We start from the raw sequence: 165,827 nt of genomic DNA on the forward strand, positions 1-165,827 counted from the left end.
CGGTTGCGGGGGCGTGAGCGCCATGGATGGCGCGACCGAGCTTACATGGACGTACTTGCAGCGTCCCCCGCAACCGGACCCACCCCGCCATCCCACGGAATGCCGGCTTTTGCTTCGGCTGTTGCTGTTGCTGTTGCTGTTGCTGCTCAGGTTGCCGGCCAGCGGCCGGCACTACCGCTTCGGCGGGTGCAGGGCGCAGCCCTGCCGACTCACCCACCCACCCTATACTTGCCGCCGTGACTGCCTTCCCCGCCCTCGTTCCGCTTGATGCACCGCTGCTGGTCGGCTACAGCGGCGGCCTGGATTCAACCGTGCTGCTGCACTGGCTGTGGCGATCGGCGCAGGCCGCCGGCACGCACTTGCGCGCCGTGCATGTACACCATGGCCTGCAACCCGCTGCCGACGACTGGGTAAGGCACTGCCAGCAGCAATGTGCTGCGCTGGGCATCGAACTGGCCGTGCACCGCGTGCAGGTCACGCGTGAGGGCGGGCATGGGATCGAAGGTGCCGCCCGGCTGGCACGCCGCGCTGCATTCGCCGCCGAGTTGCAGCCTGCGGAAACCCTCGCGCTGGCCCAGCACCAGGATGACCAGGCCGAAACCTTCCTGCTGCGCGCGTTGCGCGGCTCGGGCATTGATGGGCTGGCGGCGATGACCGCTGACAGCCACCTCGACGGCCATCGCCTGTGGCGTCCATTGCTCGATGTGCCTCGCAGCGGGCTGCAGGCCTACGCCACCACACACGGCCTGCACTGGATCGAAGACCCCAGCAACGGCGACGACCACGCCGACCGCAATTTCCTGCGTCTGCGGGTACTGCCACTGCTGCGCCAGCGCTGGCCACACGCCGCTGCCGCATTGGCTGGCAGCGCCGCGCATAGCGCGCAGACCCGCGCGCTGCTCGACGAAGAAGATGCCGAGCTGCTCGCTCACCTGGAAGTGGCACCACGGGTGCTGTCGCTGGAGCTGCTGCGCCAGGTTGCACCGGAACGTGCTGCGCGCGTGCTGCGTGCGTGGGTACGCCAGCACAACGCAGCGCCGCTGCCGGCGCACGTACTGCGGCAGGCGCAGAACGAACTGATGGGCGCCGGCGCTGATCGGCAATCGCAGGTGCGTTGGCAACAGCACGCCATCCGCCAGTGGCGCCAGCACGCCTACCTGCTGCCGGCAGCGCTGCCGTCACTGCCGAAGGACTGGCAGGCGGCGTGGGACGGCCGCGCGCCGCTGCAGCTGCCCGACGGCGGCCAGCTGCGCCTGCTCGGCACGGACGGCTTCGAACACCCACTGCAACTGCGCGCCCGCCAAGGGGGCGAACGCATCGTGCTGCCGGGGCGTACGCATTCATCCACGTTGAAGGACTGCCTGCAGCGCGAGCACCTGGCGCCCTGGCGACGCGCGCAGCTGCCCCTGCTGTTCGACCGAGAGCAGCTGCTGGCGGCCGCCGACGTGGTCATTTCCGCACCGCTGCAGGCCTGGCTGCAGGCACGCAATGCACAGTTGCAGTGGCATCCGGGCGGCTGGTGAATTGACCCTCGCGCGCGCGCCGTCCACACTTGTCGCATGGCCAAGAAGTCCCCCGAAAACGCCTCCCCGGTCGCCCAGTTCGAGCAGTCGCTCGAATCGCTGGAACAACTGGTGGAGCAGATGGAAACCGGCGAGCTGAGCCTGGAAGCGTCGCTCAGTGCTTACGAACGTGGTGTCGGTCTGTACCGCCAGTGCCAGCAGGCGCTGGAGCAGGCCGAGCTGCGCGTGCGCCTGCTCAGCGATCCGGCCCAGCCCGAAACCGCCGAACCCTTCGATCCGCCCAGCCATGACGGCTGAGGCGTTGTTCGCGCGCTGGCGCGACCGTATCGAAAGCCAGCTCGACGCCGCCCTGCCCTCGCCGGCCGAAGCCCCGCAACGCCTGCACCAGGCGATGCGGTATTCCGTGCTCGGTGGCGGCAAGCGCATGCGCCCCTTGCTGGTCTACGCCGCCGGCCAGGTGTTCGGTGCCCCGCTGGACAAGCTCGATGCCGCAGCGATGGCGGTGGAGCTGATCCACGCCTATTCGCTGGTGCACGACGACCTGCCGGCCATGGATGACGACGCCCTGCGCCGTGGCAAGCCCACCACCCACATCGCCTTCGACGAAGCCACCGCCATTCTCGCCGGTGACGCCCTGCAGACCCGTGCGTTCGGCCTGCTGGCCGATGCGCCGCTGCCGGCGGCATTGCGCGTGGCATGCCTGCAGACCCTGGCCCACGCCTCCGGCGCGGCCGGCATGTGCGGCGGCCAGGCGCTGGACATCGATGCCACCGGCCAGCAGCAGTCGCTGGCAGCGCTCACCCGCATGCATGCGCTGAAGACCGGTGCGCTGATCCGCGCTGCGGTGCGCATGGGCGCGTTGTGCGGTGAAGCGCCCGAGCCCGTGCTGGCCCAGCTCGACGGCTTCGCCGATGCGCTCGGCCTGGCCTTCCAAGTCCGCGATGACATCCTCGATGTCGAGGCCAGTTCCGAGCAGCTGGGCAAGACCGCCGGCAAAGACCAGGCTCAGGACAAGAGCACCTTCCCTGCCCTGCTCGGCATGGACGGTGCCAAGGCGCAGCTGCGCGAACTGTCCGCGCGCATGCAGCAGGCGCTGGCGGGCTATCACGAAGAAGCCGATGCGCTGCGCGCACTTGCCACGCTGGCCGTGGAACGCGATCACTGAAGCAGTGTGCGGCCACCAACAAAAACGCCCGGCACTGCCGGGCGTTTTCGTATCCGCGTGCGGCCGTTCTTACTTGATCAGGCGCAGCGCGAACGGGTAACGGTAGGCTTCGCCGTTGTTGGCCTTCACCGCAGCGATGATGCTGAAGACCAGGCTGAGCAGGCCGACGATCGGCGCCAGGAACACACCGATGACCACGAAGGTCAGGATGATGCAGACGAACATCGCGATGGCGACGGTGATCTGGAAGTTCAGCGCTTCCTTGGCCTGGTCGGTGACGAAGGCCTTGCTGGCGTCATCCTTGTTGATCAGCCAGATGACCAGTGCGCCGATGAAACCGGTGAAGATGCCCAGCAGGTGCGCCACCAGGGCCATGGTGCGCTGGTCAGCGGGTACGCTGCTCGCCGCCGGGACGTTCTCGAATTCGCTCACGACAAAACTCCTTTTTTATTGGGTGGTCTTGACCGACCGGCGGCAAGCCGGTCGCGTCAGGCGGGCCTAGCTTACGCCATCAATGGCATCAATCATTGCCGGCGATCGTCATCCGTCCCACCAGGATCGAGCCGGTGCGGATATGCGAGCGCGGATCGACGTCGCTGCCCACCGCCTCGATGGCCATGAACATGTCCCGCAGGTTGCCGGCGATGGTGATGCCATCCACCGGATACTGGATCTGGCCGTTCTCCACGCGGAAGCCGCCGGCGCCGCGCGAGTAGTCGCCGGTCACCCCGTTCACCCCCTGCCCCATCAGTTCGGTCACCAGCAGGCCGTTGCCCATCTGCGCGGCGATGTCCTGCAGGGAGCCGGCGTTGGCCGCCAGCTGCAGGTTGTGCACGCCGCCGGCATTGGCGGTGGTCTGCAGGCCCAGCTTGCGCGCCGAATAGCTGCCCAGCACGTAACGCTGCAGCACGCCGTCACGTACCAGGGCCGAGGCACGGGTGGCCACGCCGTCGCCGTCGAAGGCGGCCGAGCGCAGGCCGCGGCGCAGGTGCGGCAGCTCCTCGATCTGCATCCAGTCGGGGAACAGCTGCTGGTCGACGCTGTCCAGCAGGAAGCTCGCCTGGCGGTACAGTGCGCCGCCGGAGACCGCCGACAGCAGATGGCCCACCAGGCTGCGCGCTACTTCCGGCGCGTACAGCACCGGCATGCTGCCGGTCGGCAGCGAACGCGGCTGCAGGCGAGCGATCGTGCGCTCTGCGGCGCGGCGACCGACGCTTGCCGGATCTTCCAGATCCTCCCGGGCCAGTGCGCCGGTGTACCAGCCGTCGCGCTGCATGCCGTCGCCGGTGCCAGCGATCAGCGCACAGCCGATCGAATGATGGGTACCGCGCTCGCGGCCGATGAACCCATGCGAATTGGCGTAGACCGACACGCTCTGCATGCTCGATACCGAGGCGCCATCGGAATTGCGGATCTGCGCATCGGCTTCGCGGCCCGCGGCCTCGCAGGCCAGTGCCAGGTCCACCGCCTCGTCGGCCTGCAGCTCCCAGGGGTGCCAGCCATCCAGTTCGGGGAAGTCGCGGGCCATCAGGTCGGCCTCGGCCAGGCCGGCGGCCGGGTCGTCCTCGGTATGGCGGGCGATCGCGCAGGCCTGCTCGACGGTGGCCAGCAGGCTGGCCTCATGCAGGTCGGCGGTGCTGGCACTGCCCTTGCGCTGGCCGAAGTAGACGGTCACGGCAATGCCGCGGTCACGGGTGGACTGCACGGTCTCGACCTCGCCGAGGCGGACATTGACCTCCAGCCCACGGTCTTCGCTGCAGCTGACCTCGGCCTGGCTGGCGCCCAGCGCGCGGGCACGCTGCAGCAGCTGCTGGGAGATGTCGGCCAGCCGTTCCAGCCGGGCCGGGCTGTCGTCGCCGACGGCGACTTCAGGGGCGATCACGTTCAATGCTTTATCCTGTGCGGGTTGGGCCCGGCATCACGCCGGGCGACTTTTTTTGAAATCAGGTATGGACGATGCGCGGACGCGACGAAGAAACCGGTGAATTCCACGACAAGAGCCGCAGCCAGAACCGGCGCGATGCGCTCGACGTCCTGGCCCTGGGCGAGAAGCTGGTGTCGCTGACCCCGGCCCAGCTGGCGCGCCTGCCGATCCCGGAGGACCTGCTGCCACACATTGCCGAGTGCAAGCGCATCACCGCCCATATCGCGCACAAGCGGCAGCTGGCGTTCCTGGCCAAGCACATGCGCCGCGAGGACGATGCCGCGCTGGACGCGATCCGCGATGCGCTGGATGCCAACAGCGAAACCGGGCGCCGCGAAGTGGCGATGATGCACCGTGTCGAAGACTGGCGCGAACGCCTCATGAATGAAGGCGACAAGGCGCTGGCCGCGCTGCTGGATGACCATCCGCAGGCCGACCGCCAGCAGTTGCGCACGCTGGTGCGCAACGCCCAGGCCGAAAAGGCCAAGAACAAGCCGCCGCGCGCCTACCGCGAGATCTTCCAGGTGCTGCGCGCGCTGATGCTGCCGGCCGCGCTCGGCCTGAAGGCGTCCGCTGAGGACGTCGAGGCAGACGAACCGGTCGACGACGCCGACGAGGACTGAGTCCCCGTCGGGCATGGCGGTGGCTGTGGCCATCGCCGTGCTCAGGCCTGGGTACCGCCGACGGTGATGCCCTCGATCAGCAGCGACGGCTGGCCGACACCGACCGGCACACTCTGCCCGTCCTTGCCACAGATGCCCACGCCCTCGTCCAGGGCCAGGTCGTTGCCGACCATGCGCACCTTCTGCATGGTTTCCGGGCCATTGCCGATCAGGGTCGCGCCCTTCACTGGAGCGGTGATCCGGCCGTCCTCGATCAGGTAGGCCTCGGTGGCCGAGAACACGTACTTGCCGCTGGTGATGTCGACCTGGCCGCCGCCGAAATTGACCGCGTACAGGCCCTTCTTCACCGAACGGATCATTTCCTGCGGGTCATGCTGGCCGGCGCGCATGTAGGTGTTGGTCATGCGCGGCATGGTCATGTGCGCGAACGATTCGCGACGGCCGTTGCCGGTCGGCGCCACGCCCATCAGCCGCGCGTTGAGGCTGTCCTGCATGTAGCCGACCAGGATGCCGTCCTCGATCAGCGTGGTGCACTGGGTCGGGTGGCCTTCGTCGTCGATGTTGAGTGAACCACGGCGTCCGTCCAGGGTGCCGTCGTCGACGATGGTCACGCCCGGGGCAGCCACGCGCTCGCCGATTCTGCCGGCGTAGACACTGGTGCCCTTGCGGTTGAAGTCACCTTCCAGGCCATGGCCGACCGCCTCGTGCAGCAGTACGCCCGGCCAGCCCGGGCCCAGTACCACCGGCATCACCCCGGCCGGCGCCGGCACCGCTTCCAGGTTCACCAGGGCCTGCCGCAGCGCCTCGCGCGCAAAGGCTTCCGGGCGGCCATCGGCAAACAGCGCTTCATAGCCATAGCGACCGCCGCCGCCGGCATAACCCGACTCACGGCGGCCGTTCTGCTCGACGATCACCTGCACGTTCAACCGCACCAGCGGGCGCACGTCGGCGCCCAGCACACCATCGGTGCGGGCAACCAGCACGGTATCGACGCCACCGGACAGGCTGACCATCACCTGCTTCACGCGCGGGTCGGCCGCGCGCAGGTAGCCGTCCAGGCGCTTGAGCACCTCGACCTTGGCTTCGTTGCCGATGCCGTCGATCGGGTCCAGCGCCGGATACAGCACGCGCGCATCGCCGCGCAGCAGCGAGCGTCCGGTCTGTGCGCCGCCTTCGCGCGAGATCGCGCGTGCCGACTGCGCTGCGGTCAGCAGTGCACCGGCATGGATGTCATCGGAATAGGCAAAGCCGGTCTTCTCGCCGGCAATCGCGCGCACGCCCACGCCCTGCTCGATGGAATGGGCACCGTCCTTGACGATGCCGTCTTCCACGCTCCAGCTTTCGCGCCGGGCGTGCTGGAAGTACAGGTCGCCGAAGTCGACACCGGGGCCGAGCAGTTGGCCGAAGGTGCGCTCCAGGCCAGCGGTATCCAGGCCACCGGGGCGCAACAGGCGATCTTGGGCAAGCGTCAGGGCGTTGTCAGTCATGGTCTCGATCTGGGGGTATGAAGGCGGTCAGGCAAGGCCGCCCTGGGGAAACGGGGTCCGCGCTCAGCGCGGCGGCGGTGGTTCGGTGATGGTCGGCGGCACGGCCGGCAACGGCGGCAGGCGCGGCGGCGGTGCGGGTACTGGCGCACGTTCGCGGCTGCGCTCGATCACCTCCACCTTGGGCTCCTTCCAGGGGCCGGTCACCTTGTAGGTGCGGGCACCGATCTCGCCCAATGGCTTGGACAATACCGCATTGGTGGCTGCACCCAGCGCTGCGCCCACCGGGCCGCCGGCCACCGCGCCGACCACGGTCAGCAGGTTGCCGGCGCGCGGGTTGACGTCGATGGTCTGGTCGAACTGCTGTTTCCGCAGGTCGGCCTCGCCACGGATGGTGATGTTCGCTGCCGGCCCTTCGATCAACACCTTCTCGGTACGGGCCATGCCCTCGCCGAACTGCACGCTGCCCTCGACCTGGTTGAACGCGAAGCCCTTGGAGAAGAAGTCGCGGAAGTCGAACATCAGCCGCCGCGGCAGCTGGGCGACGCTGAGCAGGCCCAGCACGCGGCCGGCACCCGGCTCCAGCTCCAGCAGCTGGCCATTGCGGGCATTCACATCGAGCTGACCCTGCAGGTTGCCAAGCTGGAAGTCCGACGGACCGCCGGGCCACGAGGCCTGCAGCTGGGCGTGGCCGGAGCCGCCGCGCAGCTGGCCGCCGTAGTCGAGGTTCTGCAGCAACCCGCCCAGGTCTTCACTGCGCACCTGCGCATCAAGCGCGGTTCGCGAACCGCCACCCTTGCCAAGCCAACGGCCACGGATGTCGATCTCTTGGCTGGGGGCGCGGAACTGCAGTTGTTCCACGCTCAGGCCATTGGCGATCGGCCGCGTACGCAGCACCGCCTGGCCCAGCACGACCTTGCCGAACTTCAGGTCGGCGATGTCCAGTGCGAACGGCGGCAGCTTGGCCGGGTCCATGTCGTCGGCACCGGCCTGCACCCGCGCCGGTGCCGCCGTGGCTCCGGGAAGGGTCGGCAGCGATTGCCAGTACACGCGCTCGAGCTGGCCGCTGATGGTGCCGCCATCGGCGTTGGGCACATTCAACTTGCCGGCCAGCGAGGGGCCATCAAGGCGCACGTCCAGCGCCTGCGGGCCAGGATGCAGCTGCAGGCGGGTCTGCTCGAACACGCCGCCGATCAGCATCAGCTGGCCGACCTGCACGTCCACGGCGCGCAGCGGCATCGGGTCGCCATCGCCACCGGCGCCACGGGCCAGGCCGATCCATTCCAGCGCATCCAGGGTCGGGCTGCGGCCATTGATGGTCAGCCCGCTGGGCGGTGGTTCGCGGTCAACGTGGTCGCTGCCCAGGGTGACCTGAACGCCGGTCTGGTTGTTGTGGCTGCGCGCGGCCAGCGCCAGACGCTGGCCGAACGCCACGTCGATGCGGCCGGCGCCCATCGGCAGCTGTGCGGCCACGGTGGTCGGCAGCGGCTCGTTGGCCGGCTTCTGCAGCGGTGCCGGCAGGTCCAGGCGGGTGCCCAGCAGATCCGAGCGCAGGCGCAGCTCGCTGGGCGGCGCTGGTGTACCCGGCGCGACCTTCGGCAGGTTCACCGCGATGGTCCACGGCGAGGTGCCGTTGATGTAGGGCTTCAGCCAGGCCATTTCCGGTGCGCGGTCGATCAGCACGCCCGCATCGAGCGTGGCGGCCAGTTCCGATTCGAAGGCCAGCTTGGGGTCACGGACGAAACCACCGGCGCGCAGGCTCAGCCTTCCGTCCTGTCCGAGGTGGCGCACTGCCAGTTCCTCGGCCGCGAAGCCGGCGTTGCTGTAGCGGGCCTGCCCGCGCATGTTGTCGAATTCCAGCTGGAAGCGCTTGTCGACCAGCTTCAGCCCGGCCAGGTCCACCGTGCCCTGCAGGTGGCCACCGCCCTGGTCATGATGCAGGGGCTGCAGCAGGTCGAAATGCACGTTGGCCGGCCCGCTTGCCGCGAGGTTGTCCAGGGTGTCGCCGTATTCCTTGTGCAGCGGGCTCTGCCGCAACATCGCCAGCAGCTTGCCGGCATCGCCCTGGCTGTCGGCGCGGACGTACAGTGGCTGCTGGCCGAAATCCTGGATTCCGGCTTCGAACGTCTGCACCGCCACGCCAGCCAGATCGCCGCGGCCGTGCATGTGGAAACCGGGCCCAATGAAGGCGACATCGGCATCGACCTGGCCCATCAACGGCCAATCGTGCTGGAAGCGGATGTCACCGTTGCTGATGTGGCCGGTGGCCTCGAAGCGGCCATCGTTGTTGTCGAACGGCCAGTCGTCCAGGTCACCACTGACCAGGCCGATGCCGTTGCGCACCTGGCCGCCGGCCAAGGCCATGTCCAGCCAGTCGGTGGCGCCCTTGCTCATTCTGGAATGGATCCAGAAACGCTTGGCCGCGGTCATCGGTACGTCGTCCAGCTTGGCCGCCAGCTGCATCCACGGCCGGGTGCCATCGCCCTGGAACCAGAGACCACCGCGCACGTCGGCAGCGTAGTCGGTGCCTTCCACACGCATCGCCGGGGTGCCGATGCGCCAGCCACCGGCCTCGTCACGCCAACCGACGATCTGCCCGGCCAGGTGCAGGTCGTGACGCACGCCGAAACCGGTCGGCCAATCGAACTGCAGCTGGCGCTGGGGTTGCAGCTGCAGGCTGAAGCCGTTGGCATCGCCCTCGAAGCGGCCGCCCAGGCCGCGCAGGCCCGGCGAGTTGCCAACACTGGCAAAGCCCAGCGACTGCAGTTCGCCCTGCACCCACAACGGACCATCCTGCTGGCCGCGCAACTGCAGCTGCGCCACGTCCAGCTGCGGCTTGGCCAGGTACAGCCAATGCCGCAAGCCCGCATCCAGTCGGTCGCTGAGCGCCAGCGCGCGCAACGCGGTACCCGCCTGCGCTGCTGCGGCCTGCACCTGCATCTGCTTGCCCACCCGCAGTTGCAGCCCGTCCAGCTGCTGCTGGCTGCCATCGGCCTGCAGGCGCAGGCGCGGCACCTGCAGCGCCCAGCCTTCTGCCGTCCGCTGCCAACGCAGGCGCGCCTGCAGCCGTTGCAATTGAATTTCCGGGCGCGCCACGCCAGGCATCGGCGCGCCTTCGACACGCAGATCACGCAGATCCGAATCGGTGATCAGCGCCACCGGGGCGAAATCACGCAGGGTCAGCCACAGGTTGAGCTCGCCCTTGCCCTCGCGCAGGCGCATGCCGCCGGCCGCCAACAACGGCGCCCAGGCACGGAAATCGATCGGATCGGCACCTACCCAGGCCTGGCCGTTGCCGCGCTGGCGATCCAGGTCCAGCACCGCCGTCAGCGGCAAGGCGTCGGTCTGTGCCCAGGCACGCACGCCCACCCGCAGGCGGTCGCCATCCACGCGCAGGCGCAGGTCGATACGTGGCAGGGTGGCGTCGACACCCAGTGCTGGCGCATGCACGCCGAGGCGACCACCAATCACCTGCAGTTCGCCCAGCCGGCGCAACGCATCCAGCGGATCGCCGCCAGCGCGGGACTGCGGCAGGCCGCGCACCGACCAGCGGCCATCGGCCGCCTGCTGCAGGTCCAGCGCCAGGCCGCGCAGGCGCAGTTCGGTCAGCGAGCGGCCCGGCAACAGGCCGCTGTACATCGACACCAGCACCTCGGCATCGCCGACGGCCAGGCCCTGGCCCGCGCCGATGCGCAGGCCCTTCAACTGCAGCAGTGGACCACGTCGGGTCCAGGCGGTGTCCAGGCGTTCGAAGCGCACCGGTTGCCCGGCGCGCGTGCTCAGCCAGGCCGCGATCCGGTCGGGATGGCGCTCAGCCAGCGGCAACAGCTGGCTGAGGGTGCCGACCAGCAGGGCAAGCCCGACCAGGCCAACCGCGCATGCGGCGATGAAATGACGGCGGATCCTTCGCAGTCGCAGGCGCGGCGGCGCGCTCATCGGCCACCGAAAGCAGACAGTCGGCCTGGATCAGAGCAGAACAACATCGAACTGCTCCTGCAGGTACTGCTCGTCCGCCTGGAAGCGGATGCTCTTGCCGAGGAACTCCTCCAGCTCGGCCACGGCCGTGGATTCCTCATCGGTGATCCGCGCCACCACCTTGCTGGACGCGATAACCAGCAGGCGCGCGGCATCGAACTGGCGCACCGCGCGGGTGATCTCGCGGAAGATCTCGTAGGTCACCGTTTCGGTGGTCTTGATGGTGCCGCGGCCACTGCACTGCGGGCAGGTTTCCGACAGCTGGCGCTCCAGGCTTTCCACCGTGCGCTTGCGCGTCATTTCCACCAGGCCCAGCGGCGAGAAGTCGTACACCGTGGTCTTGGCATGGTCGCGGGCCAGCGCCTTTTCCAGGGTACGCAGCACCTGGCGGCGATGCTCGGCGTCATCCATGTCGATGAAGTCGATGATGATGATGCCGCCCAGGTTGCGCAGGCGCAGCTGCCTGGCCACCGCCTGCGCGGCCTCCAGGTTGGTGCGGAACACCGTCTCTTCCAGGTTGCGCTGGCCGAGGAACGAGCCGGTATTGACGTCGATGGTGGTCATCGCCTCGGTCTGGTCGATCACCAGGTAGCCACCGGATTTCAGCGGTACCTGCTTGTCCAGCGCACGGCCGATCTCGTCCTCGACCCCGAACATGTCGAAGATAGGACGATCGCCGCTGTACAGCTCGATCTTCTCTGCCAGCACCGGCATGTACTTGGCCACGAACGCCTGCAGCTGGGCGAAGGTCTCCTTCGAGTCCACCTTGACCTTGTCCACGTCCTTGCGGATCAGGTCGCGCACCGAACGCAGCGGCAGGCTCAGGTCTTCATAGATGTTGCTGCACGACGCCGCCTCGCGGCCGCGGCGCTCGACCACGTTCCATACCCGTGACAGGTAGGCGATGTCTTCGGCGATGGCCTCGGCCGGCTGGCCTTCGGCATTGGTGCGCACGATGTAGCCGTAGCCGCCGTGCTGGGCCGACAGTTCGGTCACCAACGCCTTCAGCCGCGCGCGCTCGCCTTCGTCCTCGATGCGCGCCGACACGCCCACCACCTTCGACTGCGGCAGCAGCACCATGTAGCGCGAGGGAATGCTGATCTGGGTGGTCAGGCGTGCGCCCTTGGTCCCGATCGGATCCTTCACCACCTGCACCACGATGTCCTGACCGTCGCGCAGCAGCTCCACGATCGGCACGCTGGACGGCGGCGGCAGGGTCGTGTTCTCGGTATCGGCGCTGGCCACCGGCGCCGGTCGCACCACGTCGTTGGCGTGCAGGAACGCGGCGCGCTCCAGGCCCACTTCGACGAATGCCGCCTGCATGCCTGGCATGACCCGCTGCACCTTGCCCTTGTAGATGTTGCCGACCACACCCCGGCGCCAACCGCGCTCGATGTGCAGTTCCTGCAGCATGCCGTTCTCGATCACCGCGACCCGGGTTTCGCGCGGGGTCACATTGACCAGGATTTCCTCAGACATCGGCAGCCTCCCTGGCGGCATCAGCAGTTGGGGCCAGCACGCCGCAGCGGGCCAGCAGACGATCGGTATGCAGCAACGGCAGCCCCATGACACCGGAGTAGCTGCCGGAAAGGTGTTCGATCCAGCGCTCGGCACCGCCCTGGATGGCATAGGCACCCGCCTTGTCCAGTGGCTCGCCGGTGGCGACGTAGGCAGCGATGTCGGCGGACTCGATGGCGGCGAAGGTGACCTCGGAAACAACCAGTTCGCTGTCCAGCCCGCGCGCGTCCACCACCACCACGGCGGTCATCACCTGATGGGTGCGCCCGGCCAGCCGTGCCAGCATCGCCCGCGCGTCGGCCGCGTCGGCCGGCTTGCCGAATACTTCGCCATCGAGCACCACTTCGGTATCCGAGCCCAGCACCCTCGCCTGCGGGTCCTCGGCCAGCACCCGTGCCAGGCCGGCGCGCGCCTTGTCGGCGGCGACCCGGCAGACATAGTCCTGGGCACTTTCAGAGGCCGCGCGCTGCTCGACGACCTCCAGGTCCAAGGCCTGGAAAGGGTGTCCGAGTCGGGCCAGCAGCTGGTTGCGTCGGGGGGAGCGGGAAGCAAGATAGAGCATCGACACAGCATAACCTGACGCCGGTACCTGAATCGTCGGACAATCCTTCCCCGGCGCCTGCAACCCCGAACGGACTCACAACGCGTTCATCGCTACGACACCACCCTCACCGCCACAACAAGGAGATCCCATGCGTCGCACCGCCACCCCGCTGCTGCTTGCCCTGTCCCTCGCCCTTGGAGCTTCGATGACCGCCCATGCCGACCCGTCGTCGCCGTCGATCGCCGCCGCGGCCGAAGGCACCCTGCTGAACATCTCGGCCAACGCCGAAGCCACCCGCGTGCCGGACGTGGCCACGCTGTCGGCCGGCGTGGTCACCCAGGCCGCCGACGGCAACAGCGCCATGCGCCAGAACGCCCAGCAGATGGACAAGGTACTGGCTGCGATCAAGGCCGCCGGCATCGCCGAGCGCGACGTGCAGACCAGCGGCGTCAGCCTCAACCCGCAGTACCGTTATGCCGACAACGAAGCCCCGAAGATCACCGGCTACCAGGCCAGCAACACCGTCAGCCTGAAGGTCCGCGACATCGCCAAGCTCGGCAAGGTGCTGGACGCGCTGGCCGCGCAGGGCGCCAACCAGATCAACGGCCCGCAGTTCGAGATCGACCAGCCCGAGCCGGTCTATGACGAAGCGCGCCTGGCGGCACTGAAGAAGGCCCAGGCCCGTGCCCAGACCTATGCGAAGTCGCTTGGCCTGCAGGTGCGCCGCATTGTCAGCATTTCCGAGAACGCCGGTGGCGGTTTCCGCCCGATGCCGATGATGCGTGCGCAGGCCGCCGGCATGGCCATGGACAAGGCCACCCCGGTCGCCCCGGGTGAATCGACCGTCTCGGTGAACCTGGACGTGGTGTTCGAACTGGGCCGCTGAGGCTCCTTCCGTTCAACCGACGGCGCCCTGCGGGGCGCCGTTTTCGTTTCCACCGCCGCCGTGCCGGCAGCGTTACATGAAGGGCAGCTCAACGCTGCCGCCCCTGCCTCTAGGCAGTGGTGGAGGCGGCGCGCTAATGATTGACTGCCAGCCGCGTGCGGCAACCCCGATGGCGGCCCTGGTGCGTTGAGGACTTCGACACTGGCATGGAGGTGGACCATGGTTCGTACGTATCCCGTAGTACCCCTGCACTTCGATCCCGCCCGCGTTGCCGCTTGGAGTGCGGCCATCGCCCTGCATCTGCTCGCGTTCCTGTTGTTGCTGATCCCGGCGACCTACCAGGCCATCACCGCGCTGCCGCGCGATCAGACCACGGTACGGTTCATTCCCAGGGAAGAGCCCAAGCCGATCGAGCCGCTGCCGGTGCCGACCGAGCCTGAAAAGGTGGAGGTGGTGCACAAGCGGCAGGCCACGCCGGTGCCCGCACCACTGCCGACGCCCACCGCGACCGTCGAGGAGGCCCAGGGCATCATCCTGCCGGCGGCCGAGCCGACTGCGGTGCAGGCTGCGCCGACCATTGCCCCGTCCACGCCGCTGGCCGGTGCCCAGCTGCAGTACCGCAGCAACCCGCCGCCCAGCTACCCGATCCAGGCCCTGCGCAATCACGAACAGGGCACGGTGCTGCTGCGGGTGGAGGTGGACCCCAGCGGACAGCCGGTGAAGGTCAGCATCGAACGCAGCAGCGGCTCGCGCAGCCTGGACCAGGCCGCCCGCCAGCAGGTGCTGCGCCACTGGCGTTTCGTGCCGGCCGAGCGTGATGGCATGGCCGTTCCGGCCATCGGCATGGTGCCGGTGCAGTTCTCCCTGCCCAACTGACCCCTGGGCCGGCCCGGCACCTGCCGGGCCGGCAGTAACGGTGAATGGGCCGGAACAGGGCCAATCTGCCCGGTTATTTGAACTTCGTTGGAAAACCGTTACGAATTTAGTAAAACTTCACACCTTCGTCACCTGCCGGAAACCTAGATTGACGCGTCCCGGGACACACCGGAGACAGCCCTCAATGCTCGAGTTTTCCAGTCAGGAGAGAAGCTGTGAAACACCCGATCCAACGGCCCGCCAGCCGCCGCCGCAACCACCTGGCAACGTCCATCACCCATATCCTCACCGGCGGTGCCCTGCTGCTCGCCGGAGCCGTGGCTTCCTCTTCTGCATTCGCGCAGGAACAGGCCACCAACCTTGACCGGATCACCGTCACCGGTTCGAACATCCCGCGCACCAACACCGAGACACCGTCGCCGGTGCAGGTGGTGACCCGCCAGGAAATCGATCGCACCGGCAAGACCTCGCTGGCCGAGTACCTGCAGACCATCACCGCTGATGGTGCCGGCTCCATTCCCAAGACCTTCGGCAACGGCTTCGCCGGCGGCGGCGCCGGCATTTCGCTGCGCGGCCTGGGTGCCGGCTCCACGCTGGTGCTGTTGAACGGCCGCCGCATGGCCACCTATGGCCTGGCCGATGACGGCCAGAAGGTGTTTACCGACCTCAGCACCATCCCGCTCGACGCAGTCGAACGCGTGGAAGTGCTGAAGGACGGCGCCTCGGCAATCTACGGCTCCGACGCCATCGCCGGCGTGGTCAACATCATCCTGCGCAGTGACTTCCAGGGCGTGATCCTGCGTGGTTCCTACGGCTTGTCCGGCGACAGCGATGGCGACGCCAAGAAGGCCACCCTGACCGCCGGTACCGGCGACCTGGCCAGCGATGGCTGGAACGCGTTCTTCAGCCTGGACGTCGGCAAGACCGACGCCATCAAGATCAGCGATCGCAAGAACCGCAAGTGGATCGGCACCGGCGACACCCGCCAGTGGGGCTATGACAAGACCGCACAGTTCCTTGGCGGCGCATACACCCGTGGCGGCACCTCGGGCGGTTCCGGCCCGAACGGCTCCTACCTGGATGCCACCGGCCACCTGGTTCCCCTGCCCGGCTGCGCGGGCCTGACCACCATCGGTGGCCAGACCCCGGCCAGCATCGCCGCCGACGGCTGCCTGTTCGATCCGGCGCAGCAGTACCGCGACCTGATTCCGGAAGAGAAGTACGTCAACGTGTTCGGTCGCGCCAGCTTCGCCTTCGGTGAAGGCGGCGAGGTCTACACCGAGATCGGCTACTCGAAGAAGCAGACGATCTTCAGCAATACCCCGTCCGGCGTATCCGGCGGCTGGGGTTACCCCGGCGGCCCGGTCAACGCCAACAGCGGCTCGGGCGCAACCACGCTCGGTGCCACCCACCCGGACAACCCGACCGGTGCGCCGGTGCGCCTGCGGTACTCGGCCTGGGACGTCGGCCCGCGCGTTACCGACAACACCAACGAGTTCAACCGTTTCCTGGTTGGCGTGAAGGGCAACTGGGGTGACTGGAGCTACGACACCGCCTACCTGCATTCGGGCACCGACCTGACCAACAAGCGCACCGGCTTCCTGAACTACGACAACGTGCGTTGCGCACTGGCCAACCCGAACTGCGCCGGTGGCGTGTGGCGCATCGGCGACAACGCCGGCCAGAACTCGCAGGCGCTGTACGACTTCATCTCGCCGATGATCAGTGCACGCGCCAAGTCCAGCCTGGACATGTTCGACTTCACCATGTCGCGCAGCCTGATGGACCTGAAGGGTGGCCCGCTCGGCCTGGCGTTCGGCACCGAATGGCGCAAGACCAGCAACAGCCTGACCCCGCAGACCTTCACCGACACCGGCGACATCATCGGCCTGGGCTATTCGGCCTACGACGGCACCCAGAACGTGTACGCAGGCTACGTCGAACTGTCCGCACCGGTGCTGGAGCAGTTGGAGCTGTCGGCCGCCATGCGCTACGACAAGTACGAGAGCGGTGAAGGCAAGGCCACGCCGAAGCTGGGCGTGAAGTGGACCCCGGCCGACTGGATCGCCCTGCGCGCCAGCTACGCCGAAGGCTTCCGCGCGCCGAACCCGGCCGAGAACGGTGACGGTGGCCTGGCCGCCTTCTCCACCGCAGTCGACCCGATTCGTTGCCAGATCAGCGGCAACAACGCGGCAGAGTGCGGCGCAAACTCGGTGGCGATCATCACCAAGCCAAACAAGCTGCTGAAGCCGGAAGAGTCCAAGAGCTACTCGGTCGGCATCGTGCTGCAGCCGACCTCGTCCACCTCGATGACCGTCGATGCCTGGCAGATCAAGCGCACCAACGAAATCGTGCAGGGCAGCACCTCGGCGGCGATCCTCGCCGGCAACGTCCTGCGTGACAGCAACGATCTCAATGGCGTGGCCAACAGCGGCACCATCCTGGCAGTCAACACCGCCTACGTGAATGCCAGCTCCTCGCGCGTGCGCGGTATCGATACCGATATCCGCCAGACCTTCGATATCGGCCCGGGCCAGCTGGAGCTGGACCTGCAGTGGAGCCACATCCTGAAGTTCGAGCGTACCGAGGGTGGGGACACCGTTGACTACGTGGGCACCCACGGCAACTGCGATGTCACCAACTGCATCGGCACGCCGAAGGACAAGGTGAACTTCGGCACCACCTGGAAGCAGGGGCCGTGGAGCGTCAGCGCCGTTGCCAACTACATCAGCAAGATGGAGAACAAGGACAAGCGTGGCGGCGACTACCTGGCCTTCTACGCCGATGGCGAGCCGGTGAAGAAGATCTCTTCGTTCACCACGATGGACCTGTCCGGTCGCTGGAGCATCAACGATTCGTTCGAACTCAACGCCTCGGTGGCGAACGTGTTCGACCGCATCGCCCCGCTCGACCCGACCACCTACGGCGGCGTGAACTACAACCCGATGCACTTCTCCGGTGCGCTGGGTCGTTATTACACCGTCGGCTTCAAGTACACCTTCAAGTAATACCGCTGCCGCTTCACCTGCAAAGGCCCAGGCTCACGCCTGGGCCTTTGCTTTTTTCCGCACGCGACAGCGTCCATCATGGATACCCCGATACCTGCGGCGCACGTGATGCCCTCTTCCAACCAACGCCTTGGCCTGGCCGCACTGACCGCACTGGTGGTCGGCTCGATGGTCGGTGCCGGCATCTTCTCGCTGCCGCAGAACGTGGCGCGCAGCGCCGGTCCGGCCGCCGCGCTGATAGGCTGGGCGGTCAGCGGTGCCGGCATGCTGATGCTTGCCTTCGTGTTCCAGGCCCTGGCCAATCGCCGCCCTGACCTGGACACCGGCATCTATGCGTATGCGCGCGAAGGCTTCGGCAACTACATCGGTTTCTCCGCCGCCTGGGGCTACTGGGTCGCTTCGGTACTCGGCAACGCCAGTTTCTTCGTACTGATCTTCAGCGGTCTCGGCCACTTCGCACCGGTGTTCGGCGAAGGCAATACACCGGCCGCCATCGCCGCATCGTCGCTGTTGCTGTGGACCGTGCACCTGCTGGTGCTGCGCGGCCTGCGCACCGCGGCGATCGTCAATGGCCTGGTCACCTTGGCCAAGCTGGTGCCGATCGCGCTGTTCCTGATCCTGGCGGCCGGCGCATTCCGCATGGACGTGTTCCGCGCCGACTTCTTCGGCGCTCCCGCGCTGGGCGACATGGGCCAGCAGCTGCGCGGGATGATGCTGGTCACCGTGTGGGTGTTCATCGGCATCGAAGGCGCCAGCATCTATTCGCGGCGCGCAGCACGGCGCGCCGATGTCGGCCGCGCCACCGTGATCGGCTTCATCGGCGTGTGGCTGCTGCTGGTGCTGGTCAGCCTGCTGTCGATGGGCGTGCTGTCGCAGGCCGAACTGGCCGGCCTGCCCAATCCCTCGATGGCCTATGTGCTGCGCGCGATCGTTGGCGAATGGGGAGCGACAGTGATCATCATCGGCTCGATCATCTCGGTGCTGGGCGCGCTGCTGGCGTGGGTGCTGCTGTGCGCCGAGGTGCTGTTTGCCGCCGCTGGCGATGGCACGATGCCGGCCTTTCTCGGCCGCGAGAACGCGCGCGGCGTGCCCGCCAATGCGCTGTGGTTGAGCAACGGCCTGATCCAGCTGTTCCTGCTGCTGGTGCTGTTCAATTCGGGCAGCTACACCAGCCTGGTGCTGCTGGCGGCGTCGATGAGCCTGGTGCCGTACTTCCTGTCCAGCGCATTCGGCGTGAAGCTGGCCTGGCAGGGCGAGGCCTACGCCAGCGCGGCCGGCGCCCGCTGGCGCGACTTCATCGTCGCGCTGCTGGCCAGCGCCTATGCGTTGTGGCTGGTGTATGCCGGTGGCCTGGACAACCTGCTGCTGTCGGTACTGCTGTATGTGCCGGGCGTAGTGCTGTACGCGTTGACCCGGCGCCAGCGCGGCGAGCGGGTGTTCACGCGCTGGGAATGGGTGCTGTTCGGCGCGATCCTGGTGGTGGCGATCGCTACGCTGGTGGCGTTCGCCCGTGGCGCGCTGACCTTGTAAGGCCGAGCCACGCCCGACGCTAGTGCTTCGTCAGCATGCCGATGTCATGCATCCAGCGTTCTGCCAGGCTGGGCCATGCCGACACCGGCGCATCTTTCAGGCGCAGGCCGAACGCGTGGCCGCCGTGCGCGAACAGATGCATTTCAACCGGCACGCCGGCCCCGATCAGTGCACGGTGATAGACCAATGCATGACGGACATCGTCCGTCGGGTCATCGGCGGCCTGCACGATGAACGTCGGCGGCGCCTTTGCATCGACCACGATGTCTTTTTCCAGCGAATCATCCTTGCGTACCCAGAGATGCCCTGGATACAGCAGCATCGCGAAATCCGGCCGGCTGGACTGCACATCGGCCGCATCCAGCGGTGCATAGCTGCGCTGCGCATGCGTGCTCAACCCGGCCACCACATGGCCGCCGGCCGAGAAGCCGATCACGCCCAACCGTTGTGGATCGATCTTCCAGCGCGCGGCCTGCGCACGCAGCAGGCCCATTGCCCGCTGCGCATCCTGCAAGGCCATCGGCACGGCCGGAATGTCGCGGCAGTTGCATTCGCGGTCCCAGTTCGGCCCCGAGGCCGGTACGCGATACTTCAGCAGTGCGCAGGTGACGCCCTGCGCGGTCAGCCAATCGCAGATCTCGCTGCCTTCCAGGTCGATCGCCAGCACGTTGTAGCCACCACCCGGTATCACCATCACTGCCGTGCCGTTGGGCGAGCCTTTCGCCGGGAACACGGTGAGCGTGGGCACGGCCACGTTCTGCAGCATCATCCAGCGCTCGCCACTGGCCTTGGACACGGTTTCGCTGACCTGCTCGCGGCCTTTCAGCTTCGGCGGTGCCATCACCTGCCCATCCGGCCACAGAGGGAGTTCGGTGGTACCGGCTGGCGGGTGCCAGGTGGCAGGCGCGGCGGCCGATGCGGTAAATGGCAGCAGGACCATCAGCAGGCGAAATGCAAAGCGAGCGCGCATCGTCAACATCCACGTGATGGACCTGCAGTGTAGAGTCGAGTCCGCTCGAAAGATCGCGCGCGATGCATCCACGCATGGCGTGGATCCACCGCCGCACGCGACTGCACGGCGCGACACAACAAAAAAGGCCTGCATCTTGCGATGCAGGCCTCTTGAATGTGGCGCCCGAAGTTGGACTCGAACCAACGACCCCCTGATTAACAGTCAAGTGCTCTAACCGGCTGAGCTATTCGGGCAGACCGCCAGTATAACGACTCTTCACGCGCGATGGTAGGGGTGATTGGCCAACATCGCAGCAGCGCGATACAACTGCTCGGCCACCACCAGCCGCACCAGCATGTGCGGGAGCGTCAGCGGGCCGATCGACCACTTTTCATCGGCCAGCGCAGACACTTCCGGCGAATGCCCTTCCGGGCCACCGATCAGGAACGCCAGGTCCCTGCCCTGTCCACGCCAATGCTCCAAGCGCTGCGCCAGCTGTTCGGAACTGAGCTGGCGGCCCGGTACGTCCAGTGCAACGACATAGGCGTTCTTCGGCAACGCAGCGATCACCCGCTTGCCTTCGTCTTCGGTGGCGCGACGTGCGTCGCGCCCTTTGCCGCGCAGGCCGGGCTCGATCTCCACCAGCTCGAAGGGCAGCCAGTGCGAGAGCCGCTTCTGGTACTCGGCAAACCCCTGCGCCACCCAACTGGGCGCGCGTTCGCCGGTGGCGATCAGGCGGGCTTTCATCAACATTCCTCCAAAACGTCGACGGCGCCATCGGCGCCGTCGAAAACTGCATCAACGAATGGCTCAGGCCACTTCGTCGTCGTCGTAGGACGGCGGCTGGTCGCCAACGGTCCACAAGCGCTCGAGCGCGTAGAACTCGCGCACGCGCGGCAGCATCACGTGCACGATGACGTCGCCCAGGTCGACCAGCACCCATTCGGCTTCACGCTCGCCTTCAACACCCAGCGGCATGACGTCGATGTTCTTGGCGAAGCGCACGACTTCGTCGGCGATGGACTTCACATGGCGGGTCGAAGTACCCGATACGACCACCATGTAGTCGGCGACGCTGGACTTGCCGCGTACGTCGATCTCGACCGGGTCCTTGGCCTTCAGGTCTTCGGTGGCTTGACGGACGCTGGCCAGCAGTTCCGGCACGGAGGGCGGCGGGCTGGGCAGATCGACCTTGATGGTCTGGGGCTGGGTCTGGTTGCTCAAAGCGGGTCGACTCGATAAACGTGGGGGCGATTATACGGGCACAGCGCGGCAACCGTATTCACGAGGTGGCGGGGCGGTACAGGCCGTGGCCAGAAACGTAGTCGGCCACCGCCGGTGCCAGCATGGCCCGCCAGGGGCCGCCCGCGGCGATCTGGGCGCGCACGGCACTGGCCGATTCCTCGCGCAGCGGGTGGTGCAGGCGCAGGATGCGGCCGGCCGGGCTGGCAAACAAGGCCTGCTCGTTGTCGGCCCAGCGCCCCTCGGTGGCCTGCCCCAGCGCGCCGTCAACACTGGCCCGCAGCGGACTCCCCGGACGCTCGGCGACGATGAAATGGGCCAGCCCGAACAACGCCTGCCACTCATGCCAGCTGGGCAGGCCCAGCAGGCTGTCGGCCCCCACCAGCCACGCCAGTGGGCGGCTGGGGCCAAGTTCGGCCCGCAGTTCGCGCAGGGTATCGACCGTGTAGGAGGGTCTGCCGGGAAAGCGCGCAGCCCGATCCAGCTCATGACGGTCCAGCAGCAGGCCCGGCTCATCACCGATGGCCAGGCCGAGCATGGTGCAGCGTTGTTCGGCGGTCGCGCCCGGCACCGCGCGGTGCGGCGGGTCGGCGGCAGGCAGCATGCGCACCGCCACCTGCAGTTCATCGCGTGCGGCGCGCGCGATTGCCAGATGGCCCAGATGCACCGGGTCGAAGGTGCCCCCGTAGTAGATCCGCAGGCTCATGGATCAGGCCCGGGCGAGCAGGCGCACCGCACGCGCCTCGGCCACCGCCACCAGCAGGCGCTCAAGTGCAAGCCAGGCATCGCCGTCTGCGCGGCCCTTGGCGATGCGGTCAACCAGCCCTGCTTCGGCCACGAAACGCTCCCAGCGCTTGCCTTCCGGGTGCCGCTGCAGCGCGCGCTTGTAGGGCGCCTGCCGCGATTCCCAGATACCGCGGGATTTCATCTCCGCCGCCAGATTGCCGCCACGTGCCTGTACCCGTGCCAGGCCGGCACCGGCCAACAGCTCGCGGATCACGATCGGCATCAGCGCGGCCACGGCCTCGCCTTCGCCGCGCAACCCGGCCAGCATCCTCAATACCGCCTGGGGCTGGCCGGAGAAGGTGGCTTCCACCAGCCGGAACACGTCGTAGCGGGCAGCATCGGCCACCAGCGATTCCATCCGTTCCACGTCCAGGGTCTGGCCGTCGGCCAGCAATACGAGCTTGTCGATCTCCTGCGCAGCCGCCAGCAGGTTGCCTTCCACGCGTTCGGCCAAGCGCTGCACGGCCGCCGGCTCGGCGCGCAGGCCCCTGCCGCGCAGGCGCCGTTCGATCCAGTCCGACAGCTCATGCGGCTTGATGGCCCAGGCCACCGACAACACGCCGACGCGGTTCACCGCTTCGGCCCATTTGCCCTGGTGGGCCTTGCTCCATTCGTTGGCGGTGATCATCAGGATCACGTCCGGCGCCGGGTTGGCGCAGAACCGGCTGATCACCTCACCGCCGTCCTTGCCCGGCTTGCCACTTGGCAGGCGCACTTCCACCAGGCGGCGGGCACTGAACAGGCTGGGGGCATTGAAACTGGCGTCGAGCTGGTTCCAGTCGAAATCACGGCCATCGGCATCGAACACTTCGCGCTCGTCGATGCCGGCCGCACGTGCACGGGCACGCACGGCATCAGCCGCCTCCAGCACACGCAGCGTTTCCGGACCGGCGATCAGATAGACCGGCGCCAGCGCCGTGTCAGCGCCCTGCCCGGCCAGCTGTTCCGGTCGCAGTTCCATCAGGCGCCCGGCTCAGTGCTGGACGGCGGGTGCGGGCTCGACCGGATCGTGCTCGACCGGATCGTGCTCGACCGGCTTCGGCGCCGACAGGCTGCCGCCCTTTTCCAGTTCGGCGCGAACCACGCTGTCGATGCGGCGGATGATCGAGGCGGACATTTCCCGGCGCAGTTCATCGGCCAGGATCTCGCGCTCGGTGGTGGTACCGGTGGCGTCGGTCGGCGGCGACACGTAGTCGCGCGACAGTTCGATCACCTGCTGCGGCACCAGTTCGCTGCCATCTTCGCGGCGGAAGATGAAGATCACGGCATAGCGCAGGCTGTATTCCTGCGCGCGGCCCTGCGAGTCGATGGCGATGGGCAGGTCGCCCCAGCGTTCGGACAGCACCTGCAGCTGGGCGTTGGGGCCCTTGCTGTCCTCATCGGCCAAGCGCGCACCGGATGCCAGCAGGCTGCGGTTCAACAGCTTGACCAGCTCACTGTAGGGCGCGGTGGAGACCACCTTCACCGGCGCCGTGTCGGTCGGCAGCATCAGCTTGTTGCGCAGGTGGAAACCGCAGCCGGCGAGGCCGAGGACGAGAACGAGGGCAAGCAGGATTCGGGTCATGGAGACAGTCTGGCGGAGCCGGGCGATCACGGCAACAGACAGGGTGCCCGAGGCCGCGTGAACGCAGGGCCATCGGCCGGGCGTGCCCGGCGTGGCGACAACGCACCGACCGCCACGATGGCGGCCGGTGCCAGGTACATCAGGCAGCGACGATGTTCACGATCTTGCCGGGGACGATGATGATCTTGCGCACCGTCAGGCCTTCCAGGAACTTGGCCGCGTTCGGCTCGGCCAGCGCCAGCGCTTCAACCTGTTCGCGCGCGGCATCGGCGGCGACCTCGATCGTGCCGCGCAGCTTGCCATTGACCTGCACGGCCAGGGTCAGCGCATCGCGAACCAGCGCGCTGCTGTCGGCCTGCGGGAACGGCTGGTCTTCCAGTAGCGTTTCGCCATGGCCCAGCACCTGCCACAGGGCATGGCTGGCGTGCGGGGTGATCGGGTTGAGCAGCAGCACGATGGCCTGCAGCGCCTCCTGGCGCACGGCGCGCCCCTGCTCGCTGCCGTCCTCGAACTTGGCCAACGCGTTCATCAGCTCCATCACCGCGGCAATGGCGGTGTTGAAGCTGTGACGACGGCCGTAGTCGTCACCGACCTTGCCGATGGTCTCGTGGGTCTTGCGGCGCAGGGCCTTCTGGCTGGCATCCAGTGCAGCCGCGTCGAGCGCCGGTGCGGCGCCGTCGGCAGCGTGCTTCTGCACCTGTGCCCACAGGCGGCGCAGGAAACGGGCCATGCCGTCCACGCCGGCTTCGTTCCATTCCAGCGACTGTTCCGGCGGTGCAGCGAACATCGAGAACAGGCGCACGGTGTCGGCACCGTACTTGCCGACCATCGCCTGTGGGTCCACGCCATTGTTCTTCGACTTGGACATCTTCTCGGTACCACCGACCACCACCGGCTGACCGTCGGCGATCAGGGTGGCGCCGGTGATGCGGCCGCGCTCGTCGCGCTGCACTTCCACATCGGCCGGGTTGATCCAGTCCTTCGAGCCGTCCGGGTTCGGGCGATAGTAGGTCTCGGCGATCACCATGCCCTGGCACAGCAGGTTCCGCGCCGGCTCGTTGCTGTCCACCATCCGCGCGTCGCGCAGCAGCTTGTGGTAGAAGCGGAAATACATCAGGTGCAGGATCGCGTGCTCGATGCCACCGATGTACTGGTCCACCGGCAGCCAGTAGTTGCCACGCTTGTCGACCGCATCGCGGGCGCCCGGCGAGGTGTAGCGGGCGTAGTACCAGCTCGACTCCATGAAGGTGTCGAAGGTGTCGGTCTCACGCTCGGCCGCGCCGCCGCAGTCCGGGCAGGTGGTCTTGCGCCATTCTGGATCGGCCTTGATCGGCGAACCGGTGCCGACGAAGTTGACGTCTTCAGGCAGCACCACCGGCAACTGGTCTTCCGGTACCGGCACCGCGCCACACTTGTCGCAGTAGATCACCGGGATCGGGCAACCCCAGTAGCGCTGGCGGCTCACGCCCCAGTCGCGCAGACGGTAGTTCACCCGGCGCTGGCCCTGGGCCTTGCGCTCGAAACGCTCGGCCAGCGCTTCGAAGGCGCCCTGGAAGTCCAGGCCGTCGAATTCGTCGGAGTTGACCAGTTCGGTCTCGCGGGTCTTGTCGCCGTACCAGTCCTGCCAGCGCGTCGCGTCGTAGGCGCTCTCGTCCTTGCGCAGCGACTTCAGCGCGATGACCTGGCGGATCGGCAGGTTGTACTTGTTGGCGAATTCATTGTCGCGCTGGTCGTGGCCCGGTACGGCCATCACCGCGCCGGTGCCATAGCCCATCAGCACGAAGTTGGCGACCCACACCGGCACCTGGGCACCAGTAACCGGATGCACGGCGCGCAGGCCGGTATCCATGCCGCGCTTTTCCTGGGTCTCCAGCTCGGCCTCGGACACGCCGCCCTGCTTCATTTCCGACAGCAGCGCAGCCAGTTCCGGATTGTTCTTCGCGGCATGCAGCGCCAGCGGGTGTTCGCCGGCGATCGACACGAAGGTCACGCCCATCACGGTATCCGGGCGGGTGGTGAACACGCGCAGCGGATCCAGTGCGGCGCCATCGACGTCGCGCACATCGAACTGGATTTCCAGGCCTTCGGAACGACCGATCCAGTTGCGCTGCATGGTCTTGACCGAGTCCGGCCAGCCGTCCAGTTCATCCAGGCCGTCCAGCAGTTCCTGGGCGTAGTCGGTGATGCGCAGGAACCACTGCGGGATCTCACGCTTTTCCACCAACGCGCCGGAGCGCCAGCCACGGCCGTCGATGACCTGTTCGTTGGCCAGCACGGTCTGGTCGACCGGGTCCCAGTTCACCACCGCGTTGCGGCGGTAGGCCAGGCCCTTGCGCATCAGGCGGGTGAACATGCGCTGCTCGTGGACGTAATAGTCCGGGCGGCAGGTGGCGAACTCGCGCGACCAGTCGATGGCATAGCCCAGCGACTTCAGCTGGCTGCGCATGTGGTCGATGTTCTTGTAGGTCCAGGCGGCCGGCGCGGTCTTGTTCTTGATCGCGGCGTTTTCTGCTGGCAGGCCGAACGCGTCCCAGCCCATCGGCTGCAGGACGTTGTGGCCGGTCATGCGCTTGTAGCGGCTGATCACGTCGCCGATCGTGTAGTTGCGCACGTGGCCCATGTGCAGCGCACCGGACGGATACGGAAGCATCGACAGGCAGTAGTACTTCGGCTTGTCCGAGGCTTCATCGACCTCGAAGGCACGGGTAGCATCCCAGTACTGCTGGGCGGCGGATTCAACCTGCTGCGGATCGTAAACGTTGGGTTCGACGCTGGTCATGTAACACGCGGTTGCGGCGGCAAAGCGGTACAGCGTACCGCAGTGCGGCAAATGGCTCCAATCCTGCCTGCCGGACCGGCGCGCGGCGCGGCTGCGGGAAGCGTCTCAGCGCCCGCGCGACAGAGGCAGGGCCAGGGCCAGCCATAGCGCCCAGCAGGCAAAGGCCAACCGCTGCGCCAGCGCCGCCGGCAGTACCCCCGGCAGGCCGAACGCCAGCAGACCGGCACCGATTCCGCAGGCCAACGACAGCAGGCCCAGCCTGCGCCCGCCGGAATGCCGCAGCCGCGCCGCCCCCAGCATCACGCTGCCGGCAACAAAGGCCAGTGCCCAGACCATCCACACGCTGGCGTGCAGCTTGCTGGCAGGGCCCTGCATGCCAATCTGGTCTTCGAAATCCAGCGGCAGCAGGCCCATCGCGATGAAGGCGAGACCGGCCAGCAGCAGCATCTGGCTGCCCACGCGTGCCGTCCAGGCGGCGTCCACCGGCAGTTGCCGGCGCAGGCGCTCGGCCACGACCACCGCCAGAGCACCCGGCAGCACCAGGCCCAGCAGGTTGAAGCCCAGCGCATGGGGGATGCCGTGCGCGCCCAGCCAGGTCACCGGATGCATCGCCTGCGAATAGTCCGGCAGGGCCGCACCGAAGCCGGCCACCGACAGCACGAACAGGGCTGCGGCGAGCATGCCTACCCAACGATCCAGCCGAACCACGGACATTGCAGCCACTCTTCAGGAGAACATCAGGCCATTGTCACGGCAGCCGGCACCTGCGCCAAGCCGTCCGCGATTTCATGGTGGGCGTGACCGCAGGGTTGAGACCGGCAAGGTTCGTCACCATAGAATCGGTCTCCAGATGCCGAACGATGCCCCATGACCGAGACGACCTACGTATTCGATGCCACCACTGCCACCTTCGAGGCGGAAGTGCTGCAGAAGTCGCTGCAGACGCCGGTCCTGGTGGATTTCTGGGCGACCTGGTGCGAACCGTGCAAGACCCTCGGCCCGATGCTGGAGAAGCTGGCCGGCGAATACAACGGTGCCTTCGAGCTGGCCAAGGTCGATGTGGACAAGGAACAGCAGATCGCTGCGGCCTTCCAGATCCGTTCGGTGCCCACCGTATTCCTGGTCAAGGGTGGGCAGCTGGTGGACGGCTTCCCCGGCGCCCTGCCGGAAGGCCAGCTGCGTGAATTCCTGGCCCAGCATGGCGTTGTGCCGGCTGATGTCAGCGACACCATTGCCGAAGACGAAGCGCCGCTGGACCCGCAGGCACAGGTGGACGTGCTGCGCGCGCAGATCGCCGCCGAGCCGGACAAGGATGAGCTGAAGCTCGACCTGGCCCTGGCGCTGCTGCAGGTCGGCGGCGTGGACGAGGCCGCTACCCTGATCGATGCCCTGCCCGCCAACCTGGCCACCGATGACCGCGCCGTGCGTGGCCGCGCCCGGCTCTCCTTCGCCGCCGCGCTGAAGGATGCCCCGCCCGCCGAGGAGCTGGATGCGCGCATCGCCGCCGACGGCAAGGATCTGCAGGCACGCCACCTGCGGGGTGTGCAGCTGCTGCTGGCCGGCGAGGACGAAGCTGCGCTGGAACAGTTCCTCGAGATGCTGCGGATCGACCGCAGTTTCCAGGAAGGACTGCCGCGCAAGGCCCTGATCGATGCGTTCAACGTCATCGCCGATGAAGACCTGGTAGGCCGTTCGCGGCGCCGGATGGCCTCCCTGCTGTTCTGAACGGCACCGGCATCGTTCAGAATCCCTGCACTGAACGCGGGCAATAATGCCCGCGATGGTGGCCCCCAGGGCCGCCACGATCCGTTCGGGGGGATGAGGTCGGGGCCATGGGGTCTTGCAGCTGCGCCCCCGCTTTGCCGGGACAGCTATCCGTGACCGTTGGCCGCTCGTCGTCTTTCATCATGCGTTTCCTGCGCACACTGCTGTGTGCCCTCTGCCTGTGGCCGGCGCTTGCCGGCGCGCAGGACTGGAACTACCGGGTCCGCCCCGGCGATACCCTGTGGGATCTCGGCGCGGCCTACCTCAAGCCCAGCGTCGGCTGGCAGCAGCTGCAGCAGCACAACCGCATCGACAATCCGTACCGGCTGCCGCCGGGTGAACTACTGCGCTTCCCGATCGGCTGGCTGCGCGTTGAGCCCGCCCCGGCGCGGGTACTGGCCGTGCGTGGGCAGGTTGAACTGAGCGCGGCCGATGGCAGCAGCAGCCGCGCCGTGCGCGCAGGCGAACAGCTGCACATCGGCGACGCGATCCAGACCAAGGCCGATTCCAGCATCACCCTTGAGTTCGCCGATGCGTCGCGCTTGCAGCTGCGCGAATACTCACGCCTGCGCCTGGACCAGCTCAGCCGCTATGGCCGCACCGGCATGGTCGATACCCGCCTGCGCCTGCAGCAGGGGCGCGCCAGCAACCGGGTAACCCCTGCGCGCGGGCCGGCCTCGCGCTACATCATCGATGCCCCCACGGCCACCAGCAGCGTGCGCGGCACCGTGTTCCGGGTCAGTGCCGGCGATGATGCCCATGCCGGTGCCACCGAGGTACTGGAGGGCAAGGTGCAGGTCGGCAACCCGCATGGCCAGCGTTTGGTGCACCCCGGCCAGGCCAGCCGCAGCGCCGGCAGCGGAACGGCGCCCGAAGCCGTTTCCGGTTTGCTGCCGTCACCGCGCCTGCGTGCCGATGCGACCCGCCTGGGAGCCCTGCCGGCCCAGCTCGCGTGGGAGCCGGTGACCGGCGCCGATCACTACCGGGTCGAAGTGGTGCAGGCCGCCACCCCGGAAATCCTGTTGTTTGCCGCCGACACCGCCGACACCCGGCTGCTGATCGGCGAGCTGCCGCCAGGGACGCTGCGCCTGCTGCTGCGCGCAGTGGATGCACAGGGTGTGGAAGGCCTGGATGCCAGCGAGGATTTCGTCCTCGACGACCAGCCGCCACCGCCGCTGACCATTTCTCCGCTGCAGGGACAGGCGGTCAACAGCGACCGTCCCCGCTTCCACTGGAGCCAGGCGCCCGGTGCCAGCAGCAGCGTGCTGCAGGTGGCCGACGAGCCGCAGTTCCTGCAGCCGCTGCGCGAGCAGAGCACCGGCGGCACCGACCTGCGCCTGGGCCAGCCGCTACCTCCCGGCCAGTACTACTGGCGGGTCGCTTCGCGTGATGACCAGGGCCACCAGGGTCGCTATGGCCAGGCAGTGACGCTGCAACTGACCGATGAACCGGTGGACCCGGCACTACAACCGCCCGAAGCCACCGATGGCGAGCTGACCCTGCGCTGGCAGGCGGGAAGCGACGGGCAGCGCTACCGCGTGCAGGTCGATCGTGGCGGCGACTTCAGCGCGCCGCTGCTCGATACCACCGTCGACCAACCGCAGGTCAGCTTCAAGCGCCCGTGGCGCGGCACGCTGCACATCCGCGTGCAGTACATCGATGACGACGGCCATGCTGGCCCGTTCTCGCCCGCCCAGCAGGTCAAGCTGCCGTGTCGCCTGTGCTACGGCGCCAGCGGTGGTGCCCTGCTGCTGTGGCTGTTGCTGTGAGGCGCTCGCCGCTGCCGTGGTCGCGACGGATCCTGCTGGCCCTGCTGGCGGGTGTAGCGACGGCGGTGGTCAGCCATGGCCAGTGGCTGTGGCGGCAGGACGAAAGCGCGTACGACCTGATGGTCGGCAGCTGGGATTACCGCCCCGACCCCAGCGTGCTGATCGTGGCCATCGACGAAGGCAGCCTGCAGCGGCTGGGCCAGTGGCCGTGGCCGCGCTCGATGCATGCCCGCCTGCTGGACCGCTTGACCGACGCCGGTGCCGAGCGCGTCGCGCTGGACCTCATGCTGTCCGAGCCCGACCGTCGCGATGCGCGCCAGGATGCCGAGCTGGCAGCGGCGATCCGTCGCAACGGCCGTGTGGTACTGCCGGTGCTGGCCGCACCGGCTGCCGGCGACCGCATGGCCGAGGAAATGCTGCCCATTCCGCTGATTGCCGCCAGCGCCGCCGCCATCGGCCACAGTGACGTTGAAGTCGACGGCGATGGTGTCGCCCGCGGGGTCTACCTGCATGCGGGCATCGGCCAGGCACACTGGCCGGCACTCGGTCTGGCGTTGACCGGACTGCCACCGCAACGCGCACAGGGCCTGCCCGACCCTGACCCGGCGCTGGACTCGCCCTATCAATGGCGCCGCAATGATTACGTGCGCGTGCGTTATGCCGGGCCACCGGAACGCTTGCCGCAGGTGTCCTACGCCGATGTGCTGGAAGGGCGCGTGGATGCCTCGATGCTGCGTGGCAGGCGCATCGTGGTGGGCATGACGGCCAGCGGCATCACCACCCGCCTGTTGACCCCCACCACCCGCGAATACTGGATGAGCGGCAGCGAGTACCAGGCCAACATCGCCTCGATGCTGCTGCAGGACAAGCAGATCGACGTGTTGCCCCGCGCCTGGCAGGACGCCCTGGCCGGCCTGCTGGTGGCCATGTGCGTGCTGCTGCTGGGGCTGCGCCTGCCCTGGGTGGTTGCCCTATGCTCGCTACCGGCTGCGCCGCTGCTGAGCTGGTTGCTGCTGCGCACCGGCAGCCTCTGGTGGGCGCCGGCCAGCGCCCTGCTCGGCATCGTGCTGGTACTGACCGCGTGGGCGACCTGGCGGATCGCCTCCTGGCACCGCCAGGCCAACCGCGATGCGCTGACCGGACTCGGTAACCGACTGCGCTTCGAGCAGTCGCTGCAACAGGAATGCGATGCGGCGCGCCGCAGTGGCAAGCCACTGACCCTGGCCCTGATCGATGTCGACCACTTCAAGCATCACAACGATCGCCATGGCCACCAGGTCGGCGATCGCGTGCTGTGCGAAGTGGCCCGCCTGATCCAGGCGCATGCCCGGCGGCCGCGTGACATGGCTGCCCGCTACGGCGGCGACGAATTCGCACTGGTGCTGCCCGACACCCCGGTTGAAGGCGCACGGCAGGTGATCGAAGACCTGATCTCCTGCATCCGCGCCCTGCCGCCGCCCGGCGATGGCAGCAATTCAGGCGTCACCCTGACCATCGGCGTCTACACCCGTGTGCCTGACGGCGACCTGCAACCGCATCATTTCGTCGAAGGCGCCGACAACGCGCTTTACCGGGCCAAGGACAATGGCCGCGACGGCTATGTGATCGACGGCGGCCCGCCCGCGCCGTAGCGCCCGGCAGGCCTGTCGGAGTTGCTGCGGGCTACAACATACGCATGCGAATGGTTAGACTGGGTGCCCCGTCCCCTGCCCGGTTCCCGCATGAAAGCCAGCACGTTCCGCTTCGGCATCAACCTGTGGCCACCGTTCCTGTTCACCGGCATCCATGTCACCCGGATCACCCCGGACTACCGGCAGATCGACGTGGAACTGCGCCTGCGCCCCTGGAACCGCAACTATGTCGGCACCCACTTCGGCGGTAGCCTGTTCGCAATGACCGATCCGTTCTGGATGCTGGGCCTGATGCACACCCTGGGTCGTGATTACTACGTATGGGACCGCGCTGGTGCGATCGATTTCCTCAAGCCCGGTCGAGGCACAGTACGCACGTCTTTCCGCATCGACGATGCACTGCTGGATGAACTGCGCACGGCGGCGGCCGGTGGCGAAAAAGTGCTGCGCTGGTTCAGCAACGACGTGGTCGACGAAGCTGGCGAGGTGGTCGCGCAGGTACGCAAGCAGGTCTATGTGCGCTTGAAGCCACACGCACGGTAAAGCGGGCCGGCTGACGCCCGGCTATCCTCTGCAGCCCTGCCATGGAGGCTGCAATGCGCCTTTTCTCCTTTGCGGCGGCACTGACCGCCCTGCCCTTCGCCGCCACTGCACTGGACGTGCCGCCGGTGCGCTACCCCGCCGTGCCCGCGCACGCCGCCACGGCCGAGGGTTTCGTACCTGCCGGCTGGACGCTGGAATACAGGATCGAAGGCGACCTCGACCAGGACGGGCGCGCAGACCTCGCGCTGGTGCTGCGCCAGCAGGACCCGCGCAACATCATCGAACACGATGGGTTTGGCCCCTCGCCGTATGACAGCAACCCGCGCATCCTCGCCATCGCCTTCGCGCGACCGTCCGGTTACGTGCTGGCCGCGCAGAACCACACGCTCATTCCGCGGCCGGACTCGCCCGTGCTCAGCGATGCACTGGCCGAAGGCACCGGCGTGTCCATCCAGCGCGGCGCACTGCGGGTAGGGTTGTACTCGTTCTCCAGCGCGGGCAGCTGGTCGATGGGCACCACCACTTTCACGTTCCGCTGGCAGGAAGGCGACTTCGCGCTGATCGGCTACGACCGCGACTCGATGATGCGCAATTCCGGGCAGACCGAGGGCCTCAGCGTGAACTTCTCCACCGGCAAGGTGAAGCTGACCGAAGGCAGCATGCAGGACGACAAGGAACAGGTGCGTTGGCAGACCCTGCGTGACCGCAGGCGCTGGACTCTGGACAGCGTCGGTGATGGCTGGGCGTTCAATCCACTCGGCGACGGCGGCTGAGCGCGGGTCAATCAACCCGCAACGGCATCGACTGATACGGGCCTTCGCTTTCGCGCGCGGGTCCGCGCCGCAGTACCTGCACATAGCGGCCATCGGCAGACAGTGTTGGCGTACGGGCGTCCGAACGCCATTGCGCCGGTAACCGTGCCAGTGCATCTGCGGGTGGCCCGGGCTGCTGCCGCAGCCACCGCTGCGCGCCGAGCAGGCGGATCATCGCCGCCGCATCCTGGCTGCGCGCCGCGTACGGCGCATAGTGCGGCCCGGCGATGGCGCTCAATGTGCATCCCAGCGGATTGGCCATGCAGCGCACATCCCATCCGAGTGGTTGCGACGCAGTGAGCGGGACGTCGGCCGCCAGCGCCTGGGCTGCGGCAGGCCGGCACGCCCAGCCGAAGTTGCCGGCGATCCGGGCCAGGGTGTGGTCGCGATCCAGCAGCAGGCGGCTGCCTGCTGTCTGCGTGGACGCCTCGATGGCCGCCTTGTTCATCGCGAATTCGCCCTGCATCGCCTGGCACAGGCTCTGCTCGTCGGCTTTCAGCGGCTGCAGCGCCGCCTCGCAGGAGGCGGGCAGTACAAAGTCCGGTGATTGTTCAACCAGCATGTCGCCCAGCAACGCGACATGGGTCCTCACCACGGCAGCGCCCATCATGCTGTCCATCAGCGTGCTGCCGGTGCGCATCATCCGCCGCCCGAATCGAACCGATCTGCAGCCTCCCTCGACGGCACCGGCAACATCGCCCTGCAGATAGGCCAATGCCTGCGCACTGGCGCCATCCAACAGCGGCGTGTACGCCGGCAGAGGCAGGAGCTCGTTTCCGCTGGGCCGGAACGGGGAGTCGAAGCGATCATAGTCCGCCATCCGGGCCAGTCGCTCGTGCAGGCCGGCATGCCCGGCGTGGGCCTCAGCGAAGCGCTGCGGATCATTGCGTACCTGTGCCAGGCAGCCGACCGGCCCGACTGCACAACGACCTGCCCCATCCAGATTCAACGGTGCGTGCCTGGCGGCCAGCACCGACGCTTGCGACGCCTGCGCGGGCGCCGTCTGCCATTGCTGCAGATCTTCAGCCAATGCCGCCTCACGCTGGGCCAGGTCCAGCCCATCGAAGGGCAGCGTCCACAGCAGGGCGAAGCCGTTCCTGCCCTCGCTGCGATGCGCAGCTTCAAGAAGGCGGACATCCTCCCGCTGGGCGGCCGACAACGGCCAGAACCTCGACAGCAGCCATGCTGCGATGGCGATCACCAGAAGACCCAGCATTGCCCAGCCCAACCACCGCAGCATCCTCAACACAGCATCCCTTCCCTGCATGGCCAACGCCGCCAACGGACAGCGTAAACGAGCGGCCGCGACAGCTACAATGCGCGCATGTCGCTCGATGCCCCCGCCCTGGTTCCCCGCCCCTCCCTGCAGCGCCTGTTCCTGACCGGCCTGCTGACCCTGTTGCCGATCTGGCTGACCTGGGTGGTGGTCAAATTCGTGTTCGTGCTGCTGTCGGGCATCTCCAGCCCGCTGGTCGTGCCGCTGTCCGAACAGATCGCGACCAACTTCCCGCATTATCTCGGCTGGGTCCGCGCCGAATGGATCCAGAACACCATCGCCCTGCTGGCCACCCTGCTGGTGATCCTGGCGGTGGGCGTGGCCAGCCGCCGCGTGGTCGGCCAGCGCCTGCTGCGCTGGGTCGGCGCGGTCATCAAGCGCATTCCGCTGGCCAGCATCATCTATGACAGCGCCAAGAAGCTGCTGGACATGCTGCAGACCGAGCCGGGCAGCACCCAGCGCGTGGTGCTGATCGATTTCCCGCACCGCGACATGAAATCGGTCGGCCTGGTCACCCGGGTCATCAAGGAACAGGGCACCGACCGCGAACTGGCGGCCGTCTATGTGCCGACCACGCCGAACCCGACCTCGGGCTATCTGGAAATCGTGCCCGTCGAACTGCTCACCCCGACCGACTGGACGGTGGACCAGGCGATGAGCTTCATCATTTCCGGCGGTGCAGTGGCGCCCTCCAGCGTTCCGTTCACCCGCGCTGGCGATCGTTCCGAATGAGCGAGGCGTCGCACGCGCGCCCGCTGCAGGACCGCGCGGTCCTGCTGTTCATCGTGTTGGCCGCGTTCTTCTGTGGCAACGCAGTACTGGCCGAACTGATCGGGGTGAAGATCTTCGCCCTGGAAGACACCCTCGGCATCGATCCGCTGAACTGGAACCTGTTCGGCCAGACCGGTTCGTTGAGCTTCACCGCCGGCACGCTGCTGTGGCCGGTGGTGTTCATCATGACCGACACCATCAACGAATTCTTCGGCAAGCGCGGGGTGCGTTTCATCTCGTGGCTGGCGGTGGTGCTGATCGCCTACGGTTTCCTGTTCGCCTTCGCTGCGATCTCGCTGGCACCGGCCAGCTGGTGGGTGACCTCGATGGATGCCCACGGCGTGCCCGATTACCAGGCCGCGTTCGCGGCGGTGTTCGGACAGGGCATGTGGACCATCGCCGGCTCGCTGGTGGCGTTCCTGTTCGGCCAGTTGATCGACGTGGCGGTGTTCCACCGCATCCGCCAGGCAACCGGCGAGCGCCATGTATGGCTGCGCGCCACGGGTTCCACTGCAGTCTCGCAGCTGGTGGACAGCTTTGTGGTGATCTGGATCGCCTTCGTGCTCGGCCCGCAGCACTGGCCGACATCGCTGTTCCTGGCGGTCAGCAGTGTCAACTATGTCTACAAGATGGGCTTCGCGATCGCCCTGATTCCGTTGCTGTACCTGATGCGCCGCGCAATCACCCGCTATCTGGGCGAGCAGCGTGCCGTCGACCTGCGCGCTGCGGCCGCGGCTGACTGAAGCCCCAGCGGCGCGCAAGCTGACTGCGCCCTCACGCTGGCCGTACGCGCGCGGATCGTGCAAGCTCCACGGTCTGTGTTCCACGGAAGCTTCTTGATGCCGTATTCCCCCCGCGTCCTGGCCGCTGCCATCGCCGCGTTGTTCCTGTTCAGCGCCGTACCGCCGGCCGAAGCAGCGAAGAAGAAGGGCAGCCGCCCCGCCGCCGCGCAGACCCGCCAGGCTGCCAAGCCGAAGGCCCGCGCCGGCACACGTGCCACCACGCCGGCCCGCGGCAGCTCGGCGCGCCGCGCCGCGCCGCGTCCGGTCGCCCCGGCCCGCGCAGTGCCCAAGCAGGTGCAGCTGGAGCTCTTATACGACGAGTACTGGGATGCCTCCATGCGGTTGAACCCGCTGCAGGCTACCTTCCAGGGCGAACCGCGTTACAACGACCAGTTGCCCAATATCCTCTCCGCCGCCTGGCGCCAGCAATCGCACGACTTCACCACCGAGTGGCTGGGCAAGGTCGAGAAGATCGGCAGCGACGGCCTGCAGGGGCAGGACCTGCTCAGCTACGAGATCTTCGTGCGCGACGCCCGCGCTTCGCTGGCCGCCGAACGTTATCCGAGCTGGATGATGCCGATCAGCCAGTACTACAACGTCGGCAGCATCATGGCCATCCTCGGCGCCGGTGCTGGCGCACAGCCGTTCAACACGGCCAAGGACTACGACACCTGGTCGCGACGCTCGCTGGGCATCCCCGATCTGTTCGACCAGGCCATCGCCAACATGCGCCAAGGCATGAAGGCTGGTGTGGTGCAACCGCGCGACCTGATGGAAAAGGTCCTGCCGCAGCTGGATGCGGTGATCAAGCCGACCGCCGAAGAGAGCATCTTCTGGTCGCCGATCCGGACCATGCCCGAGTCCATCTCCGCCGAAGACAAGGCGCGCATCAGCGGCGAGTACAAGCGCATGATCGAACTGCGCATCATGCCGGCCTACCGCGCCCTGCGTGGCTTCATCGCCACCGAATACCTGCCTGCCACGCGCAGCAGCAGCGGTCTGGGCGCACTGCCCGACGGTCAGGCCTGGTATGCCAACCTGATCGTGCAGACCACTGCCAGCCAGCAGACCGCCGCGCAGCTGCATGCGCTGGGCGAGCAGCGCGTGCAGGAGCTGCAGGCGCAGATCACCACGGTGATGCGCGACGGCAAGCTGCGCAGTTCGCAGGCCAAGCTGCTGCGCAGCATGCGCAACGACCGCCAGTTCCAGTACAGCGATGCCAACGCGCTGCTCAACCGCTACCGGCAGGTGCAACAGCAGGTCGATGCACGCCTGCCGCAGGTACTGGATACCCTGCCGAAGGCGCCGCTGCAGATCCATGCAGTGGAGCCGGAGCGTGCCATGACCGCCGCCGCAGCCTCCTACCAGCCGTCGCCCCCAGGACAACCCGGCGTGCTGTTCGTCAACACCCGCGACCTGCCCAGCCGCAAGCGCTGGAACGTGCCGGTGCAGTACCTGCATGAAGCCATTCCCGGGCACCATGTGCAGCTGGGCCTGCAGCAGGAATTGACCAAGCTGCCGCGCTTCCGCCGCCTCGGCGGTGACCTTGCCTTCGTCGAAGGCTGGGGCCTGTATGCGGAAACCCTCGGCGAAGACCTCGGCGCCTACACCGATCCGTACGACCACATCGGCTATCTGTATTCGCGCCTGCTGCGCGCCGCACGCGTGGTCGCCGACACCGGCGTGCATGCGCAGGGCTGGAGCAAGCAGCAAGCCGTGACCTATCTGCAGAAGACCGTCGACATGAGCGCTGACGATGCCAATGCGGAAGTGGAACGGATCATGGCCCAGCCTGGCCAGGCACTGTCCAACGTGGCAGGCCTGACCACGATCATCGCCCTGCGTGACAAGGCCAAGGCACGCCAGGGCGCAGCGTTCGACCTGCGCCGCTTCCATGCCGAAGTGCTGAAGGACGGTTCGATGCCACTGGATGTACTGGACCACAAGATCGAACGCTGGCTGGCCCAGCCGGCCACTACACCAGCACCCGCACCCTGACCGTCACGGAGCTGCCATGCGCCCTGCCGCCCTGCTGTGCGCCACCGTCCTCGCCCTGCTGCCGTCGCTGACCGTGGCGGCGGTACCGGTGGCGCCGCCGGATACAGGCATTGATGGCCTGATGCAGGCCTACGACGGCCAGGTGCCAGGTGCGGCGGTGCTCGTGCTGCACGACGGGCAGCCGGTGTTCCGTCGCGGCTACGGCCTGGCCGTGGTTGAAGATGGCAGCGCAGTCACGCCGGCCAGCAACTTCCGCCTGGCCTCGGTCAGCAAGCAGTTCACCGCTGCGGCCGTGCTGTTGCTGGTCGAGGACGGCCGCCTGGCGCTGGACCAGCCCGCGCGGCGCTGGCTGCCGGAACTGCCGCCCGCTGCTGCCGGCATCACCCTGCGCCAGTTGCTGTCGCACACCAGCGGCCTGCTGGACTACGAAGACCTGATGGACACTGCCGACACCCGGCAGGTGCACGACACCGATGTGCTGGCGCTGTTGGCCCGCGAAGATCGACTCGCCTTCGCACCCGGCAGCCAGTACCGCTACAGCAACAGCGGCTACGCACTGCTGGCGCTGATCGTCGGCCGCGCCGCCGGCAGCGACTTTGCCAGCTTCCTGCAGCAGCGCATTTTCAGGCCGCTGGGCATGGCGCACACCGTCGCCCACCAGGATGGTGTCGACGTGGTGGCGCAGCGTGCCTATGGCTACAGCGAGGTCGACGGCCGCTGGCAACGCACCGACCAGAGCACCACCAGCGCCGTACTCGGCGACGGTGGCATCTACTCCTCGCTGGACGACCTCGCCCGCTGGGACGCGGCCCTGTACGACGACCGCCTGCTCTCGGCCGCATCACGCAAGGCCATGTTCAGCCCGGCCACCGCCACCACCAAACCCGACGTGCCGCATTACGGCTTCGGCTGGCGCCTGAACGGCCGCATGCACTGGCACAGCGGCGAGAGCATCGGCTTCCGCAATGTGATCCTGCGCTACCCGGACAAACACTTGACCGTGATCGTGCTGAGCAACCGCAACGCCCCCGAACCCTATCCGCTGGCGTTGAAGATCGCCCAGCGCTGGCTGGACACCCTGCAATGACCACCGAAACCACCGGCCTGCTGGGCATCCACCATGCCGCACTGATCTGCAGCGACTACGCCCGCTCGAAAGACTTCTACGTGCGCGTGCTGGGCCTGCGCATACTGGCCGAGAACCACCGCGCCGTACGCGACTCGTGGAAGCTGGACCTGGCCCTACCCGATGGCGGCCAACTGGAGCTGTTCTCTTTCCCCTCGCCGCCCGCACGGCCCAGCCGTCCCGAAGCCCAGGGCCTGCGCCATCTCGCATTCCGGGTAGCCGCGCTGGAACCCTTCATCGAACGCCTGGCCCGCCACGGCGTGGAATGCGAACCGATCCGCGTGGACGAATACACCGGCCGCCGCTTCACCTTCTTCGCCGACCCCGACGACCTGCCGCTGGAGCTGTACGAGACCGGTTGAGCGATTTTCAATCGCGGAAATTCATCCACGCATGGCATGGATCTGCGTGTCGACCAAGGTCGACACCCACCAAGAGCAGGCCATGCCATTCCGGCAGATCGCGAAAATCTGTCGAAGGCGGGGTGGGTCCGGTTGCGGGGGTGTCCGCGGCATGGATGCCGCGGCCAAGCCCCCATGGACGGGTTTACGGCGTCCCCCGCAACCGGCCCCACCCCGCCATCCCACGGAATGCACGCTGTTGCCGTGCTGTTGCTGTTGCCGTGGCGGGTGCCGGGCGCAGCCCGGCCAAAGCCCCCCTTCCCCATACCCCGCCGAATGGGTATACAGTCGACCCGTACCGGCATCGTGCCGGAATGAACCCTGGGAGGGGACCATGCGCAAGACCTTCAAGACCCTGCTGCTGGCGCTGCCGCTGTGCCTGGCCGCGCTCTCCGCGCAGGCCGCCGACAGTGCCGCCGGCCGCTGGAAGACCATCGACGACAAGACCGGCAAGGTGAAGTCGATCGTCGAGATCAGCCAGGCCGCCAACGGCACGCTGTCCGGCAAGGTGGTCGAAATCCTGCACTCGGACAAGGGCCCGAACCCGGTCTGCGATGGTTGCGAGGGCGCCAACAAGAACAAGCCGGTGAAGGGCATGACCATTCTCTGGAACCTGAGCCAGGACAAGGGCACCACCAGCAAGTGGTCCGGTGGCACCATCCTCGACCCGGCCAACGGCAAGACCTACCGCTCGAAGATCGAGCTGCAGCCGGGCGGCGGCAAGCTGGACGTGTCCGGCTGCATCGCCTTCATCTGCCGCGCGCAGACCTGGGTCCGCGAGTAAGCGTCACGGCCCCGGCAATGCCCTGGTGACCCGGCTCCGGCCGGGTCACTGCGTTGCGGGCATGCGATAATCTTCGGTTCCCCCTGGCTGCACCCCGTGACCATGACCCGTACCGCGCTCGTCACCACCGCCCTGCCCTACGCCAACGGCCCGCTGCACCTGGGCCACCTGGTCGGCTACATCCAGGCTGACATCTGGGTGCGTGCGCGTCGAATGAGCGGCGGCAAGGCCTGGTTCGTGTGCGCCGACGACACCCACGGCACGCCGATCATGCTGGCTGCGGAGAAGGCCGGGGTCACCCCGGAAGCCTTCATCGCCAACATCCAGGCCAGTCACGAACGCGATTTCGCCGCCTTCGGCGTCGCCTTCGACCATTACGACTCGACCAATTCGGCGGCCAACAAGGCGCTGACCGAGGCGTTCTACCTGAAGCTGGAAGCCGCTGGCCACATCAGCCGCCGTTCGGTGGCGCAGTTCTACGACCCGGCCAAGGGCATGTTCCTGCCCGACCGCTACGTCAAGGGCATCTGCCCGAACTGCGGCAGCGCCGACCAGTACGGCGACAACTGCGAAGTCTGCGGCGCCACCTATGCGCCGACCGACCTGAAGGAACCGCGCTCGGTGATCTCCGGTGCCACCCCGGAAATGCGTGATTCGGAGCACTTCTTCTTCGAGGTGGGCCACTTCGACGGCTTCCTGCGCGACTGGCTGGCCGGCGATGTCGCCCTGCCCGGTGTGAAGGCCAAGCTCGGTGAATGGCTCAACGCCGAAGGTGGCCTGCGTGCGTGGGACATCTCGCGCGATGCGCCGTACTTCGGTTTCGAGATTCCCGGCCAGCCGGGCAAGTACTTCTACGTCTGGCTGGACGCGCCGATCGGCTACCTGTCCAGCTTCCAGACGTTGTGCGGCAAGATCGGCGAGGATTTCGAAGCGCATCTGCGCGCCGGCACCAGCACCGAGCTGCATCATTTCCTCGGCAAGGACATCGTCAATTTCCATGGCCTGTTCTGGCCGGCGGTGCTGCACGGCACCGGCCACCGCGCGCCGACCCGCCTGCACGTCAACGGCTACCTGACCGTCGATGGCGCGAAGATGAGCAAGTCGCGCGGCACCTTCGTGATGGCGCGTACGTTCCTCGATGCCGGCCTGGAGCCGGAGGCACTGCGTTACTACTTCGCCGCCAAGTCCGGTGGTGGCGTCGACGACCTCGACCTGAACCTGGGCGACTTCATCGCGCGCGTCAACGCCGATCTGGTCGGCAAGTTCGTCAACCTCGCCAGCCGCTGTGCCGGTTTCATCAGCAAGCGCTTCGATGGCCAGTTGGCCGCGCAGCTGCCCGACGCGGCGCAGTACCAGCGCTTCGTCGATGGCCTGGCACCGATCCGTGAGGCGTACGAACGCAACGACCCGGCTGCGGCGATCCGCCTGACCATGACCCTGGCCGATGAAGCCAACCGCTACATCGACGACGTCAAGCCGTGGGTGATCGCCAAGCAGGAAGGCGCCGACGCGCAGCTGCAGGCGGTCTGCAGCCAGGGCCTGAACCTGTTCCGCGTACTGGTCACCGCCCTGAAGCCGGTGCTGCCGGCGACCGCCGCGCAGGCCGAGGCCTTCCTGGCCGCGCCGGTGAATGACTGGACCGAGCTGGCGCAGCCGCTGCTCGGCCACCGCATCACCGAGTACACCCCGCTGTTCACCCGTATCGACCCGAAGAAGATTGACGCCATGATCGACGCCTCCAAGGACACCCTGACCGCTGCCGCTGCAGCCCCCGCTGCCAAGGTGGAAGCCGCAAAGCCTGCCGCACCGGTGCTGGCCAAGGACGAAGCAAACAGCGCTGACGCCCCGGCCTACATCGGCATCGACGACTTCGCCAAGCTCGACCTGCGCATCGGCAAGGTGCTGGTGTGCGAGTTCGTGGAAGGCTCGGACAAGCTGCTGCGTTTCGAACTGGATGCCGGCGACCTCGGCAAGCGCCAGATCTTCTCCGGCATCCGCGCCAGCTATGGCGAGCCGGAAGCGCTGGTCGGCCGCAGCGTGGTGTTCATCGCCAACCTGGCCCCGCGCAAGATGCGCTTCGGCCTGAGCGAAGGCATGATCCTGTCGGCCGGCTTCGACGGTGGCGCGCTGGCGCTGCTGGACGCCGACAGCGGCGCGCAGCCGGGCATGCCGGTTCGTTGATGCAACACGGGCGCGGCCCCGGCCGCGCCCGGTCATGAGCACTGCGAAGGGAGGTACCGTGATGGGAGATGCTGCGTTGGAACTGGCGCTGTTCGACTTCGACCACACCGTTACCACCTGCGACACCTACGGCCGCTTCCTGCGCCGGGTCGCCACCGCCGAACAGCTGGCACAGGCCTGGTGGAAAGTCGGCCCATGGCTGCTGGCCTACAAGCTGAAGCTGATCTCCGCCGAGCGCATCCGCGCACGGGTGACCCGGTTGACCTTCAGCGAACGCCACGCCGATGACATCGAGACGCTGGCCGCGGGTTTTTCCCGTGAGTTCCTGCCCGATGTCGTGCGTCCGGAAATGCTGGAGCAGATCCGCTGGCACAAGGAGCAGCAGCACACCGTGGTGGTGGTATCCGGTTCACTGGACCTGTACCTGCGGCCATGGTGCGAACAACTGGGCCTGCAGCTGATCTGCAATCGGCTGGAAAGCGAAAGCGGACGCCTGACCGGCCGCTACGCCGGTGGCGATTGTGGCCCACGCAAGGTCGAGCACATCCGTCGCCAGTTCGATCTGTCACGCTACACACGCATCCATGCCTACGGTGACAGCGCCGAGGATCGTCCGATGCTGGCCCTGGCGCACGAGCGCTGGTACCGCGGCAAACCCCTGAAGTAACCCAACGCGCAGCCTTCGCCACGCATGAGCCTGATTCCGCCCCTGACCGAACGCCTGGACCGCTTGCTGCCGCAGACCCAATGCGGGCAATGCGGCTACGACGGCTGCCGCCCGTATGCGCAGGCGATGGCACGTGGCGAGGCTGGCGTGGATCGTTGTCCGCCGGGCGGCGATGCCGGTGCGCGGGCGTTGGCGCAGGTGCTGGGTGTGTCGGCGCTGCCGTTTGATCGATCGCGGGGCGAGCACAAGGCGCCGCAGGTGGCGTTGATCGTGGAGGCTGACTGCATCGGCTGCACGAAGTGCATACAGGCGTGCCCTGTGGATGCGATCGTCGGCGGGGCGAAGTACATGCACACGGTGATTGCGGATCTGTGCACGGGGTGCGAGTTGTGTATTCCACCTTGTCCGGTGGATTGCATCGAGCTGGTGAAACTGTAGCGAGGTCAGATCCCTTTTCCGGAGGAAAAGGGATCTGATCCCTGTCCTGTCATTACGGCACGGCCGCCGTAACGATGATCTCGACCTTCCATTCGGCGTGCGCAAGCTTGGCTTCGACGGTGGCACGGGCCGGTGTCGCGCCGTCCACCACCCACTCGTCCCACGCCTTGTTCATGCCCTCGAAATCGGCCATGTCGGCCAGGAAGATCTCCGCACGCAGCACGTGCTGGCGGTCACTGGCCACCAGCGCCAGCAGCTTGTCGATCTCGGCCAGTACCTGCCGGGTCTGCCCGGTGATGTCCTGGCTGGTGTCTTCCGGAATCTGGCCGGAAAGGTAGGCGACCTTGTTGTACACGGTCATCTCGGACATGCGCGGTCCGACGTCGTAACGCTCCATCATGGGCGTGGCTCCTGCGGGTGGTCTGGACTGCATTCTCACCCAGCCGGCGTCGGAAGTGTGTGCCCGGTGCGGCCACTGAATACCGCCACCGGCGGCACAGCCGCACCGCTGGTCAAACCGCGCTGGCAGGCGCACGATGCGCGACGCCCTGCGTTGACACCGCCCTCGCCCTTACTGACGCACCCTTGCGCCGATGACTGCCTCTACCGATTCCGTCCCTGCCGCCTCTGCCCCGACCTGGAAGCGGGTCGTCACCATCGTCGTCCCGCTGCTGATCCTCGCGCTGGCCCTGCATGGGCTGGCCGGTGAATTCGACGAGCACGGCTATCGTGCCATCCGCCAGGCCTTCCGCCAGCTCAGCGGCGCGCAGATCGCGCTGACCGTGCTGCTCGGCCTGGCCAGCTACGCCTGCCTGATCGGCTTCGATGCGATCGGCCTGCGCCGCAGTGGCATCCGCGTGCACCCGGCACGGATCGGCATCACCGCCTTCCTCGCCCACACCCTGGGCCAGACCGTGGGCTTTGCCGCCCTCACCGGCGGTGCAGTGCGGCTGCGCGGCTACCGCAGTGCCGGCCTGGACCTGGCGCAGATTGGCCAGGTGGTGCTGATGAGCACGCTGGGCTTCATCTTCGGCGCGTGGCTGCTGATCGGCGTGGCGCTGTGCATGGAGCCGGCCGCTGCCGCGCTTGCGCTGCCGCTGGATCCCGCGGCGGTGCGCGTGGTCGGCATCATCGCGCTGATCGCCTTTGCCGCCACCTTCATCCTGGTCGGCCGGGACGGTCGCCAGTTCCGCATATTCGGCCATGGCCTGTGGCTGCCCGACCGGCGCACCATTCTCGGTGTGACCGTGTTGAGCGTGGTTGAACTGGTATTGGCCAGTGCCGCGTTCTACGTGCTGCTGCCGGATTCAACGCCGACTGGCCTGCCCGGTTTCGTCGGCCTCTATCTGGTCGCCGTGCTGGCTGGCCTGGTGTCGACGGTGCCGGCCGGCCTTGGCGTGTTCGAGTGGAGCCTGCTGAAGCTGCTGCCGCAGGTGGCGCCGGCTGCAGTACTGGCGGCGGCATTGATCTACCGCGTCAGCTACTACGTGCTGCCGCTGCTGCTGGCCACCGTGCTGGCCCTGGCGCCCGCGCTGCGGCAGCCGCTGCAGGCCAGCGCAGGTGCCACCCGCGCCGGCTGGTACGCGCTGCGTCCGTGGTTGCCGCAGATCATCGCGCTGGCCGCCTTCAGTGTCGGTGCCGCGCTGGTCATCGACGGCACCCTGCCCACACCGCGACGGCACCTGATCAATGCCTCGCTGCCGATCCTGGAAACCTCGCACCTGATCGGCAGCCTGGCCGGCGTCGCCCTGCTGCTGATCGGCCAGGGCCTGGCCCGCCGCAGCCACGCAGCATGGATGCTGGCGATGGCGATCTGCGTAATCGCGCCGCTGCCGATCTGGCTGCGCGGTGGCCAACCGCTGATCGCCTTGTCGGCGTTGTTGGTGGCGATGGCGCTGTGGGCAGCACGTCGCGAGTTCTATCGCCAAGGCGCACTGCTGGACGAAGCCTGGTCGTGGCCATGGCTGCGCAACCTCGGCCTGGTGCTGGTGGCAGTGACCTGGCTGCTGTTCTTCACCTACAGCCATGTCGAATACCAGAACGAGCTGTGGTGGCAGTTCGCGGTGTCCGGCAATGCACCGCGCGCGCTGCGTGCGCTGCTGCTGGTGGCGATGGCACTGGTGATGTTCGGGCTGGCGCGGTTGCTGCACAGCACGCGCAGCCCGCTGCCGCCTGCCGACGACGCAACCCTGCAGGCGCTGACACCGGTGCTGGCCGGCGCCACCGACACCCAAGCCTGCCTGGTGCTGACCGCCGACAAGGCAGTGCTGCGCGATGAGCAGCACAAGGGCTTTGTGATGATGCAGCGCTACGGCGGCTCGCTGATCGCGATGGGCGATCCGGTCGGGCCACCCGAGGTGGCGCGCGCATTGATCTGGCGCTTCCGCGAAGAAGCCGACCGGCTCGGACTGCGCCCGGTGTTCTACCAGGTGGGTGAAGCGTATTGGCAGACCTATCTCGATCTCGGCCTGGGCCTGGTCAAGCTGGGCGAAGAGGCCATGGTGCCGCTGCACGACTTCGGTCTGGAAGGCCGCGAGCGTGCCGACCTGCGACAAGCCTGGAACCGCGGCAAGCGCGGTGGGCTGTCGTTCCGCGTAGCACCGGCGGAAGAGATCCCTGCGCTGCTGCCACGCCTGCATGCCATTTCCAACGCCTGGCTCGACGACAAGTCCGGAGACGAAAAGGGCTTCTCGCTGGGCAGCTACGACCCGGACTATCTCGTGCGTTTCCCGATCGCGCTGGTCGAAGCCGAAGGCCGGATCGTGGCCTTTGCCAACCTGTGGCAGGCACCGGCAGGCGCCGAACTGTCAGTGGATCTGATGCGCCACGTCAGCGACGCGCCGAAGGGCACGATGGATTTCCTGTTCATCGAGTTGTTCCTGTGGGGCCGCGCGCAAGGGTATGCACGGTTCTCGCTGGGCATGGCACCGCTGTCCGGCCTGGCCCAGCATCGCCTGGCCGGTCGCTGGAACCGGCTGGCCGGCCTGCTCGCACGGCATGGCGAGCGCTTCTATGGCTTCAGCGGCCTGCGCAGGTTCAAGTCGAAGTTCGATCCGCAGTGGCGACCGCGCTACCTGGCCGCGCCCGGCGGCATGCACCTGCCGGCTGCACTGCTGGATGCCACGCGGCTGATCTCGCTGGACCCGCGGCGCAACTGACGCACCGATCCGCCGGGCATGCCCCGGCGCTACCTGATGGATCGTCCGCACGGGTAGCGCCGGGCCATGCCCGGCGGTGGTCCCATGAGGCCGATTACGCGCCGCCCTTGAGGATCACCTCGGCCAGGCGATCGTAGTCACCGCCGAAGTGATGGTCACCCGGCAATTTGACCTTGTGCACGCCGTCGTTGCCCGGCAGATCGGGGCACAGCGCATCCTCGTCCTTGTCACCGTACACGCACAGGGTCCTGGCCGCCGGCAGCTTCGCCAATTCCGGCGCGATCGGCAGGCCGCCGCCACCACCGCCCAGCCAGTTGCTGACATGGAATTCAAAGTCGGCGTTCCTGCCCACCGACAGCAGCACGATGCGCTCGAGACCGGCGCGGGTGCCCGCATCAAGCTGGTTGATGGTGGCCGGCAGCACGTCGGCGCCCTGCGAGAAACCGATCAACATCACCTTGTCGCGCTGCCATTGCTGGCGGTAGTGGCCGATGATCTTCTGCAGATCGACAGCGAATCCCTGCGGCGTGCGTTCGCTCCAGAAGTAGCGCAGCGAATCGAGGCCGACCACCGCCACGCCGTGTTCGGCCAGGGCGCCGGCCACGTCCTTGTCCAGGCCGGCCCAGCCACCATCGCCGGAAACGAATACCGCCAGCGTGTCACCGCTGCCCTGCGCCGGCACTTCCACTACCGGCAGCCCCTTCAGGGCATCCGGCGGCGGAGCCAGCGCGACCCCGGCCTGCGCGCCGATCACTCGCGCGGCTGCCACCAGCCCAGGTGTCGCATCGCCAGCAACGGTGCGCTTGAATTCACGGGCCATTGCCACCTGCTGCACGAACGCGCCAGCGCTGTTGGTCGAACACCCCGGCGCGCCGGCCGCGTTCAACCAAGGGAAATTCAGTTCGCTGGGCTGCAGGCGGTCGTGCTTCACGCCGTCACCGCAGACCATGCGCTCGTGTACATGGGCCGGGCAGAATCCCGAGGTCAACAGGCCGGCAAAGACCTGGGTGTCGGCCTGCGCTGCCAGCGCATAGGCCAGTTCGGCGCCTTCACCGCTACCGCCAACCAACGGCAGGTGATACCCCGGCAGATGCAGGAACGCCTGTACCCAACGCGAGAAATTCTCGACATCGCCCGCCCCGAACGCGCAGCTGCTGTTGCCTTCGCGCTTGAGCACGCCGCGCAGGTGGGCCACGTCCACCGATGCGACCAGCGCACCATCGGCACGCAGCGCTTCGATCGGCATGCGGCTGTCATCGGCACCGGCGCCGTCATGGAACCAGATCACCACCCGTTGGGGAGCCCCGGCCGGCACATGCACCGGCACCTGATCGAAACGTCCATGGCTGACCTGCTGCACTGACGCCACCGCTGGCACCGCCGCCAGCGCCAACACCAGTCCCATCGCCCTGCCCAGCCCTGCACGCATCGTTCTGCATCCCGTTGGAATGCGCACACGATACGCCGCCGCTGCGTGCACGGCACGTACCGGTACAGGCCACCTGCAATCAGGCAGGTGGTTGATTCAGCGGGTGCCGGCAGGACGCCCGCGGCGATACAGCGCCAGCGCCAGCCACAGCAGCCAGCCGACGATCACCGCGATCACCAGTTTCTGCCCCAGCCCACGCGGTGGGCCACCGCGCCACAGCACGTGCATCCACAGCAGCACGAAGGCCAGCCATGCCCAGGCCCACAACAGCGCCGCACTGCCTCGCCAGCCCGGCTCCCGGCGCAGGTACCAGGCCTGCAACAGCATGCCGACGCTGGCGCACAGGAAGGCGGTATTGGCGGCCAGGCCGTGGATCAACGGCGCCAGCAACGGCGTTGCCGCAGGCAGCCAGCTGTCACCGATGGCGACGGTGGCCAGGCCAACGGCGGCCACGCAGAACAACAGCGGTGCCGCTGCGCTGCGCCGCGGCCCCACGCTGTGCCGATACAACGCGATGCCGAGCACGGCGATGGCCAGAGCCAGCAGGCAATAAGCGGTGCGTAGCGCCAGGCCCCACGGCCCATGCAGGTACAGGCTCAGGGTGGCCTTCACCCAATCCAGATCGGCACGCGCGAACTGCGTCCACAACGCGGTCGCCACGAACAACAGCAGTGCCACCAGCGCCAGCGTCGCGGCCGGACGGGCCCGCGTCATGGGTCAGCGTCCGGATGCCGTGCCTGCCACTCAGCCAGCGCCTTGCGGTAACGCTGCAGCTCCTCGGTGTACAGGTCGAGTACGCACAACGGGCAGCCACTGCCGCAGCATTCGTTGGGGCCGGGTTCTTCCGGCGGCAGCGGACGGGGATCGGCAGGAGTATCGGAGACGGTCACGGCTGGAAACAACACCACGCAATGGCAGGTGGATAGTGTAGCGGCGCGCTCAGGCGCCCAGCTGGCGGCGCAGGTTCGACCGCGCGGCCGCATCAAGACGCTGGTCGAAAAAGTCGCTGAGGAAGATCCGCGGCGCGCGCAGCAGCCCCTGCAGGAAGCGGCGGCGTCCGGCGCGATACAGAAAGCCCGGCACTACGCCTTTGTACTCTTCGGCCACGCCGCGGTCATACGCGGCAAACACCTCCTCGGGTGCCGCCAGGATCGCCATGTCGCAGTCGAGGAACAGCGCCGCTTCGGCATCGACATCGGCCGGGCCCAGCTCGCCATGGCGGGCGGTGAGCAGGATCAACTGCTCGACCCGGCCGGCATCGACCGATGCCAGTTCCGGCGAGGCCGCAATGGCCTGCAGGGCAAGCACGGCCGACCTGGCCTCGTTGTCCTTGCGGCCGGCCTGGTAGATCGCATCGTGGTACAGCACTGCCAGATAGACTTCGGCCGGCTGCTGCCAGCCCGGACCTGCAGCCACCTCCTGGCAATGCTGCAGGACCGCGCGCACGTGGCCGAAGTGGTGATAGGCGCGCGGTGGCGTCGCATAGGCATCCTGCAGAGCCTGCCAATGCGCGGGAGCGAGAGTCAGCGGGGCGAAGTCCATGCAGGGATGATCCCGCCCTTGGCACCGCCGGGCAAGCTGGCTGTTTTTTCACCAGCCACTCACATCCCGTGCCGGGCAAGGGCGCAGGGCAGTTGTCCACAGGTTTGTTGCGTGCTGGTCCACACCGGCTGTGGACGAAGCGCAGCGCTGATCGCCGGTGGATGCGGACCGCCACGTGCAGGTCTACACTGGCCGCAGGCGGGAGCGCCCGCCGCTGCCGGAAACCGTCATGCGCCGTCTTGCCGCCCGATGCTTTCTCCTGCCACTGCTCGCGCTCGGCACCCCCGCCCTGTGCGCACAGGATGCGCCCGCTGCCGCGCCGGCCATTCCGACCATCTCCACCGTAAAGGTCACCGCCGCCAGCGTGCCGACACCCGAACAGGTGCTCGCGATCCCGCCGGCGATGCGCGAGATGCTGCAGAAGCAGGTGATCAGCCGCAGCTACTCGCGTGACCAGCGCCTGCAGGCGCTGGTGGAGATGATCTTCAGCCAGCACGGCATGGACCTGCAGTACGACGCCGATGCGACCTACACCATCAGCGAGATCTGGCAGCACCAGCGTGCCAACTGCCTCGCCTTCACCCTCCTGTTTGTCACCCTGGCCCGTGAGGCCGGCATCCAGGCGCGGGTGCAGGAAGTCGGCCAGGTGGTGTCGTGGTACCAGGACCAGGACCAGGGCGTGGTCTACAACGTCGGGCACGTCAACGCTGGCGTGGATGTCGGTGGTCGCTACGGTACGGTCGACCTGGACCGCAACGTGCTGTACGACCGCCACGGGCCGCAACCCATCGGCCGCGAACGGGCGCTGGCGCACTACTACAACAACCGGGGTGCGGAGCAGCTGGCTGATGGCGACCTGCGCGGGGCGCGCGCCTTCTTCGATGCGGCGCTGGCGCAGGACGCCGGGTTCGCCCCGACGTGGAACAACATCGGTGTGCTCGACAACCGCCTGGGCGATGACCAGGCGGCCCGCACTGCGCTGGACACGGCATTGCGATTGGACGGACGCCAGAGTGCAGCGCTGAACAACGCCAGTGCGCTCTATCGCAAGCTGGGCATGACCGCGCAGTCGCAGGCCATGCAGAAGAAGCTGCAGTCGGTGCAGCGCGAGGATCCGTTCGCGCAGTACATGCAGGGTGCCCAGGCCGAACGCGCTGGCGACCTGGACAAGGCGATCACGTACTACCGGCGGGCGGTGCGCCTGTACGACACCGCGCACCAGTTCCACTTCGGCCTGGCGCGGGTGTATTTCCTGACGGGCCGGCTGCAGCGTGCGGACCGCGAACTGCTGCGGGCGCAGGAACTGGGCGGTTCAACGCAGCAGGCCCGCTACCAAGCCAAGCTGGACAGCCTGGCCCGCTGGCGAGCGCAGCAGGCCAAGCGCTGAGGCGCGATCAGGCCTTCTTGAGGAAGCAGGTCTTCAGCACCAGCCCCTTGATCTTGTCCGAGTTGCCCTCGATGTGCTCGGCATCGTCTTCGACCAGACGGATGTTGCGGATCACCGTACCCTGCTTGAGCGGGATCGAAGAACCCTTGACCTTCAGGTCCTTGATCACGGTGACGGTATCGCCGGTCTGCAGGGTATTGCCGTTGCTGTCACGCACGACCAGGGTCGAACCGGTACCTTCTTCGGCCGTCCACTCGAAGCCGCAGTCGGCGCAGATCCACAGCGCGCCATCGGCATAGGTGTTTTCCAGGGTGCACTGCGGGCAGGCGGGAACAGAAGACATCGCAAGTACCTCAAAATGAATCAACAGCCGCCATTGTAACCGCCCGGCCTTTTCGTTCATTTTCCGGCGGCGGTCCGGGCGCGGCTTCGCCGCGCCCCGCACAAGGAAGGCACCGGAACTTGCAGCGCGCGGCAAACTCCAGCAGAGTGCGCGGCCCCTGATCGTCCCCGGACCTCCCCATGCGCCTCGGCATCGACTTCGGTACCAGCAACTCCGCCGCCGCCATCGTGCGTGATGGGACGCTGCTGCCGATCCGCTTCGGCGAGGCCGAACAGTTCCGCACCAGCGTGTACTTCCCCGGCGTGGTGCCCGACCCGGACGATTTCCAGCTTGACGCCGGGCAGGAACACGAACTGCAGCAGCTGATCGACAGCGCCGCCCGCGCGGCCCGCGCCGCTGGCCAGGAACGCACGCCACAGGCCCTGCGCCGCGAGGCACTGCGCGCCCTGCGCCGGGAGTGGATGGAGGCTCGCGCCGGAAAGGAACGCAGCGCCAGCGACCTGCTGCAGAACGCCGTCTATGGCGACGACGCGCTGGAAGCATATTTCGAGGAGCACGAAGGCAACCTCGTGCAGAGCCCGAAGTCCATGCTGGGCTACAACCTGCACCCGCGCGCGCGGCAGACCATCACCGGCATCGCCGCGCACATCCTCGAACACATCCGCTTGACCGCCAGCGCCCAGCTCGGCCAGCCGCTGCGCAGCGCCCTGCTCGGCCGCCCGGTGCAGTTCCGCAGCTCGATCGGCGAGGCCGGCAACGACCAAGCCCTGGACATCCTGCGCGAAGCAGCCGGCCAGGCTGGTTTCGACCACATCGATTTCCTCGAAGAGCCTGCCGCCGCAGCGATGCATTACCACGCTGAAAGCCGCGATCGCCATCAGGCGGTGATCGTCGATATCGGCGGCGGCACCACCGATATCGCTCACGCCGAAGTGGGTGGCATCCAGGCCCCGCGCATCCACCGTGCCTGGGGTATTGCCCGCGGCGGCACCGATATCGACCTGGCCCTGAGCCTGTCCGGCTACATGCCGCTGTTCGGCCGCGGCATCACCCGCGTGCCCACCCACCACTACGTGGAAGCGGCCACCGTGCAGGACATGACCCGCCAGCGCGAGTTCCGCCAGCACAACTACGACAACGTCGACGCGCCGTGGGGGGCGCGCCTGCAGGCACTGCAGGACACCGGCAACACAGCCCGCCTGTACCGCGATGTCGAGCGCGCCAAGATCGCCCTCAGCGGTGCCAGCGAACACCGCAGCACGCTGGATTACATCGCCCGCGACCTGCACGTGGACAACAGCGCCGACGGCCTGGCCGCCGCCGCCCATGGCTACCTGACCCAGATCCGCGAACTGCTGGCCCAGGTCCGCAGCGACATCGGCGGCGACCCTGACGCGGTGTTCCTGACCGGCGGCATGTCCCGTGCCGGCTACCTGCGGCAGGCCGCTGCCGAGGCGTTCCCGGGCGCCCGGATGGTGCACGGCGAGCCCTCGCTGGGGGTCGTCCAGGGCCTCGCGCTGGCGGCAGCCAGCCGGGATTAACAAAACGTTACGCGGTCTGCGCTACCCTTGGCCGGCTAGAAAACCGCTGCACCTTCCGCTGGCCTCGCCGGTGTGTGTACCCATGGTGCAGCCTGCCCCGCCCAGCGGGTCTGGCGACCATGCCTTCTGGCTCGATCATGGTCCGCGTACTACCCGAGCCGCCATCGAGACCCGCTTTGGGCACCCGCCAGGCCCCTGTGGCCGTACAACCTGACGCTGAACCAGCACCCATCGACTGCCGCCGTTGTGACGCGGTCTGTTGCCGGTTGCCGGTCCTGCTGCAGCCCGGCGACCACGTGCCCGGCCAGTTCCTGTCGCGCGACGCACACGGCCGTGCCGTGATGGCGCGCAACGAGGAAGGCTGGTGCGCGGCGATCGATCCGTATCACCTGCGCTGCACGATCTATTCGCAGCGCCCGGCGATCTGCCGCCAGTTTTCGATGGGCGGCGACGACTGCCGCCGCGAGCGGCAGGACTACCTGCGCCAGGCTGAATCCTGCGCGCTTTCCTCCCCTTCCACCTGACAGGAGCAACCATGCCCCGCAAGGCAAAGACCCCCGCGAAGGCCAGCAACAGCATCCGCAGCGAACGCAAGGGCGCATCCGCCAGCACCGTGGTCAACAGCGACTCGATCGCCTCCGACCTGGCCGCGTTCCGCAAGAGCGGTGGCAAGATTGAAGTTCTCGGTACCACCTGGGCGCTGAAGAAAGCCAGCTGACCCTCCCCCGACCGCGGCGGCGCTGCCGCCGCGGCCTGCCGGGCCGCGCTCAGCGGTCCAGGCGCACCTGCACGCTGCCCGAGTGCGACTGCACGCGGATATCGCCATCGCCGCTACCCAGGCGGGCATCCAAGCTGCTGCCCGGCCCATAGCGCGGCCGCTCGACCTTGCCGGCATCGCTGTTTATCGACCCGCTGAAGCTGTTCACCGACAGCTGCGCCGACACCGTGCGCGGCAGGCGCAGGCTGACCGATGCACTGACCGACTCCACGTTGATGCGTCCGCCCGGCGCCAATGCGGTCGCCGACAGGTCAATGCCGCCGGATACCGTCTCCACCACCAGGCGCTGGATGCGACCTGCATCGACGCCGACCCGGCCGGACACCGTCTGCGCCCCGATCTCGCCGGAAACTCCGCCACCGGCCTCGATCCGGCCGCTGACCGTGTTCACGTCCAGCCGCGGGGTCTGCAACCGTGCAGTGACATTGCCGCTGACCGTATTGAGCACGCTGTCGCCACTACGACCGGCGGCGGCAAGGTTGCCACTGACAGTGTCGGCCTGCAGGCGCCGCACGTCCACGCCACTGATGTCCTGGTCGGCACTGACCGTGCTCAGCAGCAGCTCTACCGAGCGCGGCACGTTGAGGGTCAAGGTGGCGCCGCCATTGTTGCCGCGTCGCGGATACTCGATTTCCCAGCGCACCCGGTTGGCACTCTTTTCCTGGCGCAGCTGCAGGCCGTCGCTGAGCGTGCCGGTGAGCTGCACGTCATTGCGGTCCCAGCCGCGTACGGTCACCTTGCCAGCGACGTTGCTCAGTTCGATGCGGCCGCCTGCAGCAACATTGTGGCGTTCATCGACGCGTGTATCGGCCAGCGCCATGGCGGGCACCAGCAGCAGGGCCGCGCAGAGAAGGGGAAGGGTTCGCATCGGGGGTCTCCTCAGGTTGTCAGACCGGAAGCGGCCTGGGCCGCCTGCCGGGTCAGTTCGAGCCGCAGCGAATAGGTCCGCTTGAGCTGTCCAAGCAGGTGCGGCGCACGCGGGTCCTGCACCATCGCGGCGCGGATCTGTTCCGCGCTGCGATCCAGTTCATGCAGCGCGGGCTGCCACTCCGGCGCAGTGCCATCAGGCAGCGACGCCACGGCCTGCCGGTACTGTTCGGTCATCGCATCGGCCTGCAGCTGCAGGCCACTGGGTGCAGGCAGCGCCTCGGGTGCATGCCGCCACGGCGCCACCGCGTAGAGCGCGAGGCTGGCCGCCAACGCCGCGCCAACCGGCAGCCACCAGCGTCGACGGGTGCGCAGTGGCAGGGCCACCACGTTGTCCACCGGCGCCTGCACGGCAACCGGTTCGCGGGGTGGCAACTGCGCCGACAGACGTTCCCAGCCATCAGCCGGTGCGCTGCGTTCCGCGGGAAGGGCGCGCAGGCGCGCCAGCAGGTCGTGATCGGGGTCGTGCGTACTCATGTCATGTCTCCCAGGCGCGCGCGCAGCAGGCCACGCGCGCGGTGCAGCTGTGCTTTGGAACTGCCGACCGCCATCTGCAGCTGGCCGGCGATTTCATGGTGTTTCCAGCCTTCGATATCGTGCAGCACCAGTACCGCACGCGCGCGCGGCGGCAGGGTCGCCAACGCGCGTTCCAGGTCGCGTTCGGTGCCGGCGCAGCCATCATGCACCGCCATCTCCGGTATGCCACCGTCCACGTCGTCCAGGCTGTCGTGGTCATGCCCGGCGGCGCGGCCGCGCAGTTCCATCAGCGCGGCGTTCACCCCCAACCGATGCAGCCAGGTCGACAGGCTGCTCTCGAAACGGAAGCCCGGCAGTGCCTTCCATGCCTGCAGGAAGGCCTCCTGCAGTGCATCCTCGGCGCGTGCCTGCTGCCCGCCACACAGGCGCCACAACGAGGCAAACACCCGCGGCGAATGCCGCCGATACAGCAGTTCGTAGGCAGCGGTATCGCCGGCCGCCGCCGCACGCACCAAGGCGGTTTCGTCGACGGCGTCGGTGGCGGCAGGCTGCGCGGGCATGGTGGTGTCGAGCATATCCGTTGGATGCGGCCCGCCGGAAAAAGGTTTAGATCTGCCGACACGCTTTCCGCTTGCAACCTTTTCGCGCCTGGCTGCATCCATCACAGGTCCCCCGCAGGCCTGCCCGGCCAGGAGCCTCCCATGTCCAGTCCTTCCTGCGCCGCCCTGCTGGCGATCGTGGCCTGCATGCTGCTGCAGGCGTTCGGCGTTTCCCTGCACTGGCGTGCCGACAGCGGCCGCGCCTGCCTGCAGCAGCACAAACAGGACCTCGTCTGCCTTGCCTGGGCACAGGCGGTCGAAACGTCGACACGCGCCGGGTAACATCAAGCCCCGTTTCCGTCACACGTTGTCGCCCCATGATGTTGTCGCTGAAGGACCACCTGCCCGCCTGGACCCACCCCTGGCTGCATGACATCGGGATCGCCCTGCAGATCCTGATCACCCTGCTCGCCGCCTGGCTGCTGCGGGTGCTGGCGCGGCGCCTGATCCGCCGCTTCGCCGACCATTACACGCTGCCGCCGGAAATGGTGATGGGCGCGCGCCGGATCACCAGCTTCGTGGTCTATTTCAGCGCGGTGCTGTACATCCTCAGCCTGCTCGGCGCATCGCCCTCGGTGCTGTGGACGGCCTTCACCGGTTTCGCTGCGGTGGGCGCGGTGGCGTTCTTCGCGGCCTGGAGCGTGCTGTCCAACATCTTCTGCACGCTGCTGATCTTCACCACGCGACCGTTCCGCCTGCATGACTACATCGAAGTGCTGGAGAACGGCGAAAAGCCCGGGCTGAAGGGCCGGGTGATCGACGTCAACCTGATCTACACCACGCTGCAGGAAACCGGCAACGGCCACGAGGGCACGGTGCTGCAGCTGCCGAACAACCTGTTCTTCCAGCGCACGGTGCGACGCTGGCGCGATCCGACGCAGGCGCCCGGCGGCATCCAGGGCGACGGCTGAGGGGGTGTTCGGCAGGGCTGCGCCCTGCACCCGCAGAGGCCTTCAAACCAAGGCAACGTCAACGTCAACGTCAAAAGCCGGCATTCCGTGGGATGGCGGGGCACTGTGGGTGTGCGGGGACGCCGTGAATCCATCCCTGGAGGCTTGGTCGCGGCATCCATGCCGCTCACACCCCGCAAACCCACAGTGCCCCGCCTTCGACAATTCTCGGCTGCTGTTGGTAGGTGTCGACCTTGGTCGACACGTAGATCCACGCCACGCGTGGATGCTCTTCGATCCAATATCGAAATATTCGATTTCCATCGGAATTCATCCACGCATGGCGTGGATCCAACAGCCCCCTGGAAACTGTCAGAGGCGGGGTGGTGTGGGGCTGCAGGACCGTTGGCGCCATGGATGGCGCCATCGAGCCCCCAAGGATGGGTTTACGGCGTGTCCTGCAACCCCACACCGCCCCGCCATCCCACGGAATGCCGCTGTTGCTGTTGCTGTTGCTGTTGCTGTTGCTGTTGCTGTTGCTCTTAAGGTTGCCGGCCAGCGGCCTGCACTACCGCGGGTGCAGGGCGCCGCCCTGCCGACCACCCTTACCGCAGTTGGCTGTCCTTGCTGCCCCGGCGGTTGTAGCCACTCTGCGCCTGTTCCTCTTCGTCGTGCGCCTGCTGACAGTTCACGCACAGCCGTACGCCAGGCACTGCCTGACGCCGCGCCAAGGGAATCGGCGCGTCGCATTCCTCACAGTGTTCCAGACCCGGGCCCTGGCGCAGCTGGCGCCGCGCGCGGGCAATCGCATCGTCGACGGTGGCGTCGATCTGGTCCTGGACCGCGCCATCTCCGGCCCAACCGGTAGCCATGGCCATCCTCCGCAGGTGTGTCGCCTGATATGGGGACAATACACCCCGCCGCAATCGGTAGCGCCGGGCCATGCCCGGCGGACGCTGCGGCCGGTTCAGCGCCGCCTTACCAGACCAGGTCGTCGGGAACCTGGAACTGTGCGTAGTAGGCGTCATCCTCGGCGTTGCCGGTGGAGATCTCGGCGCTGGAGCCGGGCGTGCCATGGTCGACGACGATGGCCTCCGGGGCGCGCTCGCGCACCTTCTCCGCCGCCGCGCGCGGCAGCACCGCGTAGCCATCGCCATGGGCCACAATGACCAGAACGCCCACCGACAGCGCCTTGCGCAGCTTGGTATCGATCAACAGGGTGCGGATCACCGCGCCATCGCTGAAGCGGTACTCGTCCTCGCCTTTGTGCGGCACGGCGTGGGCGCTGATGATCTGCCTGGCCTGCGCCTTGCGCTCAGCCTGCTTGGCCTGCGCGTTGCGCTCGGCAGCCAGCGCGCGGTCACGTTCGATCTTCTCGGCCCGGGCGCGTTCAGCTTCACGCTGGACCTCCGCCGACGTCGACTCGGCCTTGCCCTGGCGGGCCTTGGCCTGTTCACGCGCGGCGGCACTGGCCTGCGACTTCTTGGCCAGGCCGGCCTTGAGCAATTGTTCCTGCAGCGCGTTGGGCTTTGCCATGGTCGATACGTACCGCGTGTAATCTGGATGCCCCATTCTACCGACGCGCCGACGCCCCTGCATGGCTGTCCTGAAGTACCTCACCGGCTACCCCGAACCCCTGGTCGCCCAGGTCAGCGATCTGCTGGCACAGGGCAAGCTCGGCCCCTGGCTGCAGCAGCGCTACCCCGACCCGCATGAGGTGCGCAGCGACCGCCAGCTGTACGACTACACCCAGGACATGAAGGACCGCTACCTGCGCAAGTCGGTGCCGCTCAACAAGGTCTGCTACGACAACACGCTGGAGGTCATCAAGCATGCCCTGGGCACCCACACCGCCATTTCCCGTGTACACGGCGGCCGGCTCAAGGCCAGCCGCGAGATTCGCATCGCCACCGTGTTCCGGCAGGCGCCAGCCGCCTTCCTGCGCATGATCGTGGTGCACGAGCTGGCCCATCTGAAGGAGGCCGACCACAACAAGGCCTTCTACCAGCTGTGCCAGCACATGGAGCCGGATTACCTGCAGCTGGAGTTCGATACCCGCCTGTACCTGACCGAGCTGGCCAACCGCGGCCAGCGCTGAGCCTGCGTAGCGGCTACACTGCGCGCCCCCTGCCCGACCTTTCGCCATGGAACCGACCCGACTCGACAAACGCCTGTCCGCCCTGCTCGGCATCCCGCGTGGTGAAGCGCGGCGCTATATCGAGGGCGGCTGGGTCAGCGTCGATGGCGAAGTGGTGGAACAGCCGCAGCGCCCGGTGGACGAGAGCGCCAGCATCGTGGTGGCCGAGCAGGCCAGCGACAGCAAGGCAGAGCGCGCCAGCATGCTGCTGCACAAACCGGCGGGCGTGCCAGCCGATGCCCTGTGCGCGCTGATCCGCACCGAGACCCGCAGCGAACTGGATGCCAGTGACATCCGCCCGCTGCAGCGGCACTTCCACGGCCTGCAGCTGGCATCCTCGCTGCCGGCCGACGACAACGGGCTGGTGGTGGTCAGCCAGGATCCGGCGGTGCTCGCGCACCTGCAGCGCAACCTGGGCCGCACCGAACAGGAGTACCTGGTCGAAGTGGCTGAAGGCGGCCCGGAACGTGGCCCGTGGCTGATGGCCCGGCTGCAGCATGAAGCAGGCGGCCCGAAGGTCAGCTGGCAGAGCGAGCAGCGCCTGCGTTTTGCAGGCAAGGGACTGACCGCGAAGGGCCTGAGGACGGCGGTGACGGCTGCCGGCCTGCAGGTCGTGGCCGTACGCCGCCTGCGCATCGGCCGGGTGGCGCTGGGCCCGCTGGCCGTGGGCCAGTGGCGCTATCTGGGCAGCGACGAGCGGTTCTGAGTCACGGCGCTTCATCCACGCATGGCGTGGATCTACCGGTGGCAGTTCATCCACGCATGGCGTGGATCTACCTCCATGCGTAGCCAGGATCTACCATCGGCGTCATGAGTCTGCGCAAACCCCTATGGCGACGCCTGCTGCGCGTCGCCGCGATCATCATCGCCGCACTGCTTCTGCTGGTGCTGTCCGGCCTGCTGCTGGCCGACCACCTGGCCCCGCAGGCGCGCGGCGAAGCATCGCAGGTACTGCCACTGCAACCTTCGCAGACGCCCATTGATCGGCAGATGATGCCCCTGCAGGCCGCCCATCCCGGGCAGTCGGGCGTGGCCTTCCTCAGCGATGGCATGGATGCGTTCGCTGCCCGCGCGATGATCACCGAGCACGCCGGCCGCAGCCTGGACCTGCAGTACTACATCTGGCACGACGACCTGATCGGCCACTTGATGGCCAAGGCGCTGTACGACGCTGCCGAACGTGGCGTGCGGGTGCGCATCCTGCTTGATGACATGAATGCCAAGGACAAGGATGCGCTGATGATGGCGCTCGATGCGCATCCCAACATCGAGCTTCGCCTGTACAACCCGTTCCGCAACCGCAGCGGCATGGCCCGCACGCTGGAGCTGGTGCAACGCGCCTTCAGCGTGAACCACCGCATGCACAACAAGAGCTGGATCGCCGATGGCCGCATCGCGATCGTGGGTGGCCGCAACATCGGCGAGGAATATTTCAGCGCGCGCAGCGACGTGAATTTCCAGGACCTGGACCTGGTGGTGGCCGGCCCGGCCGTGCAGCAGGCCAACCAGATCTTCGACGACTACTGGAACAGCGACGCGGCGATTCCGATCTCGGCGCTGGCGACCTATACCGATGCACAGCTGCGCCAGCTGGTGCGCCAGTCCGATCTGGACGCGCTGCATGCGCAGGCCCAACCGTACCTGCAGCGCGTGGCCGAGTCGCGCCAGCGCCAGCGTGCCAGCCCGGAGCCGCTGCACTGGAGCAGGCAGGTACGGATCGTGTCCGATCCACCGATGAAGCACCACGGCGATGCACACGACGACTGGCTGGTCACCGAGCTGGTCCAACAGCTGCAGTCGACGCGCTACAAGGCACTGTTGATCTCGCCATACTTCGTGCCCGGCAGCGAAGGGCTGGACGGACTTTCGGCGATGGCCGGACGCGGCGCCCAGGTCGGCGTGGTGACCAACTCGCTGGCGGCCAACGATGTGGCTGCCGTGCACGGTGGCTACATGGGCTACAGGGTGCCGCTGCTGAAGGCCGGCGTGCAGCTGTACGAACTGAAGGCGAACGGCCAGGCCGGTGATGGCAGCCTGTTCGGCAGCAGCGGCGCCAGCCTGCACACCAAGGCATTGCTGGTCGACGACCGGCGCGGGTTCGTCGGATCGTTCAACCTCGATCCGCGTTCGGCCTATCTCAACACCGAGATGGGCGTGTTGTTCGACGACCCGGTGCTGGGCGCACAGCTGCGCTCGGAATACCTGCGCCTGGCCAGCCCGGAACACAGCTGGTGGCTGGCACTGGGCGCTGATGACGAACTGCGCTGGCTGCAGCGCGAGCCGCCGCCGCACTGGGTCGATGCCGAGCCCGGCAGCAGTCTCGGCAAACGCTGGACGGCACGGGTGATCAGCTGGTTGCCGCTGGAATCCCAGCTGTAACGATCAGGGGGCGGCCCCCTCGCCATCGCCGTGCAGGCTTTCGTCCAGAGTTTCCACATTGCGCCCATGCAGGCGCCGCCAGATCCAGCGCAGCGCGTGCGGCGGCGCTGCCGGCAACTGTTCGAGCAAGGCCAGCATGCGGCCCTGGCTGGCATGCCCGTGCCGGCACAGCAGGCTGGCCGCCGCAGCGGCGCTGGCCAGGCGCAGGCTGTCGGCCAGCGGACCGTCTGCATCAGGCGCCAGGGCCTGATGCACCGGTTCGGGCAGTTCCCACGCTGCTGCCACCCGCTGCGCCAACGGCAGTGACCACTGCTGCAGCAACTGCAGGGCCAGCGCCGGCTCCACTTCTTCGCCACGCACCTGTGCTTCCTGCAGCAGTTGACGCATGACCAGCGCCGCGCCCAGGCCCTGCACCAGGCCCAGCCATTGCGCAGCGAAGGCATCGCCGAAGGTGACCGTGCGGGCGTGGTCGGCGGCCGCGCGCGACGCCAGCAGCGCGTGCTCCCATATGATCGAACTGAACTGCGGGAACACCTCGCACTGCACCTGCATCACTGGCTGCACCAGCACGGCGCTGATGATCTGCCGCACACCTTCGGTGCCGACCAGGGTCACCGCCCGCTGCAGACTTTCCACGGGCCGCTCGTGCACCTTGTAGACCGGGCTGTTGGCAATCCGCAGCAGGTTGCCGGTCAGCACCGGATCCTGGCCGATGATCGCCGCCATCACCCGCGCCGATGCAACGTCGTCATTGACCGTCTGGATCAGCTGCGGCAGCAGTTGCGGGCGCCGCGGCAGCTGCCGGGTAGCCCAGTCGCGGTCCTGCAGCGCGCGGTCCACCGCTTCGGCCAGACCCGATGCGCTGACCGCCGCCGGTTCGCCTGCCAAGCGCGGATACAGGGCCAGCGCGTGCAGTCCGCGCTGCAGGTGGGCGGCGACCTCGGCCGCCGGCAAGGCGTCGCCCTGCAGGCTGGCCGCCGCAGCCGCCACGGCCTGGCGGGGGGCTGCGGCCAGGCGTGCCGGGGCCTGCCCGGTCAGCTGCGACAGCCAACGGAGCACAGATCGCCACCACGCTGCGGTCATCGCCGCCCATCCTGTCGTTGTCCTGCTGCCACTGCCTGCCCCTGCGCCTTCATCACATCCGGCGACCTGCCGTCGTCGCAGCATCGGCCGCACTTTCATCTTCTTTAACCCGGGCGCGTCCGGCGTCGACGGCATAGCCCGGGCGAATGGACTAGAATGGCGCCGCGCGACCCGTCCCCCTGTACCGACGACGTCGCTTTTTTTGTTTTCGGACCCTACCGTTCATTGGCAGTTCGCCGCAGTTCACCGCAGATCGCGCCATCGGAGACCCCATGCTATTCGAAACCCTCGCAACCACCGGCCACGAACAGGTGGTGTTCTGCCACAACCAGGATGCCGGCCTGCGGGCGATCATCGCCATCCACAACACCACCCTGGGCCCTGCCCTGGGCGGAGTGCGCATGCGCCCTTACGCCAGCACCGACGATGCGCTGGCCGATGTGCTGCGGCTGAGCCGCACGATGACCTACAAGAATGCGCTGGCCGGTCTCAATGTCGGTGGCGGCAAGGCGGTGATCATCGGCGACCCCAAGGTCGACAAGACCGAAGTGCTGTTCCGCGCGTTCGGCCGCTATGTCGATTCGCTGGGTGGTCGCTACATCACGGCCGAGGACGTCGGCACCGACGTCAACGACATGGAGAACATCTACCTGGAGAGCCAGTTCGTCACTGGCGTGCACCAGGTCCATGGCGGCTCGGGAGATCCGGCGCCGTTCACCGCCTATGGCGCGCTGCAGGCGTTGATGGCCTCGATGCGCTTCAAGTTCGGCCATGAGGAAGTGGGCAAGACCAGCATCGCGGTGCAGGGCCTGGGCCATATCGGCATGGAACTGGTGAAGCTGCTGCGCGACCGTGGCGCCAAGCTGTACGTGACCGACTTGGACAGCGCGCTGGTGGATCGTGCGGTCAACGATTTCGGCGCCGAGGCAGTCAAGCCGGACGAGATCCACGAAGTGAACGCCGATGTGTTCGCGCCGTGCGCGCTGGAAGGCGCGATCAACGCCGACACGCTGCCGCGGATCAAGGCGAAGATCATCTGTGGCACCGCCAACAACCAGCTGTCCAGCCTGGAGATCGGCGACGAGCTGCATGCGCGCGGCATCCTGTATGCGCCGGACTACGCGGTCAACGCCGGTGGCGTGATGAACGTGTCGCTGGAAATCGACGGTTACAACCGCGAGCGCGCGATGCGGCTGATCCGCAGCATCTACCACAACCTGACGCGCATCTTCGAGCTGTCGCAGCGCGAGAACATCGCCCCGCAGCGCGCGGCTGACCGGATAGCAGAAGCGCGCATCCTGTCGATCGGCAAGCTGAAGATGCCGCTGGGCCGCAGCACACCGCGCCTGGGCAATCTGCGCGGCGGCTGAGCGCCACCCTCGGCAACCTGACGCGTGCCGACCGTGGGTCGGCACCGCCGGATGAACGCGCCGGGCAGCAGGCCCGGCGCCATGATCAGAAACCGGTGCTGTAGCGCAGCGCCGCCTGACGTGCATCATCGCCACCCACGCGCTGGTCGATGCCCAGGCTCAGGCGGCCATTGCGGCCCCACCACGATTCCAGCGCCAGGCCGAACAAGGCACTGCCACGCGGTGCGTCAACACCGGCCAACGGCGCCCAGGCGTCAATGCCAACGAAACTTGCCTGCCAGGCCTGCTCACCGCCATCCAGCCGTTGCTGCCATTCGGCATGGCCGCGCAGGGTCCAACGACCCCACTGCCGCTCACCCCGCAGGCCCGCCAGCATCTGGCTGCGCTGTGCACGCGACGCCTCACCGCGCAGGCCGAAACCGAAGCCGCCCTGCTCGCTGAAGCCATCGGTATCCAGGCGGGTGCTGCTTGCCCCCAGGTACGGTGTCAACGACGCACCGATGCGCCCGAAACGGTAGCCGCCTTCAACGCTGGCACTGCTGAAACGTCCGCCGTAGCGCGCGGACACACCGTAGGCACCGGCACCCAGCAGCAACTGGCGATCCAGTTCCCGGGTGAACTGGCCGGTGCCGAACTGGGCCAGCGCATAGCCACGCCCCAGGCTCCAGCCGGTATACAGCTGCGCCTGCGCCTGGCGGTCACGCCCACGGTCACCACTGAAGTTGCTGCCACCATTGCTGCGGGTTTCGCCAAAGGCCATGCCCAGCAGGCCGTTGCTGCCCAGTGCCACGTCCTGGCCGGCCATCCAGCCCTGGCTGTCGGCGGTGTTGCCGGCAAAGCTGCCCTGCCCGGCTTCACCCAGCGCGCTCTGCCAGGCGCCACGCAGTTTCGGCGCAGCCTGCACGCGGTCGAAGCGCTCGGCAACCGCGCGGCGCGACATGTCCACGCTGTCGAAGGTCGACGCTTCAGCGCGCGCATGTGCTTGTCCGGACAGGCTCTCCAGGCTCGCCGACAGGCCATCGGTTCCGCCAGACGTACGCTGCAGCGCGCCTGCGGCCACGCCGAACGCCGAGCCCTGCAGATCCGCATTGCGGTCCAGCGCGGTGAATGCCGACTGCACCCGCAGTGCCGATGCCTGTGCATTGGCGCCCAGGCCCGATGCGGCTGCCGAAACGTTGACCTGGGTCAGGTCCATCCACGCGTCGTTGCTGCCATAGCCGTACTGCGCCTGCAGCAGGGTCAGGCCGTTGGCGCCGGTGTTGGCCACCGGCGTGGTGAACGTGCCGTTGATACCGCCGTTGGCATGGACCAGGTCCTGGCGGCTGCCGACCTGCGGCACGTAGCCGGACACGATGCCATCGACCACGACGCCACCGGCCAGGCGTGCGGTGCCGGTCACCTGCAGCGCGTTGACACCCAGTGCGACGATCAGCTGCGCATCCGGCCGCTGGCTGTAATTGCCTTCGATGGTCGCGGTGGTGTTGGCGTTGACCAGCACCACGCTGGCGCCGTTGTCGACGTTGCCGATCACCCGCGGCGTACCGGGCATGAACTGCAGGCCGGCCATCGAGGCCCCGCCGGAACCGGAGACGCTCACGTTGGAACGGATCACGGCGCCACCGCGCAGGGCCAGGGTGCCGCGCTCGATGCGGGTCGCACCGCTGTAACTGTTATTGCCGCTCAGCTCCAGCCGGCCATCGCCGCGCTTGATCAGGCCGCCAGTGCCGGCGATGTCGTTGCTCCAGATCGAGCCCGAAGAGGCCGCGTCGACATTGACCGTGGCATCGCCCCAGTCGAAGCGGCCGGGACCGTTCACCGCCTTGCCGACGTTGAGCATGCCGTAGCCGTAGATGGGATCGACGCCCGGCGCCCCGATGTCGGTGGCGGTGCCGAGCAGGGTCTGCCGCACCAGGTCGTTGTCGAAGTATGGATAGCGCTGCCAGACCAGCGCCGCAGCACCGGAGATCAGCGGCGCGGCGAAGGACGTACCGTAGTTCCACAGGTACTTGCCGGTACCCGGCTCCGGGAACACCGCGCTGCCGGGAGCGGTCAGGCAATAGCGCGCGGCGTCGCCACAGGCATTGGCCCACGGCGCACGTTCACCGGGCTTGTTCGGATCGATCGCAGTAGCTACCAGCCAGCCTTTTTCCAGATCCGCTGCCGGCAGCGATCCGCCGAAGCCACGCTGGCTGGGCAGCGCGGCCACGCTGCTGGGCTGGTCGCGCCCTTCGTTGCCTGCAGCGAACACCACCAGGCCACCGTGATTGATGATGAAGGGGCGGTATTCGCCCGCGACCTGCGCGGTGGTGCCGAGGTCGGTCCAGTACAGGCCGCCCCAGGAATTGTTCATCACCTTCACGCCGTAGTTGATCAGGTCCTGGTGGACCCCGGCCACGCCCAGCGTGCCGCTGAAGGAATTGCCCTTGCCGCTGCCGTCGTCCTTGGGCGCGGTGTCGGAAATGATGCGCGCCGAGACGATCTCCGCACCCGGAGCGATGCCCCCGGGCCAGACACCGACCGATGCGCCGGCGGCCAGGCTGGCTACCGCCGTGCCATGGCCAAGCACGTCATCAACGTTGAGATTGTTGCGGCTCGGGTCGATGTAGTTGAGGTTGGCCACCACCCGCCCGTTCAGCGCCTCGGCATTGCGCAGCACGCCCGAATCGACGATGCCGATGCGCACGCCGCGGCCGGTCGCGCCAGTGGCCTGTGCGGCACGCGCGTTGGTCTGTGCCAGATGCGCATCCACGGCCGGCTCAAGCGGTCTGGCAGCGGGAGGCGGGGTGACCGGGGGCGTGACCGGAGGCGTGGTCGGGGGCGGGTCGATGCGCACGTTGCTGCCGCCGCCTCCACCGCCACACGCCGTCAGCGCCACCGCCAGCGCCGATGCCAGGACCGACCTTCCCATCGTCTTACGTTCCATCGTTTCCTTCCCATGAACGTTGGCCTGCCGCCATCCGGGCAGGCATCCAGTACTGCCCAGCGGCAGTCTTCGCCGACCCTCTATACTGGGCCGACCCCCACGCAGTCTGCCGGGAAACGGCGCCGTATCCAACGCCCGTCGTCTCCTTTCCGAACATTGCTCACGCATCAACGAGATTGCCATGTCCAACATCGTCATCGCCGCCGCCAAGCGCACCGCCATCGGCTCCTTCCTCGGCCAGTTCAACGGCGTTCCGACCCCGACCCTCGGCGCGGCCGCCATCGCCGCCGCGCTGGAACAGTCGGGCGTGCCTGCCAGCGACGTCTCCGAAGTCCTGATGGGCTGCGTGCTGCCGGCCAATCTCGGCCAGGCCCCTGCCCGCCAGGCAGCGATCGCCGCCGGTATTCCGCTGTCGGTCGGCGCCACCACCCTCAACAAGGTCTGTGGTTCGGGCATGAAGGCCATCATGCTCGGCCATGACCTGATCAAGGCCGGTTCGGCCAAGGTCGTGGTCGCCGGCGGCATGGAATCGATGTCCAACGCCCCGCACCTGCTGCCCAACTCGCGCACCGGCAACCGTTTCGGCAACTTCCAGGCCGTGGACCACATGGCCCATGACGGCCTGGTCAATGCCTATGACGGCAAGGCCATGGGTGAATTCGCCGAATGCGCCGTGGACAAGTACCAGTTCACCCGCGAAGAGCAGGACGCCTACTCCATCGAATCGGTCAAGCGCGCACAGGCAGCCCAGGCCAACGGCGCCTTCGCCGACGAGATCGTTGCGGTGAAGGTCGCCACCCGCAAGGGTGAGGTCGAGGTCGCCAGCGACGAACAGCCCGGCCGTTCGGACATTGCCAAGATCCCGACCCTGCGCCCGGCCTTCAAGAAGGACGGCAGCGTGACCGCCGCCAGTTCCTCCAGCATTTCCGATGGCGCCGCCGCCGTGGTCCTGCTGACCGAAGAAGATGCTGCTGCACGCGGCCTGCAGCCGCTGGCGCGCATCGTCGGCCATGCCACCCATTCGCAGGAGCCGGAGTGGTTCACCACCGCCCCGATCGGTGCCATCCACACCCTGCTGGCGAAGACCGGCTGGTCGCTGGACCAGGTCGATCTGTTCGAAATCAACGAGGCCTTCGCCGTGGTGGCGATGGCACCGATGCGCGAACTGGGCATCCCGCACGACAAGCTCAACGTGAATGGCGGTGCCTGCGCGCTGGGCCATCCGATCGGCGCCTCCGGCGCACGCCTGGTGGTCACCTTGGTCAACGCATTGCGCACGCGCGGCGGCAAGCGCGGCATTGCCACCCTGTGCATCGGCGGCGGCGAAGCGACGGCTATCGCCATCGAGTTGATCTGAAAGGATTTAACGTCTATTTCGCAAAAATGAATGCGGGATCGCTTGACACCCAATCTTGGCTTGTCATCATGTTGTCGGCGCGCAGCATGCGCGTTGCCTAATTCTAACGACGAGGATTTACACAATGAGCATCAACAAGCTGCTGGTCGCGATGTCCCTGGCTCTGGCCCTGGCCGCCTGCTCGAAGCAGGAAGCTGCCCAGGACGCCGCTGCTTCGGCCAACCAGGCCGCCACCGAAGCCCAGGCTGCTGCCGACCAGGCCGCCGCTGCTGGCGCCCAGACCGCCGACGCTGCCCAGCAGGCCGCTGACACCGCCGCCACCGCTGCTGACGCTTCGGTCGACGCCGCTGCCCAGGCTGCTGGCGCTGCCACCGACGCCGCTGCTGGCGAAGCCAAGGACGCCGCCAAGGCTGCCGAAGCTACCGCTGAGCAGGCCAAGGACGCTGCTGAAGAAGCCAAGAAGTAATAACTTCTTTCTTCAAGCTGTTCTGAAGAAGCCGCTGGTTCGCCAGCGGCTTTTTCTTTGCGCGCAGTTCCGTGCGCAGGTCACCACCAGGTCTTCACAACGGTATGAATAGGCTGGCGTCCCCATCCATTGCAGTACCGGAGACCGCCATGAAGATCCGTCCGCTGACCACTACCCTGCTGGCCGCCTCCCTGCTGCTCGCACTGGCTGCCTGCAAGGGCCCGGAAGCCGAACAGGCCAAGCAGGATGCCGCGCAGGCTGCCGACAGCGCCGGTGTCGCCGCACGCGATGCCGTCGACAAGGCCGCTGCCGCCACCCGCGACGCTGCCGACAAGACCGCTGCCGCCTCTGAACAGGCTGCTGCCGATACCCAGCAGGCGTTGGACAGCGCCGCAGCCGCGACCGCCACCGCCGCCGACAAGGCCAAGGTTGCAGCCACCGATGCCGCCGCCCACGCCAGCGACGCCACCGCCGATGCCGCGCAGAAGGTCGCCGACAAGGCCCGCGATGTCGCAGACGACGCCAAGGCCACTGCCGCCAAGGAAGAAGCCAAGCACTAAGGCCTTCGCGTTCGTCGGGCATGGCCCGGCGCTACCGGAAAAGCCGCGGCATCGCCGCGGCTTTTCTGCTTTTCGCTTCTTCTGTTGATTCCGTGCTGGGCGCGCACGGAAACCGTCCAAGGCCGCGCTCCTGCGCCGCCCACCATGAGGGGCTTCGCCGTTGGCCGTCACCTACGGCAGCGCGCGTGCCAGCATCGCCGCCACATCCAACCCCGCCGGCAGCGTGCCGAACGCCAACCCATGCTCGCCGTGCAACCGGCTGCGGATGAACGCTTCGGCCATCGGACTGCGCGCGCGCAGCAACAGCGCCGCCTGCAGCAGCAAGGCAGTGCGTTCGCAGAACACCCGTGCCTGTGCCTCCTCCGGCGCCGCCGCATCGCGCCACTGCTGCAGTGCCGACGCATAACGCGCATCACGATCGGCCACCGCCTCCAGTTCACCGTGCAGCGCCGCCAGCACCTCCGGCTCGCGCGCCAGCGCGCGCAGCACATCCAGGCACTGGATGTTGCCGCTGCCTTCCCAGATCGAATTCAACGGTGCCTGCCGGTACAGCCGCGGCAACATCGATTCCTCCACGTAGCCGGCACCGCCCAGGCATTCCTGCGCTTCGTTGACGAACGCAGGTGCGCGCTTGCATATCCAGTACTTGCCCAAGGCCGTACCCAGCCGCGCGAGCGCGGCCTCGGCCGGATCGCTGCCAGCGCGATCGACCGCGCGCGCGATGCGCATCGCCAGCACCGTGGCCGCTTCCGATTCCAGCGCCAGATCGGCCAGCACGTTGCCCATCAGCGGATGGTCCATCAGTGGCTTGCCGAAGGTGCGTCGATGCCGCGCGTGATGCAGCGCCTGCGCCAGTGCCATGCGCATTTCCGCCGCAGCGCCCAGCATGCAGTCCAGCCGGGTCATCATCACCATGCCGATGATGGTGGCCACGCCGCGTCCTTCCTCGCCCACACGCCAGGCCTGTGCGCCACAGAACTCCACTTCGCTGGAGGCGTTGGCCCAGTCGCCCAGCTTGTCCTTCAAGCGCATCAGGCGGAATGCATTGCGATCGCCATCAGCCAGGCGCCGTGGCATCAACAGGCAGGTCAATCCGGCCGGCGCCTGCGCAAGTACCAGGAAGCCATCGCACATCGGTGCGGAGAAAAACCACTTGTGGCCGATCAGCCGATAGCGCTCGCCATCGATGGGTTCGGCGCGGGTGGTGTTGGCGCGCACGTCCGAACCGCCCTGCTTTTCGGTCATGCCCATGCCCAGGGTAATGCCGGCCTTGTCGGCCACCGGCACATCACGTGGGTCGTATACCGGTGCGGCGGCCTTGCGCGACCACTCGGCCAGATGCGGCTGCCCGCGCAGCACGGCTACCGCGGCGTGGGTCATGGTCAACGGGCAGCTGGTGCCGGCCTCGGCCTGGTGGTGCAGGTAGCTCAGCGCAGCGCGCGCGACATGCGCGCCGGGCTGTGGCTCGTGCCAGGACAGCCCTGCCACGCCATGTTCCTTTGCCGTCTGCATCAACTGGTGATACGCCGGATGGAACTCCACGGTGTCGATGCGATGTCCCTGCGCATCATGGGTGCGCAGGCGCGGGCGATCGCGATTGGCATCGAAGCCCAGCCGGTACAGCGCGTCGCCGGCCAGCCCTCCGTACGCCGCCAACCGCGGTGCGAACGCCGCCGCGCCCTCGCGCTGCACGGCCTCCATCAATGCGATGTCGTCGGTCCACAGCTGCCGGCCGGCGAACGGCGGCGGCTGGTTGAGCACCACATGGGTTTCGTAGGGAGCGCTGCTGTTGAAGCTCGGTCCACTCATCGGTTCCTTCCCCGCCGGCAAGAGGTGTGCGGTCCGATTGTGCCGTATCGCCCGGCAACCCCGCGTTCAGGCCGATTCTCGCTACGTGCACGACCGGACCGCCACAGTGACGGCATGGCAGGCAAAGACGATCTGGTAGTACTGCGGCCGGAAGGGCTGTACTGCGCGGCAGGCGATTTCCATATCGATCCCTGGCGGCCGGTACCGCGCGCGGTCATCACCCATGGCCATGGCGACCATGCGCGTCCGGGCATGGGCGAGTACCACTGCAGCACCGGCAGCGTGCCGATCCTGCGCTGGCGCCTGGGCGATGTGCCGCTGCACGCGCATGCCGAGGGCGTGCCGTTCGCGCTGGGCCGGGTGCAGGTATCGCTGCATCCCGCCGGCCACGTGCTCGGCTCGTCGCAGGTGCGCATCGACGATGGTGAGCAGGTCTGGGTGGCGTCGGGCGACTACAAGCGCCAGCCGGACCCGACCTGCACTGCATTCGAAGTGGTGCCCTGCGATACCTTCATCACCGAAGCGACGTTCGCGCTTCCGATCTACCGCTGGCCCGATACCCGTGCCGTGGCGGCCGAGATCGCCGCCTGGCGCCGCGAGTGCGCGCAGCGGGGCGAAGCGGCAGTGCTGCTCTGCTATGCGCTGGGCAAGGCGCAACGCGTGCTTGCCGAGCTGCGTGCGGTGGATGACCAGCCTGCTTGGCTGCATGGCGCCATCGCCAACGGCGTGGCCGTCTATCGCCAGGCCGGTGTGCCCATGCTCGACACGCTCACCGTTGCCGAACAGGGGCGTCAGCCCGATGCGGCCGGCCAGCTGATCTTGGCCCCACCCTCGGCCGCCGGTACGCCGTGGCTGCGCCGGTTCGGCCGTCACCAGCTCGGTTTCGCCTCGGGCTGGATGCAGTTGCGCGGCAACCGCCGCCGGCGCAACGTCGACCGTGGCTTTGTGATCTCCGACCATGCCGATTGGCCAGCGCTGCTGCAGACCATCACCCAGACCGGCGCGCAGCGCGTCATTGCCACCCACGGCAACACCGATGCGTTGATTCCGTACCTGCGCGAACGCGGCGTCGCCGCCGAAGCGTTCCGCACCGATTTCGGAGGCGAGGAATGAAGGCCTTCGTCGCGCTGTACCAGCGGCTGGATCGCAGCACGGCGACGCTGGACAAGCGCGCGGCGTTGATCGATTACTTCCAGCACGCACGCCCGCATGACGCAGCGTGGGCGCTGTACCTGCTCAGCGGCGGCAAAGTGGGCGGCGCGCGCCGGAAAATTGCGGGCAGCGGCGAATTGCGGACGTGGATCGCTGAAGAATCCGGTCTGCCGCCATGGCTGGTCGAGGACAGCTACGCGCAGGTCGGCGACCTTGCTGAAACGCTCACCCTGCTGCTGGATGATCCGGCCACCGAAGCCGAGGATCGCCCTCTGGCCGACTGGATCGAACACCACCTGCTTGCCGTTGCCAACCAGCCGGAGCCTGTGCGTCGTGCCGCCGTAGTCGAGGGCTGGCGACAGCTGGCATCGGCCGAACGCCTGGTCTTCAACAAGCTGCTGACCGGCGCCCTGCGCGTTGGCGTATCGCAGCGCGTGGTGCAGCAGGCATTGGCCGAGTGGTCCGGGTTGGATATCGCCCGCATCGCCCAGCGCATGCTCGGCGACTGGGCGCCCTCCCCCGGCCTGCTGGCCACCTTGCTGTCTGCCGAAGAACTGCCGACCGATCGTCAGCAGCCCTACCCGTTCTTCCTCGCTTCGCCGCTGGAAGGCGAACCCGCCGAACGGCTGGGCGACATCAGTCACTGGCTGCTGGAATGGAAATGGGATGGCATCCGCCTGCAGCTGCTGCGACGCCAGGGTGAGGTGGCGTTGTGGTCGCGCGGCGAAGAACGGCTGGACGGTCGCTTCCCGGAGATCGAGCAGGCTGCAGCATCGCTGCCCGATGGCTGCGTGCTGGATGGCGAGCTGCTGGCATGGGACGACGCCGACAATCTTCCCCGAGCATTCACCGCCCTGCAGACCCGCATCCAGCGCCGCAAACCGGGAGCGGCGACCCTGCGCAACACGCCGGTACGCGTGCTGGCCTACGATCTGCTTGAGCGCGACGGTGAGGACCTGCGTGCGCTGCCGCTGCAGCAGCGACGCGTGCAGTTGGCCGAGGTGATCGGTGCGCTCGGCGATCCGCGAATTCAGCTGTCGCCCGAGGTAGACGCCGACGATTGGCAGCATGCCGCGCAGCTGCGCGAAGCATCGCGCGAGCGTGGCGTGGAAGGGCTGATGCTCAAGCGTCGTGATTCGGTCTACCAGTCCGGGCGTCGCCGTGGCGACTGGTGGAAGTGGAAGGTCGAACCGCTCACGATCGATGCGGTATTGCTGTACGCGCAGGCAGGCCATGGTCGGCGCAGCACGCTGTACACCGACTACACCTTCGGCGTCTGGGACGGCGAAACACTGGTCCCAGTAGCCAAGGCCTATTCCGGTCTGGACGACAAGGAAATCCTCGCCCTCGACCGCTGGATACGTGCACACACGCGTGAACGCTTCGGCCCGGTGCGCAGCGTAAGTGCTGAACAGGTGTTCGAACTTGGTTTCGAAGCAGTCAACCGCAGCGCGCGCCACAAGTCCGGCATTGCCGTGCGCTTTCCACGCATCCTGCGCTGGCGCCACGACAAGCCGGCTGCCGAAGCCGACCACCTGGCCCAGTTGCAGGCGCTGGCGCGATGAAGCGCAGCGATGCGCTGCAGCGCCTGCACGAGTGGTTCGGCAGCCGCGGCTGGCGCCCCCTGCCCTTCCAGCGCGCGATGTGGCTTCACTATCTGGCGGGCGAATCGGGCCTGCTGCACACCCCAACCGGCAGCGGCAAAACTCTTGCCATGTTCGGCGGCCCCTTGCTGCAGGCGATGATCGACCCGCCCCCCGTACCGCGTCGCGCCAGCGCGGTGCGCCCGCTGCAGGTGCTGTGGGTAACGCCGCTGCGGGCGCTGGCCAGCGATACCGCACGCGCGCTGCAGGCACCGATCGACGGCCTGGGCCTGGGCTGGCGCGTGGGGCTGCGCAGCGGCGATGCCAGCAACCGCGACAGGCGCCTGGCCCGCGAAGGTCGCATCGACGTGCTGGTCACCACGCCGGAGTCGCTGGCGCTGCTGCTCAGCTATCCCGACACCCTTGAGCGCATGCGCCAACTGCGCTGCGTGGTGGTGGACGAATGGCACGAACTGCTGGGCAACAAGCGCGGCGTGCTGCTGCAGTTGAACCTGGCGCTGCTGCGTGAGGCGGCCCCCGCGGCGCAGCTGTGGGGGTTGTCGGCCACATTGGGCAACCTGCCACAGGCGCGCGACGTACTGCTGCCACATCGTCCACAGGCAACGATCGTGGAAGGTGCACGGCAGCGGCCGGTGACGATCCGCAGCCTGCTGCCCGAACCCGGCGAACGCTTTCCATGGGCCGGGCATCTTGGCCTTTCCCAGCTTCCGCGCGTTCTCGATGCATTGTTCCGTGCACGCAGCAGCCTGCTCTTCACCAATACCCGTGCGCAGGCGGAACTGTGGCACCAGGCCCTCGCAGCCGTGTGGCCGGAGGATGCCGGCACGCTCGCCCTGCACCACGGCTCGTTGGATCCTGCGCTGCGACAGCAGGTTGAAGACGGACTACGTGCGGGCACGTTGCGGTGCGTGGTGGCCACCTCCAGCCTTGATCTGGGCGTGGACTTTCCGGAAGTGGACCAGGTGCTGCAGCTGGGCAGCCCGAAGGGAGTGGCGCGCCTGCGCCAGCGCGCCGGGCGTGCCCGCCATCGGCCCGGTGCCAGCGGCCAGATACTGTGCATTCCCAGCCATGCGCTGGAACTGGCCGAGTACGCGGCGGCCCGGCACGCGTTGCATGACGCGGTGATCGAAGCGCGACGTCCTCCCACGTTGTCGCTGGACGTATTGGCCCAGCACGCCGTCAGCCGCGCGCTGGCGGGCGGCTTCAACGCCGATGCACTGCTGGAACAGGTCCGTGGCACGCATGCCTTCGCCGCGCTGGAGGACGCACAGTGGAATGCGGTGATCGATTTCATCGTGCAGGGCGGACGTGCATTGTCCCGGTACCCGGAGTTCCATAAGGTGGTACGCGATGCCGACGGCGTGTACCGCATGCCCGATCGCCGCCAAGCGCTGCGCCATCGGCTGTCGATCGGCACCATCAGCAGCGACGGCAGCGTGCGCGTACAGTTCCTGCGTGGCGGCAGCCTGGGCGCGGTGGAAGAGCAGTTCGCCAGCCGCCTGCGCCGCGGCGACCGTTTCCAGTTTGCAGGGCGGCTGCTGGAGCTGGTGCAGCTGCGCGACATGACCGCGTTCGTGCGCGTGGCGCGCGGTGGTGGTGATGGCGTGGTACCGCGCTGGCAGGGCGGTCAACTGCCACTGTCGATGCCGCTGGGCCGCGAACTGGAAAAGGTGCTGTCAGGCGCCGACCAGAGCGCGGAGTCGCGGTGGCTTGCGCCGCTGCTGGCATTGCAGTCGCAGCTGTCTGCGGCGCCATCGCCCGACCACCTGCTGGTGGAAGACGTGCGCCGACGCGAAGGCCAGTTCCTGTTCGTCTATCCCTTTGCGGGCCGCCATGTGCACGAAGCGCTGGCCGCGCTGCTGGCCCTTCGCTGCACCCGTCGGCAACGCAACAGCATCGGCTATGCAGTGAATGACCATGGCCTGGTGCTCGCTCCGGCCACGCCGGTGGATCTGCAGGAACAGGACTGGCGGGCAATGCTGGATGCTGGCGATCTGCTGCAGGACCTGCGCGAAGCGGTGAACCTGGGCGAGCTGGCGCGACGCCAGTTCCGCGGCATCGCGCGCGTGGCGGGCCTGCTGGTACCCAGCCTGCCGGGTGGCATGCCGCGCTCGCTGCGCCAGCTGCAGGCCTCCGCCGGACTGCTGCATGACGTGCTGCGCGAGCACGACCCGGAGCATCTGCTGCTGGCATTGGCCGAGCAGGAAGTACTGCATGACAGCCTCGACCTGCCCGGGTTGCAGCAGCTGCTGGCACGCATCGCCACACGTTCGTTGTCCCTGCAGCGGCCCTCATCACTGACCCCGCTGGCATTTCCCTTGTGGGCCGAACGCCTGCGTGGGCAGTTCAGCAATGAAGACTGGCGCACGCGCGTGCAGCGTGCCGCGCAGCAGCTGGAGCGCCGCCATGGCCGCTGATCTTCCGCTGCAGCTGGGAGGTGAGTCGATGCTTCTGCTCGGCGGCCGGGCGCTGCTGTGGCCGGCGCAGCGCGCGTTGTTGATCGCCGACCTGCACCTGGGCAAGGCGGACGTGTTCCGGCGTGCGGGAATCGCCCTGCCGTCGGGCGGCACCGGCAATGACCTGCAGCGCCTGCAGGACCTGGTGACCATGCACCAGTGCCAGCAACTATGGATCCTCGGCGACGTCCTGCACGGCCCGGCGCATCGCGCGGCCTGGTATCAGCAATGGCTCGGTTGGCGAGAGCAGCACGCGGCGCTGGACATCCACGTGGTGCGCGGCAATCACGACCGTGATCTGCCGAAGGCGGCGCTGCAGGTGCAGATGCATGACGACGCTCAATTGGGACCGTTCCTGCTGCGGCACGAGCCGCTGGCCGATGCCTCCGCGCACGTGCTGGCGGGCCATGTGCATCCGCAGGTTGCGTTGCCGGCACTGCGTCGGCGCTTCCCCGCGTTCTGGCTGCGCCAGGGCGTGACCATCCTGCCGGCATTCTCGGCATTCACCGCCGGTGTGGTGCCTGTACTGGCGCCGGGCGAACAGCTGCTCGCCTGTGTGGAAGACAGCGTGGTGCCGCTGCCGGTTCGCTGAGGCGTCGAGACCTGCGCGGAATTACGACGGGCGGGCGGCGATTCCGCGCATCAGGCTGAAATCCTGCGGCGCCTCGTCGGCGTGGCGCGGCAGTGCCTGTATCGCCATCAGCATTTCCTGTGCGCAGGCGCGGATATGGCCATGGCTTTCCGGTGATGCGTGGCTGATCAGACTGCCGACATGAAACTCGAACACATCTTCCAGTACGTCGGGCTGGTCCTCGTGCAGCATCCGCAGCAGACCGCGCAGCTTGCAGATTTCCGATTCCAGCTTCTCGACCGCGAACAACATGGCATCCTCCTCGTGCATCGTGCGGCGCATCCGGGCCGCAGCAGGCAACGACGGCGGCGCCACCCGGGCCACGCGATGATCGATCACGGAAAGGAAAGCGGGCGACGCGGCTGCCGCGTGCTCATCTCTTGTCGCACATACGGGGTGAGGCAATCGTTAAATGCCGTAACGAAGGGCTTCACGCGGTGGCCGGCATTTCCACGCCCTGGAGCGGCAGGGGCGCAGCGGCAAGCGCCTGGATGAATGCCGGATCGAGCGGCAACGCGCCCAGCCATCCGTGCTGGGTGCCGCTGAGCACGCGCAGCATGTGCCCACGCCCGCCAGGCAGTCGTCCCATCGGTCCCAACAGCACATCGCGCGCCTTTGCCCACGCATCGCGATCGGACTGGAACAGCGGCGTCAGCCAGCGGCTCCAGCGCTGATAGACCGCCACATGCGCACGTCGTTGCGCCTGGTAGGCCTGCAATGCCGGTTCGCCACCGCCGTGGGTGCGCAAGGCGTCACGCAGTGCCAGTGCATCCAGCAGCGCCATGTTCACGCCCTGCCCCAGCTGCGGGCTCATCGCATGTGCTGCATCGCCTGCCAGCACCAGCCGCCCCTGATGCCAACGCTTCATCACGGCATCGCGGTACACCGCGCGCGCCAGTTGACCAGCGTCACGCAGATGGGCGAAGCGCGCGCCCGCCTGTGGCCACAGCGCATGCAGTTCTTCCAGCCACGGCGCCATGCCGTCGCCCTGCCAGCGGTCGAAATCCGCACGCGGCAGGCTCCAGAAGAAGCTCAGGCGAGGCGTGTCGTCACCGGGTCGGGTGCCCACCGGCAGCAGGCCGATCATCTTGCGCGCGGCGACGTAGCGCTGCCGCAGCTGCTGCATGTGTGGCCAGTCTTCGGCCGGCAACAGGCACCACAGCGCGCCCCACTGGTACACGCGGTCCAGCGCCGCACCACCGTCGACGGCGTTGCGCAGCGTGGACGCAGCGCCGTCGGCGGCAACCACCAGATCGAACGGTCCGTGCGTGCGACCGTCGCTGTCGCGCAGCCGCCCCTGCTGGTGATCGACCTCGACGATGGTCGTGCCCACGTGCAGCTCGCCGGCGCCTTCACGCGCTTGGTCCAGCACCGAGAACAACGCCCCGCGCTGCATGCCCATGCCGTGCAGGCGCGCATCCAGGCCGTCATAGCCCATGTCCATCACCGCGCGCTCGCACGGCGTATCGCCATACAGCCGGTGCACCGGCATGGCGTAGCCACGCACGGCATCGAGCAGGCCCATCTGCCACAGCACCTGCAGTCCGCTGGGCTGCAGCAGGAATCCCGCACCCACCGGCCCGGGGGTCGGCACGCGTTCGAAGATCTCCACCTCGTGGCCATCACGGGTGAGCAGGATGGCCAATGCCTGGCCAGCGGTGCCGTATCCAATCACGGCGATGCGCAGTCGTTCCGTCATGACCGCATTGTGCCATCGGCGCAGGGGCGGTACATCAGCTGCCCCCTCTTCCGAGCAGATGTGCATCGGGCTCCGCCACCACTGCCGGCTCTCCTGCGAATGTCCCCCGGCAGCCTCTGCGCGGCTGCCTCCTCCTTTACTTCGCATGAGAGCCGGCAGTGGTGGCGGCGCTCAGCTTTCATGGCATCTGTTGGCGCGCGCGATTCCGCAACGGGAGCGCCTGTCCTTGCGTGCGAAGTAAAGGAGGAGGCGATGGCCGCAGGCCGGCGCCGGGGGACATTCGCACGCAAGGACAGGCGCTCCCGCCGCAAGAGCATCTTCACGGCCAGCAAAAAAAAACCCCGCCGAAGCGGGGTTTTCAACGCACTATCGAGTGGATCACTCGGCCGGAACGATGTTCGAGGCCTGGGCGCCCTTCGGGCCCTGGGTCACGTCGTAGGTGACCTTCTGGCCTTCCTGCAGACTGCGGAAGCCCTTGGGGTTGATCGCGGAGAAGTGCGCGAAGACGTCGGCGCTGCCGTCCTCCGGCGAGATGAAGCCAAATCCCTTGGCGTCGTTGAACCACTTGACGGTACCGTTCGGCATGGTGATGCGTGACCTTATGCAATGAATGGGTGGTGTACGCTGAACCCGCGCACAAGCTGAGTATGCAAAGCTTGTTACGCGAAGACAATCACCCCCGCGCCAATTCGCCGACCAGTTCCGGAAGTCCGTTGCTGGCGGCCTGCACATTGGCGAGCACTTCGGCCATGGTGATCTCCTCACCATCACCGCACCCAGCGGCCCAGTTGGCAACGATCGCCAGGCAGGCGTAATCCAGCCCCAGCTCACGCGCCAGCGCCGCTTCGGGCATGCCGGTCATGCCGACCAGATCGCAGCCATCGCGGCGCATGCGCGCGATCTCGGCGATGGTTTCCAGACGCGGGCCCTGGGTCGCGCCATAGCAGCCGCCATCGTGGACCTTCACACCGGTCACCTTCGCCGCCGCCAGGATCTTGCTGCGCAGCATCGGCGTATACGGATGGCCGAAGTCGACGTGCACCACGTCGGTGCCCTCTTCTTCGCAGATCGTGCTGATGCGGCCCCAGGTGTAATCGATTACCTGATCCGGGCAGGCCAGCACGCGCGGACCGAAATCGTCACCGATGCCACCGACCGTGTTCAGCGCCAGCACCCGCTGCGCGCCAATCTGCTGCAGCGCGGCCAGGTTGGCCCGGTAGTTGATCTTGTGCGGCGGCAGCGAATGGCCTTCACCATGGCGTGCAAGGAAGGCCACGCGATGACCGAGCAATGTCCCGACCCGCACCGGGCCGGACGGCTTGCCGAAGCGGGTGTCGACTTCGTGGGTCTGCACGTCGTCAAGCTTGGCCAGGTTGTAGACACCGGTACCGCCAATCACGGCCAGGGCGATCTGTTGCATGGAAAGCACTCCAGAGAAAAAAGAACGCCGGCACCCGAGGATGCCGGCGGCAGGAAACGCAAGCCGCAAGCGGCCGCGTTGTTATTCCTTCATCGCGTAGATGGCCGGCACGCAGCGCAGGGTTTCGTTGACGTCCATGCCGAAACCGAACACGTAGCGATCCGGCAGCTCGATGCCGGCATAGTCGGCGGTGACGTCCGGCAGCGCGCGATCGTGCTTCTTCACGGTCATCGCGGCAATGCGCACGTCGGTCGCGCCCTGCTCCAGGCACCAGGTGCGCACGCCCTGCAGGGTGTAACCCTCGTCGAGGATGTCATCGACCAGCAGCACGCGGCGGCCGAACAGCGCGGTGGCCGGCTTGTGCTTCCACACCAGGTCACCGCCAGTGGTCTCACCGCGGTAGCGGGTGGCGTGCAGGTAATCGAACTGCACGTCCTGGCCACGCGCGCCCAGCTCCAGTGCCAGCTGGCCTGCGAACGGCAGCGCACCGTGCATGATCGACAGGAACAGCGGCACCTCGCCCTGGTAATCGCGCGCAATGGCGTCGGCGATGCCGGCAATGGCCTTGTCGATGGTGGGACGGTCGACCAGCAGGTCGGCTTGGGCCAGGGCCTGGGAAATGGTGAGGTTCGGCATCAGACGGTTCTTCCAAGGGTTTGCAGCAGACGGGATTGGGTGTCGCCATGGCGGGCATCGGCCAGCAGGCCATCCCAGCCAAGCGCGCCGCGGCCGAGCAGGCCCAGCAGCGCAGCGGTATTGAGGGAGCGTCCCTGCACCGCGTGCAGGGCTTCATCGACCAGCTCCGGGTGGCAGACCAGAACCACATCGCAGCCGGCATCCAGATGCGCGTGCACCCGCGCCGGCACGCCACCGGCGCTGTGCGAAGCGGCCATGCCGATGTCATCGGAGAACACCACACCGCGGAAGCCGAGCTCACCACGCAGGATCTGCTGGATCCAGCGCGGCGAGTAACCAGCGGGTTCCGGTGCGACCTGCGGGTAGATCACGTGCGCCATCATCACCGCATCGGCGCCGGCGGCGATACCGGCCGCGAACGGAACCAGATCCTGTGCGCGCAGTTCATCCAGCGCACGCGGATCGATTGCGGTATCCACATGGGTGTCTTCCAGCACGGTGCCATGGCCGGGGAAATGCTTGAGGGTGGCGGCCATGCCGACCGCGTGCATGCCGCGCACGTAGGCGGCGGTGAACGCGGCCACGACCTGCGGGTCTTCACTGAAGGCACGGTTGCCGATGGCGCGATTGCCACGGCCAAGATCGACCACCGGGGCGAAACTCAGGTCCACGCCGCTGGCACGGACTTCACTGGCCATCAGCCAGGCGTGCTGCTCGGCCAATGCCAGCGCAGCGTCCGGATCCCTGGCGAACTGGGCACCGATGTCCTGCAGCGGCGGCAGCTCGCTGAAGCCCTCGCGGAAGCGCTGCACGCGACCGCCTTCCTGGTCCACGCAGATCAACTGCGGACGCGGTGCGGCGGCGCGGATCGCCGCGGACAGTTCGGTCACCTGCTGCCGTGAAGCGAAGTTGCGCTTGAACAGCACCACCCCGGCCACAGCATCGTGCTGCAGCCACTCGCGTTCCTGGGCGGTCAGTTCAGTACCGGCAACGCCGATCAGCAGCATGGTCGATCTCCACAACGGGCGCCCGCATGGCGCAGTGCCGCATTGTCGCAGAACCGGCCAACAGGCGCAGTGGTCAAAAAGGGGGACGGAGGGGATCAAGGCGCAATCGACCCACTGGTGCCGGATGCGACTCAATCCCCTCCGTCCCCTTTTGCGGGTCGGTCAGACCTTGCAGCCGTCCGCGCCGCAGGCGTCGTCGCCGCCGTCCGGGGCACCCTCCGCGCCCTGCCCTGCCGCCTGCTCGGCGGCGATCTGGCGCAGCGCGTTGGCGAAGGCTTCCGGTGGCTGGGCTCCGGAAACCGCCCAGCGACCATCGATGACGAAGGTGGGCACCGAGGAGATACCCAGTGCATGGGCCTGCGCCAGGCTCGCTTCCACTTCGGCCAGGCCACGATCGCCGGCCAGTATCTGCTGGATCTCGTCTGCGGCAAGGCCACCGGCGGCGCCGGCCGCGACCAGCACCGCCGGGTCGGCCAGATTCTGTCCATGCTCGAAATGGGCGCGGAACAGCGCCTCACCGACCGCCTCCTGCACGCCGTGCTGGCCAGCCAGCCACAGCAGGCGATGCGCCGGCAGCGTGGTCACCCGCACCTGGCCCTGGCTGAAGTCCATCGGCAGGCCCTCGGCCCGCGCAGCGGTCTGGGTCTGGCCCAGAATCTGCTCGGTGCGCTCGGCACCGCCGAACTTGCGCACATAGGCCTCGCGCAGTGGCACCGGGGTGGCGTCCGCATCGGGGTCAAGCTGGAACGGCTGCCAGTGGATCTCGAGTTCGGGCGCATCGGCGCCCAGCAACTGCACACCCTGCTGGAAGCGATGCTTGCCGATCCAGCACCAGGGGCAGACCACGTCGGAGTAGATGTCGATTCTCATCCCCCCGACATGGGGGCCGACACCCTCGAAAAAAGGGGACGGAGGGTTTCACCACTGTGAATAGGGGCGACTGGCCAGAGCGACGTTGTAGTAGCGGGCGTCGTCGGTCACTTCGGCGCCGATCCAGTCCGGCAGGTCGATGACCTGGTCGGCGCTGTCCAGCTCGACCTCGGCGACCACCAGGCCGGCGTTGTCGCCGAGGAACTCGTCCACTTCCCAGGTCAGGCCGGCGTACTCGACCAGATGCCGGCGCTTGTCGATCAGGCCGCCGACGCACAGTGCCAGCAGGTCGCGCGCATCCTGCACCGGAATCGGGTAGTCGAACTCCTGCCGGGTATGGCCCAAGGTGCGCGACTTCAGGTTCAGCGCGGCCTTGTCGCCTTCAATGCGGACCCGCACCGAGGCGTTCTGGGTGCCGCGGTCGAGCGCGCCCAGATCGTTGATGTAGCCCTGCGCCATCGGGATGACCCGGTGCGCGGCGGTGCGCCACCCATCATGGGTGACGAGGAATTTGCGTTCGATTTCGATGCCCATGGGCACAGTATGCGGCTCACGCCAGACGCTGCCTATCGGCGCGGCGACGGGCACGACTACACTGCGCGGCCCCCAACCACGGAATGGTCGCTCATGATGCTTTCCCATCGCCTTCGTCGCTGTCTTGCCCTGTCGGCGCTGCTGCCGTGCGCCGTTGCCAGCGCCGGATCGGCGGTCGTACCTTCGCTGCAGCAGGCACAGGCCGCAATGGACGGGATGTTTGATCAGGCCATTGCCGATCGCCCCGCCAGCGACAGCAGCCGCCTGGTTGCCGAGACCTTCCGGCCCCGCCTGCAAACCCTGGACAGCTGTGCCCCCGCCGAGGCCGGCGACGCCGTCGATTGCATCGCCACCGCCAGCGCAGGCATCGAATCGCGACCGCAGCTGCTGCGGCTGGCGCTGGTGGACGGCGTGTGGACCCTGCCTGACCAGCGCAATGTGCCCGTACCGGCGCCGCCCCGGGAAAGGGTGCAGGCGCTGTTGCGCGAACGGATCGCCGGGCAAGCGCAGCAGCAGGCCGACCCTGCCCTGCGCGCACGCTTCGAACAGGCTGCCAGCACCCTGCAGGTGCAGGAAGTGAGGAACTGCGAGGTCGCCAGCGACAGGGCCGCCATCGAATGCACCGTGCGCGCAGGCGACGGCAGCGAGCACGGCGAGCAGTCGATGGCCTTCGTGCGCGTGGACGGCCAGTGGCAGAACGCCCCGGCCGACTGACCGCATTGCCTGCCTGCAAGCGGCAAAGCACGCGCCGGGCAGCCCCCGGCGCTGCAGGCATCAGCGCTTTTCGAACACCGCGATGCTTTCCACGTGCGCGGTATGCGGGAACATGTCCATCGCACCGGCGCTGACCAGGGTGAAGCCCTGTTCGTTGACCAGGTAGCCTGCATCGCGGGCCAGCGAGCCCGGATGGCAGCTGACATAGACGATGCGCTTGAACTGCTTCAACGGCAGTTGCTGCAGCACTTCGATGGCGCCCGAACGCGGCGGATCCAGCAGCAGCTTGTCAAAGCCCTGGCGCATCCACGCCGTGCTGCGCTGGTCCTGGGTGAGGTCGGCGCTGTAGAACTGCGCGTTGGCCAGCCCGTTGCGCTCGGCGTTCTCACGCGCACGCGCCACCAGCCCGGCATCACCTTCCACGCCCACCACTTCGCGCACCTTGCGCGCCAGCGGCAGGGTGAAGTTGCCCAGGCCACAGAACAGGTCCAGCACCCGCTCATCGGCACCCGGTTCAAGCAGGTCCAGCGCGTGGGCGATCATCTTCTCGTTGAGCTTGGCGTTGACCTGGATGAAATCCAGCGGACGGAACGCCAGTTCGACATCCCACGGCGCCAGCCGGAACGAAAGCGCCACGCCCTGCCCGTCCAGCGGCTGCACGGTATCCACGCCACCCGACTGCAGGTAGATGACAAAGCCGTGCTGTTGGCCGAAGGCCGCCCAGGCGGCGCGATCGGCATCACTCAGCGGCTGCAGGTGGCGCACGGTCAGCACCACGGCCTGGTCACCGGCGATGAACTCGATCTGCGGGATGTCGCGCTTGCCATCCAGGGATTCGATGAAGGTCGACAGCACCTCCACCTTGGTGCCGATTTCCGGGATCACGGTCAGGCACTGCTGCAGGTCCGCGACGAAGCGCGGGTCCTGCTCGCGGAAGCCGACCAGGGTCTTGTCCTTCTTCTCGACCCGGCGCACCGAGAACCGGCCCTTGCGGCGGTAGCCCCAGCTGTCACCCACCAGCGGCGGCAGCACGGTGCCCGGCTTCACATGGCCGATGCGCTCCAGGTTGTCCATCAGCACGCGCTGCTTGGCGACGATCTGCTGGTCTTCGTCCAGGTGCTGCAGCACGCAGCCGGCGCAGGTGCCGAAATGCGGGCACTTGGGGGTCACCCGCTGCGGCGAGGCCTGCAGCACTTCCACCGTGCGCGCCTCATCGAAGTGGCGGCTGCGGGCGGTCTGTTCGGCCATCACCACTTCGCCCGGCAGGGCGCCGCTGATGAAGGTGACCTTGCCGCCCTCGCCTTCACGGCGGGCAACACCGCGACCATCATGGCTGAGGTCGAGGATCTCGGTCTGGAAGGGAGTACGGTCGATACGGGAGCGGGATCGGGCCACGTGGCAACAGGCTGCGGGCAAAAGTGGGGGCGTATTGTCGCAGATCCTGACCAGCGGGGCCGCTGGCCGCTTGCGCCCGCCGCCGCCGTGCTTGATGATTGACCCCAGCTGACATGGAGGCAGCCCTGATGCAGATGACCCCGCGGGCCAGTCGACCCCGCTTCCTGCTTGTCGAGGACGACATCATCAGCCGCGGTTTTTTCAAAGCGGCGTTGGAAACGTTACCAGCGGACGTGGACACCGCCGACTCACTGGCCAGCGCCTTGGCGCGCGCCGAGCCCGGTGCCCACGATCTGTGGCTGATCGACGTCAACCTGCCTGATGGCAATGGTGCCCAGCTGTTGCACCAGCTGCGCCGCTCGCACCCGGACACCCCGGCGCTGGCGCATACCGCCGACGGCGATGCTGCCATTCACGCACGCCTGCGCGAGGCGGGTTTCAGCGACACCCTGGTCAAACCGCTGGGCCGTGACCAACTGCTGAAGGCGGTCCGTCGTGCGCTGGTCAACAGCCCCGCCGGTTCCACGGTGCCGCCGGCGGCGGTCGAGCTGGCCCTGGAGGACTGGGACGAAACCGCCGCCCTGGCCGCGCTCAATGGCCAACGCAACCACCTGATCGCCCTGCGCGAGCTGTTCCTGGCCGAACTGCCGGGCGTGCGCGATGCGGTCGAACAGGCGGTGGACCAGCATGACGAGCGCCAGCTGCGCAGCCAGCTGCACCGGTTACAGGCCAGCTGCGGGTTCGTGGGTGCAGCGCGACTGGCACGTGCGGTACGGCAGCTGCATCACACGCCCGAATCGGGGCAGGCACAGGCGGGGTTCCGCGCGGCGGTGGCTGCGCTGCTGCACTGAGGGTTGGTCGGCAGGGCTGCGCCCTGCACCTGCAGAGGCAACAGCCGGAGCAACGGCAACAGCCAAAGCGGCTTCCTGCGGGATGGCGGGGCACTGTGGGTTTGCGGGGCCGCCGTGAACCCATCCATGGGGGCTTGGTCGCCGCTTGCTCGTGTGCGCTCTCCTGAGCACACGGCAAGACCGGGGTTGGGCGTCCTGCCCAACCCGCCCGAGGCATGCCTCGGGCCCATGCGGCTGACACCCCGCACTCCGACACCGCCCCGCCTCTGACAGATTTCCGCGATCTGGTAGATCCACGCCATGCGTGGATGAATCTCCATCGAAATCGAATATTTCGACACTTGAACGAAGAGCATCCACGCATGGCGTGGATCTACGTGTCGACCAAGGTCGACACCTACCAAGAGCAGGCCATGCCATCCCGACAGATTGCGGAGATCTGTCGAAGGCGGGGTGGGTCCGGTTGCGGGGGTGTCCGCGGCATGGATGCCGCGGCCAAGCCCCCATGGACGGGTTTACGGCGTCCCCCGCAATCGGACCCACCCCGCCTACCCACGGAATGCACGCTGTTGCTGTTGCTGTTGCTGTTGCTCTGGCTCGTGCCTTGGCCTCGGCAGGTGCAGGGCTGCAAGCCCTGCCGAACACCCCTCAACGCCGGGGTGTCAGCTGCTCCAGCATCTCCCACGACTTCAACCCGCGCGCGCCAAGGTGATGGGACAGCACCCGCCGCATCGGCAGGCGCAGGCTGGCCAGATCGGCGGCGTCCGGTTCGTCGTCGGCTGCCAGCGCCAACAGCGCCGAGCCCGTAGCCGCCGCGCGACGCTCGCCGCCACGCTCGCTGAGCAGGCGCTGCGGTCCTTCCTGCGGGTCCAGTTCATAGCGCGCCGCCGGGTCGATCGGCTGTCCATCGCTGGCCGTTTCCAGATCGAAGCCCACGCCCAGCGCCGCCAGCAGCTCGCGTTCGAAACGGCGCAGGGTCCAGGCCAGTCCTGCCCCCACGGCCAGGCGGGCACGGGCTTCGCCGTAGGCCAGGTACAACTCCGGCAACGGATCCTGGCGCGGTGCCAGCCGCAGGGTCAGTTCACTGAGATAGAACCCGGCCAGCATGGCCTGGCCGAGCAGGCGCGGCGCCACATCCAGCGCTTCAGCACCGCGCAGCTGGGCCAGTTCGCCACGCTGCAACGCGCTGAAGCGGATCCACTGCAGGGGCTGCAGGGCCGCTCGCAGCACCTGGCCCTTGGCCGTGGAAACTCCACGCGCGAGCAGGCCGATACGGCCATGCTCGGCGCTCAATACCTCGACCAGCAAGCTGGTCTCGCGGTAGGCCCGCGCATGCAGCACGAAGCCGGTGTCGTCCTCGATCAGCATCGAAGCGACCGTCGCGGCTTATTCGTAGCCGAAGGCCTTCAGCGCGGCCTCGTCATCGGACCAGCCCTCACGCACGCGCACCCAGGTTTCCAGGAACACCTTGGCCCCGAACAGACGCTCCATCTGCAGGCGGGATTTGGCCCCGATCTCCTTCAGGCGCGTGCCGCCCTTGCCGATTACGATCGCCTTCTGGCCTTCGCGCTCGACCCAGATCACCGCACCGATGCGCAGCAGGTTGCCGTCCTCGGTGAAGCGCTCGATCTCCACCGTGGTGGCGTACGGCAGCTCTTCGCCCAACTGGCGCATCAGCTGTTCACGCACCAGTTCGCCGGCCAGGAAGCGCTGGCTGCGGTCGGTGATCTCGTCTTCGCCGAACATCGGCGGGGCTTCCGGCAACAGCGCCAGCACGTCACGGACCAGGGCTTCCAGGCCGTTGCGCTTCTGCGCCGAAATCGGATGCACCGACGAGAAATCACGGCCGGCGGTCACTTCCTGCAGGAACGGCAGCAGTGCGCCCTTGTCCTTCATGCGGTCGATCTTGTTGACCACCAGCACCACCGGGATACCGGCGTCGCGCAGCACGTTGAAGGCCAGGCTGTCCTCTTCGTCCCAGCGACCGGCTTCGATCACCAGCAGGCCGGCGTCGACGCCTTCCAGCGAGCCGCGGGCAGCGCGGTTCATGACCCGGTTCATCGCCCGCTTCTGCACCTTATGCAGGCCGGGCGTGTCGACCAGCACCAGCTGCCCTTCCGGGTAGGTGGCGATGCCCAGCAGGCGGTGACGGGTGGTCTGCGGCCGGTTGGACACGATGCTGACCTTGGCCCCGACCAAGGCATTGGTCAGGGTCGATTTGCCCACGTTGGGGCGGCCGATGACGGCCACGCTGCCGCAATGATGGGGAGTTTGTTCGCTCACTTGGAATCCAGTTGTTCAAGGACGGCCGCAGCCGCTTGTTGTTCGGCAATCCGCCGCGAGGAGCCTTCGCCCTCGGTGCTGGCGGCGGGGTCGGCTACGTTGCAGCGTACCCGGAAGTGTTTGGCGTGGTCGTCACCGGATTCTGACACCAGTTCGTACTGTGGCAACGCCTTCTGTCGGCCCTGCAGCCATTCCTGCAGGCGGGTCTTGGGGTCCTTCTCCGGTCGCCCGGTGGCCGGCAGCGCCTCCATCGAGGCGGCAAACCAGGGCAGGACCAGCGCCCGGCAGGCTTCAAAACCCACATCCAGGTAGATCGCTGCGACCACAGCCTCGAATGCATCGGCCAGGGTCGAGTCGCGGCGATGGCCGCCGGACTTCATTTCGCCAGGCCCCATCGTCAGCCGGTCACCCAGCTGCAGGGTCCGCGCGATCACCGCCAGCGCGCCTTCGCGCACCAGCTCGGCGCGGGCGCGGGTCATCGCGCCTTCGTCTGCCTTGGGCCAGCGCAGGTACAACGCCTCGGCGACCATCATGTTGACGATGCTGTCGCCAAGGAACTCCAGCCGCTCGTTATGCGGCGCGCCGGCACTGCGATGGGTCAGCGCCTGCTTGAGCAGGTCTGGATCGCGGAAGGCATGACCGATCAGGTCTTCACGTTGGAAAGATTTATTCGGCACCGCTACGGGTCAGGTCCTGGGAAGAATCGAATTTGCCAACCACATCCAGGTTGCCGACCAGTTGGCGGCGCACTTCGTAGTTGACCTTGAGGGTCCAGCCATTGTCGCGGCGATCAAACTTGACGTTGGCCGGCTTCACGTTGTCCGAGTAGTTGATGTACAGCCGCTTGAAGAACAGGTCCTGGATGTTGGCCGGCGCCATGCTGCCGATGCCGGGCTCCTTGGCCAGGCTCTTCATCGCCGAGCGCACCGCGTAATACTCCTGGTACATCGGGAACAGCTTCATGCCGATGTAAAGGAAGAAGCCAACCACGATCAGGACCGTCAGGAACGAGGTCAGGGTCATGCCGCGCTGCGTGTTCATCGTCTTCATTGCGTTCTCCCCAGATACGCGAGTGGATGTGAAGTCAGTTGATGCTCGAGCCGATCCGCGACGGTTCGAAGCCGTCCTTGCAGAACCAGCCCTGGCAGTTCAGCCAGATCAGGAATGCCTTGCCGCGCAGGTTCTCTTCCGGCAGCAGGCCCCAGAAACGGCCGTCGTCGCTGTTGTCGCGATTGTCGCCCATCACCAGGTACTTGCCGGCCGGCACGGTCCATTGGCCCTGGCCACGCGGATAATCGGTCTCCAGCACGGTGTGGGTACGGCCCGGCAGGTGCTCGACCAGCAGGTTGGCGCCCTCGCCCTGGCCCTTGTGGCCGGCGTAGATGCCCTTGTTGTCGTACTTCAGCGGTTCGCCGTTGAGGATCACCCCGTCGCCTTCGAACACGACGGTGTCACCCGGCACGCCGATCACGCGCTTGATGAAGTTCTCGCCCTTGGCCGGGTCGTTGTCGCCATGGCCGGGGAAGTGGAACACCACCACGTCACCACGGGCCGGATCGCCGACCGGCACGAAGCGGGTGTTGGTGATCGGCAGGCGCAGGCCATAGGAGAACTTGTTGACCAGGATGAAATCGCCGATCAGCAGGTTCGGCATCATCGAGCTGGACGGGATCTTGTACGGTTCGGCGATGAAGCTGCGCACGATCAGCACGATCGCCAGCACCGGGAAGAACGCACGCGAGTAGTCCACCAGCACCGGCTCGGTGTCGAGAAGGCCGGCGCGCTGGGCGCGACGCTTGGCCAGGTACAGCTTGTCGGCCAGCAGGATCAGGCCGGAGGCCAGGGTCAGCACGACCAGGAGGATCTCAAACAGTTTCATTCAGGGTCCTTTGCAACGTCACCGGACGATCGGCCCGAAGGCCGGTTTCGGGGCTTATTTGTTGTCCATCTGCAGCACGGCCAGGAAGGCTTCCTGCGGAATTTCCACGCGGCCGACCTGCTTCATGCGCTTCTTGCCTTCCTTCTGCTTTTCCAGAAGCTTCTTCTTGCGCGAAACGTCGCCACCATAGCACTTGGCCAGAACGTTCTTGCGCATGGCCTTGACCGTGGTGCGCGAGATGATCTGCGAGCCGACGGCGGCCTGGATGGCCACGTCGAACTGCTGGCGCGGGATCAGGTCCTTCATCTTTTCGCACAGCTCGCGACCACGACGATCGGCATGGCTGCGATGCACGATCAGCGACAGCGCATCGACCTTGTCGCCGTTGATCAGCACGTCCACGCGCACGAACGGACCGGCATCGAAGCGCACGAAGTGGTAGTCCAGCGAGGCATAGCCACGGCTGACCGACTTCAGCTTGTCGAAGAAATCCAGCACCACTTCGGCCATCGGCAGCTCGTAGCTGATCTGCACCTGGCTGCCCAGGTAGTTGATGCCGATCTGGCTGCCGCGCTTTTCTTCGCACAGCTTGATGATGTTGCCGATGTACTCCTCGGGAGTGAGCACGTTGGCGCGGATGATCGGCTCGCGGATCTCCTGCACATGGTTCACCGGCGGCAGCTTGGCCGGGTTGTCCATGTTGATGATCGTGCCATCGGTCTTCAGGACTTCATACACCACCGTCGGCGCGGTGCTGATCAGGTCCAGGTTGTATTCGCGTTCCAGGCGCTCCTGCACGATTTCCATGTGCAGCATGCCGAGGAAGCCGCAGCGGAAACCAAAGCCCATCGCTTCGGAGCTTTCCGGCTCGAAGCGCAGCGCGGCATCGTTCAGGCGCAGCTTGTCCAGCGCTTCGCGCAGGTCCGGGTAGTCCTCGGCATCGACCGGGAACAGGCCGGCGAACACGCGCGGCTGCATTTCCTGGAAGCCCGGCAGCGGCTTCGGCGCCGGGTCGGCAGCGAGGGTGAGGGTGTCACCGACGGGCGCGCCGTGCACGTCCTTGATGCTGGCGGTGACCCAGCCCACTTCGCCCGCGCGCAGTACCGGCAGCACCTTGCGCTTCGGGGTGAACACGCCGACGTTGTCGACCTGGTGGTTGCGGCCGGTGGACATCACCTGCAGCTTGTCACCGGCCTTGATCTCGCCCTGCATCACGCGCACCAGCGAGACCACGCCCAGGTAGTTGTCGAACCACGAGTCGATGATCAGCGCCTGCAGCTTGTCGGTATCGCGCGGCACCGGCGGCGGAATGCGATGCACGATCGCTTCCAGCACGTCGACCACGTTCAGGCCCGTCTTGGCGCTGACCGGCACGGCATCGCTGGCATCGATGCCGATCACGGCCTCGATCTCGGCCTTGGCGCGCTCGATATCGGCGGTGGGCAGGTCGATCTTGTTGATCACCGGCACCACTTCCAGCCCCTGCTCCACGGCGGTGTAGCAGTTGGCCACCGACTGCGCTTCCACGCCCTGGGCCGCATCGACCACCAGCAGCGCGCCCTCGCAGGCGGCCAGCGAGCGGCTGACTTCATAGGAGAAGTCGACGTGACCCGGGGTGTCGATGAAGTTCAGGTGGTAGGTCTGGCCGTCCTTCGCCACGTACGGCAGCGACACCGACTGCGCCTTGATCGTGATGCCACGCTCGCGCTCGATCGGGTTGGAGTCGAGCACCTGCGCTTCCATCTCGCGGGCCTGGAGGCCGCCACAGAGCTGGATGATGCGGTCGGCCAGCGTGGACTTGCCGTGGTCGACGTGGGCGATGATGGAGAAGTTGCGGATGTTCCGCATCGAATCAGAGGACATAGAGAGGTGGCGGCGGCGCGCGGCGTCGTCAGGGTAACGGTCGATTATCGCATGCCCGGAGGGCCGCCGCGTGGTTGGCCTGCCCGCACGGCCCCGGAATGGCCGAAGCCCCGCCAGGGCGGGGCTTCGGGGACACCACGAGGGCCGCCGTGAAGGCGGCCATCGGTTGTTACGGGCCGGCCTTGACCGCGACGAAGGCGCTGTTGCCGCTGCCGGTACGGACCAGCAGCATGACCACATCGCCCTTCTTATAGCCGGACAGCGCGCGGTTCAGGGCTTCAACGCTGCCGACCGGGGTGCTGGCCACCTGCAGGATCACCATGCCACCTGACAGGCCTGCATCACGGGCGCCCTCACCCTTCACGGCGGTGATGCGGACACCCTCGCCCGCCTCCAGGCCCAGCTGCTTGCGTTGCGGCGCAGTCAGGTCGGCAACGTCCAACCCCAGCAGGGCATTGGCGCCGGTCTGCGGAGCTGCGGTGTCATTGCCTGCGGACGGGCTGCGGGCATTGCCCTGCGTATCCTCGGCCAGAGCGGTCAGGGTCGCGCTCAGGTCACGCGGCTTGCCATCGCGGATCACGCCCAGGGTGATGCGGCTGCCCGGCGCCATCGCCCCGATCAGCGGCGGCAGATCGGACCAGCTGTTGACCGGCGCACCGTTCACCGTGCGGATCACGTCACCGATCTTGACCCCGGCCTTGGCCGCAGCGCTGTCCGGCACGATCTGGTTGACCAGCGCGCCGCGGCTGTCGGGCAGGCCCATCGCCTGTGCCTTCAGGCCGTCGATTTCCTGGACCACCGCGCCGAGTTGGCCACGGGTGACCTTGCCGGTCTTCTTGATCTGCTCGACCGCGCTCATCGCCAGGTCGATCGGGATCGCGAAGCTGATGCCCATGTAGCCACCCGAAGCCGAGAAGATCTGCGAGTTGATGCCGACCACCTCACCACGGGTGTTCAGCAGCGGGCCGCCGGAATTGCCCTGGTTGATCGCCACGTCGGTCTGGATGAACGGCACGTAGCGCTGGTCCGGTCCACCGGTGTTGCGGCCGAGGGCACTGACCACGCCAGCGGTAACCGAGTGGTCGAGGCCGAACGGTGAGCCGATCGCGACAACCCACTGACCGGGTTTCAGGCTGTTGGAATCACCCACGCGCACGGTCGGCAGGTTCTTGCCGTCGATCTTCAGCAGGGCGACGTCGTACTGCTGATCGCTGCCGACCACCTTGGCGGTGAACTCGCGACGATCGCCGAGCTTGACCTTCACTTCGCTGGCGTCGGCGACCACGTGGTAATTGGTCAGCACGTAGCCGTCAGGCGAAATGATGAAGCCCGAGCCCATGCCCCGGCCCTTGATGCTGGGGCCGCCGTCCTGCCCGCCTGGCCCCTGCCCGGGCATCGGGAAATCCGGGCCGAAGAAGCGGCGGAAGAACTCGGGCATCTCGTCATCGCCCGGGCCCATGCCGCCCCGCGCCTGGCGGTTGCTGCGGACGATGGTGGTGTCGACGTTGACCACACCGGGGCCGACCTGCTCAACCAGGTTGGTGAAGTCAGGCAGACCGCTGACCAACGGCTGCGCCGGTGCGCGTGGCGCCGCCGCGGCGGCGGCGGCCTGCGGCTGGGCGGCAGGCGCCGCCGGTTGGGCACAGGCCACCAGCGGCAGGGTCAGGGCGAACAGGCCAATGGCATGCGTGCGGAGTCGGGGAGTCATCGGACGGCAACCTCCGGGTCGGATGGAAAGGGAAGGAAGCGCCCCGCCGACGGCGGGGCGTGGAACGGTACCCGGCTCAGTCGCGCGGGCGTTGCGACGCCGGCAGGTCGTCCTGCAGGCGTGGCTCGAACGGATAGAACGCAGCGCCACCGGCATGGGCCGGGAAACTGGCATTGAGGGCGCCACCGGCGGCGGGCGCCAGGCTGGAGCGCGGCCACGGCCGAGCCTGCAGGTTGCCGACCTCGCCAAAGGGCAGATTGCGCGCGCTACCGGCGGGCATGGTCGGGGTCAGCGGCGCCTGGCTGGCAACCGCGCGCAGCGGCGCGTCATCGCGCTGGGCCACGCGTGCGGCCTGCTGGCTGCGGGTGGCGCTGGCGCGGCGCACATCCTGGCGACGGCTGGCAGCGGCCATGGCCACCGCCGGCACGCTGGCCACGGCCATCGCAGCAGTGTCCACCGACGCCTCGGTAACGGCAGCCGGTTGCTCCGATGCCGGCGGCAACTGCGCCTGGCTGGCGATCACCTGCGGTGCGGAGACATCCACTGGCGGCGCCTCCTGCAGTTTTTCGCGGCCGACGAACAGCGCTACGGCAGCAACCGAAGCGGCCAGCGCACCGCCGCCCCATGCACGCCAACCACTACGGCGGGCCTGACGCTTCGGCTCGGCCAGCGGTGCGGGCTCGGCGGCGATGGCGGCAGCCACGGCGGCACTGAAACCGGCCGGTGCCAGCAGCGACGCGTGGCCGCGCATGACATCACCCAGCAGCTGCCAGCGTTCCTGGCAGCCAGCCAGTTCCGGATCGTGTTCCATGCGGCGCACCAGGAAGCGCGCCTCGTCTGCCCCCAGCTCGCCGTCGACCAGCGCCGACAACTGCTGGCGATGGCGTTCGTCCAGGCGTTGCCCGGCGGGAGACTGGTGGTTGTGCGATTCGTTGTTCGGAATGCGGGTCATATACGGCTCTTCTCGCGGGTGGCACTGCCGATGTCCAGCAGCGGCCGGAGTTCGGTGTCGATCGCCTCGCGCGCCCGGAAGATCCGTGAACGCACGGTGCCGATCGGGCACCCCATCTTCTGCGCGATTTCCTCGTAGCTCAGGCCTTCCACCTCGCGCAGGGTGATCGCCGACCGGAGTTCTTCCGGCAGCGCGTTGACGGCCTTCATCACCGTCTGTTCCAGTTCCTGGCGCATCAACTCACGCTCGGGCGTGTCGGTGTCGCGCAGGCGTGTGCCGGTGTCGAACTGCTCGGCGTCGCCGATGTCGATGTCATCGGTCGGCGGGCGGCGATTGTGCGAAGCCAGATGGTTTTTGGCGGTGTTCACGGCGATCCGATGCAACCAGGTTGAGAACTGGGCGTCGCCGCGGAAGCTTCCAATCGCACGGTATGCACGGATGAAAGTGTCCTGGGCCACGTCCTGACATTCACTCCAGTCGGCGATGTAGCGACCGACCAGGGCCACGACCCGATGCTGGTACTTGCGCACCAGGACATCGAAGGCGGCACTCTCGCCGTGCTGCACGCGCCGGACCAGTTCCAGATCCAGCTCCTGAGGTGTATCAACATCGGCCATGAGGGGCCGCACTCCTGTCAGCCCAACCGACGTCGGGCAATGAGACTGCCAATCCCGGGAAAAGTTCAGTCGCCGATCACCTGGCGCCGCACCAGCTTTTAACCACCGTTCCGTTAACGTTCCGGTCCAAGGCCTGCGATCCGGGGCGCTATACCCCTGCTATTGGGATTTGACGCGGGGGAAACAACCTCTGGATCATAGCCCCCTTCTCCATACACAACCGGATGGAACGTCCATGCTCTCAAGCTTCGATGGTCTCCGCTTCAGCCACTGGCACCCCGAGATCCGCGACGATGGCGTGGTGGTCCTCTCCCTGGATCGTCAGGACAGCAGTGTCAACGCAATGTCGCAGGATGTCCTGCTGGAGCTGGGCGATCTGCTTGAACGCATCGCCATGGACCCACCCAAGGGCGTGGTGATCCAGTCCCTCAAGAAGGCAGGCTTCATCGCCGGCGCCGACCTGAAGGAGTTCCAGGAGTTCGATCGCCGCGGCACCGTCAACGACGCCATCCGCCGCGGCCAGTCGACCTACCAGAAGCTGGCAGAACTGCCCTGCCCGACCGTGGCCGCCATCCATGGCCATTGCCTGGGCGGCGGTACCGAGCTGGCCCTGGCCTGCCGTTATCGCGTTGCATCCAATGACAGTTCCACCCGCATCGGCCTGCCGGAAACCCAGCTGGGCATCTTCCCGGGCTGGGGCGGCAGCGCGCGCCTGCCACAGCTGGTCGGCGCACCGGCGGCAATGGACATGATGCTGACCGGACGCACGCTGTCGGCCTCGGCCGCACGCGGCATCGGGCTGGTCGACAAGGTGGTGGCACCGGCCGTCGTGCTCGATACCGCCGTGGCGCTGGCACTGTCCGGCACCACCCGCCCGTTCAAGCAGCGTGCGCTGGCCTGGGCGACCAATACCTGGCCGGCACGCCAGCTGCTGGCCCCGCAGATGGTCAAGCAGGTTGCACGCAAGGCGAAGAAGGACCAGTACCCGGCGCCGTATGCGTTGATCAGCACCTGGCAGCGCAGCGGCGGCAAGCCGGTGCAGGCACGCCTGGATGCCGAACGACGCGCCGTGGTGAAGCTGGCCAGCACGCCGACCGCGCGCAACCTGATCCGCATCTTCTTCCTCACCGAACGCCTGAAGGGCCTGGGCGGTGGCGATTCCGGCATCCGCCACGTGCACGTGGTCGGTGCCGGCGTGATGGGCGGTGACATTGCTGCGTGGGCCGCCTACAAGGGTTTTGAAGTGACCCTGCAGGACCGCGAGCAGCGCTTCATCGACCCGGCCATGGAACGTGCACAGGCACTGTTCGCCAAGAAGGTGCGTGACGAGAGCAAGCGCCCGGCCGTCGCCGCGCGCCTGCGTGCGGACCTGGAAGGCAATGGCGTGGCGCAGGCCGATCTGGTCATCGAAGCGATCATCGAGAACCCGGAAGCAAAGCGTGCGCTGTACCAGACGCTGGAGCCGAAGATGAAGCTCGACGCGTTGCTGACCACCAACACCTCGTCGATTCCGCTGGTAGAGCTGCGCGATCACATCCAGCGCCCGGCGCAGTTCGCCGGCCTGCATTACTTCAACCCGGTGGCACAGATGCCGCTGGTGGAGATCATCCATCACGACGGCATGGCAGCTGAAACCGAGCGTCGCCTGGCAGCCTTCTGCAAGGCGCTGGGCAAGTTCCCGGTGCCGGTGGCCGGCACGCCCGGTTTCCTGGTCAACCGCGTGCTGTTCCCGTACATGCTGGAAGCGGCCACCGCGTACGCTGAAGGCATTCCGGGCCCGGTGATCGACAAGGCGGCGGTGAAGTTCGGTATGCCGATGGGCCCGATCGAACTGATCGACACCGTAGGCCTGGACGTGGCTGCTGGCGTGGGCAAGGAACTGGCCCCGTTCCTGGGCCTGCAGATTCCGGCGGCGCTGCAGACGGTGGAACCGGACAAGCGCGGCAAGAAGGATGGCCAGGGCATCTACACCTGGGAGAACGGCCGGGCCAAGAAGCCGGACGTGGCGCGCGACTATCAGGCGCCTGCCGATCTGGAAGATCGCCTGATCCTGCCGTTGTTGAACGAGGCGGTGGCGTGCCTGCACGAAGGCGTGGTGGCCGACGCGGACCTGCTGGATGCGGGCGTGATCTTCGGTACCGGCTTCGCACCGTTCCGCGGCGGTCCGATCCAGCACATCCGTGCGGTGGGTGCCGATGCCATCGTGGAGCGCCTGAAGGCGCTGCAGCAGCGCCACGGTGATCGCTTCGCACCGCGCCCGGGCTGGGACAACCCGGTCCTGCGCGAACCAGTGGTTTGATCGGCCGGGCCTGCGGCCCGGCACCCGCAGGCAACAGCAACAGCAACAGCCGAAGCCAGAGCCAGAGCCGGAGCCGGAGCAACAGCCGGCTCTGGCTTTTCTGTTTGTTGGGCGGGGCGGTGTCGGGTCGCGGGGACGCCGTAAACCCATCCCTGGGGGCTTGGCCGCGGCATCCATGCCGCGGACACCCCGCAACCCGACACCGCCCCACCCCTGACAGTTTCCCGGTGACGGATGGTGAACTGCGATGGCTGGCAGGTGTCGACCCTGGTCGACAGTAGATCCACGCCATGCGTGGATGCGAGCGAAGCGACCAGCATTTGATTTTGATTTTCTTTTTCTTCTCCGTGGCTGGACGGCACCCGGAAACTTTCAGAGGACGGGCGGGTGGGTTGCGCAGGACCGTTGGCGCCATGGATGGCGCCATCGAGCCCCCATGGATGGGTTTACGGCGTGTCCTGCGCAACCCACCCGCCCGGCCAACCAAGAGGTGCGCATTGCTCGACCAGCCACGAGGGGCTGCGCCGTTGGCTGGAACAACCTGTTACCCGGACGGGGAATGTCACCGCAACCAACGCATGCGATGCTGACCGCCTTGATCCCTGCCAGCGAGAACGCCCGCATGACCACCATCATCGCCCCGCGCGTACACGACATCGGCGGCCTGGAAGTGCGCCGCGCCGTGCCCACCCTGCAGGCCCGCAGCATCGGTTCGTTCGTGTTCGTCGACCAGATGGGCCCGGCACTCATGCACCCCGGTACGGCCATTGACGTGCGCCCACACCCGCATATCGGCCTGGCCACCGTCACCTATCTGTGGTCGGGCGCCATCGGCCACCGCGATACGCTGGGCTCGGACCAGGTGATCCGTCCCGGTGACGTCAACTGGATGACCGCCGGCCGTGGCATCGCCCATTCCGAGCGCACGCCGCAACCGGACCGCGACCATGACAACCCGATCCACGGCATGCAGACCTGGGTCGCGCTGCCGAAGTCGCATGAGGAAATCGAACCGGCGTTCTACCACCATGCGGCTGCCACCCTGCCCGAGCAGCGCCGCAACGGCGCATGGCTGCGCGTCATCGCCGGACGCGCCTATGGCGAGGAGTCGCCGGTCAAGGTGTTCGCCGACACGCTCAACGTGGCGATCGACCTGGATCCGGATGCAGAGATCGACATCGATGATGGCCACCGCGAACGTGCGCTGTACATCCTCGAGGGCGAAGCGCAGCTGGATGGTGTGGACATTCCTGCCCAGCACCTGGTGATTCCCGAAGCCGGGGCGCGCGGCCGCCTGCGCGCGAAGACGCCGGTGAAGGCGATGCTGTTCGGTGGCGAACCGCTGGATGGTCCGCGCCATCTGTGGTGGAACTTCGTGTCCAGTTCGAAGGAACGCATCGAGCAGGCCAAGCACGATTGGGAAGCCGGACGTTTCGGCACCATTCCCGGCGACGATAAGGAATTCATTCCCCTGCCCCAGTACTGAGCATCGCGTGTTGCACACATCCGAAGGTGTATCCCTGCACCCGGCGTTGACGCTACAGTCACCCGCTGATACTGAAATGTGACATAAATCACACTTTAGACCGTCAAAGGAGTGCAACACATGAGCATGGGTAAACGCTTGTCCGCCGAGTTCCTCGGCACGTTCTGGCTGGTTCTGGGTGGCTGTGGCAGTGCGGTGCTGGCCGCCAAGTTCGGTGGCGACGGCAATCCGCTGGGTATCGGTTTCCTTGGCGTGGCCCTGGCCTTCGGCCTGACCGTGGTGACCGGCGCCTACGCGTTCGGCCATATCTCCGGTGCGCACTTCAATCCAGCGGTCAGCGTGGGCCTGTGGGCCGGCGGCCGCTTCCCGACCAAGGATCTGGTGCCTTACATCATCGCCCAGGTGGCCGGCGGCCTGCTGGCCGGCTTCATCCTGCTGCAGATCGCCTCCGGTGCCAGCGGCTTCGCCATTGATGGCAGCCAGGCCGGTGCGTTCGCCAGCAACGGCTATGGTGCGCTGTCACCCGGTGGCTACAGCGTGGCGGCCGCGTTCCTGTGCGAAGTGGTGCTCACGGCGGTGTTCCTGATCGTGATCATGGGCGCGACCCATGGCAAGGCGCCGGCGGGCTTCGCGCCGCTGGCCATCGGCCTGGCCCTGACCCTGATCCACCTGATCAGCATTCCGGTGACCAATACGTCGGTTAACCCGGCCCGCTCCACGGCGGTGGCCTTCTTCGCCGGCAGCGGCGCCACCGGCCAGCTGTGGCTGTTCTGGGTCGCCCCGCTGCTGGGCGGTGCAATCGGCGGCCTCATCTACAAGTGGATCGGCAACGACCGCTGAGCCACGACCGTGCCATTGCGGCCGACCCTCGGCCGCAATGGTTACGGATGTAACCGCGATTTGTGCGATCGCTCACGTTCCGTTAAGGTCTGGTCATCCGCCCGTGCTTTCGCCGGGCAGGACGGCATCCGGGGATGGGATGCCTCGACCGCCGGTGTCACCGGCGGTGCCAACGACACGCCACCTTGGGGGATGCATGAAGTTCGCGCCTGTTGTTCTGTCGAGCCTGTTGTTCGTTGCGGCGTCTGCCTGCGCGCAGGCCCCGGTCGACTGTCCTTCGTTGCCCGCCAGCAGCGGCCTGCAATGGCAGCAGCAGGCACAGTCCGGCTTCCTGGTCTGCCGCGCGGCCACCAGTGACGGGCGCGAAGTACTGAGCCTGATGCTCAGCCAGCGCGATCCGGGCATTCCGCTGACCCGCTCGCTGCGCCAGGAAAAAGGCAGCTTTGCCGGTGAATCGATGTACTGGTACCAGCCGGATCTGGGCGGCCAGGAGCCGCCGGGCTATGCCGAGCGCCGCATCAGCGTGGTCAAGCTGGACAAGGGCCGCTACGCGCAGATCGCGCTATATCCCGACAGTTCCCAGGAACTGGGCACGCTGCAGCAGCTTGCGCAGGGCATGAACCTGACGCCCTCTGCCGTGGCCGACGGCCGCTGAGGGGTTGTGGGGATGACTGCCTTGCAGCGTCCCCACCCGATGGACCGATCCGCGGGAAGTGCCGGCCGCTGGCCGGCAACCCGATCGGCGCGCACTGCAGGAGGTTGCCGGCCAGCGGCCGGCACTCCCGCCTCAGAACCTGCCTTCCTGGAAATCGACAAAGGCCTGCATCAGCTCTTCGCGGGTGTTCATCACGAACGGGCCATGACGCATCACCGGCTCGCGCAACGGACGCCCCGCCACCAGGATCAACCGCGCACCGTCGCTGCCTGCAGACAGATGCAACTGCTCGCCGCCGCCCAGCACCGCCAGTTCCTGCCGCGCCACGTCGCGCGCAGCATCCTGCTCGCCCACCGTCAGCCCGCCTTCGAACACATAGACGAACGCGTTGTGGCCTTCGGGCAGGGAGTAGGTCCAGGCACGATCGGCCTCCAGTGCAATGTCCAGATACAGCGGATCGGTGGCTGGCTGCGCGATCGGCCCCGCCGTGCCCCCGACCGTGCCAGCGATCACCTTGACCTGCACGCCTTCGGCCGGCTGCACCACCGGGATCTTCCCGGGAGCGAATTCCTGGTACTTCGGCGCGGTCATCTTGTCGCGCGCCGGCAGGTTCACCCACAGCTGGAAGCCGCGCATCTGCCCGCTTTCCTGCTCGGGCATCTCCGAATGCACCAGGCCACGGCCGGCCGTCATCCACTGCACGCTGCCCGGGGTCAGCAGGCCCTCGTTGCCGTGATTGTCGCGATGCCGCATGCGGCCATCGAGCATGTAGGTGACGGTCTCGAAACCACGATGCGGATGCTCGGGGAAACCGGCGATGTAGTCCTCGGCGCGATCGGTACCGAATTCGTCGAGCAGCAGGAACGGATCGAGGTCGGGCAGCGAGGGGCCGCCGATGACCCGGGTCAGGCGAACACCGGCACCGTCGGAGGTGGGCATGCCACGGATGGTACGCAGGACGCGGACCGGCTCGGGAAGGCTCATGGTGACTCCTGTTGGATGGATGCCGCTAAAAATGGACGCTGCAGCGCGCAACGCCAATGGATGCCGTCGCAACCGATTGTTCCATCCCTGGTGTTCGCCGCACGTCATGTCCGCACGCCGGCACCGCCTGCGTTGTCGGCTGCGAGGGAACATCGCCACCTGCCACACCCATGTACGACCAAAGTACTACCGCCGAATGGTCCCGTGCACATTGACCCTGCCAGGGGCACGCGGGACTCTTTGCCTGTCTTTCCGGGAGAGAGCACCTCATGAAAGGTTTTTCCAAAATAGGCTGGGCGGCCCTCGCCCTGCTCGGCGCGTTCTGCCTGGGCACGGTGGCGCTGCGGCGCGGTGAGCACATCAACGCGTTGTGGATCGTGGTCGCGGCGGTATCGCTGTACCTGGTCGCCTACCGCTTCTACAGCCTGTTCATCGCCGACAAGGTGATGCAGCTCGATCCGACCCGGGCCACCCCGGCGGTGATCAACAACGATGGCCTGGACTACGTACCGACCAACAAGCACGTGCTGTTCGGCCACCACTTCGCCGCCATTGCCGGTGCCGGCCCCCTGGTCGGCCCGGTGCTGGCCGCGCAGATGGGCTACCTGCCCGGCCTGCTGTGGCTGGTGGTCGGCGTGGTGCTGGCCGGTGCGGTGCAGGACTTCATGGTCCTGTTCCTGTCCAGCCGCCGCAACGGCCGCTCACTGGGTGACCTGGTGCGCGAGGAGATGGGCCAGGTGCCCGGCACCATCGCGTTGTTCGGTGCCTTCCTGATCATGATCATCATCCTGGCCGTGCTGGCGATGGTGGTGGTCAAGGCACTGGCGGAAAGCCCGTGGGGCATGTTCACGGTGATCGCGACGATGCCCATCGCGATCCTGATGGGCGTCTACATGCGCTACATCCGACCGGGCAAGATCGGTGAGATCTCGGTGGTGGGCCTGGTGCTGCTGCTCGCCGCGATCTGGTTCGGTGGCAAGGTGGCGGCAGACCCGACCTGGGGCCCGGCCTTCACCTTCACCGGCACCCAGATCACCTGGATGCTGATCGGCTACGGTTTCGTCGCCTCGGTGCTGCCGGTCTGGCTGCTGCTGGCACCGCGCGACTACCTGTCGACCTTCCTGAAGATCGGCACGATCATCGCGCTGGCCATCGGCATCCTGGTGGTGATGCCGGAACTGAAGATGCCGGCGCTGACCCAGTTCGCGGCCAGCGGCGACGGCCCGGTGTGGAAGGGCGGCATGTTCCCGTTCCTGTTCATCACCATCGCCTGTGGCGCGGTGTCGGGTTTCCATGCACTGATCTCTTCGGGTACCACACCGAAGCTTCTGGCCAATGAAGCGCACATGCGCTACATCGGCTACGGTGGCATGTTGATGGAATCGTTCGTGGCCGTGATGGCGCTGGTGGCCGCCTCGATCATCGATCCGGGCATCTACTTCGCGATGAACAGCCCGGCGGCGGTGATCGGTGCCGATGCAGCGTCGGCCGCGCACTACATCACCAATACCTGGGGCTTCACCATCACCCCCGAACAGCTGACGGCCACGGCGGCAGCGATCGGTGAACCGACCATCCTGCATCGTGCCGGTGGTGCCCCCACCCTGGCGGTGGGCATCGCGCAGATCCTGCATGAGGCGATCCCCAGCAGCAGCGACGCGATGATGGCGTTCTGGTACCACTTCGCCATCCTGTTCGAAGCACTGTTCATCCTCACCGCTGTGGATGCGGGCACACGTGCCGGTCGTTTCATGCTGCAGGACCTGCTCGGCAATTTCGTGCCGGCGCTGAAGAAGACCGAGTCTTGGACTGCAAACATCATCGGCACTGCCGGCTGCGTGGCGCTGTGGGGCTACCTGCTGTACACCGGCGTGGTCGATCCGTTCGGCGGCATCCAGACGTTGTGGCCGTTGTTCGGCATCTCCAACCAGATGCTGGCGGGCATCGCGCTGATGCTGGGCACGGTGGTGCTGTTCAAGATGAAGCGTGACCGCTACGCGTGGGTCACCGCGGTGCCTGCGGTGTGGTTGCTGATCTGCACCACCTATGCTGGTTTCATCAAGATCTTCGACAGCAATCCGGCGCAGGGCTTCCTGGCACAGGCACACAAGTTCCAGGACGCGTTGGCCAGCGGCACGATCACCGCACCGGCCAAGTCGGTCGCGCAGATGCAACAGATCGTGGTCAATGCCTACGTCAACACCGGCCTGACCGCGCTGTTCCTGCTGGTGGTGGCGTCGGTGCTGGTGTATTCGATCAAGACGATCGTGGCGGCGCGCCGCAATCCGCAGCGCAGCGACCGCGAGACCCCGTACGTGGCGCTGAAGCCGCATGAAATGGTGGACCTGTAATGAGTACGCAACTGGTTCCGGTGGGGCAGTACCAGGCGCACCGCCGCATCTGGCGGCGCTTGGTGCAGACCGCACGTCTGTGCTGTGGGATTCCTGATTACGACAACTACGTCCGGCACATGCTGGAAAAGCATCCGGATCAGGAACCGATGGACTACAAGACGTTCTTCCGTGAGCGCCAGGAAGCGCGTTACAGCGGCAAGAACGGGGGTCGCTGCTGCTGAAGCCGCAGCGTTCGCACGTCCCTGACCATGGGTTGGGACACCGATGAAAAAACGGCGGCGCGAAAGCGCCGCCGTTGCTTTGAATGCCCGGCAGACCGACTCCTGGCCGATCCGCCGCCCTAGCCGGCGCTGCCGACGGTGTAACGCGTCTGCACGAATCCGAACGGATACACCACGGTGGCACGATGCGTCAGCAGCGCTTCGGCCCCCGTCTCGCCGAACAACCGCAGGCCACCACCGACCAGCACCGGAATCGTGGTCACGGTGATCTCCTGCAACAGGCCCTCGGCGAGGAAGGACTGCACCGTGCGTCCGCCGTCGATGTAGAGGCGGTCCAGACCACACGCTGCCGCCTCTTCCATCAACGTGGACAACGCCCCCGCATGCAGCCGCACCGTGGTCGGTGCCTCCTCGGGAACGGCCTGCAGGGAGTGGCTCAGCACATAGACCGGCAGATCCGCATACGGCCATTCGGGAAAGGACAGCACTTTCTCGAAGGTGCCCCGTCCCATGACGATCGCCTTGATCGGTGCCATGTAGGCAGCGTATCCACAATCTTCACCGGCCGGCACCCTCTGATTGGCGTGGTCGAGCCAGTCCAGATTGCCATCCGCGCGCGCGATGCAACCGTCCAGGCTGACAGCAATGAACGAAGAACAATGAGGTGTCACACGTATCTCCCAGGTGTGATACCGACCGCTGGCCAGCGCTCGGCACACCACGACGAAAGAGGAGCCGGCCAGCGGCCGGCACTACCGCAATAGGCATTCGGGACTACGCGCCCGCCATCCACTTCAGGATCAGCCCGGTGACATACGCCAGGCCGGTACCGGTGGCGTAACCGACCGTACCGAGCAGCACTCCCACCGGCGCCAGCGTCGGATGGAATGCTGCCGCCACCACCGGTGCCGAGGCGGCGGCGCCGATGTTGCCCTGCGAACCGATCGCGAAGAAGAACAGCGGCGCACGCACCAGCTTGGCCACGATCCACAGCACAAGCACGTGGGTGGCCATCCAGATGGCCCCCAGCAGGAACAGCCACGGACGATCCAGCAGCGACAACAGGTTCATCTGCATGCCGATGCAGGCGATCAGGAAGTACAGGAACACGGTACCCAGGCGCGAGGCGCCTGCCGCTTCCAGCCGGCGTGCACGGGTGAAGCTGAGCGTCAGGCCCATCGCGGTGGACAGCAGGATCACCCACACAAACTGGCTGTCGAGGCTGAACTGGCTGGCCCAGCTGACATTGGCCTTGAACCAGCCCGACAGCGGTGCGGCGATGGCATGGGCCAGGCCGACGCCGCCCAGTGCCACGCCGACGATCACCATCAGGTCGGTCATGCTGGGGATGCGCGCGTTCTGTGCCTCGTAGGCACTGATGCGCGCCTTCATTTCATCGATGGCGCGGGTGTCGGCACCGTTGCGTGCATCGATCTGCTGGGCGCGGTTGGCCATGAACAGCAGGATCGCCATCCACAGGCTGGCGCAGGCCACGTCGACCACAGCGAACTGGCCGAAGGTGGTGGCATCGGTGCCGAACACTTCGCGCATGGCAACCATGTTGGCGCCACCGCCGATCCAGCTGCCCGCCAATGCGGCCATCCCGGCCCAGGTGTCACCGGCCACGGTTTCCGGATGGATCAGCTTCATCACCTGGAAGGAGACGATGGCGCCGAGCATGATGCCGGCGGTGCCGGCGCAGAACACCAGCAGCAGCTTCGGCCCGAGCTTGGCGATGCCTTTCAGGTCGATCGACAGGGTCAGCAGGACCAACGCCGCCGGCAACAGCACATCGCGGGCGACCGGGTTGTACAGCGAGGTGTTGTGGCCATCGATGACACCGGCGGTGTTGTAGATGGCGGGGATGAAATAGCACAGCAGCAGTGCTGGTACCCAGGCGAAGATCTTCTTCAGCAAGGGCGTTGGGCCACTGGCAGCCCAGAAGATCAAGGCGAGGGTGGCGGCGATCAGACCAAGGCCAACGATGTCGTTGCTGATCAGGGCAGTAGCGGGTTCGGTCGGCATGGGATCCTCTGTCGATCGAAAGAGCGGAAAAGAAAAGCGCCGCATAAGCGGCGCGGGTCGAAATTAACATAGTCTTCACGCAGGGTCATGCTGCGCTGCTTGCGGCAGCGCGCGGGCCTACCGAGAATCGCAGCATTCCCTTCTGGAGCCTGCCCCATGCAACTCGGCGCTTTTTCAGTCAGCCTGGCGGTGAAGGACCTGGCCACCTCGCGTGCGTTCTATGAGGCGCTGGGGTTCTCGGTGACCGGTGGTGATGCGGCGCAGAACTGGCTGGTACTGCGCAACAACGGCATCGTGGTCGGCCTGTTCCAGGGCATGTTCGAGGGCAACCTGCTGACCTTCAATCCCGGCTGGGACCAGCACAAGCAGGAACTGGCGTCCTTCCAGGACGTGCGTGAGGTACAGGCCGAGCTGGACGCCAAGGGCATCGCACTCACGGCGCGTGCCGATCCCGATGGCGAAGGTCCGGCCTATCTGCAGCTGACCGATCCCGATGGCAACGTGATCCTGATCGACCAGCACGTGGCGCGGCCAACGGGGCGGTGACGCGGCCAGCGTGCCAACCAGGGTTGGCACCTACCAGAACGCACGCGGCCATTGCCTGGCAGGCGTCGGCCTTGGTCGACGGAGAGGTCAGCCTGGCCGCGATGTACCAAAGTCGAGCGAGGCCAGGGTCCCGCGCGGCTGGCAGGGCTGCAGCTGCAGGGTCCAGCCCAGGTGCTCGCACAACCGCGCGATCAGTTCCAGGCCGATGCCGCCGCGGTCGCCGCGCTCACCGCGGGCCATCCGCGCGTGGATCGCTGCGATCTCCTCCGGGCTCATGCCATGGCCGGGGTCCTGCAGGGTCAACACCGCTGCCGAGGTCAGGCGCAGCTCGATATGACCGCGGCCGCTGTTCTCGATGGCATTGCGCAGCAGGTTGCCGATCGCCGCCTGCACCACCGCCAGCGGCGCGACGATGTCGACCGGCGCGGCCTGGATGCCGATGCTCAGGTCCTTGTCGCCCAGCAGGTGGCGATGGTCGTCGACGATCTCCGGCAGCAGCTGGTCCAGCGCGATGCGCTCGGCACGGGCAGCCAGGCGAGCCGGATCGCGCGCCAACACCAGCAACAGCTCGATCAGCTGCTCAACGCCCTGCGCGGTACGCAGCACGCGCTGCATCTGCTGCCGTGCGCGCTCAGGCAGGCCGGGTTGCTCCAGCGCCAGTTCGGCGGCACCGGTCATCACTGCGATCGGCGTGCGCAGTTCATGGCTTGCGGTACTGATGAACACCCGCTCGCGCTCGACGAACTGCTCGTTGCGATCAAGGTAATCGTTCAGCGCATCGGCGATGGTGTGCAGCTCGGAACTGCCGCGCGGATCGACGTCAATGCGCTGGCCCTGCACGCCGGGCCGCAGTGCACCGATGTGCTGGGCCAGCAGGCTCAAGGGGCGCACCATGCGCTCCATGCCGAAGGAGGCCATCAACACGGTGACGAAGATCATGATGATGCCGGCCAGCATCACCCAGCGCGTTGCGAATTGTTCCAGGTCGTGGAAATCGGAGATGTCCAGGGCCAGCGCAACCCGTCCCATCGAGCCGGTATCGCGCACCATCACCGCCGTCTCGCGCTCGCCGATCATCACCCCGTCATGCAACCCCGGATGCAGGGTGCGCAGGCTGGCGGGCATGTTGGCTTCATTGAAGCGGAACAGGCTCAGCGTGTCCGAGTCCTGCCAGCGATAGTGCGGCTCGTGCTCGGTGTGCTCGACGATGCTGTCCAGTTCGGAATTGAGCAGCGCGCGCCACGCCGCGTGCTCGGCGTGTTCGTGCACGTAGTTGCCCACACTGAACACCGCCAGCGAAATCAGCGCCAGGTAGCCCAGCAGCCACCACACCACCCGGCGGTAGAGCGGCCCGGGCTTACGCGCCATCGTCATCGTTCCGTGCGTCCGCGCCTGCGGTGGACGCCAGCCGGTAGCCCACCCGCGGCAGGGTGTGGATCAGCTTGTCGGCAAAGGGGCCGTCTACGCTGCGGCGCAGCTCGTACACATGCGAGCGCAGGAGGTCGCCGTCCGGTGGTTCGTCACCCCACAGGGCGAATTCCAGCTGCTGCCGGGTGACCGCGCCCGGGCTGGCGCGCATCAGCACTTCCAGCAGCTTGCGGCAGGCCGGGTACAGGTGCAGCACCTGGCCGGCGCGCTGCGCCTCCAGGCTGGCCAGGTCCAGCACCAGGTCGCCCACCTGCAGGCGCTTGCGCGGATTGCGACCCTGCGCGCGCAGCAGCAGCGCCTCCAGGCGCACTTCCAGTTCCGGCAAGGCGAATGGCTTGGTCAGGTAATCATCTGCGCCGGCCCGGAAGCCGGCAATCTTGTCCGGCAGTTCGTCGCGTGCGGTCAGCATGATCACCGGCACTTCCGAGGCGTGCTCGGAGCGCAGCCGCCGCAGCACCTCCGGGCCTTCCATGCGCGGCAGCATCCAGTCCAGGATCACCGCGTCATACGGGTGGCTGCCGGCCAGGTGCAGGCCGGTGATGCCATCCGGGGCCACGTCGAGCACATGCCCGCGCGACTCGAAATAGTCGAACAGGTTGGCCACCAACTGGCGGTTGTCCTCGATCACCAACAGGCGCATGCACGAAACATCCACGGAAGTTCATGCCATGGTAGCGCTGCGGATGTCGGAATGCGGTCGCCATGCCGGCCGCTCCGACGGCTTTCCCACGTGCCCCTTATCAGAATGGCCGTTTTGCTCCCGGAGCCTGCCGTGCCCGTTGCCCTGCCCCGCCGTTGGCACCTGCCGCTGCTGTGGTTGTTGATCGTGATGGCGCTGGCGGCCGGGCTTGGCATGCGCCAGCCGCAGCCACCGGACGAACCACGCTTCGTGCTGGCCGCACGTGCCATGGTGGAGAGCGGCGAGTGGCTGCTGCCGCACCGGGGCAGCGAGCTGTACGCCGAGAAGCCGCCGGTGTTCATGTGGCTGCAGGCCGCTGCCCACCAGGTGGTCGGCAGCTGGCAGTGGTCGTTCCTGCTGCCGTCGCTGCTGGCTGCGCTGCTCAGCCTGTGGCTGGTGTCCGACCTGGCACGCCGGCTATGGTCGCCACGGCATTCGTTGTACGCGCTTGGCGCACTGTTCTGCACCCTGCAGTTCGGCCTGATGGCCAAGCGCGCGCAGATCGACATGGTGCTGGTGGGCATGACCACGCTGGCCCTGTGGGGCCTGCTGCGCCACCTCTGCGAGCGCCGCAACCTGCCGGCGCTGTGGCTGGCCGGCTTCGCCGCCGGCGTCGGCACGGTGACCAAGGGGGTGGGCTTCCTGCCCTTGCTGATGGTGCTGCCTTGGCTGGGCTGGCGGCTGTACCAGCGCCGTCGCGGCCGGCCGGTGGACGGCCCCCACCCCGCCAGCCTGCTGTGGCTGATTCCGGCCTTCCTGCTGGGTACAGCGGTGTGGCTGGCGCCGCTGGCCTGGGCGCTGCTGCATGAACCCAGTGCATCGCTGCAGTCGTACGCACACGAACTGCTGTTCAAGCAGACCGGCACCCGCTATGCCAATGCCTGGCACCATCGCCAGCCGGTCTGGTACTACCTGCAGGTGATCGCCACGCTGTGGCTGCCGGGTGCGCTGCTGCTGCCGCTGATGGTCAAGCCGTGGTGGCGCCGGCTGCGTCGCGGCGACCAGCGCCAGTGGCTGCTGCTGGGCTGGGCCGCGCTGGTCCTGCTGTTCTTCACTGCCAGCCCCGGCAAGCGCGAGGTGTACGTGCTGCCGATGCTGCCGGCGATGGCACTGGCGGTGGCGCCGCTGTTGCCCGGCCTGCTGCGTCGCCTGTGCGTGCGCCGCTACCTGTTCGGCTACAGCCTGCTGCTGATGCTGGCCACCGGCGCGCTTGGCGTGATGATGCTGACCGACAGCCCCTGGGCGCAGGCGCAGCTGGCACGGCGGGCGATGCCCGACACCCTGCTGCCCGTGTTCGGCGATGGCCTGCTGACCTTCGCCATCGCCGTGGCGACGCTGGCGGTGTGGCTGCGGATACGACGCGCGGCCACGCTGGTACTGCTCACCCACGGCCTGCTGTGGATGCTGTACGGACTGGTGCTGATACCCGCGCTGGACCCCTACGCCTCGGCTTCGGCGGTGATGCGCCGGGTGGGCACGCGGATCGGCCCCGATGCGGAGCTGGCGCTGGTGGCCTGGCGCGAACAGAACCTGCTGCAGGCCGACCGGCCGGTGCGCGAGTTCGGCTTCAAGCGGCCGTGGGCAGAGCAGTGGCACGACGCCGGTCCATGGTTGGCCGAGGCGCCGGACAAGCGCTGGTTGCTGGTGCTGGACAAGGCCATGAGCCCTTGTGTCGATCCGGCCCAGGTCATCGACATCGGTGTTGCCAATCGCAATCGTTGGCAGTTGCTTCCGGGCACCGCCTGGGATGCGGCCTGCCATGCCGAGCGTGCAGGCGCCAACGACGAAGAAGACTGAACGATGATTCGCGCCGGGCGCGGATTAACCCGGCGCAAACGCGTGTACGACCCTTCTCCGACATGCCAGTGACGAGCATGGCCGCGGATTCCCGTAACGGCCCCTTCCCTGCATGCCCGCTCGCCCTCTTGTCCCGGCAGTCTCCTTTGCGCCCTCGCTGCTGGCGTCGCGTTTTGCCGCTACCCATCTTTGGCTGCCTTCTGTCATCGGCATTGCGGTATTCACCGTGCTGATGGGCCTGGGGGGCGACCAGTGGCTGGCCGACCACCTGTTCCGGCTGGAGGGCGGCCGCTGGGCGCTGCAGGATGCGTGGCTGACGCGTTCGGTGGTGCACAAGGCCGGCAAGTGGCTGAGCACCGCTGCGGCACTGGTGGCGATGCTGCTGTGCTTCCACCACTGGCGCCGCGGCCGCGATCGCACGCTGCGTTGGGCGCTGCTGTATGTGGTGGTGGCCGTGGCACTCGGCACCGGGCTGATCTCGCTGCTGAAATCGCTGGTGCCGATGGACTGCCCGTGGGATCTGCTGCGCTATGGCGGACACGACCCGTTCGTCGGTCTTCTCAGCAGCCGCCCAACCGGCATGGCCGCACGCGCCTGCTTCCCCGCCGGCCACGCAAGCGCGGGATACGCATGGATGTGCCTGTACTTCTTCGCGCTGCTGTGGCGCCCCGCCTGGCGTTGGGCCGGGCTGTGGATCGGCCTCGGCAGCGGCCTGGTGTTCGGCATCGGCCAACAGCTGCGCGGCGCCCACTTCCTTTCGCATGACGTTGCCACCGCCTTGATCTGTTGGCTGCTGTCGCTGGGCCTGTACCTGATGGTCCGCCGCCAGTTGGATCGCTCGACCCGCCAGGAGGCGATTGCATGAACGCATCGGTCCAACGCTCCTTCCGTCTGCCCACGCTGGCCAACATCCGCGCATGGCGGCCACAGCTGTCCACCGAAGCGTTGATCGTGCTGACCAGCCTGTTCTTCGCTGTGGCCGGCAATGGCCTGTTCTGGCACAGCGCCATGGCCAGCCACCCGGGCAGCCTGCGCTATGCACTTTCACTGCTGTTGCTGCTGCTGGGCGCGCACGGTGTGCTGCTGGGCATCCTTGTGTGGCGCTGGAATGCCAAGGTGGTGATCAGCGTGCTGCTGCTGGTCACCGCGTTTGCCGCGCACTACATGAGCCGTTACCACATCTATCTGGATGCGGACATGCTGCGCAACGTGCTGGCTACCGACCCCAAGGAAAGCCGCGAACTGATGACGGTGTCGCTGCTGTGGCCGGTCCTGCTGCTGGCTGTGTTGCCGATGGTGGTGCTGTGGCGCGTTGACCTGCGCCGCCGCAGCTGGGGCCGCAGCCTGCTGTGGCGCATCGGCTTCCTGCTGGTCGCTGCGGTCACCGCACTCGGTGGCGCGCTGGTGTCCTTCCAGGATGTGTCGGCGCTGATGCGTAACCAGCGCGAAGTGCGCTACCTGGCCACGCCGGCCAATGTGCTGCTGGGGCTGCCGCGTGCCCTGCGCGGCGACAACCCGGTGCAACGCGCGCCGAAGCTGCCGATCGGTACCGATGCCAAGGCGACCCCGCGCGCAGCAACCAGCAAGCCACGCCTGCTGGTGATCGTGATGGGTGAAACGGTACGCGCGCAGAACTGGGGCCTGAATGGTGGCCGCAACACCACGCCGGAGCTGGCCCAGGCGGCGGTGGTCAATTTCCCGGACATGCACTCCTGCGGCACCAGCACCGAGGTTTCGCTGCCCTGCCTGTTCTCGCCCTGGGGACGCCACGAGTACGACGAGAAGAAGATCCGTGCGCACCAGTCGCTGCTGCATGTACTGAACCGCGCGGGCATCGTGCCGCTGTGGCGCGACAACCAGTCCGGCTGCAAGGGCGTATGCGAGGGCCTGGACTTCCAGTCGCTGTCGGACGCGACCACGCCGGGGCTATGTGCCGATGGCCGTTGCATGGACGAGATCCTGCTGCAGGACCTGGCGACGCAGGTGCGTGCGCGCCCGGGTGATCGAGTGGTGGTGCTGCACCAGCTGGGCAACCATGGCCCGGCCTATTTCGAGCGCTACCCGCCCGCCTTCCGTCGCTTCACCCCGACCTGTGACACCCAGGACATTGGTCGCTGCTCGCGCGAAGAGATCACCAACAGTTACGACAACGCCGTGCTGTACACCGATCATTTCCTGAGCAAGACCATCGGCACGCTGCAGGGCCTGCAGGACTACGACACGGCGATGATCTACCTGTCCGACCACGGTGAATCGCTGGGCGAAAAGGGCCTGTACCTGCACGGTGTGCCGTACGCGATCGCACCGGCCGAGCAGACCCGGGTGCCGATGACGATGTGGTTCTCGCCGGGCTTCGCCAGCAGCCGTGGACTGGACCTGCAGTGCGTGCGCAAGCGCTCGGCCAGCTACACCGACCACGACAACCTGTTCCCGTCGGTGCTGGGGCTGATGCAAGTGAAGACCTCGCTGTACGAGCGGGATCGCGACCTGTTCGCCGGCTGCGAGAGTTAGGGTTGTTCGGCAGGGCTTGCAGCCCTGCACCTGCAGAGGCAACGGCAACGGCCGAAGCAACAGCAAAGGCTCGTTTTCTGGGGGATGGCGGGGTGGGTCCGGTTGCGGGGGACGCCGTAAATCCGTCCATGGAGGCTCGGTCGCGCCATCCATGGCGCTCACGCCCCCGCAACCGGACCCACCCCGCCTTCGACAGATTTCCGCTGCTGTTGGTGGGTGCCGACCGTTGGTCGGCACGGGGTCGGATCCGAATTTGAGTCTCGATTTCTGACAGATCTCATCCACGCATGGCGTGGATCTACTGCCATCACCGAATTGCGTCTGGGGCAGAGCCCCCTGAGTCAGGGGGCGGCCGCGAAGCGGCGGGGGTCTGGAAGCTGATAAGCGGGGCCCGCGTTTCGCGCAGCGAAGCGTGGGAGCGACAGCGCGCATGCGATGTCGCGGTCCCAGGGCGCCGCCCGGCCGACTTCCGCCACTTGCGGTGGCAACGCCTGCCCACTAGCCTTCGGCGGTCGTTCACCACCCAAGGATCGCCCGTGAAACACCGTCATCTCCTGCTGGCCGCGGCAGTCGCCGCCGCCACGCTGGCCCTGGCCGCCTGCAAGAAGGAAGCCGCCCCAGGCACCGAGACCGCCAGCAGCAGCGCAGCGGCCGGCGAAACCGCCGACCAGTTCGTGGCCCGCATCAATGCCGAATTCAAGGCGGCCTACCCGGAGATGACCTCGGCGCAGTGGCTGTCCTCGACCTACATCAACAGCGATTCAGAGCGCATCGCAGCCAAGGCCAACGAGCGTTCGCTGACCCAGCTCAACAGCTGGATCGAGCAGGCCGGCAAGTTCGATGGCAAGCCGATGAGCGAAGACAGCAAGCGCGCGATCCACCTGCTGAAGCTGATGTCGTCGATGCCGGCGCCGCGCGACCCGGCCAAGCTGGCCGAACTGACCCAGATCGCCACCCGCATGGAAGGCAGCTACGGCGCAGGCAAGTACTGCACCGACGCCAACGATCCCAACTCCTGCCGCCAGCTGGGCGAACTGGAGCAGGTGCTGGCGCGCAGCCGCGACTATGACCAGCAGCTCGATGCCTGGCAGGGCTGGCACAGCACCACCAAGAGCATGCGCGGTGATTACCAGAAGTTCGTCGGCCTGGTGAATGAAGGTGCAAAGGGCATGGGCTTCACCGATGCCGGGCAGATGTGGCGCAGTGGCTATGACATGCCGCCGGAGCAGATCGGCCCGGAAACCGATCGCCTGTGGGAACAGGTCAAGCCGATGTACGAGCAGCTGCACTGCTACGCGCGGGGCAAGCTGGACAAGACCTATGGCAAGGACAAGGCCGAGGTGGGCAACGGCCTGATCGCCGCGCACCTGATGGGCAACATGTGGCAGCAGGACTGGTCCAACCTGTGGGACCAGCTGGAACCGTACCCGGGCGCCGGCAGCCTGGACATCACTGCAGCGCTGGAGAAGCAGTACCAGACCAACCTGAGCGCGGCGCTGGCCAAGGCCGGCAAGGATGCGAACGTGGCCGCGCAGTACAAGGCGCAGCGCGAGGCCGAACTGCGCACCGCCAAGCAGATGACCGAGCGTGCACAGGACTTCTACGTATCGCTGGGCATGCCGTCGTTGCCGCAGTCGTACTGGGACAAGACCCAGTTCATCAAGCCCGATGACCGCGACGTGGTCTGCCACGCCAGTGCGTGGGACATGAACATGGAAGGCGATGTGCGCACCAAGATGTGCATCAAGCCCAACGAAGAGAACTTCACCACCATCTACCACGAACTGGGCCACATCTATTACGACCTGGCCTACAACCCGCTGCCGCCGCTGTTCCAGGGTGGTGCCAACGATGGCTTCCATGAAGCGATCGGCGACACCATCGTGCTGGCGATGACGCCGAAGTACCTCAGCTCGATCGGGCTGGTCGACGCGCCGACCGAGAGCCGCGAAGCGGTCATCAACAACCAGATGCGCATGGCGCTGTCGGGTGTGTCGTTCCTGCCGTTCGGCCTGATGATCGACCGCTGGCGCTGGGGCGTGTTCGATGGTTCGATCACCGCGGACAACTACAACAAGGCATGGTGGGACCTGAAGGCCAAGTACCAGGGCGTGGCCCCGGCCAGCGCCCGTGGCGAGGAATTCTTCGACCCGGGTGCCAAATACCACGTGCCGGGCAACACCCCGTATACCCGCTACTTCCTGGCGCGCATCCTGCAGTTCCAGTTCTACAAGGGCCTGTGCGATGCCTCCGGCTTCAAGGGTCCGCTGCACGAGTGCACCTTCTACGGCAACAAGGAAGCCGGCCAGAAGTACTGGGCGATGCTGAGCAAGGGCGCCAGCCAGCCGTGGCAGGCCACGCTGAAGGAACTGACCGGCTCGGACAAGCTCGATGCCGGCCCGATGATCGAGTACTTCAGCCCGGTCAACGCGTGGTTGAAGCAGCAGAACGAAGGCCAGATGTGCGGTTGGCAGGCCAACGCGGCACCGGCAGCGGCGGCGAAATGAAAAAAGGGGCGGGTCCGCGAGGATCCGCCCCTTTCCATTTCGGTAGTGCCGGCCGCTGGCCGGCATTGCCGCAATGAGGATCAGTTGCTCTTCTTCGCCGCCAGCTGCGCGGCCAGCGCGGCCTTGAATTCCTCGAAGGTCTGCCCCTTTTCGTTGGCTTCGGCCTGCGCCGCATCGCGCAGCGCATCCGAATAGATCAGGCGCACCGGCGTGCCCTGCCGTTCGTGCAGTTCACCGGCCTGCATGATCAGCGCCAGTACCTGGGCCGCACTCTCGCTTTGGCCGGCGATGCGGCCATCCATGCCCAGCACCCATTCGCCATCGCGACGGACGATGCCGGCCAGCAGCGTGCGCTGCGTGTCGCGCAGCTCGGCGTGCGGCTCGACGGGCGAGGCAGTGGCGGCGGCCTTGTTGGCAGCCTGCTGTTCCTGGCGACGGCGCTGGTCGCGGCGGGATTTGGAAGAGGTCGACATCAGTGGGGCTTGCATTGCGGGGGCGCAAGGATAACCCACACCCCCTGCATGCCGGTTCACGCCGGTGCGGTAGCGGCTCAGTCCAGTACCCGCCCCTGCCGCCAGTACCCCATGAAGGTGATCGCGCGGCGATCCAGGCCGCAGTCCTTCAGCAGATACCGGCGGATCGCCATCACCGCGCCGGCCTCGCCCGCTACCCAGGCATACAGCGCGCCGTCCGCGCTGGCGTCAGCCTGCTCCCACAGGATCTGCGCATCAACGTCGATGTCGTCCAGCTCGGCAGCCTCGGCAACGGTCGCGGGCGCCGCCAGCCGCGCCTGCACCGCCTGCAGCAACCGCTGCCCATGGGCCTGCTGCCCGCGTGGCAACCACACCAGTTCGGCCGTGGCCGGGGCCTTCAATGGCACCGCATCACCGGCCTGGGCGATCTCCAGCAGGGCCAGCGTGCGCGGCGGATCGGTCAGCCCGGCCAGTTCCTCGAGGATGCCGGCCACCGCCGGCAATGCGGTCTCATCGGCCACCAGCAGCACCTGGCCTACCCCGGCTGGCGGCTTCCATTCCCAGCCCTCGCTGCTGTCCGCACAGTCGGCATCGGGGGCCAGCAGCACCACGCGGTCGCCCGGCCGTGCATGCGTGGCCCAGCGCGAGGCCGGTCCGGTCTCGCCATGCAGCACGAAGTCGACGTCGACCTCGCACTCGCCGGCACGCAGTTGGCGGAGGGTAAAGGTGCGCATCGGCGGCCGCGCCTCATCGGGCAGTGCCCGGTAACGGACATACCAGTCTTCGCCGCTGGGCACGTCCGGCGCGTCCTGGCCGGGCAAGGGGAAAAACACCTTGATACGCTGGTCCGGGCCTTCGGTCTTCATGCGCGCCACGTCGGCGCCGGTGAACACCATGCGGTCCAGGGAAGGAGAAAGAACGCGGCGCTCCTTCAGCGCCACCTCGAACAGGCGGTAGGTCTGCTGCGCAGCCATGCGGGTACCTCATGCGACGACATCGGAATGGCTGGCTGTCGTGCACCCACGAACCGGCTCGCTGGAAACCCCAGCCTACTCCCTGCCCGCAGCGCCACAACGGATCCGCGCGTGATGACGCGCCCTACCCCTGCGCGACGCTCAATGCGCCGTGCCGGCTGCCTCTGATGCGCGCTCGCGCTGGTGCTCCCAGTACCAGAACACGAAGCCAGCCGCGAAGAAGCCCGCCTGTCCCAGTGCCAGGTGCAGCGGGTTGTTGTGCAGCAGCGGCGATACCACGCCAGCCACCACGGTGCTGATCATCAGCTGCACGAACGCCTGCAGCGACGACGCCAGGCCGCGCTGCAGCGGATACATGTCCAGCACCGCCAGCGCCAGGATCGGGAAGATCAGCGCCATGCCCATGCCGCCAAGGAAGATCGGCATCACCGCCCACGGCAGCGCGAACTGCGGCGCCAGGGTGACGTAGCCGATGTTCAGCACGGCAGAGACCGCACACAGGGTGAAACCGAGCGCGACCTGCCGGGTCGGTGTGCTGTGCCCGGCCATGCGCCCGGACAGGAACGAACCGGTGGTCATGCCGCCGATGGTGGGAATGAACAACCACGCAAAGCCACCTTCACCCAGATGCAGGTGCTGCATCACGATGGCCGGCGCCGAGGAGATGTACAGGAAGATGCCGCCGAACCCGATGCTGCCGGCCAGGGCCAGGCGCAGGAACCGCGGATTGAAGCCGATCCGCACGTAATCGCGCAGCAACGTGCGTGGCGACAGGGCGATCCGCGCCTCCACCGGATGGGTTTCCGGCAGGAAGCGCGCGGTGGCCGCCAGCAGCACCAGCGCGAATACCACCAGGAACCAGAAGATCAGCGGCCAGCCGGCACCGCTGAGCAGGATCCAGCCACCGATGATCGGCGCGATGGCCGGGGCGATACCGAACAGCATCGACACCTGGCTCATCAGCCGCTGCGCGTCGTGGCCGTGGTACAGATCGCGGATCACCGCGCGGCCGACGATCATGCCCACGCCGGCGGACAGGCCCTGCAGTGCGCGGAACGCCAGCAGCGTGGTCAGGTCGGTAGACAATGCACAGCCCACCGAGGCGCCGACGAAGATCACCAGGCCGCCGAGGATCACCCGCTTGCGCCCCCACGCATCGGACAGCGGGCCATGGGCCAGGCTCATCAGGCCGTAGAACAGCAGGTAGACGCTGATGGTCTGCTGCACCGCCACCTCGTCCACCGCCAGGCGCTGGGCCAGCTGCGGAAACGCGGGAAAGATGGTGTCGATCGAGAACGGACCGAACATGGCCAGGCCAGCGAGCAACAGGGCCATGCGGCGGGTGGAAGGAGCAACGGCGGCGGTCATCGGGCAAGCGTCCGGCAGGGCCATGCGTGACACGCACGGCGGGCGCCGATCCCCTGCAGCAGGGACGGCGCCAGATGAATACGAGAATCCCACCATCATAGGTGGGGAATGCGCGCGATGCCATGCACGGATGCACAGAACGCACGCCCGGGCCATCGGCCATTCAGCCCTGTGAGGCCAGCCCGGGCCACCGTCAGGCGCCGGCAACGAGCTATAATCGGCGGGCAACACGGTGGGAGAAGCAGGTCACCGCTGCCGAAGGCGCAACGCCCGTAATCGCTCAGGCCCGATACCACCCGTAACAGAACTCTGGAGAGACCGGTTCGATCCGGCGCCGAAGGGGCACGAAGCTGCGGTTTTCCGCGCTTTTAAACTCTCAGGCAAAAGGACAGAGGGGCGCCCGCAGACCGCCGACCGGCGGCTTGTGCCCGTGCGTGTGCCCTTTCCTGACGGATCCTTCGCCATGTCCCAGAACACCCCTTCCCTGCGTGAGCTCGAGCACCATTCGGCGTTCGTCGAGCGCCACATCGGCCCCAACGATGCCGAGATCGCGCAGATGCTCGGCGTCATCGGCCACGCCTCGCTGGATGCGATGACCGATGCCATCGTGCCGGCCAAGATCAAGTCGCCGGCACCGCTGGCGCTGCCGGAGTCGATCACCGAAGTGCAGGCGCTGGCGAAGATCCGCGCGATCGCCGACAAGAACACCGTGCTGCGCAGCTTCATCGGCCAGGGCTACTACGGTACCCACACGCCGAACGTTATCCTGCGCAACATCCTGGAAAACCCGGCCTGGTACACCGCCTACACCCCGTACCAAGCGGAAATCTCGCAGGGCCGCATGGAAGCGCTGATCAACTTCCAGACCCTGTGCGCCGACCTGACCGGCATGGAAATCGCCAACGCCTCGCTGCTGGACGAAGCCACGGCCGCCGCTGAAGCGATGACCCTGGCCAAGCGCTCGGCCAAGTCGAAGTCGGACACCTTCTTCGTGCACGACGCCGTGCACCCGCAGACGCTGGAACTGCTGCGCACCCGCGCCGAGCCCATGGGCATCGTGCTGCGCGTGGGCACCCCGGCCGAAGCGCTGGAAGCAGAAGCCTTCGGCCTGCTGCTGCAGTACCCGGACACCTTCGGCCAGGTGGGCGACTACAAGGCACTGGTCGATGCCGTGCACGCGCGCGGCGGCCTGGTGGCCGTGGCCACCGACCTGCTGGCACTGACCCTGCTGGCTGCCCCGGGCGAATGGGGTGCGGACATCGTGGTCGGCAACAGCCAGCGTTTCGGCGTACCCTTCGGCTTCGGTGGCCCGCATGCTGCGTTCATGGCCTGCCGTGACGCCTACAAGCGTTCGATGCCGGGCCGCCTGATCGGCGTCTCGATCGACGCACAGGGCAACCCGGCCTACCGCCTGACCCTGCAGACCCGCGAACAGCACATCCGCCGCGAGAAGGCCACCTCCAACATCTGCACCGCACAGGTGCTGCTGGCGGTGATGGCCTCGATGTATGCCGTCTACCACGGTCCGGAAGGCCTGACCCGCATCGCCCGCCGCACCCATCGCCTGGCCGCCATCCTGGCCAGCGCGCTGCGCACTGCCGGTGTGCAGGTCGGTGCCGACTTCTTCGACACGCTGCACGTCACCGGTGTCGACGCCGACGCGATCCATGCCAAGGCCCGTGCCGCCGGCTACAACCTGCGTGCGATCGACAGCAGTTCGGTCGGCATCAGCCTGGACGAGACCGCCACCCGCGCCGACATCGTCGCCGTAGGCGCGCTGTTCGGTGCCACCGTTGATGTGGACGCGCTCGATGCCAGCACCCCCGATGCGCTGCCGGCCGGCCTGCTGCGCCAGTCCGCGTTCCTGACCCACCCGGTGTTCAACACCCACCACAGCGAGCACGAACTGCTGCGCTACCTGCGTTCGCTGGCCGACAAGGACCTGGCGATGGACCGCACGATGATCCCGCTGGGCTCGTGCACCATGAAGCTCAACGCCACCGCCGAAATGATCCCGGTGACCTGGCCGGAGTTCTCGCAGATCCACCCGCTGGTGCCGGCCGAGCAGGCGCTGGGCTACAAGGAACTGATCGATTCGCTGGAAGCGATGCTGGTCGAGTGCACCGGCTACGACGCCGTCAGCCTGCAGCCGAACTCCGGTGCGCAGGGCGAATACGCCGGCCTGCTGGCGATCCGCGCCTACCACCGCTCGCGTGGCGAAGACCACCGTGACATCTGCCTGATCCCGGATTCGGCGCATGGCACCAACCCGGCCTCGGCGCAGATGTGCGGCATGAAGGTCGTGGTCACCAAGACCGATGCCAACGGCAACGTCGACGTCGAAGACATCCGCCTCAACGCCGAGAAGTACAGCGACCGCCTGGCCGCGATCATGATGACCTACCCGTCCACGCACGGCGTGTTCGAGGAAGAGGTGGTGGAGATCTGCGAGATCATCCACAAGCATGGCGGCCAGGTGTACACCGACGGTGCCAACATGAACGCCCTGGTCGGCGTGGCCAAGCCGGGCAAGTGGGGTTCGGACGTTTCGCACCTGAACCTGCACAAGACCTTCTGCATCCCGCACGGCGGCGGCGGCCCGGGCGTTGGCCCGTGTGCGGTCAAGTCGCACCTTGCCCCGTTCCTGCCGGGCAAGCTGGGCGACAACGGTCCGGTCGGCATGGTCAGCGCCGCCAGCTTCGGCAGCGCCTCGATCCTGCCGATCAGCTGGATGTACATCGCGATGATGGGCACCGAAGGCCTGCGCAAGGCCACCCAGGTCGCCCAGCTCAACGCCAACTACATCGCCAAGCGCCTGGCCCCGCACTTCAAGACCCTGTACACCGGTCGCAACGGCCTGGTCGCGCACGAGTGCATCCTGGACGTGCGTCCGCTGGAGAAGACCAGCGGCATCGGTGCCGAAGACGTGGCCAAGCGCCTGATCGACTTCGGCTTCCATGCCCCGACCCTGAGCTTCCCGGTGGCCGGCACGCTGATGGTCGAACCGACCGAAAGCGAATCGCTGCACGAGCTGGACCGCTTCATCGACGCGATGATCCAGATCCGCGAAGAGATCACCGCGATCGAAGACGGCCGCCTGGACCGCGAGGACAACCCGCTGAAGAACGCCCCGCACACGGCCACGGCCGTGACCGCCAGCGAGTGGACCCACGCCTACCCGCGCGAGCTGGCCGCCTTCCCGCTGCCGAGCCTGAAGCTGCAGAAGTACTGGCCGCCGGTAGCCCGCGTCGACAACGTGTACGGCGACAAGAACGTGATGTGTGCCTGCATCCCGGTCGATGCCTACAAGGATGACGAAGTCGAGGCGTAAGCCATCGCGGCATCGGTAAGAGAACGGCCCGCGCAAGCGGGCCGTTCTCGTTTTCCAGTAGATCCACGCCATGCGTGGATGCTTTGCCGTCATGGGTCGGGCATCTGCCCCAGGCTCAACTGCCACGACACGCCGAAGCGGTCCTGCACCCAGCCGTAGCGGCTGCTGAAATCCTGCTCGCCCACCGGCATCAGCCAGTGCCCGCCGTCACCCAGCACGCGCGCGGCACGCTCGAACGATTCGGCGCCGGAACACTCGACGAACAGCGACATCGAGGGCGTGAACGTGAAGTCGTGCACATCCAGGCTGTCAAAGCACAGGTAGTGGGTGCCGCCGAGCAGGAAAATGGCCTGGCGGACCTGCCCGGGCACGCCCGCGCCTGCCCCGTCCGGGTGGCGCTGCAGGGCCAGCAGGCGGAATTCGGCGAAGGCTTCGGCGTACAGGGCCAGCGCCGCTTCGGCCTGGCCGGTGAACATCAGGAAGGGACGGCTGCGCAGCATGCGGTGCTCCCGTTCGTCGGGCCGGTGATGGCCCACCCGATCAGGATGGCACGGCGGATGTGCAGCCTCCGTGGTAGTGCCGGCCGCTGGCCGGCAACGCCGATCAGGCCTCGCGCATGCGCCGGGCGATGGCGCTGCTGGCCGCGATGGTCGCCGTCAGCGCCACCATCGACAGGAACTGCAGGCGCGTATGCGCTTCACTGAGCAGCAGGCCGAAGATCAGCGCCAGGATCGCCAGCGCACAGACGGTCAGCCACGGGAAGCCCGCCATGCGGAACGGCAGGCGCGTGCCCAGGCGGTCGGCGCGACGGCGCAGCACCAGCTGCGAGACCAGCGACAACGTCCACACCAACAGGCAGGTGGAGCCGACGATGTTCAGCAGCACCGGCAACACCTTGTCCGGGAACAGCAGTTCCATGATGGTGGCAGCAAAGCCGAACAGGACGCTGGCCAGCACCGCGATCACCGGCACCTGGCGCGGATCGGTCCAGCCCAGCACGGCCGGTGCTTCGCGGCGTTGCGCCAGCGAATACATCATGCGCGAGGCGCCGTAGAGGTTGGCATTGAGCGCTGACAGCAGAGCGATCACCGCGATCAGAGTGATGGCGGTGGCCGCACCCGGAATATTGGCGACATCGAGAACCGCGGCAAACGGCGACTTCAGCGCTTCGCTGGTCCACGGCACCACGGCGATGATCACGCTCAGCGAACCGATGTAGAACACCAGGATGCGCCAGGCCACGGTGCGGATGGCACGGGCGATGCTGCGCTCGGGGTCTTCGGTCTCCGCCGCAGCGACGGCCACGATTTCGGTGCCACCGAAGGCGAACACCACCACCAGCAGCGCCGCGCCGATGCCGGCCAGGCCCTTCGGTGCGAAGCCACCGTGCTCGGTGAAGTTGCTCAGGCCAGGCGAGGCCACCTGCGGCAGCCAGCCCATCAGCAGCGCCACGCCCACGGCGATGAAGGCCAGGATCGCCGCCACCTTGAGGATGGCGAACCAGAATTCGAACTCGCCGAAGTTCTTCACCCCGAGCAGGTTGATCGCGGTGAAGAACAGCATGAAGGCCAATGCCGCCATCGGTACCGGCACCACCGGCCAGACCGTGGCCAGCAACCCGGCCGCACCCACCGCCTCGGCGGCGATCACGATGACCAGCTGTACCCACCACAGCCAGCCCACGGTGGCACCGGCGGTGGCGCCCATGGCATCGGCCGCATACACCGAGAACGCACCGCTGGTCGGCTTGGCCGCGGCCATTTCACCCAGCGCGTTCATCACGATGATCACCAGCGCACCGGCCACCAGGTAGGACACCAGCACCGCCGGACCGGCCGCCTGCACGCCCACGCCGGAGCCGAGGAACAGGCCGGCGCCGATGGCGCTGCCCAGCCCCATCATGATCAGCTGGCGTGGCTTGAGCGAATGGCCGAGGCGGGAGGGCGAAGCGGTCGTATCGGGGGTGGCGGGCATCGGCAGGGCTGGCGGCGGCTACAAGGGCGACACCTTACCGTGTCCAGCCGCCGCGGGGATAGGCACAGCGCAGCAGGAAACTCAGGCCGGTACCGGCTCGCCGACATTGCCGCCGATACGGGCGCGGTAGGCGCGCGGGGAGAAACCGGTTTCAGCCTTGAACTTGCGGGTGAACGCGCTCTGGTCGCTGAAACCGCAGGCCTGGCCGATGCAGGCAATGCTCTCGTTGCCATGCAGCAGGTGCATGGCCATCTGGATCCGCAGCCGGGTCAGCACCTGCTGCGGCGTCATCTGGAACACCTTGCGGAAGCTGCGCTCCAGCTTGGACAACGAGAATCCGGTGATGTCCAGCAGCGTCTGCATCCGCACGTTCTCGGCGTAGTGCGTATTGAGGTGGGCCAAGGCCAGACGAAGCTGCTCGTACTGGGTCCCCAGGCTGTCCTTCTGGCCGAGGTCGCGGGAAATGCCGATCAGCCCCTCGACCTGCCCGTCCACCAGCAGCGGACGCTTGCAGGTCAGGCACCAGCCCGGTTCGCGGTTGGCGAACAGGTGCAGCTCCATCAGGTTCTCGATCACCTCGCCGGACAGCACGCGTGCATCCTGGTCGACATAGTCCGCACTCAGGCCGGTGGGATAGATCTCGGCCGCGGTGCGTCCGATCACGTCCTTGCGCGCACGCAGGCCCAGCCGTCGCAGCATGGTCTGGTTGACGTAGGTGTAGCGGCCCTGGCGGTCCTTCATGAAGAACAGCACGTCCGGAATGGCGTCGAACAGGGCTTCGATGTCGGCGGGTTCGACTCGCATGCGGCAAGCATACCCGAGCCGCCGATTTGTCTGCGCGTTCACTCCCGCGGGACCGTGCATTAACGCCGGCGGCGCCACTGTCTGGGGTCTGCCCCCTACCCGCTCCAGGAGATCCTCCATGGCCGCCAGCAAGCCGACCGGCAAGCGCGCTCCCGCCACCACCTCCGCCGACCGTGACAGCCGCGGCCAGGGCGATGAACTGCATCAGCTCGCAGGAGGCGCCCATCCGGTACTGACCAGCAACCAGGGCATTCCGGTTGCCGACAACCAGAACTCCCTGCGCCAGGGACCGCGGGGACCCACCCTGCTGGAAGACTTCCTGCTGCGCGAGAAGATCACCCACTTCGACCACGAGCGTATTCCCGAGCGCATCGTCCACGCGCGCGGTTCGGCTGCCCACGGCTTCTTCGAACTGACCCGCTCGCTGGGCAAGGTGACCCGGGCGAAGATCCTCACCGAGGTCGGGGTGAAGACGCCGGTGTTCACCCGCTTCTCCACGGTCGCCGGCGGTGCCGGCTCGGTCGACACCCCGCGCGACGTGCGCGGCTTCGCGGTGAAGTTCTACACCAGGGAAGGCAACTGGGACCTGGTCGGCAACAACATTCCGGTGTTCTTCATCCAGGACGCGATCAAGTTCCCCGACCTGATCCATGCGGTGAAGATGGAACCGGACCGCGCCTTCCCGCAGGCGGCCAGCGCACACGACACGTTCTGGGATTTCGTCTCGCTGATGCCCGAATCGATGCACATGATCATGTGGGCGATGAGCGACCGCACGATTCCGCGCTCGCTGCGCACCATCGAAGGCTTCGGCATCCACAGCTTCCGCCTGCTGGATGAGGAAGGGAACTCCACCTTCGTCAAGTTCCATTGGCGGCCGAAGCTGGGGCTGCAGTCCACCGTCTGGGACGAGGCGCTGAAGCTGCAGGCCGCCGACAACGACTTCCACCGCCGCGACCTGTTCGAGGCGATCCAGCGCGGCGACTTCCCCGAGTGGGAGCTGGCCGTGCAGCTGTTCACCGAAGAACAGGCCGATGGCTTCCCGTTCGACCACCTGGACCCGACCAAGATCATCCCCGAGTCGCTGGTGCCGCTGCAGGTGATCGGACGCATGGTGCTGGACCGCTGGCCGGACAATTTCTTCGCCGAGACCGAGCAGGTCGCCTTCTGCCCGGCCAACGTGCCGCCGGGCATCGATTTCAGCAACGACCCGCTGCTGCAGGGGCGGCTGTTCTCCTATCTGGATACCCAGCTGATCCGCCTGGGCGGACCGAACTTCAACCAGATTCCGATCAACGCACCGAAGTGCCCGTTCGCCAACCACCAGCGCGATGGCCACATGCAGATGCAGGTGCCGAAGGGGCGCGTGGCCTACGACCCCAGCTCGCTGCAGGAAGACAGCCCGCGCGAGACGCCCACCGGTTTCCGCAGCCACGCCAGCGCCGATGATGGGCGCAAGGGCCGCACCCGCGCGGAGAGCTTTGCCGACCACTACAGCCAGGCGCGGATGTTCTTCCGCAGCCTGGAAAAACCGGAACAGGCGCACCTGGCCTCGGCGCTGGTGTTCGAGCTATCGAAGGTGGAAACCGAGAAGGTGCGCGTGCGCACCGTCAGCCATCTGCGCAACATCGACGAAGGCCTGGCCAAGCGCGTGGCCGACGGGCTGGCACTGGGCACCCTGCCCGCCCCGGCACCGACGGCAACCCCTGCACAGGACCTGCCCGCCGCACCCGAGGTCCGCGTGATCGGCCGCAACAAGCCCCTGCTGCAGGGGCGCTGCATCGGCATCCTGTTCGACGAGGGCTCCGATGCACGGGTGATCGCCACTCTGCGCAAGTCCGCCGAAAAGGCCGGCGCCAGCGTCAAGCTGGTCGCGCCGAAAATTGGCGGTGCCACGCTCAGCGACGGCAAAACGCAGGCCGCCGATGGACAGCTGGCCGGTACCCCGTCGGTGGTGTTCGACGCAGTGGCGGTCGTGCTGAGTGCCGACGCCGGCAAGGCCTTGGCCAAGGAAGCGGCAGCCGTGGGCTTTGTCAGCGATGCCTGGGCGCACCTGAAAGCCATCGCCAGTGACGAAGGCGCACAGGCCCTGTTGAAGGCAGCGCGCGTCGGCAACGATGCCGGCACCGTGGAGGCCGAGGACAGCAAGGCCTTCCTCACCGCTGCCGCCACCCGCCAGTGGGCACGCGAGCCGAAGCTGCGCCTGCTGGCCTGACCATCCGACAGGAGAATCCCCATGCCCCGTGGTGACAAATCCGCCTATACCGACAAGCAGAAGCGCCAGGCCGAGCATATCGAAGAGAGTGAGCGCGAACGCGGTGCCAGTGAAGGCACCGCCGAGCGCATCGCCTGGGCCACCGTGAACAAGCAGGATGGTGGTGGCAAGCGCAGCGGCAGCGCGCGCAAGGCAACGAAGAAGGTGGCCAGAAAGACAACGGCGAAGAAGGCCTCCGCAAGCAAGGCGCCGGCGAAGAAGGTGGCGAAGAAGACCGCTGCGAAAAAGACGCCTGCGAAGAAGGCCGCCACCAGGAAGACTGCTGCAAAGAAAGTGGTGAAGAAGGCCCCTGCGAAGGTTCCTGCAAAGAAGGCGGCCGCCGGGAAGGCAACGCAGAAGAGCGCCTCACGCAGCACCGCAGCGAAGAAGGGCGCGAAGACCCGTGCAGCAAAAAAGGCGGTACGCAAGACCGCAGCGAAGAAGGCCGCACGCACCCGCGCCGGCAGTTAGCCGGTAGCGGGCAGCGCCCTCACCCAACCGGCCACCACCGCGGCGGCCGGTTCGGCACAGGCCTGCAGCAGCAGATGCGGCCCGTCCAGGGCCACGTGCCGCGCGTCTGGCAGCAGGGTCTGCAGCTCGGCTACGCTCGGCGGCCACAGCAGCCGGTCATGACCCGACTGCAGGCACAGCGTCGGCACCCCGATCTGCGGCAGCAATGCGCGTACGTCCACCCGCAGGGTCGCTGCGGCGCGCTGCCGCAACGTGGTCGCTGGAACCTGAGCCAACGCAGCGCGCAGCGTCGACATGTGTTCACCGGTGCGCCACCGCCCCAGTAGCAGGCGCGCCAGCATCGCCACGGGAGGCAGCGGCCAGGCCGGTGACAGCAGTGCCGCGCCGGCTGCCGGCAATGGCACGGGCCGGCGCGCAAAGGTCGCGGCCAGCACCAGTCCGCGCAGCGCTGCGGGCTGGCGCGCTACCAGCTCGACTGCCAACGGCCCCGAGAAGGACTCGGCAAGCAGGATGAAGGGGTGGCGGGGCAGCTGCGGCCACAGCCATCTGGCAAGCGTGGCGTAATCCTGCCCGCCCTGCGCAGGCAGCGCGATCGCCTGCGTCGTCAGCCCATGAGCCTGCAGTGCGGACAGCAACGGGGTCGACATGCTGCCGGTGCCATCCAGGCCTGGCAGCATCAGTACGTGCAGCGGCGCGGCCGACGCGGCATCACAGCCCTGTTTTTTCCTCACGTCCCGTTCCCATGCCAGCTCCTTTGCGGGCAAGCATCGCCCGGATCGGCAGGCGAAGGAACCTCTTCCTGGCTCTCCCTCTGCTGTGCCGGCCAAGGTTGCGCGATACTGCCGGCTCCGCCGCAGGATGCGGCTACCAAGGAGAGCGTTGATGCGAGGGACCTACGCACTGGCCATGATGGCCCTGATGCTGCCACTGACCTCCTTTGCCAGCGATGGCTGGATAAATGGCGACGGCAAGGCGGTGCCACAGACCGATGCCATGAAATCCAGCGATGGCTTTGCGGCATCCCTGCTGGTCACCTCCGACGCCGACTGGCGGGCCAAGTGGGAAACTCCACCGGAGAGCACTCCCAGCTTTACCGAGGCCAGCGAAGTCCACCTGGGCGGAGAATTGTTCCTGCTGACATTCCTGTCCAACCCGCAACTGGATGAGAACCGCGTACCCAAGGTGCACTGCGATCTGCGCATGCTTCGCCCGGACGGCAGTACCAGTGTCGACGAACGCGATGTTCCCTGCTTCACTGCCGCCCTGCCCGGCCCGCCAACCCTGCTGTACATGACCAGTGTGCAGCTGAAGTTCGTCGCCGAGGCAGGTGACCCGAAGGGCACGTGGACCGCGCAGGTGGTGGTCAGGGATCTGTTGCGGAATGTAAGCCTGCCCCTGCAGGCCCGCTTCGACGTCCGTTGACAGGAGGCCTGCAGATGAAGATGCGACGACTGCTGAGCTGGACAGGTCTTGCGCTGTGCGTGGTCTACCTGCTGTTGACCGCGTGGCTGGTCCACGGCGCGCAGACAGACGCCGACCCGAAGGGTACCTACATCCTGATGGCAATCCCCATCACCCTGCAGTCCGCCGCGCTTGATGCCATCGGCGCAGGCAGCCTGTTGTACGGCAAGCCCTGGTCGACCGCGTATGCGGTGCTGGTTCCGCCAACCCTGCTGTTGCTGTACGCGGCCGGTTGGTTGATCGAACGCTCGGCACGCGGGCGCTAGCGGCCCTCAACCGTTGCGTGCATCGACGCCCCGCATGCGGGTCATCGCATGCAGGGCGCCATCCAACATCGCGCTGTCGTTGGCTTACGCCGCGCGTGCAGGCAGGCTGGGCATGCGTGCCCCCTGCTCCAGCTGGAACACCGACACCGACGTGGTCAGCGCATGCGCCTGCTCTTCCAGCGCGCGGCTGGCTGCGGTCGCCTCTTCCACCAGCGCAGCGTTCTGCTGGGTCACCTGGTCCATCTGCACCACCACCTGGTTGACCTGCTCGATGCCGGCCGCCTGTTCCTTGCTGGCGGCGGCGATGTCGCTCATCAGCTGGGTGGTACGCGAGCTCGCCTGGGCCACGCGGGCAATGGCGGCTTCCGATTCGACGGTCACGGCCAGACCACTCTGCACCTTGGCAGCGGCGTCCTCGATCAACTCCTTGATCTCCTTGGCAGCGACACCGGCACGCTGTGCCAGCGTACGCACTTCGCTGGCCACCACCGCAAAGCCGCGGCCCTGTTCGCCGGCACGCGCCGCTTCCACTGCAGCGTTCAGCGCCAGGATGTTGGTCTGGAAGGCGATGCCATCGATCACCGTGGAGATTTCCGAAATGCGCGCCGAAGACTGGTCGATCTCGCCCATCACCGTGGCCATCTGCGCCATGGCCTGCTCGGTCTCGCGCACGGCAACGCCGGCCGCATGCGCTTCGCTGTCGGCCTGGCGTGCCAGCTCGGCGTTCTGGCGCACGGTCGAGGTCAGCTCTTCCATCGAGGCGGCAGCCTCTTCCAGATTCGCGGCCTGTTGTTCGGTACGGCGCGACAGATCGTTGTTGCCGGCCGCCAGTTCCTGTGCCGCGTTGTTGATGCTGTCGGCGGCCACCTGGATGCCACGCACGATTCCGGTCAGCTGCGTGGTGGTGGCGTTGGCATCGTCACGCATGCGCGCGAACACGCCCTCGTACTCGCCCTCCATGCGCGCGGTGAGGTTGCCATGCGAGATGGCGCGCAGCACGTCGGAGACATCGGCGATGCTGGCCTGCGAACTGGCCATCATGCCGTTGAGGTGGTTCACCATCGCCTGGAACTGGTACTGGAATGCCGCGGCGTCGCCACGCACGCTGAAATCGCCAGCACGCGCGGCACGGGCCAGTTCATCGATCTGCGCGTTGATCGCCATCAGGCTCTGCTTCACCGCCGCCAGGGTACGGGTCAGCGTGCCCTTCTCACCCGGGTACTCGGGCAGATCGCGGCTGAGGTCGCCGATGGCATAGCGCTGCATCACCTCGGCCATCAGCAGCTGCACCTGCACGTGCGATTCGACCAGGTGATTGGTGGCCTGCACCATGCGGCCGAAGTCGCCGGGGAACGCGCTGGCGTCCATCCGGTAACGGATCGCGCCGGCTTCATGCTGCTCGGCCATCTGCAGCTGCGCGCCGATGGCGGCCTGCACGCTCTGGCGCACGCTGGCCATGGCCTCGCCGAGCAGGGTCAGCTCGTCACGGCCACCCAGGCGGAATTCCTGGTCCAGTTCACCCTTGGACAGGCGCTCGGCCAGCTGCACTGCACGCGCCAGCGGGCCGGTCATGCTGCGACCGATCAGCACCGATGCGGCGATGCCTGCCAGCAGCGCCACGCCCCCCAGCACCAGCAGCTGCAGCAGGCTGCGCTCGCCCAGGCGGATCGCCTCGGCAGCGGCCTCGCGGCTTTCCTTTTCTTCATAGGCCACGCCATCGGCCAGTGCCTTGTTCCAGCCATTGGCCGCTTCCTGCACCGGGCCCAGGGTCAGCGCCACGGCGCCGGGGAAATCGCCCTGTTCCATCAGTTCGCTGGTTTGCTTGTTGAGCGGACGGGCGAGCGCGCGCTTGGCGGCGATGGTCTCGCCGATCACCTTGCCTTCGGCATCGCCGGGCAGGGCCTGGTAGGCCGTCCAACTGGCCTCGTAGCGCTTGACCAGAGCGGCGATGCGCTGCTCGTCGTTGGCACGGTCTTCGCCCTGGCGGATCAGCATCTCGCGGCGCACGACCATCATCTGGTTGTTGGCATCAAGCATCTCCGACAGCAGCCGCACCTTGGCTACGCCGACCTCGACCACCTGCTCCATCGCGCGCTTCTGCACCATGGTGGCGGTGGCACCGGTAGCGACCACGGCGGCAACCAGCAGCAACAACAGGCCAAAGCCAAGCCCAAGACGCCAGGCGACCCTGACGTTCCTCAAGTAGTTCATGGGGTGAATCCAAAACGGGGGGGATGCGCCCATATCGGCCCGCCAGCCGGGAATCTTGATCGCCTCCCGCTCGACTGCGTCGGAAGCCGTTCACCTTGGTGAGACCCGGCCTCCCGCTTCTGCGGTGGGAGGATGGCCCGGCGGCGCGGCCCCACTGCTCATGCTGGCATCAGTTTTCTTTCACGGCGGCTGCGCAGCGTCTACGGGCAGGGTGGAGGCATGATCTGCCTGGAGATGCCCATGCCCGTATGCCGCCCCGCCCTGCTCGCCCTGTCGCTGCTGATGTCGCCCGCCTTTGCGCAGACGCCCCCGCCCGCCGGCCTGCCAGCACCCATCGCCGAAAAGGCCGGCCCTGACACGGCAGCGCGCTCGCCCCTGCACGCGCAGGTACTTCTGGACCGCGCAAACTTCTCTCCGGGCGAGATCGATGGCGAAGTGGGCAGCAATCAACGCCGCGCGGTGTCCGGCTTCCAGGCAGCGCACGGGCTGACAGTCAGTGGCGAACTGGACGACGCCACCTGGAAGGCCCTGCAGGCCGACTCGGTCGGCCCCCTTGCCAGCTACACGCTGACCGCAGAAGACGTGGCCGGTCCGTTCGTCGCGATTCCAAAGAAGCCCGCCGACCAGGCCAAGCTCAAGGCACTGGGCTTCAGCAGCGTGGAGGAATCGCTGGGCGAGCGCTTCCATGCCGCACCGGAGCTGCTGAAGGCGCTCAATCCCGGTGTAGATCTGAGCAAAGCCGGCAGCCGCATCCAGGTGCCCAACATTGCGCCCGCTGCATTGCCCAAGGCCGCCAAACTGGTGGTCGATAAATCCGACTCCACCCTGCAACTGCTGGACGCACAGGGCAAGGTGATCGCGCAGGTGCCGGTGTCGTCGGGCAGCGAGCACGATCCGCTGCCGATCGGTGAGTGGAAGATCCTCGGCGTGTACCCGGACCCGCCATTCCACTACAACCCGAAGCTGTTCTGGGACGCCAGGAAGGGCGATCGCAAGGCCACGATTCCGCCCGGCCCGAACAATCCCGTCGGCCGGGTCTGGATCGACCTGTCCAAACCCCATTACGGCCTGCACGGCACGCCGGTGCCCGGCCATGTCGGCAAGACCGAATCGCACGGCTGCGTGCGCATGACCAACTGGGATGCGCTGCGCGTGGCTGCAGCGGTGGATACCTCGGTACCGGTCGTCATGCAGGAGTGAGCCGATGCGACTAGCGCAATTGATCGTACTGGGGCTGGTGATGGGCGTGGCAGCCGGATGGTGGCTGCAGCGCGATGGCACGCCGTCCGATGACAGGGATGCCCGCCCCCTTGCAGTGGCGCAGACCTCCGCTGCGGCCGACAGCGCCCGTGCCGTACCCGTGGAGCAGGCGACAACGGCAATCGCCGCGCCCGCCCCAGCAGCAACGGGCGACACACCCTCCGGCCTGCTGCTGCCTGTACAGGGCATTGCACCGTCGCAACTGCAGGACACCTTCACCGACGCACGCAGCGAAGGCCGCGTGCACGATGCGATCGACATCATGGCTGCTGCCGGTACACCGGTGCTGGCGGTGGCCGATGGCCATGTCGAGAAGCTGTTCGACAGCGAACGCGGCGGTCTGACCATCTATCAGTTCGAACCCAGCGGCCACTGGTGCTACTACTACGCGCACCTGCAGCGCTACGCCGACGGCCTGGCCGAGAAGCAGACCATCAAGCGCGGCGACGTGATCGGCTACGTCGGCAGCACCGGCAACGCAAACCCAGAAGCCCCGCACCTGCATTTCGAAGTGCACGTGCTGGGCCCGGAGAAGCAATGGTGGAAGGGCGAGTCGATCAATCCCTATCCATTGCTGAAAAAAGGGGACGGAGGGGATTAAGTCGCAAGCCGCACGGTCTGGTCGTGGCACCTAGGCAGCGCGTGGACGACGCCTGCGCAGCGCGATGGTGAAGATCACCAGTGCGATGCCTGGAACCAGCAGCAACAGCGCTGCCAGTTTCCAGAAGAAGAACGGCCACAACCAGAGGTAGTCCAGGTCGGTCAGTTTCAGAAGATCCAACGGCGGCTGCACTTCGATCGTTGCCGGCCTGCCGACCAGCGCCGGCTCCACTTCCAGCACGGTCACCCGCAGCCAGGAGCGGCCACGGGGCAATGCATCACCGCGCCCATAGCCGAAGTACGCGGCGGTAAAAACAGCCGTTTCAACGGTTTCCACCCTGCGCACAACATCCGTTCCGGGAGGGCCAGATCGCACGCTTGCACGGAAGTCCGCATGCTCGTTGGGGGTTTCAACGCGCATCAGCACGCCGGGGTCGACGGCCGGGTCAGCGGCGTTGGGCGGGTAACGCAGCCGCAACCGCAGGCGATCATCAATGAAGCGGTAGACCGTGATCTCCGCGCTCGCACCGGGGCTCAGCACCAGCGGCAGGGTCTGCGTGCGTGACGCCAGATGGTTGGCCACGGCGCCCACCGCCAACACCACACAGGCGACTGCCCACAGGCCCCAGAACACCCACAGGGTGATCCGCAGCACCCGCGTTCCTTTCGCGCTGACATCGCCGGTCATCGATCCGCTTCCCTGCTGGCATTGCGTACACACTAACGAAAAAGCCCCGCTTTCGCGGGGCCTTTCCTTCACGCTACCAGGCAGTCGCTCAGGCGAACGGATCCTGCAGGACCATGGTGTGGTCGCGGTCCGGGCCGGTGGAGACGATGCTGATCGGGCAACCGGCCAGCTCTTCCAGCGAACGCAGGTAGGCGCGTGCGGCCGGCGGCAGGTCGTCCCAGTTGGTGATGCCGTGGGTGTTTTCGGTCCAGCCCGGGAACTCCAGGTACACCGGGGTGCACTCTTCCCAGCCCTGCGCGTCCAGCGGCGCGTACTCGGTACGCTTGCCGTTGTATTCGTAGGCGATGCAGACCTTCAGCTTCTCCATGCCGTCCAGCACGTCCAGCTTGGTGATGCACAGGCCGCTGATGCCGTTGATGGCCACGGCGCGCTTCAGCGCGACGATGTCCATCCAGCCGCAGCGACGGGGGCGGCCGGTCGAGGCACCGTATTCGGCGCCGCGGTCGCGGATGCCCTGGCCGATTTCATCGTCCAGCTCGGTCGGGAACGGGCCGCCGCCAACGCGGGTCGCGTAGGCCTTGGCAATGCCCAGCACGTAGTCGATCGCGTCAGCACCGACGCCGGCACCGGCCAGCGCACCACCGACGGTGGTGTTGGAGCTGGTGACGTACGGGTAGGTACCGTGGTCGATGTCCAGCAGCGCGCCCTGCGCACCTTCGAACAGCACGCGCTTACCCTGCTTGCGCAGGTCATGCAGGATGCCGGCAACGTCCGACTTCATCGGCTGCACGTATTCGCCGAAGGCCAGCGCCTCGTCGAAGGTCTTCTGGAAATCGACCGCGTCGGTGTTCAGGTACTTGGTCAGCACGAAGTTGTGGTAATCCAGCGCGGTGCGCAGGAGTTCTTCCAGCTGCTTCGGATAATGCAGGTCGGCGATTCGGATGCCGCGACGCGCCACCTTGTCTTCGTAGGCCGGGCCGATGCCACGACCGGTGGTGCCGATCGCCTTGCCGCCGGCAGCGCGTTCGCGCGCCTGGTCCAGGGCGATGTGGTACGGCATGATCAGCGGCGCGGCCGGGGAGATCTTCAGGCGCGAACGCACTTCCACGCCGGAGGTTTCCAGCTCGGCGATTTCCTTCTGCAGCGCGGCAGGCGAGATCACCACGCCGTTGCCGATCAGGCACAGCGCATCGTCACGCAGGATGCCCGACGGGATCAGGTGCAGGACGGTCTTCTTGCCGTTGATGACCAGGGTGTGGCCGGCGTTGTGGCCGCCCTGGAAGCGCACGACAGCGCCGATTTCCTCAGTGAGCAGATCGACGATCTTGCCCTTGCCTTCATCGCCCCACTGGGCACCAAGCACTACGACAGACTGACCCATGACGGGTTCCTCTATTTGTTGCGGCCATCGGGGCCGCGGACGGGTAAACCGCAGCGGGGCTGGCCAGCGCTTGGGTGGCGGCTCCAAACGGGGAGCGGCCGGCGATGGAAGGCCCAGACACGGAAAAAGCCGAACGGGGAGGCCCGTCCGGCTTTTGTGCATTATCCGGGTTTCCGGGGTCCGGTGCCACCTTTCCGACGGGCGGCTTCACCAGCCGGTCAGCCACCCCGCCCCGGTAGTGCCGTACCCACCACAGCAGGCTCAACCCGGCCAGCAGGACCAGGCCACCGAAGCTGCGCAGGGCCGGGCTGGGCAGGTCCAGCAGGCGTTCGGCCATGCGCTTCCAGGCCACGGGGGCCACGAACAGCAACAGGCCTTCCAGCACCGCGACCAGACAGACGGCGGCGAACAGATCTTTCATGGGGGAACTCCGGAAAAGCACGAGGCCCGGCGTATGGCCGGGCCCCGTGAGGTACTGCCGTGCGGACTCAGCGATCGTTCTTGAGGTACTGCAGGAACGGGTCGTTCTTGTCCAGCACGATCACGCCGTTGCCGTCGGTCATCGAGCCACGGTAGGCCTCGAGGCTGCGGTAGAACGCGTAGAACGACGGGTCAGCCGAACCGGCCTTGCCGTAGATGCGTGCGGCCTCGGCATCGCCTTCACCACGCAGGCGCTGGGCATCGCGTTCGGCTTCTGCGATCAGCACGGTGCTGTCACGGTCGGCCTGGGCGCGGATGGTCAGCGACTGCTCCTCGCCCTCGGCGCGCAGCTTCGCGGCTTCCTGCTTGCGCTGGGCGCGCATGCGCTCGTACACGTCATTGATCACCTGGCTGTCGGTGGGCAGGTCCACCTGCTTGATGCGCAGGTCGATCATCTGCATGCCCAGCCCGGCAACGGCTTCGTTGATGCCCTTCAGCTGCTCGGCGATCAGCTCGCTGCGGTCGCCGGAGACCAGCTGCTGCAGGGTGCGCGAGTTGATCTGGTTGCGCAGCGAGTCGGTGATGATCGGCGCCAGGCGGGCGTTGGCGATGCGCGGATCGCCGCCGGTGGCACGGAAGTAATCACCCACGTTGGAGATGTAACCGATGGCGAAGAAGTCGACGCTGACGTCCTTCTGCTCGGCCGTGAAGTAACGGGCCGGCGCGGTGTCCAGCACCTGGAAGCGGCGGTCGAACACCCGCACCGTTTCCACCACCGGCAGCTTGAAGTGCAGGCCCGGCTTGATGTCCGAACGCACCACCTTGCCCAGGTTCAGGACCATGGCGGTCTGGTCCTCGCGGACCACGTACACCGAACCCAGCAGGCCCAGCAGCACCGCTACGACAACGGCGATCCAGATTGAATTTCTCATCGGCTGCCCTCCTCACGGCCGCTCGAACGCCCGGTCGGGCGGCCCACCGGCCGGCCCGGATCACGGGAAGCTTCCACTGCGGTGGTACCCGGCAGCGACGGCATCACCACATCGGGATTCGGCACCGGCGCCGGTGCCGAGGTGCTTGCACGGGTATCACCGGTCATCGGCACGTAGATCAGCTGGCGGCCATCGCCACCAATGACCTTGCGGTTCTCGCTCAACACCTGCTGCACCGTTTCCAGCCACAGGCGCTTGCGGGTGACTTCCGGTGCGTCCTTGTACTGGGCCTGCAGCAGGCTGAAGCGCTGACCATCACCCTCGGCCTTGGACACCACGGCCTGCTTGTAGCCCTCGGCGGTGGTACGGGCACGCGAGGCCTGGCCGCGCGCTTCAGGCACGACCTTGGCCGCGTAGGCCTGGGCTTCGTTGATCAGGCGCTCCTTGACCTGCTGGGCACCGTTGACCTCGTCGAAGGCCGGCTTGACCTCCTCCGGCGGACGGGCGTCCTGCAGGGTCAGGCCGGTCACGGTCAGACCGGTCTTGAAGGCACGCAGCAATGTCTGCAGGCGCTCTTCGGCGGCCACGGCCAGCGGGCCACGGTTGTTCAATACGGCGTTGAGGTCGGCGCGACCGACTTCCTCGCGCACCGCGCTCTGCGCCGACTGTTCCAGCACCTGGTTGGCATCAACGGTGCCGAACAGGTACTGCTGCGGGTCATCGATGCGGTACTGGACGTTCAACGAGACATTGACGATGTTCTCATCGCGGGTCAGCACCGGCACCTGGATCGAGAAGGTCTTGATCTCGGTGGCGTTGACCTTGGTGACCGATTCGATCGGCCAGGGCAACTTGAAGTTCGGGCCTGGGGTCAGGATGCGCGAGAACTGGCCGAAGCGCAGCACCACGCCACGCTGCTGTTCGCCGATCAGCTGGAAGCTGGAGAACAGCACCAGCAGGACCACTGCCGCCACCACCCAACGCAGGATGCCGCCGTCGAACAGATCCTTCAGCGGTCCGGGCAATCCGCCCCAGCCGCCACCATTGCCACCGCCGCGCGACCCGAACGGCCCGCGTCGATTGTCCTCGGGGCCTTGTCCGCCCTTGTTGCCGCCGGGTGTATTCCAGGCCATGCACGCTCCATCAAGATGTGGGCTGCGACGCGGGCCCTTCCCGCAACGCCAGCCGTTAACCACTACCGATCATACAAGATGGGGCGGACCGGCAGGATTGAAAGGGGTCGGACCGGGTAAGGTGGCGTTTTCCTCGAAGTCAGGCAACGCCGATGGCCCCCACCACCCCGTTCACCGCCTTCCGCATCGAAAAAGACGACGCCGGCCACCGCAGCGGCCTGGTCCCGCTGCGTCTGGACGACCTCAACCCCGGCCAGGTACTGATCCGCGCCCACTGGTCCTCGGTCAACTACAAGGATGCCCTGGCCGGCACCGGCAAAGGCCGGATACTGCGTCGCTTCCCGCTGGTGGGCGGGATTGACGTGGCCGGCACGGTGGTCGCCTCCACCGATCCGGCCTGGCGCGAGGGCGATGCGGTACTGGCCACCGGCTGTGGCCTCAGCGAAACCCGTGATGGCGGCTACAGCCAGTACGTGCGACTGGAATCGAGCGCGGTCATCGCCCAGCCGGCGGGCTTGAGCCCACGCGAGGCGATGGTACTGGGCACCGCCGGCTTCACCGCCGCACTGGCGCTGCTGCGCCTGCAGGACAACCGGCAGACACCCGAGCTTGGGCCACTGGCGGTTACCGGCGCCAGCGGTGGGGTCGGCGCTCTGGCCGTGGACATCTTCAGCCGCGCCGGCTATGCCGTGCACGCGATCAGCGGCAAACCGGAGCAGATCGACTTCCTGCGCGGCATCGGTGCTGCCGAGGTGCTGCCGCGTGACGCCCTTGCCGACACCGGGCCGCTGCAGTCGGCACGTTTTGGCGGTGGCCTGGACAACGCCGGCGGGCCGATGCTGGCCAGCCTGCTGGCCCAAACCGTGCCTTACGGCAGCGTGGTCAGTGCGGGCCTGGCCGCCAGCCCGACGCTGGACATGACCGTGATGCCCTTCATCCTGCGCGGTGTCTCGCTGCTCGGCGTTTCGTCGGCCAATGCCCCGCGCGCGCTGCGCGAAGAAGTGTGGGCACGCTTGGGCGACGCGTGGAAGCCGCAGCACCTGGACCGCATCTGCACCGCCGAAGTCGGTCTGGATGGCCTGCCTGCGGTGTTCGATCGCATGCTGGCGGGCGGCTCGCTTGGCCGCACGGTGGTGCGGATCGACTGAACGTCGCAGGCAGGCGACGGACGGCAGCAGTCGCCCTCCCGCCAACGGGATGCCGGCACTACACTTCCGGCATCACACGGGGAACAACATGGCACGCATTCTGATCGTCGACGACTCACCGTCGCAGCTGTTGGGGATACAGCGCATCGTCGAGAAGCTCGGGCACCAGATCCTGACCGCCACCGATGGTGCGGCCGGAGTGGAAACCGCGAAGGCCGAGCTGCCCGACCTGGTGCTGATGGACGTGGTGATGCCCAACCTCAATGGCTTCCAGGCGACCCGCACGCTCGCCCGCGATGAGGCGACCCGGCATATTCCGGTGATCCTGGTGACCACCAAGGACCAGGACACCGACCGCATGTGGGGCATGCGCCAGGGTGCCAAGGCCTATATCACCAAGCCGTTCTCGGAAGACGAGCTGTCCGAGGTGCTGGAGCGGGTGTTCGCCGGTCAAGGCTGACCCACCGCTCTGGCAGGTGCCAACCTTGGTTGGCACGGCTTTGCTCTGGTAGATGCCAACCTTGGTTGGCACGCCTTTGCTCTGGTAGATGCCAACCTTGGTTGGCACGCCTTTGCCGGCCAGCGGCCGACACTACCGCCAGGCGTGCGGACCGAGGTCCGCACGCACCGAAGCAGATTTCAGATCGTTTCGCCAAACGCCTTGGCCAGATTCCGATAGGCCTTCTTCTGCGCTTCGTCCGTCGCCGCCGGGGCGACAATCTCCAGCTCGACGATCTGATCGCCCTCCGGGCTGCCCGGCAGGCCACGTCCACGCAGGCGCAGTTTGCGACCGGCATCGGAGTCAGCCGGAATCTTCAGTTCCACCGCTCCGCCCAGGGTCGGCACGCTGATGCTGGTACCCAGCGCCGCCTGCCACGGGGTGACCGGCAGCGTGTACAGGATGTTGCGACCGTCGACCTCGAACTGCGGATGCGCGGCGTACTCCACTTCCAGCAGCAGGTTGCCGCCGTGGTTGCCCTGCCCGGCCAGGCGGATCACCTGCCCAGGACGGATGCCCTTGGGCACGCGCACGTCCAGCTGCTTGCCATTGACGGTGATGCGCAGGCTGTCGCCGCTGTAGGCCGCCTCCAGCGGTACCGACAGCTTGGCCCGGGTATCGCGGTTGGGCGCATGGCCATGGCTGCTGAAGCCCGGGCCCGGGCCTGCACCCTGGCCGCCGCGCTGGCGCGCGAACAGGCTCTCGAAGAAGTCGCTGAAACCACCGTTGGGGCCACCGCCGCCGAACACTTCCTCGAAATTGAAACCGCCACCGCCGTAGTTCGGCGGCACGTTGAATTCCTCGCCCGGACGATAGCCCTGCGCACGCAACTGGTCATAGGCCGCGCGCTTCTCGGGATCGCGCAACGCCTCGTAGGCCTCGTTGATGGCCTTGAACTTGTCCTCGGCCCCGGCCTCCTTGCTGACGTCCGGGTGGTACTTGCGTGCCAGCCGGCGATAGGCGGTCTTGATTTCCGCCTCGCCCGCGCTCGGTTCCACCCCCAGGGTGGCGTAATAATCCTTGAATTCCATCCAGCTACCTCGATTCGCTTCGGCCGCGCCGGTGGGCGCCGCCCCGGGTTCATTCTACGCGCCGGCGATGCTACGCCGCCGGTCGTGCGGCAACGGTGAGGCCGACTGATCCAGCGCAATGCGCCTGCCATCGCCCGGCCGCATGCTGTGGCTGACAGCCCGCCGCGGACGACGGAGATGGGGTGTATACATGGGTTTTCCAATGTCTTGACGCGTCCGTCCCCTCCTGGCCCCTACCCTCACCCAGCAAGGAGTTCCCATGACCATCCATGTCGGCGACCGTATTCCGGAAGTCACCCTCAAGCGCATCCGCGAAGGCATCGAGACCCTCGATACCCACGCCCTGTTCGACGGGCGCAAGGTGGTGCTGTTCGCCGTGCCCGGTGCATTCACCCCCACCTGCTCGGCCCGCCACCTGCCCGGGTACGTGGAAAAGTTCGAGGCGTTCCGCCATCGCGGCATCGATGTCTACTGCGTGGCGGTCAACGATCCGTTCGTGATGAAGGCCTGGGCCACCGACCAGCACGTGCCCGACGGCCTGCTGATGTTGTCCGACGGCAACGCCGAACTGACCCGTGCACTTGGCCTGGAGCTGGATGCAAGTTCATCCGGCATGGGCACGCGTTCGCGTCGCTTTGCCCTGTACGTGGTGGACGGCACGGTACGCGCGGCCTGGATCGAGGAACCCGGCCAGTTCGAGGTGTCGTCAGCCGACTACGTACTGGATCACCTGCCCACCTGAAACCCTGACTGCAGAGGAAACCGGCCAGCCATGTCCAACAAGCCAGCCAAAGCCAACAACACCTCCCCTTCCGCCAAGGTCGCTGGCATCAGCGATCGTCAGACCCTGCGCGAGCGGGCACGGAAGAACATCGAGGACGGAGCGATCACCGACAGCTACAGCGCCGACCGCAAGGTGGTGATCAAGCTGCTCAACGACGCGCTGGCCACCGAATATGTGTGCGTGCTGCGCTACTACCGGCACTACTTCATGGCCAAGGGCATGCTGGCCGACGCAGTCAAGGGCGAGTTCCTGGAACACGCGCAGCAGGAGCAGGCACATGCCGGCAAACTGGCCGAGCGCATCGTCCAGCTGGGCGGCGAGCCTGACCTCAATCCGGACACGCTGACCGCACGCTCGCACGCCGAATACAAGGAAGGCAGCGACCTGCGCGACATGGTCCGCGAGAACCTGGTGGCCGAGCGCATCGCCATCGACAGCTACCGCGAGATGATCAACTTCATCGGCGACAGTGACACCACCACCAAGCGCATCCTGGAAGAGATCCTGGCGCAGGAGGAGGAGCACGCCGATGAGTTCGCCGACCTGCTGGATGGCTGGATCGGGGAGTAGCGCCGGGCGATAGCCGGCCAACGCCCTGGTAGTCGCCCACCTTGGTGGGCGGCTTCTGCGCGTGCCAACCAAGGTTGGCACCTACCGGGTCAGGGTGCACCAACCCGCCGGGCATGGCACGGCGCTACCGCAGCACGTTGAACCGTACCTGCGTCCAGGCGCCGTCAGCGGCCAGCGCGGTCAACGTATGCGCGCCCGGATCGGCGAACTCCCGCTGCATCAGCTGCGCACCGCGTGTCTGCGCGATCCATCGACCATCCAGCAGCCAGTCCACGGCCTGTTCGCTGCCCAATGCGCGCAGCTGCAGGCGTACGCCGTGTTCGGCATTGGGTGCACGCGCCAGCGTCGCGCCTTCGTTGAGGCCATCGATATGCAGGGCCACGCTGGCCTCGCGACCATCATCGCGACAGTCCGGCGACAGCGCGGGAAGCTGTGAGGCATCGCGCGTGGCTTTGGGCAGCCAGGGTGACAACAGCGCCGGCCATCGCGCGATTTCCCGCGCGACTTCCTCATGCGGCGCGCTGCAGTCTGCCGATACGCGCAGTCCGGTGCGCGCGTCAGCCAGGTAGCGTTGGCGGCCAGGCTGCCATCGCCGTGCCTCGCGTTCGGGGAACGTCGGCGGTGCCGCACCGTCCAGCAGATAGGCCGACAGGCGTCGCTGGCAGAGTGCCGCTGGCAACCCTTCGGCCAGTTCTCCAGTTGGCCAGCAGATGTCTGCCTGGGTCACGCTGGCCGGCATCGGCGCGGCCGCCGCATCGCCGCGTTGGCGCGGCAGGCTGTCGACCACCTCGAACATCAACGGCAAGGCGGTGACCGCGCCGTACTGCCCCGGCAACGGCGTGCCATCGGGGCGCCCCACCCACACGCCCACGGTGTAGTGGCGGGTACTGCCGATCGCCCACGCATCGCGGTAGCCATAGCTGGTTCCGGTCTTCCAGGCCACGCGCGGCCGCCCGCCAACGTCGAACGTGCCAACGCCGTACCCCGGGCGCGGATTCGATTCCAGCATCTCGCGCACGATCCAGCTGGCACCGGGCGAAGCCAGCCGCCGCTCGATCATCGGTTCGTCATCGGTGTAGCGCACGCGGCCGGCAATGCCGTTGCGGTTGAGCGCAGCGAACGCACCGACCAGGTCTTCCAGCCGCGCGCCGGTGCCGCCGAGGATCAGCGACAGATTGGGCGAACTGCCCGGCGGGAAGCGCAACTGGATACCGGCGTGCGACAGGCGCGCGGCGAAGCGTGCCGCACCTACCCGCTGCAGCAGGTCGACCGACGGCACGTTCAGGGACAGGCGCAGCGCACTGGCAGCACTGACCGGGCCGTTGAAGGCCATGTCGAAGTTGCCCGGCCGATAGCTGCCGAAGCTCTGCGGCGCATCCACCAGCAGGCTCTCGGAATGGATCAGGCCATCATCGAGTGCCATCGCATACAGGAACGGCTTCAGCGTGGAGCCCGGCGAGCGCCAGGCCTGCACCATGTCCACGTGGCCCAGCCGTTGCCGATCACCGAAAGACAGCGTGCCGACATACGCACGCGCCTGCAGGGTCTGATTGTCGACCACCAGCAGTGCGGCTGACGTGCGCTCGGGCAGCGTGGAGAAATAGCTGGCCACGCGCTCTTCAAGGGTGCGCTGCAGGCCGATGTCGATGCTGCTCTGGATCCGCGCCTGCCCCGGATGCGCCGAGTGCAGGCGCTGGGCCAGCAGTGCCGCATGCAGCGGCGGGCGCAGCGAGCGTGCGACCACGTTCTCGATGCGCGCATCTTCCACTTCCTCCGGCGTCCATGCGCCGAGCTCGGCCATGCGCGCCAGTACCTTGTCGCGAGCCTTCTGCGCGGCTTCGGGATGACGATCCGGGCGCAAACGGCTGGGTGCCTGTGGCAGCACCGCCAGCAACGCGGCCTCGGCATGCGAAAGCTGCGCGGCCGGCTTACCCAGGTAGGCCCAGCTGGCCGCCTCCACGCCTTCGATGGTGCCACCGTAGGGCGCGCGCTCCAGATACAACGCGAGGATCTCGCGCTTGGACAGGTGCACCTCAAGCTGCACCGCACGCAGCATCTGCTTCAGCTTGCCCCAGGGCGTGCGCGTATGCGGATCGAGAATGCGCGCCACCTGCATGGTCAGGGTCGAGCCTCCGGAGACGATGCGACCACCCCGCAGCAGCTGCTCACCGGCACGCAGGATCGCCAGCGGATTGATGCCCGGGTGCTGCCAGAACCAGCGATCCTCGTAGGTCAGCAGCGCCTGCAGGTACAGCGGCGACACGCTGTCGACCGACGCCGGATAGCGCCACACGCCCTCGGCATCGGCGAACGCCCGCATCGGGCTGCCGTCAGCGGCGACCACCAGCGTGCTGGTGTCGCGTTGCCGGGGCAACGGCGGCGGGAAGGCGAAATCCAGCACCAGCAGCAGCGCCAGCAAGGTCGCCGTGCCCCAGCGCAGCCAAGGCCACAGCGGCTGCAGCCGCTGCCGCAGGCGCGGCAGCCGCGTTTTCAGCAATCCCACCTTCATCCACGGCATCCAGTGGGACGGGCCGCGCCGTCGCGGCCCGTCCGCACGGTCACGGCTGTACCACCGTCAACGTGGTCGGATTGCTGCGGCCGACGCCACGCAGCTGCGGCCGGTACATGTCCTCCACCAGCGACGGCGGCACCGTGTAGGTACCCGGAGTGACCGCACGCACCAGATAGAACACGTTGGCCTTGCTGCCACGCGAGAGCTTCAGCGCCGCCACGTAGCGGTCATCGCGGAACTCTTCGTGCTTGGTATCGGCCGCTTCGCTGCGGTCGCTGATGGTGATGCCATCCACCACCACATCGGCCCACTGCTTGGCATCGCCCAGGTTGAGGTTCTCGATCTCCAGGCCCGCCGGCAGCAGGTCGGTCAGCAGCGCATCGGGCATCTCGCTGTCGGCGGTGATGGTGACGCGCACGATCAGCGCTTCGCCCTCCTTCAGCGGACGCGGCGACCACGGCTTGCCATCGGTGCCGAAGTAGCTTCGTTCCACGCCGATCACGCTGTTGTCCGGCGCCGGCGCGCTGCGCGGAATGCCGGCCACGTCGATGCTGGCGAACATCGGCGGCTGTCCCTGCGGGGTGAAGCGCACGCCCGCGGCCAGCTGCGCTGCATCGAAGTTGCGGCCAAACAGCTTGCGTTCGCCGATGGCCTCGCTGTTGCCACCGATCACCAGCTCACCGGCCACCAGCGCCTTCTGGTTGGCGGCCAGCGCCTTGCCGAGACGGGCGATGGCCACCTGTTCCTGCGTGCTCAGCCACATCCAGCCACTGTTGCGGCGTGCATCCAGGCCACGGCCAAGATCAACCGCGCGTGCATCCCATGCCGGCTTGGCCAGCTTGTTTTCGTGGGTCAGCGCGATCATCAGCGCATCATCACGAACGGCACTGCCGTAGTCGCCGAAGTACGACGGGCGCTCGCTGCTGGACTTGGCAAAGCCCGCCGCGAGGGCCGCCTGGCCGCGCTTGGCATCGCCCTGCAGCGACAGCGCCACGCCCAGGTGCACCAGCGACAGGCCACCCACGGCCTTGCCGCGTTCGTTGTCGTACAGCGTGCGCAGGGTACCCAGCGGCGCGCGGTTGACGCGGGCCAGCACGTAACCCGAGTACGCCTGGTTGGCGAACTTCAGGCTTTCGCGTTTTTCCTGGCCGTAGAACTGGTTGCCACCGGACAGCAGGTCTTCGCTCAGGCGGTTCAGCGCCTTCTGCAGCACGTTGTCCGGCACCGCGAAACCACCGTCCTTGGCATCAAGCAGGAACTCGGCGATGTACGGCGTCAGCCACGGGTTCACGTAGCCATCGTCACCCCACATCGAGAAGTTGCCGTTGGCCACCTGCATCGACGCCAGGCGACCGAACGCACCTTCCATGCGCTCGCGACGGGTCTTCGCGTCCAGGCCGTCAGCGCCGAGCATGGACGACGTGGCCTGGTCCAGGATCAGCGCGGCGTAGCCCTTGCTGGTGGTCTGTTCGGCGCAGCCGTACGGGTAGTTCAGCGCGCCCTGCAGCGCGCTGGCGAACGGGATCGGCGGCAGCGGGCTGACCAGCAGGCGGGCATTGACCGATTCGGACATCAGCCCGTCCATCAGGCTGCCATCCAGGCTCACCGCCGCCAGCGGATCGAGCGTGCGCACCTGCGAGCGCAGTACCTGCGGCCACGCCGCGCGTACCGGCAGATCGTAGCGGCGGTCGGCCTTGAAGCCGTTGCCATCCACACGCACGCGCACCTTGGCCACGCTGTGGCCCTCGCGCGCCGACAACGGGAAGCTCAACGTGGTCTTGGCATCGGCATTGAGCTGCACGCTGCGCGTGCCTTCGCCCAGGCTGAGCGGGCCTTCGCTGTCCACGCGCACGTTGAACTGACCGGGCTTGCCGGTGAAGTTCTGCACGTCCAGGGTCACCGTACTGCGGTCGCCCGGGGCGAGCACGCGCGGCATGCTGGCCTCGGCCAGGATCGGCGCACGCACCACGGTTTCCACATCGCGCTTACCGTACTGGTCATCGCTGTAGACCAGCGCCGACACCCGCAGGGTGCCATTGAAATCCGGCACTTTCAGGCGGATGCGGGCAATGCCCTTGGCATCGAGCTGCACCGGGCCGGAGAACAGGTCCACGGTCTGCACGCGCGCGGTCGGCCGCTTGGCCTGCGGCAACGCCTGCAGCGCCATGTCGCCGCCGAACTTCAGCTTGCCGCTGCCGCCGTCGAAGCTCTCGATCACCCGGCTGTAGATGTCATAGGCATCGATACCGAGGCGGCGCTGGGCGAAGAAGTGCGCGCCGGCATCGGGCACCGGGAAGCGGGTGATGTTGAGAATGCCCACGTCCACGGCCGAAACAGTGACGTGCGCGACCTTGCCGGCCAGCTGCGGTGCGCTGACCGTCACTGGCAGGTCCTGCTCCGGTCGCATCTGCTTGGGCGCGGCCAGGCCGACGGCCACGGTGCGGCCCTTGCGGTCCATCGGCACGTGCACCACGCCCACCGCGCGGGCCGGGGTGATCTTGCTCGGCGCACTGCCACCGCGGAATACCAGCGCGGTGATGTAGACGTCGTGGCGCTCCCAATCGGCGGTGACCGGGATCTTGTAGGTGGCACCCGGCTTGGCGTCGATGTCCTGCACGTACAGCATGCGGTCGGTCTCGACCATCAGCACGCCCTTGCCGGCATGCGGCGGGGTCACCGTCACTTCCAGGGTATCGCCGGCCTTGTAGCCGGTCTTGTCCAGGCCCAGCTTGACCTTGTCCGGGCGGGCATCGAGGCCACGGTTGTCATCGCCCCAGCTCCAGCCGGCCCGGAACGGATAACGGCTGGTCAGGCCGGTGGACGGATCGAACACGTCTACCCGGTACTCGCCCCACTCCACCGGGAAGTCGAAGGCCACCGCGCTGCCGCCGGCATCGACGGTACGGGTTTCCTTGTTTTCGAAGCGGCGGGTGAAATCGTAGTCCCAGCGGTTGTCGTTGAAGGTCCAGTGGTAGTCGCGCAGCTCGCGCACCAGGGTGATCTTTAGGCCCTTGGCCGGCTGCGGCTTGCCGTCCGCATCCACGCGCATCAGTTCAAACCGCGCGTTGCCGTTGGAATCAGCACCGTCGTCCGGATTGAACAACGGGCGCACGCCGACCAGTGCGGCGGCCGGCCACACCACCCGCTTCAGGGTGCGGGTGACCGTGCGGCCACCGGTTTCATACAGGCTGCCGGACAGCACCACCGCGATCGGTGCCTTCGCCTTGGTCGCTTCTTCCGGCAACGACACGTCTTCGCGCAGCTGGCCATTGGCCGGCAGCGTGGTGTCGATGACATCCTTGGCTTCGCGCGGCAGCTGCAGGGTCGGGTCGCCGAAGAAGTAGCCCGGCAGGCCCTCCACCGGCTTCTGCTCGGCGGCCACCGCCATGCGCGCGGTGAAGCGGTTGCCATCGGCCGGGGCACCGTACAGATAGGCACCGTTGGCCTGCAGGTGCAGGTCTTCACCCGGCTTCAGCGTCTTCTGCGCGCTGTCCAGGTCCAGCTTCATGCGCTCCGGCAGGAACTCTTCGATGCGCAGGGTCATGCCCTGGATCGCTTCCTTGCTGGCCGGGTCGGTGCGGAACTCCACCTGCCAGCGCCCGGTCGGCGCCTCGGCGGGAATGGTCTGCTCGAAGTTGATGTAGCCCTGCTCGCCCGGCTGCACGCGGGTTTCGCGGAAGGTCTTGCCATCGGGCTGCTTCAGGCGCAGGAACACCGGCTGGCTCTTGATCGGCTTGCCGTCGTTGTCGCGCAGCAGCGCCGACAGGCGCACCGTCTCGCCCGGGCGGTACAGGTCGCGGCCCGACCAGGCATAGACATCGAACCAGGCGTTGTCACGGCCGGCCACGGCGAACTCGCTCAGGTCCAGCGCCGGCTGGTTGAAGGGCAGGAAACTGGTGTCCTTGCCGCTGCTTGCCACCAGCACGTGGGTGGCATCCAGGGTGTAGTTCAGCAGCGCATTGCCGTTGCTGTCGGTACTGCCCTTCAGCACCACTTCGCCCTTGGCATCGAGCACGCGCAGGTCGATGCCCTTCAGCGATGCACCGTCCTTCAGCGCGGCGGTATGGACGAACAGCTTGTCCTTGTACGCGCGGGTGTGCAGGCCGATGTCGCTGACCGAGAAGAATGCGGTATCGAACTCGCCCTCGTAGTCACCGGTGCGCTTGAGCAGGGCGAAATACAGCCCCGGCTCCTGCAGTTCCTTGATGTCCTGGGTCGGCAGGTAGGTCAGCACCCGCTCGTTCTGCTTGCCGCCCAGGATGAAGCGATTGACGTAGACCGGTTCGGCCAGCTTGTTGATCGGGCTGCGCTCGTAGTCGCTGCTCAGTTCCCAGCTGCCACGGCGACCACCGCGCTGGTACTGGCTGAAGAAGGTCGGCAGATCCTTTTCGCGCACGCGCAGGAACTCGACATCGACCTCCGGCACGTTCACCGACACCACCGGCAGGCCGCGGCTGTCCTTGGCCGGCAGCACGCTGCCCTGCGAGGCAAAACCGGCCACCGGCTTCAGCTCGCCGCTGAAGACCTTCTGCTTCAGTTCCTTGCCCAGGCGGCTGCCATCGGCGGCCAGCAGGTCCGGCGAGACCACCAGGCTGAATTCCTTGCCGGCTTCGACGAAGGGATAGCGCAGGGTCAGGCCGTCATCGGACAGGGTCCAGCTGCTGTCATCGTTGCCGACCTTCTCTTCGAAGCGCACCAGCTTGTCGAAGTCCTGGGTGCCGACCAGCGGGCGCGAGAACTCCAGCGCCAGCGACAGGCCTTCACTCTTCTGGTCCGGGTAGGCACGCAGCAGGGTGAACTCCTTCACCTGCTCGGCCTTGGTGGCGATGGCTTCGCCGCTGGCCTTTGGCAGCTGCCCGCTGTCATTGCGGCAACCGGCCAGGCCCAGCAACAGGCCTCCTGCCAGCAATGCTGCCGTCCATCCCCACCGCATCCGCCGTGCCGGACCGCTCATGTCGTCACTCCTTGATCGAGGTGGCCATTATAGGCGCGTCGCGTCAAGGCGTTGACGCGGATTCGGCAGGAATGCATCGGAACGGTAGCGCCGGGCCATGCCCGGCGGAGTAGTCGCCGCCCCGGTTGGCGTTGGGCCCATGCCAACCAAGGTTGGCACCTACCAAAGTGCCCCCTACCCCGGCAGGTACAGGTCCACGTAGTCGGTCACCGGCATCGCCGCCAGCGCCACCGGGTCCAGCGAGGCGGCCAGGACGCGCTGCTGCTGGGCGGTGGGAAAGCGGTGCGCCAGGTGCCGACGGAACTTGTCCATCAGCAGCGGGATACCCTCTGCGCGCCGGCGTGCGTGGCCCAGCGGGTACTCCACCAGCATCTCCGGCAGCGCGCTGCCGTCGTTGAAGCGCACCGTCAGCCCGTTGGCGATGCTGCGCTTGTCCGGGTCCAGGTAGTCGGCGCTGAGCTGCGGGTCTTCATGGCAGGTCATCTTCGCGCGCAGCGCGTCAATGCGCGGATCGGCCGCCATGTCGTCCTCGTAATCCTCGGCCACCAGCCGCCCATGCAGCAGCGCGATGGCCACCATGTACTGCACGCAGTGATCGCGGTCGGCCGGGTTGTGCAGCGGCCCCTGCTTGTCGATGATGCGGATGCAGGCTTCCTGGGTACGGATCGCGATGTGTTCGATGTCCTCGGCCGTTCGCCCCTGCGCGCGCAGCTGCTGGTGCAGGATGATCGCCGCCTCCACCGCCGTCTGCCCGTGGAATTCGGCCGGGAAACTGATCTTGAACAGCACGTTCTCCATCACGTAGCTGCCGAAGGGGCGACCGAGGGTCAGCGCCTGGCCATGCATCGATACCGCTTCGAAGCCCCAGGTCGGTGCACTGAGCACGCTGGGGTAGCCCATCTCGCCGGTGGCGGCCATCAGCGCCAGGCGTACGCCACGGCTGGTCGCATCACCGGCTGCCCAGCTTTTGCGCGAACCGGTGTTGGGCGCATGCCGGTAGGTGCGCAGCGCCTGCCCATCCACCCAGGCCAGCGACACCGCATTGAGCATGCGCTCGCGGTCCAGCCCCAGCATCTGCGCGACGACGGCGGTGGTGGCCACCTTGACCAGCAGCACGTGGTCCAGGCCGACCCGGTTGAAAGAGTTGCGTAACGCCAGCACGCCCTGGATCTCGTGCGCCTTGATCATCGCCAGCAGCACGTCATGCACGGTCGGCGACGGGCGTCGCAACGCCGCCGCGTTGCGGCCAAGCCAGTCGGCCACGGCGAGGATGCCACCGAGGTTGTCCGAGGGGTGACCCCATTCGGCGGCCAGCCAGGTGTCGTTGAAATCCAGCCAGCGCACCATTGCGCCGATGTTGAAGGCCGCCTGCACCGGATCAAGCACGAAATTGGTGCCGGGAACGCGCGCGCCGTTGGCCACGCTGATACCCGGCACCAGCGGGCCCAGCAGCTTGCTGCAGGCGGGGAAGGACAGCGCCTCCAACCCGCAGCCAAGCGTGTCGAGCAGGCAGTGATGCGCGGTCTGGAACGCCAGCGGCGAGTCGATGCGCGTGTCACGCACGTAGTCGACGATGTCCACCAGCAGCGCATCCCAGGCTGCACGCGCGTTGGATGGGGTGTGGCTGTCGGACATCATTGATCTCCTCGTTGCGTTGCCCTGCCGGGCCAGACCCGGTAGTGGCCAACCTTGGTTGGCGCGGGGTCTTTCCCGGACGTTGCCATTTCCATGCCAACCAAGGTTGGCATCTACCAAAGCGCGTGCAGCCTCACCCGCGATGATGGCATCCGCCACGCCATCACTCGGCCGGCACGCGTACCTTGCCTTCCATCAGCACGCGGGCGCTGCGGCTCATGATGGCCTTGGACACCGTCCACTGGCCGTCAACGAGTGCGGCCTGCGCACCCACGCGCAACGTGCCCGACGGATGCCCGAAGGTCACGGCCTCGCGCTCGCCACCGCCAGCAGCACGATTGACCAGCGTGCCGGGGATCGCCGCGGCGGTACCGATCGCCACTGCAGCGGTGCCCATCATCGCGTGGTGCAGCTTGCCCATCGACAGCGCGCGGGCATGCAGATCGATGTCCTCGGCCGGGATCGCCTTGCCGCTGGACGACACGTAGTCCTGCGCAGGGGCGACGAAGGCCACCTTCGGCGTGTGCTGGCGGGTCCCCGCGTCTTCCAGTTTCTGGATCAGGCCCATGCGCAGGGCGCCGTAGGCACGGATCTTTTCGAAGCGCTCCAGCGCCGCTTTGTCTTCATTGATCGCCGGCTGCAGTTCGGTGCCGGTGTAACCGAGATCGGCGGCGTTGAGGAAGATGGTCGGGATGCCGGCGGTGATCATCGTCACTTCGAAACTACCCTCGCCCGGCACGTCCAGCGTATCGACCAGGTTGCCGGTGGGGAACATCGCACCGGCGTCACCATCGTCGGACGGATCGAGGAATTCCAGCTGGATCTCGGCAGCGGGGAAGGTCACGCCATCCAGCTCGAAATCGCCGATCTCCTGCACCTGCCCATCGCGCATCGGCACATGGGCGATGATGGTCTTGCCGATGTTGGCCTGCCAGATGCGCACGGTGCACAAGCCATCGTGCGGCACCCGGGCCGGATCGATCAGGCCGTTGGCGATCGCGAACGGACCAACGGCGGTGCTGAGATTGCCGCAGTTGCCGCTCCAGTCCACGAATGCGGTATCGATCGACACCTGACCATACAGGTAATCCACGTCGTGATCCGGCACCGAGGCGGTGGAGATGATCACGCACTTGCTGGTGCTGGAGGTGGCCCCACCCATGCCGTCGGTCTGCTTGCCATACGGGTCGGGCGAGCCGATCACGCGCATCAGCAGCGCATCGCGTGCGGCACCCGGCACCTGAGCGGCCTCGGGCAGGTCCTGCAGGCGGAAGAACACGCCCTTGCTGGTACCACCGCGCATGTAGGTGGCGGGAATACGGAGTTGCGGGAGAAATGCCATGGAACGGTTCCTTGCAATGAAAGACGGCCCGTTGCCGGGCCGTCGGATGCCTTACGCCACCTTGGCGCCTTCCAGGAAGTCCTGGGCGAAGCGCTGCAGTACGCCGCCGGCCTCGTAGATCGCCACTTCCTCGTCACTGTCCAGGCGGCAGGTGACCGGCACGATCACGTCCTGGCCGTCGCGGCGGTGGATGACCACACGCAACTCGGCGCGCGGTGTACGTTCACCGATGACGTCGAAGGTTTCGGTGCCATCGATGCCCAGCGTCAGGCGGGTGGTGCCCGGCTTGAACTCCAGCGGCAGCACGCCCATGCCGATCAGGTTGGTGCGGTGGATGCGTTCGAAGCCTTCGGCAACGATGGCCTCCACGCCAGCCAGGCGCACGCCCTTGGCGGCCCAGTCACGCGAAGAGCCCTGCCCGTAGTCGGCACCGGCGATGATGATCAGCGGTTGCTTGCGCTCCATGTAGGTCTCGATCGCTTCCCACATGCGCATCACCTTGCCTTCCGGCTCGACGCGCGCCAGCGAACCTTGTTTCACGCTGCCGTCTTCATTGCGCACCATCTCGTTGAACAGCTTCGGATTGGCGAAGGTGGCACGCTGCGCGGTCAGGTGGTCACCGCGGTGGGTGGCGTAGGAATTGAAGTCCTCTTCCGGCAGGCCCATCTTCGCCAGGTATTCGCCAGCCGCACTCGAGGCCAGGATCGCGTTGGACGGCGACAGGTGGTCGGTGGTGATGTTGTCGGGCAACACCGCCAGCGCACGCATGCCGGCCAGCGAGCGCTCACCGGCCAGTGCACCTTCCCAGTACGGCGGACGACGGATGTAGGTGCTCTGCGGGCGCCAGTCGTACAGCGGGCTCACCGCTGCGCCGTGTTCGACGCGTACGTTGAACATCGGGTTGTAGACGCTGCGGAACTGCTCCGGCTTCACCGCCGCCTTCACCACCGCATCAATCTCGGCATCACTCGGCCAGATGTCCTTCAGGCGCACCTCGTTGCCGTCGGTGTCCACGCCCAGCACATCCTTCTCGATGTCAAAGCGGATGGTGCCGGCGATGGCGTAGGCGATCACCAGTGGCGGCGAGGCCAGGAACGCCTGCTTCGCATATGGATGGATTCGGCCGTCGAAGTTTCGGTTGCCCGACAGTACCGCCGTGGCGTACAGGTCACGGTCGATGATTTCCTGCTGGATCTTCGGATCCAGCGCGCCGCTCATGCCATTGCAGGTGGTGCAGGCGAAGGCGACGATGCCGAAGCCCAGCTTCTCCAGGTCCGGCAGCAGGCCCGCTTCTTCCAGGTACAGCTGCACGGCCTTGGAACCAGGTGCCAGCGACGACTTCACCCAAGGCTTGCGCAGCAGGCCGCGCTCGTTGGCCTTGCGTGCCAGCAGGCCGGCGGCGATCACGTTGCGCGGGTTGGAGGTATTGGTGCAGCTGGTGATGGCAGCGATGATCACCGCGCCATCCGGCATCAGGCCCTGTGCCTGCTCGGCCTTGCCGGCTTCCAGCTTGTCGGCATCGGCGATGCCGCGCTCGACCAGTTCCGATACCGGCAGGCGGCGATGCGGATTGCTCGGGCCGGCCATGTTGCGCACCACCGTCGACAGATCGAAGTGCAGCACGCGCTCGTATTCCGCAGTGGCCAGGTCATCGGCCCACAGGCCGGTGCTGCGCGCGTAGTTTTCAACCAGTGCGACCTGCTTTTCCTCGCGACCAGTCAGGCGCAGGTAGTCGATGGTCTGGCCGTCGATGTAGAACATCGCGGCGGTTGCGCCGTATTCGGGGCACATGTTGGAGATGGTGGCGCGATCACCGATGGTGAGTGCAGCGGCACCTTCGCCGAAGAATTCAAGCCAGGCGCCGACCACGCGCTCCTTGCGCAGGAATTCGGTCAGGGCCAGCACCACGTCGGTGGCGGTGATGTCCGGCTGCGGCCGACCGGTCAGCTCGACACCGATGATGTCCGGCAGGCGCATCCACGACGCACGGCCCAGCATCACGTTCTCTGCTTCCAGGCCGCCCACGCCGATGGCGATCACACCCAGCGCATCCACATGCGGGGTGTGGCTGTCGGTGCCCACGCAGGTATCGGGGAAGGCGACGCCGTCCTGCACGTAGATCACCGGCGACATTTTCTCCAGGTTGATCTGATGCATGATGCCGTTGCCCGGCGGAATCACGTCCACGTTCTCGAAGGCCAGCTTGGTCCAGTCGATGAAGTGGAAGCGGTCCTCGTTGCGACGGTCCTCGATGGCGCGGTTCTTCTCGAACGCCTGCGGATCGAAACCACCGCACTCCACTGCCAGCGAGTGATCGACGATCAGCTGCACCGGCACCACCGGGTTGACCTTGGCCGGATCACCGCCCTTGTCGGCGATCGCATCGCGCAGGCCGGCCAGATCCACCAGCGCGGTCTGGCCGAGGATGTCATGGCATACCACGCGCGCCGGGAACCACGGGAAATCCAGGTCGCGACGGCGCTCGATCAGCTGCTTCAGCGAGTCGGTCAGCGTGGCCGGATCGCAGCGACGCACCAGGTTCTCGGCCAGCACGCGCGATACGTACGGAAGCGTGGCGTAGGCACCGGGCTGGATCGCGTCGACGGCGGCGCGCGCATCGAAATAGTCCAGCGAGGCGCCGGGGAGGGTCTTGCGGTAATCGGTATTCATGGGCTGGCGGAATGCTCGTGGCGGGCCGGGTGCCGGCAATACGGCGGTGACGGCATCCGGCCGGCACGGGGCCGGCCGGATGCATGCAGCAGTGCAACAGTGGCGATGATCAGGAACGCTTGTCGATGGCCACGAAGTCGCGATCTTCCGGGCCGATGTAGTTGGCGCTCGGGCGGATGATCTTGCCGTCGATACGCTGTTCGACGATGTGCGCGCTCCAGCCGGCGGTGCGGGCGATCACGAACAGGGGGGTGAACATCGCGGTCGGCACGCCCATCATGTGGTAGCTGACGGCGCTGAACCAGTCCAGGTTCGGGAACATCTTCTTGATGTCCCACATCACCGTTTCCAGGCGCTCGGCGATGTCGTACATCTTCATGCTCGACTGCTCTTCGGACAGTTCGCGGGCGACGTCCTTGATCACCTTGTTGCGCGGATCGGACACGGTGTAGACCGGGTGGCCGAAACCGATCACCACTTCCTTGCGCTCCACCCGGGCCTTGATGTCTTCCTCGGCTTCGTCCGGATTGTCATAGCGCTTCTGCACTTCGAACGCCACTTCGTTGGCGCCGCCGTGCTTGGGGCCACGCAGCGCGCCGATGCCACCGCAGATCGCGCTGTACATGTCGCTGCCGGTGCCGGCGATGACGCGGCAGGCGAAGGTCGAGGCGTTGAACTCGTGCTCGGCGTACAGGATCAGCGAGGTGTGCATCGCCTTCACCCACGAATCCTGCGGCTTCTCGCCGTGCAGCAGGTGCAGGAAGTGGCCACCGATGGAGTCATCGTCGGTTTCCACGTCGATCGCACGGCCGTTGTGGCTCCAGTGGTACCAGTACAGCAGCATCGAACCGAGGCAGGCCATCAGCTTGTCGGCGATGTCGCGCGCGCCCGGATGATTGTGATCGTCCTTCTCCGGCGCCACGCAGCCGAGCACGGACACGCCGGTGCGCATCACATCCATCGGGTGCGCCGACGGCGGCAGTTCTTCCAGCGCGGCCTTCACCGCGGCCGGAATGCCACGCAGCGACTTCAGCTTGGCCTTGTACGAAACCAGCTCGGCGCGGGTCGGCAGCTTGCCATGCACCAGCAGGTAGGCGATTTCCTCGAACTCGCTGGTGTTGGCCAGGTCCAGGATGTCGTAGCCACGGTAGTGCAGGTCGTTGCCACTGCGGCCGACGCTGCACAGCGCGGTGTTGCCGGCAGCGGTGCCGGACAGGGCGACGGACTTCTTCGGCTTGAAGGTCGGGGTTGCGGTCGTATCGTTCATGTTTCCCTCCGAAACTTGATGGTGCAGGGTACTGCTTATTTCTTGGCGGCGAACAGCGCATCGAGCTGCTGCTCGAAGGCGTGGTAGCCGATACGGTCATACAGCTCCTCGCGGGTCTGCATGCTGTCGATCAGGTTGCGCTGGTGGCCTTCACGGCGGACCGTCTGGTAGACGTTCTCGGCGGCCTTGTTGGCGGCGCGGAACGCCGACAGCGGGAACAGCTGGATGGCAACGCCGGCCGAGGCCAGCTCGTCGCGGCTGAACAAGGGGGTCGCGCCGAATTCAGTGATGTTGGCCAGTACCGGCACCTTCACCGCATCGACGAAGCGGCGGTAGGTATCCAGGTCATAAGCGGCCTCGGCGAAGATGCCGTCGGCACCGGCTTCGACGCAGGCGATGGCACGTTCGATGGCCTTGTCCACGCCGTCCACCTGGATGGCGTCGGTGCGCGCGATCAGGAAGAAGTCCGGATCGGTCTTGGCATCGGCTGCGGCCTTCACGCGGTCGACCATTTCGCCCTGCGAGACGATCTCCTTGCCCGGGCGATGACCACAGCGCTTGGCGCCGACCTGGTCTTCGATATGACAGGCGGCCGCGCCCGCCTTGATCAGCGACTTCACGGTGCGCGCGATGTTGAACGCGCTGGGGCCAAAGCCGGTGTCGATGTCGACCATCAGCGGCAGGTCGCAGACGTCGGTGATGCGGCGCACGTCCACCAGCACGTCTTCCAGGGTGTTGATGCCCAGGTCCGGCAGGCCCAGCGAGCCGGCGGCCACGCCACCGCCGGACAGGTAGATGGCACGGAAACCCGCGCGCTTTGCCAGCAGCGCATGGTTGGCGTTGATCGCGCCGATCACCTGCAGCGGCGATTCGGCAGCCAGCGCCTCGCGGAAGCGGGCACCGGCGGAAGAGAGGGTCGAAACGGTCATGCGGCGATCCAGGTTGAAGGACACAGGGGTAAGCGCAAACACCATGCCAACCTGCAAGCGATTGATTTCACGGGGATGACCGGCCCGCAACACTGAAACATATGAAACATTGAAACGGATGTATCATGAAACATCGCCTCCCGGTCTCCGTTGCATGTACCTGCCCCGCTCACCCCTGCGCCACGCCGATGCCGACCCCGGCCGCCCGGTGATCTGGACGGTCAGCGTCTCGCGCCTGACCGGCCTGCTTGGCGATGTCATTCCCGAGTTCGACCGCCGCGCACGCATCGAGCAGATCAACCTGGGCTTCGAGGAAGCCGTGGAAGTGATCGGCCAGCGCCTGCGCCGCGAGCACTGCGACGTGGTGATTGCCGGCGGCTCAAACGCGGCCTGGTTGCGCGGTCGCCTGGACCTGCCGCTGGTACCGATCCACGCCAATGGCTTCGACCTGATGGAAGCGCTGGCGCGCGCCCGCCGCATCGCCCCACGCATCGGCCTGGTCACCCATGCCAGCGACGTGCCGGTGTTCAGCAGCTTCCAGCAGAGCTTCGGCCTGGACATCGAGCACCGCCGCTTCGTCACCCGCGAAGATGCCCGCGACTGCATCGCCGACCTGCGCGCCAACGGCATCGAAGTGATCGTCGGCACCGGCATGGCCATCGACCATGCCGAACAGGCCGGACTGCCCGGCGTGCTGCTGTACTCGGCTGATTCGGTGCGGCAGGCGTTCGAGCATGCGCTGGAGCTGACCCAGGCCATGGCCCGCTCCGGCGGCAGCCGGCCGGCTCCGCGCCGCCGCACCGCCGCACGCAACGATGCGCATGCCCTGCTCGGCGACAGCAATGCGATGGCCGACGTGCGCGCACAGATCGCGCTGTACGCCCCGCACGACAGCACCGTGCTGGTTACCGGCGAGACCGGCACCGGCAAGGAACTGGTTGCACGCCAGCTGCACGCCGCCAGCGGTCGTCGCGGTCGCTTCGTTGCGCTGAACTGCGGTGCGATCAGCGAATCACTGCTGGAAGCGGAGCTGTTCGGCTACAGCGACGGCGCCTTCACCGGTGCGCGTCGCGGGGGGCGCGTCGGCTTGGTCGAGGCAGCCGATGGCGGCACGTTGTTCCTGGACGAGATAGGCGAACTGCCGCTGCCATTGCAGACCCGCCTGCTGCGGGTGCTGGAAGAACGCGAAGTGCTGCGCGTGGGCGCCACCGAACCGACTCCAGTCGATCTGCGCGTGGTCGCCGCCACCCTGCAATCGCTGGAGCAGCGCGCGGCGGTCGGCAGCTTCCGCCGCGACCTGTATTACCGGCTGGCCGCGCTGCGCATCGCACTGCCCACTCTGCGTGCACGGCGAGGCGATATCCCGCTGCTGACCACGCACTTCTTCCGCGAACTGCGCGGCATCGATGCACCGCTGGATGCAGAAGCGCTGGCGCTGCTCAGCGCAGCCGATTGGCCAGGCAATGTGCGTGAACTGCGCAACCTGGTGGATAGGCTGCGCATCCACTGGCAGCCCAGTGAAGGGCTGATCGATGCAGCCCGCCTGCTGCAGCTGGCGCCGGAGCTGGTGAACGAAGGCGCCGCCACACTGCCAGTGGAAAGCAACGGCAAGCGCCCGCCGCGTGCGCAGCTGCAAGCGCTGCTGCAGGAACACCGCAATGACCGCGAAGGCATGGCGCAGGCGCTGGGTGTGTCACGCACCACGCTGTGGCGGTGGCTGCGCGCGGAGGGGTTGTAACGTCCTGCCGTCTGGGTGGTGCAAACCGATCTCTGGTGGGTGCCAACCTTGGTTCGCACCGCTTTTTCCCAGGTACCCCATCCACGCATGGCGTGGATCTACTGGAGCGCCGCGCGCGCTTCGATGGCGAACCGTCCACTGCCCACGGCCGCAACCCATAGCAGCAGCACGCCCAGCGGTACTTCGCTCAGGTAGAAGAACCAGCTCAGCCAATCCAGCACGCTCAGCCCCGCAGGAATGCGCGCAATGCCATCGGTGAGCGCCGCTACCGCGCAGATCGCCGCCAGCAGCAATGCCGAGGGGCGGGTCAACAGGCCCAGCACCAACAGGCCACCGGCAATCCACTCAATGGCCCCGAGCACCGGCGCGCTGAGTACCGGAAATGGAATGCCCGCATCGACCAGCGTGTGCACCATGCGCTCGCGCCCGGCGTCGGTGAACAGCTTGTTCCAGCCGGATACGCAGAACATCACGCCGGCGACGATGCGGGCGAGCAGCAGCAGGAACGCTTCCACGCCCTGGCGCGGCGATGGCACGGCAAACAGGCAACGCCAGGAGGGCATGGCAATTCCGGAAGTCGAGGACGTTCGTCGGAGTCTGCCGGTTGCTGACCTGCTCGCACATGAAGCTGGCCGGTCCGTTCGCGACAAACGGCTCTCGCAGTGGTACGCGTTGGAACAATGGCAGTCGTACAGGCTCGACCCTACGATGCAGGTGTACCGACCTTTCCATCCACGCATGGCGTGGATCTACCGGCCAGCAGCAGCTCGATCTCTTCCACCTGCACCACCGGCACCTGCCACGGGTGATGCGGCACGATGCCGTGCTCGAGGATGCGCTGTAGCCGCTGCGGATCGCGCGGCAGGCAGAACTCCAGCCGCACGCTGTCGACCACCTCGGTCTGCCCCGCCTCGCCCTGCGTGGGGATCGCACCCACGCGTGGCCGGAACTGTTCGAACCCCGGCACGGACCACCACATGCCGTGCTCGTAATCGCCAGCCACCAGTGCATCCACCGAAAGGATGCCCTGCTTCACCGCCTCCAGGGCAGGCACCGGCACGAACACCACCACGCGATACAGCGGCACGCGTTGCATCACGGTGCCTTACGGGTACAACAAGCGCTTGCTCCAGCGCCCTTCGGCACCGGCTTCATAGCACCAGCGCTCGTGCAGGCGGAACTGCGCGCCGTACCAGAACTCGATGCGGTCAGGCACCACCCGCAGACCACTCCAACCGTCCGGACGCGGCACGTCCTTGCCCTCGAAGCGCGCCTCGACCTCGGCCACGCGCGCGTCGAACTCCTCGCGCGAGTTCAACGTCTTCGACTGCAGCGACGCCCACGCGCCGATCTGGCTCATGCGCGGACGGCTGGCGAAATAGGCGTCGGCCTCGGCATCGGCCACCTGCTCCACGCGTCCCTCGATGCGCACCTGGATGCCGGCCTCGCGCAGGCTGCGCCACAGGAACAGCAGCGCCGCCTGCGGATTGGCCTGCAGCTCGTTGCCCTTGTGGCTGTCCAGGTGGGTGTAGAACACGAAGCCGCGCTCGTCGAACGCCTTCAACAGCACGGTGCGCGCCGATGGCCGGCCCTGCACATCGGCGGTCGCCACGGTCATCGCATTGGGCTCGACTTCGCGGCTCTGTTTCGCTTCTTCGAAAAGGGCGGCAAAGGTCGACAGGGCTTCGGCGTACAGGTCGCTCATGACAGCATTCTTCTCACACGGTTTGGGCTATTGTGGCGGCATGGTCGCCGCTGCGTACATGCCCCAGGTGAAAGGATTCCCCGAAACAGTGGTCGAGCAGGCGCTGGATGACGCGCTGGGCAGCAGCACAGCCGTTCCAGTATTGGCGATCAGCGGCCTGCAGGGGAGCGGCAAATCGACGCTGGCCTCGCAGGTGGTTGCCCGTGCCCAGGCGCGTGGCCTGAACGCCGCAACGCTGTCCATCGACGATGTCTACCTGACCCGCGCACAACGCCAGCGCCTGGCCCGGCAGGTGCATCCGTTGTTGATCACCCGTGGCCCACCGGGCACACACGACCTGCCGCTGGCACATGCGGTACTGGACGCAGTGGCAGCTCGACAGCCCCTGGCCCTGCCCCGCTTCGACAAGCTGGCCGACGAGCGCCTGCCCGAAGCGCAGTGGCCGCAGCTGCAAACGCCGCTGGACCTGCTGGTGTTCGAGGGCTGGTTCCTGGGTACCCCGGCGCAGGACGATGCCGAACTGGAGGCGCCGCTCAATGCGCTGGAGCGCGAGGCCGATGCCGATGGCCGTTGGCGGCGCTGGTGCAACCAGGCGCTGGCCCGCGACTACCCGGCGCTGTGGCAGCGCTGTGACCGCCTGTGGTTCCTGCAACCCCCTGATTTTTCGGTGGTGCCGCGTTGGCGCTGGCAGCAGGAGCAGAACCTGCAGGCGGCCCAGCCGGGGCGGCACGGTATGAACCGGCCCCAGCTGGAGCGCTTCGTGCAGTACTACGAGCGGGTCAGCCGGCAGGCGTTGCGTGCGCTGCCGGCCATTGCCGACCGGGTAGTGGCGCTGGATGCCCAGCGCCAGGTGCAAGGGCTGCGCTGAGCAGCCTCACTCCACCAGGAAGGTGACCCGCAGGTTCACCCGCCATTCGGTGATCTCACCGTTGCCGTCGGTGACCACCTTGGTCTCGTTGATCCAGGCGCCCTGGATGCCCTTGACCGTCCCGGACACCTTCTTCAATCCGCTGCGCACTGCGTCCTCCACGCTCTTGGGCGAGGACGCATTGATTTCGATGACCTTGGCAACCGACATGGCAGGCACTCCATCAGGCGCGGGATACCCCGCAGGAACCCCCACCCTGCCGTGAAGAACGTAAAGGCCAAGGCACGGAGGTGTTAGCATCAGAGGGCATGAATCCCGCTCCGAACCTGATCCTGATCGGCCCGATGGGCGCCGGTAAAACCTGCATCGGCCGCCGCCTCGCCGAGCGCTTCACGCTGGACTTCGTCGACGTCGACCAAGCCATCGTCGATGCGACCGGGGCCAGCATCCCCACGATCTTCGAGCATTCCGGCGAAGCCGGCTTCCGCGCCCATGAGCGCCAGGCGCTGGCGCAGGTGCTGGCCGGCCGTGGCCAGCTGGTGTCCACCGGCGGCGGTGCCGTGCTTGACCCGGACAATCGCGCCCTGATCGCCAAGCGAGGCTTTGTCGTCTACCTGCGGGTCAGCGTCGCAGCCCAGCTGGAGCGCCTGTCACGCGACAAGGCCCGGCCACTGCTGCAGCGGCCGGACCGCGAACAGGTGCTGCATGATCTGGCCGCGCATCGCGACCCGCTGTATCGCGACCTGGCCGATGTCACTCTTGATACCGACCCGTTTACCGCCGCCGATGCCACTGCCCAGCTTGTCGTCAAGCTGGCCACGCACTGGCAGCGACAGGACCCCACTGCATGACCTCCCCTGCCCTGCTGCAGGTCGCCGTTGGCGGCGACCGTCCCTATTCCATCACCATCGGTGCCGGCGCCCAGGCCGACGGCGCCGCACTGGCCCGCCATGTGCGTGGCCGCCATGTCTTGCTGGTCAGCGACAGCGAGGTTGCTCCGCGCTATCTGGATGCCGTCAGGCAGACGCTGCTGGCCGCACGCCCGGACCTGATCGTGGGTGAGCATGTGCTGGCCGCCGGTGAAGCCTCCAAGACCCTGGCCGAGTTCGGCTCGGTCATCGAGGCGCTGGCCGCGCTCGGCGCGACCCGCGATGCCTGCGTGTTCGCCCTCGGTGGTGGTGTGGTCGGCGACCTCGCCGGCTTCGCCGCGGCCTGCTGGATGCGCGGCGTCGACTGCGTGCAGCTGCCAACCACGCTGCTGGCGATGGTCGACTCCTCGGTGGGCGGCAAGACCGCCGTGGATATCCCGGCCGGCAAGAACCTGGTCGGTGCGTTCCACCCACCGCGTGCGGTGATCGCCGATACCCGCGTGCTGGCCACCCTGCCGCCGCGCGAGCTACGCGCCGGCCTGGCCGAAGTGGTGAAGTACGGCGCACTGGGTGATGCGGTGTTCTTCGAATGGCTGCAGCAGCATGCCGAGGCACTGGCGGCCGGCGAGGATGCGGTCATCGCCGAGGCCATCGCCCGCAGCTGCCGGCACAAGGCCGCCATCGTCGAGCGCGATCCCTTCGAGAAGGGCGAGCGCGCCCTGCTCAATCTTGGCCATACCTTCGGCCACGCCATCGAAACCGAACAGGGCTACTCCGCACCGGGACGCGATGCACTGAACCACGGTGAAGCCGTAGCAGTGGGCATGGTGCTGGCGGCACGCCTCTCCACCCACCTGGGCCTGGCCGACGACGCCGACCGGGTGCGCCTGCAGGCGCTGCTCGAACAGCTTGGCTTGCCGGTGGCAATTCCCGCCGGGCTGGACCCGCAGGCCCTGCTCGGCCGCATGCGCCTGGACAAGAAGAATGTAGCCGGCCGCCTGCGCCTGGTGCTGTGGCGTGGCATGGGCCGCGCCGAAGTCGTACCGGACGTGGATGAAGCGGCGGTACTGAAGGTGCTGGGCGGCCACTGAGCGGTAGTGCCGGCCGCTGGCCGGCATCCACGCTACACCACCGACCTTCATGACGTTGCCGGCCAGCGGCCGGCACTACCAGGTCAGCGTTGCGGCAGGGGTCACACCACCCCCGCTACAATCGACACCATGCACGTCCACCTGCAACAACCCGCCGACGGTGCCCAGGCACCGCGCTTCCTGCGCCTGACCCTGGTCCCGGACCTGTTCGGCGGCTGGGAACTGCTGCGTGAATCCGGCCGCGTCGGCGCCCGCTCGCAGCTGCGGCGAGAGCTGTACCTGACGGCCGACGAAGCCCGCCACGCCTACGACAAGGCCCGCGATGCCGAACTGCATCGGGGCTTCCAGATTCTTTCGCACGGCGACTGACTGCGCCGCTGCCCATTTCGCCCAAGGAATGCCCACTGTGACCAGCCCTCTCCGCAACGATCGCCTGCTGCGCGCCCTGCGCCGCGAACCGGTGGACTGCACCCCTGTCTGGCTGATGCGCCAGGCCGGTCGCTACCTGCCGGAGTATCGCGCCACCCGGGCCAAGGCCGGCAGCTTCCTGGCCATGGCCAAGAACCCGGAGATCGCCTGCGAAGTCACCCTGCAGCCGCTGCGCCGCTTCCCGCTGGACGCGGCCATCCTGTTCTCGGACATCCTCACCATTCCCGATGCCATGGGCCTGGAGCTGTACTTCGTCGAAGGCGAAGGCCCAAAGTTCCGTCACCCGGTGCGCGATGAAGCGGCCATCGCCAAGCTGGCGGTACCGGACATGGAGCAGGATCTGGGCTATGTGATGGACGCGGTGCGCCTGATCCGCCGCGAACTGGATGGCCAGGTGCCGCTGATCGGTTTCTCCGGCAGCCCGTGGACGTTGGCCTGCTACATGGTCGAAGGCGGCGGCAGCAAGGATTTCGCACGCATCAAGGCGATGGCACTGAACCATCCGCAGGCCCTGCACCGCCTGCTGGAGGTAACCACCGACGCGGTGATTGCCTACCTCGGCGCGCAGCGCGCCGCCGGTGCGCAGGCACTGCAGGTGTTCGACACGTGGGGCGGCGTGCTGTCGCCGGCGATGTACCGCGAGTTCTCGCTGCGCTACCTGCAGCGTATCGCCGAAAGCCTGGAGCGCGGCGAAGGCAGCGAGCGCACGCCACTGATCCTGTTCGGCAAGGGCACCGGCCTGCACCTGGAAGCGCTGTCGCAGACCGGCGCCGATGCGCTCGGCCTGGACTGGACGCTGGACCTGGACGAAGCGCTGCGCCGCACCGGTGGCCGCGTAGCCCTGCAGGGCAACCTGGACCCGACCACGTTGTATGCCTCGCCCGATGCGATCGCCGCGGCGGCCGCACGCGTGCTCGATACCTATGCCGCCGGCAACGGTGGTTCGCGCGAGGGCCATGTGTTCAACCTCGGCCACGGCATGTCGCCGGACATGGACCCGGCCCATGTACAGGTGCTGGTCGACGCAGTGCACGCACACAGCCAACGCTGAGCATCGCGCAGGCAATCACGGCGCGATGTTGATCGCGCCGTGACCCGCAGTGCGCGATCATGGCGCCCCCACGTTGCACCGGCCACGCCCCATGTCCACAGCGCCATCGACCTACACCCGCCAGCGTCCCCTGCTGTGGCTGGTTTCGCTGGCGATCTTCATGCAGATGCTGGACTCGACCATCGTCAACACGGCCTTGCCGGCGATGGCGGCCAGCCTAGGCGAAAGCCCGCTGCAGATGCAGTCGGTGGTCTTCAGCTACGCGCTGGCAGTGGCCACCTTCATTCCCGCCTCCGGCTGGATCGCCGACCGCTACGGCACCCGTCGCACCTTCCTGGTGGCGATCATCCTGTTCACCCTCGGCTCGCTGGCCTGCGCGATGGCGCAGCAGCTGCATCAGCTGGTGGCCGCGCGCGTACTGCAGGGCATCGGCGGCGCGATGCTGCTGCCGGTCGGGCGCCTGGCGGTGATGCGCTCGGTGCCACGCGAGGACTTCCTGCGTGCGATGAGCTTCATCGCCATTCCCGCATTGGTGGGTCCGCTGATCGGCCCCACGCTGGGCGGTTGGCTGGTCGAGATCGCCTCGTGGCACTGGGTGTTCCTGATCAACCTGCCGATCGGCGTCATCGGCTTCATCGCGGCGATGAAGATCATGCCCGACCACTACGCCAGCCACCGCACCCGGTTCGACCTTCGCGGCTACGCCATGCTGGCCTTTGCGATGGTGGTGCTGTCGCTGGCACTGGATGGGATTTCCGGGCTCGGTACACCACACGCGCTGGTGATGCTGATGACCGTGGCCGGCCTGGCCGCGCTGGTCGGCTACTGGCTGCACGCAGCAAACTCAACGGCGCCGCTGTTCTCCCTGGCACTGTTCCGCGTGCCCAGCTACCGCATCGGCATTCTCGGCAACCTGTTCTCGCGCATCGGCAGCAGTGCCATGCCGATGCTGATTCCGCTGCTGCTGCAGGTCGGCCTTGGCCTCGGGCCGATGAACGCCGGCCTGATGATGGTGCCGGTGGCCGCCGCAGGCATGGTGTCGAAGAAGCTGGCGGTGAAACTGGTTGAACGCTACGGCTATCGCCGCGTGCTGATGACCAACACCGTGCTGGTCGGCCTGGCGATGGCCAGCTTCATCCTGATGACACCGGGCCAGCACCTGTCCGTGCGCCTGCTGCAACTGGCCTTCTTCGGTGCGGTCAATTCGCTGCAGTTCACCGTGATGAACACCGTCACCCTGCGCGACCTCGACCGCGAGTTTGCCAGTTCCGGCAACAGCCTGCTGTCGATGGTGATGATGCTCGCCGCCGGCTTCGGTGCAGCCGCCGCAGGCAGCCTGCTGGCCGCATTCGGCACGCAGCTGGAAGGCCACGGCGCCACGGCTGCGCTGCACGCCACGTTCCTGTGCGTGGGCGCGATCACGCTCACGTCGACGCTGATCTTCTGGCAGCTGCCCGACACCAAGCCGGAACCGCGCGAGGTCGAGCACGTAGCGGAGTAGTGGGTTCGGCAGGGCTGCGCCCTGCACCTGCAGAGGCCACTGCGCAAGCAACAGCAACAGCTGGCTATCCGTGGGATGGCGGGGCGGTGTGGGCTTGCAGGACACGCCGTAAACCCATCCATGGGGGCTCGATGGCGCCATCCATGGCGCCAA

At 67.2% G+C, this 165,827-nt stretch carries 147 protein-coding genes, 1 tRNA gene, 1 pseudogene and 1 riboswitch; of the genes and pseudogenes, 71 read left to right on the plus strand and 78 right to left on the minus strand.

Translation table 11 applies throughout. From position 1 onward, the window contains the following. The first annotated feature begins 236 nt into the window (after positions 1 to 236). From tilS to AC07UW_RS14660, 3 genes are read left to right on the plus strand one after another with little or no spacing between them, the layout of a single operon-like run. Complete coding sequence (gene tilS, locus AC07UW_RS14650; protein WP_495212305.1) at positions 237 to 1,523, plus strand: tRNA lysidine(34) synthetase TilS; 1,287 nt, start codon at positions 237 to 239, stop codon at positions 1,521 to 1,523. Between the two features lie 36 nt (positions 1,524 to 1,559). Then, positions 1,560 to 1,820: an exodeoxyribonuclease VII small subunit gene (locus tag AC07UW_RS14655; RefSeq protein ID WP_006381978.1), complete on the plus strand. Its 261-nt coding sequence runs from the start codon at positions 1,560 to 1,562 to the stop codon at positions 1,818 to 1,820. Then, positions 1,810 to 2,688: a polyprenyl synthetase family protein gene (locus AC07UW_RS14660; RefSeq protein ID WP_442244098.1), complete on the plus strand. Its 879-nt coding sequence runs from the start codon at positions 1,810 to 1,812 to the stop codon at positions 2,686 to 2,688. The genes AC07UW_RS14655 and AC07UW_RS14660 overlap by 11 nt, the downstream gene beginning before the upstream one ends. Positions 2,689 to 2,757: 69 nt before the next feature. Here the strand turns inward: AC07UW_RS14660 and AC07UW_RS14665 are convergent, their stop codons facing one another. Together AC07UW_RS14665 and pmbA are read right to left on the minus strand one after the other, a co-directional pair. Further along, complete coding sequence (locus AC07UW_RS14665; protein ID WP_025879282.1) at positions 2,758 to 3,120, minus strand: DUF4870 domain-containing protein; 363 nt, start codon at positions 3,118 to 3,120, stop codon at positions 2,758 to 2,760. 88 nt (positions 3,121 to 3,208) lie between these two features. Continuing rightward, complete coding sequence (pmbA, locus tag AC07UW_RS14670) at positions 3,209 to 4,576, minus strand: metalloprotease PmbA (protein ID WP_495212306.1); 1,368 nt, start codon at positions 4,574 to 4,576, stop codon at positions 3,209 to 3,211. Positions 4,577 to 4,644: 68 nt separating this feature from the next. Here pmbA and yjgA point away from each other — a divergent pair, with 68 nt between their 5' ends. Further along, positions 4,645 to 5,235 (plus strand): ribosome biogenesis factor YjgA, encoded by a 591-nt coding sequence (yjgA, locus tag AC07UW_RS14675; protein WP_025879284.1) that lies wholly within the window; start codon positions 4,645 to 4,647, stop codon positions 5,233 to 5,235. Between the two features lie 41 nt (positions 5,236 to 5,276). On the opposite strand, the gene tldD is transcribed toward yjgA, so the two are convergent. From tldD to AC07UW_RS14695, 4 genes are all read right to left on the minus strand, one after another. Beyond that, positions 5,277 to 6,722, minus strand: coding sequence for a metalloprotease TldD (gene tldD / locus AC07UW_RS14680; protein ID WP_025879285.1), 1,446 nt, complete (start codon positions 6,720 to 6,722; stop codon positions 5,277 to 5,279). Between the two features lie 63 nt (positions 6,723 to 6,785). Continuing rightward, positions 6,786 to 10,655 (minus strand): YhdP family protein, encoded by a 3,870-nt coding sequence (locus AC07UW_RS14685; RefSeq protein ID WP_495212307.1) that lies wholly within the window; start codon positions 10,653 to 10,655, stop codon positions 6,786 to 6,788. Positions 10,656 to 10,685: 30 nt separating this feature from the next. Then, a complete protein-coding gene (gene rng, locus AC07UW_RS14690) occupies positions 10,686 to 12,173 on the minus strand; it encodes a ribonuclease G (protein ID WP_025879287.1) in 1,488 nt (495 codons plus the stop codon). Further along, on the minus strand, positions 12,166 to 12,774 hold the full coding sequence (locus AC07UW_RS14695) for a Maf family nucleotide pyrophosphatase (protein WP_495212308.1): 609 nt from the start codon (positions 12,772 to 12,774) through the stop codon (positions 12,166 to 12,168). The genes rng and AC07UW_RS14695 overlap by 8 nt, the downstream gene beginning before the upstream one ends. A gap of 130 nt (positions 12,775 to 12,904) precedes the next feature. On the opposite strand from AC07UW_RS14695, the gene AC07UW_RS14700 reads away from it, so the two are divergent. From AC07UW_RS14700 to arcD, 4 genes are all read left to right on the plus strand, one after another. Then, positions 12,905 to 13,642 (plus strand): SIMPL domain-containing protein, encoded by a 738-nt coding sequence (locus tag AC07UW_RS14700; protein WP_025879289.1) that lies wholly within the window; start codon positions 12,905 to 12,907, stop codon positions 13,640 to 13,642. A 219-nt stretch (positions 13,643 to 13,861) separates the two neighbouring features. Continuing rightward, positions 13,862 to 14,518 carry an energy transducer TonB gene (locus AC07UW_RS14705; protein ID WP_223496032.1) on the plus strand — a complete coding sequence of 219 codons (657 nt, stop codon included), beginning with the start codon at positions 13,862 to 13,864 and terminating at the stop codon, positions 14,516 to 14,518. Positions 14,519 to 14,733: 215 nt separating this feature from the next. Further along, positions 14,734 to 17,526, plus strand: coding sequence for a TonB-dependent receptor (locus tag AC07UW_RS14710; RefSeq protein ID WP_223496034.1), 2,793 nt, complete (start codon positions 14,734 to 14,736; stop codon positions 17,524 to 17,526). 108 nt (positions 17,527 to 17,634) lie between these two features. After that, positions 17,635 to 19,056: an arginine-ornithine antiporter gene (gene arcD / locus AC07UW_RS14715; RefSeq protein WP_223497285.1), complete on the plus strand. Its 1,422-nt coding sequence runs from the start codon at positions 17,635 to 17,637 to the stop codon at positions 19,054 to 19,056. Positions 19,057 to 19,075: 19 nt separating this feature from the next. On the opposite strand, the gene AC07UW_RS14720 is transcribed toward arcD, so the two are convergent. From AC07UW_RS14720 to AC07UW_RS14760, 9 genes are all read right to left on the minus strand, one after another. Continuing rightward, on the minus strand, positions 19,076 to 20,035 hold the full coding sequence (locus tag AC07UW_RS14720) for an alpha/beta hydrolase (RefSeq protein WP_495212309.1): 960 nt from the start codon (positions 20,033 to 20,035) through the stop codon (positions 19,076 to 19,078). A 150-nt stretch (positions 20,036 to 20,185) separates the two neighbouring features. After that, positions 20,186 to 20,262, minus strand: a tRNA-Asn gene (locus AC07UW_RS14725). A gap of 22 nt (positions 20,263 to 20,284) precedes the next feature. Then, complete coding sequence (gene rlmH, locus AC07UW_RS14730; RefSeq protein WP_025879294.1) at positions 20,285 to 20,755, minus strand: 23S rRNA (pseudouridine(1915)-N(3))-methyltransferase RlmH; 471 nt, start codon at positions 20,753 to 20,755, stop codon at positions 20,285 to 20,287. 63 nt (positions 20,756 to 20,818) lie between these two features. Beyond that, on the minus strand, positions 20,819 to 21,232 hold the full coding sequence (gene rsfS, locus AC07UW_RS14735; RefSeq protein WP_025879295.1) for a ribosome silencing factor: 414 nt from the start codon (positions 21,230 to 21,232) through the stop codon (positions 20,819 to 20,821). Between the two features lie 58 nt (positions 21,233 to 21,290). Further along, entirely contained in the window at positions 21,291 to 21,956 is a 666-nt protein-coding gene (nadD, locus tag AC07UW_RS14740) for a nicotinate-nucleotide adenylyltransferase (RefSeq protein ID WP_313250792.1), read from the minus strand. Between the two features lie 3 nt (positions 21,957 to 21,959). Continuing rightward, positions 21,960 to 22,997: a DNA polymerase III subunit delta gene (holA, locus tag AC07UW_RS14745; RefSeq protein WP_495212310.1), complete on the minus strand. Its 1,038-nt coding sequence runs from the start codon at positions 22,995 to 22,997 to the stop codon at positions 21,960 to 21,962. Positions 22,998 to 23,009: 12 nt separating this feature from the next. Beyond that, positions 23,010 to 23,600 carry an LPS-assembly lipoprotein LptE gene (locus tag AC07UW_RS14750; protein WP_495212311.1) on the minus strand — a complete coding sequence of 197 codons (591 nt, stop codon included), beginning with the start codon at positions 23,598 to 23,600 and terminating at the stop codon, positions 23,010 to 23,012. A 139-nt stretch (positions 23,601 to 23,739) separates the two neighbouring features. Beyond that, a complete protein-coding gene (leuS, locus tag AC07UW_RS14755; protein ID WP_025879299.1) occupies positions 23,740 to 26,379 on the minus strand; it encodes a leucine--tRNA ligase in 2,640 nt (879 codons plus the stop codon). Positions 26,380 to 26,484: 105 nt separating this feature from the next. Further along, positions 26,485 to 27,093, minus strand: coding sequence for a DUF998 domain-containing protein (locus tag AC07UW_RS14760; RefSeq protein WP_495212312.1), 609 nt, complete (start codon positions 27,091 to 27,093; stop codon positions 26,485 to 26,487). 153 nt (positions 27,094 to 27,246) lie between these two features. Between AC07UW_RS14760 and trxA the strand changes: the two genes are divergently transcribed. The 5 genes from trxA (at position 27,247) to AC07UW_RS14785 (ending at position 32,859) form a co-directional block, all read left to right on the plus strand. Further along, positions 27,247 to 28,104 (plus strand): thioredoxin, encoded by an 858-nt coding sequence (gene trxA / locus AC07UW_RS14765; protein ID WP_447945413.1) that lies wholly within the window; start codon positions 27,247 to 27,249, stop codon positions 28,102 to 28,104. A gap of 107 nt (positions 28,105 to 28,211) precedes the next feature. Next, complete coding sequence (locus AC07UW_RS14770; RefSeq protein WP_495212313.1) at positions 28,212 to 29,912, plus strand: FecR family protein; 1,701 nt, start codon at positions 28,212 to 28,214, stop codon at positions 29,910 to 29,912. Beyond that, positions 29,909 to 31,543 (plus strand): CHASE2 domain-containing protein, encoded by a 1,635-nt coding sequence (locus AC07UW_RS14775; RefSeq protein WP_394198056.1) that lies wholly within the window; start codon positions 29,909 to 29,911, stop codon positions 31,541 to 31,543. Before AC07UW_RS14770 ends, AC07UW_RS14775 begins: the two co-directional genes overlap by 4 nt. A 90-nt stretch (positions 31,544 to 31,633) precedes the next feature. Beyond that, positions 31,634 to 32,086, plus strand: a complete 453-nt coding sequence (locus tag AC07UW_RS14780) for a DUF4442 domain-containing protein (protein ID WP_032975063.1) — start codon at positions 31,634 to 31,636, stop codon at positions 32,084 to 32,086. 53 nt (positions 32,087 to 32,139) lie between these two features. Further along, the gene (locus AC07UW_RS14785; RefSeq protein WP_312110850.1) at positions 32,140 to 32,859 is read left to right on the plus strand and encodes a hypothetical protein; all 720 of its coding nucleotides are present in this window, start codon (positions 32,140 to 32,142) and stop codon (positions 32,857 to 32,859) included. A gap of 7 nt (positions 32,860 to 32,866) precedes the next feature. On the opposite strand, the gene AC07UW_RS14790 is transcribed toward AC07UW_RS14785, so the two are convergent. Continuing rightward, a complete protein-coding gene (locus AC07UW_RS14790) occupies positions 32,867 to 34,138 on the minus strand; it encodes a hypothetical protein (RefSeq protein ID WP_495212314.1) in 1,272 nt (423 codons plus the stop codon). A gap of 84 nt (positions 34,139 to 34,222) precedes the next feature. Between AC07UW_RS14790 and AC07UW_RS14795 the strand changes: the two genes are divergently transcribed. The 9 genes from AC07UW_RS14795 to rnfB all read left to right on the plus strand — a co-directional run bounded on the left by AC07UW_RS14795 (position 34,223) and on the right by rnfB (position 43,322). Beyond that, positions 34,223 to 34,906 (plus strand): DUF502 domain-containing protein, encoded by a 684-nt coding sequence (locus AC07UW_RS14795; RefSeq protein ID WP_223496055.1) that lies wholly within the window; start codon positions 34,223 to 34,225, stop codon positions 34,904 to 34,906. Continuing rightward, positions 34,903 to 35,688 carry a queuosine precursor transporter gene (locus AC07UW_RS14800; RefSeq protein ID WP_223496057.1) on the plus strand — a complete coding sequence of 262 codons (786 nt, stop codon included), beginning with the start codon at positions 34,903 to 34,905 and terminating at the stop codon, positions 35,686 to 35,688. The genes AC07UW_RS14795 and AC07UW_RS14800 overlap by 4 nt, the downstream gene beginning before the upstream one ends. Positions 35,689 to 35,784: 96 nt before the next feature. Then, positions 35,785 to 37,725, plus strand: coding sequence for a DUF885 domain-containing protein (locus tag AC07UW_RS14805; RefSeq protein WP_495212315.1), 1,941 nt, complete (start codon positions 35,785 to 35,787; stop codon positions 37,723 to 37,725). 16 nt (positions 37,726 to 37,741) lie between these two features. Then, positions 37,742 to 38,812, plus strand: a complete 1,071-nt coding sequence (locus AC07UW_RS14810; protein ID WP_495212316.1) for a serine hydrolase domain-containing protein — start codon at positions 37,742 to 37,744, stop codon at positions 38,810 to 38,812. Then, positions 38,809 to 39,213, plus strand: coding sequence for an SMU1112c/YaeR family gloxylase I-like metalloprotein (gene gloA2 / locus AC07UW_RS14815; RefSeq protein WP_223496065.1), 405 nt, complete (start codon positions 38,809 to 38,811; stop codon positions 39,211 to 39,213). Before AC07UW_RS14810 ends, gloA2 begins: the two co-directional genes overlap by 4 nt. Positions 39,214 to 39,586: 373 nt before the next feature. Further along, a complete protein-coding gene (locus AC07UW_RS14820) occupies positions 39,587 to 40,036 on the plus strand; it encodes a DUF2147 domain-containing protein (protein ID WP_025879086.1) in 450 nt (149 codons plus the stop codon). A 102-nt stretch (positions 40,037 to 40,138) separates the two neighbouring features. After that, positions 40,139 to 42,217, plus strand: coding sequence for a methionine--tRNA ligase (metG, locus tag AC07UW_RS14825; protein ID WP_495212317.1), 2,079 nt, complete (start codon positions 40,139 to 40,141; stop codon positions 42,215 to 42,217). A 76-nt stretch (positions 42,218 to 42,293) separates the two neighbouring features. Next, a complete protein-coding gene (locus AC07UW_RS14830) occupies positions 42,294 to 42,884 on the plus strand; it encodes an HAD family hydrolase (RefSeq protein WP_025879084.1) in 591 nt (196 codons plus the stop codon). A gap of 24 nt (positions 42,885 to 42,908) precedes the next feature. After that, on the plus strand, positions 42,909 to 43,322 hold the full coding sequence (gene rnfB, locus AC07UW_RS14835; protein ID WP_223496071.1) for an Rnf electron transport complex subunit RnfB: 414 nt from the start codon (positions 42,909 to 42,911) through the stop codon (positions 43,320 to 43,322). Positions 43,323 to 43,374: 52 nt separating this feature from the next. Here the strand turns inward: rnfB and AC07UW_RS14840 are convergent, their stop codons facing one another. Beyond that, a complete protein-coding gene (locus AC07UW_RS14840; protein ID WP_223496073.1) occupies positions 43,375 to 43,722 on the minus strand; it encodes a RidA family protein in 348 nt (115 codons plus the stop codon). A 193-nt stretch (positions 43,723 to 43,915) separates the two neighbouring features. Here AC07UW_RS14840 and mprF point away from each other — a divergent pair, with 193 nt between their 5' ends. Next, positions 43,916 to 46,480 (plus strand): bifunctional lysylphosphatidylglycerol flippase/synthetase MprF, encoded by a 2,565-nt coding sequence (gene mprF / locus AC07UW_RS14845; RefSeq protein ID WP_495212318.1) that lies wholly within the window; start codon positions 43,916 to 43,918, stop codon positions 46,478 to 46,480. A gap of 94 nt (positions 46,481 to 46,574) precedes the next feature. On the opposite strand, the gene AC07UW_RS14850 is transcribed toward mprF, so the two are convergent. From AC07UW_RS14850 to AC07UW_RS14865, 4 genes are all read right to left on the minus strand, one after another. Then, positions 46,575 to 47,909 carry a virulence factor family protein gene (locus AC07UW_RS14850; protein WP_495212319.1) on the minus strand — a complete coding sequence of 445 codons (1,335 nt, stop codon included), beginning with the start codon at positions 47,907 to 47,909 and terminating at the stop codon, positions 46,575 to 46,577. A gap of 96 nt (positions 47,910 to 48,005) precedes the next feature. Further along, positions 48,006 to 48,623, minus strand: a complete 618-nt coding sequence (locus AC07UW_RS14855; protein WP_428705161.1) for a DUF998 domain-containing protein — start codon at positions 48,621 to 48,623, stop codon at positions 48,006 to 48,008. Next, entirely contained in the window at positions 48,620 to 48,799 is a 180-nt protein-coding gene (locus AC07UW_RS14860) for an oxidoreductase-like domain-containing protein (RefSeq protein WP_223496081.1), read from the minus strand. The genes AC07UW_RS14855 and AC07UW_RS14860 overlap by 4 nt, the downstream gene beginning before the upstream one ends. A 49-nt stretch (positions 48,800 to 48,848) precedes the next feature. Further along, the gene (locus AC07UW_RS14865) at positions 48,849 to 49,451 is read right to left on the minus strand and encodes an HD domain-containing protein (RefSeq protein WP_223496083.1); all 603 of its coding nucleotides are present in this window, start codon (positions 49,449 to 49,451) and stop codon (positions 48,849 to 48,851) included. Positions 49,452 to 49,680: 229 nt separating this feature from the next. Between AC07UW_RS14865 and AC07UW_RS14870 the strand changes: the two genes are divergently transcribed. Then, positions 49,681 to 50,838: a transglutaminase domain-containing protein gene (locus AC07UW_RS14870; RefSeq protein ID WP_223496084.1), complete on the plus strand. Its 1,158-nt coding sequence runs from the start codon at positions 49,681 to 49,683 to the stop codon at positions 50,836 to 50,838. A gap of 7 nt (positions 50,839 to 50,845) precedes the next feature. On the opposite strand, the gene AC07UW_RS14875 is transcribed toward AC07UW_RS14870, so the two are convergent. Continuing rightward, entirely contained in the window at positions 50,846 to 51,181 is a 336-nt protein-coding gene (locus tag AC07UW_RS14875) for a zinc ribbon domain-containing protein YjdM (RefSeq protein WP_025879075.1), read from the minus strand. 179 nt (positions 51,182 to 51,360) lie between these two features. On the opposite strand from AC07UW_RS14875, the gene AC07UW_RS14880 reads away from it, so the two are divergent. The 3 genes from AC07UW_RS14880 to AC07UW_RS14890 all read left to right on the plus strand — a co-directional run bounded on the left by AC07UW_RS14880 (position 51,361) and on the right by AC07UW_RS14890 (position 53,440). Further along, positions 51,361 to 52,722: an Hsp70 family protein gene (locus tag AC07UW_RS14880; RefSeq protein ID WP_223496086.1), complete on the plus strand. Its 1,362-nt coding sequence runs from the start codon at positions 51,361 to 51,363 to the stop codon at positions 52,720 to 52,722. A 230-nt stretch (positions 52,723 to 52,952) separates the two neighbouring features. Beyond that, positions 52,953 to 53,246, plus strand: a complete 294-nt coding sequence (locus AC07UW_RS14885; RefSeq protein WP_051501656.1) for a YkgJ family cysteine cluster protein — start codon at positions 52,953 to 52,955, stop codon at positions 53,244 to 53,246. A gap of 11 nt (positions 53,247 to 53,257) precedes the next feature. Continuing rightward, complete coding sequence (locus tag AC07UW_RS14890) at positions 53,258 to 53,440, plus strand: hypothetical protein (protein ID WP_025879072.1); 183 nt, start codon at positions 53,258 to 53,260, stop codon at positions 53,438 to 53,440. Positions 53,441 to 53,489: 49 nt separating this feature from the next. On the opposite strand, the gene AC07UW_RS14895 is transcribed toward AC07UW_RS14890, so the two are convergent. From AC07UW_RS14895 to AC07UW_RS14905, 3 genes are read right to left on the minus strand one after another with little or no spacing between them, the layout of a single operon-like run. Then, entirely contained in the window at positions 53,490 to 54,368 is an 879-nt protein-coding gene (locus tag AC07UW_RS14895) for a DUF4097 family beta strand repeat-containing protein (protein WP_313252102.1), read from the minus strand. Positions 54,369 to 54,379: 11 nt separating this feature from the next. Then, positions 54,380 to 54,904: a hypothetical protein gene (locus AC07UW_RS14900; protein WP_495212320.1), complete on the minus strand. Its 525-nt coding sequence runs from the start codon at positions 54,902 to 54,904 to the stop codon at positions 54,380 to 54,382. After that, positions 54,901 to 55,479, minus strand: a complete 579-nt coding sequence (locus AC07UW_RS14905; protein ID WP_312110089.1) for an RNA polymerase sigma factor — start codon at positions 55,477 to 55,479, stop codon at positions 54,901 to 54,903. Before AC07UW_RS14905 ends, AC07UW_RS14900 begins: the two co-directional genes overlap by 4 nt. A gap of 126 nt (positions 55,480 to 55,605) precedes the next feature. On the opposite strand from AC07UW_RS14905, the gene AC07UW_RS14910 reads away from it, so the two are divergent. After that, entirely contained in the window at positions 55,606 to 55,785 is a 180-nt protein-coding gene (locus AC07UW_RS14910) for a hypothetical protein (protein WP_223496090.1), read from the plus strand. Between the two features lie 35 nt (positions 55,786 to 55,820). Further along, positions 55,821 to 56,414, plus strand: coding sequence for a mechanosensitive ion channel family protein (locus AC07UW_RS14915; protein WP_025879067.1), 594 nt, complete (start codon positions 55,821 to 55,823; stop codon positions 56,412 to 56,414). Between the two features lie 584 nt (positions 56,415 to 56,998). Here AC07UW_RS14915 and AC07UW_RS14920 read toward each other — a convergent pair. Further along, positions 56,999 to 57,265 (minus strand): DksA/TraR family C4-type zinc finger protein, encoded by a 267-nt coding sequence (locus tag AC07UW_RS14920; RefSeq protein ID WP_025879161.1) that lies wholly within the window; start codon positions 57,263 to 57,265, stop codon positions 56,999 to 57,001. Between the two features lie 106 nt (positions 57,266 to 57,371). Continuing rightward, positions 57,372 to 57,929, minus strand: coding sequence for a DUF2058 domain-containing protein (locus tag AC07UW_RS14925; protein WP_336030832.1), 558 nt, complete (start codon positions 57,927 to 57,929; stop codon positions 57,372 to 57,374). Positions 57,930 to 57,990: 61 nt separating this feature from the next. Between AC07UW_RS14925 and AC07UW_RS14930 the strand changes: the two genes are divergently transcribed. From AC07UW_RS14930 to AC07UW_RS14940, 3 genes are all read left to right on the plus strand, one after another. Next, positions 57,991 to 58,491 carry a M48 family metallopeptidase gene (locus AC07UW_RS14930; protein WP_059064772.1) on the plus strand — a complete coding sequence of 167 codons (501 nt, stop codon included), beginning with the start codon at positions 57,991 to 57,993 and terminating at the stop codon, positions 58,489 to 58,491. A 46-nt stretch (positions 58,492 to 58,537) separates the two neighbouring features. Then, positions 58,538 to 59,236 (plus strand): RNA pseudouridine synthase, encoded by a 699-nt coding sequence (locus AC07UW_RS14935; protein WP_025879164.1) that lies wholly within the window; start codon positions 58,538 to 58,540, stop codon positions 59,234 to 59,236. Between the two features lie 104 nt (positions 59,237 to 59,340). Further along, positions 59,341 to 60,909, plus strand: coding sequence for a phospholipase D family protein (locus tag AC07UW_RS14940; protein ID WP_495212321.1), 1,569 nt, complete (start codon positions 59,341 to 59,343; stop codon positions 60,907 to 60,909). A 3-nt stretch (positions 60,910 to 60,912) separates the two neighbouring features. Here AC07UW_RS14940 and AC07UW_RS14945 read toward each other — a convergent pair whose 3' ends face one another. After that, positions 60,913 to 61,992 carry an HDOD domain-containing protein gene (locus tag AC07UW_RS14945; RefSeq protein ID WP_223496097.1) on the minus strand — a complete coding sequence of 360 codons (1,080 nt, stop codon included), beginning with the start codon at positions 61,990 to 61,992 and terminating at the stop codon, positions 60,913 to 60,915. 272 nt (positions 61,993 to 62,264) lie between these two features. Here AC07UW_RS14945 and AC07UW_RS14950 point away from each other — a divergent pair, with 272 nt between their 5' ends. Then, the gene (locus tag AC07UW_RS14950; RefSeq protein ID WP_100553191.1) at positions 62,265 to 63,362 is read left to right on the plus strand and encodes a Glu/Leu/Phe/Val dehydrogenase dimerization domain-containing protein; all 1,098 of its coding nucleotides are present in this window, start codon (positions 62,265 to 62,267) and stop codon (positions 63,360 to 63,362) included. An 85-nt stretch (positions 63,363 to 63,447) separates the two neighbouring features. On the opposite strand, the gene AC07UW_RS14955 is transcribed toward AC07UW_RS14950, so the two are convergent. Beyond that, positions 63,448 to 66,285 (minus strand): S8 family serine peptidase, encoded by a 2,838-nt coding sequence (locus AC07UW_RS14955; protein WP_495212322.1) that lies wholly within the window; start codon positions 66,283 to 66,285, stop codon positions 63,448 to 63,450. Between the two features lie 181 nt (positions 66,286 to 66,466). Between AC07UW_RS14955 and AC07UW_RS14960 the strand changes: the two genes are divergently transcribed. The 3 genes from AC07UW_RS14960 to AC07UW_RS14970 all read left to right on the plus strand — a co-directional run bounded on the left by AC07UW_RS14960 (position 66,467) and on the right by AC07UW_RS14970 (position 68,668). Continuing rightward, positions 66,467 to 67,642, plus strand: a complete 1,176-nt coding sequence (locus tag AC07UW_RS14960) for a thiolase family protein (protein WP_223496101.1) — start codon at positions 66,467 to 66,469, stop codon at positions 67,640 to 67,642. Between the two features lie 124 nt (positions 67,643 to 67,766). Continuing rightward, on the plus strand, positions 67,767 to 68,108 hold the full coding sequence (locus AC07UW_RS14965) for a hypothetical protein (protein ID WP_025879170.1): 342 nt from the start codon (positions 67,767 to 67,769) through the stop codon (positions 68,106 to 68,108). A 149-nt stretch (positions 68,109 to 68,257) separates the two neighbouring features. Further along, positions 68,258 to 68,668 (plus strand): hypothetical protein, encoded by a 411-nt coding sequence (locus AC07UW_RS14970; RefSeq protein ID WP_025879171.1) that lies wholly within the window; start codon positions 68,258 to 68,260, stop codon positions 68,666 to 68,668. A 171-nt stretch (positions 68,669 to 68,839) separates the two neighbouring features. Here the strand turns inward: AC07UW_RS14970 and AC07UW_RS14975 are convergent, their stop codons facing one another. Further along, complete coding sequence (locus AC07UW_RS14975; RefSeq protein ID WP_495212323.1) at positions 68,840 to 70,477, minus strand: acyl-CoA dehydrogenase family protein; 1,638 nt, start codon at positions 70,475 to 70,477, stop codon at positions 68,840 to 68,842. Between the two features lie 114 nt (positions 70,478 to 70,591). Here AC07UW_RS14975 and AC07UW_RS14980 point away from each other — a divergent pair, with 114 nt between their 5' ends. From AC07UW_RS14980 to pdeM, 4 genes are read left to right on the plus strand one after another with little or no spacing between them, the layout of a single operon-like run. Further along, positions 70,592 to 71,590 carry a ligase-associated DNA damage response exonuclease gene (locus AC07UW_RS14980; protein ID WP_032977105.1) on the plus strand — a complete coding sequence of 333 codons (999 nt, stop codon included), beginning with the start codon at positions 70,592 to 70,594 and terminating at the stop codon, positions 71,588 to 71,590. Beyond that, positions 71,587 to 73,194 (plus strand): ATP-dependent DNA ligase, encoded by a 1,608-nt coding sequence (locus AC07UW_RS14985; protein ID WP_495212324.1) that lies wholly within the window; start codon positions 71,587 to 71,589, stop codon positions 73,192 to 73,194. Before AC07UW_RS14980 ends, AC07UW_RS14985 begins: the two co-directional genes overlap by 4 nt. Further along, positions 73,191 to 75,650 carry a ligase-associated DNA damage response DEXH box helicase gene (locus AC07UW_RS14990; RefSeq protein ID WP_495212325.1) on the plus strand — a complete coding sequence of 820 codons (2,460 nt, stop codon included), beginning with the start codon at positions 73,191 to 73,193 and terminating at the stop codon, positions 75,648 to 75,650. Before AC07UW_RS14985 ends, AC07UW_RS14990 begins: the two co-directional genes overlap by 4 nt. Continuing rightward, on the plus strand, positions 75,640 to 76,281 hold the full coding sequence (gene pdeM, locus AC07UW_RS14995) for a ligase-associated DNA damage response endonuclease PdeM (protein WP_394198595.1): 642 nt from the start codon (positions 75,640 to 75,642) through the stop codon (positions 76,279 to 76,281). The genes AC07UW_RS14990 and pdeM overlap by 11 nt, the downstream gene beginning before the upstream one ends. Positions 76,282 to 76,302: 21 nt before the next feature. Here pdeM and AC07UW_RS15000 read toward each other — a convergent pair whose 3' ends face one another. The 8 genes from AC07UW_RS15000 to AC07UW_RS15035 form a co-directional block, all read right to left on the minus strand. Beyond that, positions 76,303 to 76,572: a hypothetical protein gene (locus tag AC07UW_RS15000; RefSeq protein WP_394198603.1), complete on the minus strand. Its 270-nt coding sequence runs from the start codon at positions 76,570 to 76,572 to the stop codon at positions 76,303 to 76,305. A 178-nt stretch (positions 76,573 to 76,750) separates the two neighbouring features. Continuing rightward, on the minus strand, positions 76,751 to 78,019 hold the full coding sequence (locus AC07UW_RS15005) for an FAD-dependent oxidoreductase (RefSeq protein ID WP_495212326.1): 1,269 nt from the start codon (positions 78,017 to 78,019) through the stop codon (positions 76,751 to 76,753). Between the two features lie 378 nt (positions 78,020 to 78,397). Continuing rightward, a complete protein-coding gene (locus AC07UW_RS15010; protein ID WP_495212327.1) occupies positions 78,398 to 78,604 on the minus strand; it encodes a cold-shock protein in 207 nt (68 codons plus the stop codon). 88 nt (positions 78,605 to 78,692) lie between these two features. Further along, positions 78,693 to 79,439 carry an S-methyl-5'-thioinosine phosphorylase gene (locus AC07UW_RS15015; RefSeq protein WP_025879179.1) on the minus strand — a complete coding sequence of 249 codons (747 nt, stop codon included), beginning with the start codon at positions 79,437 to 79,439 and terminating at the stop codon, positions 78,693 to 78,695. 81 nt (positions 79,440 to 79,520) lie between these two features. After that, positions 79,521 to 80,075 carry a hypoxanthine-guanine phosphoribosyltransferase gene (locus AC07UW_RS15020; protein ID WP_025879180.1) on the minus strand — a complete coding sequence of 185 codons (555 nt, stop codon included), beginning with the start codon at positions 80,073 to 80,075 and terminating at the stop codon, positions 79,521 to 79,523. Next, positions 80,075 to 81,082 carry a beta-N-acetylhexosaminidase gene (gene nagZ / locus AC07UW_RS15025; protein WP_313250956.1) on the minus strand — a complete coding sequence of 336 codons (1,008 nt, stop codon included), beginning with the start codon at positions 81,080 to 81,082 and terminating at the stop codon, positions 80,075 to 80,077. Before nagZ ends, AC07UW_RS15020 begins: the two co-directional genes overlap by 1 nt. Positions 81,083 to 81,244: 162 nt before the next feature. Next, positions 81,245 to 81,952 carry a DsbA family oxidoreductase gene (locus AC07UW_RS15030; protein ID WP_495212328.1) on the minus strand — a complete coding sequence of 236 codons (708 nt, stop codon included), beginning with the start codon at positions 81,950 to 81,952 and terminating at the stop codon, positions 81,245 to 81,247. A gap of 48 nt (positions 81,953 to 82,000) precedes the next feature. Next, positions 82,001 to 82,486 carry a CYTH domain-containing protein gene (locus AC07UW_RS15035; RefSeq protein WP_025879183.1) on the minus strand — a complete coding sequence of 162 codons (486 nt, stop codon included), beginning with the start codon at positions 82,484 to 82,486 and terminating at the stop codon, positions 82,001 to 82,003. 93 nt (positions 82,487 to 82,579) lie between these two features. Here AC07UW_RS15035 and AC07UW_RS15040 point away from each other — a divergent pair, with 93 nt between their 5' ends. Continuing rightward, positions 82,580 to 83,200, plus strand: coding sequence for a hypothetical protein (locus AC07UW_RS15040; protein WP_258266638.1), 621 nt, complete (start codon positions 82,580 to 82,582; stop codon positions 83,198 to 83,200). Between the two features lie 60 nt (positions 83,201 to 83,260). Here the strand turns inward: AC07UW_RS15040 and rlmD are convergent, their stop codons facing one another. Further along, entirely contained in the window at positions 83,261 to 84,595 is a 1,335-nt protein-coding gene (gene rlmD, locus AC07UW_RS15045; protein WP_025879185.1) for a 23S rRNA (uracil(1939)-C(5))-methyltransferase RlmD, read from the minus strand. Positions 84,596 to 84,723: 128 nt separating this feature from the next. Between rlmD and AC07UW_RS15050 the strand changes: the two genes are divergently transcribed. After that, on the plus strand, positions 84,724 to 85,446 hold the full coding sequence (locus tag AC07UW_RS15050; protein ID WP_025879186.1) for an Hpt domain-containing response regulator: 723 nt from the start codon (positions 84,724 to 84,726) through the stop codon (positions 85,444 to 85,446). Between the two features lie 648 nt (positions 85,447 to 86,094). Here AC07UW_RS15050 and recO read toward each other — a convergent pair. From recO to rpoE, 9 genes are all read right to left on the minus strand, one after another. Continuing rightward, a complete protein-coding gene (gene recO, locus AC07UW_RS15055; RefSeq protein WP_336030903.1) occupies positions 86,095 to 86,814 on the minus strand; it encodes a DNA repair protein RecO in 720 nt (239 codons plus the stop codon). Positions 86,815 to 86,832: 18 nt separating this feature from the next. Continuing rightward, positions 86,833 to 87,729, minus strand: a complete 897-nt coding sequence (gene era, locus AC07UW_RS15060) for a GTPase Era (RefSeq protein WP_025877117.1) — start codon at positions 87,727 to 87,729, stop codon at positions 86,833 to 86,835. Further along, the gene (gene rnc / locus AC07UW_RS15065; protein ID WP_495212329.1) at positions 87,726 to 88,406 is read right to left on the minus strand and encodes a ribonuclease III; all 681 of its coding nucleotides are present in this window, start codon (positions 88,404 to 88,406) and stop codon (positions 87,726 to 87,728) included. The genes era and rnc overlap by 4 nt, the downstream gene beginning before the upstream one ends. After that, positions 88,396 to 88,779, minus strand: a complete 384-nt coding sequence (locus tag AC07UW_RS15070; RefSeq protein WP_089236423.1) for a DUF4845 domain-containing protein — start codon at positions 88,777 to 88,779, stop codon at positions 88,396 to 88,398. The genes rnc and AC07UW_RS15070 overlap by 11 nt, the downstream gene beginning before the upstream one ends. A gap of 34 nt (positions 88,780 to 88,813) precedes the next feature. Further along, positions 88,814 to 89,608: a signal peptidase I gene (gene lepB, locus AC07UW_RS15075; protein ID WP_025877111.1), complete on the minus strand. Its 795-nt coding sequence runs from the start codon at positions 89,606 to 89,608 to the stop codon at positions 88,814 to 88,816. A gap of 54 nt (positions 89,609 to 89,662) precedes the next feature. Further along, positions 89,663 to 91,456: a translation elongation factor 4 gene (gene lepA / locus AC07UW_RS15080; protein ID WP_223496127.1), complete on the minus strand. Its 1,794-nt coding sequence runs from the start codon at positions 91,454 to 91,456 to the stop codon at positions 89,663 to 89,665. A 184-nt stretch (positions 91,457 to 91,640) separates the two neighbouring features. Further along, positions 91,641 to 93,179 (minus strand): DegQ family serine endoprotease, encoded by a 1,539-nt coding sequence (locus AC07UW_RS15085; protein ID WP_495212330.1) that lies wholly within the window; start codon positions 93,177 to 93,179, stop codon positions 91,641 to 91,643. 76 nt (positions 93,180 to 93,255) lie between these two features. Beyond that, positions 93,256 to 94,131, minus strand: a complete 876-nt coding sequence (locus AC07UW_RS15090) for a sigma-E factor negative regulatory protein (protein ID WP_495212331.1) — start codon at positions 94,129 to 94,131, stop codon at positions 93,256 to 93,258. Continuing rightward, positions 94,128 to 94,748, minus strand: coding sequence for an RNA polymerase sigma factor RpoE (gene rpoE / locus AC07UW_RS15095; RefSeq protein WP_032977088.1), 621 nt, complete (start codon positions 94,746 to 94,748; stop codon positions 94,128 to 94,130). Before rpoE ends, AC07UW_RS15090 begins: the two co-directional genes overlap by 4 nt. Before the next feature lie 235 nt (positions 94,749 to 94,983). Here rpoE and AC07UW_RS15100 point away from each other — a divergent pair, with 235 nt between their 5' ends. The 4 genes from AC07UW_RS15100 to AC07UW_RS15115 all read left to right on the plus strand — a co-directional run bounded on the left by AC07UW_RS15100 (position 94,984) and on the right by AC07UW_RS15115 (position 100,028). Beyond that, a complete protein-coding gene (locus AC07UW_RS15100) occupies positions 94,984 to 97,047 on the plus strand; it encodes a 3-hydroxyacyl-CoA dehydrogenase NAD-binding domain-containing protein (protein WP_025877101.1) in 2,064 nt (687 codons plus the stop codon). Between the two features lie 622 nt (positions 97,048 to 97,669). After that, entirely contained in the window at positions 97,670 to 98,533 is an 864-nt protein-coding gene (locus AC07UW_RS15105) for a pirin family protein (RefSeq protein WP_049427674.1), read from the plus strand. Positions 98,534 to 98,653: 120 nt separating this feature from the next. Beyond that, a complete protein-coding gene (gene aqpZ, locus AC07UW_RS15110) occupies positions 98,654 to 99,373 on the plus strand; it encodes an aquaporin Z (protein WP_312786562.1) in 720 nt (239 codons plus the stop codon). 196 nt (positions 99,374 to 99,569) lie between these two features. Further along, on the plus strand, positions 99,570 to 100,028 hold the full coding sequence (locus AC07UW_RS15115; protein ID WP_313250854.1) for a hypothetical protein: 459 nt from the start codon (positions 99,570 to 99,572) through the stop codon (positions 100,026 to 100,028). A 132-nt stretch (positions 100,029 to 100,160) separates the two neighbouring features. On the opposite strand, the gene AC07UW_RS15120 is transcribed toward AC07UW_RS15115, so the two are convergent. Next, the gene (locus AC07UW_RS15120) at positions 100,161 to 101,012 is read right to left on the minus strand and encodes a pirin family protein (RefSeq protein ID WP_495212332.1); all 852 of its coding nucleotides are present in this window, start codon (positions 101,010 to 101,012) and stop codon (positions 100,161 to 100,163) included. Between the two features lie 269 nt (positions 101,013 to 101,281). Between AC07UW_RS15120 and AC07UW_RS15125 the strand changes: the two genes are divergently transcribed. Both AC07UW_RS15125 and AC07UW_RS15130 read left to right on the plus strand, forming a co-directional pair. After that, on the plus strand, positions 101,282 to 103,363 hold the full coding sequence (locus AC07UW_RS15125) for a carbon starvation CstA family protein (protein WP_025877093.1): 2,082 nt from the start codon (positions 101,282 to 101,284) through the stop codon (positions 103,361 to 103,363). After that, entirely contained in the window at positions 103,363 to 103,587 is a 225-nt protein-coding gene (locus tag AC07UW_RS15130; RefSeq protein WP_099843281.1) for a YbdD/YjiX family protein, read from the plus strand. Before AC07UW_RS15125 ends, AC07UW_RS15130 begins: the two co-directional genes overlap by 1 nt. 119 nt (positions 103,588 to 103,706) lie before the next feature. On the opposite strand, the gene AC07UW_RS15135 is transcribed toward AC07UW_RS15130, so the two are convergent. Continuing rightward, complete coding sequence (locus AC07UW_RS15135) at positions 103,707 to 104,309, minus strand: dihydrofolate reductase family protein (protein WP_495212333.1); 603 nt, start codon at positions 104,307 to 104,309, stop codon at positions 103,707 to 103,709. A 52-nt stretch (positions 104,310 to 104,361) separates the two neighbouring features. After that, a complete protein-coding gene (locus AC07UW_RS15140; protein ID WP_312786566.1) occupies positions 104,362 to 105,612 on the minus strand; it encodes a DUF819 family protein in 1,251 nt (416 codons plus the stop codon). A gap of 156 nt (positions 105,613 to 105,768) precedes the next feature. On the opposite strand from AC07UW_RS15140, the gene AC07UW_RS15145 reads away from it, so the two are divergent. Next, on the plus strand, positions 105,769 to 106,158 hold the full coding sequence (locus AC07UW_RS15145; RefSeq protein ID WP_025877085.1) for a VOC family protein: 390 nt from the start codon (positions 105,769 to 105,771) through the stop codon (positions 106,156 to 106,158). 87 nt (positions 106,159 to 106,245) lie between these two features. Here the strand turns inward: AC07UW_RS15145 and AC07UW_RS15150 are convergent, their stop codons facing one another. Together AC07UW_RS15150 and AC07UW_RS15155 are read right to left on the minus strand one after the other, a co-directional pair. Beyond that, the gene (locus AC07UW_RS15150; RefSeq protein ID WP_032951976.1) at positions 106,246 to 107,526 is read right to left on the minus strand and encodes a sensor histidine kinase; all 1,281 of its coding nucleotides are present in this window, start codon (positions 107,524 to 107,526) and stop codon (positions 106,246 to 106,248) included. After that, the gene (locus AC07UW_RS15155) at positions 107,516 to 108,226 is read right to left on the minus strand and encodes a response regulator transcription factor (RefSeq protein ID WP_025877081.1); all 711 of its coding nucleotides are present in this window, start codon (positions 108,224 to 108,226) and stop codon (positions 107,516 to 107,518) included. The genes AC07UW_RS15150 and AC07UW_RS15155 overlap by 11 nt, the downstream gene beginning before the upstream one ends. A 132-nt stretch (positions 108,227 to 108,358) precedes the next feature. Between AC07UW_RS15155 and AC07UW_RS15160 the strand changes: the two genes are divergently transcribed. The 4 genes from AC07UW_RS15160 (at position 108,359) to AC07UW_RS15175 (ending at position 115,080) form a co-directional block, all read left to right on the plus strand. Then, a complete protein-coding gene (locus AC07UW_RS15160) occupies positions 108,359 to 110,062 on the plus strand; it encodes an ArnT family glycosyltransferase (protein WP_495212334.1) in 1,704 nt (567 codons plus the stop codon). 112 nt (positions 110,063 to 110,174) lie between these two features. Then, positions 110,175 to 110,927: a phosphatase PAP2 family protein gene (locus AC07UW_RS15165; RefSeq protein ID WP_495212335.1), complete on the plus strand. Its 753-nt coding sequence runs from the start codon at positions 110,175 to 110,177 to the stop codon at positions 110,925 to 110,927. Continuing rightward, positions 110,924 to 112,573 (plus strand): phosphoethanolamine transferase, encoded by a 1,650-nt coding sequence (locus AC07UW_RS15170; RefSeq protein ID WP_495212336.1) that lies wholly within the window; start codon positions 110,924 to 110,926, stop codon positions 112,571 to 112,573. The genes AC07UW_RS15165 and AC07UW_RS15170 overlap by 4 nt, the downstream gene beginning before the upstream one ends. Positions 112,574 to 113,109: 536 nt before the next feature. After that, positions 113,110 to 115,080, plus strand: coding sequence for a M2 family metallopeptidase (locus AC07UW_RS15175; RefSeq protein ID WP_495212337.1), 1,971 nt, complete (start codon positions 113,110 to 113,112; stop codon positions 115,078 to 115,080). Between the two features lie 80 nt (positions 115,081 to 115,160). Here the strand turns inward: AC07UW_RS15175 and AC07UW_RS15180 are convergent, their stop codons facing one another. The 3 genes from AC07UW_RS15180 to AC07UW_RS15190 all read right to left on the minus strand — a co-directional run bounded on the left by AC07UW_RS15180 (position 115,161) and on the right by AC07UW_RS15190 (position 117,895). Beyond that, positions 115,161 to 115,553, minus strand: a complete 393-nt coding sequence (locus AC07UW_RS15180) for a hypothetical protein (protein WP_025877073.1) — start codon at positions 115,551 to 115,553, stop codon at positions 115,161 to 115,163. Between the two features lie 77 nt (positions 115,554 to 115,630). After that, the gene (locus AC07UW_RS15185; protein WP_495212338.1) at positions 115,631 to 116,527 is read right to left on the minus strand and encodes a siderophore-interacting protein; all 897 of its coding nucleotides are present in this window, start codon (positions 116,525 to 116,527) and stop codon (positions 115,631 to 115,633) included. A gap of 141 nt (positions 116,528 to 116,668) precedes the next feature. Continuing rightward, positions 116,669 to 117,895, minus strand: a complete 1,227-nt coding sequence (locus AC07UW_RS15190) for a multidrug effflux MFS transporter (RefSeq protein ID WP_088100553.1) — start codon at positions 117,893 to 117,895, stop codon at positions 116,669 to 116,671. A gap of 299 nt (positions 117,896 to 118,194) precedes the next feature. Further along, positions 118,195 to 118,297, plus strand: a riboswitch (glycine riboswitch). Positions 118,298 to 118,358: 61 nt separating this feature from the next. Between AC07UW_RS15190 and gcvP the strand changes: the two genes are divergently transcribed. Next, complete coding sequence (gcvP, locus tag AC07UW_RS15195) at positions 118,359 to 121,226, plus strand: aminomethyl-transferring glycine dehydrogenase (RefSeq protein ID WP_495212339.1); 2,868 nt, start codon at positions 118,359 to 118,361, stop codon at positions 121,224 to 121,226. A gap of 89 nt (positions 121,227 to 121,315) precedes the next feature. On the opposite strand, the gene AC07UW_RS15200 is transcribed toward gcvP, so the two are convergent. The 3 genes from AC07UW_RS15200 to AC07UW_RS15210 form a co-directional block, all read right to left on the minus strand. Then, positions 121,316 to 121,726, minus strand: coding sequence for a VOC family protein (locus AC07UW_RS15200; protein WP_025877065.1), 411 nt, complete (start codon positions 121,724 to 121,726; stop codon positions 121,316 to 121,318). Between the two features lie 103 nt (positions 121,727 to 121,829). Next, positions 121,830 to 123,200 (minus strand): amino acid permease, encoded by a 1,371-nt coding sequence (locus AC07UW_RS15205; RefSeq protein WP_032951979.1) that lies wholly within the window; start codon positions 123,198 to 123,200, stop codon positions 121,830 to 121,832. 81 nt (positions 123,201 to 123,281) lie between these two features. Then, on the minus strand, positions 123,282 to 124,004 hold the full coding sequence (locus AC07UW_RS15210) for an AraC family transcriptional regulator (RefSeq protein WP_025877061.1): 723 nt from the start codon (positions 124,002 to 124,004) through the stop codon (positions 123,282 to 123,284). 118 nt (positions 124,005 to 124,122) lie between these two features. On the opposite strand from AC07UW_RS15210, the gene AC07UW_RS15215 reads away from it, so the two are divergent. Together AC07UW_RS15215 and AC07UW_RS15220 are read left to right on the plus strand one after the other, a co-directional pair. After that, positions 124,123 to 126,219, plus strand: coding sequence for a catalase (locus tag AC07UW_RS15215; protein WP_495212340.1), 2,097 nt, complete (start codon positions 124,123 to 124,125; stop codon positions 126,217 to 126,219). A gap of 21 nt (positions 126,220 to 126,240) precedes the next feature. Continuing rightward, complete coding sequence (locus tag AC07UW_RS15220) at positions 126,241 to 126,729, plus strand: hypothetical protein (protein ID WP_495212341.1); 489 nt, start codon at positions 126,241 to 126,243, stop codon at positions 126,727 to 126,729. Here the strand turns inward: AC07UW_RS15220 and AC07UW_RS15225 are convergent. Continuing rightward, entirely contained in the window at positions 126,726 to 127,460 is a 735-nt protein-coding gene (locus tag AC07UW_RS15225; protein WP_495212342.1) for an alpha/beta fold hydrolase, read from the minus strand. The two genes, AC07UW_RS15220 and AC07UW_RS15225, sit on opposite strands and share 4 nt — an antisense overlap. Before the next feature lie 151 nt (positions 127,461 to 127,611). Between AC07UW_RS15225 and AC07UW_RS15230 the strand changes: the two genes are divergently transcribed. Continuing rightward, positions 127,612 to 128,151, plus strand: a complete 540-nt coding sequence (locus tag AC07UW_RS15230) for a hypothetical protein (RefSeq protein ID WP_495212343.1) — start codon at positions 127,612 to 127,614, stop codon at positions 128,149 to 128,151. A 14-nt stretch (positions 128,152 to 128,165) separates the two neighbouring features. Continuing rightward, positions 128,166 to 128,456 carry a hypothetical protein gene (locus AC07UW_RS15235; protein ID WP_495212344.1) on the plus strand — a complete coding sequence of 97 codons (291 nt, stop codon included), beginning with the start codon at positions 128,166 to 128,168 and terminating at the stop codon, positions 128,454 to 128,456. Between the two features lie 84 nt (positions 128,457 to 128,540). Here the strand turns inward: AC07UW_RS15235 and AC07UW_RS15240 are convergent, their stop codons facing one another. Next, complete coding sequence (locus AC07UW_RS15240; RefSeq protein ID WP_495212345.1) at positions 128,541 to 130,667, minus strand: methyl-accepting chemotaxis protein; 2,127 nt, start codon at positions 130,665 to 130,667, stop codon at positions 128,541 to 128,543. A 234-nt stretch (positions 130,668 to 130,901) separates the two neighbouring features. Here AC07UW_RS15240 and AC07UW_RS15245 point away from each other — a divergent pair, with 234 nt between their 5' ends. Continuing rightward, positions 130,902 to 131,867: a L,D-transpeptidase family protein gene (locus tag AC07UW_RS15245; protein WP_495212346.1), complete on the plus strand. Its 966-nt coding sequence runs from the start codon at positions 130,902 to 130,904 to the stop codon at positions 131,865 to 131,867. Positions 131,868 to 131,871: 4 nt separating this feature from the next. Next, a complete protein-coding gene (locus tag AC07UW_RS15250) occupies positions 131,872 to 132,528 on the plus strand; it encodes a M23 family metallopeptidase (protein WP_495212347.1) in 657 nt (218 codons plus the stop codon). A 30-nt stretch (positions 132,529 to 132,558) separates the two neighbouring features. Here the strand turns inward: AC07UW_RS15250 and AC07UW_RS15255 are convergent, their stop codons facing one another. The 5 genes and pseudogenes from AC07UW_RS15255 to hflK all read right to left on the minus strand — a co-directional run bounded on the left by AC07UW_RS15255 (position 132,559) and on the right by hflK (position 137,081). Next, entirely contained in the window at positions 132,559 to 133,215 is a 657-nt protein-coding gene (locus AC07UW_RS15255; protein WP_495212348.1) for a hypothetical protein, read from the minus strand. Positions 133,216 to 133,303: 88 nt separating this feature from the next. Next, positions 133,304 to 134,596 (minus strand): adenylosuccinate synthase, encoded by a 1,293-nt coding sequence (locus tag AC07UW_RS15260; protein WP_025877044.1) that lies wholly within the window; start codon positions 134,594 to 134,596, stop codon positions 133,304 to 133,306. Between the two features lie 238 nt (positions 134,597 to 134,834). Then, positions 134,835 to 135,017 (minus strand): annotated as a pseudogene (locus AC07UW_RS15265) (DUF2065 domain-containing protein); the annotation flags it as partial. 67 nt (positions 135,018 to 135,084) lie between these two features. After that, positions 135,085 to 135,948 carry a protease modulator HflC gene (hflC, locus tag AC07UW_RS15270; protein ID WP_025877040.1) on the minus strand — a complete coding sequence of 288 codons (864 nt, stop codon included), beginning with the start codon at positions 135,946 to 135,948 and terminating at the stop codon, positions 135,085 to 135,087. Beyond that, entirely contained in the window at positions 135,945 to 137,081 is a 1,137-nt protein-coding gene (gene hflK / locus AC07UW_RS15275; RefSeq protein ID WP_223496164.1) for an FtsH protease activity modulator HflK, read from the minus strand. The genes hflC and hflK overlap by 4 nt, the downstream gene beginning before the upstream one ends. A 152-nt stretch (positions 137,082 to 137,233) precedes the next feature. Between hflK and AC07UW_RS15280 the strand changes: the two genes are divergently transcribed. Then, positions 137,234 to 138,229: a YhdH/YhfP family quinone oxidoreductase gene (locus AC07UW_RS15280; protein WP_495212349.1), complete on the plus strand. Its 996-nt coding sequence runs from the start codon at positions 137,234 to 137,236 to the stop codon at positions 138,227 to 138,229. Between the two features lie 88 nt (positions 138,230 to 138,317). Then, entirely contained in the window at positions 138,318 to 138,689 is a 372-nt protein-coding gene (pilH, locus tag AC07UW_RS15285) for a twitching motility response regulator PilH (RefSeq protein ID WP_005410644.1), read from the plus strand. Positions 138,690 to 138,868: 179 nt separating this feature from the next. On the opposite strand, the gene AC07UW_RS15290 is transcribed toward pilH, so the two are convergent. Then, complete coding sequence (locus AC07UW_RS15290) at positions 138,869 to 139,759, minus strand: DnaJ C-terminal domain-containing protein (RefSeq protein ID WP_033831759.1); 891 nt, start codon at positions 139,757 to 139,759, stop codon at positions 138,869 to 138,871. A gap of 259 nt (positions 139,760 to 140,018) precedes the next feature. Here AC07UW_RS15290 and AC07UW_RS15295 point away from each other — a divergent pair, with 259 nt between their 5' ends. Beyond that, complete coding sequence (locus AC07UW_RS15295) at positions 140,019 to 140,501, plus strand: peroxiredoxin (RefSeq protein ID WP_025877032.1); 483 nt, start codon at positions 140,019 to 140,021, stop codon at positions 140,499 to 140,501. Positions 140,502 to 140,531: 30 nt separating this feature from the next. Continuing rightward, on the plus strand, positions 140,532 to 141,113 hold the full coding sequence (locus AC07UW_RS15300; protein ID WP_495212350.1) for a ferritin-like domain-containing protein: 582 nt from the start codon (positions 140,532 to 140,534) through the stop codon (positions 141,111 to 141,113). 124 nt (positions 141,114 to 141,237) lie between these two features. Here AC07UW_RS15300 and pbpC read toward each other — a convergent pair whose 3' ends face one another. The 7 genes from pbpC to prpB all read right to left on the minus strand — a co-directional run bounded on the left by pbpC (position 141,238) and on the right by prpB (position 156,422). Beyond that, positions 141,238 to 143,622: a penicillin-binding protein 1C gene (gene pbpC / locus AC07UW_RS15305; RefSeq protein ID WP_495212351.1), complete on the minus strand. Its 2,385-nt coding sequence runs from the start codon at positions 143,620 to 143,622 to the stop codon at positions 141,238 to 141,240. A gap of 49 nt (positions 143,623 to 143,671) precedes the next feature. After that, entirely contained in the window at positions 143,672 to 148,579 is a 4,908-nt protein-coding gene (locus AC07UW_RS15310; RefSeq protein WP_495212352.1) for an alpha-2-macroglobulin family protein, read from the minus strand. 174 nt (positions 148,580 to 148,753) lie between these two features. Further along, entirely contained in the window at positions 148,754 to 150,214 is a 1,461-nt protein-coding gene (locus tag AC07UW_RS15315; protein WP_495212353.1) for a bifunctional 2-methylcitrate dehydratase/aconitate hydratase, read from the minus strand. Between the two features lie 163 nt (positions 150,215 to 150,377). Next, positions 150,378 to 151,556, minus strand: coding sequence for a 2-methylaconitate cis-trans isomerase PrpF (gene prpF / locus AC07UW_RS15320; RefSeq protein ID WP_495212354.1), 1,179 nt, complete (start codon positions 151,554 to 151,556; stop codon positions 150,378 to 150,380). Positions 151,557 to 151,607: 51 nt separating this feature from the next. Continuing rightward, positions 151,608 to 154,226: a Fe/S-dependent 2-methylisocitrate dehydratase AcnD gene (gene acnD / locus AC07UW_RS15325; protein WP_495212355.1), complete on the minus strand. Its 2,619-nt coding sequence runs from the start codon at positions 154,224 to 154,226 to the stop codon at positions 151,608 to 151,610. A 109-nt stretch (positions 154,227 to 154,335) separates the two neighbouring features. Beyond that, entirely contained in the window at positions 154,336 to 155,493 is a 1,158-nt protein-coding gene (prpC, locus tag AC07UW_RS15330; RefSeq protein WP_025877010.1) for a bifunctional 2-methylcitrate synthase/citrate synthase, read from the minus strand. A 35-nt stretch (positions 155,494 to 155,528) separates the two neighbouring features. Continuing rightward, positions 155,529 to 156,422: a methylisocitrate lyase gene (gene prpB / locus AC07UW_RS15335; protein WP_025877008.1), complete on the minus strand. Its 894-nt coding sequence runs from the start codon at positions 156,420 to 156,422 to the stop codon at positions 155,529 to 155,531. A gap of 154 nt (positions 156,423 to 156,576) precedes the next feature. Between prpB and prpR the strand changes: the two genes are divergently transcribed. Continuing rightward, entirely contained in the window at positions 156,577 to 158,160 is a 1,584-nt protein-coding gene (gene prpR / locus AC07UW_RS15340; protein ID WP_495212356.1) for a propionate catabolism operon regulatory protein PrpR, read from the plus strand. A gap of 98 nt (positions 158,161 to 158,258) precedes the next feature. Here prpR and AC07UW_RS15345 read toward each other — a convergent pair whose 3' ends face one another. The 3 genes from AC07UW_RS15345 to pdxH all read right to left on the minus strand — a co-directional run bounded on the left by AC07UW_RS15345 (position 158,259) and on the right by pdxH (position 159,865). Then, complete coding sequence (locus AC07UW_RS15345; RefSeq protein ID WP_495212357.1) at positions 158,259 to 158,723, minus strand: DoxX family protein; 465 nt, start codon at positions 158,721 to 158,723, stop codon at positions 158,259 to 158,261. Between the two features lie 140 nt (positions 158,724 to 158,863). Beyond that, entirely contained in the window at positions 158,864 to 159,256 is a 393-nt protein-coding gene (locus tag AC07UW_RS15350; RefSeq protein ID WP_495212358.1) for a YqfO family protein, read from the minus strand. A gap of 9 nt (positions 159,257 to 159,265) precedes the next feature. Further along, positions 159,266 to 159,865: a pyridoxamine 5'-phosphate oxidase gene (gene pdxH, locus AC07UW_RS15355; protein WP_033831770.1), complete on the minus strand. Its 600-nt coding sequence runs from the start codon at positions 159,863 to 159,865 to the stop codon at positions 159,266 to 159,268. A 40-nt stretch (positions 159,866 to 159,905) separates the two neighbouring features. On the opposite strand from pdxH, the gene AC07UW_RS15360 reads away from it, so the two are divergent. Then, positions 159,906 to 160,733 carry a kinase gene (locus tag AC07UW_RS15360; RefSeq protein ID WP_495212359.1) on the plus strand — a complete coding sequence of 276 codons (828 nt, stop codon included), beginning with the start codon at positions 159,906 to 159,908 and terminating at the stop codon, positions 160,731 to 160,733. Between the two features lie 6 nt (positions 160,734 to 160,739). Here AC07UW_RS15360 and AC07UW_RS15365 read toward each other — a convergent pair whose 3' ends face one another. Beyond that, positions 160,740 to 160,943 (minus strand): dodecin family protein, encoded by a 204-nt coding sequence (locus AC07UW_RS15365; RefSeq protein ID WP_025876997.1) that lies wholly within the window; start codon positions 160,941 to 160,943, stop codon positions 160,740 to 160,742. A 98-nt stretch (positions 160,944 to 161,041) separates the two neighbouring features. Here AC07UW_RS15365 and AC07UW_RS15370 point away from each other — a divergent pair, with 98 nt between their 5' ends. The 5 genes from AC07UW_RS15370 to mdtD all read left to right on the plus strand — a co-directional run bounded on the left by AC07UW_RS15370 (position 161,042) and on the right by mdtD (position 165,674). Continuing rightward, positions 161,042 to 161,584: a shikimate kinase gene (locus AC07UW_RS15370; RefSeq protein WP_032976596.1), complete on the plus strand. Its 543-nt coding sequence runs from the start codon at positions 161,042 to 161,044 to the stop codon at positions 161,582 to 161,584. Continuing rightward, entirely contained in the window at positions 161,581 to 162,693 is a 1,113-nt protein-coding gene (gene aroB, locus AC07UW_RS15375) for a 3-dehydroquinate synthase (protein ID WP_223496180.1), read from the plus strand. Before AC07UW_RS15370 ends, aroB begins: the two co-directional genes overlap by 4 nt. Positions 162,694 to 162,822: 129 nt before the next feature. After that, the gene (locus AC07UW_RS15380) at positions 162,823 to 163,062 is read left to right on the plus strand and encodes a WGR domain-containing protein (protein WP_025876992.1); all 240 of its coding nucleotides are present in this window, start codon (positions 162,823 to 162,825) and stop codon (positions 163,060 to 163,062) included. 28 nt (positions 163,063 to 163,090) lie between these two features. Next, a complete protein-coding gene (hemE, locus tag AC07UW_RS15385; RefSeq protein ID WP_447945452.1) occupies positions 163,091 to 164,173 on the plus strand; it encodes a uroporphyrinogen decarboxylase in 1,083 nt (360 codons plus the stop codon). Positions 164,174 to 164,264: 91 nt separating this feature from the next. Then, on the plus strand, positions 164,265 to 165,674 hold the full coding sequence (gene mdtD, locus AC07UW_RS15390; protein WP_100460053.1) for a multidrug transporter subunit MdtD: 1,410 nt from the start codon (positions 164,265 to 164,267) through the stop codon (positions 165,672 to 165,674). The last annotated feature ends 153 nt before the right edge of the window (positions 165,675 to 165,827 follow it).

It is taken from the genome of Stenotrophomonas sp. GW821-FHT02D01, assembly GCF_059421765.1.

Coding starts and splice junctions, on each gene's coding strand:
- AC07UW_RS14655 (WP_006381978.1), top strand. CDS start 1,560: ATGGCCAAGAAGTCCCCCGAAAACGCCTCCCCGGTCGCCCAGTTCGAG.
- AC07UW_RS14660 (WP_442244098.1), top strand. CDS start 1,810: ATGACGGCTGAGGCGTTGTTCGCGCGCTGGCGCGACCGTATCGAAAGC.
- yjgA (WP_025879284.1), top strand. CDS start 4,645: ATGCGCGGACGCGACGAAGAAACCGGTGAATTCCACGACAAGAGCCGC.
- tldD (WP_025879285.1), bottom strand. CDS start 6,722: ATGACTGACAACGCCCTGACGCTTGCCCAAGATCGCCTGTTGCGCCCC.
- AC07UW_RS14685 (WP_495212307.1), bottom strand. CDS start 10,655: ATGAGCGCGCCGCCGCGCCTGCGACTGCGAAGGATCCGCCGTCATTTC.
- rng (WP_025879287.1), bottom strand. CDS start 12,173: ATGTCTGAGGAAATCCTGGTCAATGTGACCCCGCGCGAAACCCGGGTC.
- AC07UW_RS14695 (WP_495212308.1), bottom strand. CDS start 12,774: ATGCTCTATCTTGCTTCCCGCTCCCCCCGACGCAACCAGCTGCTGGCC.
- AC07UW_RS14700 (WP_025879289.1), top strand. CDS start 12,905: ATGCGTCGCACCGCCACCCCGCTGCTGCTTGCCCTGTCCCTCGCCCTT.
- AC07UW_RS14705 (WP_223496032.1), top strand. CDS start 13,862: ATGGTTCGTACGTATCCCGTAGTACCCCTGCACTTCGATCCCGCCCGC.
- arcD (WP_223497285.1), top strand. CDS start 17,635: ATGCCCTCTTCCAACCAACGCCTTGGCCTGGCCGCACTGACCGCACTG.
- AC07UW_RS14720 (WP_495212309.1), bottom strand. CDS start 20,035: ATGTTGACGATGCGCGCTCGCTTTGCATTTCGCCTGCTGATGGTCCTG.
- rlmH (WP_025879294.1), bottom strand. CDS start 20,755: ATGAAAGCCCGCCTGATCGCCACCGGCGAACGCGCGCCCAGTTGGGTG.
- nadD (WP_313250792.1), bottom strand. CDS start 21,956: ATGAGCCTGCGGATCTACTACGGGGGCACCTTCGACCCGGTGCATCTG.
- holA (WP_495212310.1), bottom strand. CDS start 22,997: ATGGAACTGCGACCGGAACAGCTGGCCGGGCAGGGCGCTGACACGGCG.
- AC07UW_RS14750 (WP_495212311.1), bottom strand. CDS start 23,600: ATGACCCGAATCCTGCTTGCCCTCGTTCTCGTCCTCGGCCTCGCCGGC.
- leuS (WP_025879299.1), bottom strand. CDS start 26,379: ATGACCAGCGTCGAACCCAACGTTTACGATCCGCAGCAGGTTGAATCC.
- AC07UW_RS14760 (WP_495212312.1), bottom strand. CDS start 27,093: ATGTCCGTGGTTCGGCTGGATCGTTGGGTAGGCATGCTCGCCGCAGCC.
- trxA (WP_447945413.1), top strand. CDS start 27,247: ATGACCGAGACGACCTACGTATTCGATGCCACCACTGCCACCTTCGAG.
- AC07UW_RS14770 (WP_495212313.1), top strand. CDS start 28,212: ATGGGGTCTTGCAGCTGCGCCCCCGCTTTGCCGGGACAGCTATCCGTG.
- AC07UW_RS14780 (WP_032975063.1), top strand. CDS start 31,634: ATGAAAGCCAGCACGTTCCGCTTCGGCATCAACCTGTGGCCACCGTTC.
- AC07UW_RS14785 (WP_312110850.1), top strand. CDS start 32,140: ATGCGCCTTTTCTCCTTTGCGGCGGCACTGACCGCCCTGCCCTTCGCC.
- AC07UW_RS14790 (WP_495212314.1), bottom strand. CDS start 34,138: ATGCTGCGGTGGTTGGGCTGGGCAATGCTGGGTCTTCTGGTGATCGCC.
- AC07UW_RS14795 (WP_223496055.1), top strand. CDS start 34,223: ATGTCGCTCGATGCCCCCGCCCTGGTTCCCCGCCCCTCCCTGCAGCGC.
- AC07UW_RS14800 (WP_223496057.1), top strand. CDS start 34,903: ATGAGCGAGGCGTCGCACGCGCGCCCGCTGCAGGACCGCGCGGTCCTG.
- AC07UW_RS14805 (WP_495212315.1), top strand. CDS start 35,785: ATGCCGTATTCCCCCCGCGTCCTGGCCGCTGCCATCGCCGCGTTGTTC.
- AC07UW_RS14810 (WP_495212316.1), top strand. CDS start 37,742: ATGCGCCCTGCCGCCCTGCTGTGCGCCACCGTCCTCGCCCTGCTGCCG.
- gloA2 (WP_223496065.1), top strand. CDS start 38,809: ATGACCACCGAAACCACCGGCCTGCTGGGCATCCACCATGCCGCACTG.
- AC07UW_RS14820 (WP_025879086.1), top strand. CDS start 39,587: ATGCGCAAGACCTTCAAGACCCTGCTGCTGGCGCTGCCGCTGTGCCTG.
- metG (WP_495212317.1), top strand. CDS start 40,139: ATGACCCGTACCGCGCTCGTCACCACCGCCCTGCCCTACGCCAACGGC.
- rnfB (WP_223496071.1), top strand. CDS start 42,909: ATGAGCCTGATTCCGCCCCTGACCGAACGCCTGGACCGCTTGCTGCCG.
- AC07UW_RS14840 (WP_223496073.1), bottom strand. CDS start 43,722: ATGATGGAGCGTTACGACGTCGGACCGCGCATGTCCGAGATGACCGTG.
- mprF (WP_495212318.1), top strand. CDS start 43,916: ATGACTGCCTCTACCGATTCCGTCCCTGCCGCCTCTGCCCCGACCTGG.
- AC07UW_RS14850 (WP_495212319.1), bottom strand. CDS start 47,909: ATGCGTGCAGGGCTGGGCAGGGCGATGGGACTGGTGTTGGCGCTGGCG.
- AC07UW_RS14855 (WP_428705161.1), bottom strand. CDS start 48,623: ATGACGCGGGCCCGTCCGGCCGCGACGCTGGCGCTGGTGGCACTGCTG.
- AC07UW_RS14865 (WP_223496083.1), bottom strand. CDS start 49,451: ATGGACTTCGCCCCGCTGACTCTCGCTCCCGCGCATTGGCAGGCTCTG.
- AC07UW_RS14870 (WP_223496084.1), top strand. CDS start 49,681: ATGCGCCGTCTTGCCGCCCGATGCTTTCTCCTGCCACTGCTCGCGCTC.
- AC07UW_RS14875 (WP_025879075.1), bottom strand. CDS start 51,181: ATGTCTTCTGTTCCCGCCTGCCCGCAGTGCACCCTGGAAAACACCTAT.
- AC07UW_RS14880 (WP_223496086.1), top strand. CDS start 51,361: ATGCGCCTCGGCATCGACTTCGGTACCAGCAACTCCGCCGCCGCCATC.
- AC07UW_RS14890 (WP_025879072.1), top strand. CDS start 53,258: ATGCCCCGCAAGGCAAAGACCCCCGCGAAGGCCAGCAACAGCATCCGC.
- AC07UW_RS14895 (WP_313252102.1), bottom strand. CDS start 54,368: ATGCGAACCCTTCCCCTTCTCTGCGCGGCCCTGCTGCTGGTGCCCGCC.
- AC07UW_RS14900 (WP_495212320.1), bottom strand. CDS start 54,904: ATGAGTACGCACGACCCCGATCACGACCTGCTGGCGCGCCTGCGCGCC.
- AC07UW_RS14905 (WP_312110089.1), bottom strand. CDS start 55,479: ATGCTCGACACCACCATGCCCGCGCAGCCTGCCGCCACCGACGCCGTC.
- AC07UW_RS14910 (WP_223496090.1), top strand. CDS start 55,606: ATGTCCAGTCCTTCCTGCGCCGCCCTGCTGGCGATCGTGGCCTGCATG.
- AC07UW_RS14915 (WP_025879067.1), top strand. CDS start 55,821: ATGATGTTGTCGCTGAAGGACCACCTGCCCGCCTGGACCCACCCCTGG.
- AC07UW_RS14920 (WP_025879161.1), bottom strand. CDS start 57,265: ATGGCTACCGGTTGGGCCGGAGATGGCGCGGTCCAGGACCAGATCGAC.
- AC07UW_RS14925 (WP_336030832.1), bottom strand. CDS start 57,929: ATGGCAAAGCCCAACGCGCTGCAGGAACAATTGCTCAAGGCCGGCCTG.
- AC07UW_RS14930 (WP_059064772.1), top strand. CDS start 57,991: ATGGCTGTCCTGAAGTACCTCACCGGCTACCCCGAACCCCTGGTCGCC.
- AC07UW_RS14935 (WP_025879164.1), top strand. CDS start 58,538: ATGGAACCGACCCGACTCGACAAACGCCTGTCCGCCCTGCTCGGCATC.
- AC07UW_RS14940 (WP_495212321.1), top strand. CDS start 59,341: ATGAGTCTGCGCAAACCCCTATGGCGACGCCTGCTGCGCGTCGCCGCG.
- AC07UW_RS14945 (WP_223496097.1), bottom strand. CDS start 61,992: ATGACCGCAGCGTGGTGGCGATCTGTGCTCCGTTGGCTGTCGCAGCTG.
- AC07UW_RS14950 (WP_100553191.1), top strand. CDS start 62,265: ATGCTATTCGAAACCCTCGCAACCACCGGCCACGAACAGGTGGTGTTC.
- AC07UW_RS14955 (WP_495212322.1), bottom strand. CDS start 66,285: ATGGAACGTAAGACGATGGGAAGGTCGGTCCTGGCATCGGCGCTGGCG.
- AC07UW_RS14960 (WP_223496101.1), top strand. CDS start 66,467: ATGTCCAACATCGTCATCGCCGCCGCCAAGCGCACCGCCATCGGCTCC.
- AC07UW_RS14965 (WP_025879170.1), top strand. CDS start 67,767: ATGAGCATCAACAAGCTGCTGGTCGCGATGTCCCTGGCTCTGGCCCTG.
- AC07UW_RS14970 (WP_025879171.1), top strand. CDS start 68,258: ATGAAGATCCGTCCGCTGACCACTACCCTGCTGGCCGCCTCCCTGCTG.
- AC07UW_RS14975 (WP_495212323.1), bottom strand. CDS start 70,477: ATGAGTGGACCGAGCTTCAACAGCAGCGCTCCCTACGAAACCCATGTG.
- AC07UW_RS14980 (WP_032977105.1), top strand. CDS start 70,592: ATGGCAGGCAAAGACGATCTGGTAGTACTGCGGCCGGAAGGGCTGTAC.
- AC07UW_RS14985 (WP_495212324.1), top strand. CDS start 71,587: ATGAAGGCCTTCGTCGCGCTGTACCAGCGGCTGGATCGCAGCACGGCG.
- AC07UW_RS14990 (WP_495212325.1), top strand. CDS start 73,191: ATGAAGCGCAGCGATGCGCTGCAGCGCCTGCACGAGTGGTTCGGCAGC.
- pdeM (WP_394198595.1), top strand. CDS start 75,640: ATGGCCGCTGATCTTCCGCTGCAGCTGGGAGGTGAGTCGATGCTTCTG.
- AC07UW_RS15000 (WP_394198603.1), bottom strand. CDS start 76,572: ATGTTGTTCGCGGTCGAGAAGCTGGAATCGGAAATCTGCAAGCTGCGC.
- AC07UW_RS15005 (WP_495212326.1), bottom strand. CDS start 78,019: ATGACGGAACGACTGCGCATCGCCGTGATTGGATACGGCACCGCTGGC.
- AC07UW_RS15010 (WP_495212327.1), bottom strand. CDS start 78,604: ATGCCGAACGGTACCGTCAAGTGGTTCAACGACGCCAAGGGATTTGGC.
- AC07UW_RS15015 (WP_025879179.1), bottom strand. CDS start 79,439: ATGCAACAGATCGCCCTGGCCGTGATTGGCGGTACCGGTGTCTACAAC.
- AC07UW_RS15020 (WP_025879180.1), bottom strand. CDS start 80,075: ATGCCGAACCTCACCATTTCCCAGGCCCTGGCCCAAGCCGACCTGCTG.
- nagZ (WP_313250956.1), bottom strand. CDS start 81,082: ATGCTGCTGATCGGCGTTGCCGGTACTGAACTGACCGCCCAGGAACGC.
- AC07UW_RS15030 (WP_495212328.1), bottom strand. CDS start 81,952: ATGAGAATCGACATCTACTCCGACGTGGTCTGCCCCTGGTGCTGGATC.
- AC07UW_RS15035 (WP_025879183.1), bottom strand. CDS start 82,486: ATGGGCATCGAAATCGAACGCAAATTCCTCGTCACCCATGATGGGTGG.
- AC07UW_RS15040 (WP_258266638.1), top strand. CDS start 82,580: ATGATGCTTTCCCATCGCCTTCGTCGCTGTCTTGCCCTGTCGGCGCTG.
- AC07UW_RS15050 (WP_025879186.1), top strand. CDS start 84,724: ATGCAGATGACCCCGCGGGCCAGTCGACCCCGCTTCCTGCTTGTCGAG.
- recO (WP_336030903.1), bottom strand. CDS start 86,814: ATGCTGATCGAGGACGACACCGGCTTCGTGCTGCATGCGCGGGCCTAC.
- AC07UW_RS15070 (WP_089236423.1), bottom strand. CDS start 88,779: ATGAAGACGATGAACACGCAGCGCGGCATGACCCTGACCTCGTTCCTG.
- lepB (WP_025877111.1), bottom strand. CDS start 89,608: ATGAAACTGTTTGAGATCCTCCTGGTCGTGCTGACCCTGGCCTCCGGC.
- lepA (WP_223496127.1), bottom strand. CDS start 91,456: ATGCGGAACATCCGCAACTTCTCCATCATCGCCCACGTCGACCACGGC.
- AC07UW_RS15085 (WP_495212330.1), bottom strand. CDS start 93,179: ATGACTCCCCGACTCCGCACGCATGCCATTGGCCTGTTCGCCCTGACC.
- AC07UW_RS15090 (WP_495212331.1), bottom strand. CDS start 94,131: ATGACCCGCATTCCGAACAACGAATCGCACAACCACCAGTCTCCCGCC.
- rpoE (WP_032977088.1), bottom strand. CDS start 94,748: ATGGCCGATGTTGATACACCTCAGGAGCTGGATCTGGAACTGGTCCGG.
- AC07UW_RS15100 (WP_025877101.1), top strand. CDS start 94,984: ATGCTCTCAAGCTTCGATGGTCTCCGCTTCAGCCACTGGCACCCCGAG.
- AC07UW_RS15105 (WP_049427674.1), top strand. CDS start 97,670: ATGACCACCATCATCGCCCCGCGCGTACACGACATCGGCGGCCTGGAA.
- aqpZ (WP_312786562.1), top strand. CDS start 98,654: ATGAGCATGGGTAAACGCTTGTCCGCCGAGTTCCTCGGCACGTTCTGG.
- AC07UW_RS15115 (WP_313250854.1), top strand. CDS start 99,570: ATGAAGTTCGCGCCTGTTGTTCTGTCGAGCCTGTTGTTCGTTGCGGCG.
- AC07UW_RS15120 (WP_495212332.1), bottom strand. CDS start 101,012: ATGAGCCTTCCCGAGCCGGTCCGCGTCCTGCGTACCATCCGTGGCATG.
- AC07UW_RS15125 (WP_025877093.1), top strand. CDS start 101,282: ATGAAAGGTTTTTCCAAAATAGGCTGGGCGGCCCTCGCCCTGCTCGGC.
- AC07UW_RS15130 (WP_099843281.1), top strand. CDS start 103,363: ATGAGTACGCAACTGGTTCCGGTGGGGCAGTACCAGGCGCACCGCCGC.
- AC07UW_RS15140 (WP_312786566.1), bottom strand. CDS start 105,612: ATGCCGACCGAACCCGCTACTGCCCTGATCAGCAACGACATCGTTGGC.
- AC07UW_RS15145 (WP_025877085.1), top strand. CDS start 105,769: ATGCAACTCGGCGCTTTTTCAGTCAGCCTGGCGGTGAAGGACCTGGCC.
- AC07UW_RS15150 (WP_032951976.1), bottom strand. CDS start 107,526: ATGGCGCGTAAGCCCGGGCCGCTCTACCGCCGGGTGGTGTGGTGGCTG.
- AC07UW_RS15155 (WP_025877081.1), bottom strand. CDS start 108,226: ATGCGCCTGTTGGTGATCGAGGACAACCGCCAGTTGGTGGCCAACCTG.
- AC07UW_RS15165 (WP_495212335.1), top strand. CDS start 110,175: ATGCCCGCTCGCCCTCTTGTCCCGGCAGTCTCCTTTGCGCCCTCGCTG.
- AC07UW_RS15170 (WP_495212336.1), top strand. CDS start 110,924: ATGAACGCATCGGTCCAACGCTCCTTCCGTCTGCCCACGCTGGCCAAC.
- AC07UW_RS15180 (WP_025877073.1), bottom strand. CDS start 115,553: ATGTCGACCTCTTCCAAATCCCGCCGCGACCAGCGCCGTCGCCAGGAA.
- AC07UW_RS15185 (WP_495212338.1), bottom strand. CDS start 116,527: ATGGCTGCGCAGCAGACCTACCGCCTGTTCGAGGTGGCGCTGAAGGAG.
- AC07UW_RS15190 (WP_088100553.1), bottom strand. CDS start 117,895: ATGACCGCCGCCGTTGCTCCTTCCACCCGCCGCATGGCCCTGTTGCTC.
- gcvP (WP_495212339.1), top strand. CDS start 118,359: ATGTCCCAGAACACCCCTTCCCTGCGTGAGCTCGAGCACCATTCGGCG.
- AC07UW_RS15200 (WP_025877065.1), bottom strand. CDS start 121,726: ATGCTGCGCAGCCGTCCCTTCCTGATGTTCACCGGCCAGGCCGAAGCG.
- AC07UW_RS15205 (WP_032951979.1), bottom strand. CDS start 123,200: ATGCCCGCCACCCCCGATACGACCGCTTCGCCCTCCCGCCTCGGCCAT.
- AC07UW_RS15210 (WP_025877061.1), bottom strand. CDS start 124,004: ATGCGAGTCGAACCCGCCGACATCGAAGCCCTGTTCGACGCCATTCCG.
- AC07UW_RS15215 (WP_495212340.1), top strand. CDS start 124,123: ATGGCCGCCAGCAAGCCGACCGGCAAGCGCGCTCCCGCCACCACCTCC.
- AC07UW_RS15220 (WP_495212341.1), top strand. CDS start 126,241: ATGCCCCGTGGTGACAAATCCGCCTATACCGACAAGCAGAAGCGCCAG.
- AC07UW_RS15230 (WP_495212343.1), top strand. CDS start 127,612: ATGCGAGGGACCTACGCACTGGCCATGATGGCCCTGATGCTGCCACTG.
- AC07UW_RS15235 (WP_495212344.1), top strand. CDS start 128,166: ATGAAGATGCGACGACTGCTGAGCTGGACAGGTCTTGCGCTGTGCGTG.
- AC07UW_RS15240 (WP_495212345.1), bottom strand. CDS start 130,667: ATGAACTACTTGAGGAACGTCAGGGTCGCCTGGCGTCTTGGGCTTGGC.
- AC07UW_RS15245 (WP_495212346.1), top strand. CDS start 130,902: ATGCCCATGCCCGTATGCCGCCCCGCCCTGCTCGCCCTGTCGCTGCTG.
- AC07UW_RS15250 (WP_495212347.1), top strand. CDS start 131,872: ATGCGACTAGCGCAATTGATCGTACTGGGGCTGGTGATGGGCGTGGCA.
- AC07UW_RS15255 (WP_495212348.1), bottom strand. CDS start 133,215: ATGACCGGCGATGTCAGCGCGAAAGGAACGCGGGTGCTGCGGATCACC.
- AC07UW_RS15260 (WP_025877044.1), bottom strand. CDS start 134,596: ATGGGTCAGTCTGTCGTAGTGCTTGGTGCCCAGTGGGGCGATGAAGGC.
- hflC (WP_025877040.1), bottom strand. CDS start 135,948: ATGAGAAATTCAATCTGGATCGCCGTTGTCGTAGCGGTGCTGCTGGGC.
- hflK (WP_223496164.1), bottom strand. CDS start 137,081: ATGGCCTGGAATACACCCGGCGGCAACAAGGGCGGACAAGGCCCCGAG.
- AC07UW_RS15280 (WP_495212349.1), top strand. CDS start 137,234: ATGGCCCCCACCACCCCGTTCACCGCCTTCCGCATCGAAAAAGACGAC.
- pilH (WP_005410644.1), top strand. CDS start 138,318: ATGGCACGCATTCTGATCGTCGACGACTCACCGTCGCAGCTGTTGGGG.
- AC07UW_RS15290 (WP_033831759.1), bottom strand. CDS start 139,759: ATGGAATTCAAGGATTATTACGCCACCCTGGGGGTGGAACCGAGCGCG.
- AC07UW_RS15295 (WP_025877032.1), top strand. CDS start 140,019: ATGACCATCCATGTCGGCGACCGTATTCCGGAAGTCACCCTCAAGCGC.
- AC07UW_RS15300 (WP_495212350.1), top strand. CDS start 140,532: ATGTCCAACAAGCCAGCCAAAGCCAACAACACCTCCCCTTCCGCCAAG.
- pbpC (WP_495212351.1), bottom strand. CDS start 143,622: ATGAAGGTGGGATTGCTGAAAACGCGGCTGCCGCGCCTGCGGCAGCGG.
- AC07UW_RS15310 (WP_495212352.1), bottom strand. CDS start 148,579: ATGAGCGGTCCGGCACGGCGGATGCGGTGGGGATGGACGGCAGCATTG.
- AC07UW_RS15315 (WP_495212353.1), bottom strand. CDS start 150,214: ATGTCCGACAGCCACACCCCATCCAACGCGCGTGCAGCCTGGGATGCG.
- prpF (WP_495212354.1), bottom strand. CDS start 151,556: ATGGCATTTCTCCCGCAACTCCGTATTCCCGCCACCTACATGCGCGGT.
- acnD (WP_495212355.1), bottom strand. CDS start 154,226: ATGAATACCGATTACCGCAAGACCCTCCCCGGCGCCTCGCTGGACTAT.
- prpC (WP_025877010.1), bottom strand. CDS start 155,493: ATGAACGATACGACCGCAACCCCGACCTTCAAGCCGAAGAAGTCCGTC.
- prpB (WP_025877008.1), bottom strand. CDS start 156,422: ATGACCGTTTCGACCCTCTCTTCCGCCGGTGCCCGCTTCCGCGAGGCG.
- prpR (WP_495212356.1), top strand. CDS start 156,577: ATGTACCTGCCCCGCTCACCCCTGCGCCACGCCGATGCCGACCCCGGC.
- AC07UW_RS15345 (WP_495212357.1), bottom strand. CDS start 158,723: ATGCCCTCCTGGCGTTGCCTGTTTGCCGTGCCATCGCCGCGCCAGGGC.
- AC07UW_RS15350 (WP_495212358.1), bottom strand. CDS start 159,256: ATGCAACGCGTGCCGCTGTATCGCGTGGTGGTGTTCGTGCCGGTGCCT.
- pdxH (WP_033831770.1), bottom strand. CDS start 159,865: ATGAGCGACCTGTACGCCGAAGCCCTGTCGACCTTTGCCGCCCTTTTC.
- AC07UW_RS15360 (WP_495212359.1), top strand. CDS start 159,906: ATGGTCGCCGCTGCGTACATGCCCCAGGTGAAAGGATTCCCCGAAACA.
- AC07UW_RS15365 (WP_025876997.1), bottom strand. CDS start 160,943: ATGTCGGTTGCCAAGGTCATCGAAATCAATGCGTCCTCGCCCAAGAGC.
- AC07UW_RS15370 (WP_032976596.1), top strand. CDS start 161,042: ATGAATCCCGCTCCGAACCTGATCCTGATCGGCCCGATGGGCGCCGGT.
- aroB (WP_223496180.1), top strand. CDS start 161,581: ATGACCTCCCCTGCCCTGCTGCAGGTCGCCGTTGGCGGCGACCGTCCC.
- AC07UW_RS15380 (WP_025876992.1), top strand. CDS start 162,823: ATGCACGTCCACCTGCAACAACCCGCCGACGGTGCCCAGGCACCGCGC.
- hemE (WP_447945452.1), top strand. CDS start 163,091: ATGCCCACTGTGACCAGCCCTCTCCGCAACGATCGCCTGCTGCGCGCC.
- mdtD (WP_100460053.1), top strand. CDS start 164,265: ATGTCCACAGCGCCATCGACCTACACCCGCCAGCGTCCCCTGCTGTGG.